Below are 230,686 nucleotides of genomic sequence, written 5' to 3'. Positions count from 1 at the left end.
GTGCAAATCCTAATAGTCAAGATATGTGTGGTATTACTCCATTGCATGCTGCGGCAGCAGGTAAAAATTTTAAAATATTCAAGTTGTTAGTAGATGATAAAAATTGTGATATTCATATTAAGGATATTCGTGGTAGTTCTGCTTTAGTATGAACATTTCAAAATCTTGATAAAAAATTGGGAGTATCTTATGTTAATTATATGCTTGTTGAGAGCAAGCTTAGGAGTAAAGAAGTACAAAAAATTGGTCTCATAAAAATGCATAATGATGCTCAATATAATGCTTTTCAAATTAGAACATATTTTAAATATAGTGCATTATTAAATAATCCAGCAGCAGCTAAAATTTTTAATAGTTTTAATAATGATGATTATTTAAAACATTATCAGGTTGTTAATGAGTATATTAACAAATATCAATTAATATATGAAAAAGTTCACGAATCATCTTGAGAGGCTTCTAAAAAGATTGAAGATGAATTATTTTTTAAGTCTTTAAAAGAATATCAATTAGATTTTGAAAGATTTAATTTAATATTATCAACGAGTAATAATCTTTTATTAGAACTTGAAAAAAAGCAAGAAAATGAAGAAAAATTAATGCAATATCAAGAACAATCGCAAATTTGAAAAGAAAGCAAATTAGAAGCTGAACAAATAAAAATTGAAAAAGAAGCAGTTAGTCAAAATGTTTTATGTTGCGCTAATGATGATATCAAAGAAAAAAACTTTCAATTAGGATTACAAAAGCTTAAAGAATTTAAAGAAAATGAAAATGCATCTAAAAAGTCTGTTAATGAACAACAAGTTTATCATTTAACTCCGGTGGAAGAAAAACGAATTTATCCTCCTAAAGTTCCAAAAATACCTAAAGGTCAACAATCAAAGGCACGACATATTGATTGACCAAAACAAAAAACTCCACAGCAGAAGATAAATTCTAATAAAAGTACTAAGTCTAAAATAGAAATCGTTTCGTATCAACCGAATATTGCTCAAATAGATAAAGAGCGAAAAATTATTGCAAAACAAGAGTGCATTTCAAATCGCAAGCAATTAATGTCAAAACCAAATGCAAGTTCGCTTATTAATTTTTTTCCTGATTTACAAGAAAGTTTTGCCGGTTTAAATAAAGATGAATTTAATACAGAAATTAAATGATGAAATGACAAGGTAAATAACTTACAATTAGATGATTCTGAAGTATTATTAAAATTTGGTCATCAAATTAAAGAAAAAATTACTAATATTAATATTAAAGAAAGAAAATTAAATTTAGAACAATTAACTATTTTGCAATTAGCAAAAGAAAATCAAGATGCAGAATTAGCAGCGATTATTAATGTTAATCGCGGTGAATTATGAGACCACAAATATGGTCGGCCAGCGATTAGTTTAGGAAAAACAATTGATAATGGCAAAGAATTAGTTATAGTTGGTACGACGCGAGAAATAAAAGGGTTGCCTTGCTTTACTTTAAATCTTGTTGAGGATAAAACAACATATTTTTATTTTAAAAATATTGTTACGATTGAAAAAGAAGATAATAAAGGTTGATGAGATAAGCAAAACAAACCAACCTTAACTGAAAATGAGATTGCCACATTATTTGCACAAATCGATGATTATAATGAAAAAAATGCAAATTTTCAGCATCAAGTAAATAATGTTAGTCCAAAAATTGCGAAACAATGAGATGCAACTGGGGCTAAACCGAAAAGTAAATTTGAAATTGATGATGTTCCAAAACTATTTCCACAAAAGGAATTATTATCTAATGAACCACAAGCAAGAACTAGTTTTGATCGGAGTATAATTTTTAATCTTGAAGCAGAGACTGCCAAAGTAGCAGAGCAAATGTTAGCACAACAAGCGAAGGAAAAACAAGCAAGAGAAAGAAGTCAACAAGAAAAAGCAGAGTCAGCAAGAGGAAAAAAGCAAAAAGAACCACTGTTATTTAATTAGAAATTTTTAAAGATATTTTGTTTAAAATTTATTTTAAATTGAAACCATAAAACTTATTAAGGAGAAAAAATGAATTTAAGTAAATTAATAAAAAATAAAATTAAAAATGCTATGATTGAAGAAATTAATTTTCAAGATGAGCAAGGATTTAATATTCCTTTACATTTTGCTGGTACACATTTTAAAATATTTAAACTAAAAATTGCAAATTAATAAATCATCATAATAAAATTTAAAACTAGAATTGGAGCAATACAATAATGAATGGTAAGGATAAAAAACAACAAAATAATAATAAATATGAGCAATTAAAGAGAAAATGGGATGAAGATTTAAGACTTGCAAAAATAGAACAGCAAAAGCAAATTGAAGCGAGAAAATTAATCAGAAAACAAAAAGAAAAATTAGATGCTAGTTTTAAAAAAATACCGCTTGAAGAAGAACAGCAAAATTTAAATTATTGTGAAGCTAGAAATATAGCAGAGGCAAATAAAATATTTGAAGAAGCTGAACAATATTTAAGTGATGCAAGAATAGAAAAAGAAGTTTGTCAAAAATAATTTGTACTTAAACAAATAAAGGACGCATAAAGTTTTGTTAGGTGGGAAAAGATTTGAATAAGTATTAAGACAGTCAGCAATGATTGTCTTTTTATTTTATAAGATGTTAAAAATTTGTTCTTTGAAAATTAAATACAAGTGAATTAATAATGTTGGTATGTATTAAAGCACGATAAATTGTGGGTGGTCGCCATAACCAAAAGAAGTTTACCAGTTAATAGATAACATCCTATTAGCTATAGCAATTTGTTTCGTTTTGCAATAAAAAAATGAATGGGTGGATTTCCTAAAAATATACACGCTATTAAATTAGTTCCAAGGGTAGGGGATGCGGATATTAAAGTGTAGAAATTTCTATATAGGGATATATTAAGTTTAAAATTATTAAAATCTTTATCTAATTAAAAAAACAAAATTTACTAACAAAGCTTGTTAAACACTTAAATCTGCGATATATAAGTGTTTAAAAAACTAAGTTAACTAACTTAGTTAATATAACTTAGTTTATTCATAAGAAAGGTAATTTATTATGAAAAACATTGAAAACATTTTCTTAAATACTAAAAAATATCTTTTAAAAGAAACACAAAACGCAATTCTTATTAAAGCACCAGAAATTCCGTGATTTAATGGACAAATCGGTATTTGGTTTCCAAAGAGATTTGTTTATAAAGGAAAATACGAAAATTCAATTTGCATTGGAATAATAAAAGATAGTAAATATCAAGTAATTTCAATTAATCAAAAAGAAAAAGAAACCAAATTAATTAAGGGACAAGAATTATTAGGTTTTTTCATTGCCGAAAAAGCAAACAACAAAAAAGATATAAATTATAACTATTTTAAAGGAGTTTAAAAATGAATATTGCGATTGGAATAATATTTATTATCATTTGCATAATGCTATTGGCATATTTTGCTTATAAAATTTATGCCAAAATAAAAATGCGAATTAAATATAAAAATGCCATTAAAAATAATACTGGTAATTTCACAAAAGACGAAAAAGGATGGAATAAAATATTCGTTTGGTGATGTCTTATTTTAACAAATATTTTATCTATTAAAATAAAACTAACTAAGGAAAAGACAAATTTATCTTTTTTAACCATCTTGATAATAACATAAAATCACAAAATTACAAAAGGTCGCGTTTAGTTTTCTTAGGTATTGCTTTGAAGAAGTAAAACAATCAGCTAATTATATTATTTAATTACTAAACTAACCCTGCCTTTCTTGTTATTGTCATTTTTATTCTTTTTCATTTTATCATATTATTGAATTTTTACACAACAAAAATTATTAATATTATTAAATTTTCACTAATATATATTAATTTTATATTTTTACTTACTTAAATCTATTATATTTATTTGTTACAGCATTACCTTTATAATTAATTCAACTATCATCATTTTTATTATTATATTTATTTCATAATGAATTTTTATATATTTCTTTTCTGATTTCTATTTCTGAATTAATATTTTCATTAATGTAATGTAATACATTTAAGTTGTTTAAATTTGCCATTCTTAAATGTAATAGATTATTTAAATTCTTATGATTATATATTTTTGCCCCATAGCCTAATTGTTGTTTTACTAAATGCGATACATCACTTTCAATGCTACAACCGATATTTCATTCTAAATTTTGATGATGAATACCTTGCTTATTATTACTGAAATAATTACTCGCCTTTCTTAAATTTGTTTTAATATCTTTATTTAATTCATTTTTAGCAACATTACGAATGTTTTTGATTAATTCTTGATGATTTCCATCCTTATATAATTTAATTCAACTATTTAGTGTTACTTTGCGATTTTCAAAAATAATATTAAATGCGGTTTGTTTTAATTTTTTAATAGCGTGATAACCATCTAAAATATATCTAACATTACCAAAACTGTTCGCAATTTCTCTAATTCAAGAATCACCATCACCACAAACAATTATTCTGTCATAATTAATATTTACATAATTTTTTTGTACTTCTTTAATTAATAAATCACGATAATCCATCGTATTTATTCGTTTACCAACTTTTAACATTAAAAAATGACCTCGTTTGTTTTCTAATTCTCTACGAGCATTTTTGTAATTTTTTTCTTTATGTCCGGTATGAAAAGTAACTAAACGAATTCTTTGGTCTTGTTTAACTTTCTGATCTAATGTTGCTAAAAATGTCTCATCTAGTTGAATATACAAATCCTTATTTTTGACATCAATTCTAGTTTTAGTTTCTTTTTCTGCTAGTTGAAAATATTCAGCAATATCGTATTTATTTAAAATATTTGAAATACTAGCTTTTGAAATATAACAATGATTTAGAGCATCTAAAACATCACGATACCGTTTACCATCTCCCAAAAGACTTAAAACTTTAAATTGGACATCAAAATAAATGCGTTGTTTAGGCAATAAGCCAATTTCTTTATCTAACAAACATACATATTCAAATTTACCTGATTTTTGATTTCAATATTTATATCGGCGTCGTTTAAAAGTAACATCACCAAAAATTGTAATAATTGTTCTTGGTGCAAAATGAACTACTTTATAACCTTGTTTTAACCGATAATGATATTTATATAAGTATTCATCTAATTTTTCATATTCATTAGCCAATTGTTCGCATTTATTGATGTACATATTTTTATGGGTTGTAAATAAACTAAATCAATGGTTGTTTTCTGAGGTTTTTACATTATTATTAATTTTTAACATAATAAATTACCTTTCTTGATAGTAACTTTAACAAATTTTAGTATTCAATAAACCGAAAAAAATGATAAAAATTCTTATTTGATGATTTATAATGAGATTCCAAAGTAAAGAAATTGCAGATTAGGATTTGGAGAAAGGAAAAGGTGTTGTAAATTTTATTAATTAGTAAAAATTCACGAAAGGAATTTAATTAATATGAAAAAATTACTCAGTTTATTAAGCACAATAACAATGGCCGGAAGCGGAATGTCAGGAATTGTCGGAAACGCTCCAACTTCAACAAAAAGTGAAATCAGTTATTTAAAAACAAATAATTTAAAAAATTTAGATAAAAAAGTTTATTTTATTGAAGATAAACCAAACAATTATGATGCTATAGAAATTAGCGAAATAAAAGGGCAAGTTAATGATATTGCAATCCATGACAGAAATATTAAGTCTACAGTTGCTGGTGCTACTTATTTTGCAACAGATGATGGATTATATTTTAAATCAAGACCTTCATCAAACTTAATTAAAATTAATGGAATAAATAACAAGGTTAATCGCATTATAATTTCTCAATCAACAGGAGAAGCTTACGCAATATCTGCAAATAAAAAAATTTATTTGATTGAAGATAAACCAAACAATTATGATGCTATAGAAATTAGCGAAATAAAAGGGCAAGTTAATGATATTGCAATCCATGACAGAAATATTAAGTCTACAGTTGCTGGTGCTACTTATTTTGCAACAGATGATGGATTATATTTTAAATCAAGACCTTCATCAAACTTAATTAAAATTAATGGAATAAATAACAAGGTTAATCGCATTATAATTTCTCAATCAACAGGAGAAGCTTACGCAATATCTGCAAATAAAAAAATTTATTTGATTGAAGATAAACCAAACAATTATGATGCTATAGAAATTAGCGAAATAAAAGGGCAAGTTAATGATATTGCAATCCATGACAGAAATATTAAGTCTACAGTTGCTGGTGCTACTTATTTTGCAACAGATGATGGATTATATTTTAAATCAAGACCTTCCTTCATCAAACTTAATTAAAATTAATGGAATAAATGAAGCAGTTATTTCTATTATAATTGAACAAAAAAGTGGTAATGTATTTGCAATAACTAAAACTAAAATGCTTTTAAATATTATTATTCAAATAAATAATTTACGGTTTAATAACATTATTAATGATGAAATTATTTTAAATGAATTAAATTATTTAAATCCTAATTTAGATATATCACAATTAGAAATTATTAATAAAACAGATACATCAGCTACAATTAAAGCAAAAGACAATGGTAAATATTTTGGTGAAGTTACTGTTAATTATAAAATTAAAAATAAAGATGAAATTAATGCTATTAATTTAAATGAATTAATTAAAAGAGCAGTATTTTTTAAGTTTCGTGATGAAAACCCTAATTTAAAATTTAAAGAAATAAAATATATTGATACTAATAATTTAAATTTTTCAAATACTGAAATAACAAAAAGAGAAAATTCATTTTTATGATCTAATGCTCCTAAAAATGTATGTTCTGATAGAGAAATTATCAATAAAACTCCAAATACAAGATCATTTAATGTACCCACTTGTGAATATAATTCAAAATCAAAATTAGTATTTCAAATTACAACAGGATTAACTAAAACAAAACAAGAAAATAAATTAAATGGTTGAAACATAAATTCTGATGATGAAATGAAATTAACAGATTTTACAAATATAAATAATAAAAATTCTAAAATCATTAATGTATTATCAAATGAATTTGATTTATCAAACACAAATAAACAAGAACAAGAAATGATTTTAAGTATTTTTAAGGTACCCGCTGATAAATTTGAACTTAATCCCAATGAAAAATTAAAAATTACTTATCCAGTAAGAATAATTACATCTAAAGTTATATTAAATTTAAAACAAAAAATTACAGGAAATATTACTGCCAAAATAATTGATGATAACAATAAAGAACAAGTAGTTACATTATCAATTACAGAAGTAATGCAAATTTTACAAAAATATAGTTTATTACCCAATGAAATTACTATAGATAAAAACAATGATAACATAACATTTAACGGTGAAGCATTTTTTTCATCAGAAAGATAAGGGCCGGTAAAAACAAATACAGTTACTACTATAGTATAAGGTTTTATAAAAACGATATTAGCTATTTAGAACAATAACTTTAATTGGAGCAAGTACACCATGTTTAATTTCTTGTGAAAAATAAGAAAAATATTCAAACCAGTAATTTTAATTAATTACTGGTTTCTTATTTTATTAAAATATAAAAAATGAAAAGTTGCTTAGTTGTTTAAGAGTATTGTCATCATAGACAACCACCTTTTAGGGTAGTAATTTTAACAGTTTTTAAATTTAGTTAACTTATTTTTCTGTTTTAATGATAAATGTTTTTCTAGGATTTATTTCTATTCTATATCCGCTTGAGTGATCATAGTAATTTATTGTCATTTCTAATTGGATAAACTTTTGGATTTTGTATGTTTTTCTATTGTTATTTTGGTTAATTATTTTGCCATATTTTCCTGTTAAATCTTCAATATTTTTTCTTATTTCATTGTTTTTTAAAAAAGCAGGAGTTATAAATTCAAGTTTATCATTTGTTGGTTTTGGTCTTTCTTTAAGTACTTTTTCAAGATTTTTTTTATTTATACTTATAGGAACTTTTATTATTATTTTTAATTCATCATGATGTTGTTGAATATTCTCAATTTCAACTTCTTTTAAATTTTCAAGTTTAACTTCTTTTTCATAAATTTGATTTTTAATCATTGGTGGTGTTATTGATTTATTTGTTTTATTATTACAACCAGTTATGAATAATGTTGCTAATTCCAAGAGAGTTAGTATATTTAAAAATTTCATAATTTTAACTTCTTTATTTTTTCTATATATATATATATATATTACACGAAAATTCTTAAAATCATTAGAAAAATGGCAAAACCGATTAAAAATTGGAAGGTATAGTAAAAAGCTGGTACTGTTTTAAAAACTGGAAAAATATCGGTTGAAAAGTTAACTGTTGCTTTTGCAATAATTGCTAATGGTCGTAAAATCGTGATGATTTGTGACGCTGTCAGTATTCAGTTTATCATTTTGATACCAGCATTTTGAATGGCACAACCAATATCATTAAATGTTGGTATTCATCGTCCCGAATATTTGCAATTTGCTGGTGGAATTAAATCGTCTCATTCACTGTTATTTGAACCATCAGGGATAAAGGCTGTTGAATTTAATACATTAAAGTCATAAATTTTAAAATTGTAGTTAGAAATATTACCTTTGTGATAAAGTGGAAAAGTTAAGGTAAAAATATTAATACCATAACGAATATCAATATCGGTATTGAGATAATTAATACTGTTAGCAGTCTTGCTGGTTGGCAAGGTAATTAGTTTATTGTCGTAAGATTTAAGGACATTAAAATTAATTTGATAAATGCTATTGGTATTGTTAATAGCATTGTAATTCTCTTGGTGCATTTTTTTGTCAAAAGTAAAGAAATAACTTCTTAGTAATAATTCTGAGTTTCCTATAATATTTACTAAGTATTTTTTGGGATAAAAGGTAATTAATGAACGATAAAAGAAACCTATTTGAATAAAATAATCCTTCTTATAGTTTTCTATACCCTTAAAATCAATTTCGGTATGAGTTTTTTCGTCCATATCAAAAGTCGCATAAAATAAACTAGCAAAGAAATTGCCAAGAATTTCATAGATTTCATCAAAAACATTTTTGTAATCGCTGTTGTTAATACTAGGAATGTTATTTTTAAAATATAGGTAAATATCATTTTTTAAATCGGGGTCATATCGTAGAAAACTAAATTTAACATTGAGGTAATTTAAGGTTCCGAAAAGGTACTTAATTAGGTAATAATCGTTAGCTCTTGTGGTGTCATATTTTCATATTTCATTTTCACCGTGTAATAATTGTAAATAGTTATTTCCAGCAATTAGGGTTTTATTAAATGCCTTAATTTTGAGGACATTATCGTTGTTATCATCTTGTTTCGGAATGACCATTTTAATCGTATTTGTTCCTTGCAATTGTGTGCTCGTTTCAATTGCGGTGAATTTAACGGTAAATGTTCTGTCAGCGACATTGTCTGTTGTTAAATCAAAAGTAGTGCTATCGTCTAAGTAATTGTTGTCATTATCTTTAATTTCTGTATTATAGTCGATGCCTTCAATTGCATTATTTACGCCAGCAAGATTGTTAATTTTTTCATTAAGTCTTTTTTTAATTTTTTTTATAACTTCAATTTTGGTTGCATTTGTAGGGTCGATTATTTCTGAATTTGGTAAAATAGTTGAAGTCTTATGATAAAAATAGCTCTCGTCTTTAAAGCCGTGATTTTTAATCGTAAATTCTTTGTAATAACCTTTTTCTAAGGTGTCAATGAAATTAAATACTGGTGTTCAATAAAGATAAGAATAATTGAATTTGTCAAAATCACCGCGATGAATCATTAAATAATCAAGATTATCAACAACATCGTTATAGTTATGGTTTCCATCAAATTTTTTGGTTATTTCTGGCAAATCAATGTCGGTTGTATCTTTTTCTGTTTTAATGATAAATGTTTTTCTAGGATTTATTTCTATTCTATATCCGCTTGAGTGATCATAGTAATTTATTGTCATTTCTAATTGGATAAACTTTTGGATTTTGTATGTTTTTCTATTGTTATTTTGGTTAATTATTTTGCCATATTTTCCTGTTAAATCTTCAATATTTTTTCTTATTTCATTGTTTTTTGAAAAAGCAGGAGTTATAAATTCAAGTTTATCATTTGTTGGTTTTGGTCTTTCTTTAAGTACTTCTTCAAGATTTTTTTTATTTATATTTATAGGAACTTTTATTATTATTTTTAATTCATCATGATGCTGTTGAATATTCTCAATTTCAACTTCTTTTAAATTTTCAAGTTTAACTTCTTTTTCGTAAATTTGGTTATTTTGTCTTTTGTTTCTAATTAGTGATTGTGTTGTTATTTCGTCATTATTAATATTTTGGGGAATGGTAAAAATGTTATTGAAACTAATAATTAACACGGTAAATATTTTCATAAACATTTTTATCACTCCTTTTTAAAATATTTTATTTTTCATTGTTCTTTTGGTTTTGATTTTTTTAATAAGTCACTCAATGCTACAGTTTATAACTACTGCTATTGTAATGCATATATCTAAATATCCTAGTATCATAAGTGAAATTAATACTTCAAATTTTTCATATAATAATTTCAAATCATTAGTTTCCAATTTTAAAAATGGAATAAAAAAGATAATAATCATAAAAATGTAAGGTAAAATTCTCCATCAATATTTTTTTAAAGAATTAATTAGTTTGTTTGATTTCATTTTTTAAGGTTCTTTTTGCTTTAATTTTCTGAATAATAAAGCGGATGAATTTTTCAAATTTAATTGCAAAATATATTGCTCCGCCTCATCAAAAAACAAATATTCCTGCTAGCATAATACCACTATTGAACTTGCCAAAGAAATCAACCATCTCTTTATTCATAAACTCATTAAATTCGTTACTTGTTCCAGTTATTCATTTAGTATCAATTGCTGTTAATGCACAAAGTAATAAGCTTATAAAAATGAAAATGATACTTAATACTATTTTTAACCACTGCTTTTTAAAAGAATTTTTAATTCTTAATTTTAATGGCATTTTTTCTTTTGAATTATCTTTTTTAAATAATTTTCCTAAAAGTTTCTTCATTTTAATTTTCCTTTCATATTTTTATCGTCCTTTAATCACAATAAATAAAGCAATAAGTACACAAGTGACACCAAGAATGGTAAAAATTGGGTGTTGCGAAAATGTCCGAGCCATTGGTTTAAATAGTTCTAAAATTGTTAAATTGCTAGTAATAAACTTTTGGAAATTGGCAAGTCCCTCGCTAATATAGTTCGTTAAAGTTTCAAAATGACTACCAGCCAATAATCCAAGAACAGTTATTAAGATAAAAATAATAATTAGTTTAAACATTGTTAGTTCCCTTGTTTTGTTTTTATTGGTTTTATTTGTTTTTTAGCTTTTCCTCAGGCACTTAAACGACCTTTATTTTTAACCGCATATTGGCGTTGTTTTTCCAAATTAACTTGTTGACTACCAAATCCAAGAATAATTGCCATAAGAAATTCTACAGCCAGTGTTAAGAATAGAGGAAATATTAGTTGAATATTCGTTCCCGGCACTTCTAAACTTCAAATTAAGTCAAAAACTTTATAAAGCATTTGAGCGAGAAAGTCGGCCATTTTTGCGAGATTTTCCATTTTTTATTATTCCTTTTCTTTCATTTTTCTTAAAAATTTGCTAAATTTATCCATTTTTAAGTATTCTAAGTCTTCTAAATCAATTGCTGTATCAGTATAGTATTTGTCTTCATAATCAGGATTTACTTTTGAATTTAAGTAATCTCTTAAAAATGCTAGGTAAAAAGAATTGTAAGTGTTTAATATTGGCAGAGGAATTTTTAGTTTAAAAAAATAAATATCAAGTTCAGGAATATCACGGTATTTAATGCGACGACCCTTTTTACTATTTTTAGCATCAATTAAGGTGTTTCGTCAGCGTTCATATTCTTCAATGCTCGTAAAGGTGCCATAGATGACTTTTAAATAGGGGCGAAAAATATTAACAGGTTTTTTGCGAATGCCCACAATCACATTATTAGCAATATCGCGAACTTTAACTCAAATATGTTTATCTCTTTGACCGCTAGCTAACACAATATGACCAAAATGTCGTGCTAGAGCGAAATATTCTTGAATACCGGTTTCTTCGTTTTTAGTATTATTTTTTTCTCAATCAGTTCCTTCTAAAAATAAGTTGGTTTCATCTCACAAAAGTAAGGTTTTGTCTGGCAATACCGGATAATCAAAGTCTAACAATCCCATATGTCCTAAACTTAATTTTTGGGTTTCTAGTAATGGAAATGTTGATGCGATGTGATATTTCTTCTTTTTTAATAATTTTGATGCATATACTAGAAAAGCAGTTTTTCCAGTTCCTAATGAACCAATAACAATATTTAACGGTGAGTTTTTTAAGAAATTAATAACTTTGTTAATTTGTGTTAAATTACTGATTTTAAAAATGAAAATTAAAATACAACCTGCTAAAAATAAATAGCTCACAATGTTTTTAAAATAACCGTTGTAAATATATCAAATTGCTCCTCAATGTCATAAAATTAAAAATGAGGTGCGATTCAATTCAATAAAATGGTTATTTTTTTCTATTATTCATTTGCAAAATTTCATCTTGCACCTCACTTTATTTTTTTGTTAGCGTACCGCTCCAAGTAATTTTTCAAACATTTTAAAGCAAATAAAGAATATTGCCAAAATAAATGGAAAAATGAATATTCAGTAGTCAGCAAAGAAGTTACCGACTTGTGGCATATTAACGGCAATAATTTCTCACATTTTAGTAAACGCTGTTATAATCGCATTTCATAATTTAGTCATCGCGTCACTAGCTGTTATTTTTTCTACTGTTGCTGGTGCATCGGCCAAGAAAGTTCCAATCATATAAATCACCCCCTTTCTTTTTAAAACATTCATCATTTATATTCAAAGTTTTTCTTAAATTTGTTAAAACCACGATTAACCTTAACACGATTGTATTTTTTCCTAATTAATTTTGAATTTCTTTGTGAATGCATCACAATGTAACTTCGCGACATTAATTTTGTTTCTATCTAAATACTGATATGGTTTTTCAAAGTAGCATTAGCATAAATCACACCATAATCGCTGTTAATAATCAAAAAGCAATATTTGCTATTAAAAGTCAAAGTGGTTTTTCGGTTAAATTAATTTCTTCGCTACCAGTAATATGAGCTGGAATCGTTGTAATTTGAATAAATAAATCTCAGAAAGTTTGTTTAATTTGTTCTCAATTAAATTCTTTTAAGTTTATTGTCATTTTTTATCTCCCAAAAATCATTTTTATTGGTAAATACATAATTGAAATTAAGGCGAAAAGAAAAGTAATGATAATAATTAATCCGGCAATAAACGCAACTTGTACAGGCATTTTTTCTATCGGAACAAACAGTTTTAAGAACTCCATAATAATTTCTCAAAACATTATTTTTTATTCTCATTATTTTCTTTTGAATTAGGAGCTTTAACTCATTCTTCAAAGCGAGCAATAAATACTTTTTCGTCTTTTGTAAAATTACCAGTATTACTTTTAATGGCATTTTTATATTTAATTCGCATTTTTATTTTGGCATAAATTTTATAAGCAAAATATGCCAATAACATTATGCAAATGATAATAAATATTATTCCAATCGCAATATTCATTTTTAAACTCCTTTAAAATAGTTATAATTTATATCTTTTTTGTTGTTTTCTTTTTCGGCAATGAAGAAGCCTAATAATTCTTGTCCTTTAATTCACTTGGTTTCTTGCTCTTGTTGATTAACTGAAATTACTTGATATTTACTATCTTTTATTATTCCGATGCAAATAGAATTTTCATATTTTCCTTTATAAACAAATCGCTTTGGAAACCAAATGCCGATTTGTTCATTAAATCACGGAATTTTTGGTGCTTTAATAAACATTGCGTTTTGTGTTTCTTTTAAAAGATATTTTTTAGTATTTAAGAAAATGTTTTCAATGTTTTTCATAATAAATTACCTTTCTTATGAATAAACTAAGTTATATTAACTAAGTTAGTTAACTTAGTTTTTTAAACACTTATATATCGCAGATTTAAGTGTTTAACAAGCTTTGTTAGTAAATTTTGTTTTTTTAATTAGATAAAGATTTTAATAATTTTAAACTTAGTATATCCCTATATAGAAATTTCTACACTTTAATATCCGCATCCTACCCTTGGAACTAATTTAATAGCGTGTATATTTTTAGGAAATCCACCCATTCATTTTTTTATTGCAAAACGAAACAAATTGCTATAGCTAATAGGATGTTATCTATTAACTGGTAAACTTCTTTTGGTTATGGCGACCACCCACAATTTATCGTGCTTTAATACATACCAACATTATTAACTCACTTGTATTTAATTTTCAAAGAACAAATTTTTAACATCTTATAAAATAAAAAGACAATCATTGCTGACTGTCTTAATACTTATTCAAATATTTTCCCACCTAACAAAACTTTATGCGTCCATTACAAAACAAAAATAATAATTTATAAAATTATTTAATAAATATTTATTGAATTGTTTTATATTTTAAATAAACACGCTTGCTTGTTGAGAAACATTTTTATTTATTAAAAATTGGTGATTAGCGTTATTTTTGAAATAATAATTATGTTCTTTTTGTAGGTGATTAGCATCATTTTTAAAATAATAATTATGTTCTCTTTGCAATTTTTTATTTAACTTATTAAGATAAAACTCAATTAAATTAACCCCGTTTTCTTTCGCCATTTTCATTGCAATCATATTTTTGAAAACTTTTTCACTATATGATTTAGAGCCATATCCTTTTAATCATTTGACATTATGTGAAATTTGTGATTCAGTGCAAGACCCTTTATATCAATCTTCTTTATAAACCTTAATCCCATCTTTTCTTTTATTAATATAATTAATAAATTTTTTTATATCTTCTTTTTTATCTTTCAAAAATGGATGTTCTTTAATGTTCTTGATTTTTATTAAATTTTTTAAATATTTTATCGCTTCATCAGGGTCGCCACTTTTCAATAATTTATTCATATCTAAATAAATTTGTTTTCTTATTTTTTCGTTATCAGTTAAATTTTTGGTAAGTTTTCTTCTTCGATAAGGAACTATTGTTTTTAATTCTTTCATTAAGTGAAATTCATCTAAAATATAAATTGCACCAATTTCATTAGCGAATTTTTGAATTCATGTTGCTCCATCACCTGCCAGCGTTAACTTACAATTTTCAATATTAAAATTTTGATTTAAAAAATGTAAAAATTCTTTTTTATATTTTTTAATAAGATAATATTTATTTTTTACTGATTTCATAACAATAAAAATCTTTTTATCTCTTAAAACATTTTTGTTTTTAGTACTTTTTATTTCATCATATCCAGTATGGAAATATGCTACTCTAAACATGTTTTTTTCTATTTTTTTATATTTTGTTAAATTACTAAAAGAATCGTCAACTCCAGCATATAAATATGGTGTTTGAACATTTATTTTTTCTGTCTTTGTTTTTAATTGTTCTTTAAATAATTTATCAAAATTAACCTCTTTATTAATATTTGTGATTGTCATATTGGATATGTTTAATTTTGGATACATATCCTTAATATCTCTTTGTCTTTTAGCACTATCCATTTCTTTTCAAATTGCTATTTTAATAAAAATGCTAATTCTACTTCATTTTTTTCTCCCAATTTTTTTATCAAATAAAAAAACAAATTCATATTTATTAGTATCTTTATTGTAAAAACGAAATAATGTTCTATAAAAAGTAATATCGCCATACTCTGTTTTTTCTGTAAAAGGTCTTTTCCCTCACATAATATAACCATTTTGACCATTGCAATTTTGTTTTCTTAATTCTTGATCAGTGCTTTCTCATTCTTCTAATATTAATCTTTTTCCTACTTCATTAACATCAATATTTACTTTTTCTCTAAAATCAATAGTGTTAAAAACATTCAACATATAATTTTCTCCTATAAATCATCATTTAATGATAGTGAAATCATATACTGCTTAAAATAATTTGTCAGCAATCGTAATCATATTTTTTATTAATAGAAAGAGAAAAATTTATTAATCTTACTATCTTTCTTTTTTTTCACTAGTTATTTGTTAAATAACTTTGTTGCTTATCCTCTTTTAGGCATAGTTTCCCTTAGGTATGGTTTAGTTAATCACTTGCGACTACGCTTCTGCCCCATGTAGTACTAATTAAATTAGTTGATTAACCTTATCAGATTTCCTCCCACTTCGTTTATTTTTTAGTGTTCCAGCTTGACCACTTTGTGAAATCTTACTATTTATAAAATTTTTGATAAGACCGCGTAAAATATTCGGTTGGTATAAAATTTCCAAAAACTAAGAAAAAGATAGAAATAAAATTCTATCTTTTTTAATTAGGTTAAAATTGTCGTTAACCTTGCTTAGTTTAAAAAAATAATAGCAAGACCAACTAAATAAAACTCTCCTACTTGGAATGTCGTTAAACCAAGCAAGCGAGGATAAACAATATAGGGGTGGCCGTACCGCTACGACACAATGTAGGCAATTCTTTTAGGCAATATAAAAGAGTTATCGTGGTTTAGGGATAAATCTTTAATCTGCAATGGTTAAAGGGTGAGTGTTCCACAATAAAAAAATTTTAGAAATCTTACTATTTATAAGGAGGTTTTACGAGTGTCTTTAAAAGAACTCTGTCAAAAAGAGTTTAAAAGTAAAGTAAAAAATAAATCAACACTAATTAACAAATGTCAGTGTTATATCAATGAGTACTTTACAAAATTAACCAAAAATAAAAAAGACGGTTGATATTATAAAAAATATGCTCGGCATTGTTTGGCAAGGTTAGAATTTATTAATAAACAAAAAATAAATGCTAACCTTTGGCTTTTAACTTTGCAATGCCAAAATAATCATTTAATTATTAAAAAATTAGTTTTTGAACAAAATAAATGAAAAATTATTAATATCAAAAATTAGAATAATAGGTATAGATAAATGTAAGAAATTTCACAAAGTGGTCAAGCTGGAACACTAAAAAATAAACGGAGTGGGAGGATATCTGTAAGGTTAATCAACTAATTAAATTAGTACTACATGGGGCAGAAGAGTAGTCGCAAGTGATTAATTAAACCAATTCCTAAGGGAAACTATGCCTAAATGAAGACAAGCAATGAATTTATTTAACAAATAACTAATAATAAACAAAAAGGAAAAAAGATAAGAAGATTAATTAATCTCTCTCCTTCTATCAATAAAAAAAACAAATGAGGAAAGGAAAATATATATGGTTGAAAATAATATCAAAAATACGATTAGCGATTTAATTAACGAAATTAAAACAACAACAGAAAACAATTTAAATAATTTAGAACAAATTATGGAAGCTTTAATTGACAAAGTTAACAATATTGAAAATATTTTAAATCAAATAAGATAAAAAAATAAATTAAACCAACTATTTATTAAAATTAGTTGGTTTTTTATTTCTGATAAATAAAAAAGAAAGGATGATAAAACATGTATTTAGTTATAAAAGATTCAGATAATATAAAAGATCATTATAAAATAACGGATTTAATTTCAAAAAATACCGATCATGAAGAAAAAGAAAACTTTTGATATAAATTTGGTTTAGAACAATATTGAACGGGATATTGTTGATCAAGCGGAATGATAGATTATATAAAAGATATTGATGAATATTTAACCAAAAAGTTTAAAGAATTGCAAGAAAAATCGTGAAATGAAATTATAGAAAATTATGTTGAAGATAAATTTGGTTATACAGTGGTAAATCATTTATCTGATATTAATTGACAAAAAGAGTCAGAAAGAAATATAGAGCCAGTTCGTTAAGAATTGGTTTTTCGGTTTATTTATTTTTAACCTACTTATTAGATATTAATTTTATGAAAAATAAAATTAAAAGCAAAAAAAGCGAGGTGATTATCATAAAAAAAGATTATTCAAAACCAAAAGCAAGATTTAATGGAAAAATAATTATTGATTGTATTAGATGCGAACAAGAGTTCACTATTTCAAATTCAGAATGATTAACGCTTAGAAAATTCTATAAATGCCAAAAATTTAAAAAATAAAGTGAGGTGTTAAATATGATAAAAAAAATTTATTTAAACCAAAATTTAATTTCACAAGAAATAAATAATAAAACGCACATTTTAATAAACAAACAAAAAGATTGCGTTGTTTTAAATAAAAATTGTTTAGGCTTATCAAGTTATAAAAATTATTTTAGTTTAGAAATTGATGAAAATAAAAACTATGTAGTCAATAGTAGTATCAATAATAAAAATGGTAATATTGTGGGAAAAAATTTACTTTTAACTTTTGAAAAATTAAAACAAGAAAACAAAAAGCAGTTTAATTTGCAAAACAAAAATCATGCTGCTAATAATGATTTACTAAATGAATACAATAATCATTATGATAACAAAACAACACAACGAAAATTAACAGCAACAGAACTAAAACAATTACTAGAATATTTAGAAAATATTGATAATCCCAATTTATTGAAATAATGGTTTTTATTTAGGATACAACAAATATGAAAAAAATACTTAGTTTGTTGTCAATATTTTCGTTATCGTGTGGAAGTACAATGCCATTAATTGGTTGTGGCAATATTGCAAATAACAAACCACACTTGCCACCATCAAAACCAAAAAAACCAATAACCAAAGATTTTTTTTACTATGAAAAATTAAAACAAGAAATTACAGCAGAAATAAAAGAATATGATGAAGCAATTAAAGAAATTGAAAATAGTAAAAATGATTATGAAAACGAAGAAGACTATCAAACAGAACTAAAACAAACACAAGCAGAAAAATTTATCAAAATATCTGAACTAAATAATTGTGAATATCAAATTTTACTATGTCAAAAAGAAAATGAGTTTACAGACGAACAAAAACAACAAGCAATTAAGTTATTAGAAAAACAAATAAACAACTTAAATAGTGCTTTAAATTTACTAAGTGAAATTAAAAATAGTGATTTTGATCAGAAAGATTTAGAAAAAATTAAAACAAAGATTAAAAATACAAAAATTATTTTAGATGAAATTAAAAACAATTAAGAAAGGAATTGGTAGTTAATTATGTTAAATTCTAATTTATTAAATAAAATTAATGTTAATGATGAATGATATACACAGGAATATGCGATTAAACCAATTTTAGAATTTTTAAAACCTAATAGCACTATTTTATGCCCTTTTGATAATATTGATAGTGAATTTGTCCGTGTTTTAAAAAGAAATGGACATAAAGTTTGAAATAGTCATATTGATGATGGAATTGATTTCTTTAATTACATTAGAAGTGATGTGGGTAGATATGATTATATTATTTCTAACCCTCCATTTAGTAAAAGAAAACAAGTAATAGAACATTTATTTATTTTAGGAAAACCATTTGCAATGTTAATGCCATTAGTAAGTATTGCATTAAAACCAATTAGAGAAAAAATAGATCAGTGTGAATTATTAGTTTTTAATAAAAGAATAAAGTTTATTGCTTATATATGGTATAGTTTGTAAAAATCCTCCAAGTGAAACAGCATATATATGTCACAATATTTTACCCAAACAAATTATTTATAGAGAATTAAAAGAGTGTTATTAAAATATGCTTAAAATAATTGAATTATTTGCTGGGATTGGAAGTCAAAGAAAAGCATTAGAAAAGATTGGAATTAACCATAAAGTAGTTGCATTTTGTGATAACGATAAATACGCTGAAAAATCATATCGAGCAATATTTAATGATTATGACACACCAAATTTAGGTGATATTTCTAAACTAGAAACTTTACCGTATGCTGATTTAATAACTTGATCATTTCCATGCCAAGACATATCAAATGCCAATAATAATGGGCAAGGATTAAATGGCAAGCGAAGTGGTTTAGCGTACAAAGTTGTTGATTTAATAAGCACAATGCCAACAAAACCAAAATATCTTTTAATGGAAAATGTACCAAATTTATTAAGTAAAAAGTTTTTTGTCGGATTTCAAAATCTCCAAAATCAACTTAGTGAATTAGGATATTATAACCAATATTTTACAATGAATGCCAAGGATTATGGAATTCCCCAAAATCGGAAAAGATTGTTTATGATTTCAACATTAAAGCAAGATTTTAAATTTCAATATCCCCAACCTTGTAATTTAAAATTTTTGGTAAAGGATATTTTAGAAAATAATATAAATGAAAAATATTTTATTAGACAAGAATCAATGAAAAAAGCAATTGAAAACAATAAACTTAAAATCATTCAACAATGTGCTTATACAATTACAACAAAACAAATGCGATGAGGAAATGCTGGAATTATTGCAATTCCAAATGATATAAAATTTAATGTTCGTGGCAAAACGGAAATAGACTTTAATTCTTATAAACAAGAAAATAGAGTATATGATGCTAGTAATGAAAATATATATCTAGATACATTAACTATAAATTCAAAATCAGCAAAAATAGCAATTCCAATTAAAAATTATAGAAATTTTATTGTTTTGCCACGAGCAAAAGACGGTTTACTAGTTAACGGTTCATATAATCGGTTTTGAAAAACAGAAAATAACCATATGGGAACAATCGCAGCAAGTAATGTCAATAAAATCATCGTTGATAACCATAAATTACAACAACAAGATAGTATTAAAATACTATCTTTTTTAATTGATGAAAAAAAATACTTTTTACGAGTATTAACTCCAAGAGAATGTTGATTATTAATGGGATTTAGGAATAAAGACTTTGATAAAGCAAGCAAAGTTGTTTCAGAAACCCAACTTTATAAACAAGCTGGCAATAGTATTGTTGTGGATGTGCTAGAAAGAATTTTTACAGCAATGTTTCAAATAGAAAGGAAAAATTAAAGATGCAAAATAAGAGAAAAGTTTGATGAAAATGACTTTTATATCCGTTAACAATTATTAGTGGAATTTTGTTGCTAGTAATTTCCCCTATTTTGCTTTTAATCTCGCTTGGAATTGATTGTGATTTTATGATTGGTAATTTATTATTGCATTTATTTTGCCTGCCTTTTGAAAGGAAAGATAGCAATGGCTAAGAAAAACAATATTAAAAATTACTTTAATAATAAACAACAATACTATCAAAAAAAGAAAAATATATATTATCAAAAAATTAATAAAAGCAAATTTTTAAAATAACAAAGGAGGATGAAAATATGAAAGCAAACAACACAGCAGATTTTAGTGGAATAATGGACGTTGTTATATTATGAAGTAATGTTGTTTTAGGGGTATTTATGGGTTTAGCAGTTATTTTTGCAATTTGAAAATTAATTATTATTTTAATTTCAATAATGCGAAACGCTGATAACCCCGAAGCAAGAGGAAATGATTTAATTGCTTTAAAATGACCAATTATAGTTATTATTGCAATATTGGTATTTATTGCTGTTATGAATGTTATTTTACAAGTTATTAAAACATATAATCCTAGTATTGGAACATAGTTGATAAAAAAATGAAAGGAAGTGATAAAAAATGATAGTTAATGCATTATATAGGTTAATATGGTCAATTTTTGTACAAGGGCCATTACAATTAATTGGATCATTTAACAACGTATTAAATTATTTAACAGGAGGAGTAGTTGGCGATTTAATGTTTGGATCAAAGCAAGAATTTAGTTTTCAAAATATCCCAATGGCATTCTGATATTTTGTCATTACGGCTATTTGTTTATTTTCTTTAATATTTACAATTACCATGATTAAAATTTTGTTTCAAGATGCCACCGAAACAAAAACAAAATTTATTGTTGCCTTACAAAATGGTAGTAAGGCATTTATTTTTATCTTTTTAATTCCAATCTTTTTCTTTTTGGCTAATTTTGCAATTGCTAACATTGCCAAAATGATTATATCGGGATTTGGAGGTGAAAACGGAAATATTGCAAATTACCTATACAATATTGGAAACACCAATTGAGATGGTAGTGGTGATAATATACCAAGCAATTATTCCTATCCTGACAATATTGGTGATTTTAATATGATTGCCGAAGTTTTTGGGGTATGATTTATGCTGTTTGCAATGTTTATGATTGGAATTGCTTTGGTGCAAAAAATAATTGAATTGTTTTTCTTATTTATTATTTCACCATGAGTAATGGTTATTATGACAATTGATAATGGTAAAGGAGCATTTATTTGAAAAGATATGGTAATTGCAAAATTTCTAGCATCAACCGCCACTTTAACAGGATACTTTATATTTATGACAACAATTCAAACGATTTTAAGTACTAATTTAGCAGGATTAGGTATTGAGGGCATTGGTAAATCATTGTTTATTATTCTGATGATGTGTGGTGGTGGATTGGCAGTGCTGGCATTTTCGGATGTTGTTGCCAACTTAATTGGTGAAGCAGCTGGAATTCGCGAAGGAATGAATTCAATGCGATCAACTGTGGCCGGCGGAATGATGGCACTTGGTGCTGCTAAAATGGCAGGAAAAGCATTCGGATTTGCCAAAAGTAAAAGAGCGAAAAGAGCAATGGCAATGGGTGGTTCTAGCATGGGTGAAAAAACCATGAACGCGATGGGTTCAATGGCAGGCGATGATGGTGATGGCGAAACATCGGGCAATCAATCTCACCAAGAAAAACCACTTGATTATCGCCATTTCTGACACGCCACAGAAGGAATGAGTTCAAGAGCTGGTATTTACTGGTTTAGCAGGATTTGGTCTTGGTGTTCTTGGTGTTGCAACCCTAGCAACAAGTAAACTAGTGGGAGCAGCTCGCGGAGGTGGAGCAAAAAGATTCTGAAAACAATTTGGAACTGGCATTGCCACACCATTTGTAGCAACTTATAAAAAAATCAATCCACAACTAGCAAGCAAAGGAAACCAAGAAAACAAAAGGAATACAATTAAATCTACTAAATTAAGAAAAAAATCTTTAAACAAAAAACTTGGGAAAGTAAGTAAAGTAAAAGATAAATTAAACATTCCAAATAATAGTTTTGTTTTTGTTAATCCACAAAATAAACAACAAGCAAAACACAATAAGCCAGTTAAAAAAGTTTATAAAAAAGATATTAAATTAAATAAGAAATTTGAAAAGCATAATGTTAAATCAGATGCTAGACAGAAAAAATGAGATGAAAAATCAGCGAAAAAACAAGAAAAGAAAAGTCATAAGTAAAAAAACACCTGACAAATTTTCTAATTGCGTTATAATAAAAGTAAAAAGGAGTGATAAATTATGGGATTATGACGATTATTAGGTGGAGAAGTCAACTGAGAACGCGTTGCCAAAATGCAAAACAGAGAACAGTTAAACGAAATTCTTGATGCTATTATTCATGCTTTTGGTGGTGGTTTATCAATTGACAGATCAAATGATGATGACAAAAATAATGTCATGTGAGTGTTAGAAAAGTTTGGACGAAATGTCCCAACAACCACTAAATACCCATGACTAAAACAAGTTGATGGTCTTGGTAATTTACGAGATGCTAAATATAATCAAAAAGATTGAGATCAAGCGTGAGAATGATACGATGCCTACAAAAGCGGAGCAATTCTTTTTCTCGAATATCGCATTCAAATAAGAGAAAAGGAATTGGAAAAAGATGAAGGTAAATTCAGTCTTTATAAACAAGAAATAGAATATTATGAAATTTGAAAAAATAGTGAAAATAAAACAAAATGAAATAAAAGAGATAAACCATCTAGAACAACACATAAATTAATTAAATCTTATGAAAAAGATATTCCAACACAACGAACAGAAATTGCTAAATTAAAAGCAGAATTGGAACCATTAAAAAAACAAGAAGAACAAAAAAATAGATTGTTGGATTTGCAAGAACAAGCCGCACATTATGGGGTTCCAACACGAGAAATTAAAGAAGCAATTAAAGATAAAATATTTGATAAATCAAGTGTTGATGTAATTGTCCAAAAAATTACTAAATTAATTGAGACCGAAAAACATAATAATATAAACAATAATGATTTAACCCTTGAAAATGAAAATTTACGATTAAAAAAAGAAATCTTAGAAATGGAACTAAAACTAAAAGAAAGGAAATAAAGAAAGATAAAATATGCAACATTTATCATATTTTATCTTTTATGATAGTATTAACTTACTAAATAGATAATGTTTAGGTTGTTATGAGTTAAATTAAAAAGAAATGTTTAACTTTGATAAAGCATAATATTTCCACAGGCAATTATATCAAACAATCCTAACAATTTTCTATGTTTGTGGAAATAAAAGACATTTATTATTTTAAATATAATATGATTACATATCGTTTGCAATTTAATGCAATAACAAAAAGAAAGGATAAAATATAAATATGAAAAAATTACTTAGTTTATTAAGCACAATAACAATGGCCGGAAGCGGAATGTCAGGAATTGTCGGAAACGCTCCAACTTCAGCAAAAAGTGAAATCAGTTATTTAAAAACAAATAATTTAAAAAATTTAGATAAAAAAGTTTATTTGATTGAAGATAAACCAAACAATTATGATGCTATAGAAATTAGCGAAATAAAAGGGCAAGTTAATGATATTGCAATCCATGACAGAAATATTAAGTCTACAGTTGCTGGTGCTACTTATTTTGCAACAGATGATGGATTATATTTTAAATCAAGACCTTCATCAAACTTAATTAAAATTAATGGAATAAATAACAAGGTTAATCGCATTATAATTTCTCAATCAACAGGAGAAGCTTACGCAATATCTGCAAATAAAAAAATTTATTTGATTGAAGATAAACCAAACAATTATGATGCTATAGAAATTAGCGAAATAAAAGGGCAAGCTAATGATATTGCAATCCATGACAGAAATATTAAGTCTACAGTTGCTGGTGCTACTTATTTTGCAACAGATGATGGATTATATTTTAAATCAAGACCTTCATCAAACTTAATTAAAATTAATGGAATAAATAACAAGGTTAATCGCATTATAATTTCTCAATCAACAGGAGAAGCTTACGCAATATCTGCAAATAAAAAAATTTATTTGATTGAAGATAAACCAAACAATTATGATGCTATAGAAATTAGCGAAATAAAAGGGCAAGTTAATGATATTGCAATCCATGACAGAAATATTAAGTCTACAGTTGCTGGTGCTACTTATTTTGCAACAGATGATGGATTATATTTTAAATCAAGACCTTCATCAAACTTAATTAAAATTAATGGAATAAATGAAGCAGTTATTTCTATTATAATTGAACAAAAAAGTGGTAATGTATTTGCAATAACTAAAACTAAAATGCTTTTAAATATTATTATTCAAATAAATAATTTACGTTTTAATAACATTATTAATGATGAAATTATTTTAAATGAATTAAATTATTTAAATCCTAATTTAGATATATCACAATTAGAAATTATTAATAAAAGAGATACATCAGCTACAATTAAAGCAAAAGACAATGGTAAATATTTTGGTGAAGTTACTGTTAATTATAAAATTAAAAATAAAGATGAAATTAATGCTATTAATTTAAATGAATTAATTAAAAGAGCAGTATTTTTTAAGTTTCGTGATGAAAACCCTAATTTAAAATTTAAAGAAATAAAATATATTGATACTAATAATTTAAATTTTTCAAATACTGAAATAACAAAAAGAGAAAATTCATTTTTATGATCTAATGCTCCTAAAAATGTATGTTCTGATAGAGAAATTATCAATAAAACTCCAAATACAAGATCATTTAATGTACCCGCTTGTGAATATAATTCAAAATCAAAATTAGTATTTCAAATTACAACAGGATTAACTAAAACAAAACAAGAAAATAAATTAAATGGTTGAAACATAAATTCTGATGATGAAATGAAATTAACAGATTTTACAAATATAAATAATAAAAATTCTGAAATCATTAATGTATTATCAAATGAATTTGATTTATCAAACACAAATAAACAAGAACAAGAAATGATTTTAAGTATTTTTAAGGTACCCGCTGATAAATTTGAACTTAATCCCAATGAAAAATTAAAAATTACTTATCCAGTAAGAATAATTACATCTAAAGTTATATTAAATTTAAAACAAAAAATTACAGGAAATATTACTGCCAAAATAATTGATGATAACAATAAAGAACAAGTAGTTACATTATCAATTACAGAAGTAATGCAAATTTTACAAAAATATAGTTTATTACCCAATGAAATTACTATAGATAAAAACAATGATAACATAACATTTAACGGTGAAGCATTTTTTTTATCAGAAAGAGAAGGGTCGATAAAAACAAATACAGTTACTACTATAGTATAAGGTTTTATAAAAACGATATTAGCTATTTAGAACAATAACTTTAATTAAAACAAGCCCAACAAGTTTAAATTTCTTGTGATAAAATAAGAAAAATATTCAAACCAGTAATTTTAGTTAATTACTGGTTTTTATTTTGTCAAAATTAAAAAATTGTTTAGTTATTAAGAAAAAAGATTTTCCCTAATGACTCATCAGTTTTTAAAATATTTTATTTAGCATTTCAAAATATGGTTAAGAAATGAACGATGCCAATTCAAAATTATTATATACTGTTAATTTTAAAGAGGCATGTTTTAAAAAAAAGAGAACGAATTAATACTTCTTCAGTTATAAAAACAGTTAAAATACCTAAATGTGAATATAATCCAAAATCAAAATTAGGATTTCAAATTATAACAGGCTTAATTAAAACAAAACAAGAAAATAAATTAAATGATTGAAACATAAATTCTGATGATGAAATAAAATTAACAGATTTTACAAATATAAATAATAAAAATTCTGAAATCATTAATGTATTATCAAATGAATTTGATTTATCAAACACAAATAAACAAGAACAAGAAATGATTTTAGTTTTTAATGAACCTGGAGATGAAATAGAACTTGCTCCTAATGAAAAAGCATTAATTAAATATTCAGTAAGAGAAATTAAATATGAAACTACATTAAATTTAAAACAAAAAATTAGCGGAACAATTACGACTAAAATAATTGATGATAATAATGAAGAACAAACAATTACATTATCAATTAAAGAAGCAATGCAAATATTACAAAAATATAGCTTATTGCCAAGCGAAATTATTATCAATGAAGATAATAGTATAACTTTTAATGGAAAAGCAAAAATTTCTTTTACACAAGAAGCAGAACCAAAATTAGTTCTGAATACTTCAATAGTTTAATTGTTTGTGAAAAATAAGCAAACTATTCAAACCAGTAATTTTAATTGCTGGTTTTTATTTTGTTAAAAGAGAAAGGAAATACAAAAATGGATGAAAAAATTACTTAATTTGTTGACGATATTTTCGTTATCGTGTACAAACACAATGACATTGTTTAGTTGTGGTAATATTGTAAATAACAAACCACCTCTGCATTCGCTCAATACAGAAAATGAGTTAAAAGTTAATTTAAAAACCAATATTGATTTAGAAAAAAGATATTTGCCCCACCCTGTTTTAATCCAACAGCGAGGTTATAAAGGAATTTTCTTTAATCAATATAAGACAGATACTATCAAACATCTAACAAATGCTTTTTTAAGCAAAGCAGATAATAATTTATCAATGAAATTTAAAACAAAATTTAGTACTTATAAACAACTACAAGGTTATTGAAAATTAGAACAACAAAATTACTGACAAAATTTACTTAATAATATTTGTCAACAATACCAAGATAATTTAAAACAACTTATTTTATTGTTTTATAATTTTGTTGCAAATATTTGAAATAAAACAAATATCAATGAAATTTTAAGGAAAATAGAAATTAAAAATGTGATTGATGGTGATAATAATGTCTTGGGACAAACAAATAATCACCAAACTATTTTGCTAAACAAAAAGATTTTATCTTGTACATTTGAAAAAACAATAAATAATGAATGACACAAAGGACAATTTACAACCAATAACTTTTTTCATATTTTAATCCACGAATTAGGACATATCTTTTATTTTTATGATTGAGAAATATTTAAAATCAATCATATTTTTTATTTAAAGCAATTTTTAGCACAAAAAATTAATAACTTAAATAAATTTGCAGAACTAGACAAAGAAAAAGTGTTAAAGATACTTGCCAACAGTAATTATGGATTAAGTGATGATGATGAGTTATTGGCAGAGGGATTTGCATATTGGTTATTAACGAAACAAAACATGCAAACAAAAACATGAGAATTTTGAAACGAATACTTGACAAGTTATTTACCACAAATAAGAGATAAAAAAGAAAGGAAGTGTAAATGATGTTAAACAATATAATGGGAATGGTGGGAACCATTGCTGTAATTGGTTTGCTTGGTTGTTTATGAAAGTTTCTAGGTATTAAAGTGCAAAAAATGAAAAAACAAATTGAGTTAACGAAATACAAAAAAACTTGCCAAATAATATTTTATGTTAGTATAGGTTGTTTGGTGTTGTTTGTGTTAGTGATTGGGTTATGATTTGGTTTAATATATCCAACTTTGAAATAAAATGGAAAAAGTATTCAAATTTTTAATATTTATTATTCCAGATTTTATAAATTCAAAAAACGAATTTGCACAATATCTACTACGCGGTCCTTCATTTGCGTGGTTTTTATATTTCAATAAAAATTATTTTTAAATTTTAAAGAAAAAAGTAAATTTAATGAACTGAAAAATTGAACTTATAGCAATATTTGTACTATTTACTATAACTATTTTATGACAAATAATAACTAGATTTATTGTGTTTCAAAAAGAAATCGAGGGTAAAAAATTATTTATTTTATTAATCTTACCACTACTATTTTTAATTTTTGGTATTTTAATTATGAATATTATATTGTGTTTTGTTTCTTAATCAATACTAATAAACAGTAAGGAGGAATATAAAAATGATTTTTAAATTTTAGAGAAAGGAGGTTATATGCTATTAAAAAAACTATATTGGTGTCATTGTTATTAACAGCTACAATCAGTATAAGTGAACCACTTATTTTTAAATCAACCATCAATGATAAATTTTTGATATCAAAGCAAGAACAAATTATCAGTAAAAATGCAAAGCAAAGTTTTAACCCAACAGCCCCAAGTTTTACAAAAAATATTAATTGAAATGATGATATTTATGTTGAAACTGATGGAACTTGAAGTGGTGCTTATACAGAAAAAGTAGAATCACCATATTATTATATTAATATTTTAGATTATGCCAGCAATTGAAATGATTTTAAAAATAAGTATTCCCAGATTCAAATAGATTATGAAGGATATGTTGATCATAGTATGGCAGATATGGTTGATTATAATGCTTATCACTATATAAATTTAAGTCAAATAAGTGCCAATGAAAAAACATCACGAATATTTAATTCTTATGCGGGTTATACACAAAACGAGGGGAAAGGATGAGTGGAGGTAAGATACCAATTAGAAAATAATCAAATTAAAATTGATTTTCTAGTTTATGCTTATGCCGGTAATGGATGAAATTCAATGAATACATGAGCTAAAACTTGATTAAAAGTTAATAGTTTGTTTTTTAATACGAGTTTTAGTTTTAATGAGATGAAAGGTAATTTAACAAGGGAACTAAAATAAAGAACTTAGTTATTATTCTAATATTGATAATAACCCACAAAGCGCTAATAATTGAAACGAAATTAAAAGAGAAATGGATAGCAAAATCAGAAAAGCACTAAATGATAATAATGATACACAGGGGTGAATTGAATTTTTAAACCCAAATTATCAATTAGAAAAAAGGAACAATAATTATTATCTTAAAACAAGTTTTAATATTGAAAATTACCAAAATGGCAGTTCTGAAATATGAGAATTTAAAACACCTTTAAATTATGATAGTGATTATAATATTGTTAATGCCAAAAATAGAATCGAAAACGAATTAAATCAAACAATTATTTATCAAAGTGATACATCAACCAATATTTTAGATGAAAGTAATTGAAATGCAATTAAAACTATCTTAGATAATAAAATATTTAATGTTTTAAGCAAAAAAGGAAGCATAATTGAATGAAAAAAACTTATTAAACCAAATTACGCCTTAATAACAGAAAACAATAATTATTATCTTAAAACAAGTTTTAATATTTTTAATCATTTAACAGAACAATGAGAAAATTGAGTTTTTAAAACAAAACTCAATTTTTCATTAAGTGCGAAATATTGAAAAAGTAAAATTCAGGAACGGATTTTAATAACGCCAGGAAAAATTAGTGATGAAAAGGGCATTGAAATGATTAATGATGTCGAAGAAGTTATCAATAATGGTGAGGGAAAGGAAAATAAATATAATAAAGGAATAATAAAATATCATACAACAACATTTTTTCAATATATTGAACCAAAAGAAAACAACAATGACCCTGATTATGATATCGTTAAAATAAATGTCGTTAATTTAAACGCTGTTAATGGTTTATACACATATACTTTTGATGATAAAGAAAAAGTTAATAAATATGAGATTGAAATTATCCACCGGCCAAACCCCAAAATTGATGGAGATATTGGAGGTAATTTTAAGTTAACCATTTTAATTGAAACAATTACCCCATCATTACAATTAAAATTAATGGGATGAGGGCCTAAGAATATTGACTATGAAAAACTAACAAATGAATTTATCAAAGACCCTAGCAATGAAAATAAATCAATCAAAAACGATAATTATGATAAAGAAATTAATAAAGAAACAGGGACGAAAAAGCAATTAATCTGAATTCGACATCAATCTAACACCCCCTTTCCATTAGATCCAATTGACAAAGATGGAAATTTAATAAAAACTAGTAATATTAATGATTATGATATCGGTTATTTAGCAGAAGCAAGTGCAGTCGGAGCTGGTTTTGAAAACTTTTACAATAATGACAACATTGAAAAAGTTATTCGTTATTTATCAAATGAAAAGTTAAATACTAAATTCGAAAATGGTTATCAATTAGAAAAAAGCAAAACTGGGGATGTTAACACAAGTGCCGGGTGATTTCATTTTATTATTCAACAAAAACGCTTTAATGATTTAAATGGGAATACCCAAACACCATTTTATCAACACAAATTTATTTATGTTGATAAAAATAAAAGTTCAAATTATGGATATTTTTTAAATTCAATTGATAGTCAAGATGCTGGTGATTTTTGAAATACAACACAAGGAAGACATCTAAAAGATTACATGATTAACTATAAAAAGTGAAACACAGACAATGATTTAGCAAAATTAAATTATGAAGCAGTATTATCATATTGGCGAGACTATGTTTCTGATATTCGTAATCATTTAGCAGTTAATGAAAGTATCAATAATTTTAAAGCATTAAATGATTTAAATATTAGTGCTTTAAAAATGAATGTCAAAGACATTAAAACTATTAAAGATAAAATTAATAAATATGTTTGACAAGAAATAAATAAACTTAGTTTATTAGCAACAATAAATAAAGATTATATTATTCAAATATATAAAAATAGCCAATGACAAAAATTAACTGATGATGATTTAAACCAATTAATAACTAATCAACAAGAACAAACAAAAGCAATAACGATAAAAATCAAAGCACTAAATACATCAATGTTCTTAATTGGGGAAACAAACCAATTTAAAGTTATTAACAACTTAAATTATGATGAAAGTAAAGTCATTGATTTAAGTAAAATTAAGTATAAAAATCAAGAATATAATTTTAAAGATAAAACAAAAGATAATATTTTTAATAATTATATTATGGAATATATTAAACAAGGTTTTAAAATTAATAAATTAGATGAAATCTTAAAACAAGATATTGATTATCAAATATCATTGCAAGGAGTAAATGGGGGAAAAATTAATATTAATGATAATGAATTACAGGAATTTATGAAAAAAATTCAAGAAAATAAATATAGTGAACTAAAAATTACTATTTATGCTTTGGATGATAGTTTAAAAGTGATTGGGAATATTTCATATAAATTAATAAACAACCCAATAACAGAAAATGCTCCTAGCAAACCGAATGAAATTCCCCCAACAGAGGGAATTATACCTAACATCCCCAATAAACCAATGAATCCCAATAATCCCAATGGAAATAATGGGAATGGAGATAATAATAATCCAAATAAACCAGAAAAACCAAACAAACCAATGAATCCCAATCATAATGAAAATAATGAAAGTGGTTGAAAAAAGTTTTTTAAAAAACCAGTTAATTTATTTTTTATGACTTTGATTAGTTGTGGGATAGTTGGTGGGTTTATAACTTGAATTATCATTAAAAATCAATTAAATAAAAAAATTGGGGGCAAAATAGATAAAAAAAGTAAAAACAAAAAGAAAATAAAAAAACAATAAATAATATATATTTATTACCCCTTTATTTAATACCCTTATTACGCATTTTAAGGGGCAAATTAGCAATGAAAGTTATTTTATTATAGGAATATATATATATATATATATATATTATAAATATGAAAATAGTTTTTAAACCGGCATTTTAAATGTCGTTTTTAATTTAAAAGAAAGAGGTGCAGAATATGAAAAATGTAATACCAAAAAAACTAAAAGATGCCAAATATCGTTTTTGACGCAATATAACAATAACGGATATTTTAATAATTGCCGTTTGGGTTGGATTAACAATTATGTTTATATTTGGTTTTCAATGAAAACTATGAATAAAATTATTATCATCATCAATAATGATTTTAATTAGTTTACCACTAATTATTACAAATAAAAAAACTAATTTAAAAGGATGACAATGCTTATATTATAAAATAAATTACCTATTTAGTTGTAAGAAATATAGTAATAACAAAACAAGTTTACTGGTGCCATATAATAAAGTTATTGGTAATAACTTTATTACAACTCACGGAATTTTAAAAGGTACTTTAAAAAAGACGCTAATTGGAGCAATTCAAATAAAAGGATTTGACATTACTTTATTAAGCGGTGAAGAGCAAATATTAAGATTACGAGATTTGCAAGATGTTTTTAAATTTGCTAATTTTCCAATAACTTTTTTAAAGTTAGAATTACCATTAAATTTTGATGACAACATTAAATATTTACAAAAACAAATTAATAAAACGCAAATCCGTTATAAAGACAAAGAAATTAGTTTTAATCAATTTGTAAAAATTACAAAACAAATTAAAAATAATATTGCTTTTTTAAAAAAAGAATTAATTAAAATAAACGATGAAATAAAAACCGAAAAATGTTTTTTTATTTTTGTGTACGGAAATAGTCAACAAGATTTAAATGAAAAAATATTATTTTTAGAAGATAAATTATATAAAGGAAAAATTAATTGTAATATTTTATCTAATTACGAAATAACAAAAATCTTAAAATTAATGTGAAATCCATATGAAAAACCATTAAATAAAACAGATTTTAATAAAAATAAAGATAATTTAGTAAGATTATTGCAATTTAACTACCTAAATATTAAAAAAAATTATTTTATAGCAAATGATTTATATTATTCAATTAATACAATTCAGGACTATCCTTTATTTATTAACGATTTATGAGGGGCTTGTTTATTTTCAAATGAGCAAACTATTATTTGAAATATAAATCCTTTAAATTATGATGAAACAAAAAAAGCAATCAACAGTGCCATTCAAACAACCCAAACACGACAAGTAATGACAAAATCATATGTTAATACAAATGAAAATAACTATGAATTAGAAACATACTACCATTTAATTGATGAGGTTAATGGTGGTGGTGAATTATTAAAAAATGTTAATATTTTATTTTTAAATTATGGAACAAATAAAAAAACATTATTACAGGCACAAACACGATTAACAAAAGCATTAAAAGAAATGGATATTAAACTTAATCCATTGTGATATCAACAATTTAGTGGCTTAAAAGGTTTTATACCCTATAACAATAAGGTCATAATAAAAAAATATGGTCGAGAAATGCCAACAAGTACCCTAGCAGCATCATTTCCATTTATTGATAGTGGTTTACATGATAAACAAGGAATGTACTTAGGAACAAATAATATGGGGAATGTTGTGTTGTGAGATCAATTTAAAATTACGAGCAAAAGAACAAACCACAACATGTTTATTCTCGGTACAACAGGAATGGGAAAAACATATTTGTTAAAAAAAATAATAAATCATCATATCATGATGAGTCGTAAAGTGGTTGTTATTGATGCTGAACGAGAATACAAACCATTATGTGTTTATTATGATGGAAATTGAATTGACGCAGGAGATGCTTCGATAGGAAAAATAAACCCCCTACAAATTTTAGATAATAACTTTATTGATGAATTAGAAAATACCAATTCATCACCCCTATCAAATCATTTAAGATTTTTAGAGCAGTGATTCAAAACACTTTATCCTGATTTTAACGGGCGAGAAATTAATTTATTAACAAAATATTTGAAATTATTATATCACCAATTTAACATTACAAATAATAGCGATATTAACAAAATTAATAACAATGATTTTCCAATTATGATTGATTTTTATGACTTATTAGAAAAAGAATATATTAATAATGAAAATCAACTTTTAAAAGAATTTATGGATTTAATAGCAACCGATTTTTTAAATGATGGAAAATATCAAGCACTTTGAAATGGACATACAACGATAAAATTTAAAAATAATTTTGTTGTTTATGATGTTTATAATTTGTTTGACTTAGATGACAAAAAAACAAACGCAGCACAATTAATTTTAATGCTAAATATTATCAAAAAAGAAGTAAAAGAAAATCGTTTCAAAGATGATAATGAAATAGTGATAATTGTTGATGAGGCTCATTTAGCAATCGATAAAGATAACCCAGTTGCTTTAAATTTTATGTACCAAATGACAAAAAGGATTCGCAAATATAATGGTGCTTTGGTTGTGGCAACACAAAACATCGCTGATTTTGTAGAAAATGAAACCGTTTTAAAGAAAACAACAGCAATTATTAATAATAGTCAATATTCGTTTATTATGGGGTTAAAACCTAACGACCTAGAAAAAGTAATTAATTTATATAAAAGTTATGGCGGATTAACATCAGCAGAACAAGATTATATTGCTCGTAGTGTAAAAGGACAAGGGCTATTTTTTGTTTCAGGATTTGAAAGATATCGGATTGAAATCCAAGCAAACAAAAAAGAAAAAGCCGGATTTGGAAAAAAAGATAATTAAAATAATGCAAAAATAACTTAAAAAATGATTAAATTTAGTTATTTTTTTACATAATTTTAATAAAAAATAAAGAAAATGTTTATTTTTGTCTATTTTTTAAAAATAGCAAAGAAAACATTTTTTTATTTTAGAAAGGTGGTGGTGTTAATGATATTTAAGACAAATTTAGGAAAATTAATAAATGGTGATGCATTAGTTTTTATTAAAAGTTTAGAAAATGATAGCGTTGATTTAATATTAACTGATCCACCTTATTTATATAATTTGCCAAAAAGAAAAAACGAGCAAAGAAATGAAAATAGGATATCAAAAAGTATAAATAAATATATTAATGCTATCTATGATAATAATTTACATAATTCATTTGATATAAATACTTATTTAGATGAATTTTATCGAATTTCAAAAAATAAATTTATGTTAATTTGAATGAATAGAAGACAAATTAAAGATTACTTAGATTGAGTTTATAAAAATAATATGAATTTTGATTTTTATTTATGAGAAAAAACAAACCCAATGCCAACTAATAGTTTTATTTTGCAAGATAAAGAATATTGCATGATTATTTATGCTAAAAAGCATCCAATTCCAAATTATCAAAATAACTATGAAAATAAAAAAACAATATTTAAAAACCCAATAGGTTCAGCTTATAAAATAACAGAACATCCAACAGAAAAACCATTAAATATATTTGGCGATTTAATTCAAAAATATAGCAAAGAAAATGATTTAATTTTAGATTGTTTTTTAGGCAGTGGTACAACTGCGTATGCTTGTGAACAGTTAAACCGAAAATGACTAGGTTGTGAAATGAATAATAATTACTTTGCAATGATACAAAAGCGATTAAAGAAAATACAACTTAAATTTAGTTTTTAAAAAATGAATAACTTTCAATTAATTAAAAAAATAAATTATGTGGCAGTTTTAATTGCCATGATGGTTGTATTATCGCAAACTATGCGAATCCAAATTATTCCAAGAACAACAATTCCATTATTTTTAATGCCTATTTTTCTAAGCGGATTTATTTTAAATTGATATTGATGTTTATTAGTCGGATTTATGGGCCATTTTCTATCTGATTTAACATTATGAGGTTTTACTGTGGGATCATTATGTTGAAATATCGGCACAGGCTTATTGGCAATTTCAATTAAACTAATTAATTGAATCAAAATAAATCATATTATTAAAATTATTCTAATTTTATTAGCAAACATAATTATTTATCTTCCGATTGATTTTGTGCTTTTTTGATTAAATTTAGGTGTTTTAAATATAGAACAAATAATTATCGGAATATTAATTACAAATATAATATTCTTGCCAATATTTTATTTATTAACATTAAAAATTATAAAAAGAGTAAAAATAATTTTATAGAGAAAGGAACTATCAAAATGAAAGAAACAGAAAAATATATAAGTTATCAAATTATGACAAGTAATTTAATTTTAACAAAACCTTATTATGATAATAAAGGTAGTAAATGAATTGAGTTAAGGATAAAAGATTTATTGTATCCTTATGCAAGTATTAATATAAATAATAAATATTGTAAATTACAATATAATAAGGAATATTGTTTTATTATAATTTTTAAAAATCAAAACTTTTATATCAAAAATAAAGATGGGAAAATTGAGGGCGAGGTTAATTGAGAAAAACTGCACCCTTTTTTGTTGGCGATGGATAAACAATGTTTAATTAAAAAAGCCGAGAAAAAACAAATACACCAAGAAAATTTAAAATATTTTAATGGTAATAAATTTCCGAAAAAAGACAATTAATTAGACAAAATAAAAATGAAATTTTTGATATTTTTTGGCAAAGCCAAAATGTATGATGAGTAGTAATTTTGGCTTTTTAAATTTAACAAATTTTAAAAGGTAAAAATTTCCAACAAGGAGGAATAAAATATGGAAAAAGAATATAAATTTAAGTCATCACCACCCATTGCAACTTTTAAAAAATATAAAAGTGGTACAGTTGATAAATTAATACGACATAATTTTAGAATTAAGGTACCTGAAAATGTTAACCCTGAATTTACAAAATATAATTTTTACTATGTTAATGGCATAAAAGAAAAAATTAGCAATGATAAAGGTTTTGAGTTAGCAAATAATAAAAGATTTAAATTATTAAAAAATATAGAAGAAGATTGAAATAAGCAACAACAAAAATATAGTGAAGCACAAAAATCAACTTTTAAAGAGTTTTGTAATAAACATAATACTTACATAGAAATTGTTTTGCCAGCAACGAGGCAAGAATGATTTGAAAAAATGGGAATATGTCAATTTACAGATATTCAAGTATGAGATAAAAAAACAGATACGCGGAAAATGGGACAATTAATTCCTGAAAGTATCAATTGGAATAAATTAAATGAATGAGTTAATATTGAAATAAATTTTATGAAACAATGAATGAAAAATAATCTTAAAACAGATATGGGATATTTGTATTCAGCAGTTCATATGGACGAAACAACACCTCATATTCATTTCGGTTTTATTCCAATTAGTGAAATTTTTTCAAAAAAACTTAATGAAAAAAGATACATAATTAGTAATAATCGGATTTTTGGGGGTAAAAAACAACTACAAAAATTCAATAATTATCATGCTAATTATTTAACAAAAGCAGGTTATGAAATCGAACCTGGCGAAATTGGAAGTAAAGGTAGTTATAATGCTATGAATTTTCGGCAAGTTAAGGAATTTGAACGAAATAAATTAGAAAATGAAATTAATAATCTATTTGATCAATACAAGTCTACCAAAGACAATGTTAAAGAATTTAACAAAATTAAAAGCATCAGTGATGATTATGATAGTTTAATTTATGAAATTAAACAATATTTAAAATATGAAAATAATTTTACAGATTATGAAATAAACCAATTAACTAAATATTTAGATTTAGCAGAAAAAATCAAATACTACAAAATTATCACCACCATTCCTGGAGCAAAAGAATCAGATTTTAAAAATATGAGTTTAATTGAACAAGAATTTAATGAAATGGTTTTTAAAATTAATCCTATTATGCAAAAAGGTTATGATTTAGTGAGCAGTTTAGAAAGAGAGTTATAAAAATATGTGAAATAAAATAAAAAAGAAAAAAACAAGTTTATTAATTGGTCTATGTTTTGTTCCAATTATTTTTATTTTTTGTTTAACATTATTTGGAATAGGTTATTCAATTTTTATTAATTGAAAAGAAATTACAATATTTATCAATGAAATTAAGCAATTTAAAATATTATCCTGATGAAATTATGTAATTAAAAATAAATACGGATTATTAATAACAGTTGGATTAAGTTTAGCGTTTTATTGCTGGTTTTTTTATTTTGTTTTATTTAGTAAAGTGAAGAGTAAAGAAACTGCAATTAAAACAACTGATAAAATAGATTTTGGTGATAGTAAATGATTAAGTATAAAAGAAATTGATGATATTAGTGATAGAGTTAATATCAAAGATAATTATAAAAATACAGGCTTTGTTTTTAATTGTAATAAAAACAAAAAAGATTTATTGTTTAATTTAAAAAACAATATTCATAGTGTTATTGTTGGTTCAACAGCAAGCGGAAAAACACAAGGCATAGTATTACCAACAATTTATTTAAATGGAAAATCAACTGCTAAACCAACTATGATCATAACCGATCCCAAGGGAGAATTATATAATTTAACTAGTGGGTTTTTAGCAGAAAATAGTTATAAAATAAAAGTTATTGATTTTCGTAATTTAGAAAAAGGAAATACTTGAAATCCACTAAAACTAATTTATGACGACTTTATTAAAATGATAATGACAAATAACGAAAAAGAAAAAACGAGATGAAAAATAAAATATCAAGATAAAATTAGATCACTTAGTCGTATGTTAATTGACAAAAATATTGAAGATGAATTTTGAAATAATTCAGCAAGTATGATTATTCAAGGAATTATTTTGGCATTATTAGAAGATTATGAAGATAAAATAAGCAAAAATAATTTAATAACAGAAATAGAAGAAATTTTAAAAAAAGAATTATTTTTCAACAAATTTAATATGGCGTCAGTGGCAGCAATCGCTAGTTTTAAAAAAGATCTAGTTAAATGACTTAATAATCGAAAAAATACCAGCATTGCCAAAATAACCGCAAGCCAAGTTTTGGTTGATAGTAAAGAAAATCGGACACTAGATGCTATTTTAATGACTGTTGCAAAAAGTTTAGAAATATTTAACAATGATTTTATTCGTAATTTAACATCCCAAAATGATATTAATTACAATGATTTTATCGAATATCCAACAGTTTTATACATCATATTTAGTGACGAAAATGATAATTACTATAAATTAATAGCAATATTAATTAGTCAAATTTATCAATTTTTAACAAATAAAGCAAGTGAAACAATCGAACAAAAACTAGAAAAACGAGTATATTTTATTTTAGATGAATTTGCTAATTTAACAAAAATAAATAACATTGAAAAATGAGTTAGTATTTCGCGCAGCAGAAACATATTTTTTCAATTTATTTTACAAGATATTAACCAATTAAAATTAAATTATGGTGATACAATAGCAAAAATTATTTTAAATAACTGTGGGATGCATATTTTCTTACATACCAACGATTTAGAAACAATTAAATATTATAGTGAATTATTTGGAACAAAAACAATCGAACAAATTAGTATTAATGAAAATAAAAGCAATATTAGTGTTTCAAAAAATTTAAAAAGTCACCCCCTAATGTTAACTAGTGAATTAGCAAATTTAAAACAAGGTCAAGGAATTGTTAAAATAGCACGCTATAATCCAATGAAAATAACTTTAAAACTATGAAAAGATTTAAAGTTAGTAGAAAAAACAAACACATTTAAATTAAAAGAAATCGAATATATCAATTTCAATCAAGAATATTTTTATGATATTAAAAATAACAAAAAAGAAATAAAAGAAAATTACATTAATGAATTTGCTAATTTAACAACAGAAAAAATTACAATAAATATTAATAATTTAAAAATGCAATTAAGAGAGTATGAAAATACAAATTACAAATCTATTCAAAATAAAACAATGATAAATTTACTTTTACAAAAAATCAAAAACCTTGAAATAGAATTAATCAAAAGACAAGAAACCAATAATTATTCTGAAAAGGAATAATTATTTTTTATAAATAGTAAGATTTCACAAAGTGGTCAAGCTGGAACACTAAAAAATAAACGAAGTGGGAGGATATCTGATAAGGTTAATCAACTAATTAAATTAGTACTACATGGGGCAGAAGAGTAGTCGCAAGTGATTAATTAAACCAATTCCTAAGGGAAACTATGCCTAAATGAAGACAAGCAATGAATTTATTTAACAAATAACTAATAATAAACAAAAAGAAAATAGAATAAGAAGGTTAATTAATTTCTCTCTTTCTCTCAATAAAAATATGACTATGACTGCTGACAAATTATTTGAAGCAGTATAAAATTTTACTATCATGCAATGATGATTTATAGGAGAAAAATATATGTTTTTAAATAGTTTGATAAAAGATATAAACTTTGTTGAAGAAGTAAATATTGATGTTAATTTCATAGAAAAACAAAAATTAAAAGAGAAATATGAAAACCTTGATCAAGAATTAAGAGAACAAAATTGTAATGGTAAAAATGGTTTTATTTTATGAGGAAAAAAAGATAAAACTATGAAAACTCCTTTTGGTAATATTATAATTAAAGTTTCTAGATTCCGTTATTATGATGATGAAAAAAATAAATTTAGAACAACAACTTTATTAAATAAATCAATTGGATTAAAAAATAATCAAACAATTATTTTAAGTGTTAAAATATCAATTTGAAAAGAAATGGATAGTGCTAAAAGACAAAGAGATATTAAGGATATGTTTCCGAAGTTAAAGATATCTAAGATGTCAATTACAAATATTAATAAAGAAGTTGATTTTGCTAAATTATTTAAAGAACAATTAAAAACAAAGACAGAAAAAATCAATGTTCAAACACCATATTTATATGCTGGTGTTGATGATTCTTTTAGGTAATTTAACAAAATATAAAAAAATAGAAAAAAACATGTTTAGAGTAGCGTATTTCCACACTGGATATGATGAAATAAAAAGCACTAAAAATAAAAATGTTTTAAGAGATAAAAAGATTTTTATCGTAATGAAATCAGTAAAAAATAAATATTATCTTATTAAAAAATATAAAAAAGAATTTTTACATTTTTTACATAAAAATTATAATATTGAAAATTGTAAATTAACTCTTGCAGGAGATGGGGCAACATGAATTCAAAAATTCGCTAATGAAATTGGTGCAATTTATATTTTAGATGAATTTCACCTAATGAAAGAATTAAAAACAATAGTTCCTTATCGAAGAAGAAAACTTACTAAAAATTTAACTGATAACGAAAAAATAAGAAAACAAATTTATTGAGATATGAATAAATTATTTAAAAGTGGCGACCCTGATGAAGCGATAAAATATTTAAAAAATTTAATAAAAATTAAGAACATTAAAGAACATCCATTTTTGAAAGATAAAAAAGAAGATATAAAAAAATTTATTAATTATATTAATAAAAGAAAAGATGGAATTAAGGTTTATAAAGAAGATTGATATAAAGGGTCATGCACTGAATCACAAATTTCGCATAATGTAAAATGATTAAAAGGATATGGCTCTAAATCATATAGTGAAAAAGTTTTCAAAAATATGATTGCAATGAAAATGGCGAAAGAAAACGGGGTTAATTTAATTGAGTTTTATCTTAATAAGTTAAATAAAAAACTGCAAAAAGAACATAGTTATTATTTTAAAAATAATGATAATTACCAATTTTTAATAAATAATAATATTTCTCGACAAGCACAAGCATTTATTTAAAATTTAAAAAAATTCAATAAATATTTATTAAATAATTTTTGGGATTATTATTTTTCGTTTGCAATTTTGTAATTTTGTGTTATGATAAAAATGGTTAAAAAAGATAAGTTTGTCTTTTTCTTAGTTAGTTTTATTTTAATAGATAAATATTTATTTAAATAAAACATCACCCACCGAATAATTTATGCCCTCATTTTGATTCATTGCCAAATATTAAAAATTATTAATAAAATCTCATTGTCAAATTTGAATATATTTTTATCACTTTTGCCAAAAAGTTGAATTCTTACAATAAATGAGTTATTTAAAAAATCACAATGGATTATTAGTTCTGATGCCATTAGTATTACTTCTAATGAGCATTTCTAAATTAACAATTTGGAATTTAGTTTAATAAAATTAATATTATTTAAAAACTGTAAACTTAAAAAGTTTACAGTTTTTCTATGTTAGGGAATGATTAATTTAGTTCTTGTAATAGTAGTCAAAACACTATATAATTAACAAGTAATTAGGGCAGATGAAGGTGAGGATTTCCTCACCTTCATCTAATTTAAAAGTCATAATTAAAATGTTGACAATAATAGTGTTAGAAGGAGTAAAATAAGATGATTGATGGAATAGAAATTTTAAAAGCAATTGATCTTTTGGTGGAAGAAAAGAAAATTGATCGCAGTTTAATTATTGAGGCTATTAAAGAAGGAATAATAAAAGCTTATGAAAAATATTTAGACCCACAAGCCTTAATAAAAGTAGACTTTGATGAACAAACTGGTCAAATTAAAGTTTATCGCTTATTAAAGATTGTTAGTAAGATTGAAGATGAGTTTGCTGAAATTTTATTAGATGATGTTAAAAATTTAGAGAAAAATTTAACAATTGATAATATATATTATGAACCTGTTGATACTGATGAATTTTCTCGTTTAGCGGCATTACAAGTAGCACAAATTTTAAAGCAACATTTAAGAGAAGCAGAAAAAGAAGTTGTCTATGAAAAATATATTTCTAAGAAAGATGATATTTTAATTGGCACAATTGATAATATTGAAGAAAACTATTATTTATTAAAAATTGTTGATCGTACTTTTGCAATTTTACCTAAAAAAAATATTATTCCCACAGAGAAATTTTATTTAGGTGATAAAGTAAAGTTTTATGTTGAGGATGTTAATAAAACGAAAAATTTTGGACAAATTTTAGCTTCAAGAACTCATCCAGGATTTTTAAAAAGATTATTAGAAATTGAAGTTCCAGAAATTTATGAAGGAATAATTGAAATTAAAGTCATTGCAAGAATTGCAGGACAAAGATCAAAAGTTGCAGTATTTTGTAATGACCCAACTATTGATCCGATTGGTGCTTGTGTTGGTAATAAAGGAAAAAGAATTCAAAGTATTATGGATGAATTGAATGATGAAAAAATTGATCTTATTAAGTGAGATGCGGAAATAAAAACATTTATTATTAATGCTTTATCGCCAGCTAAAGCGATTTCTATTAGTTTAGATGAACAAACTAATGAAGCTAATATTATCGTTGCTGATGAGCATTATTCATTAGCTATTGGTAAAAAAGGAATAACAGCAAAATTAACAGCAAAATTAACAAAATGAAAAATTAATATTATTTCTTTCAGTGATGCTTTAAATCAAAATATTATTTTTAAATGAAATGGTAATTTATCGGAACAGCAAATGCAAGAGTTACAAAATAAACATCAATTTAAAATCAAGAAAGATAATTTGCTTGTAGAGTTAGAAACAAGTATTGAAGAAATAGATAATATTGTTAATGAAGAAAAACAAATTCCGCAAGATAATGTTGATAATACTAATACTGAATTAGATAGTGATGAATTAGATAAAGATTAAATAAAGGAAAAAAATATTGGTGGCAAAACAAAAATTAGTATATCGGCAATGCATTGTTACAAAAGTTGTTGTTTTACGAAGTGAGTTAATAAGAGTTGTTAAAACAAAACAAGGACAAGTTTTGGTTGATTTAAATTATTGTCTTGCTGGTAAAGGTGCTTATGTTAAGCGAGAAGTTGCTATTATTGAAAAAATGCAAAAAAAACAATTATTAGAAAAGATTTTTAAAACACAAATTGTTGATAATATTTATTTATTATTAGTCAAAGTTGTAAAAGAACAGGAGCATAGTAATTAATTAGGAGTGGTGATTGTATGAAAAAAAGTAATCAAAGAAAAAAACAAACAATAGTTATTAAAAATCAATTAAAAACAGGAAGTGATTCACATCTTGATAATGGGATTTTTATTTTTAGTGAACCATTATCAATTATTGAGTTTTCTAAAAAAACAAATATTCCTGTTGTGAAAATTATTAAATATTTTTTTAATAAAGGACAAATGTTAACGCAAAATCATTTTTTGAATGAAGAATTAATTGGTGAGTTATGTTTAGAATTTGGTTTAGATTTTAAAAAGGAAACTGTTATTACGCATCAAAATTTGTTAGAAAATTTAGATATTATTGATGATACTAATGATTTAAAAGAACGACCACCAGTTGTTACCATTATGGGCCATGTTGATCATGGTAAAACAACTTTGTTAGATAATATTAGAAAATCTAAAATTACTGAGAAAGAATTTGGTGGTATAACGCAACATATTGGTGCTTATCAAATTAAAACAAAGGATGGTAAAATTATTACTTTTTTGGATACGCCAGGACATGAAGCATTTACGCAAATGCGTGCTCGGGGTGCTAAAGTTACTGATATTGTTGTATTAGTTGTTGCTAGTAATGATGGTGTTATGCCACAAACTAAAGAAGCAATTGATCATGCTAAAGCTGCTGATGTGCCAATTATTGTGTTTGTTAATAAGATGGATTTGCCGTCTGCTAATGTGGAATTAATTATGAAAGATTTAGCAACTTTAGATTTAATTTCGGAAGAGTGAAGTGGTGATACAATTTTTGTTAAAGGTAGTGCTTTAACTGGTGCAGGAATTGATGAATTATTAGATGTAATTTTATTATTAGCGGAAATGCAAGGTTTACAAGCTAATCCAAGTCGTTTTGCTAGTGGAACAGTTATTGAGGCGCATTTAGATCGTAATGTTGGTCCCGTTTGTACATTGTTAGTTCAAAATGGAACTTTAAAAATTAAAGATGCTTTGGTAGCAGGAGTTTCTTTTGGTCGGGTTCGTGATATGAAAAATGATCGTAATGTTGCTATTAAGGAAGCAACACCTTCAATGCCAATTGAAATTCATGGTTTAGATTTTGTTCCTAAGGCGGGTGATCCATTTATGGTGTTTGGTGATGATAAGTTAGCTCGTGAAGTAGCGTTATCAAGAAAAACACAAGATGAAATTAATGAGCGAAGAAAAACTAAAACTTTAAATTTAGAAAATTTATCTGATGAAATTGCAGCTGGTAATTTGAAACATATTGATATTATTTTAAAAACTGATACTCAGGGAAGTTTAGAAGCTTTAAAACAGTCATTAAGTAAAATTAAAATTGATGATATTAGTATTAGAATTATTCGTTCTTCAGTTGGACCAATTAGTGAATCAGATATTACCTTAGCTGTTGCTTCAAAAGCTTTAGTTTATGGTTTTAATGTGCGACCTAATTCTGTTGTGCGAAAATTGGCATTAGATGAAGGAATTGAGATTCATCTTCATAATATTATTTATAAAGTAATTGAAGAATTGCAACAAGCAGCAAGAGGTTTATTAGATCCGAAGTTTGAAGAGATTGTTTTAGGACAAGCTGCTGTGCGCCAATTATTTCATTATTCTAAGGTTGGTGTCATTGCGGGATGTATGGTTATTGAAGGTGTTATTAGTCGTCAAAGTAAAGTAAAGGTTTTACGAGATGGTATTGTTATTTATGATGGTGATTTATCATCTTTAAAACATCAAAAAGAAGATATTAAAGAATCACGACAAGGAACTGAATGTGGGTTAACTATTAAAAACTTTAATGATATAAAAGAAAATGATGTTATTGAATCTTATTTATTGAAGGAAATTAAGTAATGGTAAATGTTAAGTTTCAAAGATTACAAACTACAATTCAACGCTTGCTAACAAATATTTTGCAAAAAGAAGTTAAAGATGAGAATGAAGTTTTGCAAAAATTAATAATTACGGAAGTAAAATTAAATAATGATCGCACAATTGCTAAAGTATATTATGATTCTTTGGTTTTCCAAGAACAAAAGCAGATTATTGAATTAGCGATAAAACAAAATTTGTGATTAATCCGAAAAAAATTAGGTCAACAGTTAACGATTTATAAAGTTCCGCAATTAATTTTTGTTTATGATCAATCATTAAGTGAAAGTAGAAAAATTGAAGATATTTTAAATAAAATTAAAAAAGATTCTTCTAACTTTTAAACGGTAATTTTTTAAGAATTATTGTAATTATGCTTTTTTTTGTTATTATTACCTTGTTATTTATTGTGATAATTAAGGTTATGAATGGGGTATTTAATCATTGTGATGAAAAAAATGTTTTCTTGATTAGGAGCAAATTTGCTTTCATTCATTACTATTATTAATCTTGTTGCTTGTCAGAAAAGTGAAATTATTTTATTTGGTGGTTCTAGTTCAGTGATGACTTTAATGCATATCTTATTATATGGTGATCAGTTAAATGCTCCGAAATTTCAAGGTTTTAATCACAAATATAATCGTAAGGTGGCATATAATGGTACGGGTTCATCAGCTGGTGAAAATGGTGTTAAAAATCAAACACTAGTGATGGGGTTTACTTCAAGAGATGTTAAGTCAGAGTATATTGATAATAGTAATTATCGTGTTTTTAATTTTGCAATTGATGGAATGGTAATTATTGCTAAAGCTCCTACTAATTGCAATGTTACAAATATTTCTCAGGATAAAGTAAGTGTTTTACGAGATATATATACTGGTAAAAGTAAAACTTGAACAGATTTATTAGGAAATGGGTGTGCTAATAATGAAACGATTATTGGTGTTAATCGTGAATCAGGAAGTGGAACCAGAGATGTTTGGCGAGGATTTTTAGAAATGGGTAGCAGTGATTTTTCTAGTGGTTTAAGAATTGCTAATTCAACATCAGTAATGATTAATCAAGTAAGAGATACTAATAATGCCATTGGTTATGTTTCATTTTCAAATGTTGATTCGGTTCTTGCTAATAATTTAGTCCCTTTTACGATTAATGGTGTTAAAGCTAGTATTGAATCATTAACTAATAAATCATATATTTTGTATCGTTTATTTGCATGTTTATTTTGATATGAAAGTAAACAAAGAGAGTTGATTGGTCAGTTTATTTACTTTATGAATGATGATCATAGTGGTAAATTAGCATTTGAAAAAACAGGTTTAATATTTGATTTTGAATGAAAAAGTGAAGAACCTGAATGGTTGATTAAGCAAACTAATTAAGTGATGGAGAAATTATGGTTCAGTTTCATAATAAGATTTTTAAACATAAATATTATCTTGATTTATTTAATAAAATTCTGATTTTTTGTGCGGCTTTGGCGGCTATTATTATATCATTTTTTATTATTGTATTTATTAGTTATCAATCAATACCAGTATTTAGGAAATATGGCTTTTGAAATTTTATTTTTAGTAAAGCTTGATTAGCGGATACTTTACAATTTGGCGCAATGAGTTTTGTTATTTCTACTTTGTTAGTAGTTTTTTTAGAAATGTTAATTGCGATTCCGTTAGCAATTTTTACTTCAGTTTTAATTAGTGAATTTTTAGGAAAGAAAATTAAGCGCATTGTGATTTTTCTAGTTGAATTATTAGCTGGTGTACCACCGGTTATTTTTGGAATTTTTGGTTTAGAAGTTATTGGCAGTTTTTATAAACAAATTGGCGCATCATCACCAGCTAATATGTTAACAGCAGCGACAATTTTAGCATTAATGGCTTTACCTACCATTATTGCTTTAATTTGTAATGCTTTAAATAGTGTCCCTAGTTCTTATCGGTTTGCTTCGTTAGCGATGGGGGTATCACGGACTAGTTCTGCTTTTAAAGTTGTAAAAAAAGCGGTCCGAACCAAGATAATTGGCGCTATTACCTTTGGGATATGTCGGGTTATTGGTGAAGTTACAGCGATGATTATGGTTTCAGGATTAGTATATCAAATACCGACATTTCAAAATGGATTTTTAGGATTTATTTTTTCAGGAATAACATCTTTAGCTACGGTAATTGGTATTGAGTTAGCTGAAAGTGCTTCAACAATTCATACATCAGCTTTATTTGCTTTAGGATTAGTTTTAATCATTTTTGTATCAATTTTAAATATTGTTATTTTAGCTACATATAAAGTAGCCAACAATCAAATTCAAGGCGTTAGTTATACAAAAAAGCTTAAAATTTATTTTATTACAAAAGTTTTGCGAAGAAATATGGCGGTATTAGAAGATCATCAAATTTCTAACCAACGGTTATTAAGTTACTATGATGAAAGTAAAATTTTGAAATTTCATCGTCAGTTTAACAAATTAAAAGATGTTATTTGGATATTATTAATGTTTTTATCAACAATAATAACATTATCAATGGTTATTTGAATTATTGGTGATGTTATTATTAAAGGGATTCAATCAACAGTTTTTTTAACACCGTATCGTGAAGTTTTACAAGGTTCATATGATTTAACGCCATTATTTGTTTCAACATTATTATTAATTGTTTGTTCGTTAGTAGTTTCTATTCCGTTAGGAATTTTAGGAGGAATATATTTAAATGAGTATGCTAATAAAACTAGTAAGATTGCTAATTTAATTCGTTTTTCAGTTGATGCTTTAGTTGCAACGCCTTCAGTAGTTTTTGGAATGTTTGGTTATATTGTGTTTGTTAATATTTTAGGAATTGGTCATAACTTTATTAGTGCTGGATTGATGTTTGGGGTCTTAACATTACCAATTATTATTAAAACTACTGAAGATGCTTTAAATGGTGTTGCTCAAGAATATCGTGATTCTTCTTTAGCATTAGGAGTTACAAAAATTGTCCCAATTTTTAAAATTATTTTACCGAATTGTAAAAAGGGAATTGTTACGGGGATTGTCTTTGCTATTAGTAAAGTTATTAGTGAAAGTATGCCTGCGTTATTAACTTTGTCATCATCACCTTTTATGCCACAAAATTTATTAGATCCAGGTACTACTTTAACTGTTAAAATTTATCAATTAATAAATGAACCTGATATCGTGGCAGGTCCTGCTCATTTAATTAAAATTAGTGCTTATCAATTGGCAAAAATCATTGCTTATGAAATTGCTGCGATTACAATTTTATTGATTATTGCCTTAAATTTATTAGTTAAATATATTACAAGGGAAAAGAAGAATTTTGGATATTCATATAATAATTTAAAAGGAGTAATGTTATGGCTAAAAAGAAAAAGAACATCAATTGAATACAAAAAATAAAGACATCCTTTCCTAATAAATCTAAAAAGCAAAAACATTCTCGCGATAAGGTTAAAGTTAAAATTGTTGATAAGAAATATAGTATTGCTATTTCTGATTTTAATTTTTATTATAATTTTGGTAAGAAACAAGCACTATTTAATATTAATTTGAATATTTAAAAGAAATAAGATTATGGCTCTTATTGGTCCTTCGGGTTGTGGTAAATCAACATTATTGCGGTCAATTAATCGGATGAATGATTTAATTGAAGGAACTAAAATTACGGGAGAAATTATTTATCAACAAAAAAATATTTATGATAATAAACAAGATATTATTGCTTTAAGAACTACGATTGGTATGGTTTTTCAAAAACCTAATCCTTTTCCAAAATCAATTTATGATAATATTGCTTATGGACCAAGAAGTTTAGGAATTAGAAATCGAAAAAAATTGGATGAAATAATTGAAGATTCATTAAAAAAAGCGGCATTATGAGATGAAGTTAAAAATGATTTAAAAAGTCCAGCTTTAAGTTTAAGCGGTGGTCAACAACAACGATTATGTATTGCTCGAGCAATTGCTATTAAACCAGAAGTGCTATTAATGGATGAACCAACTTCAGCATTAGATCCGATTGCTACTGGTAAAATTGAGGAGTTAATATTGCAATTAAAAAAAGATTTTACAATTATTATTGTGACTCATTCAATGCAACAAGCAGCAAGAATTTCTGATCAAACAGCATTTTTTTTAATGGGTAAAATTGTTGAAGTGGCAAGAACAAGAAAATTATTTTTATCACCACAACAAAAGGAAACTGAAGATTATATTGCAGGACGGTTTGGGTAATGATTTAAAAATGATATAATTAATATTGGAGTAGGTGATATAATGCAATGTTATTTTGCTCATTTTCAAGATGAATTCGGCAATTTAATTTTTAATGATATTGATACTCATCATTTAGTTAATGTTTTAAGATTTCAAATTAATGACTTGTTAATTGCTGTATATAATGGCAAAAAATATCAAACGAAGATAATTGAAAAGAAACCACAATTAAAAGTTGAAATTCAAAAAAATTTATTGGAAAATACCGAATTAGAAATAGTTGTAACATTATTAATGCCATTGCTTAAACAAGATCGTAATGATTGAATTGTTCAAAAAGCAACTGAATTAGGTGTGACACAAATTATTGGTATTGCTTTAGAACGAAGTGTTACTAAGATTAAACGAAATGATGATAAGAAAAAAAAGATGATGCGTTGACAAAAGATTGCTAAAGAAGCAGCACAACAGTCGAATCGTAATCAAATTCCAAAAATTGTTGATATTATTACTGATTTTACTGCTATTATTCCTTATAAGAGCGCATTAAATTTAATTGCTAATGAATTAGCATTAGCAACCCGTTCATTGTCGGCACTAATGTTACCATTATCCAAGTCAACAAGTATTACTTTTATTTGTGGACCTGAGGGTGGTTTTAGTGATAAAGAATTAGAATTTTTTAATTTTGAAGGTTTTCATGCAATTAATTTAGGAAAAAGAGTTTTAAGATCAGAAACAGCTGTTTTAGCATTTCTTGCTAATATCGGTTATGAACATGAAAAGTTAAAGGAGCAATAAGAATGTCTTTAAGTTCAAAGCGAATGGGTGCAATTTTAAATTTATTATTTGCAATTAATTGATTGTTTTTAACAATGGTATTTATTAGCGTTCAAAAATCAAATTTACCTTTAAGTGGTGGCTTTGAAATTGCTAGTTATTTAATTCCATTAATAACTTTATGTTTAATAATGGTTTATGTTTGATTAACTTATGTATCAATTAAGAATTTTGATATTAAATATCAATTTAAAGCATATAAATACTTAATATTAATCGTATTGATGGCAGTGATGTCAATTTTAGCTAATTTATTAATTTTAATTGCTAAAAATCACCAAAATGCTATTTTAGCATTTGGTTTATCAATTGGAATTTCTGGAATATTTGGTTTAGTAACAATTATCTTTGATATTAAGTTTTTTATTCAAAGGTTAAAATGAGAGGCATTATCAAAAAGTGAAATTTCTACCCTAAATGATGAATTAATAATTAAAAATAAATAATTAGTAGTATAATTAATTTTTAGTAACATATTTGTGTTATTAAAAATTAATTAGTAAGGAGATCTGCTTGTTTTATGAAACTGAATGAATTTATTGATTATACTTTATTAAGTTCACATGCTACGAGTCATGACATTCAAAAAATTTGTGTGGATGCTGAAAAGCACAAATTTGCTAGTGTATGTGTTAATCCTATTTATGTTAGTCATGCTAAAAATTTGTTAAAAAAGACAAAGGTTAATGTGTGTACTGTTGTTGGTTTTCCATTGGGTTCGGTGCCTACAAATATTAAAGTGTTGGAAACAGAACAAGCTGTTCGTGATGGTGCCGATGAGATTGATATGGTTATTAATGTCGGAGCTTTAAAAGAAGGGGCATATACGGTAGTATTAAATGATATTAAGCATGTTCGCGCTGTATGTCCAAAACAAATTTTAAAAGTTATTATTGAAACTGCATTATTAACGAAAGAAGAAAAAATTCAAGTTTGTAAATTAGCTTTGCAAGCACAAGCAGATTTTATTAAAACTTCAACAGGATTTGCTAAAAGTGGTGCTAAAGTTAAAGATATTAAATTAATTCGTAGTATTGTTAAGGATGAAATGTGTATTAAAGCGTCAGGGAAAATTAAAACTAAAGCACAGGCAATAAAACTTATTAAAGGTGGAGCAGACCGGCTGGGGATTAGTAAAGCAGCGTTATTGATGGTTTAGTTGCTAATTAATTTTAGTTATAAAAATGGTTTTAATTTTTTGTGAATTTTGTTTCATTATTTGCAATTTTATATCATATTTATTAAATCATTTGCATTTTATAGCAAAAAAAATTATAATTATAGGGTCTAGCTATAAAATATTCATATGTAAAAAAATATAGGAAAATGGAGTTGAAAATTAAATGGCCACAGTTGTTGTAAAAAAGGATGGAGAAGATATTGATCAAGCTTTACGCAGATTTAAAAAAGCTGCTTCTCCAATTAAAAGAGAATTAGAAAAGCGTAAACACTTCCTTTCTCCCAGAGAAAAACGTTTATTTAAACAAGCACAAAATCGTAAATTTTCTCGTTAATAATTAACGAGATTTTTTTATGTTTTACAAGGAAAAAAATATTAGATAAGTAAAAGTAGTAATGGGGATTAAATGTTGTATCCATTAATATGACAAGAGCAAAAAAATGATTGTGCTGTTGCTTGTTTAGCAATGTTAATTAAGTATTATCACAAGCAACGAATTTCATTAGAAACTTTAAAACAAGAAGCATCATTTCAATGAGAATATTGAAGTATTAAAACATTGAAAGCGGTAGCCTATTCACAGGGAGTATTATTAACGCCATATCATTGTAATTTTGAGCAACTTCAAAAGTTATCATTAAAAACGCCTTGAATTTTATATGTTAATAATGACAATGGTGAAGCTCATTTTATTGTTGTTTATAAAAAACATCGAAAAAAATTTTTAATTGCTGATCCTAGCAAGGAAAAATTACAATGAGTAACAAATGAATATTTACAAAATATTTATTTGGATACTTTAATTATTAGTGCTAAAACAATAATCCTTGCTAGTAAACAAAAAAATCTTGTTACTTGTTCATTATTTTATTTATTACAACCATATTTAATGATAATTTTGGGACTATTGGTTATTAATTTATTATTAACGGTAATTAATTTTTTAGCAAATATGTTAGTAAAAGTATTTGTTGATAGTCATCATCTTTTTATTTTAAATAATATTTGATTAAAGATTTTATTAGGTTTTATAATTATTATTTTAATGAAAATGATTGTTAGTTTTTGTCAACAAAAAATAATTTTAATGTTAACTCATAATTTTATTACTAGTATGACACATCGATATTATTTTGCTATTAGTGAAAGTAATTTTATAATAATGGAACAATATCAAGATAGTGATTGATTGCAAAGAGTTGAGGATTTAACTATTGTTTGTAGTTTATTAACAACAAAGTTATTACAAGGTATTCATATTTTTGTTATGGCAATTATTAGTGCTATATTGTTATTTTTTATTCATTGATGATTTTTACTAGCGATTGGATTGCAGTCATTAATTTTGTTATGTATTAATTTGTTATTTCATAATTTTTGTTATCATCAACAAATTAGACAAAAACAAGAAACGATTTTTCATTATCAACAATATTTACAACTAATTCAATCAGCAACGCAAAGAATAGGCTGTGATATTAATGATGTTGTTTTATTTAAAATTCAACAAAGTTATGACCAATTACAAAAAACTAGTATTAGTTTATCTAATGCTGAAGTTAAAGTTAACCACTATGAACAGTTGATTATTAGTCTTTGTAATTTATTAATATTGTATTTAGCAAGTAAGTTACTTGCTAGTAATATGATATCTTTAGGACAAATAATATTTGCTAGTTCATTAACAGGCTATGTAACAAACTTTTTTCAAGAAATTGGTCAGCTAATTATTACGAGAAAAAAACTGAAACAAGCGATTAATCGTGTAAAACCGCTGTTATTTTTTAAAAAGGAAATTAAGCATAATTCTTTGTGCGAAGCAACTATTTCAACAATCTCATTGCAAAATGTGTCGTTTAAATATTGTGATCAAATTATTTTTCAAAAAATTAATTATCAATTTAAAAAAACTAATTTTATTAGTGGCGTTTCTGGTAGTGGGAAATCTACTTTATTAAAACTTATTGGTGGAATGTATGATAACTATCAAGGAATTATTTTGTTAAATAATCAAGATATGCGATTTCTTGCTCATAATGAAATTATTTGTTATTTGCAACAACATCCCTATGTTTATGATGGAACAGTTTTAGATAATATTGTTAATTTTAATTATCAACTACTGAATTTAACAAAATTGGAAAAATTAAATGTTAGTGCTCTTTTACAAGCAATAAATTTGAATATTAACACTAAATGTGATAATAATGCTAGCAATTTAAGTTCTGGTCAACGACAAGTTGTTGCTTTTTTATCATTATTCTTTCATCATCAGTGGAAAATAATTTTAATTGATGAATCATTAAGTAATGTTAACCAGCAATTAAAAATTAAATTAATTAAACTGTTATTAACATATTTTGATGACGCTTTAATTATCTTTGTTAGTCATGACAATAATTTGAAGACTTATTTTTCGCAAGAGGTGATAGTATCATCATCCGGAGTAATTACTAGTGAAACCAATAATTCATAAGTCAATTCACAATAATGGTGTTTTAATTTATTTTTTAGTCGTTGGATTGTTGATTTTAACTAGTATTTTGGGATTATCAAAAATAACAAAACCACAAACAACTAGTGGTTATTTAACTGTAATTAAAAAACAAGATAGTTGTTATTATGTCTTTAATAGCATTCATTCTTTATCTAATAAATATCTTGACCGGATAATTATTAATTATCAAGAAGAAGTTATTTTGTCTGCTAATGATTATCAAATTGAAAATACTAGGGTTGTTTTTAACATTATTATTAGTTGTTTTTCATATTTTTACTATCAACCAGCGACAATTATTTATAGTGAACAAAGTTTATTAAGTTATTTTTATGAGATATTTTCGGTATCAGGAAGTTAATAATTTTCTTTTTCAAGAAATTAATTACTTGAATTTAAGGATAAATGCATTAATTATTTAAATAAGATTAGTTATTAGTCTTATTTTTTTATTTAAATAAAAATAATATCTTAAAAAGAAAAAATAATTATGTAATTTTAGAGTCTAGATAATACTAGATTCTTTTTATCCTTACATAAAAAAGTAGTAATTAATTTAATCATTTAAATTTAAATGAAGAGAGGACACGAGAATTTATGGATCAAAATCAGCAAGAGAAAAATAAATTAGAAAAGCAATTTTTAGAAATGTATAAAGTTCAACAACAAAGAATCCAAATTGAAGATATTAGAAGAATTGAACAATATAAGAAAAAACAAATTCATATCATGAAATTAAATAAGTTTAATGATTCAATTTTTAATAAAGAAACTTTAATAGGAAAGTTAGAAGTAACTAAAGAAAATCTGAATAATCCAATGCTTTTAAATAATTTGTTTGTTGGAGAAAACTATTCTTGTTTGGATGAATTTTTATGTGTAGCAAAAGAATGACAAGATATGCAACTTCATTTTAATGCAGCAACAGCTCACATAGAAATAGAAAATAAAATGGTGGAACAAGAAAATCAACGCCGAGAAATAGAAAAGAAATTTAAAAAAATTAATGAATTAAATATCAAAAAATTAAAATGTGGTAATTTAAATGATGCGGAATTAAAGATTTTTAATTCGTATCAACAAGATCTTGATTCTTTAGGTATTGTTAATTATTGCGATGATATGTTTCAGTGAGAACAAAGTTCCAAAAATAAGTATTTGCTAGCAGCTAAAGAAAAACTGTTAGTAATTAATGAAGAAGAATTAAAGCGAAGAAAAATGAGTAACGAAATGTGAATACATCAACAAAAAGAGATTTTATATACAATGAAATCAAAAAGAGAGTTTGAAAATGACTTAATAGTTTATAAACAAAAATTAGAGAAAGAAAATAAGATTATAGCAGAAGAAGATAATAAATATCAAGATGTTATACCGGTAGCATTAGTTAAAGAACGAGCTATAAAAAATACACTTAGAAAATTAGAAAGACAAGAATATAACAAGCAAGCTAACTTAATTCAAGAAGAAATAAAAAGAAATGATGTTTGAACAAAATTATGAAATTTAGAATGTAATTGAAGAAGAATAATTAATAAAACTAATGATGGCAATATGAAGTTGATTTTCGAACAAGAAATATCTAATTTAGATATTCTTTCTCAACATCTTATTAGTACAGAAGCTGTTCCTCTAAAATCTAATACTAAGAAGCGAGCTAAAATAGTGAGTGCAACCGATAAAGTATTGTCAGTTCCTTCTACTAGTGCAATAAGCAATGAAAATGTTATTGATTTAACTTTTCTTGAACAAGTTGAAGAAAAAAATCAGATTCCTTTTGATGAAATAACATTTATGAACTGTGATTCTAATATTTTATCTAATGAAACAGTTGATAGGCAACTATCCCAGTTGCCAATTTTTTCCTCCGATAATAGTACTCAACAAGAACAACTAGGTTGTCCTTTAATTGATTTAATGGACTTTACTATCAATATTAATAGTTCTAATTATTCTGAAATAGAACTTAATAAGAAAATAACTAATGATAAAAAGACGCAAGAAAATACACAAAGTGAAGCAGAAAAAGAAATATTAGAAAATATTCTTAAACTTGAAGAAGAGACTGCCAAAGTAGCAGAGCAAATGTTAGCACAACAAGCGAAGGAAAGACAAGCAAGAGAAAGAAGAAAACAAGAAAAAAGACAACAAGAAAAAGAAAAAAGACAGCAATGATTAACTGAATAATTACTTAAATTTAACGATTGGTTAAAATTATTTCTTATTGTTAAGATTAGCAGATTAATTAAGTTAATTACTTAAAAATTAAAATTAAAAAAGGAAATGAAAATTTATGAATAAATTTCAACAAGAAATTGCTAATATTGAAAAAGAAGTTTTAAATGTATATGAGATTCAAAAAGAACGAATCGAAAAAGAAGAAATTAGAAGAAATAAAGAATATAAACAAAGATATACTGATTTGATAAAGCAAAGTCAATATAGTTTTTCAATGTTTGGGGCTGGAAGTTTTATGGAAAGAATCGGAGTGACAGAAGAAAAAATGTATAGACCTATGGCTTTATATAGTATTTTTTCAGGAGAAAACTTTAAATATTTAACTTGTTTTATATCTAAGTTAAAAGAATGACAAGATAGGCAACTTGATTATGATAAAATATCGCTAAAAATAGAAATAGAAGATAAGATAATTGAACAAGAAAATAAGCGCCGAGAAATAGAAGCGCAAATAAAAAAAATTAATGACTTGGAAATAAAACAATTGCAAGGTCAAAACTTAACAAGTAAACAAAGGAAAGAATTAAATAATTCTAACGAATTCATTAAATCTTTTAATGTAGTTAATTATGATGATATTAATAAGTGAGAACAAAATTGCAAAAATAAATGATTACTAGAAATTAAAAAAAATATTGATATAAATAGAAAAAAGCAATTAGAACAAAGAAAAATTGCTGATGAGATGTGAGAATGTCAACTAAAAGAAATAAGTGGAGAATTTGATAACAAGTTAAGATGTTGTAATAATTCCTTGCAAGATACTAATAAAATAACATTAGAAGGACTTGCTGAACGACTTATCAACAGCAGTTTTTTAGATTTAGAGGATCAACAACATCAAGAAAAAGTTGATTTAAATAACCAAGCAAATCAAAATACTGTGTGAACAGAATTACGAGATTTAGAATCGCGCTGATGAAAGAAAAGTGATATGATTTATGCTGATAGTCTAAAATTGATTTCTCAAGAAATGGTTGGTGATATTGAACTTATTGATTTAACATCCTCTCCAATAGTAGATGAATTTGATGTTTTTTCTCAACCTTCTACTAGTACTAGAACACAAATAAATAATATTGAACTTATTGATTTAACATCCTCTGCAATGGATAATACAATTTTTAAACTTGAAGCAGAGATTGCCAAAGTAGCAGAACAAATGTTATCCCAACAAGAGCGGGAAAGACAAGCAAGAGAAAAAAGCCAACGAGAGCGGGAAGAACAACATCAAATTTGGAAAGAAAGCAAATTAGTAGCAGAGCAAATGCTAGCACAACAAGCAAGAGAAAAAAGAAAAAGAAAATTACAGGAAGCACAAAATCAAAAAACAACTGGTAATGAGCAATATGCAAGAGTAGCTCCTGTTAGTTCTATTTTAAATAATAAATATTCTTGTAATAAACTAGGTTGTTCTTTACCTGATTTTTTATGTTGTAGTCTCACAACTGGTGCTTCTACTAGTACAAAAGTAGGAGATCCAATACAAACTGCACCACAAGCAGGAACTAGTTTTGATCGCAATACAATTTTTAATCTTGAAGCAGAAACTGCCAAAGTAGCAAAGCAAATGTTAGCACAACAAGCGAAGGAAAGACAAGCAAGAGAAAAAAGACAACAAGAAAAAGCAGAACAACAAGAAAAAGCAGAGCAAGCAAGTGAACAAAGACAGCAATGATTAACTGAATAATTACTTAAATTAATGATGGATTAAAAGGATTTCTTGTTGCTAATAAAAAGGATGATAATTTGATTATATTGTGTTAATATTTAACTAAGTAATTCTAGTAATAGTTTTACTTAATGCTTACGCATATTGAAAGAGTTGAGAAAATATGTGTATTAAGTTTTTGGAGGAAACAATTTAATTGTTTCCTTTTTAGTTGTATTGGTAAATTTTTCAAGGTCTTTTAAGTATGATATAATATCTTTGGAGATTTTTTATTATAATGAATTCAGGAATTTTACTAATTGATAAACCTACTGGGATGACATCGCATCAAGTAGTATCTTATCTTAAAAAAAAGTTTAAATATTATAAAGTTGGTCACGCCGGAACTTTAGACCCTCTAGCTACTGGTGTACTAATAATTTTGGTCAATCAAGCGACAAAGATTTCTTCATTATTATTGAACGCAACGAAAGAGTATTTAGTAACAATGCAATTTAATGTTTTAACTAATAGTGGTGATATTACTGGTAATGTTATTGCTAATGATAATAAGTTAATTACGAAAGAGCAATTTCTTAATTGTTTAAAGTTTTTTCCGTTATCATACAATCAAATACCTCCTAAATATTCGGCGATTAAGTTTCAAGGGAAAAAACTTTATGAATATGCTCGCAAGGACCAAGAAGTATTATTAGCAAAACGACTTGTGAAGTTAGATTATTTAGAGTTAGTAAGTTTTGATTTTCCTTATGTTTCCTTAAAAGTTAAATGTTCAAAAGGAACATATATTCGTAGTTTAGTAGTAGACATTGCTAAAACTTTAAATACGATAGCAACAGTAAAAAAATTGCAAAGAATAGCTAGTGGTGCATATAAGATTAGTAATTGTTGTGAACTTGATAAAATTCAAGAACGAAATATGATTTCATTATCAAATGTATTACAAGACTATATGCCACTTATTAATGTTAAGGAAACAAAAGATATTAAAAATGGTAAGGTTATTCAATTAAAAGATGTTGAAAATGATACTGTATTGTTAACTGATAATAATCAAATCCCATTAGCAATATATGTTAAGGGACTAGATAATAAATATTATTGTAAAAAAGGATTATGAAATGATGAAAATAATTAATACTATTGATGAAAAACAGCAATTTTCAAATAAACAAGTAGCGAGTTTAGGATTTTTTGATGGGCTTCATATTGGACATCAGTTATTAACTCAAACAGTATTAAAGGAAGCTAAAGAAAATAATTATCAATCACTATTTTTTACTTTTTCAATCGCACCAAAGAAAATAATTTTACAACAACAATATGATGACTTGCTTGATATGGAAGATAAGCAAAAATTAGTTTCATTAATGGGATTTGATAATTTTGTTATTTTTCCATTTAATGATAATACAAGAAAATGATTAATTGAACAGTTTATTTTTTATCTTAAACAATTGAATATTGATATTATCGTTGTTGGTGATGATTTTCGTTTTGCAAATTTTGGTCTGGGAAATATTAGTCATTTGCAGAAAAATTTTTCTAAAGTAATTGTTGTTAATAAAGTTTTAATTAATAATGATATTCGGGTATCAACAACGTATATTCGTCAGTTACTACAAAAAAAACAAATTGTTAGTGCTAATAAGTTATTATTGCAACCTTATAATATTAAAGGTATTGTTGTTAAAGGTAATAAATTAGGTAATAAAATTCAATTTCCAACAGCAAATATTCATTTAAATGATAATTTTTCAATATTAAATGAGGGTGTTTATATTACTAATGTTAGTTTAGATAATAAAAACTATCAAGCAATTTCTTGTATTATTAGAATTGATAATGTTTTAAAATGTGAATCATATATTCTTAATTTCAATAATAATATTTATGGTGTAAAAATTAAAATTTCCTTTTTAAAGTATTTACGAGATAATGTTGCTGTTAAAAGTTTAGAACATTTAAAACAGTTAATTAGTGAAGATTACAGCAAAACACTTGAATATTTTCGTAAAATAGGTTAATATTTATACGAATACGACTATTACAAGTTTTTAAAATACCTTCTGTTTTATTAATTGGTTTTAGTTAAGTTTATAATTATTGGAGGATTTATTAAATGGCAATTACAGCTGAGGATAAAAAACAAATTATTGCTAAATTTGGTAGAAAAGAGAAAGATACGGGTTCAGCAGAAGTACAAATAGCACTTTTAACAGCGGATATTACTAATTTAACTGCACATTTAAAAACACATCGTAAAGATGTTGTTACTGAACGAAGTTTAGTAAGAAAAGTATCACAAAGACGAAATATGTTAGATTACTTAAAAGAACATGATATTAATCGTTATCGTAAAGTAATTGAACAATTAAAACTAAGAAAATAATAAATTGAAATTATTAAGAAAGAGAATTAGATGCTGATTCTTTTTCTTTTTATAAGATATTAAGGGTTGATATGATGAAAAAAACAAAATATTCAAAATGGCAATTATATTGACAATTGTTTTATGTTTTTTTGAAAATATCTTTTTTTGGTTTTGGTGGCGGTAATGCCGTAATGCCTTTAATTAAAAATGAAGTTGTAGTTAAAAAGCGATGAATAACTGAGGATGAATTTAATCATTTATTAATTTTAGCAAATACTATTCCTGGACCAAGCATTTTTCAAGTATCAGCTTCTGTTGGTTATAAAATAGCTGGTATTACTGGAGCACTATTAGCATCGTTTGTTGCATACTTGCCTAATATGATTGCTTTTATTTTTCTTGCAACTTTACTATTTAAATATATTGATATTAAATATTTATATTATATTAATTTAGCAATCTTACCAGTTATTTTAGCATTGCTAGCGAAAATGATTTTTAAAATGTTAAGAAATAGTATGAAGGAATTATCTTTAACTATAAGTATTCCGATTATTTTCTTATGTGTGGGATATCTTGCTTTAACATGACAACTGAATTTGTGGTATTTAAACTTTCCGGCAGTTGTTATTATTATTTCTTGTTTGGTTACTATTCTTTATAATTATCTGCGGTTAAGACAAAAGCATAAACCGAAAAAGAAACGAGGCAAAAAATAATGTTAATTTTGCTATTTTTTATTGGCGTTTTAATAATTGGTTTAGTAACTTTTGGGGGTGGGCAAGCTTTTTTTGCTTTATTTAAGTATTATTTTTTAGATATTTTAAATCGTGTTAGTGATACATTACTTATTAGTTCTCCTGAATTGGAAACGATTTTTGGTTTAACAAATGCAACACCTGGACCTTTTGCAACAAAAATTACAGGATTTTTAGCAACAATAATAACTAAACCTAATCATAATATTGGTGTTACTATTATTGTAGTTTTAGTAGCATATATCTTGATGACTGTTCCAGCAGCATTTATTATGATTTGAGCTAATAATAAATCTTGAAAAAATATAAAAAATAAACTATTTCATAATATTTATAAAATAATGAAACCAGTAACGATTGCAATTTTAATTTGAGTAGTTATTGGTCTAATTAGTAATATTTTTTTAGATAGTAATTTTTCATGGATTTATGAAAAAAGTACTAAAACTATTCAAGTAATGCTTTATTTAGTAATCAGTTTTATTATTAGTTTTGTTTGCTTGTATCGTTTTAAAGTAAATTTATTTTTATTAATATCTTTTTTTGGTGGTTTTGGTTTCTTATATTTTTATTTTATTGTCCAAAATTAGTTAATAAATAATCATAATTTAACTTTTAATATTGCAAAAGAGTATTGCCAGTTTAGTGTTGACATTAATTATTGCAGTTTTTATGTGTTAATAATTTGTTAGTAATTTGTTAGTAATTTGTTATATAATTTAACATATTGGGTATAAAAGGAGGAACAAGGATGCGTGAAGGTATTACATTACGTTGTGAAATTTGTAAAGAAGAAAATTATATTGATAAGAAAAATAAAAAGTTGCATCCCGAACGAGTAGAATTCAATAAATATTGTTCGCGTTGTAACGCAAAAACAATGCATAAAGAAAAGAAATAATCCTTTTCTTTTTTTTATATTTAATTTATTAATACGAAAGGATAAATATTATGCAAAATAAAATTGTTAAAAAACTATTAAAAGAACAAAAAGTTGATGCTTTATTAATTACATCTGATTATAATCGTTTGTGATATACAACATTTTCTTCAACAGCAGGATATTTATTAGTTACTAAAGAAAAGTCGTTTTTAATTTTAGATGGACGATATATTGAAGATGGAAAAATGCAGGCAAAAAATATTGATGACATTATTTTAATGGAAAATATTTATGAACAATTAAATCAATTAATTAAGAAACATAACATTATAACATTAGGTTTTGAAAGCGAATATACTTCATATGCTTTATTTACAACTTGAAGTGAAAAATTAACGGTTTCATTAAAAGCTGTATTAGTAAATAAAATCCGTATGATTAAAACTAAGGATGAAATTAAAAAATTAAAACAGGCTGCTAAGATCGGTGATAAAACATTTAAAGCAATTATTAAAAAAGTAAAACCTAATATGACTGAAAAGCGATTAGAAAGAATTATTATTGATAATTTCCTTAAATTTGGTGGTGAAAAACCGAGTTTTGTTTGCATTGTAGCATCAGGCGTTCGTTCGTCGTTACCCCACGGTAGGGCTACTAATAAAGTAATAAATAATAATGAAATTATCACTTGTGATTTTGGTGTTATTTATCAAGGATTGTGTTCTGATATGACAAGAACTTTTGTTATTGGTAATAAACTAGATAAAAAATTGGAAGATATTTATAAGATTGTTTTAGAAGCTCAAGATTTAGGAATTAAGGCGATTGCTCCTGGAATATCATCAGGTACAATTGACAAAATATGTCGTGAATATATTACTAAAAAAGGTTATGGTAAATATTTCACTCATAGTACTGGTCATGGTTTAGGCATTGAAGTTCATGAATATCCATATATAACCAATAATTCAGATATTATTTTAGAAGTAGGAATGGTAATTACTGTTGAACCAGGAATTTATATTCCTCAATTAGGTGGTGTTAGAATTGAAGATGATATTTTAGTAACTAAGAAAGGTTATGAAATATTAACTAAGTCTTCAAGAGATTTAATATTTGTAAAATAATTTATGTTAAAAAATGATAAAATAAACTTAATAGGAGGTAGGTAATATTGAATAATAGAAGAAAAATAGTTTTAGTTGGTTGTGGAGCAGTAGGCTCATCATTCTTGTATTCTTGCATTAATACTGGTTTAGCATCAGAATATGTTTTAATTGATGCTTTTCAAGATGTTGCCCACGGTAATAGATTAGACTTTGAAGATACTTTAGCATGACAAGAAAGACCCTTTCATAAAGTAACAAACGGTTCATATCTTGATTGTAAAGATGCTGATATTATTGTCGTTACCGCTGGCCGTCCGCAAAAACCTGATGAAACAAGACTAGATTTAGTAGTTGATAATGCTAAAATAATTAGTAATATTATGAAAGAAATTAAAAATTCTGGATTTGGCGGTATTGTAATTATTGCTTCTAATCCTGTTGATGTATTAACATTTGTTGCTCAAAAAGTTAGTGGTTTTGCTACAAATCGTATTTTTGGATCAGGAACAATTCTTGATTCTTCGCGATTAATGTTTGCTTTAGGAGAACATTTTAAAATTTCACCAACATCGGTGACCGCATATATTGTTGGTGAACACGGTGATTCATCCGTTGCATTATATTCCAAAGCAATTGTTGGTGCTGAAAATTTAATGACTTTAAAGAAAAACCAGTTGATTAATGATGAAACATTAAAATCAATTCATAAATTAGTTATTCAAAAAGCTTATGAAATAATTAAACTAAAAAAAGCTACTCATTATGGAATTGGTGTTTGTTTAGCAAGAATTGTTAAAGCAGTTTTAAATGATGAACAAGTGATTTTACCTGTTGGTGCTTATTTAAACGGTGAATATCACCAAAAAGATATTTATACAGGTATTCCCGCAGTCATAGGAAGTAATGGCATTGAAAGAGTAGTACAATTGGATATTAGTGAACAAGAACAAGAACAATTTAATAGTTCTTGTGATGCTTTAAGAAAAGTCATTACTGTGGCTATTGAAGCTATTAATTAGTAAGGAAGACATAATTTTAAGGAGTTATAGTAATGCCTAAAAATTTAGAAAATGTTGTAGAAATCTTTGATGGTAATGTTGATTTAGTTACATCAGCATTAAGCGAAGGAAAAACAATTATTATGGCTGTTAATAAAGGACCATTAGCAAATAAATCAATTGAAACTGGTTATTCAGAATTTTTTGATGCGCAAGTAGAATTTAAAGAAGATAAAGAAAATGCTGGTACTTGTGCTTGTGGTGAACCAGCTAATTGTTTAATTTATATGTGAAGAGAAAATAAATAGAATTTTAAAAAACATAAGACTGCAAAAATTGCAAATTGAGATTTAGTTTAATTGAAATAAGTATTTAATAAAAACTGTAAAACTTTCAAGTTTTACAGTTTTTTCTATTTATTAATTTTATTTCAAAAATAACAAATTTAAAAGAAGTTAAGAAAAATCATTTTTATTAAAAGTTTGAGAAATATTTTATAATTAAATTCCAAATTAAAAAGATTAACAGACTGAAATTTGGCGAGAGAAGTGTTGATAGTTTAATTTGCTTTTGATTAATTTAAATATCTTTGCATACATATAACGTCAATTATATTAATAAAAAATAGAAATGAGGGTAAAAAATTGAAAAAATTATTTAGTTTATTGGGCATAACCATTTTAAGCGTAACTGTTTTAAATATTGTTGTTTCTTGCAATAATGACAATAAATCAAAAGAAATTGAAAAAGGAATTTATAGTATTACTTCAATTGAATCACCAGCAAAGATTATTGCTAAAAACCCTTTAAAAGTTGATTTAACTGAAGTAAAAAATGCATTAAAACCACAAGTTTTTAAAGAACTTACAAAAATTGATAATGCTTTAACTGAAAATGATTTTGATATCGGAGTTTGAATTTTTGTAAATGATAAGATCATTACACAACCTTATGATTTAACAACTTCAAAATTTGCAAAAATTAGAATTATTGGATACAGAAAAATAAATGGTATATTAACTAATTTAATACCAGTTAATTTACCAATTGCAACAACTAGTTAATTAGTTTATAAAAATATATTGTGATTTCCTAATGAACGATAGGTAGGACGCATAAAGTTTTGTTAGTTAGGTAAAGATTTGAATAAGTATTAAGGCAGTCAGCAATGATTGTCTTTTTATTTTATAAGGTGTTAAAAATTTGTTCTTTGAAAATTAAATAAAAGTGAATTAATAATGTTGGTATGTATTAAAGCACGATAAATTGTGGGTGGTCGCCATAATCAAAAGAAGTTTACCAGTTAATAGATAACACCCTATTAGCTATAGCAATTTGTTTCATTTTGCAATAAAAAAATGAATGGGTGGATTTCCTAAAAATATACACGCTATTAAATTAGTTCCAAGGGTAGGATGCGGACATTAAAGTGTAGAAATTTCTATATATAGGGGGCATACTAAGTTTAAAATTGTTAAAATCTTTATCTAATTAAAAAAACAAAATTTACTAACAAAGCTTGTTAAACACTTAAATCTGCGATATATAAGTGTTTAAAAAACTAAGTTAACTAACTTAGTTAATATAACTTAGTTTATAACAAATAAGAAAGGTAATTTACTATGAAAAACATTGAAAACATTTTCTTAAATACTAAAAAATATCTCTTAAAAGAAACGCAAAACGCAATGCTTATTAAAGCACCAAAAATTCCGTGATTTAATGAACAAATCGGCATTTGGTTTCCAAAGCGATTTGTTTATAAAGGAAAATATGAAAATTCCATCTGCATCGGAATAATAAAAGATAGTAAATATATCAAGTAATCTTAATTAATCAAAAAGAAACCAAGTTAATTAAAGGACAAGAATTATTAGGTTTTTTCATTGCCGAAAAAGAAAACAACAAAAAAGATATAAATTATAACTATTTTAAAGGAGCTTAAAAATGAATATTGCGATTGGAATAATATTTATTATCATTTGCATAATGCTATTGGCATATTTTGCTTATAAAATTTATGCCAAAATAAAAATTAGAATTAAATATAAAAATGCCATTAAAAATAATACTGGTAATTTTACAAAAGACGAAAAAGTATTTATTGCTCGCTTTGAAGAATAAGTTAAAGCTCCTAATTCAAAAGAAAATAACGAGAATAAAAAATAATGTTTTGAGAAATTATTATGGAATTCTTAAAACTGTTTGTTCCAATAGAAAAAATGCCTGCACAAGTTGCGTTTATTGCCGGATTAATTATTATCATTACTTTTCTTTTCGCATTAATTTCAATTATGTATTTACCAATAAAAATGATTTTTGGGAAATAAAAAATGACAATAAATTTAAAGGAATTTAATTGAGAACAAATTAAACAAACTTTCTGAGATTTATTTATTCAAATTACAACTATTCCGGCCCATATTAGTGGTGGCAAAGAAATTGATTTAACCCAAGAAACACTTTGACTTTTAATAACAAACATTGCCTTTTGATTCTTAACAGCGATTATAGTTTGATTTATTCTAATGCTACTTTGGAAAACCATATCAGTATTTAGCTAGCGGGAATATTTGTTTTTTGATGAGGCGGAGCAATATATTTTGCAATTAAATTTGAAAAATTAATCCGCTTTATTATTCAGAAAATTGAAGCAAAAAGAATCTTAAAAAATGAAGCTAAACAAATTCATTAATTTTTTAAAAAGATATTGATGAATAATACTTAATTACATTATATTCATATCTTTAAGTATAGTTTTATTATTACATACAGATATTGAAAATTTGCAACAATTTATTAAAAATTTTGGAGCAATTGGCAAGTTAATGATTATAGGTTATTCATTAGTATGAGTAACCATAACAGAAATAGTAAACTGCTTAATTTGTTTTATATTAAAAAAGATTAAAACTAAAAGAATAATGAAAAATAAAATATTTTAAAAGGAGTGATAAAAATGTTTATTAAAATATTTACCGTGTTAATTATTAGTTTGAATAACATTTTTACCATTCCCCAAAATATTAATAATTACGAAGCACCAACAAACTCATTAATTAGAAATAAAAGAAAAAGCAAAGAAGCTTATGTGTTAAATTTATCAAATGTTAAAATTCAAATTACATATAACTATAACGATAAATATGAAATAGATTTTTATAACACCAAAGAAGAAGAAATTATTAATATTCCAAAGTGATTAAAATATGATGGAACTAGTAGTTGTGAAGAAAATTGAAGACCTAATTGTGGTTTAAAAAGTTTATATTTTGAGAAAAATGATATAGTATGAAACGAGCTTAAAAGATTAAAAATTAAAATAAAAAATGACAAAATGTTTGATAAAACAGAATTTATTGCCTCAAATATTCATGTTAAAATTGCTAATGAAACAATTACTACTCCAATAAAAATACTATCTTTTAAAGCAGAATTAAAAAAATAATTAAACTGTAAAATGGGGATTGTACAATTAACTGCATCTCTAAGTAATTAACTTAAATTCATTTTGTTTTCAAATTTTATCATTAAATGTGAAATCGCACTATCCCAATTTTGAATTGGCATCTTTCATTTCTTAACCATATTTTGAAATACTAAATAAAATATTTTAAAAACTGATGAGTGATTAGGGAAAATCTTTTTATTCTTAATAACTAAGCAACTTTTATTTTTTTCTATTTTAACAAAATAAGAAACCAGTAATTTTAATTTAATTACTGGTTTGAATATTTTTTTATTTTTTACAAGAAATTAAACTTGTTATGCTTATCTCAATTAAAGTGATTACTTCTAAATTTAATTTATATAAATACTGTTATTTGGGCTGTTGACATCTCAATAACCAATGGTATTTGTTTTAATAATGATTTTTTGAGAACTTGTCATATTTTCAAATGTTTCATGAAAATCAGGAAAATGCTGTCAAATAACATTAGCCACTGTATTTACATCTTCTTTTGTTATTGAACCCCCGGCTCCAGAATGATCTGATTTTGGTATTTTATTAACTATTAATTTTAATTCTTTTATAAACTCTTGTTTTTTTTCATTTTCAAAAAGAACGTTAATGTTATTAACAGTATTAAAATTAAATTCAATTTTTAATTCATCAGGTGCTAAAAATTTATATCATTTTTCAAAAGTCTCATTTGCTATTGAATAACTTCCTTTTTTATATACCTTACCGGCAAAAATACCATCCAAACTACTAGTAAAGGTTCCTGCATAAATATCACCATTTGGAGTTACCATTAAACTGTCAACTCTACCAGTTGTACCAGTAACTTCTTTAAAAACATTTTCATTAGCATCCTTTTTATACACCTTACCGGTATTAATAGTTCCTTCTGTAATAAAGGATCCTGCATAAATATCACCATTTGGAGTTACAACTAAATTGATAATTTCACCACTTGTACCAGTAACTTCTTTAAAAACATTTTCATTAGTATCCTTTTTATACACTTTACCATTAACACCAACACTATTTCTGCTCTTTCTGCCAGTAAAAGTTCCTGCATAAATATCACCATTTGGAGTTACCATTAAATTTTTAATTCCACCATTTGTACCAGTAACTTCTTTAAAAACATTTTCATTAGCATCCTTTTTATACACCTTACCGATAGTAGTTCCTTCTGTACCCGCACTAATAATAGTTCCTGCATAAATATCACCATTTGGAGTTACCATTAAACTGTCAATTGCACCAGTTGTACCAGTAACTTCTTTAAAAACATTTTCATTAGTATCCTTTTTATACACCTTACCGGTAAAAATGCCATCCAAACTACTAATAGCAGTTCCTGCATAAATATCACCATTTGGAGTTACTATTAACCTTGAAATTAGACCATTTGTACCAGTGACCTCTGTAAATGTAGTGAAACTTGGGTTGCTTCAAGCAACAACTGAACTTGGCACAACTACAACACTACTTAAACTACTTGCACTTGTACCTACTAATTTTTGTTGTGTTGGATAAGAACTATTGGCAATAATTCCTGCTATTCCACCACCCGCTATTGTTATTGCACTTGATAAACTAAGTATTTTTTTCATATTAATTAAATCCCTTTCACGAATTTTTAGTAATTAATAAAATTTACTGAATAATTAACATCCTTTCTCCAAATCTTAGTCTAAAGTCTTCTTACTTTGGAATTTAATTATAAATCATCAAATAAGAATTTCTACTTTTTTAGGTCATTAAATATGAAAAAATTTAATAAATTTACAATTTACTTATAAAAATTTTAAATTAATTTCTAAATTAAATCTTGATGCTCCCTATCTTTTTATCATAAATGAATAAAATTACTCTACCAAGAAAGGTTATTTTTTTATGTTAGAAATTAATAATAATGTAAAAACCATAGAAAACAAGCATTGATTAAGTCTATTTACAACCCATAAAAATATGTACACTAATAAATGTGAACAATTAGCTAATGAATATGAAAAATTAGATGAAGACTTATATAAATATCATTATCGGTTAAAACAAGGTTATAAAGTAGTTCATTTTGCAACAAGAACAATTATTACAATTTTTGGTGAAGTTATTTTTAAACGACGCCGATATAAATATTGAAATCAAAAATCAGGTAAATTCGAATATGTATGTTTATTAGATAAAGAAATTGGTTTATTGCCCAAACAACGCATTTATTTTGATGTCCAATTTAAAGTTTTAAATCTTTTAGGTGATGGTAAACGCTATCGTGATGTTTTGGATGCTCTAAATCATTGTTATATTTCAAAAGCTAGTATTTCGAGCATTTTAAATAAATATGATATTGCCGAATATTTTCAACTTGCAGAAAAAGAAACTAAAACTAGAATTGATGTCAAAAATAAGGATTTATATATTCAACTAGATGAAACATTTTTGGCGACATTAGATCAAAAAGTTAAACAAGACCAGAGAATTCGTTTAGTTACTTTTCATACCGGACATAAAGAAAAAAAAATACAAAAATGCTCGTAGAGAATTAGAAAATAAACGAGGTCATTTTCTAATGTTAAAAGTTGGTAAACGAATAAATACGATGGATTATCGTGATTTATTAATTAAGGAATTACAAAAACATTATGTAAATATTAATTATGACAAAATAATTGTTTGTGGCGATGGTGCTACTTGAATTAGAGAAATTGCCAATAGCTTTGGTAATGTTAGATATATTTTAGATGGTTATCACGCTATTAAAAAATTAAAACAAACGGCATTTAATATTATTTTTGAAAATCGCAAAGTAACACTAAATAATTGAATTAAATTATATACGAATGGAAAATCATCAAGAATTAGTAAATAACATTCGTAATATTGCTAAAAATGAATTAAATAAAGATATTAAAACAAATTTAAGAAAGGCGAGTAATTATTTCAGTAATAATAAGCAAGGTATTCATAATCAAAATTTAGAATGAAATATTGGTTGTAGCATTGAAAGTAATGTGTCACATTTGGTAAAACAACAATTAGGATATGGGGCGAAAATATATAATCATAAGAATTTAAATAACTTATTACATTTAAGAATGGCAAATTTAAACAAATTAAATGTATTACATTACATTAATGAAAATATTAATTCAGAAATAGAAATCAGAAAAGAAATATATAAAAATTCATTATGAAATAAATATAATAATAAAAATGATGATAGTTGAATTAACTATAAAGGTAATGCTGTAACAAATAAATATAGTAGATTTAAGTAAGTAAAAATATTAGTTAAAATTTAATAAAATTAATAATTTTTCATTGTGTAAAAATTCAATAATATGATAAAATAGCAATGAATAAAAATGACAACAACAAGAAAGGCAGGGTTAGTTTAGTAATTAAATAATATAATTAGCTGATTGTTTTACTTCTTCAAAGCAATACCTAAGAAAACTAAACGCGACCCGGTAGGTAGAGTAAATTCTCTGCGGTTTTATTTTGTGGTATAATTACTTCTGATTTGAAAAAAAATAATAGTTTTTATTAAAACTATTTAGAGGTGGTAGTAATGAGATTTCAAGATATTGGTTTAAGTAATGAAGTGTTAGCAACAATTGATTCATTAAAATTTGTTGCTCCAACAAATATTCAAAAGAAGATGTTGCCTTTAATGGTTAAGGGACAAAATGTTATTGTTAGTGCCAATACAGGAACTGGGAAAACTGTTGGTTATTTATTAGCAGTTTTAAGTAAAATTAATCCAACAATTAACAAGACGCAAGCGATTATAATCGTACCAACAAGAGAGTTAGCGGTACAAATATATAATGTTAGTCAAAAATTTATTAAAAATAATCCTAATTTGAAAATTGCTAATTTAATTGGTGGTCAAGATTTAGAGCAACAAAAGCAAAAGTTTAATACTAATTATCCGCATTTAGTTATTGGAACACCAACAAGATTAAAGCGAATGATTGATGAACAAGCGTTAGCTTTAACTACTAGTAAGATGGTTGTTTTGGATGAAGTAGATATGGTTTTTGATTTAGATTTTGTTAATGAAGTAGATTTTTTATTATCGAAACTTGCTTCAAATACACAATTTATGGTATTTTCAGCAACTATTAATAATGAATTACAAAATTTTTTAAAGAAATATTTAAAAAATACGACAATTTTTGATTTAAGTGATTATAAAATTCAAACAAATATTGAACATTTTTTAGTTAAAACCCGATATCGTAATCGGATTGAAATTTTGAAAAATCTTTTAACAACAGTTGATCCATTTTTATGTTTAATTTTTGTTAATAAAAAAGAAGATATGGACCAAGTTCTTGATTTGTTACAAGAACAAAATATTAAAGTCGGACAAATTCATAGTAGTTTAAAATCGCGTGAACGCATTAAAATGCTAAAACGAATTAATAATCTTGAATTTAAATTTGTTGTTTGCTCTGATATTGCTTCAAGAGGTATTGATTTACCAGGAGTTTCACATGTTATTTCATTAAATTTACCGTATGATTTAACATATTATTTTCATCGTGCAGGAAGAACAGGTAGAGGAAAATATCATGGATATTCTTATTTATTTTATGATTCGTCAGATGAAGAGGGAATTGCATATTTAACTAAAAAGGGAATTAATTTTACATTATGAAATGAAAAAGTTAAGAAACCAGCAAAGAAGGTTATTAAAAATATTCCCCAAGCGTCAGTAAATGATTTACAAAAAGTTATCTCCAAGTATCATTCTCAACCAATTAAACCAGGTTATAAAAAACAAAGAAAAGAAGAAGTTAAAAAAGTTATTCAAAAATATCGTAAGAAAAGTTTTAAGAAGTAAGGTTATTCGCCTTACTTCTTATTTTATGTAAGATAAGAAAATAATTTATAGTATAATTTGCATATAACTTAAAATATAAAGGTGATTATGTTGATGAAAAATAAATTAATATTAGGTTGTCATGTATCAATGAAAAATCCTGATTATCTAGTAGGAGCATTAAATGAGGCTATTAGTTATGGAGCTAATGCTATGATGTTTTATACAGGAGCCCCTCAAAATACAAGAAGAAAACCCTTAGACCAGTTAAAAATTAATGAATTTAAACGAGGATTAGAAAACCATAATTTAGATATTAATAATGTTATTATTCATGCACCCTATATTATTAATTTAGCTAATAGTATTAATCCTAATACTTATCTGCTAGCTAAGGAGTTTTTAAAAACAGAAATCAATCGTTCTTTAGCAATTGGTGCTAAATATATCGTATTGCATCCTGGAAGTAGTGTTGGTGCTGATGCTAGTATTGGTTTACAATATATTATTGATGGGTTAAATGAAGTGTTGGAACCTAATCAAAATATTAAAATTGCTTTAGAAACAATGTCAGGTAAAGGTAGTGAATTAGGAATTAATTTTTTGCAATTACAAACAATTATTCGGGGTGTTAAATATTCACATTTAGTTGGTGTTTGTTGGGATACTTGTCATTTGAATGATGCGGGTTATGATTTAGTTAATAATTTAGAACAAGTTATTGAAGAATTTGATAAGATAATTGGTTTGGATAAATTATTTGTTATTCATCTTAATGATTCTAAAAATATTAAAGGTTCCCATAAAGACCGCCACGAGAATATTGGTTATGGTAATTTAGGGTTTGATAGTTTGTGTAGTATTCTTTATCATCCTAAATTTGCTAATATAATTAAAATTTTAGAAACTCCTTGAAATAATTCTGAACCACCATATAAGGAAGAAATTATAATGCTTAAAAATAAACAATTTAATAATTTTTTAAATCGTTAAAATGATCGCGATGATATGTTATGGGTGTGGTTCAGAATTACAATCTAATAATAATTTACAAGCTGGTTACATTGCAAAACTTCAAAATAATTCTCATTTTTATTGTTGGCGATGTTTTCGGATTAAACATTATAATGAATTAGTAAATGTTAATAATGTTAATTATAATTATGATGATTTATTTATGAAGATTAAAAATAATGATGGGGTAGTTTTTTATGTTATTAATATAATGGACTTTTTTGGCAGTTTAATTTGGCAGTATCATTATCAATTAAAGAATTTAAGATTTTATCTAATAATTAATAAAATTGATACCATAATGCAATATATTGCTTTTAATAAACTTAAAGATTGGGTTAGAAAACAAATAACATTAATTGGACTAGAACCAATTGATATTATTCTTATTAGTAGTACAAAAAATTATTTTATTGATGAATTTGTTGAATTTTTAAAAAAACAGCAAACTGATATTTATTGAATTGGAAAAACTAATGTTGGTAAAAGTTCATTAATTAATAAGATATTATCATTACAACAACAGTTTCCTCGTAAATTACCATTAATAAGTTATTTTCCTAATACAACAATGAATCTAATTGCTATTGCTTATCGTGACTACTTATATTTTTATGATACTCCAGGATTTGCTAATAGCAATGAATTAAATTATTATTTAAATAGTAATGCTTATCGTAATTTAAATTTTGAATCAAAAATTAAAAGTAAAACTTATCAATTGGAATATGGACAAACAATAACTATTGTGGGATTATTTCAATTTTCATTTATTGAAGGGTTAGCAACATCATTTCATTTTTATGGTTCTAATAAATTAGTTTTACATCGTAGTAAGATTGAAAATTGTTCGCGAATTTGAAAGCAACAAATTTTACTTTTAAAACCAAATACTAAAATGGTTGAACATCAAATTAAAATTTCTAAAGATGATGAAGAAAAAATTGGCATTCAAATTTATGGTTATGGATGAATTTCATTTAAAGCTCGAAAGCAAAAATTGAGGTTGCTATTACCAGAAAATTGTGATTATCAAATTATTAAACCAATAGTATAATCAGAAAGGAATAAGATGAAAATTATTATTTTTGGTGGGAGTTTTGATCCTATTCATAACCAACATAAAGAAATTATGCTTCAAGCTTATGAACAATTAAAAGCTGATATGCTTTTAATTGTTCCTGCATATTGTTCACCTTTAAAAAAACGACAATTAACTAATTCTCTTCATCGGATTAAAATGATTAATCTTGTCATTAGTAAATATCCTTGAATGAAGTTAGAAACTTGTGAGGTAGATCGTCAAGGCATTTCCTATACGATTGATACGGTAATATCTTTACAAGAAAAATATGGTTTTAATCATCAATATTATATTATTGTTGGTTCTGATCAAGCTAATAATTTGCATCGCTGACATAATATTGCGATTTTAAAAACTAAAGTTATTTTTGTTATTGCTCAAAGAGCAGAATATCTTTTAAATGAAAAGATATTACAATCATATAATAAAGTTATTTTACAACCACTTTTTGCTAATATTAGTTCAACTAAAATTCGCCAAGGAATGATAACAACAATTGATTCTAAAGTTTTAGCATATATTAATGATAATTTACTTTATATTGCTGATCGTTTGTTATTACATATGGATAAAACTCGTTATCTTCATTGTTTAAATGTAGGAACAATGGCAAAACAATTAGCGAATCATTATCAAGTTAATTGTTTAAAAGCCGAAATAGCAGGCGTTTATCACGATATAACTAAACAATGAGAAGATGCTCAACATCAGCAATATTTACAACAGTATTTACCACAATTTTTAAGTGAACCCGTACCAACTTGACATTCAAAAACAGGAGCATTATATTTAGAACATCATTTAGGTTTTAATGATAAAGAAATTTTATTAGCAATTAGTAATCATACTACTGCTGCTGTTACAATGAGTAATTTAGATAAAATTATTTTTATTGCTGATAAAATTTCTTTTGAAAGAAATTATCCTCATATTGATAATTTACGAAAATTAGCATTTACTAATCTTGATGAAGCTTTTAAAAAAATTTTTTATTATCATTATTTAGAAGTAGTTAATAAAAATGGTATTGACAATATTGGTCAAGAAATTGAAAAAGTTTATAAAAAATTTTTTTAAATTATGATAGCTAATTATATAATTAATTGTAAGGAGAATAAAAATGAAAAAAATTAGTCGTAGTTTTTCAGTTAAAGGTTTTCATACATTGATTTTTGCTATTGTTGGTACAATTGTTTTAATTTGAGATTTTATTGATTATTTATTTTTCCATTCTTATTTAGCAAAATATGATTTATTATATACTGATAAAGGAACAATTTTTATTTCTTTTTTTACGCAACAAACTAATATTATTGTTATTATTTATTTTTATTTTGTGGCATATTTTCATTTTACTTATCAAAAACTAGACATCCATTCCTTTTTGATTCGTTTATTTGTTACGGTATATATTGCTGTTACTTCAATAGTTTTTACGGCTGGTTTATTACCAGGAATTGTTAATAAAACTACATATGACCTTAAAGGTTGAATTTTTACAATATTTTTACATTTTATTATTCCGATAGGAATGCTTATTTATTTTTTTTGAATGTCAGGTAAATTTCATTATGATTTACGAAGATTTAATCGTCAATCTTTATATAAAGTTTATATTTATCCATTTTTTTATTTTTTGTTTATAATGGTCCGCGGTGAACTTCGCCATCAAAATTCATTTATTGATAGTCTTTATGAGAAATTTCCCTTAGAAAGTTTTGATTTAGAATATCCTTATTGATTTTTAAACTATCATCATTATACTTATGGTATTGCAACAATTACAGTAACATTTTTATTTATATTTATATTAATTACTGGGTTAACTTATTTATTCATTTCATTAAATAATGTTATTTTTGAAAAACGACAATATCGTCATTCTAAAATGGTGCGCAGATAATGATAATTGGAATTATAGCGGCAATGAGCCAAGAGTTAACAATTTTAAATAAGGAATTAAGTAAAATTGCTAAAAAAACAGATATTAGTGAGAATTTAGTTGTATGAAATTATCTTGACCACCAAATTATTATTACTGAAAGTGGTATTGGAAAAGTTAATAGTGCTATTAATACTTATCATTTGTTACAAAATTATAATTTAGATTTATTAATTAATATTGGTAGTGTTGGTGCTATTAGTGAAGAAATAAAAATTAGTTCATTATTTTTGGTTCAACAAGTCTTTTATTATGATGTTGATTTAACAGCATTTGATTATAAATATGGACAATTACCAAAATTGCCACAAGCATATAATTGTATTTATGAACCTTGAAAAAAATTTAGTAAAAATAATAATATTATGATAACTAATCTTGCTACAGGTGATAGTTTTATTAATAGTGTATCCCAAGCACAAATAATTCAAGAAAATGTTGGTAAGAAAGTAACAATTGTTGATATGGAATGTGCAGCTATTTGTCAAGTAGCATATTTACAACAATGTCCCATCTTAGTTTTAAAAGCAGTTTCGGATAATGTTTATCATCAATTAAAAAATATTAATCAGTTTAATAAGAGTTTAGACAATATTAGTCGGAAGTTGGCAAAAATAACATTGAAATTAGTTGCTGAAATTATTAGTAAAGGGAGAATTGAAGATAATGGTTAAACATTATATTTTGGGTTTATTAACTTGAAGAACAATATATAAAGTTATTGCTATTAGTTTATGTATTGTTGTTTTGGTAATTGGTTATTTGATAGCTTTATTTGATTATCAAGGAACAGCTTTTGATGAAACCCCTGCTAATGGTCGGAGTGGTAATTATTTAAGTTTTTTTGTGGTGCAAGTAAATATTTTAATTTTAGCATATTTTGTTAATGCGTTAGTCTTTTATCGTAATGAAGGATTAACAAGGTGGACTAAATCAACGGCTAAAATTGCTTTTTCTGTTTATGCATCATTTACTTTATTAGTTTATTGAATAATTATTTTTCCATGAGTATTAATATCCACACCGTATACTATTAAAGGTTGACATTGGATTATTATTGCGTTTCAAAATGGTATTATTCCTTTACTGTTAATTATTTACATTGTGATTATTAGTTATGAAGATATAATCTATTCAAGAAATTTTTTTCGTTGAAAGCTATGAATTATTATTTTATATCCCTTAATTTATTTAATGTTTATTTTAGTGCGGGGCGCATTACGCTTATTAGATCATAATAAACACCCAGATTTATTTACTACTAATGGTAAGATTGATTGGATTAAAATTTATAATTATCCATTTCTTTCATATAATCAAGAAGTTTCTTTTATTAATTTTGATGGTATATTTACTTTTATTTTCTTTATGATTATTTTTACTATTTTATTATTATTTTTAGTATGATTTTATGTGTATATTTTTAATTATCGTTATGATATGAAACATAAAAGAAAAAGGAGATAAAAATGAAAAATTATCGTAAAATTATTAATTATTTATATTTAGGAGATTATCAATCAAAACCAGCATTTTGTGAATTTATCGTCAGTGCTGCGAGTGATTTTTTTGCTCAAAAAATCCCTAATCTTGATGACCAATCAGAACAAGTTTATTTAAGCGATGATAAAAAAGAATTATATTTAAATTTGTTAGATTATCCAGAAATTGGTACCTTAGACAAAAAAGTTTTAAAAGCAGGTTTAAATTTTATTGATGAACATCTTAAAGAGGAAGAAAATGTTTTCGTTCATTGTGTTTGAGGAGTTAATCGTAGTGCTTCATTAGTCTTTATTTATTTAGTTATTAATAACCATTTATCACAAGATAACTTTCATAGTGCTTGAAAACAATTTAAAAAAAATTATTCTCGTGCTAATCCGAACCCAGCTTATTGACATTATTTGAATCATGAGTTTCCTTATAATGATTTAAAAAATAAGTAAAATCTTTTTTAGTAATTAAGGAGAACATAATGGAAAAAATTAAAGGCTATTTAAAAACAATTGTTTTTGAAACTAATGGTTTTATAATTTGTAAGTTTTTGTTACATGATAGTATTAATCGTTATATTTTTGTTAAAGGTTATTTATTTAATTTGCAACCCGAACAGTTATATGAACTACAAGGGCAATTTGTTAGTCATCCAAAGTATGGTAAACAATTTCAAGTTGAAGAATATAAAACAGTAATTATTGAAGACAATGAATATTTAGTGAAGTATTTGTCGTCACCATTATTTCCGACAATTGGTAAAACTACAGCTCAAAAGATTATTGATTATTTACAAGATGATGTTTTAAATAAGATTTATTGTGATGATAAGATTTTATTTAATATTGGTATTAAAAAAAATCAAGCGCAAATTATTTATGAACAAATTAAAAAGCAAAAAAATGATCATCAATTAACACAATGATTTTCACGAGCTCAGTTATCTTTTGATTTATTGCATAAGTTACAAGCACAATATGGAGAAAAACTTTTACAATTAATAAAAGTTAATCCTTATGTGTTAAGTGATCAATGTGAATTTTGAACTTTTCATAAAGCTGACCAACTCGCTAGAGTGTTAGAAATTAATCTTGATAATGTTTCGCGTTTAGTATATGCATTAAGATATATTATTCGTCAAGAGTCCTTTAAGACAGGACATAGTTATTTTCCAGTTAATATAATTTTAAAACAACTTATGAAGTATAGTATTTTAGATGAAAAATTAATTAATCAAGTAGTAATGCAAGCTGTTAATGAAAATAAAATTATCGTTGATAATAATAATTTTTATGATATAGAAATTTATTATAGTGAAATTTTTATTGCTAAATATTTAAATCAATTACAAAAATTAGATAACAATATTAATGATGCTGTTATTATTGAAGATATTCATATTATTGAACAAGAAAATAATATTAGTTATAATAACGAACAACAATTAGCATTATTAAAATTTAGTCAAAAAAATTTAACCATTATTAATGGTGGACCAGGGACAGGAAAAACAACTTTAATTAAAGGAATTATTGCTTTATATCAAAAACATTATCCTCATAATACAGTTGCGATTTGTGCGCCCACAGGAAGAGCCGCTAAACGATTAAAAGAGCAAACTAATGTTGAAGCAATGACAATTCATAAATTATTAAAATGAAATTTGAATCACAATAAATTTAATCATAATGAAACTGAGCCATTAAATTTTGATTTAATTGTTGTTGATGAGATGAGTATGGTTGATACAATTTTATTTAATAATTTATTAGTTGCTAGTCCTAATTTACATAAATTAGTTTTAGTTGGTGATAACAATCAATTAACTTCTGTTGGTAGTGGCAATGTTTTAGGAGATTTATTACAAGTATCACATTTAAATATTATTAGTTTACAGAAAGTCTATCGTCAACTTGAAAAATCAGAAATTATTAATTTAGCATATCAAATGCAACAAAATAATTTTAGTTATGAATTTACTAATAGTAATGAAGTTCAATTTATTGAATATTATCAAATCCAGCAACTTTTAGAAAATTTGGCAAAGATATTTTTACAATTAGTTAATGAAAGCAATATCTTTGAAGTTCAGGTTCTTGCTTCAATGTATAATGGTCGCTGTGGCATTAATGCAATTAATGAAATATTGCAAGAAGCCTATAATCCTTTTTGTAAAGATAAAATGCAAATTAAAATTGCAACAACTATTTTTCGTGTTGGTGATAAAGTAATGCAAACTAAAAATGATAGTGAAAAAGATATTTATAATGGTGATATTGGGATTATTGATAGCATTATTACTAATGAACAAAATAAACAAGTTATTATTGTTCGTTATGAGCAAAGAATTATTGAATATCACCATCAGGAGTTGAATAATCTTATTTTAGCTTATACTATTTCTGTTCATAAATCACAAGGTAGTGAATACCCGTTTGTAATAATGATTATTGACAGTAGTGCAACATATATGTTAAAAAGAAATCTTATTTATACGGCTATTACTCGCTGTCAAAAGAAATTATATCTTTTAGGTCAAAAAAATATTTTTATTAAAGCTGTTAATTCATTAGAAAAACCACGAATTACAACATTAGTTAAAAGATTAATGGAAAATAAAATAATCCATAGTGGTAAAATATCATCATAAATGACATCATCTAATAAATGAAAAGTGAGGGATATTATGAAAAAGAATGTATCGCTAATAGTTATCTTTTTTTGATTAATACAAGTTCTTAATATTATTAGTGCTTGTTCTTTAAGTGTTAAAGATTTAAGCACTTTAAATAGTTTACAATCAATTATTTATCAATCAAATAATCAATATAATAAACTACAACAAGAGATTATTAAAGAAGAGCAATTTATTAAGCGCCCCCTTTCTACTAAGGCAAAATTTAAATATTTTGCTGATAGTGAAGCAACTAATGATATTAGTAGTAATTTACAAGTGAAAGGGGATATATGAGTAACTATTTCTGTTGGGAATGATGAAAAGTATTGAACTGGTACTAGTAAACCATTACTAATGAGTCTTATTGGTCCGTTTACTGAAATTGCTAATTTTGGAAATCCATTGCAAACAATTCCAACTTTTAGTTATAGTAATGGTAGTTTTTATGTATTTTTATATAACAGAATTCTAAAAGGTGATCGGACTGGTAACTTTCAAGAGTTAGGAACGATTCCTATTTCTGATGCTTTTTGAAGTGCATTAGTATATAATGACAATATTTATATGGGAACAATAACCAAAAAACTTTTTAAAGGTAATAAAAATGGTAACTTTCAAAAATTAACCAATTGAACTGGTGGGATGATTTGAAGTCTTGCTGTTCATAATAATAATTTTTATTTAGGTACTGATACGGGGAAAGTTTTTTTAGTTAAAGATTCTAATACTTTTGAAGAAATATTTAGTGTGCCTGATAGTGGTACTAAAATTATCAGAATAGGTTCTTTTAATAATAGTTTATATGTTGGTGTTAATTATGGAACAAGTAGCAGTAAACTCTTTAAAGAAAGTACAGTCGGTAATTTTACTGAATTAAGTAATTTTGATAAAAATATTAATGATATGATTTTTGTTAATAACAATATCTATATTGCTCTACAAAATGGTGAAATTTTTAAAAGCGATAGTAAAGGTAATTTTAATCTTTTTGTTAACTTGGTCGCAGGAATTAGAAATTTAGTATTTTATAATAATAATTTTTATGCTAGTAATTTTGCTGGTGTTATATTTAAAATTAATCTTAATGGTAGTTTTTATGAATTTGATAATTTTAATAGCAATTTAATTATAATATTAGAAGTAGTGGATGATTATCTGTATGCATTGACAACAGCATCGCCATTTTTCTTTACAGCGAAAGAAAATAATAAATTAAGTTTAGCAGAAAATGTTCTTAATAAGTTTTGAAAAACAAAATTAATTTAAAATTTGTAATATTAATTTTCGTGTCATTTTTAATATTTGGTATAATTAAAATAACAAATATTAAAAGAAGGTGAATTATATAGGCAATGGTTGATAATAAACCTAATTTATTTTGTATGAAAAAATTTTATATTTAAAAGGAGCATAGTTTTGGTTCAAAAAAGTAATTTATTAAAATCTTTATTTTTATCCTTTTTACTAATGTTAACTCCGATAAAATACCAAATTAATCTGCAACAAAATAATAAATATCATCAATTGTATGTTTTAGGAGATAGTCTGTCAGATAATGGTTCATTAGTAGGATTAGCAAATCAAATGTTAGAAAAAGTTCCCAGTTTTTTAAAAAACTATGCAGGAATTAAAGAAATTGCCTTTAAATCACCATATTATAATAATTCTTTTAGTAATGGACCCGTAGCTGTTGAAGTTTTAGCTAATAAATTAGGTTTATCTTTAATACCAACATGATTTAATGAATTTAAAATGCTTTTTTTAGGATGAACTTTTGAAAAATTAGGTAATAATTATGCAACATCAGGCGCACAAGTAATTGGAACAGATAACTATAGTAAGTTTAGAAGTTTTTTACAAACAAAAATTTCTTTAACTTATCAAACAACAGCATTATTGCAACAACATCAACTTCAAAGCAAAGATTTAATTGTTATTATTATGGGTGGTAATGATGTTTTATGAAATACAAATATTACTGATAAAATGCTGGATGAAATTGTTTTAACGCAAGAAAATAATATTAATCGTTTAATTAATTCTAATGCTCAAAGAATAGTTATTGGTAATTTACCCGATGTATCTACGATTCCAATGGCAAAAGAAAAAGTAATGCTTTCTAATAAAAAAATCAAAATATATAATGAAAAATTAAAATTAATGATTGAAAAAGTTAATTGTAAATATTATCAAACTGTTAAACTATATGATATTTATGCCTTGATGAAAAAAGTTACTAGTAACTTTTTAAAACAAGGGAAAGAAATCTATAAGAGTTGTTCAAACTTAGATGTTGATCATCTTTTTGAAAAAGTTAAATTAGCAAAGGGGAACTTTGAAGTTGAATTTAATAATTATTGTAATATTAACAATATTGATGAATTTCTTTTTTTTGATCAAGTTCATCCCACAAAAAATGCTCATTATCAATTAGGATTAGAACTATTTAATTTAGTTAATTGGTGATAGCATAAATTACTGTCATATCTTAATTGCTCTATATTTTATATAGGGCAGTTTTATTTTTATTTTATATTTATAAATATTTTAAATAAATTTGATATAATCACTTTAATAATAAGCTCCTAAAAAATAAATATAAAATCTTCTCATAAAGGTTGTGATTCTCAAAAAAAGATTAATTAAGTTAAGATTTTAACTTATTAACGACTATATTGATAACTTATCATTTTTTTGGGTCTTATTATTTTATATGTAAAGGAGTGAATTATAATGTTAAATAATTCTAAAAGTTTATTAAGTTTATTTTTACTGACTTCATTAATAACAACTCCGATTAATTTACAAAACCATAATACTGAAAATCAAACAAAAAATCAAACAAAATATAATCAAATTTATGCTTTAGGCGACAGTTTATCGGATAATGGTGCATTAGTAGATTTAGTTAATACAATGTTAGGTAAAATCCCTAGTTTTTTAACAGGAATTGAAAGAGTAGAATTTCAACCGCCATTTTATGGCAATTCTTTTAGTAATGGGCCCGTAGCTGTTGAAGTCTTAGCTAATAAGTTAAATTTATCTTTATCACCAGCTTTTCTTGCGGAATTTAAAATTAGTTTTTTAGGGTGAAAATTCCAACAATTAGGCAACAATTATTCTACTGGTGCCGCCCAAGTAATTGCTGGTACTAGTAATAATAAGTTTGGTAATTTATTACAAAGTAAAATTTCTTTAACAAAGCAAACAACAGCATTATTAACACAGCACAAAATTAAAAGCGATGATTTAGTTGTTATTATTTTGGGGGCTAATGTTTTGTATGAGTGGATAAAATTGATGATGTGTTAATTGATAATGTGGTTCAAAGACAAGAAGAAAATTTGCGTCGTTTAATTGCTTCTAATGCTCAAAGAATAGTTATTGGTAATTTACCAGACATTGCTGATACTCCTATAATTAAAGATCGGCCATTAATTACTACTGAAGTTATTAAAAAATATAATCAAAAATTAGCAATAATGGTTAATAAAGTGAATAAAGATTTTGCTAACTATGTTAAATTATATGATTTATTTACAACATTTAAAAAGATAGCAAATAATTTTTTATTAGCGGGTAAAGAAACTAAAAAGGGTTGTTCAAAATTAGAATTAGATGGATTTTTAGAACGAGTAAAGAAAAATAAAGGTGACATTATTGTTGAATTTAATGATTATTGTAATCTTCATAACATTGATAATTTTCTTTTCTTTGATCAAGTTCATCCCACAAAAAATGCTCATTATCAATTAGGAATGGAATTATTTAATATTGTTAAAAAATGATAAAGATTTGTTTGCCATATCTTTAGTTTATTAATATTTCTGAAAGGAGACTAATAGTGTCTAAAATTAAAAATTTTTCTTTAGCATTAACTATCAATCTTTGCTTAGGAATAAATGTTATTCCTATGAATTTAAATAATACTAAAGAAATTTTATCATCACTAAATTGCAATTTTACTAGTAATAATCCTAATGCTTTAGTTTCTACTATTAAAAAAGATTTATTTAGTAAACAAGATAGAATACAAGTTGAAACTGATTTTGATATTAATGTTTCTAATAATGAAATTAAGTTTATTAATCAATGTATTCAAGAATTTTTTAAAAAGTCTAATACTAATAATAAGAAACTAATAAAAAAATTTTCTAATGCTACTAATACTAATGTAATATACCACAGACTTATGACAAACACAAGAGATTTTTTAAAAAAGGGACAAAAAATTATAAAATAATGCGAGAAATTTTCAAAAATAGTTTACAATTAAATTCCAAGGTAAAAAGACTGTAGATTAAAATTTGGAGAAAGGAAAAGGTGTTATTAATTTTATTAATTAGTAAAAATTCACGAAAGGGATTTGATTAATATGAAAAAATTACTAGGAATTTTAGGAACAATAACAATAGCAGGGAGCGGAATGGCGGGACTTGTTGGAAACGCTCCAGCTCCAGCAAAAAATGAAATTAATTATCAAAAGGCTGATAATTTAGAAAATTTAAATAGAAATAAAAGAGAAAATTACAATAAACCAATAATAATTGATAGTTATCAATTAAAAGATTCGGGAGTTTGATTTGAAACATATTGATATTGATTTGGTTATTGCAGACTACATTTTAGTCATAATGAAATTGAAAGCCTTATTGAAGGCGGGCATTCAATAACTGAACTAGCTCAACAAATTGCAGAAGCATTCCCTCCACTAGCACCAGTAGCGGTTATAATTGCTGGATGAGTAACATTAAATTTATGAGGATTAAATTCTTATGATTATGGAAATGGTGCGTGGGTAGCATTTCATCTATTACAGCCTGAAATACCCCTTGGATTTGGAAGTAATTAAGAAAGGCAGTCTCGGAATTATTTTTAAGAAATTAAATTATCACCGAATGGCAGTGCATTTATTTTAAGAAACTAATAGTAAAAATTTTTGCAATTTTTGAAAAGGTGTTTTACTGTTTAAAGATGAATGACGGCGTTCAAAATTATAAAAGTAATAATATTTGTTTAAATAATGTTGAAGCTCATTTTGATTTAATTTTTTATCCTTAGAATAAAATAATTTGGTATAATGTTGATGGAATCGTTCAATCTTTCCGTTGCTCTGAGGAGAACGGATTGGTGTGGTTTCGTGAACAATTCCGTTCCTCGAAAGAAAGGTTGTAAAAGGCCTTTCTTTTACTTTGTATGATTTTTTATTACTTCAGTTAGTAGTAGTAAACTCTGGAGCGTTATCAGTACGAAGGCGTTTAATTGTTATACCAAGTTCGCTAAAATCTTTTATTGCTCTTTGCATGGCATTAATTGCGTTATTGGTTCCTAAACTATCATAAACATAACCAAATACTATCCGTGTCATTTCGTCAATGAAATCATAAATGTAATATTTTTTATCAACCGGAAAATTTGATGTGGTAATAATTTTAGCATCCATTTGTAAAAGACCAATCTCAGAAACTTCATAACGCTTAAAATGGCGTTTTGTTTGTTTGATTTGCTGTTTTAATTCTTTTCAACGAGGGTCAGATTTAATTCAACGATAAAAAGTTTTGATATTTTTAGGAACTTCTGAATTTTTAATATCGTGAGAACCGATTTTTAAATTATTAAATAAAGACCACATTCCACCTGCTTGAAGATTTTTATAATCAAAATATAAATCACATACCTTTTCACGAGAATTTAAACTATATTGATAATTAAGATTTTGTGGTTTTATAGTTTTAAACAATAACAAATCTAAATTATCAGAATAATAAGCAGTCATAATTTTTTCCGCCCAACGATAAAAGGTTTTCGTTGCATTCTTAAAATATTTTTTAATAAGTTTTGTTAAAGTAGTTTCTTCCATATAAAAATAAGTGCATAAATTTAAATAGGCAGTAATGCGTTTTTTAGTTTTATAGTAATAAGGATTACGGCAATTAGCACTTAGTCAACTTTGTACTTTTGCTTTTAAATCTGCTAAATCAGCTTGGGAAATAATATATTTCATTTTTTAAACTCCTTAAATTAAGAAAACCGTATTACAAAAAATACGATTTTCAAGAATGGTTATTAAATTACTAAAGTTAATAAGGCATTTCGGCAGAAAATGAATTTAAATAAAATATACCTTCTGATTCATAAATAGAAATTTTAAATTTAACTAAGCTATCAACAACATAAGCATTACTTGAATATGTACCATTATTACGATAAAAATTATTAACTTCATCATAAACATTGGATTTTTCTTTAACCAATAAAATAAGGCTAGGATTTGGAAAATAACCACCCCCAACATTTCTTGAAATATCATACGGAATATTTAAACCCTGATTCTTAACTTGTAAGAGATTAGAATTAAAATTATTTTGAAAATAAGGATTATAAATAAAAGCACTCTGTTTAATGCTAGCAAACTCTAAATCATATTTTTTTAAATCATTGCTATTTTTACTACATCCCGAGATAAACATTATACATACTAAATTTAAAGCTGATAAAAATTTTCACATAAATAAAAATCCTCCTTTCAAAGGAATTATATTTTATATAAAAATATTGGAAACATTTAAGAAAACTTTTTTAATATCATTAGCAAAATTGCTAAGGGCACTACAAATTCAAATAACATCTGAAATGCCGGAATAACTTCAAATACTGGGAAAGCAGTTTTCGTAAAATTAATTGTTGTTTTGGCAATATCAGCAAGAGGACGAATTAAAAGATTAATTCCAGAAAGACCAAGTAATCAATTTAACACGCTAACAGAAGCATGTTGAATGCCACACGATATGGCACTAAATAAACCCCAATAAGAACAGCTGGGCGTTGGAATTAAGTCATCCATATTTCCGCTTATTCCGCCACCAATAAAAGCTGTTGAATTCAAAATGTTAAAATCGTATAAAGAATAATGATATTCAGTGCTTTCGTTTTTCTTTTTATATAGTGGAAAAGTTAGTGTAAAAATATTAATTCCATACATGACATCGACTTTAGCATTATAAAAATGCAGTTTATTACTAGTGGAGTTTCATAATTGATTATCATATGCTTTTAACACATTAAAATCTATTTGATAAGAACTTTTACCAGTATTAAAACCATTGGCAATTTGTTTATCTTTAACAAAGAAATAGGAACGAAAAATCATATTCTTACTATTTTCCATTGTTGAACCAAAGTTAATTAAATACTGTTTGGGATAAAAAGTAATTAAGGAACGATAGAAAAAACCCATTTGTAAAACATTTTTAGGAATTTGTTGCATTCCTTTGTAATCTAATTCTACATAAGTAGAAGCATCCATATCAAAACTCGCATAAAAGAATTGTACAAAAAACTCACCTAAAACTTTATAAATTTTATTAAATAAACCATTAATAAAATCAATAGTTAAATCTTTTTGATAATAAAGCATAAAATCTTTAAAATCAAATTTTAATTTGTCATCATAGCGTAAAAAATGGAAAGTATTACCATAATAATTAATTTGTCCGAAAAAGGTGTTGATAAAATCTCTTCCAAAACTTGTTACTGACCCAAATTTTAAAATTGATTTACCATTTTCTAAAAACTCGTTATTACCCACAATGCTACCATGTTCAGTTTTTATAGTAATAACATCACCAAAACTGGAAAAGGAAAGTTCCCTAAAAATAACTTTTTCCATCATATCAGGTTTAGGATATGAGTTTTTGCGACTTAAATTAAATTTACTATTTTGTTTAAAACCATTTAATTTAATTGAAATTTCACTCATATATTTAAAATTATCGTCAAAGAAATTAAAAATTGGGACTCAATATAAATAACTATAATTAAATTTATCAAAATCTCGGCGTTGTATCATTAAATAATCAAGTTTATCTTGAAACTGATTATACTGATATTCACCATCATTTTTAGTTATTACTGTTGGTAATAATTGCTCGTTCTCTTTTTCGGGTAAAGGGGGCATTTCGGCAGAAAATGAATTTAAATAAAATATACCTTCTGATTCATAAATAGAAATTTTAAATTTAACTAAGCTATCAACAACATAAGCATTACTTGAATATGTACCATTATTACGATAAAAATTATTAACTTCATCATAAACATTGGATTTTTCTTTAACCAATAAAATAAGGCTAGGATTTGGAAAATAACCACCCCCAACATTTCTTGAAATATCATACGGAATATTTAAACCCTGATTCTTAACTTGTAAGAGATTAGAATTAAAATTATTTTGAAAATAAGGATTATAAATAAAAGCACTCTGTTTAATGCTAGCAAACTCTAATTCACAACTATTACCACATTGACTGGGATTTGTAGCTCGTTTTTCTCGTTTCATAAAGGATTGTTCCATATTAGGTTTTGGTGGTTGTTTTGTATCAAAGAACACCCCTAATGGCACCAAACCAATAAACATTATAATAAATCAAGAAATAATCTTATGCATCTCATCACGACTTAAAACTCTCTTTTATTGCTTTAAAAGCATGAGAAAATTTATATTCATAATATAATGGACATTCAGAAATATTAATAACTTCTTTTTGATGTTTTCTAACTACTTTATTAAAATAAAAACGCTTAATAATTAACTTAACAACTGTCATTAACAAATAAACCATTAATAATCAAAAATACACCTTAAAAAATACATTTTGAAAATCAAACAATATAAAATCTTTAAAAAACTCATCTGTGTTAGTTCTAATTCTTGTTAAAAATACTCAAATTATAACCATAACAGTATGAAATATAATAAAAAAATGCACAAAACCTAAAATGCTTTTAAATCATTTAATACTTAATATTTTCTTTAACTTTTTCATTTTTTAACTCCTTTCAAAGTATTTTTTTATTCAGTAGGTCCTCTTAAAATTAAATATATTGTTGATAAAATACAAATCGTTCCTAAAATTTGGAAAATCGGATGTTGGGAAAATAACCTTATCATTGGTTTAAACAAATCTAAAATTTTAATATTTTTTGATAAAACTTTATTAAAATATTCTAAACCCTCACGCACATAGGCTCATAAACCTAAAAAATCACCTAAAGCAAAAATAGAAAAAACAGAAACAAGAATAAATAATATTATTAATTTAAACACATTTATTTACTCCTTTGATTTCACGATTTAAAATTTTTATTTTGTCTAACTGTGGTAATTTGGCCGCTTTTTTTGTGGTGAAAATTACCAACTTGTTTGTTGACTCCTCAATTAGCAACTGATTTTTGATATTTTTTACGAAAACCAACTTTTGGTCGTTCAATATGAATACCTAAAATACCACCAATTACAAGATTTATCACAAGCATAATTAGCGGAAAAATAATAATGCGAATATCTGTTCCGGGAATGGTTAAAGTTCAAATTAAATCAAAAACTTTATAAAACATATCGCCAATCAAACTAGCCATTTTTTCTAAGTTTTCCATTTTTTAAACTCCTTTACTTGTTTTTCTTCTTCAAATTATTTTTTAACTTAGTAAGTATCTTACTGAATTTTTCCATTTTTAAATATTCTAATGCTTCAATATCCATTACATTATCATTTCAAAATTTATGCTGATAATTATCATTCAAAGCACGATTACTTAATTCACGCAAGAATGATAAATATTTATTATCATAAAGGTTTAAAATTGATATCGGAATTTTCAACTTAAAGAAATAAATGTCTAATTCCGGAATGCTACGATACTTAATTTTGCGACCTTTTTTATCATTTTTAGCATTAATTAAAGTTAATCGTCATTGCTCGTATTCGCTTACCGATTTAAAAGTGCCATAAATAACTTGTAAATAAGGACGAAAGATACTAACCGGTTTTTTTCTAATGCCAACAATTATTGAATTCGCAATATCACGAACTTTAACCCATATCCATATATGTTCAGCTCGTTGTCCACTTGCTAATACGATATGGGTAAATTGGCGAGCCGAAGCGAAATATTCTTGTAAACCTTGGGTTACTCTATCATTTTCTTTATAATCAGTTCCTTCTAAAAATAAGTTAGTTTCATCTCATAACAGTAAATGTTTTTCATCTAAAATTGGATAATTATAATCTAAAAGTGACATATGCCCTAATGAAAGCATTTGTTTATCTGTAATCGGAAAAGTAGAAATCGTTTTTCAACCACTTAACAAATAAGAAGCTAAAACCATTAGAGCAGTTTTTCCTGTCCCTAAAGCACCAATAACCAAATTTAAAGGTGAATTTAATAGAAAATTAACAAAATTACGGCGAGCAAAGAAATGAGAAATTTTAGTATATAAAATATACAAAGCAATTAATAAATAAATAATATCAAATAACATTCGTCAACTTTGAGGATTATAATAATACAAAATTACACCATAAAATCATGCAATAATAAATAAAGTGCGATTTAAAGCCACAAAATCATATAATCTTAAATTTATTTTCTTAAACAATAGCATAACTTAAATCACACTTTCTTTATTTTTATTACTATCTACCGGGCATTAATTTTTCAAACATTTTAAAAGCAATTAAAAATAAACCAATAATTACTCCAAGCAAGAAAACTCAATATGTAGCAAAAAAATCAACAACATTTGGCATATTACCACCAATAATATCGGTTCAAATGTGACCAAACGCTCCAATTAACGCTTTTCATAATTTAGTAACCGCTTGTTCACCAGTAATAGCTACTGTCGGTGCATCTACTAAAAAAGTTCCAAACATACAATCACCTCCCCTCTAAACAAAATATTTATTCTATATTTATTAACAGAAATAAGATTTAACTTTATAAAATAAAATAACCATAAATAAGACAATAATTACTAATACCAGTCAAAACGCAATATTTGCTATTAAAAGTCAAAGTAATTCCTTAGTCAAATCAATTTCTTTATCTCCAGTAATATGAACCGGAATAATTGTAATTTGGATAAACAAATCTCAAAAAGTCTGTTTAATTTGTTCTCAATTTAAATCTTTTCAAACAGCTAAAAACATAATAATTACCGCTTAAAAGGTCAAAAGAGTAGAAAAATAATTGCTGAGAAGAGCATTATAATTATTAAAATTGAAAACAAAAATACAACTTGGGGTGGTAAATCGGCAGTTGGATAAATTAATTCAATTAACTCAACAATTATTTTTTTAAACATTTAACAACCAACTTCCTTAATTAATAACATAGCATCAATAAAAACCCACACATCATGAAAAATATCTATCTCTACATGACCAACACCATAATCACGCGCTCATACACGATTAGGTTTAGTATTGTTATCACCATTAATATATACAGATAACTGCGATACTCTATCTATCTTTTGTTCTTCTTCAGAAGAAGCAATACCATACCATACTTTCACTTTTTTCTCCCTACCTTTTAATTTATCTTTCCTATTTTTAACATTTTTTTAATTTTTTTAATTTTTCTAACCCTTTTTGTACTTTTAATTCGATTAATTTTATTTATTTTTGTGTTATAGTTAAATTTAGTCATATCTATATACTTTTAAAAATATTCTAAATATTTTTTATTTGTTAATTTCTTCTCCATCTTTTTCTAATAAATTTTTCTTAAATTTCGCAATAAATATTCGTTGTGAATAAGTAAAATCTTTTGGCAACTGCTTTGCTTCACTACCATATTTCTTTTTATCTTTAAAAAAACGATAAATATTAACTGCAATATAATATGCTAGTAATAATGTTAAAATCGTAAAAAACACTAGTCCAAATATACTCATCTTTCTTTTCTCCTTAATTTTTTAATCTTTTAATATGCAATATCAACACACAAAGTCAATTATCACCGACTAAATCAGTTCTAACAGATTCAACCGCAGATTTAGACACTCAAATTTTTTGTTCTAATCCAGTTTTTTTATTAATAGAATATATAAACTCTTGACAATAATCTTTGCCAGACTCATCCACATTAACTCACATTTTCATTTCTAAAACTCCTCAAAAAAATTGCAATAACTTAGTTAAATAAACTCAACTAACATAGATAATTAACGGGCGGAGCATACGCTTTCCGCGCCGTTTAAACACCATAAAAACTAACTAAAATATTTTTTTATTTACCCCTATTCTTAAAACACCGTAAAACATTTTTAAAATGAATTTTTAAAATAATCAAAACTTACAACCTTTTTATCATATGCTTTTTCAGCAACAAAAAAACCTAACAACTCATGACCTAAAATCAAACTAGACTCTTGACCTTTATCATTAATAAAAACTAACCGATATTCACCATCTCTAATTATTCCTATACAAATAGAATTCTCATATTTTCCTTTATAAACAAATCGTTTCGAAAACCAAATACCAGTAGATTCATACAATCACGGAATTGCTGGTGCTTTAATAAGTACTGCATTTTGTGTTTCTTTTAAAAGATATTTTTCAGTATTTAAAAAAATATTTTCAATATTTCTCATATACATACCATCCTTACAATATTTAGTTATATTAAACTAAGTTATATTTAGCTTAGTTATCTAACTAAGTTAAATATTTATTTTTTTAAACATTTATGTTTAACAAAATTTGTTAGTAAACTTCGTTTACTAATTAACTTAGTTTATTATTATCAAGGCACAAAAAAATACAAGGCATAACTAAAAATAATAAATATTAATTTAACCTTATATTTCTTGTAATAAATAAATGAGCTCATATTTATTTATTAATTAACAGCAAGTTTGTAAAAACCAAAATCTTGTCATATGTATATGGTTTCTACAGCTACTAATACTAAAGCTATTGATAATTTAGATATTTATGATAAAAATTATTTTTCTGTTCCTGATTTACGAGCACAATTGGATGCTGTTGTTTTGAAACAAGATAGTAATTTTAATAATAAAATTAAAGCTTTTTTTAATTGATCAAATTTTAAATATAATTTTTCAGAACAATTATCTCGTAAAGATTTAAATGAAGATTCACATTTTTTAATGATTTATAATTATTTCAGTCGGATATTTGGTAAAAAAAATACTCAAAAATGATTATTTGCAATTGATGAATTGGAACAATATAATGATGCTGGTATTAGTTATGATCACTTTTTTGGGATGGTAGTAAATAGTTATAAAAACGGTTGACAATTTTTAAGTTTATCACCAAATATTAATAATCAAAAGTATATTAATCAAAAGCATCAAGAAGGTTATTTAGGTTTTAATACTCCTACTGTAGGTTTAATTCATTTATATGGTCAAGTTTTAGCAGAAAGTTTGAAATTTGAACCAGCAAATATAAATCGTGGTTATTTGCCTGATAATAAAAACCAAATGCATCCTAGTGGTTTTGCCCTTGGTAAATTTAGCCCTGGATGATTTAGATATAATACTTTAAAAAAAATTAATTTCGAAGAAAGAAGTTATCAGCCTTGACATTCTTCATTTAATATGAAAGCAACAATGGATAAGTTTATTATTGAAAAGTTAGAAAATAATAATCCTTGATTTAATAATTCATTATCAAAAAGTCATTGTCTTGCTGTTATTAAATTAGTTAAAACATTTCTTGGTAATATAAAATATTCCTTATCATATGAAGGAAATTTAATTGGTAATTGAATGGAACAATGATTATTAACTCCACTGTATAATGACGAACTAAGTGTCCAATGAGAATTGTTACAGGAATTTTTTACTGATTATTTACCTAAAACTTATAAAGAAACAATAAAAAATTGAAAGGGAGTAGGAAATGTTAAAGAAATCAAAGGCCATAAGTCTAACAATAATAGCATTAATTAGTTCTTTTGAATTTACTAAACCACAACTTTATAATGATAGCAAAGCATTTGATAGTTTTAATTGTAATTTCCGTCATAAAAATGACATTACTAATGTTTATGATGAAGAACACCAAAAGTTGTTAGAACCTTTAACGGATACTACTTTTAAAGAGTATTATCAAGCTAATAAAGCAAAAATTAATCAATGTCAAGAAATATTAAATCATCGCCCAACAATTTTTGAAAATGTGGCTCGTAATAGGTTTGATTTTGCTAAACGCCATGCTTTTAATGATTTTGCATCATTACGAAATGCTATTGATAATACGATTTTAAGAGATAATCAGAAAGTATTATTTGATTGAGATACAATATTAAATAAACTGGAAAAAGAAAATTATCTTGGAACTGATTATAAAACGCAAATTGTTAATCTTTTTAGTTATTTAAGTAATTATTATAATAAGGAAAATATTTTACGATGAGTGCTTAGTGCAAGCATTTCTGAAGAAGCAAGTGAAGAAATTTTTAGAGGAATTACTGTGTATGAATTTTATAAAAATCTTCAGTATGTTGCTTTTTCAGAAAAAGCTTTTGACCAAAAAGAACTTACTAATAATTATAAAAAAGATGGTTATACAAGTAATGATTCATTAGTGTATGTTTTTATTCATGAATATGGTCATGTTTTTGATATTGCTTTAACTTTTCAACCATTTAATTTAAATAGTGGTGTATTGCCAGATGAAAAAGTTTGAAATGGTAAAATACCGTATTTAGAATATTGATATGAAAATTACAATAGTAATATTAATAATGACACTTTCATTAATAAAATGGCTGATCGAACTGCAATTAAACCATCAGATGAACTAATAAGATTTTTAGGTATTAAATTAGGTTATGATAGTAGCGATTTTGATAGTTATTCAGTAGATAATGATAGAAAAGAAACTAAATCTTGAATTGCTAGTAATATGTTAGGATATATAATGTCTAGTAGCAATTATGCTAGACAAGGTTTTAAAACTGGTTATAAAGATAAAGAAGGAAATGAGCATCAAGGGACTATTAGGTTTGGTGCTAGACAAGAGTTATTTGCTGAACTTTTTACTAAGTGAATGTTAGAACCAATTTATTCTGAGCGATTATCAGTTAGTTGAAATTTATTAAATGAATTTTTTACTGATTACTTACCTAACTTATGAAAAAAAGTAATTGAATAAATTAATAATATAATTTTTAATATAAGATTAGTCTATCATTTAATAATGATAGACTTTTAAAGATAAGGAGAAAATTAATGAAATTGAAAATGTTACAATCTAATGTTTATGCTTTGCGATTAGAAGTAGAAGAAGAAATTGTCAGCACTTTAGAAAAAATTATGCTTGAAAAGCAATGAGGCTTTTGTCAAATCCAAGGTATTGGTGCTGTGAAAAATTGTACACTCGGATACTATGTCTTAGAAAGGCAAGATTATGACTGAGTTACTATTAGTGAAATGTTAGAGTTAACCAGTGCTATGGGAAGTATTGCTTGAGATGCTATGAATCCAAATATTCCATTAGTACATTGTCATATTACGGTTGGCAATTCGGAACATAAACCTTTTGCTGGTCATTTAAAATCAGCTGATATTGCTTTAACTGGTGAATTTTTTATTACCGTAGTTAGTAAAGAAAAAGTTTTTCGAAAAATAATTCCTCCACATAATATTAAATTGTGAGATTTAAACTAATAATTTTGTGATATAATTATTGTATTAATTACAACTTTTAATAAAAAAATAACGCGATTTTAATCTAAATTTGGATTATTTTTTTATTTGATGTTTTTAATACAATAAGTTATATTAGGAAGGTAATAAAGTAATATATGAGTCATAACATAAAAGCAACTGAAAGCAATGATGAATTAAAACTAATTAAAAAGGAACAAATAAAGGTAAAACATTATATAAAACATTTAGAAGATTATAAAGTGAAAATTAATAATAAGTTAATTGATTATCAACAGTTATTAGAAATGACCCAACAACATACTGTACGCGGTAGGGAGCACTATGACTTGAAAATTGATGTAATTGATGAACTAGTTAAATTATCAGAAAAAAAATTAAAAGAGAAAATCAAAGAAAATTAATTGAAAATAAAATAAAAAAATTACAAAAGTATCAATTAGAGCTACTTGCTCACAAACAAAAAATTGAAGAGAATTGTCATAAACAACAAAGACAAAAACTTGAAAGCGAAACATTTAGGATATTATTAATTATTCAAAATGAAGAAAATAAATTATATCAGTCATTTCCAAAATTAGAAAACTTCATATTAGAAAAAGAAAGAAAACTTCATTATTATGAACAATTAAGAATAATTCGTGAAGCAAGACTACTCCAAGAAATTCAAAATGGATGGATTGATAAGAGTATGAATACAATTAATAAGTTAAAAGAATTAAAAATCAGAAAAAATCAGAAAATGGCACAAAAAAATGAAATTATTGCTGAAATTAAAAATCGCCAAGAACATTTAATGAAACTAGAAAATTATAAAAATGAACTATATAATAACTTAACTTCTGTTGAGAAAACAAGAATAAAGGAAGAATTGTTAAATTCAATGCCATCAGCACCAATATTACCAGATAATATGATTAATGAATTAAATGATATAACAATACAATAAATTTTCACATTAAAATAATATTATTTAAAATTCTAAAAATATGATAATATTAGTATATAAAGATATAGTAAAGGCATTAAACAAATGAATACAAACTTATTAAAATTAAACAATATTGTTTTTAATCTTGATGTTAATAGTCAAGATGATATTTTTAATGAAATTGCTCGTTTAGCTGTTAAAAGTAATATTATTAACAGTCAAGATGATACTATTTTAATTAAAGCACTAAAAGCAAGAGAAGCTTTAACATCAACGGGAATGGGTGCTGGTTTAGCTATTCCGCATGCCCAAGATGATGTCATTAAAAAACCAACAGTAATGTTTTTGCGTTTTAAACAAAAAATGGATTGAAAAGCAATTGATGATCAACCTGTGCAAATGGCAATTGTTTTACTTGTTCCTAAAATTCAAGCTAGTGATTTACACTTAAATATTTTAAGTTCCATTGCTCAAAGATTATTAGATGAAAAAGTTAAAGAAATTTTAACAAGTAGCCTTAGTAAAGAAGAAATTATTAATGCTTTGTTTTGCGAAGAAGCTAACGAACTAAAGATAGTATCAAAACCAACAAATATTTTAGCCATTACTGCTTGTCCAGTTGGTGTTGCTCATACTTATATTGCTGCTGACAAGTTAAAACAAGCAGCAAAGAAGTTAGATTATGGCATTAATGTGGAAACTCATGGAGCAGCGGGAGTTAAAAATTCATTTACTAATGAAGATATTGCTAATGCTGATGCAGTTTTAATTGCATCTGATATTGGCATTGATTTAAGTCGTTTTGCTAATAAAAAAATTTTACAAGTTAAAGTAAGTCAAGCAATTAAAAATCCTGAACAATTATTAATTGATGCTTTAAATAGTAATAAAGTATTGTCTGCAATTAATTTTAGTACTAAAAATAAACAAAATAATAGTTCTATTTTAAAACACTTTATGACCGGTGTTAGTTATATGGTACCTTTTGTTATTTTGGGAGGGATTTTAGTTGCACTATCTATTAGCTTAGCAAAAATTATTACAGGAAACAATAATGCTACACCTGATGATATTGAATTTTTAAAATATTTAAATATTATTGGGGCTAGTGCCATGTATTTAATGATTCCTATTTTAGGCGGTTTTATTGCTTATTCAATTGCGGGTAGGGCTGCTTTAGTGCCAGCAATGGTAGCATCATTAATAGGAAACGAGGGAAATAATTTTTTTAAGTTTTTTAAAGTAAATATTATTGACTCGGTTACAAATAAACCAATTGATATGGTACCAATGGGTTTTGTTGGTGCATTAATCGCTGGATTAGTAGCAGGATATTTAGTAAAATGAATTAATTCGTGAAAAGTACCACAATCACTATCAGCAGCCATTCCAATTTTTGTTATTCCCATTTTGGTTGGAGGATTGTTATCTTTAACATTTATTTTTGTTATTGGTGCCCCAATTTCTTATGTTATGACTTGAGTGCAATATGGTTTATCCTGAGTTTATGGTAATCAAAATATTGGCTTAGGAATTGCCTTTGCAATGGGGTTATTAATTGGAGCAATGGCAGGATTTGACATTGGTGGTCCAATTAATAAAGTTGCTTTCTTTACTGCTAGTACATTAGTTACAATGAAAATTTATCAACCAATGGGAACAATAGCAGCCGCTATTCCCGTAGCACCGCTTGGAATGGGTTTAAGTACAATAATTTTTCGTAAATATTTTGATGCTGAAAGTCGACAAGCAGGAATTGCCTCATTAATTATGGGAACAATTGGTATATCTGAAGGTGCAATTCCCTTTGCAATTAGGGATCCTAAAAGAGCTATTATTGCTAATGTTATTGGCTCATCAATTGCTGGTGGATTAGCGGGAATTTTTTCAATTCAAAATTATGCCCAACATGGAGGGCCAATTATGGCATTCCTTGGCGCCGTTCCATATGGACCGCAAACAGCAATTTTCTTAATTATCATTGCTGTTGGAACCTTAATAACTTGCTTTTCATATGGACTATTACTAATGATAAAAAATAATGAATTAAATTTAAAAAAATATAATTTTATGAAATATACTACTTGATTTAAAAGAGGGAAATAATTAATGTCACAAATTTTAAAATTAAAACCGCAATTTCTTAAAAAAATATGAGGCTCTCATCGCCTTCAAAATTGAGGATATGATATTAATAATGAAACAAATATGGGAGAAGCTTGAGTAATTAGTGCTTTAGATTCAAATCCTACTGCTATTATAAACGGTTCATTTCAAGGACTAACATTAAAAGATTTTTATGAAAGAAATAAAAATTTATTTAATTTAACTTATAATGAATTTCCATTATTAAGTAAGATTATTACTAGTGATGATTATTTAAGTGTTCAAGTTCATCCCAATGATGAATATGCTAAAGCTCATCATCAAAGTCTAGGAAAAGCAGAGTGTTGATATATTCTTGATTGTCCCAAAGATGCTAAAATTATTTATGGTCATAGCGCTAATGATAATCAACAATTAACAACAATGATTAATGAAAAGCAATGAAAGCATTTTTTAAAAGAAGTTGCCATCGTTCCCGGAGATTTTTTATATGTTCCGCCTGGTAAAGTTCATGCGATAACTCCCGAAGTTACAATTTTTGAATTACAACAATCTTCTGACATTACTTATCGTCTTTATGATTTTGATCGTAAAGATGATGAAGGAAATTTACGAGCATTACATTTAAAAGATAGTTTAGCAACAATTACTGTTCCTGATACTAACTTAGATGTTATTCATCGTGAAAATGGATTATTAGTTAATAATGAATATTTTTCATTACATTTAATTAATAATTCATTGCCAACAACTTACGATTTTAATGAAACTAAGTGATTACAATTAACAGTTGTTAGTGGGGCGGGAACAATAAATGATGAACCTTTTAAAATGGGTGAATCAGCAATCATTTTAGATGATAAAATAATGCAATTAACAATTACGGGAACAATAAAATTACTAGTTAGTTATTGTAAATAAAATTTTAAAAAATAATCAATCACTTGATTATTTTTTTATTATTCTTTGATATCATAATAATTAAGGAGAGTGCTTAATTGTGAAATTTTCAATATTATTTAGTATTATAGGAACTTTATTAGGAAGTAATAGTGTTGTAGCTACAATAATAAATAGTAAAAATGATTATTTATTATTTTCTAATAACGATACTAATATTAATTCTTGATATAAAAATGTTAAAACATTAATAAACGAACAATTAGAAGTTGTTCAAGACCCTAATTTAACAAATGAATACCGGTTAAATGAATTTATTCGTTTGCAAAATGAAATTGATGTTTTAATTACAAAAATTAAAAACTTACAAATTCAAATTTTTCAAGATTTATCAATTAATAAGGTAAATAAACTAAAATACTTAAATGATTGAAAAACTAAATTAAAAACAATAATGACACAGGTGAAACATAATCGGTTAATAATATCTAATTTATTAATTTTAGGAAACTATGAACGCGAGCAAATGTTAATCATCATTAGTAATATGATAATGAATCTTGATAAATATATTATGACTTTAAATGATGAAGAAGAAATAAATGAAGAAGAAGATTTTAATCACCTTATTATTAAAGTAAAAAAATTTTTTGAAATTGAATATGATTGAAATTTTACGGCTAATCATATCCAAGCAAATGTTATTAATAAAATAAATCAAGAACTTAAAAATTATTTAGGTAATGATAGTAAAGTTGTGCAAGTTAAATTATGAAATTATTTTGATGAAAATAAAAATTTAAACTCAGGAACTCAAAAGATTTATTTAATGGTTTATATTAATAATATATTAATTAATGATCAAATAAATAATTCCATTACAATAAAATTAAAAAATATTGGTTTATCAGATTTTGAAATAATGACAAAAGTAAAATCGTTATTTAGTCAATCATTTTCTTTTGAACAACATTTTTTAACAACTAGTCATATCAGAAGCAATGCTTATCAACTAGCATTAAAATTAGTTAAGAATATTCATTCGAAAATTCAATTATTTCATAGTTCGCAAAATATTAATGAAAAACTTAAAAAGAATGATAATCATTTTAATATAACAATTAAAGTTGGTATTTTACAAACACAACTCCAATTTAAAATTACTGAAGTTAAAATCATGCATATTTGATTAGATAAATTATTAAATACGCATCATAATTTCTTTTTATTGAATATTTTAGGGCAACAATGTTTAGAGAAAGTTTTACGAACCGAAAAAAAACAAATGATATCTAATTTTTTCCTAACCCATATGCAATGAAATCCTCAAATTAAACTTAGTGAAACTGGCAAATCATTTTATCTTGAATTTAATAATGAACAGTTTTGAGTTTGAAGACTTAGTTATGAAACTTTAACTATTCTTGTTATTAAACTGAAATAGAATTTATAATAATAAAAATTAGTTAGGCAAATGGAATATATTAATGAAATTACTGTTTAGTTAGAGGTTAAAGATATGACAACAAAAATCTTATTATTTATTATTTTTTTTAATTTTTCTAGTAATACTATCGTAAATATGAGTGATTTAATTCGCTTTGATCGGAATATTGATAATGTGACAATATCAAAGTTATTAGATAATAACTTATATTCTTTTGATATGTTACGAGTCTTAGATGTAGCAACAGTATCTGAAACTGATAAAAAATTTTTAGAAACATTAGAGCAAAAGAAATATCAAAAAGCTAACGAAAATAAAGTTTTAGAATTTAATCGGATCTATAATCATATCCAATATCCTAATTTTAATAGTTTGAATGAACAATTTCAAGTAAACCGAGTTCACAAGGATAATATTATTCAAGGAGTAGATTTTATAAATGAAAGAAAATTAAAAGATGCTTTAGTTAAAATCTTTAATTTTTTGTTTAATTTTATTCCCACACAAAGTTTAATGAATATGTTTTTAGGAATTTATATTAATTCCAGTAAGAATATTTTACCTTTAGATCAAAATGATTTTTCCCAAATTAGAGCTACATTTGTTCCTTCTAAGTCTTTAGATTATCCTTTTAGTTGTATTTTTATTAATTCTGATATTTATGATACTAGTGCTAAGGAAGATTATCTTACTGGTTTTAGTGCTGTTAATAATGATGAATATGGTAGTATTGTTCATGAATGAGGCCATGCTCTTGCTCATTTTCTTTATATTATTAATGATCGCATTTTGCAAGCTAATTTTAATCGCGCAATAAATATTAGTTCATGTGATGAAGCAAGAAATACACTTATTAGTGATATTTCACCAAAAATTTATCAAAAACAACGAATATGAGAATATAACTTTGCTGAAATTTTATATAATAAAATTATTCCATCAAATGGAATAATTACTTCAATAACAGCATTGCAAAGAAAATTAGCTTTATTTACAGCATTACCTAGTCATTATGGTTGAGGTTTTGGAAAAACTGCTAATTCATCACCATACTTTTTTGAAAATGAGTATTTTGCTGAAGCTTTTACATATTGATTTTTAACACCAGATATCCAAAAAAATTATTATTGAGAATTAATTAATGATACATTTATGGAAATATTAGAAGATATTCGAGTATATGAGGTTTAGATTATGAATATTTTTAAAACAATAGGAATAATTTTAATTTTTTTTAATAGTAACGGTTTTAGTAATAATATTAAGCAAAGTAATGAACATAATATTACTGATGAACAATCAGTAAATACAATGATGGCATTATTTAATGGTATTATTGGTAATGAAAATTATTTCATTTTTAATAATGAATGAGTTAAGGTTAAAGATAATTGAAATCAAATTTTACAATTAATTAAGAATAAATGAAAACTTTATTATCAAGTTGCTTATAATATAATTGCTAATGACTTAGATTTTAATAAATATAAAAAAATAAGTAGTGAAAAGATTACAATTAAAGGTTTTTATCACAATATTTTAGAAAATAAACTTGTTATTAGTTATAAGTATGATAATAATAAATTGCATCAATTTACATTTCGATTATTAAAAGAAGATGAAACATTTTATAAAGATAGTTGAGAATATGAATTTACACAAAATTCTGATATTCTTTTAAAAGAACAAAAAGTTACAAGCGAAAGTTTAAAATTTTGAAAGTTAATAGAACTATTTTGAAAGTCAGTTATCTATTGAAGAATTGAAAAAGTTTTACAAATAATTGATAGTAAAATTGAATTTGAAAATGAAGTATTTTTCTTTAAATTAAATTTATTTCGACTTTTTAGTTATAAATACAAACAAGGTGATAACTTTGTTGAATTTAAATATACTTATTATTTAATGCCTAATAGTATTTATATTTATAGTTTAATGGTTAATATTGAGCAATAAAATTTATTTAATTTCTTTTAATTTCATAGAACAGTAATTCTTCATTAATAAAAATAGCTAATTTTATTTTATTATTTTTAATTAAAGAATCAATTTTAACTTTAATATTTTTATCAACCTTTGCTTGTAATTGTTTTTCAATTATTTCTTCATAATGATAATGATTATTATTATTAAAATTAAAAGTATTATTCTCAAAAAATTTATCAATTTCTTTAATTTTATGTTCAATTCTTAATTTAACATTTTTAATATTTAATGTTCTTAGTAATACTGTTTTAATTCCTAAAATCATTACCTTAAATTTATCATTAGGATAATTTAATTTTCGCTCAGCATCATTACTATTAGGTAAAAAATTTACTTCTAATCGTGGATCAATAATTTCTTTTATTTTGCGATTTATTTTTTTAAGAACACTTTTACCATAGTTAACACTTGCTATTTGTAAATCATGCCATTGAGCAAAAAAATTATTTATTTTATTTATAATATTATTTCCAAACATAATATCTTTAAAATGAACATTAAAATTAAAACTATTAATTCCAAAATTAAGTGTAAATTCTATATTATCATTAAATGGCTTTAAATAAGAATTTTCATTTTGTAATTGTAATTGAATATTACTATGAATTTTGATGCGAAAAAATTGTTGCATTTTACTTAAAATTTCTTCTTGTGAGTTATCAGTGTTAATAATTACATTTTTAACAAAATTATTAATTTCTTCATCAATTTTTTTAAATTCAATAATATTTTTTAATTTTATAATTCCAGTTCAACTTTTTTGCTTATAAGGTTGAATAAATAATCTAATAAAATCTTTATCTTTATTTAAATTTCTAATAGTATTTCTTTGTTCTAATATAGCATTAACAGTAATATAAGCATTAATATCTGTTAGTTTTCCTTTAATAATTTCTTCAACATCTTTAGTAGTATTATTGGTAGTTAAATTTAAATCAATTTCTTCTCGTTGTAATGTATTACCAATAGTACCAATAATATCAGGATAGTTTTTAATATTTTTTAAAAAAATGTTTTTTTCTTTCATAATATTACCAAATGTAATTTCTGTAATGATTGTAGTTTCATCTAATATTTTCTCTTCTCTTGTTATCGTTTTTAATCGTGCTTTTAAATTAATATTTACTTTTTGAAGCTTATCATTTAATTTATCAATGATTTCATTTGTTAGTATTTCTAAAACATCAGCACCCGTATGGAATTGAATTAAATTTCAATTATGAGTTTCATTAAAGAAGTTATTAATTTCATTTTGAACATTTTGTGAACCACCAATAATATTTTTTAATATTATAATATAATCTTTTATTACATTAATAAATTTTACTTTAATACTTATTTTTATATATTCATTTTCTGTAGTTCTCACTATTCTAGTATTACGAGTACTTTTTATAACACTAATATTAGCATCAATTGCTTTTAATTTAGTTTCAATAATTCCTTCAAGTTTTATATAAGAAGTTTCTGAGTTAATTTTTAAATTATGGACTTTTTTAAAGAAAATATCTAGTTGATTTCATACTGATTGTTCTGATGAATAATTAACTAAGTTTTTATTTAAAAGGGGATTAATATTTTTATTTTGTAAAGTAACTCATTGATTTAAATTAAATATTAATAAGCAAAAAGTAATTAATTTTTTTTTCATAAATATTTTCCTTTCAAATGAATTTTAAAAAAGATTAAATGAAATCATTAGTGGCTCATTAAATAAAATATGCTCTAAATAAACAGTTATTTTTTCGTTATTAATTATTTCATAATTGCTGATTCAAAATGAATCAGTTGAAAAATAATGTTTTTCATTTTGAATCATAACACCAGAATTTCCTATTAATAAATAAGGTATTAATAAGGACATTAAATTAGAATTATTTTTACAATTTTGAACTTCATTAAGTTTAAATTTAACACCTTGAAATATATCCTTTACTTTTTCTTTAAATGCAGTAATTAATTCTGAACTAGGATTAGTAAAACGAACATTTTCTAAAGGAATATTAAATTCAAAATTACTAAAGGTATATTTAATCTTACCAATCCGATATTTGTCAAAACGACCTCATCGTAAATAATCCATATTATGATTAATATTAGAAGGATAAATATTCGTAATAAATCTAAAAATTTCTTCTTGATAATTATCTCAGGATGCTAATATCTTTGAAAAATTTAAAGGTTGAGAATCTTGTTTCATTCTTGAAATAGTTTTTCATTGATTAGCAGTATTTTCTAAAAAATTAAATGGTGCCTGTGGTTCTTTAATAGTGGTTTCAATAAAGTTAGTGGTTTCATTTCTTGAAGGTAAGAGAGACGTTAATTCATCACTAATATCATATTCTAGTTCGGTTAGTTCGGTATTGAAGGTATTTTCTCGTGAGATATTAAACATATCTAGAGTGTTAGTTTGTGCCGTGGAAATTAAACTAGTGCCTGCTTGTAAAAGTGATAAACTCCCGCCAATGCCCAAGCCATTACCAATTGTTCCTAATGCTAAGAGTGATAAAAGTGTTGCAATGCTAATAGTGACATTAAAGACAGTTTTAAATCATTCAATAACTTTAATAATAAATTGTTTTCTTTTATTATTAGTAATAGAAGTAGGTAGTTCGGGATGCTGTTTTTGAGGTTTAAAAATATAAATTTGTAAAGGAATTAAATCAGCATTATTAAAATAGTTAAAATAAGCTGTTCAAAAATTAGGATTATGCGGATTTTGTTCTATTTTAATAAATTTTAATCTTAATTTTGATATATTAATTAATTCTCTTTGAACATTTATCGTTTTACCAATATATGAATATAATGTATCTCTTAACATTTCAATATTTTGGAGTTCTGTTTCATCTTGAAGATGAAGAATTTTCGCCAATGAATTATTTTTCATAACATTAATAATTTCTGCTTTAGTTATATCTTTAAAATATTGGAAATAAACTTGAATTGAAGAGGAATTATTAAAATATAAAAATACTCCAAGTTGATTTTCCTTTTCTTCAGTTAATAAGAAACCAGCACGATAGTATTGTGTATCAGTTTCGTTGTTATTAAAGCGAGGAATAATATCATTCATTTCTTGCGAAATAGCGTTATGAATGGAAGCAACATCGTTAGGATTTAAGTTATAGTCTTTATTTATTATTGGTTCCATTGCGATTCATTCATTAGTATTAGCTTTTAAAATCCGATTGATATTTTTATTATTATATGAAATCACTAGTGGTAAAGAAATATTAATAAAATAGATTATTATTAACATTAATAAACTGATGCTTTTTTTATGCATTAATAGCACTCCTCAATTTTATTTAAAGATTATTCATTAATTTCAATATCAATTAAAATTGGAATTACAAATACAAAATGATTATCTTCATTTTTAAATATTGGTTTTAATTGTGAATAATTTTTAATTTCCGTTTCAATAATAATCGCATTATAGTTATTTTTTGCTATTTGGTTATTTTTATTACTAATTTCTGTTTGTAGTAAATGTTTGATTTTATTAGCGTATCTGGTAGTAATATCATCTTCAAGTTTTAAATGAGTAGGGGTAGCTAATTTGAATTGAAATTGATTTGCAGAAATTATTTTTTTATTTTCATAAATTACTTTTTTATTAAAAGTTTCAAGAATTTCTTGTCAAATGGCTTTTATATATCAGTAGTTTTTAAAGTTTGCTAAAATATTATGAAGTTCAATTTCAGGTCGTAAGTAATAATTTTCATAATATAATTCTCTAAAAGCTGATGCTTTTATAAAATAGGTTTTGTTAGTTGGATTCATTTCATTTAAGGCAATAAAATTATCTTGAAAAATATTATTTCATTTAACTTCTAAATTATTATTGCTAGTTGTTATTAAGGGAATAGATGCCTTGATATCTTGTTGACTATGATTTTCTTTTATTTTAATAATAAACTCTGTTATGGAATTATCAATTTGATATTCATTTTTTAATCAATAATTAATAATTGTTGTATTATTAATTATTTTATGAGGAAAAATGGGATTAAGACTATTTTTAGTAACTTGTTCATTTAAAGTTCTATTAATAATTTCTTTTAATTTTAAAATTTCATTATTTGAATTAGAAAAATTTATTTCTGCAAGGTCAAAACTAATATTATTTTCTAAAGTTTCTTTGATATTTTTTAAAAGTTCTTGGTTTACTTCCGACACATTGCCATTAAAAGAAATTTTAGTATGAATTATTTCTTCGTTTAAATATTTTATTGCTATATTAAATGTCTTTTTTGAATTATGAATAGTAAACGGTTCTTTTAAAATAATATTAATATATTTATCTAAATTTAAGTCAATTTTAAATCCATTGTGATTAATAATTTCTGGATTAGCTATTTCAATCATTTCATCTTTAATTAATGTTATTATTGTATTATCTCATTGTTTAGGAGTATTGATATTAATATTAATATTTTTTAATTTTGAAATAATAAAATTTTTATTTGTTTTATGATCTCAATAATATTTTGTTTTAAAATGAAAATATTTTTTAATTTCTTTAAACCTTATCATTAAAGAAAGTTTGTTATTAACAACATCATTAATTTTAAAGGAAATAATATTAATATCATTTGCTTGGATATTAATAATAGAATTGTTAATAGTTATTTTTGGTTTTGTAGTAAATTTTTTAATTGCTTGATTAATACTTTGTAATCAATATTGTTCAGAAATTTTTGGATTAATAAAAATTAAATTACCGTCATTTTCTAAAGTAATTTTATGAATTAAAGCATCAATAATATTATCATTGGAAATTTGTTCTTCTAATTTAATTTCAATATCATTATGCAAACTACCATATCATAATTCAACTTCTAAATAATTTTTAAATTCATTATATTGACTTAGTTTAAATTTAAAATCTAAATATTTTTGTTTAATAAAGTATATTTTCTCACCAGAAGAATCGCTAACTTTTACAAAGGGTTTTTTATTAATAATATTAATAATTTGTTTTTTTAGATTATCTTCAATAGTTTTTTGATAGGCATAGTTAGAATCATTATAGTTATAAATTTGAATTTTTTCATTGCGATTGAAAAGATTGATTAAATATTGAAAAACAATTTTTTCTTCAATTTTAAAGTCAATATGTTCACTTTTATTTATTAATTTATTGAAGTTATTTGAATTTATTGAAATAATAATAGGTATGAAGAAAAACTGCAAAAATTTTGGCATCCTAAATTAACCTTTCTCTGTTTTTTAGTAAATTTAATAGAAAAATCTAAAGTAATCTTATGTAGTTATATTATCAAATATTAATTATTAAAACAAATAATTTTTTACATAACGACCATTTAGGTATTCTTAATAAATTTAATTTCTTATGATATAATTTTAATTGTAAATTTATTTTTTAAAATATTTTAAGGAACGATTTGTAAAATGGAAAGGACAGATACTAAAAACATTGAAATAAAAACGAATAATGGTAACAGTAAAGGTAATTCTTCCAAATTTACTATTAGTTTTGACCACAAATGAACAAGATGATTATTTATAATTTTAATTTGTTTAGTAGTTCTTTTATTATTAAAACTTACGGGTGCTGATCAAATTATTCTTAATGTTATTTTAGCCTTTATTCCCTTAGGATTAGCATTAGCTGTGATTTGAGGTCTCAATCCGTTAATTTATCGTTTGATTAAATTAAAGTTTAATAAAACTGTGGCAAAATATTTAACTTTTTTTATTTCTCTAATTATTGGTATTTTTATTATTGTTTTTTTGCTTTGATTATTTATTGACCAATTTGTAAGTTTTATTAGTCAGTTCTTAGGTGATAGTTCAGTTATTAAAGAAAGATTAGATAATTGAAAAGGTACAGGAGTTGATCAAAATAAATCACTTTTATCACATATCTTTGGTTTTGCTTATGATACAGAAACTGAACAATGACGATTACAAACTAATGTTGATTGAACACCAATAAAAGATAATTGACAAGACATATTAGGTCAAATTAAAACTAAAGCACTTATTAATAATAAAGGTGCTTGGGAAATTTTATTAACAAAATTACGCAATGACTATGGTATTTATTTGGATTCAACTAATAAATTTGTTGTTGATTATTTGCGCTACTTAAAACAACCATCATTAGATACTGTTAGTGAATATTTTAAAAATTTATATACTGAAATCAAAGCATGGTTAATAGCAAATAACATTACTATAGATGACAATGATTTAAATTTAGTAAATGAAGTTGTAATTAATAATGCAAAAATTGGTGTTGCTTTTGATGGTAACAAATTAGGGAAAATGTATCAGTTACTATTTAGTTTTGGCGCCACAGCACAATGATTTTTTTCAGCAACTTTTTTAGTTGATATTATTAATACAATTTATGGTTATACAACAGCCTCCAATTTAACTAATATTTTTCTTAATCGCTATTTTTGAACGATAGCTAGTATTTTTTATGGTTTATTTATTACGATTATGATTACAATGTTTTTGTTAGGTGGCGATAAATCATTTACTAATTTTTTAAAAACGCAATTAATTCCTGGGAAAAATATCAAACGCAAAGAAATTATTGCTAATGCTTTGCAAAAATCTTTATTTGGTTATGGTCGCGGAATATTAATTGATATGAGTTATATGTTTACTTTTACAACTATTATGATAGTTATTGCTGGTTATGTGGCGGGTGGTTCCACATATAAAAGTTCTTTTGCGGTATTAGGTTTATTTATGACTTTTGCTAATATTGTCCCTTATGTGGGACCATTTATTGGAATGGTTCCCATTGCTTTAGCGGGAGTATTAGATGCTTTAGTAGCACCATCAGGAACAAATGAATTAGTTAGTTGGGTACCAATGATTGTTGCTGTAGTTGGTGCATTTATTGTTCAATTAATTGAAAATGCTTTTGTTTATCCAAAAGTTTTTGGACGAGTAACCAAATTACATCCGGTGACAATATTAATGGGAATTTCTATTTTTGGGGCAATTATTGGTATTTGAGGAATGATTATTGCGGTACCAACAATAGCAACAATTAAAGCAGTTGCTAACGATATTTATAATAAGAAATTGCTTTTATAAATTTTAAATTAAAGGGGTATAAATTAATGAAATACTTAACAACTAGTGAGATTAGACAGAAATTTCTTGATTTCTTTATTAAAAATGGTCATTATGCTTTACCTAGTGCATCATTAATTCCTGTTAATGACAATTCATTATTATGAATTAATTCTGGCGTTGCAGCTTTAAAACCGTATTTTGATGGTAGAAAAGCTCCACCTCATCAACGATTAGTAAACTCACAAAAGGCCTTGCGAACTAATGATATTGAAAATGTTGGTTACACAGCAAGACATCATACTTTATTTGAAATGCTAGGTAATTTTTCAATTGGTGATTATTTTAAAAAAGAGGCTATTGTTTTTGCTTGAGAATTTTTAACTAGTAAACAATGATTAGGTATTGATGCTAATAAACTGATTGTTACTGTTTTTCTAGATGATACTGATACCATTAAAATTTGAAAAGAAGTTATTGGTTTAGATTCAAATCGGATTATTTTAGGGAGTCGTGATACCAACTTTTGAGATATGGGTCAGGGTCCTTGTGGTCCAAATACGGAAATTTTTTATGATCGGGGAACTGCTTGAGATAAAGAAAACTATGGTTTGAAGTTATTGCAAGATGATATTGAAAATGATCGTTATTTAGAAATTTGAAATATTGTTTTTTCAGACAGTAATAATGATGGGCAAGGTAATTATCATGATTTACCTCGTAAAAATATTGATACAGGAGCAGGTTTAGAACGATTAGCTTGTATAATCCAAGAAGTACCTACTAATTTTGAAACTGATTTATTTTTACCGATAATTGAAGACATTACTAAATTAGTTAAAGTTTCTTATGTTCCAAATAATATTTTTGAAAAACCTAATGAACAAACAAAAATTAATGTTGCGTTTAAAGTTATTAGTGACCATATTAGAGCGATTTCTTTTGCTATTGGTGATGGTGTTTTTCCTAGTAATAAAGATCGCGGTTATGTTATTCGCCGTTTAATTCGTCGAGCAATGGTTTATGGTCATAAATTGAATATTAATGAACCGTTTTTATATAAATTAGTTATTATTGTTGTTAACTTGATGAAAGATTATTATTCTCATTTAGAAGCAAAACAAGAGATTATTACTAGTACTGTTAAAAAGGAAGAAGAAAAGTTTTTTAATAATCTAAAACAAGGTCTTAATCATTTTAATGAAATGCTAATTGAAGAAAAAACAATTACGGCTGAAAATGCTTTTAAACTATATGATACTTATGGTTTTCCGATTGATTTAACTATTGAGTTAGCAAGTGAAAAAAAAATTACTATTGATTTAGTAAGATATAATGAATTATTAGAAGAACAAAGAAAAGATGCTCGTAATGCACGAAGTAATCAACAAATTGAAGCGATGGATATGCAAAATAAATTATTATTAGATTTAAAAATCTCTAGCATTTTTATTGGTTACGAAGTAGAAGAAAATCCGCAAGCTAAAGTCGTAGTTTTATTTTATGGTGAAGAAATGTTAACATCAGTTAAAGATGATATTGTTGATGTGATACTTGATGCCACACCATTTTATGCTGAAAAAGGTGGTCAAGCTAACGATACAGGAATAATTAGTAATGCCACAATGCTTGGCGAAGTTATTGATGTCAAATTAGCACCCAATAAGCAACATATTCATCGGATCCAAGTTAACGGTACTTTAAAAACTAATGATATTGTTTGTGCTGTTATTAATCATCATCATCGTAATTATGGAATGAAAAATCACTCGGGAACTCATTTATTGCATTCAGCGATTAGAGAAATTTTAGGTGCTGATGCCATGCAAATTGGTTCATTTAATAACTATCAATATTTACGACTAGATATTGCTTACAATAAAGAAATTACAACCCAAAATTTACAAGCTATTAATGATTTAGTTACTAAATGAATTGCGCAAAATGATAGTTGTGAAATTTATATTACTAGTTATGATGAAGCAATTAAAATGAATGCTATGGCTTTTTTTAACGAGAAATATGACAAAGAAGTTCGTGTTGTTAAGTTTGGTAATTATTCTATTGAATTATGTGGGGGAACGCATGTTAAATATACAGGTGATATTGAACAATTATTAATTACTAGTATTGAATCCAAAGGAACTGGTATTTATCGTTTTCAAGCTTTAACATCAAAACAAACAATTAATAATTATTATGATGAACAAATTAAAGATTTAAAAACAAAAAGTGCTGAAAAATTCGCAAAATATAATAAAAATTTATTAACAGATAGTTATCTTGAACAACTATTTAATACCATTACTAGTATGAATAATATTAGTAATGATATATGAAAACAATTGCGTACATTATATTATGAACTTCAAATTGCTTTTAAAAAATGAGAAAAAAAAGCTGAACAAAAACTAATTAAAGAACAAATTAATCAATATCAAAATCTGGAAATTATTTCATTGCCAACATATAATATTTTAATTTATCAATTTAATGATCTTGCAATTGCTACTTTAAAGTTATTAGCGGATAAATATCGGTTATTAGATAATAAATTAGTAATTATTTTTACTAATAAAAATATTAATACAAAAAATTCGTTATTAGTAGTTGTTAGTGAATCTTTAATTAAAGAAGGATTAAGTGCCGTTACAATTGTTAAATCTTTAACAAAACAATGTCAAGGTTCTGGTGGCGGAAATATGCAATTAGCTTTAGGTGGATTTAATAATGAAATAAAAATGCAAGAATTATTACAACAATTAAAACAAGAAGATGCGTTATGAAATATTTAGGCTTAGATGTGGGTAGCAAAACAATTGGTTTAGCTATTGGTCAAGGAATTATTAGTTTATCAAAAACAACAATTAATTTTCCTGAATATAATTTTTCTCAAGCTATTAATTTAGTATTACAATTTATTAAACAAGAAAATCCTGATATAATTATTGTTGGTCATCCCTTAAATATGAATGGAACTAAAAGTACAACAACAATAATGGTTGAAGATTTTGTTTTGCAACTAAAAACAAAAACTAATTGCGAAATTATTTTATGAGATGAAAGATTAACATCACGATCGGCTAATCAAATAATGTTAACTGCTAATGTTTCACGGAAAAAACGAAAAATGAATAAAGATAAATTAGCAGCTCAATTAATTTTACAAAACTATTTTGATTATTTACAGCATCTTGCAAAAGCAAAAAAAGACAAATAATATATGTTATAATACATATTAAATAAAGGAGACAAAGTAATGGAAGATAATAATAACAATAATGAAATTTTGCTAACTAAAGAAGGTAAAGAAGAATTAAATCAAGAATTAAATGAGTTAATCAATATTATTCGTCCACAAGTAATTAAAGAATTAGTTGAAGCACGAAACCAAGGTGACTTATCAGAAAATGCTGAGTATGAATCAGCAAGAAATCGCCAAGCTGAAGTTGAAGGTCGAATTAAAGAAATTGAAGATACTTTAGCTCGTGCTAAAGTTATTGCTACTGATCGTCAAGGAACTAAAACCATTAGAATTGGTTCAATAGTAACTATTCTTAATTTAGAAACTAATGATAAATCAACATTTAAAGTTGTTGGTACTGTGGAGGCTGATCCTTTTGAAAATAAAATTTCTAATGAGACTCCCTTAGTTAAAGCCATTTTTGATCACAGTGTTAATGATATTGTTGAAATTAAAGGTAAAGAAACAAAATATAAAGTTAAAATTTTAGAAATTGGAAAATAAAATATTAAATATTAAAAATTTAAAGTAGTGGATTTTTGGAGTGATATCGTGAAGTTAACTGTTCTGACAAATAAAAGTGGTACCTTGCAAATTAGTCAATTAGTTATTAAAAAATTATTAATTTCATATTTAAAATCATTTCCAGCATTAGATATTCAGAGAAAAAATATTAAAATTAATTTTTTTAGTGAACAATGAGTGGTATCAATAGTTTTAAAAGTAAATAAAGAGACAAATTTAGAAACTCTTTGCGAACATTTACAAAACCACATTATTAATAATATTAATGAATCAATATTGATTAAACCCAATAATATTCACTTTATTGTCAGTGTTGCCAAATAAAGGGTTAAGTAGATGTTTGTTCTTTTAAAAAACTCTTTTCGTTCTATTAAGAAACGATTTTTACAATATATTGGTTTACTAATTTTGCTGGTGCTAGCAATTAGCATTTTTAGTGCCATGTTTGCTAACAATCAACAAATTACATCAAAATATGATTTAATCTATAAAAATCCTTTGCGACCAACACATCGTATTTCTAATCCCTCAGAATTAAAGTTAATTAATGATAGTAGCAATACAACTATTGATTTGACAGAACATACTAGCATTCCTTTTGAAAATAATAATGCTAAATTAATGCTAATGTTAGCAAAACTTGAAAATGAAGGTTTTAATTGTCAAATTGAAAATCAAAATAAACAAGAACCTTTTATTGATCCAATGCTTTGTTCAATCCATTTAATTGTCATTACTCAAAATAAAGATAGTGATAAAGTTCCACTTCGTGAAACTAGCATTCGTAATTGGCGAATTTTAATGGCAACAAACTCTAAAAATATTAAAAGTTCATTATTTTTTAAAGGACGCATCCAAAATAATAATGGTCAGGAATTTGATATTGTTCCTAGTTTTGATTTAGAAAATATTGGATTAATTAATAATAATCCTGTTAGTATTGTTAAAGGACGAATTCCGATAAGAAATGATGAAATTGTTATTAGTGAGACTTATAGTTATGTCCATAATATTAAAATTAATGATTCATTTATAATTAAAAATAATAAATTTATTGTTGTCGGTATCGGAAATAGTTATACAACAAAGTTTATTCAAAAAAATAGTTTAATTCAAACAGTAATTCCCGAACAGTTAAGTCCTAAAGATAATGGCGTAATTTATACTACCCTTGATCTTTTATTTGATGATCATTTTCGTAATGATACTAAAAGTAGTTTTGAAAATTCTAATATTTATTTAACAATTAGTGGTGATGAAGTTCAAGCTCAAAAAGATATTTACAAGCAATTAAAAGAAAAAACTTTAATTGAAGATGTTAATAAAAATTTTATTAAAGTTATAAGTGATGAATTAATAAGTAATTTAATTATTCAAAGTATTGTTTTTATTGCTTTAACTTTTATTTCAATGTCAGCATTAGTTTTAATTGTATCTTTTTTTATTCGTAAAGAAATTAATGACCAACGCACTCAAATTGGAATTTTAAAATCATTTGGTTATAAAGGTTGACAAATTTCGTTTAATTTTATTGGTTCAATTTTTATTATTACATCTTTAGCGGCTATTTTAGGATTTGGAATTTCATTGTTATTTCAAAAGCAATTTTCAGGAGCAATGTTAATTTATAATTTTGGCATTGTAACGATTTATTTTGATATTAAAATTTTATTAATATTTTTTATCTTTTTACCATTGTTATTTACTTTTGTTTGTTGAGGATTAACAACCTTTCTTTTACGAATACCCGTACTACAATTAATTTATGCTTCCAATAGTAGTAAAGGTTATTTAGCAGCACATTTTTTTAAAGCATTAGTAGTTAAATTTCCGTTTTCATTTCGTCTTTCAGTAGCATTTTTTACTAAATCATTTGGAAAATGATTAGTAAGTGGTAGTATTTTGTTATTAGCTTCGTTTATTTTATTTTTACAATATTTAACTGTGGATACAATGAATCATAAAATTGATAGTTTTCATTCCGAATGAAAAGTTGCTGGCAGTAACAGCTATAATGAACAATATCGTAATATTACTGATTATGACCAATTTAATGCTAACAATACAAAACAATCGGCAACAACTACTTATTTTTACAATCAACAATATGAATATATTGCTTTACAAGATATAATTGTTCCTCAGACATCTAATGTTTATAACCACAATTCAAATAGAGAATTTGCATATTATCTCGTTGATTGACAAGATGAAGAAATAAAACCTGATACTAAAAAAGCAACTATTTATCGTGTTTTTAATACTATTGACAATGAGAAGTTAAAAGAAATTTTCGGTGACATTGAGAAAATTGTAAATGAAAATCCTAATATTAGTCTTATTCAAATATTTCAAAAGTTAAATGTTGATAAACAAAACCAACTTATGAAATGATTTAATCGTCTTAAAGCGTTACAAATAAAAATTCCTGAACGATATAAATTTAATGTTAGTAGTGACACAATAGCTATTATTTTAAAAAATCGGAAATTAATTATTGAACTTAGTAAAAAAATACCATCTGAATTTAATTTTAAAGACATTATGAGTTTTTTAAACATTATTGATGATTTTAAAAATACCAATATTAATATTAATATTGAAAATATTGATTTAGCCCTTAATTATGTAGAATATGATAATACACAAGATTATTTGATGAATCGTTATTATTTCAATGTTCCCACATTAAACGCGATTCAAAAGATTAATTCAGGATTTAATGCCTTTGTTTATGGTGTAAATCAAAAATCTTTTCAAGACATATTAAATATTAAACATAGTGATCAATACATTGATCAACTTTACTTTAATAATCCTAATGATTATGATGCTAAGCGTCGCATATTACCAGTTCTTGTTTCTCGTAGTTATGCTGAATATTATCAGCATCAATATCAAGTCGGTGATATTATTAATAATTTTAATATGTTTTGAATTAAAGATATGAATATTAAAATTGTTGGTATTATTGATAATGCTACCGATGGATGAACTATTGTCACTAATGAAAAACTAATTGCGAAATATTTTGTTTATCGTGAAGCTATTAAGAATGGTGACAATTATGACATTATTGATGTTAATAAAGAAGGTAATGATTTTCAAAATAATAATTTTTATAACTTTATAATGGGGAAAAATGAAGTATTACAACCCTTACGGTCAATGGGACTTTATTATGAAAGAGATAGTATTCCGATTGTCACAATTGATAGTATTAGTACTAACAACAATAAAAACAATTTAGTAAGACCACCATTAATAAAAGAAGAACCTAACATTCCAACATTAGGAATTAAGAATACTGCTAATTTTAATAGCATTCTTATTATTCGTTTAGCAAAAGACGGTATTACTAATCTTTTAAATATCATTAGTAGTGTTTTAGATACAATTCGTTATGTAACCTTAGTAGTAGTAATTATTGTTTTAATTTTATTAGTTTCAATGATTATTGATGATAATATTTTTATTATTGCGACAATGAAAATTCTCGGTTATCATATTAAGCAAATTGTTAGTTTAATTATTGGTTGGTATTTAATTGCTGTTATTCTTTTCTTTGCTGGTGGTGTGGGGCTTTCATTTTTAACTTGATATATTGTAGGTGGTTATATATTTAAACTCTCAGGAATTATGTATCTAACTCATATTTCATTAATTTCTTTATTATTAACAGTTGGCATTGTATTATTTATTCTTCTCATAACATACTTTATTTCAATTTTTATTATTCAAAGAAAAGATGTTCTCATCTTACAAAAAACATCATAGAAAAAACTAGTTTAAACAAAAAAAGATTAGCAATTTTTATAAAAAGAAAAAATAACCTTGCTATTTTAATTTTAATATTTCATAATACTTTTATGAGAATTGAAAATCATCAGTTTTTTAAAATTTTTAAAAAGCTATAGCAGTTCAGGAATGTACTCTGCAATAAAAAAGGAAGTAAAATGACTTAAATTTTAATTAAAATTTAAGTCATTTTTTATCTCTAAATATCTAACAAACAAAAAGAAAGGAAGAGATTATTTAGCAATGCAGAAAGAGAATAAGATATTATTACCAGTTATAAATAAGATTTATAAGGAAGATTATAAAAACTATCGTGAATGTGCTAAAAAAACACTTCTTTTGCGAAAAGAAAATCATCCTTTAATATTAAAATATAATAAGGAATTAACTTATTTCTTTGACTTACCAGAAAATGATTTTTTAGAAAAAAATAATTCATCAGAGTTATTAAATAATAATGAATTGCAAACAATTAATAGTGAGCCTGTTCTTGATGGTATTGAAACTGGTTATCATGCTAAACAATATTTTATTCGTAATTATAATTGTTTTGATTTTGATGATTATGACAGGCATCTAGGAGCAAAAATGACTATTGAAAAAATTCAAGATTCGTCAATTGATATTTTATTTGAAGCACGATTTGAATATAATGACTGTGTTACTAAACCTGATATTTTAAAACGAAATGGTACCGGCTGAGACTTAATTGAAGTTAAGGCAACAACTAAGGTCCATCGCGAACATTTTTATGATGTGCTTTATCAATATTATATTTTAACTAATTGCAATATTGAGATTAAAAATATTTATTTAATGCATTTAAATAGCAATTATATCCATCAATTTGCGTTAGACTATGATTCTTTATTTACTTTAACAAATGATTATGATTTAACAACTACTGGTGCAAAACAAGAAAATATTATGAATGGTATACAAAAAGATTTAAGAAAGCGCGATTTTAACGAAGATATTAAACAAATTAAAAATATTTTTCAAATGCCAGAAGACAAAATATTAGCGTGGTTAAAAACTAGTCAATGTCATAAATAATGGCAATTATGATTACTGTAACCATATTTATTCTAAATTGCCTAAAAAACATACAATATTTAATCTTTATCAGTTAACAAAAAGTAAAAAAGCTAAATTATATTATGAAGATAATTTATTAGATTTAACCAACCCGTTGCTTTTAAATAAAAAATTTAGTTACAATCAATCTCGACAAATTAAAGTAATTCAAGGAAAAGAATCTATCCTTGATTTAAAAGCAAAATCATATTTACAAAAAACATATCAACAATATCAATATCCCATTTATATGTATGATTTTGAAACTGTTAAAAGTGCCATTCCTAAATATTATAATAGTAAACCATATGAACAAATTCCGTTTCAATATTCGGTTCATATTTTATTGGATAATAAGTTTAATGAAGAGAAACATAATATTAAACATTATAGTTATTTAGCTGATGGCGCAAATGATCACCGCTTAATTTTAGTAGAAAAATTAATTAATGATTTAATGTGCTATGGCTTAGGTACTTATGTTGCATATAATAAAAGTTTTGAGAAGCAAGTTTTAAAAAAATTAGCATTATTATATCCCATTCATAAAGAAATCTTAATGCAAATTTATGAACGAACAGTTGATTTAATGGATTTTTTTAAAAACTTTGCAATTTATAAAGCAGAATTTAATGGTAGTCTTTCAATTAAGAAAACATTACCGGCTTTTAATTTGGAATTTTCTTATGATGATTTAGAAGTGCAAAAGGGAACCGATGCATCAACTTTATTTCGTAAGCGATTATATAATGAATTGCAAATTAAAGATACAGATTTTTTTAGAAAGTTAAATAAGACTTGAAAAACTATTAGTTTAAAGGAATGACAAAATAATTATACTACCAATATGTTATTGTATTGTGAACGCGATACTTATGGAATGGTAGTTTTATTTGTTGAAATTTCAAAATTATTACAAGAAAAAAGGTGGATATCATAATGGGTAAAATGTTGAGGATAATGGATGAATTAATTAGACTTATTAGAAAAGGAAATCACTTTTCTAATAATCATAATTATATTTATTTAGATTTTGCTTATGAGGTATTAATTTTTAAAAAAGAACCATTAACAATCAAAGAAATATGAAAATATGGCAAAAAATTAAAACTTATGAATAGTATGATGAGAATGAAAAAATTATCAAAGCGCCCCCTTTCAACATTAGCAATGATATTAGTAAATGATATTCAAACTAATAAAAATTCCATTTTTATTATGAATGCTAATTATAAGAAATTTAATTTAAAACAAGAAATTATTGATAATGCAATTAATGAACAAAGATATCCTTAAATTCATTATTAGAAATTTATATAAAAATTTATTAATTAAAGAAAGGAATTTCAAATATGTTTTTAGATTTTGCTAAAGAAGTATTAAAAGTTAAAAAGCAATCATTAACAGTAGAAGAAATTTGAAATTTTGGCAATGAATTAAAATTTACTAATCTTATTAATGAAATGAAAAAAATGTCAAAAACGCCAATTTCAAAACTGTCTATTATTTTAATTAATGATATTCAAAATAATCCCCATTCAAATTTTATTTCTGATGTTAACTATCAAAAGTTTAGTTTACAACAACACTTTATGGATAATGTATCAAAAAATGTAATTAAAAATGAACAATATCTTGCTGAACAAGTTAATAATATTGAGAAAGAAAATATTACCAAAATATTAAATGAAAAGGAGAGCAAAAATATGGACAATAGTAATAATAATATTTTTTTATGTTTAGCAAATCGCGTCATAAAAATGAAAGGAAAACCCTTAACAGCTGAAGAAATTTGAAATTTTGGTAATGAATTAAAAGTAACTAATGCTATTAATAATACACATTTGAAAGATATGAGTCCAATTTTAAGAATAGCAATAGCATTAAATACCGATATTGTCAATAATCCCCATTCAAATTTTATGTAGAAACCACAGATGTTTTGCACATTTGGTTTTTATAAATTATTTGGGGGTATATTCTTTTGGCAGTAATATTTTGTATTGAATGCGACAACGAAAGCTATGTCATCGGTAATAAAAATACAGTTGGAATCTGTAATTCTTGTGATGAAAACGGTTTTTAATTTTGAAAGGAACGATAAATTATAAATAAAAAAATTCATTTCTGAATTTAAACACTAAACAAGTAAATTTAATATAATTTATTTATTTTTTAAAAAGTTTGTAAATTAGGGAAGTTAAAATGGTGAAAAATATTGGTAAAATAATTATTAAAATTGTTAGTCAATCAGTACTTTGAAGATAATAATTAACTGCTTTATTAATTAATTGTCATATCTTATCAAAAACAATTAAAACAGAATTTCAAAGTTTATCCATTACTGTCATTTTTGTCTCCTTTCTTAAACTTGTTTAGTGTTTAAATTCAGAAATGGATAAATTAATTTTATCAAAAATAGTTTAAAAAAATTTTAATAAAAATAAAAGGAGTTTAAAAAATGTTTAAAGTTAAATTAGTTAGTATAAAAAGAAAAATATTTAAAAACAAAGATGGTTCTACTATGTCAGGATATTCTGCCGAATTTTTGCGTTATGAAAATGACTTATTTGAGCCTACCGGCGAACAAAAAGCCTTATGAATTGATGATAACAATCTAGAACAACAAGAAATTTATAAACTGTTAAAAGAAAATGTTAAATCATTTTTTAGTTGCGAATTAACTTTTGATAAAAACCCCAAAATAGTTAACTTGCAAAAAATTGAATTATCAAAAAATCAAAAAAACTTGTCCAGTTAATTGATAAACATCTTGGTCTGCGAAGCGGTGCGGAAAGCGTATGCTCCGCCCGCTAGCGGGTAGTCGGCGAAGCCGACTATTACTTGATTAAATAACACAACTGAACGAAAACCTAAAATAGGAGCAAAAAATATGAATTTACAAGCTCAAAATCCGACTGATTTTTATATGAAAACCATTTTATTACGGTCAATACATTCGTAATGTTATTATGCCTTTAGAACGCATTAAAGCAAATACTCGTAATGTTAGTGGCTTAAAGAATAAAGGCGAACGAGAAACCAAAATGTTAAATAGTAATGTGCGTGCTAAATGTAGTGCTGTTAGAAAGGCATATCATAATTTTTCAGTTAAAGAACTTACATTTTTAACTTTGACTTATAAGTTAAATGAAACAGATGTTAAAAAATGTAAAAAAGAATTAAAAAAATTTTTTAGAAATATAAAATATTATTTTAAAAAAAAGAATAAAGAAATTAAATATTTTTATACATATGAATATCAACAAAGAGGGGCTATACATTTTCATATTTTACTTGATAAAAAAATACCAAATAAATTAGTTCTTAAACACTGACCTTATGGGTTGAATAAAAATTTGGTTGTTAAACAAGATACTAATGAAGCAGTTGTTAAATACTGTTCTAAATATATTACTAAAAATGTCTTGAATGAAAAATCATTAAATCAGTATGACTTAAATATCAAGGCTTATCAATTCTCTTACAACTGTCAAAATCCTATTACTAGAAAACAAGTATTTACCGATACTTTGAATAATATTGTTAATCGCACCATAAATTCTGAATTTGTAAAGTACTTAAAATCAGCAGTTAACAAGTTTAAAACTAAAATGTGTGGGGTAATTTATGAATTTAAAAATATTGATTATGTAGGTTTTGAGAGTAAAAATTATGCTTCGTTAGAAAGTTTAAGATTTAGAAATCAACTAAGAAAAATGAATTAAAAAATAAGAATTAAAAGTAGCGAATGACAAATTAGAAATAATTAGAGAAAGGAATTAATAGTTAATTATGTTAAATTCTAATTTATTAAATAAAATTAATGTTAATGATGAATGATATACACAGGAATATGCGATTAAACCAATTTTAGAATTTTTAAAACCTAATAGTACTATTTTATGTCCTTTTGATAAAATTGATAGTGAATTTGTATGTGTTTTAGAAAAAAATGGACATAAAGTTTGGAATAGTCATATTGACGACGGAATTGACTTCTTTAATTACATTAAAAGTGATGTGGATAGATATGATTATATTATTTCTAACCCTCCATTTAGTAAAAGAAAGCAAGTAATAGAACATTTATTTAATTTAGGTAAACCGTTTGCGATGTTAATACCATTAGTAAGTATTGCTTTAAAACCAATTAGAGAAAAAATAGATCAGTGTGAGTTATTAGTTTTTGATAAAAGAATAAAATTTATTGCTTATAATGGTATAGTTTACAAAAATCCACCAAGTGAAACTGCTTATATTTGTCATAATGTTTTGCCTAAGCAAATTGTTTGTAGAAAATTAAAGGAGTTAAAAAATGAAAATATGAGTTAATTTAAAAGATAAAAATTATCATCGAGAATTTATATATTCTATTAATAAAAAAACCGGATTACAACAAAGATTTTGAGCGTGTAAAAATGTCATTCATTTAATTAGAACTGATTTAAATGGTAAAAAGTGAGTTTGTGTTCGAGCTTGAATAAAGAAAAATAGTTATGATTGAGATATTCGTGCTTATAATTTGTGTACTAAAAAATTAGAAAATTAAGGAGAAAAGAAAAATGAGTATTTTTGGATTAGTGTTTTTTTACGATTTTAACATTATTACTAGCATACTATATTGCGGTTAATATTTATCGGTTTTTTAAAGATAAAAAGAAATATGGTAGTGAAGCAAAACAGCTACCAAAAGATTTTACTTATGCACAACGAATATTTATTGCAAAGTTTAAACGAAATTTGTTAGAACAAGATGAAAAAGAAATTAAAAAGTAGGTTTAGAAAATGTTTAAAAAAATAATTATTGAGCTAATTGAATTAATTTATCCAACCGCTGATTTACCGCCCCAAGTTGTATTTTTGTTTTCAATTTTAATAATTGTAATGCTGTTTTCAGCCATTATTTTTCTACTCTTTTGACCTTTTAAGCGGTAATTATTATGTTTTTAGTTGCTTGAAAAGATTTAGATTGAGAAATGACAAAATTGTATTTTTGAGATTTATTTATTCAAATTAAAGTTATTCCGGCGTGAGTTTCTGGTAAAGAAATTGATTTAACCAAAGAACTACTTTGACTTTTAATAGCAAACATTGCCTTTTGAATGGTATTAGTATTCATTGTCTTATTTATGGTTATTTTATTTTATAAGGTTAAATCATATTTTGTTTAGAAAGGAGGTGATTGTATGATTAGAACTTTCTTAACAGAAGCACCAGCAGTAGCTATTACTGGTGAACAAGCGGTTACTAACTTATGAAAAGCATTAATTAAAGCGTTCGGTAATATTTGAACTGATATTATTGGTGGTAATATGCCAAATGTCGTTAATTTCTTTGCTACATATTGAGTTTTCTTGCTTGGCGTGATTATTGGTTTATTTTTAATTGCTTTCAAAATGTTTGAAAAATTAATGCCCGGCAGATAGTAATAAAAATAAAGAAAGTGTGATTTAGAGATGTTGTTGTTTAAAAAAATAAATTTAAGATTATATGATTTTGTTGCTTTAAATCGCACTTTATTTATTATTGCGTGATTTTATGGTGCGATTTTGTATTATTATAATCCCCAAAGTTGGCGAATGTTATTTGATATTATTTATTTATTAATTGCTTTGTATATTTTATATACTAAAATTTCTCATTTTTTTGCTCGTCGTAGTTTTATTAATTTCTTATTAAATTCGCCTTTAAATTTAGTTATTGGTGCCTTAGGGACTGGAAAAACTGCTTTAATGGTTTTAGCTTCTTATTTATTAAGTGGTTGAAAAACGATTTCTACTTTTCCGATTACTGATAAACAAATGCTTTCATTAGGGCATATGTCTTTATTAGATTATAATTATCCGATATTAGAAGAAAAGCATTTGCTGTTATGAGATGAAACTAATTTATTTCTTGAAGGTACTGACTAAAGTAAGATATTTTCGCTGGCCGTGCTTAAAAACATGCTAAATGGAAGAACATATAAACTAAACAATAATTTTTCAATTTAATATTTTTAAAAATGTGCGAATTTAATAAGTTTGTAATTTTTGTTTTGCAAATTTGATTAATAAATGTATAATGAATTTACAATTGAATGAAAAAAGGTCTTTTTCATTATCTACCTTTAAGTTATGCACCCTTACTATTTCACGATTTAAAATTTTTATTTTGTCTAACTGTGGTAATTTGGCCGCTTTTTTTGTGGTGAAAATTACCAACTTGTTTGTTGACTCCTCAATTAGCAACTGATTTTTGATATTTTTTACGAAAACCAACTTTTGGTCGTTCAATATGAATACCTAAAATACCACCAATTACAAGATTTATCACAAGCATAATTAGCGGAAAAATAATAATGCGAATATCTGTTCCGGGAATGGTTAAAGTTCAAATTAAATCAAAAACTTTATAAAACATATCGCCAATCAAACTAGCCATTTTTTCTAAGTTTTCCATTTTTTAAACTCCTTTACTTGTTTTTCTTCTTCAAATTATTTTTTAACTTAGTAAGTATCTTACTGAATTTTTCCATTTTTAAATATTCTAATGCTTCAATATCCATTACATTATCATTTCAAAATTTATGCTGATAATTATCATTCAAAGCACGATTACTTAATTCACGCAAGAATGATAAATATTTATTATCATAAAGGTTTAAAATTGATATCGGAATTTTCAACTTAAAGAAATAAATGTCTAATTCCGGAATGCTACGATACTTAATTTTGCGACCTTTTTTATCATTTTTAGCATTAATTAAAGTTAATCGTCATTGCTCGTATTCGCTTACCGATTTAAAAGTGCCATAAATAACTTGTAAATAAGGACGAAAGATACTAACCGGTTTTTTTCTAATGCCAACAATTATTGAATTCGCAATATCACGAACTTTAACCCATATATGTTCAGCTCGTTGTCCACTTGCTAATACGATATGGGTAAATTGGCGAGCCGAAGCGAAATATTCTTGTAAACCTTGGGTTACTCTATCATTTTCTTTATAATCAGTTCCTTCTAAAAATAAGTTAGTTTCATCTCATAACAGTAAATGTTTTTCATCTAAAATTGGATAATTATAATCTAAAAGTGACATATGCCCTAATGAAAGCATTTGTTTATCTGTAATCGGAAAAGTAGAAATCGTTTTTCAACCACTTAACAAATAAGAAGCTAAAACCATTAGAGCAGTTTTTCCTGTCCCTAAAGCACCAATAACCAAATTTAAAGGTGAATTTAATAGAAAATTAACAAAATTACGGCGAGCAAAGAAATGAGAAATTTTAGTATATAAAATATACAAAGCAATTAATAAATAAATAATATCAAATAACATTCGTCAACTTTGAGGATTATAATAATACAAAATTACACCATAAAATCATGCAATAATAAATAAAGTGCGATTTAAAGCCACAAAATCATATAATCTTAAATTTATTTTCTTAAACAATAGCATAACTTAAATCACACTTTCTTTATTTTTATTACTATCTACCGGGCATTAATTTTTCAAACATTTTAAAAGCAATTAAAAATAAACCAATAATTACTCCAAGCAAGAAAACTCAATATGTAGCAAAAAAATCAACAACATTTGGCATATTACCACCAATAATATCGGTTCAAATGTGACCAAACGCTCCAATTAACGCTTTTCATAATTTAGTAACCGCTTGTTCACCAGTAATAGCTACTGTCGGTGCATCTACTAAAAAAGTTCCAAACATACAATCACCTCCCCTCTAAACAAAATATTTATTCTATATTTATTAACAGAAATAAGATTTAACTTTATAAAATAAAATAACCATAAATAAGACAATAATTACTAATACCAGTCAAAACGCAATATTTGCTATTAAAAGTCAAAGTAATTCCTTAGTCAAATCAATTTCTTTATCTCCAGTAATATGAACCGGAATAATTGTAATTTGGATAAACAAATCTCAAAAAGTCTGTTTAATTTGTTCTCAATTTAAATCTTTTCAAACAGCTAAAAACATAATAATTACCGCTTAAAAGGTCAAAAGAGTAGAAAAATAATTGCTGAGAAGAGCATTATAATTATTAAAATTGAAAACAAAAATACAACTTGGGGTGGTAAATCGGCAGTTGGATAAATTAATTCAATTAACTCAACAATTATTTTTTTAAACATTTAACAACCAACTTCCTTAATTAATAACATAGCATCAATAAAAACCCACACATCATGAAAAATATCTATCTCTACATGACCAACACCATAATCACGCGCTCATACACGATTAGGTTTAGTATTGTTATCACCATTAATATATACAGATAACTGCGATACTCTATCTATCTTTTGTTCTTCTTCAGAAGAAGCAATACCATACCATACTTTCACTTTTTTCTCCCTACCTTTTAATTTATCTTTCCTATTTTTAACATTTTTTTAATTTTTTTAATTTTTCTAACCCTTTTTGTACTTTTAATTCGATTAATTTTATTTATTTTTGTGTTATAGTTAAATTTAGTCATATCTATATACTTTTAAAAATATTCTAAATATTTTTTATTTGTTAATTTCTTCTCCATCTTTTTCTAATAAATTTTTCTTAAATTTCGCAATAAATATTCGTTGTGAATAAGTAAAATCTTTTGGCAACTGCTTTGCTTCACTACCATATTTCTTTTTATCTTTAAAAAAACGATAAATATTAACTGCAATATAATATGCTAGTAATAATGTTAAAATCGTAAAAAACACTAGTCCAAATATACTCATCTTTCTTTTCTCCTTAATTTTTTAATCTTTTAATATGCAATATCAACACACAAAGTCAATTATCACCGACTAAATCAGTTCTAACAGATTCAACCGCAGATTTAGACACTCAAATTTTTTGTTCTAATCCAGTTTTTTTATTAATAGAATATATAAACTCTTGACAATAATCTTTGCCAGACTCATCCACATTAACTCACATTTTCATTTCTAAAACTCCTCAAAAAAATTGCAATAACTTAGTTAAATAAACTCAACTAACATAGATAATTAACGGGCGGAGCATACGCTTTCCGCGCCGTTTAAACACCATAAAAACTAACTAAAATATTTTTTTATTTACCCCTATTCTTAAAACACCGTAAAACATTTTTAAAATGAATTTTTAAAATAATCAAAACTTACAACCTTTTTATCATATGCTTTTTCAGCAACAAAAAAACCTAACAACTCATGACCTAAAATCAAACTAGACTCTTGACCTTTATCATTAATAAAAACTAACCGATATTCACCATCTCTAATTATTCCTATACAAATAGAATTCTCATATTTTCCTTTATAAACAAATCGTTTCGAAAACCAAATACCAGTAGATTCATACAATCACGGAATTGCTGGTGCTTTAATAAGTACTGCATTTTGTGTTTCTTTTAAAAGATATTTTTCAGTATTTAAAAAAATATTTTCAATATTTCTCATATACATACCATCCTTACAATATTTAGTTATATTAAACTAAGTTATATTTAGCTTAGTTATCTAACTAAGTTAAATATTTATTTTTTTAAACATTTATGTTTAACAAAATTTGTTAGTAAACTTCGTTTACTAATTAACTTAGTTTATTATTATCAAGGCACAAAAAAATACAAGGCATAACTAAAAATAATAAATATTAATTTAACCTTATATTTCTTGTAATAAATAAATGAGCTCATATTTATTTATTAATTAACAGCAAGTTTGTAAAAACCAAAATCTTGTCATATGTATATGGTTTCTACATACTTAAATAAACTTGTATTGACATTTAAGAAAGTAATTTATATAATACTTAAAGACAATTAAATCACAGCTTTTAAACATAATTAAGTTGCAAATAGATTGCTTAATTTTTTACTTTAAGTAGCCTTTGCTGCAATGGCGAATAGTAATCTATCTTAATTAGAGTTTAATTTAAACTCACTGATTTTATAATGTCAAATATATTAATAAGGGAGTTTTTATTATGTCAAAATATAAAAGAGGTATTTTTAGAATTTCAAGAAGAGTTGGATTTTCAATTTTAGAAACTGGAAAAGAATTTGCTAAAGGAAAAAAACGCACAACTGCTCCAGGACAACACGGAGCAAGAAGAAGAAAATTATCTAACTATGGTTTACAACAACAAGAAAAACAAAAAGTAAGACATATGTATGGTTTAAATGAAAAACAATTTCGAAATACATTTTTAAAAGCCAAAAAAATGAGTGGTGTTACGGGAACCAACTTTTTAATTTTATTAGAATCTCGTTTAGATAACATTGTTTATCGTTTAGGTTTAGCAAGAACAAGAAGGGCAGCTCGCCAATTAGTTAATCATAGTCATATATTAGTAAATGGTAAGAAAGTTAATATCCCTTCTTATCGTGTATCACCTAATGATAAGATTACAATTAAAGAAAATTATAAGAACAATCCAAAACTGTTAGAAGCAATTGAATTAAATGCTGGAACATTGGAATTTGTTAGTTTTGATCGCAAAAATATTGTTGGAACTTACCTTCGTTATTCTGAAAGAAATGAATTAAATTCGGAAATTAATGAATCTTTAATTGTTGAATGATATAACCGTATTATTTAATAATAAATTAAGTATAATTAAAGATAAGTAAAAAGACTTAGAGTGATAATCCTCTAAGTCTTTTTACTATTTAAAGCTATAAAAGAGCTTCTCTTTCTCTATCCTTTCTTTCTCTATCTTCTAACATCTACTTGATTAAATCATCATTCTTTTTTTCGTTTTTGGTTTGTTCTGACATTTTTTCATCTATAAAAGTATATTGTGATAAATTTGGTAAAGGACAACTCGGTTCTGACTGGATATTTATTTCAGTATTAGTATTCATTGTAACTCCTGATGTTCCTGCCTCGTCTAAATCTCTTTGTGAAATTTCATTAACTTTAAATCTCTTAGAATTTCTATTATTTGTTGCCACTTCTATTTTTTGCTTGTGACATTTTTTATGATTAAATAAAACTTTTTGTTGTTGCTGACTATTTTTTTCCACTGAACAGATATTAGCATCATTTTTCTTAATATTCTTACTAACTTGTTCTCACATCAAATTTCTTATTTCAAAATTATTAAAATATTCTCCAAGTTCAAATGGTGTGGCCCCATTTAATCCTCTAATATTAATATCAGCGTTTGCTTCTAAGAGAATAGTAGTTGTTATGACATCACTATTATAAACTGCTCAGTGTAACGACGTAAGACCACAATAATCTTGAACATTAATATTAGCACCATTTTCTAGTAGTATCTTCACCATTTTAAAATCTTTCCCCATAGCTGCTAAGTGTAATGGCGTATCAAGATTATTATTTCTAATATTGACATCAGCCCGATTTCTTAATAAAAAAGTTGCTGTTGTAATCGCACCAGTAATTATTGTAATATGCAATGGCGCTCCAATATTATTAATAACATTGACACTAGCTCCTTCACTAATTAATAATTGCATTGCTGAAATATTATTTACAAATGTCGCTTCATGAATTGGCATACTACCCACCATATTAGTAGTATTTACATTAACACCTTGTTGAATTAACATTTGCATAAATGTTAATCCGGCAAAATTGCGACTTGCGATATGCAACGGGGTATTATTATCATTAAATAGAATATCTGGATTAGCACCCCTTTCAATAAATAATTGTGCTAATTCAAAGTCATTTTCATTTAACGCTAAATGTAGAGGCGTATCACCACTAGAAGTACAACAATTAACATCAGCACCATACTCAATAAATAACTTAATCATTTTTAAATCATCATCAAGTAAAGCTAAATAAATTGGTGATTGATTTTCAGAATCTAGTATTGTCACATCAGCACCATTGGTTACTAATAAATGGACCGCATCATAATTAGCACAACGCACAGCAATATTAAGGGCTGTCTCTTCACTATCATTTTGGGCATTAATATCAGCAGCATATGCTAATAAGCACCGAGCTAATGGCAAAACATTAGTGCTCCGCATTGCAAGATGAAGCGGGGTTTCACTATTTTCATTTTGTAAATTAGGATTTGCACCATTTTCTAGTAAAAGTTGTACTAATAAAAGATTATCGTGATGGACAGCAAGATGAAGTGGCAGATCCTCTTCAGATTCTTCATCAGGTAAATTTGGGTCAGCACCAGCTCCTACTAATAAACTAGCTAATACTAAATTATTATTATCAACAGCATTATAAAGAGCTGTCAGATTGCCATTATCTTGAACATCAACATTGGCACCATTGGCAAGTAATAATTCACTTAATCTAATATTATTAGTACGCGTAGCTAGATGAAGCGATGTTTCATTATTGGGTGTCTGAAAATTAACATTACTACTATCACATTGTAACAATAACTGTGTTAGCGGGACATTACCTTCTAAAATAGCGAGATGCAGGGGAATATATCCGCCGTCAACATCATTATTAGCATTTTCTCATAATCTTGATATTATAAAATTACTTTGCTCTTGAATCGATAATTCTATTGGCATTCTAGCAATTCCTAAAATATTACTAAGATTTTCACTAACAAAAATAATTTGTGAATTTCTTGTTTGCGGACCAACATTTTCTCAATTATTAAAACAATTTTGTTGAAAAATTCGCAATTGATCTTGTAAAAATGCTAAATTAGTCGCATCAGCATATCTTTCTTGCATATGTTGTAAAGTTAACGGATTACTCAGTTGCTCTTCAACTTGTTGTAATTGCATATTTCTATTAGTATTTAGTTCCAATATTTGACATAAAAATTGCGGAATTCTTACTATCAACCCATTTATTTGCATTAAAAATATCTCATTATTCATCCTTAAAACTTCCTATTCATTTAGCTAATTTTTAATTATTATTCACTTATTTCGTTATATTGTTTTTTTGATGATTCTGCTTTTTCTTTTCGTTTTTGTTGTTTTTGATTGCTATCTATCCTTGAAATGCAAAGTTTTTCTTGCGAACTTCAATGACCAAAATCAATGAAATCACTTTTAGAATCTCGCTTATTTTTCTTATCATTAGCACCTATTGGCACTTCTTGATAAACAGGTTGCATTAACTTTAAATTATCTTCCTGTTTAGAAAATAATTCTTCTTTAACTTTATTTTGATGCGATATTAATGGCATTATGTATAAACGACTCCTTGTTCCATTTTCAGAAAATAACTTGCATTTTTTTCGTAAACAATCAAAAAAAGAAATTTCTTCGTCAGTTACTATTCTATTAACATATTTAGAAATAATATTTTTTCTTCTAAAAGAATTATTTAATTTTGAACTGCGTTGAAATAAACTATATTTATCCAAGATATCACAAATTTTTTCATATTTTTTATCATCAATGAACTTTTGAAATTTACTATAAGCAACTTTTAATAACTTGTTACCATTTCAAGTTTTTCTTTAAATTCTAAAATATTATTATTTTCAACTAAACTAACTAAACTATCAATATTTTCTTTAGAAATGTTAGCATTACGATTTTTACTCATACAATAGAGATAAACTAAAAGTTCAGGAAGCATATTATTATCCCCATTTTTAGTTTGTAAACATATCATCTTAAAAAACTTCGCTTTTAATACAATATCATCTTTAATATATTCATTGATATACTGTTTAATTTGATTAATAATAAAAGTATTAATATCTTTTGGCATAATGCTCCTCCATTTTTAAGCAATTTTCTTTAAACAAATTATTAAAAAAATAAAGAAGCTTAATAGTAAGCTTCTTTATTTTTTATTGCATAATACATTCCTAACTGCTAAATCCTATTTAAAATTATATACAAATTATGCAATAAAATATTTAAAAAAACAAGATAAATTTTTATGAAAATAACTTATTGTTTTAAACATTAATGGCTATTAACTTCAACAATATAATAATGTTGTTTACCTTTACGAATAAAAATTATTTTATCATATAGCAATTTATCTTTAGATAATAAATAGTTTTCATCATTAATAAGTTGCTCATTAACATAAATAGCATTACTCTTTAATAGTTCCCGAACTTGAGTTTTAGAACTACATACTTCAAGTAATAAAAGTAAATCAATAAGTTTATGTTCTTGACTAACAGTTATTCACGGAACAGCATTTTTCATTTGTTGAATTTCACTCATTTGTAACTGCATAACTTTTTGCGAAAATAATGCTTCACTAATATTAATCGCCACCATAACTTCTTGTTGGGAATGAACAAAAGCAACAATTTCTTTTGCTAATACCTTTTGGGCATATCTTTTAGCCTTATTAACATTATGTTTTGCCATTATTTGCAAAATATCATCTAATGATAACAAAGTTAATCATTTTAAAAGTTTTTCAACATCAGCATCATTTTGATTAACAAAAAACTGATACAAAATATATGGGGATGTTAAATTAGCGTCTAACCAAATTGTTCCTTGCTCAGTTTTACCAAACTTAACACCATTACTTTGCGTTAATAATTCAATCGTTAACCCACTTGCTAAATGATTATCTTGTTCTTTTTTACGAATCAATTCAATTCCAGCAGTAATATTCCCTCATTGATCACTACCACCAATTTGAACTAAACATTGATAATTCTTATATAAATATCAAAAATCATATGCTTGTAAAAGCATATAAGAAAATTCAGTATAAGAAATTCCTGTTGCGAGTCTTGTTTTAATTGATTCCTTATCAAGCATATAATTAATCGTAAACTCTTTCCCCAAATCTCTTAAATAATCAATTAAATTTAATTTTGATATTCAATCATCATTATTTAAAACTTTAATATTATGATCTAATAATTTATCTAATTGTAAAGCAAGCGCATCACTATTTAATTTTACTGTTTTAGCATCTAATAATTTTCTTTCTTCAACTTTAAAACTCGGATCACCAATCATTGCCGTCGCCCCACCAATAACAGCAAGCGGTTTAAAACCCGCTAATGAAAAGCGATATAATAAAACAATTTGTAATAAATGCCCCACATGCAATGATGTTGCTGTTGGATCAATACCACAATAAACACTAGCATTACTATTCTTAGCCTGTTTTATTTTTTCACTATTAGTAACTTGTTTTAAAAGTCCTCGAGCTTGCAATTCTTCTAAAAATTCCATTTCTTACCATTCTTTCTCTTATTTTTGTTTTTCATCAATTAAATTAACAATGCTCCGATTTTTTTCAGTAACTTGCTGTTGATCATAAAATTTACTAGCGCGTTGATGAATATCATTAAAACGATTAACATAACTTTGCGCCCGAATATAACTAGTATCATCATAATGTGCATCACTAGTTGCTAAATTAACACTGTTATCACTTTTTCGATTAATAAAATCAATTGGAATTGGATTAACATTTCTTGTCATATTTCTTCCTTCAACATATATTGAAAAATCTTGATATTTTTGAATTTTACGATTAATAATTTCTTGCTGAACATGCTCATTAACATATTCTTCAATTGAACTATAAGTCTTTGTTGTTCTAACTAATGATTGTGGTCTAATACTATAAGTATTATTTACTAATGAAAAATCTTTTGGTTTATCACTAGCAATACTTTCTTTCTTAGCATTAGAACCTGTAATTGGTGAAATAATCTCTGTTGGTTCATAACCATATACTTGCTTTTGTTGCATTCAATTTCTTTGTTTACGACGATTTTCAGCAATTTTTGACTCTGCAATTTTTTGCTGATGACTATTTTCTTCATAAAGTTTTGATAATGGACCATTTAATCCATATTTAATTTTAAAATCATTAGTATTCATTATGACCCTCCTTTTAAAAGAAGCATGCGTTCTTTTAAATTATAACATAATCAAAATTAGATTTTTTGTACTAACTTATCATTTTCAATATTTTCACGACCAACTTTAGCAAAATTTTTATTATTTAATTGCACTAAATCACCAGTAAAATGAATATCAAACTTACCAATAGTCGCTCCCACACCATAAAAATCTACGGGGGTATTATCACTAACAAATCAACTAATCTTCGCTTTATCAAATCCAGAACTAACAATAATTTTTACATTATTAAAACCTTTATCATCCATTGCTTTTCTTAAAGCCTTAATTAAAATTGGATTTATACCCATAATATTTTCATTATAATATTTCTCTTGATTTTCTTTAACAGTAAAATATTTATCAACTAAACTAATGCTAGTATCAACCCGAACAGCACTAAGACGATTTTGAAAATGACGACATACTTTTAAACTAGTATTAATAACATCATTATCAAAATCAACTAATGCTACTAACTTATCATTAGGAAATAATTCACTATAAGCTTCTAAAGATTTAATAATATCACCATTAAAACCATGAATTAAAGCGTGGGGCATTGTCCCAACCAATATTTCTTGATTATTTCATCATTCAGTTTGTGCTCTCGTAACTTGTGATTTAATACCAGCAATATATGCAGCATAACCATCACCTTGTTGATTAAGATAGTCATCATTACGATCAAACATAAAGATGATTGGTTTATCATTACTAACTTTTAAAATCTCATTACAATTAGTAGCAACACTACTTCTTCTTGCTAAAATGCCATCAATAATTCCTTCTAAGTAACCAAATAAATGATAAGGACCGGTTATTTTTAAAACCGGAATATTAGCTTTAATAATATCACCATCATTTAAAGCATAAACAGATATTTTTTCTAATGGCCTTACAAATTCTTTCAATAATGCCACAACTTCATCAATACCACAAAGCATAACATTATCTTGTCTTTGAAAAAATTGCATCGTAACAATATTATTAGGAAAATACTTTTTAAGAATTTTTTGGGTTTTTAAAAAATAAATCGCACTATAATAGCCTTCTTTAATACGAACATCAAATTTAAATTTTGTCATTTAAATAGCCTCAAATCTCTTATATAATTATTAGTTTTAATATATCAATTTTACTACTTAATAAATATTGTAATATAGTTTTTTAATAAAATTTCTTTTTTGATTACAAATTTTGCTATTCTTATCATCAAATTATCCTTTACTATTTCTTTTCTTGAATAATATTATATCAAAGTTTATAATTGATTAATAAACAAAATAGAGATTTTTGTGAGGTGTAAAATTAATGAAGCAATACATTATCTTAGTGGACTCAGCAACTGGTTATGATGAAGAACAAGCAAAAGAACATAATATGGCATTTGTCCCTTTAATGATAAATGTTAACAATAAAACTATTGCTGACAATAATAAAGAAATTACTATTGATAAATTTTATAAAATTTTAGAAACTGAACCAATTAAAACCAGTCAAACGCCACCAGGAATTTTAAAAGAAAAATGAGATGAACTACTACAAGAATATGAACAAATTCTTTTCTTTCCGATTTCTTCCCATTTATCGGGACAATATCAAAGTGCAGTATTACTAGCTCAAGATAATGCTTATAAAGACAAAGTCTATATAATTGATAGCGAAGCAGTTGGCGACATTAATAAAGAAATGATTAACCGCGCAGAACTATTTTTACAAGAACGACCTATTAATGAATTACAAGGTTTTATTGATGAACAGAAAACAAAATATTGTGCCTTCATTCTTCCATATCAATTAGATACATTGGTTCGTGGGGGCAGAATTAGCAGTGCTGCTGCTACCCTAGCTAATTTATTGAAAATTAAACCAATCCTAGAATTTAATGGTTTTATTGATAAATTTGATAAAACCAGAACATTTAAAAAAGCAATTAAAGAGGTTTTAAAAGAAATCAAAAAGCGCTATGACAGTGCTGGCGAATTAACAATTATGCATTCATTATGTGATATGGAATTAAAAGAAGAAGTAATTAAAATCATTACTAAAGAAAAATTTACAATTAAGCATATGAGTTTAATATCTAATGTTATTGCTGCTCACACCGGATACAATACATTTGTACTTGTATATTGAATAAAGTAAAGGAGAAAAAAATGTCCAACACAAATAAGAAAATTGCTATTATTGTTGACTCATCTAGCAACCTTGACCCTACAACCCTAAAAGAAAAGAATATTAATATCATTCCTTTATTAATAAGTTTTGAAGATAGAACTGAAATTGAAGATACCACTAGTGATATTAAAAAATCTAATTTTTATGCTCGTGTTAAAAATGGTGAATATACTAAAACTAGTCAATCATCACCAGGGAAACTAATGAGCTTATGGCGAAAACTATTAGCTGAAGGAAATGATGAAATTATCTTTATTCCGATTGCTAAAGGATTATCTGGTCAATACCAAAATGCCTATATGCTATCACAAGAAAATGAATTTAAAAACCGCGTTCATATTATTGATACTAACGGCGCTGCTACATTTAATAGTACATTAGCAATTAAAGCTAGTGAAATTGTAGCTAATGGTGGCAACATTAATGATATTAATAAAATGGTAACCCAAGTTAAAAAAAATAGTTTAATTTACATTATCCCTGAAGATATCTCGCGACTTTCTAAAGGTGGTCGTGCTAAATCTGTTGTTGCTTCCCTAATAAGTTTAATCCGCGTTAAAGTCATTATTAAATTCGGCGAAATATCAGAAAAAAGTGGAATTGCCAGAACCTTAAACAACGCTATTGAAAGCGTAATCACAAAAATTAAAGAATTTATTAATAATGAAAATTATATCTTAGAAATTCTCACATCACAATGTGATAAAAAAGTCACCACAATTATTAACAAAATTATAACCAACCACCCCGAACTTAAAATCAAAAAAGCATTCCTCCCTAACTGTTTTGTCAGTCACGCCGGTGTTAATTCCGTAGGAATTATTGTTGTTAAACAATAAATAAAATTAACAAAGAAAAAGGTAGCAACGCTACCTTTTTTATTTACAGCACTAACAATAACAATAATGCCAAGTTACCTTCTTTTAATGCTTTTAAAATAAAAACTATTTTCTATTTTTAAAAATTAGTTGCCAACAACACTTCTGATGATTGAAGCATTTTTCTTAACTCATCAGCAATAAATTGAGCATCATTGCCAACAACCAGTTGTAAATCCTTATCTGAAATCATTTTCGGATTAAGCCTATTAACAATTTTTCTTACTTTAAATCTGACTTTATTTAATTGTTCAATTTTTCCAGCATCAACATTTTTAACAACAATTCTTACCCTTGTAACACAATTACCAACACTAATAATATTATCTTTACCTAAAATATCCAAAATTTCTCTCGCTAATAACTGATAAGAAGACAGTGGTAAACTATTATCCAAATTATTTATTTCACTAACATTTTCCTCGCGACCTAATGTCTGATAATTAAACTTCTTAATCAAATAACTAAAAGAAAAGTAATAAGCCCCCCCGCTTATAATACCAATTGGTAGTATTCAAGCCGGATTTGCCAGCACTTGGGCAAAACCTGACTCCCAAGTTACTTTAGCAATTTTCATTGATTGATAAAAACTTAAAATATAATCAATAACACCAGCAGAAAACCCAAAGCCAATCCGAATTCCTAAACCAACAGTAATTGCAGAAATAATGCCTGATAAGACAATATGAACAAAAAATAGTACGGGGGCTGCATAAATAAAACTAAATTCTAACGGTTCAGTAACCCCAGTTAAAAATGAAACGGACGCCGCTCCAAGTAATAATGCCATAACTTTTTTTCTTCGGTCAGGATGAGCACATTTAATGATTGCCAAGGCAGCAGCAGGTAATCCAAACATCATAATAGGAAAAAACCCACTTTGAAATAATCCAGCGCCAACAACTAAATCATTACTAAGAAATGCAGGAATATCGCCATTAATAACTGTTCCGTTCTGTGAAGTAGTATAAGGGTGTTGTCAAAAAAAATAAATATTAAAAACACGCATTAAACCACTAGCATTTAATGCTCTATTAAACATTGTATAAACGCTAGCAACCCCTCATTGAATATGACGCGTTGAATTGTCAACTTTTTCAGGAATAATAGTTTGTCCAAAACTTAAAAGTCCTAACTGAAGTCAAGGTCAAATTATTGCCACTAAAATAGCAACTGGTAAAGAAACCAAAATAACAACTAATGGCACAAATCTTCTTCCCGAAAAAAATGACAAAGCAGTTGGCAACTTAATGGATTGAAAACGATTATAACAAGTAGCTGCTAATATACCAGCAATAATGCCACTCAAAACTCCCATATCAATAGAATAAATAACTTTATTGCCTTTAAGTTGATATAAAAGTTTTGATTTATTTTCTAAGTTAACATCTAATAAAATTGTTGAATAAACAATTTTTGGTAATATGGTCATTAGACCAATTAATATTGTATAAGCAAAAAAACCAATAAGAGCTGCTTCACCACGATTATCTTTAGCAAAACCAAAAGCCACGCCAATAGCAAAAAGAACAGAAAGATTAGCAAAAGCACCACCACCAATAACCTGCAATACTGAACCAATATATCAAATAACACCGTTCTCAGTAATTCCAAAATCTTTAGTCATCATTAATCCGCCCACACGATTCAATATTGCCGCGATAGGTAAAATAGCAATCGGAAACATTAATGATTTAGCAAGTTTTTGTAATCCTGAACTTGTTTTATTACGAAAATGCTTTAAAGTATTTTTTAGTTGAAAATTATTAGATGTTAGCTTAAGTTTTTTAAAATTACTAAAAATATGTTTAAATTCCATTTAATTCAATCCTACCTTTATTTTAATTTATAAATTAAAACTAATTATTTTTGCATACAAGAAATCTAATAATTGCATTAATAATTGCAATCTAATTGAAAAAACACTTCATAATTGTTCTTCTTCCGATTTAATTAAAAAATAAGATTTAAAACTTTTAACTAATTTTGTTTCTTTGCAAAAAATACCAATTGAATAAGCTTTATCTTTTACTTCTTCAATTATTTCACCAATTAATTTATTTGTACCACTTAATGATAGGCAAATAATAACATCATCGGCAGTAACTAATGGCAAGTACGAATAAATAACATTAATATCATTCTCACAAATAACATTTTTATTTACTCATCTTAATCTTTGTGTGAAAGAAATAGCGGGATAATATGAAATTCCAAAACCAAAAATAAAGATTGTTTTAGCATCAATAATTTTTTTAACAATTAAATCAGTATCTTTATTAATAAAATCTAAATATAATCGATTATTATCCTCATCTCTTATTTTCATATATTCATTAAAAAAATAGGTAATATTATTTTTCAATTGCACATTAGTATTAACTTGTCGTCCTGAATTTTTAATTCTTTGATTAATAAGTTTTAATTGATACTTCAATTCAGTTCAACCACTTAGATTTAATTTTTGACAAAAGCGAATTATTGAACTAGAAGAAGTAAAACAAGCATCAGCAACACTTGTTGATGTTCAATCATCAATTTGTTCTAAGTTATTTAAAATAAATGTAGCGATGCTGGCATTAATAACATTGTCTTCATTAAACTTTATATGCTTTAATTTCTTAATAAAATCAAAATCTTCCAAAATGGCCTCCTTATTTCATTTATATTATCTTCCTGATAATTTTAAATTATATCGCAAAAACATTTCATCAGGTAAATTTAGGTAAACTTTCCAAAAAATGCAATATATTTCATTAAAAAATATAAAAATAACCATTTGTAATGATAACAATAATGGTTATTTTTATATTGATATCATTCTTAATAACTAATTTTATTGGCAGGGGTAGCAGGACTTGAACCCACAACACGCGGTTTTGAAGACCGCTGTTCTACCAATTGAACTATACCCCTACAATAAATATATTCTATCAAAGTTATTAAAAATGACAAAGTAAATTATAAAGAAATTTTAAAGATTATTCATTACCTTCTTGATTTTTTTCCTGACAAGATATACAAATTCCATGTGCTTCTAATTTATAATGCATCGGTTTAAAATCAGCATTTTGTAATTTTTCTTCTAATTTTTTCAAATTATCTTGAAAATCTTGATCACTTAAATGCATATCTTCACTAAGATGAATAACCTTATGACAAGTTTCACAAACTAAATGAACTAAGACAGGATTTGATAATTCAAAAACAATATCTCGGCCATTAAAAACATTAAGATAAATCAATTCTTCTTGCAAAAACAAATCTAAAGTATTATAAACTGACATGACATTAATATTCTTATGTTCATCATTTTGTTTTTTCAGTTCTCTAATAATGCCATTAATATTTAGATGTTGTTTCTTTAATAATAATTTTAATATTGCTAATCTAATATTAGTTAAACGATGTCCTTTATTTTTTAATACTTGCGTTAATTTCTCATAATCTCATTTCACAATTTTAACGCCCTTTTTAACTATTACTATTTACTACTTCTTCAATAATAATTATTAAATCCTGAACAGTATTAATATCACTTAACTTATTATCAGGAATCCGAAATTTATATTCTTCTTCTGCTAAAATAATTAAATCCATCAATTCTAAAGAGTCCAAACCTAAATTACGGAAATTAGTTTCTAATGATATTTTTACTTTGATACCCTTTTTTTCTTTCAATAATTTAGCAATTTCAACTAATCAATTCATTAAATTCTTCCTCCTTTTTAATATGCCCGCGCAAAGTAAAAATGACCTTTTGCTCTTTGATTACATTTAAAACATTTAGAATTTTCTTCAACCTGCTTTTCTAAATCTTGACAACGACTAACAGTACTAGTTAACTGTTTAATTTCTGCTTCACACTCAATACGATTACAAAATCAAGCACCAAAAAACCCTGTTTTTGTTTTCAATTGTTGTTCATATTCATCAAAACTATTAACAACAAATACTTGCGCTTCTAACCGCTTTAACGACCTTGCATATAAATCATTTTGCATTTGTTCCATATTAGTTTTTAAATATGATTCCACATCATTAATCTTAACCATCAATTTTGTTTTTGTGTCTCTGCGCACAATTAATACTTCATCAGTTTCTAATTCCCGAATCCCAATTTCAATGCGAAAACAAACTCCTTGAATTTCACTATTACTTAACTTATAACCCAATGACTTTAAAGAATTATCAATAACAACACGATATTTAGTTTTTAATTGTTGATAAATCCTATTAACTTGTTTTCTTACTTGCTCATCATCTTGAATGGGAATTATTCCTACTTGAATTGGTGCTACCATTGGTGGTAATACTAATCCCCTATTATCACTATGAGACATAATTAAAGCCCCAATAACTCTTGTTGACATCCCTCACGAATTTTGATAACCATATTCTTCTTTATTGTTAGCATTAGTAAACTTAATATCAAAATTTTTAGAAAAATTTTGGGCAAAATAATGACTAGTTGCTGATTGTAATGCTTGCCCATCTAACATTAATGCTTCTAAACTATATGTATCAGCAGCACCAGCAAACTTTTCGTGAAGACTTTTTTTACCATTAAGAACAGCAATAGCTAAAACTTCTTTAAAAAATTTAACATATAAATTCATCATTTCTACCGTTCAATCTTGGGCTTCTTCCATATTATTATGAACACTATGACCTTCTTGCCACAAAAATTCTGTTGTTCTTAAAAAAGGTCTTGTTGTTTTTTCTCAACGAATAACATTCGCTCATTGATTATATTTTAATGGTAAGTCCTTATAACTAGAAATATTTTTTGAAAAATATGTCCCAAACAAAACTTCAGAAGTTGGTCTAATAACTAACGGTTCATCTAAATTTTTATCACCAACTTTGGTAACAATAGCACATTCAGGGGCAAAACCTTGAATATGTTCTTTCTCTTGATTTAATAAACTCTCAGGAATTAATAAAGGCATATAAACATCTTGAATTTCAACTTCTAAAAATCTGATTTCTAAATTTTTCACAATATTTTTTCAAATTGCATAACCATGCGGTTTTAAAATTGGTGCTCCTTTAACTACTCCATAATCAATTAGATTACCATTTACAATCAAATCAGTATATCATTGACTAAAATTTTCCTCCAACGATGTAATTTTATTAAGATTTTTATTCATTAACTTTTAACTCCTTTCCTTTAATTTCTTCAATAATACCTTTATCACCATAAAATATTTTAATATCAATTTGTTGATGAGAAACATATTGTTGTAATCTTTTGTATATTTCTATATCTTTAATTAAAATTGCTCTAATAGCATTAACACTAATTGGTTCATTAATGATAACTCGTTGCAAATTATTATTAAACTCTCAATCTTTTTTAGTATTTTCATATAATTTCACTAAATCAATATAAAAAATTGCCACCGTAGTTAAATCAATCTTATTTTCTAAGCATCAACTTCAAAACTGATGACGACTACTAGTAGATAATTCTAATTCAAGATGATCATCTTTTTCTAAATATGTTCAAACAATATACTTTTCATTTTCTTTAAGTTTCTTAGATTTTACCGGTTTAATTCCTTGCTCCAAAATATAAAAAATATTAGCAATGGAACTATAAAAATAAAAATGATCAACCTTTTGTAATAATAATTGCTTAATAATTCTTTTAGTAGCATTTCGGGTTCATCCAAAATGAATATCAACTTTATTAACTGTTTGAACACTTTTTGAAAATAAATGTTTAAAAAAACCTCGTCTTTCTTTAACTTCCGGTTTTTTTTCTAAACTTACAGGAGAATCTTGTTTTTCTAACTGCTTAGCAATTTTTTTATTAATTTTTTTCGTTTTGTGCATTATTATTTTCCTTTCCTAAAATAAGGGATCAAAAATTTTAACAATTGGCAAAATCATTATCCGATAAAATCAATTTTTTTTCTTTAACGGCGATGTCGTTAAAAGAATACTTCTTTCAATATCTCATAAATAATTCTTTTCTAGTTGCTTATTAGCATCACCATAAAGAATAACAATAGTTTGATGATCGTGATAAAGACTACGAAAATCTAAATTAGTTGATCCAATAATGACTAAATTATCATCAATTAATGCTGTTTTTGAATGATTAAAAATCTTACTCATTTCATAAATTTTTATCCCCGAATTAAATAATTCATCATAATATGAACGACTAATATCAAGAATAAAAAATTTATCAGTTTTTCCTGGCATTAATAATCGCACATCAACACCTGACTTAGCAGCATTTTTTAATGCCGTCACAATATCATCAGTTGGGATAAAATACGGCGTCGATAACCAAATACGACTTTTAGCACTAGAAATAACTTTAACATAAATATCCTTTTGAATCGTTTCATAAGTATTGGGACCATCATCAATAACCTGAACAATATTACTAGTTTTACCATCATATGGTTCATTTTTTAATAATTTCTTATCAAACACTAACGACTCGCCAGTTGTAAAATATCAATCCTGTAAAAATATTAACTCTAAACTACGAACAGCACTACCTTGCAAACGAACTTGACTATCGCGTCAAAAGCCATATTTAGAACTTAAATGACAATAAGCATCACCAACATTAATGCCTCCCGTATAACCAATTTTGCCATCAATAATAACATCTTTACGATGATTACGATAATTATTACGACCACTAATAAAAGGTAAATTTATCGGTGAAAATCTTTTTAAATGAACACCAGCTCGCTTCAATTTCTGAATTGTATCATGATAAACCGTAAAAAAACTTCCAGCATGATCATAAATTAAGCGAATATTAACACCTTGATAAGTTTTTTTAATTAATAACTGTGTCAAATATTTTAAAACTTCACCATCATCTAAAATAAAATAATTAATATGAATATAATTTTCAGCACTTTCTAAGTCTTTAAATAACAACGAAAACTTTTCAATTCCATTAGTTATTAAATCAACTTTCGTATGATTATATAGTGGTCTTTGTGATATATTAGTAGTCAAATGTAAAATACTTCGTTCTTCTTTAATTTGATTTTTTAAAAAGTTATTCGTGTAATTAAAATCCTCTTTAGCATAAAAATCTTGATATTTTTTTAAATAAAACTTTTGTGCTTTAGTATAACGATAAGTTCGACCAAAAATAATAAAGATTATAATACCAACAATTGGTAATGCATACACAGCAATAATTCAAGAAATTTTTGTTCGTGCTGGTCGATTGGAAACAAAAATAATTAATGCTGTTAAAGTTCCAAATGAAATTGTTACGACACCAATAATTCATAATCAATCAATATATTTAGCAATAATAAAAATACAAGTCACCAATAAAAGTACTAAAAGAACAAAAGTAATTGCTAAACGCATTTTTTTATTTAACATTAATTTAATTCCACCTTATAAATAAAATATTGTTTTTTAAATATGTATTAATTTTATCTTAATATCACAAAAAAACAACTTTACATATTGTAAAGTTGTTAACAACAAATATCAAATTATTTAAAATTAATGGCGGAGCAGACGAGATTCGAACTCGCGCGCCAATTGCTTGACCTAACTCCTTAGCAGGGAGCCCTCTTAACCACTTGAGTACTGCTCCATAGTGATTAACACACATAAGTAATTATATCTAAAATTTAAAAAAATAACATCCAAAATTTTTATTTTTATTCATAATGCTTTTTAAGTTGTAATTCCTTTAAATATAATGGTTCTAAATCATCAACATTAGTTACTTTTTTACATAAATGTTTAATTTGTAAAAAATTTTCTACTACATCAACCCGATGATAATCTTCAATTAACTTAAAATTTTTTCATTCTTTTTTCAATAAAAATAAATTATTTCTTGTAACCACTTGTTCCAAAACCATCGGATGAAAATTATCATAAACCGCAACAAAAAATTGATCAGTTTTAGCATTAATAACACTAATCGCCTGCTTGTTACCAACTTGCAATAATAAACTATTCGTAACAAAAACTTGCAAGGTCTCATTAACAGCTTTCATTGTTTTCGCAATTGTAATCCCCACCCGAATTCCAGTATAACTTCCCGGACCAACAGTTAAATATAAACTATCAATATCAAATCAACTTAATTTATGATTAGTTAACATTTCATCTATTAAAACTGTTGCCTTCTCAGTGTGTTTTTGATGATTTCAAATTTGTAAACTATCTAATAAACCACGATCATCTTGTAAAATAATTACTAAATATCCATTTGTTGTATCTAAAAATAATGTTTTCATTATTCTTCACCTTCATTTAATGTTCATAAAATATTTAAACCAGTAAAAATTAAATCATTAATAAATTGATAATCTTGCAAAATATTTTTAACAAAAAAATAATTACCACCTAATATTATTACTACTGAATCTTTTAATTGTTTTTGATAAGTTTCCACAATACCTTTAATTGCCATCGCATGACCATAAATAATACCAACGCTTAAACAATCTTTAGTATTCTTAGCAATCATTTCTGGTGGCAAAAATCAAGGATCTTTTTTCAATAAAGCTGCTTTTTCAATTAAAGCTTCACCACTTGTTAGTAATCCTGGCAATATTGCACCACCAATAAACGAATTATCTTTAATACACGAAATTGTTGTTGCTGTCCCCATATCAATAATAATTATATTACGATTTGGATAAACACTAACAGCTCCTACCGCTGCTGCTATTAAATCAGCACCCAAAGTAATAACATCATCTAAAACAAATTTTAAATTTGTTTTTAACACACTATCAACAAGTAAATAATTCCAACAATATTTTTCAACTAATAATTCAATTACCGAATTAAATTGCGGTTTAACACTACTAACAATACATCGTTGAATTTTTAATAAAAATGGTTCAAGAACTTCTTCCATACAAGATAATAATTTATCAACATTAATATTACTAGATAATTGCTCATAAAATACTTTTTGATTTTCTTGATAAACACCTAAATGAATTAAACTATTACCAATATCAACTAATAACTTCATAAATATCCTCCTTTGCTAACCTATTTTATTAATAACCTTAACAATTGGTAAAATAATTAAAGTTGTAATCATAAGTTCTGGTAAATAATTTGTTGCTAATGCTAATCAACTAATATATTGCAACACATTAAGATCAGGAAAAAACGCATCTCCTAAAAAATAAATCATTGCTAAAGTTGTAAAAGAATTAGTACTAATAACAAAAAATGATCAAATGATAATTGTTAATCAATAACGAAATTTAGAACGCAATACTAGAAATTGTAATATAATCCCTGAAACAATACCAACTAATAATCTTGGTACAATACTAAATAATGGATTTTGAAAAACTACTGCCAAAGGTCCACCCATCACAAATGATGCTAAAAAAGAACTTAATCCTAATAATAATCCTGAGATAACACCAACAATAAATGGGTTCCACTTTAAAATTTTAATTCAAATAATACTAATAATCATTACCACACAAGGAACTAAAGTAATACTAATAACACTAATTTGAATATAACCTAGAAATGGCGTAAAAGTAAATAATAGTAGTAAGGCTACACTAAGAGCTAAATAACTAATTGCCTTAACATTTAACATTTAAATCATTGTCCTGTAAAAATTTAATTACTTGCGTTGCAAGAAGACCCTTACCACTCAAATTAATTACTCTGGTAGTATCATCAATTATCTTCCATTGTAAGATTAACGCATTATTAAAATCAATAATTTGTAAAACGTTTTCATATCATTCAATAATATTTAAATTATTATTAAATGCCTCTTCATACATTTCTAAATCTTCATCATTATTTAAACGATAAGCATCCATATGAATTAATTTAAATGATTGTTTTGGAATTACATACTCATTCATAATAACAAATGTTGGCGAATTAACTACCGCTGAAATTTGCAAGGCATTTGCTAAATATCTTGTAAATGTTGTTTTCCCAGCCGCCAATGCTCCTTGCAACAAAATAAAACCCGGCTGCTTAGCATATTTAGCAATAATAGCTCCCAATGCTTCTGTTTGTGCCTCATTATGAGTTATAAACTGCAAATTCACCACTTATTTTGGTTCTCCTCTACTAATCACTTCATCTAAATCACTAATAATATTTTTAACATCATTAAAATCATTAATTCGTGCTCCCGCAGCAAAATTATGACCACCACCATTATATTTGCTAGCAACAGTATTAACAAAAAATTTATTTGATCGTAGTTCAACACGAATATTATGATTTTCATCCTCACAAAAAAATACTCAAATTGGTTTATTTTTAACATTAGCTAATAGATTGACCTTACTAGCAACAGTATTATGATTAATGCCTAATTTCTTTAATGTTTTGTTATCAAATACTAAATATAAAACTCCCTTCTTTGAAGTTTGATAATTTTCATAAACAAAACTCATAAATTTTAAATCTTCTTCACTAATTTGATACATTTCACGATATAATTGATCTAAATCAAACCCTTTTATTAATAAAAAACTAGCAAGACTAAATGTTCTGGCATTAGTTCGTGAATAAAGAAAACGACCACTATCTGTTACCATTCCATGATAAATAATTCTTGCTGCTAACGGCGTAACTTTTAAATTACATTCCTTAACTCATAAAGCAATCATTTCACTAGCTGAACCAAATTGTTCATCAACTCAAATAATATCACCATAAGGTTCAACATTGGGATGATGGTCAATCTTAATAATAGTTTTTGCTAATTTATATCGGTCATCATCAACTCGTGCTAAATTACCACAATCACCAATAATAACTAAACTATCTTTAAAATCATCATCACGCACTGTATCCATAGTCCCAATAAAGTTTAAATAATCACTATTCGTTCCCGCTGCTAGGACAATCTTATCACGTCAATTAGTTTTAATTATTTCTTTTAAACCTAACTGCACACCATAAGCATCACCATCAGGAATAATATGACGAAGCAATATAATTCGGTTATGTTCCTTAATTAACTGCAAAATCTTATCTTTCATATTTTTACCTTCCTAAAATTCCTTATTAAGGTAATTTTATAACAAATTCTCTTAATTTTAAAATAATAAATAATTTTACTAAATTTATTATTTTTAATAAATAATTTTAACATATTTTAATAAAATTAATTTAAGAATGATTTTATTAAAAAAATTGACATAATTTAATAAAATCATTGACTACTTAATTTTTATATTTCATAATGTAATTATTAAAAAATTTAAAAATAAATCCATAATTTATTTATAGTGAGGTGTAAAAATGTATAAACCATTACAAATAGCAATAATGTTCTTATTTTCTTTTTCAACACCGTTATTACTTGCAAGTTGTAGTGGCAACAACATTAGTAATAAAATTGACCAAGAAACTGATGATCCAAATAAAAATGATTTAATTAGTAAAATTAAAGATAGCATTAATAACAAATTTCAAGATTTTAATGACAAAAATAATAATGTTTTTATCGCTGAAAAATTACATATCAGTGACACAAATGTTCAAAAAATAATGAATCAATTAGTAAACGAAAAAAAACTAACGCCAACATTATTTTACCCACAAGCAACGATTTAAGTAAACAATTATTAAATAAAATTGATCAAGATTATATTCAACCATTAAATAAAAATATTAAAGAAAATATGGTTCATTTTAAGAACATTCAAACACCATTAACAATTGATAAAGAAATCACTATTTTTAATGTTAGTGATGTTTCTGCTAATAAAATGTTTAATATTATCAGTCAATTACGAAATCAATCAAAAATATCACAATCAGAATCAGAAAATGATTTTTATATTTACAAATTAAATTTAGATTTAAACTTAAAAATCAAAATGCAAAAAACTAATATTAGCCACACATCTAAATTAGATATTTACTTAACAAAAAATTTGGAAAGATATGAAGACCAACAAAGTCAATTAACTATCGCTTTAAAAAATCATCTTAACCAAAGTAAATTTGATTTAAATAATTTAAAATTAACCTTTGAAAATATTAATAGTAAAAAAGATTTACAAAAAAAAATAATGGAACAAATCAATAAAAATAATGAAAATGAACTAAAAATTAGAACTAGTGAATTAAAAAATGAAAAGTTACCAATATTAGATATTAAAGATAATGCTACTTTTAAAAAACTATTAAGCATTAATTCCGCATCTGATTTAAAAGATGAACTATATAAATTATTACTTCAACAAGAAGATTTTGAAATCTTAAATCCAAATCTAACCGCTAAACAAATTAAAAGTCCAAAACCTGATACAACAATTATTTTAGGAAAATTTGACTTTGTTATTTCCAAAGCCTCATATGCCGGTTTTCCCCTTAATGAAATTAACTTAGAAAAAATGAAATTAACTTCAATCAACACAACTTTTAATAACAAATTTGGCGAGATGACAACAATATTAATAGCATACTTTAAATATTGAAAAGTTATTAAAGAACAAAAAGCATTTGAAATTCCTACAGAAATATGAGACAAATTCGCTGATAATAATAAGATTCAATCTAACAATGAAGTCAAAACAATTTTTGATGAAGCAATGACAAATTACCTTAATAAATTAAAAGATAATGAAGATACTAATGACAATTTAGAAGGACGCATAAAGTTTTGTTAGGTAGGAAAAGGTTTAAATAATTTTGAAAGAAAAGCAACTAAAAATTGATTACCTTTTTATTTAAAAAATAAGTAATAAAACAAAATATTTAATATTAACAAACATAATCTTAATAAAAGGTTATAAAACCTAAGTAAAATGCTTACAAAAACAATATTAAAATAATTTTTTACAACAAAAATCGTACATAGGATATATATACTTAATTTGAATATTGAAATAATTTATAGTAAATGATTATTTTTTCTTTTTTAAAAAATACCTAAGAAAACTAAATGCGACCATTTAGAATTACTTAATACAATAAAACTAGATATCACAGGCGATGAAACATCATCTGATAATACTACTTATCAGTCCATTTTAAAAAATGCTTCAACTAACTTGCAAATTAGTTATTTTAAATTTATTATTAGTGATGAAGAACCATTAATTTATCAAATTAAAAACTACGATGCTAAAATGAAACCACGCGACAAACAATTAGAACAAAAAATTAAAGAGTTTTTAAAAAAAGACTACGACTGAAATTTTGATATTGACACCACATTAGAACAAGTAGAACTAACCTTAAAAAGAAAATTGCAAGAAACCCTAAGCAACGAATATAATCGGATTAATACTTTAGAATTAATTGATAAAGAGAAAACTACTCTTAAAGAATATATAAAAACTAAAGATAACCACACAAATTTTCTTTTAAAAATTAAAGTTGGTAATTTGCAAGAAAATACAACCCTAACCCTTAAATTAATAAACATTAAACAATCAGACCAAGTTGTCTTCACAGAAATTAAAAATTTTTTAAAACAAGAATTTGATTTAGATGTTAAATTTAACAATAGTATTGTTGAAACTTTAGAAAAGTTAAATCAAAAAATTCAAGATAAATTTAAAAATGAAAAAATTAAAATTACTCTTACTAAAAAGACAAATCTTAAATGAAATGATTTCATTAATGATCGAAATTATTTTGGAGTAAGTTCTACTGACAAAAAAGGTTATTTTATGGTAAATATTCAAGTTGGTAATATTCAAGAAGCTAACTTTAAAATTACAATAATAAATATTAAATAAATAAGAAAATGGTTTACTTTAATTTAAAGTAAACCATTTTTATTTCTATCAATTTTTACTAAATAAAATATAATTGCAAATCATCATTCATATAATACAAATTATTATTACTATCAATAAACAGTGAATCCATTGCTATGTTTAAATCTTTAAAAATTAATTTTCCTATTGCATCTTTTTTACCAAAATATAATTTATTACTACTTCCATAATATCAATCATTATTATTATCAAACATAATCAAAAATACATCTTGATTATCCAATACTTTTTTAACTTCTTTTCCTTCTTTAAGATAATAAACGCCTGATTGCCTTCCCATATATAAATTATCATTTTTATCAAGAGCAACAGAAAGAATAATATCAATATTATTTAGCAACTGCAATAACATTCAATAAATCATTATCCCAACTTAGGTAATATTTCGAAAATAAACTTTTATGACCAATGACTTATTGCCAACTGTAAAATAAATATTTTGTCAATTATTAGCATTTTTTAAATTTTTATCCCCAATTTCTTTATCTTTGCTACCTATATCCAAATCTTTAATTCGATAAAACTCATTACCAAAAGCATTTTTTAACCTTTCTTTTACTTTCTCAAGAACATCTTTTCATTTTTTATGAGAACTCATTCCTCTTAAATTAAAATAAGTATTTTCATTATCATTATAATATTGTAAAAATTTTACTACTTTATTAAAAAGATAGTCATCAGACATTTTTATATTTTTAAAAAAAATCTTTACATTATAAACTAATTTATTACCAACATTAAAGGAAATATATTTTGCACTGTAAAACGAATCATCACCTATTTTCATATTTTTGTCATTAATATCAAGATTTTTAATTCGATTAAAATCAATATCAAAATCTAATTGCAAACTATCTTTTAATTTATTAAGAGCATCTTTTCATGTCATATCCACAGTTATTCCATCTAAATGAAATGCTTTTCTTTGAAATTGTTCTAAATATCTTTTCACATTATAAGCTAAATGGTCATCAACCATTTTAATATTTTTAAAATAAACTCTTGTTCCCTCAAAATCCTCATCACCAATGTAAAAAGCAACCCGTTGTCAAAGTTTATCTTTACTTATTCATGCATCACCTTCTATTTGAGGAACAAAATTACCAATACCAATTTTATCTGTAAGCAAAGCACCACCACCTTTCATAGCTAATTTTACTTCTTTATGAAAACCGATTTCTAAAAATAACTTGTTTTCAAATTTATCAAAAAGATCATTTCATGTCTTAGCGGAACTCATTCCATCTAAATCAAAAGGATTATTCTCATTAAATTGTTCTAAATATGCTCGCACTTTATTAACTAATTTCTCAATTGACAACTAAATATTTATTAAATCAAGATTGACAATGAGATTTTCCAATAAATTAATACCCATTATTTCAATCGCCAAGGAAATTTTACCATTAACAATATTATTTTCACCAAGCGTTGGTTTCAGTAACGACTTATCTTTTATTTCCATTACAATCGTATTAAAATACTTCGCACCAATATTTTCCTTTAATTTTTTACTTAAAGTTGCTTCAACTTCTGCTATTTTTGTATTAGAATTAAAATTTCAGTCATAAGCTTTCTCAAAAAATTTCTTAATTAAACTTGTTATACCATTTTCTCAATTCAAAATATTATTTGGTTCAATTATTTCATCATCTATTGTTAATATTTTAGATGATATTGCTTCATAAATTGAAATAAATTCTGCAATCTTATGATAAATTTTTTCAGCATCCATTGGTCATATTTTACTAGTAAGAACATCACTTTGAATTGATTGCAATAAATCAATGCGATCTCTAACTAATCGCCATTGATCAATAACAAGTTTTTTTCTTGATTATTTTTTCTTAATAATTTTATAATTTCTAATTCTTTTTTTTCAATATCATTTTTAAGCAAAGTCAATTTTTCTAGTAACTGGGTTGCACTTAAATCTTTAAGTAAAGCAACTTTTGATATCGTATTTAATCGGTTTTGAATTAAACCATTTAATGAAGAAATTTGGATTTCAATACTAATGCTATTCATCCTCAAAGGATGATAATTAATATTAGTTATTTTAGAACTAACTGAAAAAGCAATTATTAGAGCACAAAAACACTCAAAGATTTTTATCATTTTAAATAAACCTTTCACTTTAATAAATATTAATTTAATAACATTATGATATTATTTGTCATTAATTGTTTTATTTAAAAAATCTTGTTGATTTGTTTGTTTTTTATCAATAATTTTATCAATGTCAATAAGTAAGTTTTTTACTTTTTCAAATTTTTCTGTTTCATTTTTAGTTTCTAAAATTTTCTCTTTTACAACTCCTAATGCCTCAATTTGACCATTTAAAATATCAAGTTGTTCAATCATTAACGCTTGGGTATCTGCTGTTACTATTTGACTATCTATTAAAACCCTAATAGTATCCTCACAGTCAGCAAGTTGCAAAGAAATTTTTTGATTCATAGCATCAATATCCGCATCTACTTCTTGAAGTTTTATGACAATAATTTTATCTTGAATAGAAATTAGCGAATTAGAATAGTTATTATATACTGTAATTTGATTTTTAATAATTTTAATTCTAATGGCATTTTGCACATCACTTAAATTATTATTAGAATCAACATATTTATTTTGCAATTGTTTAATTCACACATTACGAGATTCAATGTCTTGACTAAGTCGCGAATAAATTCTTCAATAATCAACATGCGTAAAATTAATAGCAAAATCACTAAGTTCAAGTTGTAACAATTCTAATGCTTCATTAGCAGTATTTAATTTATCAATTTGTTCTTTAATAAATTCAATATCTTCCTTTGCAATCCCATTCAAATGTTTTTTAATTTTATCTTCAAGAATTTTAATTGTTTTAGCAACAAGATTATATTTAACAATTCGTTCAGCAACAATATTTTTTTCATTTTTCATAATCTTTAATTGGGTTTGAATATTCTTTTCAATCATTCCTGAATACAATTGAATTTGCCTTTTATCACGTTCACTATCATTTGCATAATTTTTATTTACTAACTTATTAGTAATATTACTAATATTTAACGCCGGTGTTATTGAAATTGATATTGCTGCTAATAAAGCTACTAATCCTTGTTTTGAATTGTTCATTTTTTACCATCCTTATATATTTTTATTAATTACTAACTTAATAAAATACTAGATTAATATAAAATAATAAATAGTTTAAGCCTATAACCCCCTTAATTAATAACCTTAATTTTATTAATAGCATACAGAAATTTACTAGAATGATATTTTACTATATTTCAATTTAAAAAAATGTAACTAAATATATTTAGTTACATTTTTAAAATATTTTAATAAAAAATATCTAAAACCTTATTGTTCAATAATAAATTCATGAATCCCATCATCTTTGGTTTGCCTTTTAAGAATATTTAAAAATTCTTTCTCAGTTAATGGTCTTTCAGGATATGATGCATTTAATAAATCTTGATAAAAAATATTTAATGACTTTAATACCGTTTGACGAAATATTGCACCTCATTGTGTTAATGGTGGCGAGGCGGTTGTTATTTTCTTGGCATTCATCAATTCTCATACTTGTGCAATAACCTGTAAATAAGATTCTGATGGAGCATCATGTAATTTTTGACCATAAGAAGAACCAGTTTCATAGGAAGCTTTATTAATTGGCAAATATCCTGAATCAAAAGCATAAACTTCATTAGCTTCTTGTGATGTTACATATTTAATAAATGCTTCGGAAATTTTATCTTTAATCGGATCATTCATTTTAAACATCGCAATTCCTGGACCTTGTTGAATAGCATACTTACCACCTGTAGAAAATGGTAACGGTAACGCTCAAATATCCTCAGGTTTAAGGCGTTTTTTCTGTAACAAAAACTGAACTCCTGATGTTGAACCAATACCGACTAAAGCTTTAGATTGATTAAACAAGGTACTAGCAAATGTCCCTTGTGGTGATGTTGCTGTTGGTACTTTAACATGCAATCCTGTATTGCGCTTAATATCATTAGACGTACGATTAGCTAAATCTTTTAACTTTTGAAGACCGCTTAAATGTTTCTGCAATATTTCAAAAGACTTTCCTTTTAAGTTTAAAACAAATTCACCACTACTATTTTCACGATAAAGAAATTCATTAGATTTTGTTTCAGAATTTAATGCCTCATTATTAGCATATTGCGCATATAATCCATTAGGCAAATCATCCATCGCTACTGCATACACTTCATTAAGATTCTTTAAATTAGCTAAATTTTTTAATAAATGACTAGTTACTTGCACTAAACTAAGATAACTACTTCAAGTAATAATTCCCGCTTTCATTGTTTCCAAAGAATTTCACTCTTTTAAAACATTAAGTTGGTCTTGAAATTTACTTCAATCAATACTTTTATTAACTTTTCATTGTCTATTCATTCCTTGATAATTACTTAAATTATCGCCCAGTGGTAATAACAAATTTGCTTGCGGAGTTAAACCCTCAATTTTAGCAAATACTTCTAACAATAATTTCTTATTAATAAACATTAAATCTAATGACTTTCCAATCGGAACTGTATATTGTTTACCCTTATACATTGTTTCTTGTCAATAAGAATCAATAATGCTTGGTTTATCAATACAAGGACTAAGATCGGGAATCTTAACATCAACTAACTGTTCTTGTAAAGTTTTAGAGTATTTAACAACCTCATCAGCATAACTAGTAAACAAATTAGGTAACTTTCTCACACCATAATAACCAGCATTAACTTCCTTCTCAACACCATTATTTTGCACAAATTTTAAAATTATTTTGCGATGATCAAATTCCGAGTTATTAGCATTGACAGCATTAAAATTATTAATAACCTTTTCTAAAGCATTTCATTGAAATTGACCTTTTTTAAAATAAGTTGTCATAATGACATTTCGTTCCGGATGACTACAAGCCAAAGTTGTTAAAATTGCACCTAATCAAATTGTTGCTGTTAGCATTACCTTAATTTTTTTCATTAATTGTTATTCCTTCCTATTAATTCCTAGCCCTTAGTTCCACTACTATCTTTTGTAATACTATTAATAATACGTTTCTTAGTAAGTAAATATAAAACAATCATTGGCAAAATAGAAATAACAGCAGATGCCATTTTTAAATGTTGTGGATCTCTTAGCGTACTTGGATTATTAGGTCCTGGTTCTGTTACTTGAATTAATTCTCATAATAACATTGGTAAAGTTACTCATTTTGAATCAGCATCTAAAACTGTTACGGGTCATAATACTGCATTCCAACTAGCAATAAAAGATATTAATCCCGCTGTTCATAATACTGGTTGAACTAATGGCAACGCTACTTTTCAAAAAAATTTAAAAGTTGATAACCCATCAACCTTACTAGCACTAACAATTGATTTCGGAATCCCTTCAAATGCTTGGCGTAACATAAAAATTGTAAAAGCCGAAGCAATAAATGGAATTACTAATGCTTCTAAGGTATTATCTCATACAATCCGTAACATTAGCAAATACTGCCCAATCATAATCGCTTCCCCAGGAATCATTAATGTTGATAACAACAAAATAAATATTGCTTCGCGAAACTTTGTCCGATAATGCGCTAAAGCAAATCCCGCTAAAGCACAAATAAATAATTTCAATATTGTGGAAAGAAATGCTACTAAAAACGAATTAAATAAATACTTGCCAACATTAATTTGTGAATTTTCTAAAAGATATGTATACCACTTAAAAGTTCAAATTTCAGGTCATAATCCTTGTGGTTTTGTTGGATCTAAATCAGCATCAGTTTTAAATGAAGTAATAATCATTCAGTAAAATGGAAAAACAACAATAATAGCCATAACTAATAAAAATAAGAAGCGAATTGCAATGCTAATTCATTTTTCTCAACCTTTATTTCCCGCCATTTGTTGTGTAAAATTGATTTTACGCACAATAGTTTGACGACTGACTCAAGTTTTAAATCATAAACCAATTTTATTGCAACGCATCTTTAACAATTTATTAATTTTCTTGCCCAAATTATTCATCAATAAAATCTCCTAACTATATTTTCTTGATAATTGTTTACTAATAATTCGCGTTACAATTGTAATTAATAAAATAATTATCATTAAGATTATTGAAGCTGCCGCAGCTTCATTGTAACTAGCATTCATTCGGCGTTGAAAAATTCAAAAAACAACTGTTTGAATCTGATAAGTAGATGCTTGAATATAATTAGCATATAATCCTAAAGGAAATATTTTAAACGAATCAATTAATCCAATAGTAAATAAGTAAATTAACATCGGAATAACTAAAGGTACTGTCACTTTAAATAACTGCTTACTTTTACGCATCTCATCAATAGCAGCAGCTTGATAATATTGATTATTTATTTTTAATAACGCTGTTGTTAACATAATGATATTAAAAGGTAATGATTTTCATATTCCATAAATAATTAAAACTCAAATCGCATAATTAGCATCATTTAATCAAGGTCGTTTTTCCAAACCAAAAAGCGCAAATAAAGTATTCATCACTCCTTCAGGACTAAAAATAAAAGCAAAAGTCATAGCAACAGCCATCGCACTAGTAACATATGGCAAAAAGAAAATACCTTGCAAAAAATTAAAAATTCGTTTTGACATAATGCTAGTTAATGACTTAGCAACTATTAATGAAATAATTAATGATAAAGGTACAACTGCTGTTGAATAAATTAAAGAATTTTTTAAAGCAATTTGAAATTCACGATTTTTTCATACTAATTCAAAATGCTTTCATGAAAATTTAAAAGCAATTTCCGGACCACCATTAACAGCTGTTCTAGCAACAATAAAAATTGCATAAAACATAAATATTCCTAATAATGCTAATGCTGGTGTTAATCAAATTAATGAAATAAGAGTACTATCGCGTTTTTGAGCACTATTAGGTTTTTTGTAATATCGCTTTAAATAATTAAAAAAATTTTGGGAATATTTTGTTTGTAAAGATTTTTCAATCGGTTTTTTACTAGCCATTAAATAACCTCCACTGTTAATTCAGTTTCTGGATCAAATAAAAAAATCGTCTTTTTAACAAAATTAATTTTTACCTTTTCACCGTGTTCATAAAACTTATCTTCATCCATATCATAAACTGCTTTAACATATTCATTATTTTTAATCTTAATAGTGACAAAAGCACTCCGACCTAATTCTTCAAACAAAGAAATTTCACCAATTAAAGGTTCTTTATTAACAAACTTAGTATTTAAGGCATCACTATTTAATTTTAAATCTTCAGGGCGAATCCCAATAGTAATATAACCAGATTTAGCTTTTATGGCTTTACCAATCTTAATTTCATCAATTCAAATATTATGTTGCTTATCAATTACGCCATTAAAAAAGTTCATTGCCGGATTACCAATAAATTGTGCAACAAATTTATTAACTGGTTGATTATAAACTTCATGTGGTGTTCCAACTTGTTGTAATACCCCTTGCTTCATAATATAAATATAATCAGATATTGACATTGCTTCTTCTTGATCATGAGTTACAAAAATTGCTGTCATTTGTGATTTTTGTTGAAAACGCCGAATTCACTCTCTTGTTGTTACTCGTAACTTGGCATCTAAATTAGATAACGGTTCATCTAACAATAAAATATCTGGAGCTTTAACAATGGCTCTTGCAATTGCTACTCTTTGCTGTTGACCACCAGATAAATTACCTGGTCGTTTCTTTAATTGATTAGTAATTTCTACTTGCTGAGCAACAAGATTAACACTCTTATTAACTTCTTTTCTAAATGAAGTTAATTGTTGTTTTAATGCTTGTAGTTCAGTATTTAACTGCTCAGCAGTTTTCATTGTTATTAATGCGGGTGACAACTGATAATATTCATTAGCAATTGCTGTTAACTTTATTAACATCTCATCATAAGCTGCTAATAAATTATTACCAATTTTCTTTTGATACTTATCAAGTCCCTTTTGTTCTTCTTTATCTCATAATTGCCGATGTTTCTTAAAAAAACTCACATACTTACTATGACTCAAACTATATTGTAAAGCATGATCTTTTTTTTGTTGTTGTTTAAAATTTTTAACTAATTCATTATATGCTTTTTGATGATCTTTCATTACTATTTTTAAAGCATTTAACTTGCTTTTAGCAGGATTTAAATAATTATATTTCATTTGCAGTAAAAACTTATTAATTGCAAAATCAATTTCCCGAGTTTTAAAATTCTTATTTGTTGCTTTAAAACTACTTAAATTATTATTAATAGTTATTTTTAACTGTGAAATATTACGATAAATTAAATTTAAAAAATCACAATATTTAATATGAACCGCTAATCTTGACTGATCATATCACTGACTATGAATCCGATTACGAAATGTTTCTAAATGCTTTTCATTATAAATTATTGCTGCTTCACGCTTATGAAATTTAAAAATACCTGCTAAATAATCAGCAATCATTTCATTAACTAACTTATCATAAGTTTCTAAATACTCCGAAAGTAATTTTGCAATCTGATCTTTAAATCCTTGTTTTTCAACATTTAAACCACTATCTTGCAAATCTTTAATTAATAACCGAATATTAGTATTACTGTTTCTAACAGTGCGTTTAAATTTTTTATCTTGATATAAAGGCAAAGCAATATTTTTAAAAACATTTAAATGCGGATATAAAGCATAATTTTGGAATATTAAACCAATATTACGATTTTGTGGTGACCGTTTGGTTACATCTTTGCCATTAAAAATAATTTGTCCCTGACTAACTTGTAATAATCCCGCAATCGCATAAAGCGTTGTTGATTTTCCACAACCAGACGGTCCTAACAAAGTAACTAATTGTCCTGTTTTCACATGCATATTAAAATTATTGACCGCTAATGTTTCACCATAATCAATACTAATATTTTTTAAAATAACACCCATTTAAAACTCCCTGAAATATTAATTTCCATAAGCAATTATATTAGAAAACACCAATTTTTAAAAGGATTTATAAAATTATTTTTAAAAAGAAAAATACACTTACATTTGTAAATGTATTTCAAAATTAATATGGTTAAGATTTAAATATTACTAACGACTAAAATCTAACTTGTTACTTTTTTAATAAAATTATATTTAACGGTTTTGGATGCTGTTCCTTTTCCTTCTAATGCCTTAATAGTAATATCGACAGTGGCAGTAGTACCTGTTACATCAATTTCACCAGGATCAACAAAATCAATCTGCGAAATCGCTTCATCAACTCTTAATCCTAACTTAGTCACTATATCATATACAATTAGACCAGTCAAGTCATGCGAAACTCACCATTTCTCATCGACATCTTTTATTTCCACAGTATCTGGTAACGCATTAATACGAGCATCAATACTTTTTAAACTACAAGATACGGTCGGTATTACTGTCATCAATGTCATGGGGGTTAATGTTAAGGTTGCTAAAAATGATATAAAACTTTTTTTCATATTTAATTCTCCTTTGCATGTATTGTTATATAAGTTATATTACTGGGAAATCACTAATTTTACAAGATATTAGTTAAAAAGAATTGCTTATCTGCTTTCATTGTAAAAATATATTTAACTTCTTTTTTTGCTTTCCCTTTATTTGGCATTGCTCGCACAGTAATCGTTAACTCCACAACATTATGGGATGTATCAAACGGAGAACTTTCATCAAAGTTTAAATTAGCTTTGGCTTCATTTAAATCCATTCCAAGTTTTTCTATCAAATCCATAACAGCATATAATTGCAAACCAAAAGAATTTCACTTGGCCGGAGGAATATCTTTTATTTCCACAATATCAGATAAACTACTAATCCGACTATCTAAACTTCCTGACTGTTTCATCTCAGTATTGCTACAACTTACTAATGGCATCACAATAATTAGTGGTGTTAATGTCAAACTTGCTAAAAACTGTATAAGTCACTTCATAAATAATTAATCCCTCTTTCCAAGTTTTGTTATATAAACATTTTACTAACAAATATTAGTTTTTCAAGGAATTTAATTAATAAATAATTTTTATAAAAAAAATACACTTACAACTGTAAGTGTATTTTCTTAACACTTTTTCTAAATTACGATATTACTATCCTGTTTGAGTAACTTTAATTGTAAATTCTTTTGAAAATGTTCCATCAGCAGCATCTTTTGCTTTTACACTAAATTTAACTTCAGCACTTTTAGTTGGTCCGGGAGCTGCTGGAAGTGCTCCAACTAATGCTGCCTCAACCGCTTTAGCGTTCTCATCCGCAGCTTTAACTTTCGTATCAACTTTTTTCTGAATCTCTGCAAGAATAGTGGTATCTTTTCATCCTGCTGCGTCAGCAACTGCAAAAGCATCAGCATCAGCAGCATCATCAAACTTAATCGCATCAATTGCTTTATCAGTAACTGTAGTTGCTGCGGCTTTTTTTGTGCCACAACCAATAATTGGTAATGCTACGATAGCAGGAAGTCCTGCTAAAGCTGTTATTAATCTTAATCCTGATAATTTCATATTTAATTCTCCCTTTTCATTTATTTTACTATATATGTTATTTTACTTTGAAATTTTATTTTTACAATAACTTCTTTGGTTATTTTATACAAAATAAACATTTAATTTCCAAATACTAATTTATTAAATTAACCCATCACCTCCACTAAGAGTTAAATCTATGGGTTAATTATAGCAATAAATTTTTAAAATAAAAGATATTTTATCTAATTTAATAATGGCATTAGATATCCTCATCTAATGTTAAATCAACCGGAAATTCTACTTTCGTAAATTTTTCTTTACCCCGTGGAATTCAACGGTCCTTCATTCTTCGTAATTGTTCTTCTAACTTATGACGCACCTCATCAATGGCAACATATAAATCAATATGCTGACCTTCAGCTTGTAAATGATTACTCTTTCCTTTTAAATCAAGAACAACACGAACTCGACTTAAATTTTCTTTATAAGTTCTTACTTCAACATGAATGGTATCATCAAGATTAATAATTTTATATTTACTAATTTTTTCTAAACTATTAATAATGCGTTCACGAATCGCCTCAGTTACTTCAATATTTTTACCACGAATAACGAATTGCATTTATAAACCTCCTTATTTATATTATATTATTTTTTTATTAAAAAATATCTAAATCTTATTTTTTATTGCATTTAGTAAAAAAATAATATAAGTATAAACCAAAACTAACAAAATAAAGAATATAACCTAAAAACGGTAGAAAATAAACTACTTGTAAATTAATAGCGTGGAAAATATAAACATAATTTCAACCACTAATTTCACGATTTTTTTGAACAATAAATAAAATTAACAAAATAAAACCAATTAAAACGATAATTGTTAAAAAAGATATTGTAGAAATAATGCGCTTTTTTTGGAAACCCCTTTCATCATATAAAAAATCCCAGCTAAACTATAAACAATAATATTAATTATTAGCACAATTAAAGCTAAAAACTCTGGTGATGTCATTAATCTTTGAAAAAAAAGACTATTACCAGAAGTAAAAAATACCATTGCTAATAACGATGTTAAATTATTTCTTAAAACAAATTCTCGTTTATCATTATGAATAATAGTTTCCTTTTCCGTTAAAATAACAATTGGTAATGAAAAAATTATTAAAATAATCGCAATTGCCATCGTAATAAATTTCCAATCAACTATTTTTAAAAATCTTAGAAAACCTTGCTTCATTGGTCAACTCCTTGGTTAGCATTTTGAATATTAATTAAACCTTTGAATATTAAAGGTACCATAAACCATCGTCACGGGAATAACAACAATAAACGCTTTATTATCAATTCTTGTTACATTATATTTAACTTTTTTATATTCTATTAAAGAAATTGTCGCAAAAATTGTTCCCGAAACTTTACCACTCTTAATATCACTAGAACTAATTAAAGTAGTATCATGAGGATATTCATGAGTTTTAAAATATTCACAAACATCTAATGGTAATTTTGTAAAAATCATTACATTAATTAATTTAAATTTTGGATAAATAAAATTAGTAACAACAGTACTAATCGTTGCAAAAATAATTGATACATATAAAGTAAAATTTTTAAAAAAAGCATAAATTAAATTATCTTCATTTTTTTGCACAAAATATTTAATTAAAATTGCTAAAACAATAATTGCATAATTCATATATTTTTGAAATTTACCAACACCTTGTTTTTTTCACACTGCTAAATAAGCAGCTAAAAAATCTGAACCACCAGAACTACCACCAGCAATAAAAGCAATTGCGATAGCAAAACCTCAAATAATTGAACCAATAAAAGCATAAATAAAAGCCGCTAAAGTCATCACTGCTTTTCCCGTATCAGTATCCTTAGGTAAAATTAATTCTTCCATAATTTTTAATTGATCTAAAATCGGAATTGCTCGTAAAATAAAGTTTCATGCTGTTTGCATTAACATAAAAAATAAAGTATAAACAGTAAAATATCGGCCAACTTTAAAATATCCAAAAATTACAAAAGGAATATTTAACATTAAAACAACAATGTAAAACCACATCGCTTGTTCTTTAGGTGATGAAAAAATTGAATAAACAATAATTTGCGATATCCCACTAAAACCACCATTGTAAAAACCTACGGGATTAATAAAATAATTAAAAGTTAAAGTTAATAGTAATGCTGCTAATGTTAGCAATAACAAACTTCTCATAATGCGAGTAAATTTAGTATTATGAATTTTTTGAAAAAATAATTTCACTTGCTTGGAAAAACTAGGCTTTTTAAACTTTACTCTTTTTTTCATTACAACAAGTCTCCCAAATACATTACATCTAGTAATAAAACAATTTTAACAATAAATAAATTGTTGTAAATGATTTTAACAAAAAAAACTTAATTTTATTTATTATTCAAACAATAAAATTAAGTTTAAGTCATTAATGAAATTAAAATGGTGGACCCGAACGGGATTGAACCGCCGACCCCCTGCGTGCAAGGCAGGTGCTCTCCCAGCTGAGCTACGGGCCCATCAATGGTGGGACTAAGTGGACTTGAACCACCGACCTCACGCTTATCAAGCGTGCGCTCTAACCAACTGAGCTATAGTCCCAATTAAAGCATATATTTGAGATATATGCTAAAATATAAATTATCTTTTTGAAAATTGGTTTCCTGCTCGGGGACCTTTTAATCCATACTTATCTCTTTCTTTAATTCGTGAATCACGAGTTATTAAACCTTTTTGTCTTAACTTCATCCGATAATCTGGTGAAAATTTTAATAATGCTCTTGCAATACCTAATCTCGTAGCTCCAGCTTGACCGCTAAAACCACCACCATTAACTTTAACATTAATATCAAAACTTTCTTTCATATCCGTTTCTAACAATGGCTGTTCTAACTCTTGGATTAATGTTGCATAAGGAAAAAAAATAAGTGCCGGTTTATTATTAATAGTAATATTCCCTTTTCCTGAAGTTAATACTACTTGCGCTACTGATGTTTTTCTTCTACCCGTACCACGATAAATAATTTCTTTTTTTATTTTCATTAATTCGATTAACTCCCTTCTTCTTGTAATACTAATAGTTTTGGCATTTGAGCACTATGGGGGTGCTTTTCACTATCATAAACAAATAAATTTTTAGCTTGTTTTCTTCCCAAACTAGTATGGGGTAACATTCCTTTAATAGTTCTTTCAACCATCTCAATTGGATACTTATCTTGCATTACCTTAGCTGTTCGCACTCTCATACCACCAACAAAACCAGAGTGATTATAATATTTTTTATTATTCAGCTTATTACCACTTAATATTACTTTATGAGCATTAATAATAATAATATTATCACCACAATCAACATGGCTGGTAAATGTTGGTTTATGTTTACCTCTTAAAATACTTGCTACTTTTGTTGCTAAGCGTCCTAAAATTAAACCGCTGGCATCAATAATGTATCATGTTTTTTTCACATCTTGTGAATTAATCATTGTCGTTTGTCGCATTTATATCTCTCCCTTTGCATTTGCTCTTGTACCGAAGCTATAATGCATAAAAGCAATAAAATTATATAACAAATGTTTCGCTAATGCAATGAAAATAATAATTTGGTCGCGTTTAGTTTTCTTAGGTATTGCTTTGAAGAAGTAAAACAATCAGCTAATTATATTATTTAATTACTAAACTAATCCTGCCTTTCTTGTTATTGTCATTTTTATTCATTAGCATTTTATCATATTATTGAATTTTTACACAATAAAAATTGTTAATTATTATTAAATTTTAACTAAATATATTAATTTTATATTTTTACTTACTTAAATCTATTATATTTATTTGTTACAGCATTACCTTTATAATTAATTCAACTATCATCATTTTTATTATTATATTTATTTCATAATGAATTTTTATATATTTCTTTTCTGATTTCTATTTCTGAATTAATATTTTCATTAATATAATGTAATACATTTAATTTGTTTAAATTTGCCATTCTTAAATGTAATAGGTTATTTAAATTCTTATGATTATATATTTTTGCTCCATATCCTAATTGTTGTTTCACTAAATGTGATACATCACTTTCAATGCTACAGCCGATATTTCATTCTAAATTTTGGTTATGAATACCTTGCTTATTATTACTGAAATAATTACTCGCCTTTCTTAAATTTGTTTTAATATCTTTATTTAATTCATTTTTAGCAACATTCCGAATACTTTTTACTAATTCTTGATGATTTCCATTTTTATATAATTCAATTCAACTATTTAGTGTTACTTTACGATTTTCAAAAACAATATTAAATGCAGTTTGTTTTAATTTTTTAATAGCGTGATAACCATCTAAAATATATCTAACATTACCGAAACTATTGGCAATTTCTCTAATTCAAGTATCACCATCACCACAAACAATTATTTTGTCATAATTAATATTAACATAATGTTTTTGCAATTCTTTAATTAATAAATCACGATAATCCATCGTATTTATTCGTTTACCAACTTTTAACATTAGAAAATTACCTCGTTTATTTTCTAATGCTCTACGAGCATTTTTGTATTTTTTTTCTTTATGTCCGGTATGAAAAGTAACTAAACGAATTCTTTGGTCTTGTTGTTTAACTTTATGATCTAATGTCGCTAAAAATGTCTCATCTAGCTGAATATATAAATCCTTATTTTTGACATCAATTCTAGTTTTAGTTTCTTTTTCTGCTAGTTGAAAATATTCGGCAATATCGTATTTATTTAAAATATTTGAAATACTACCTTTTGAAATATAACAATGATTTAGAGCATCTAAAACATCGCGATACCGTTTACCATCACCTAGAAGACTTAAAACTTTAAATTGGACATCAAAATAAATGCGTTGTTTGGGCAATAAACCAATTTCTTTATCTAATAAACATACATATTCAAATTTACCTGATTTTTGATTTCAATATTTATATCGGCGTCGTTTAAAAATAACTTCACCAAAAATTGTAATAATTGTTCTTGTTGCAAAATGAACTACTTTATAACCTTGTTTTAAGCGATAATGATATTTATATAAGTACTCATCTAATTTTTCATATGCGTTGGCTAATTGTTCACATTTATTGGTGTACATATTTTTATGAGTTGCAAATAAACTGAATCAATGCTTGTTTTCTAAGGTTTTTACATTATTATTAATTTCTAACATAAAAAAATCACCTTTCTTGGTGTAGAGTAATTTTAACAAAGTTTAATTTAATTGCTTCAATCTACAATTTCCAGTTATTATCATAGTATTGTAAGAAGTCTATTTATAGTAAAAGTAGAATTTTTTTGTTTGACGGTATATAATGAAACTGCAAAGTGAATAGATTCCAGACTAAGATTTGGAAAAAGCATGTTGATGATAATTTAATAAAAATTAAATAAAAGGAAGTTGACTAATATGAAAAAACTTTTAGAATTACTGGGGATAATTTTGCTAACCAGTAATGCTGCCGGACCGTTAGTCGCCAACAAGCCTAATAACAATAAAGCTAAAATTAAAAACAGTCCAGAAACATTAAATCGTCCAAAAAGACAAACACAACCATCAAATGAACAACAATCCCAATCTTCAACAAGCAAAACAGATAATCAAGTTGAATTTATTGAAAAAGAAATTACTTTAAATGAAGATTATGCCAAAGAAATTCAAAACATGTTAAAAAACTTTGTGAAAAATAACCAAATTGATCCGTTAAGAATGATAAATAACGAAGGAATTATTAGAACACCTTTATTTGAAACAGATGAGAAAGAAAAAGTACGAAACGAGAATATTAAACTTCTTAAAAAATTAGATGCAGCTTTAGGATTAAGTGAATTTAAAGAAAATAAAACAAGAATTTTAATTCTAAATATAAAAAACAAAAATAATAATATAAAACTAGTAATTAATTTAAATACTTTTTATTTACTAGGATTTATTAATAATCAAAACAAATATTTTTATTTTCAAGAAGAAATTATAAATGAATTAGAAAATAAAATAAAAAAATGAAAAGAACTATTATCATTGCCTGCAGCAAAAGAATTAAATGAATTAAAAGAACAAGTTGAAACGTTAAAAAAAGATAAAAAGAAAAATCAAGATAAAATTAAAAAAATTCAGAATACATTAAATGAAAAATTTAAGCAATTTAAAGTAAAAGAAAATATTGTCTTCAATGCCAAAGACTGATCGTCATTAAAAAATCAATTTAATGATAAAATTGGCCAAAAAACGAAGGAATTAAATAAAATTAGATATTATCGAGGAAATTCTGAAGTAAACAACAAAATTGCCGAAGAATATAGTTGTGAAAAAATTGATTTAGGTTATAAAGAAGATTATACACCTAGAACTAATCAAAGGCCAGAACAAACCTTAAACGCTATAAATCCAAATTCAGAAGGTATTCCTATTTCGCAAAAGACTTTAAATGACGCCATTGCAAATTTAGCAAAAGTTAATAATGATAACAAACAAAGCCAGGATATTAAAGATGATTTAGTGCGCATGATTTTTGTAACCAGTGAAGCCATGCGTTTCGGATCCCATCTTAAATATTTCAATCACTACAAAGATAAAGACAAAAAAGAACAAGTTGTATTTAAAAATATTCCAGAAAATATTCAAAATATTATTAATTTACCAGATCCAAATATTTATACTGGCACAGTTACAATAACATTTAAAATTGCCGAAAATTCGTTTGCGGGATTAAAACCTGGTTTTTTAAACCAACCTTCTAAATCTGGCGGTAATACTGGCAAATCAAAGAATACTACTTTACAAAAAGATGAAAAAAAATTATCAGATGTTGTAATAACACGTGAGTTAGGAAAAATACCAGATAATAGTTCACAAACAATTTTAAAACATGTTAAGGGACTAAATTCTAACTTAGATATTAGTGAAATCAAAGTTGAAAATATTACTGAAACCACTGCCCAAATTACTTCAAAGTATGAGCTTAATTGAAAAAATTATGCACCGCAATTAAGGGGCGGGTTAACACTAGCGAGTGAGTTTTTAGAAGAACAGAGGAAAGCAATTTTTAAAAAATTAGATTGTGAAATATCTTATTTTGAAGTAATGAATAAGTTTCTTAATGATGAAAAACTTATAGAAAAATATAATTTTAAATTTGTTTATACTGAAGTTGAAATAAAAAAATTAGAAGAAATATGAAAAAAGTATGGACAACAAGCCAATGAATTACAGGAAAACAATAAATTTGAAAAAATTGGATTAGATAAATTATTATTAAAAGAATTAGAAAAATACAATAAATATATTAATGATAAAAAAATTGAAAAAGTTTTAGCAGAACTTAATCAAAAAAAAGAATTTAAAATTAAAATACAAGAAAAAGAGGAAAAACTAAAACAAAAATATTTAACAAAAGAAAAAATTATTCAAAAAATTAAAGAAGATATTTCCAATGAAATAAAAATCATTCTTGATAAAAAAAGAATCGATAACATGATAGAAAATGAAATTTTTGAAATTTTAATAAGTAAAGATAAATTGAATAAAATTGAAAATGTTTTAGAAGAATTTATTAATAAATTAGAATTAGATAAAGAAAAAAAAGATTATATAATAAAAAAATTTATTTTAAATGCTAAAGCAGCAATTCTTAAATGCGACATTGTATCTACACTAAAAAACCAAATAAATTTTAGAAATTTTTTTAAATCTTTTATTGTTAATCAAAGTTTTGATTTTTTTCCAAAAGAAGATTTTAATAAAATTATTGATAAGAATTTTTTAATATCAGTAGTATCATCAGGTAATATAGATATATTAAAATTAATTTTATCAAAAGATGTCAATGTAAATATTGCAAATGAAAGCGGATTATCACCTTTAAATGGTGCAATAATGGATGATAATTTAGAAATTGTTAAATTATTACTTGCTCATGGCGCTGATGCAAATGCACAAACTAGTGAAGATAATGGTAAACTAACTCCTTTATATATTGCAGCCCAAAGAGATTGTAGTTTAGAAATAGTTGAAGAATTAATTAATAATGGTGCTGATGTAAATGTAACGGACAAAAATGGTGATATTCCTTTACACAATGCGATAAGCAACGACCACGAAGCAATTACAAAGCTATTAATTGAAAAGTCTGCTAATGTAAATAAAATAAATTTATTTGGTAAAACGCCACTATTAAATGCAACTTTTCAATCTAATAATATTGATATTGTTAAACATTTATTAAATCATCCTCAGATTAATATAAATATTTCAGATTCTGCTGTTTTAGAATTATTTTCTTGAAATAATCCTGAGATAACAGAAATTTTAAAACAAAAACTTAATTCTAAAGGAATTAAAAAAACAGAAGAACAAATTAAAGAAAAAGTACAAAAATATGAAAAAATTAAAAAACAAAATCAAAATAAATTTGAAGATTTGTCATCATCACCCTTAAATGAAATAATGAATCAATTTATTTCAAATCCTGATTTACTTAAAAATATGATTCAAATATTTTCAAAAATTAAATTGTCAGGTGTTATTATCCAACCTGATTTAGGAAATATTGAAATTAGTAGCGGACAAACACAACCAACGGAAGAACAAATTAAAGAAAAAGTAAAACAATTAAATCCACAGGTAGATATTAATAAAATTAAAGTACAAGGAAACAGCATTACTAATATTGCGGCAATTATTGAAGCAAATAATGAAAATCATTATTCCGGCAAAGTTACAGTAACATTTACACTTGCTAAAAAAGCAAGTAAACCAAGTAAGACACAAAAAACAATTACAGAAGATAAATCAAATTATGGCGGATTTAAACCTGGTTTTTTAAACCCATCCACTAAATCTAATAGCAGTAGTAAGAGAGTGAGTGTTGGCGACCAGGCCGGAACTAGTGGCACCCAAAACCAAAATACTAGAGGAACAAATCACAATAATCAGTATGATGTGCCGGCGGATAATAGTTGTTTATTTTGATCGGTAGCAACAGCTTATTTATTACCAGTGAGAAATAATTATGAAGAATTTAGAACAAGATTTATTCAATTATTTGGTGAAGAAAATTTAAAAAATATATTACATATTCAAAAATTACTACAACAATATGATTTAGAAAATAATAGAGATTTAAATCAATTATGATATCAAGATGCCGCCGCCCACAGACTGGTAATAATTGTCTTTCGCAATCGCGTTGTCGATTATATCAGAGACAATTTAGATAGACAAACAAATTTATTATTAGAAAATCAAAATCAAACATTTCGAGATTTTATTAATATTACTGAAACTAATGAGGTTGATATCGATAATTACTTAATAAGAATGCGACAAGCCCCAACATGGGGTGGGACACCAGAAATAGTAGCGATGAGTAATCTTATCAATAATAATATTAGAGTAGATAACGATAGCCCATATCAACCCGTGCATCAAAATGCAAATAATAACATACAAATATTTCATATAAATGGAAACCATTATAATTTTGCTTTAATACCAGAAGAAAATCGAACAAATCACCCTATTGCTATTAATGACAATCAGGGAAATATTCTGGTAGTTGATACAACAAAAAGACCAGATAATTTACCACCAACAACCCCAAAACCAGATACAAACGCAATTAAATTACCGGTTGATGATCACGCTCAACACCATACTATTTTATCTAACAATAATGAGGATGATGATGCTAATCAAGGTAATGTTATCAACGCACCAGAACTAACAACAACCCCATTACAAAAAGATGAATATCATTTTGTAGATAAAAAAACAGAAGAAAAAAGTTTAAAAAATGATGAAAATTTAGAAATTAACTTAATTATTAAAAACAATAATAAAATCAAGCAAAATGTACCTGTAGTAAATAAACCAATAAACAAAAATATTATCAACGCACAAATAACAGCTACCAAGGCAATAAATAAATACAACGCTCTTTCAAAAGAAGAAAAATTAAAAAAATTAAATGAAATTAATCGTTATTATCAAACATTATCTGAAAATGATAAAAAAGCTTTTAAAGAAAAATTAACAAATACGGGATTAGCAGCTTTAAGCGGGGGTGCATTAACAGCTTATGGAACAAAAATGACTGTTAGTGGTACCGCTGCCACTAGTGTCACAAATGCAGAAGCAATGGAAATGACTCCGTTTTTATCAACAAGCACAACAGAAAGCTTAGCCGCTGCAGAAACAATTACTGTTGCCGAAACAGCGGCGGTTGAAGGCGGAGTTATAGCTGGAGAAACTGGTACTGCTGCCGCTCTGGCTCCGGAAACTCTAGGGCTATCCTTAGTAATTGGAGGATTAGCAATTGCAGGAACATGAATGTATTTTGCTTTTCATCATCATTCAACATCTGATATTGCGTTGCCGGCTTCAATTCATCATAATGTTTATGATAACATTGAAAAATGATATAAATTTCTAGCCCATGATAAATTAAAAATTAAAATTAACAAAAACACATGAAATGAAATCAAACAAAATAAAAATTCACAAGCAAACATTACTAAAATTATTAAAAATAAATTTGTTATAAGTGATCATTCTGGCTGAGGCGGAAGTATCACAAATGAAGATTTCAATACTCTCGTAAAAGTAATATTGCTTCATTTTGAACAAATAAATGGTTATTTTGAAATATTAGATAATAAAAATGATGGTTTTGTCATTATAACCAACACTGAAGGCGATTGACTGGGAATAGAATAAAATTTAACATTATTAATTAAAAGAGCAAGATATTTCTTATATGTGTTATGTAGAATAATCTGAGTCCAAATTTTAATATTATTTAAATTAAGGGGAATGTACAATTAACTGTGTCTCTAAGTAATTAACTTAAATTCACTCTGTCCTCAAATTTTATCATTAAATGTGAAATCGCACTACCCCAATTTTGAATTGGCATCGTTCATTTCTTAACCATATTTTAAAAACTGATGAGTCATTAGGGAAAATCTTTTTATTCTTAATGACTTTTCTTAATTGACTATTAACAGATTCAATCGCATTAGTTGTGTAAATAATCTTTCTAAATTTCTGGGGATATTCAAGAAAAATTATTTAAGTTATTTTTTCTATTTTAATATCTATTAATTTTATTATACTTTTTCATCTTGTAAGTTTTAAATTTATTTTATTTCCTTTAAATTTTATTTTATCTGTTATGTTTATGCCTAATTTTTGAATTGATTTTCAGCCGTTGTCATTTTTATAAAAGTAAGCGTTGTTTAAAGACCCATATTGATTTTTTATTCATTTAGGTGCATTTAAGAGTTCATTTTTATCTTCTTCCGAAAAATCTAAGTAGTAAAGATTTTCTATATTTTCAATTGGCACACCTGCATATTTGTTTATTGTTATTTTTGCACTAGGCAAGTTTAACAGATGAGTTTTATTCTCATTAGGTAATATTGTTTTATTTTCTTTTTTAGAACATCCAACTATTGGTAATATTGTTAGTCCCAAAAGAGCTATTTTATTTAAAAATTTCATAAATTTAACTCCTTTATTTTATTTTTTCAATATATATATATATATATATTATACAAAAATTCTTAATATCATTAGAAAAATGGCAAAACCAATTAAAAATTGAAAGGTATAGTAAAAAGCTGGTACTGTTTTAAACACTGGAAAAATCGCGGTTGAAAAGTTAACTGTCGCTTTTGCAATAATTGCTAATGGTCGTAAAATGGTAATGATTTGTGACGCTGTCAGCATTCAGTTTATCATTTTGATACCAGCATTTTGAATGGCACAACCAATATCATTAAAGGTTGGTATTCATCGTCCAGAATATTTGCAATTTGCTGGTGGAATTAAATCGTCTCATTCACCGTTATTTGAACCGTCAGGAATAAAGGCTGTGGAATTTAAGACATTAAAGTCATAAATTTTAAAATTGTAGTTAGAGGTATTACCTTTGTGATAAAGTGGAAAAGTTAAGGTAAAAATATTAATACCGTAACGAATATCAATATCGGTATTGAGATAATTAATACTGTTAGTGGCCTTGCTGGTTGGCAAGGTAATCAGTTTATTGTCATAGGATTTAAGGACATTAAAATCAATTTGATAAATGCTATTGTTGTTTTTAATGGCATTATAATTTTCTTGGTGTGTTTTTTTATCAAAAGTAAAAAAATAACTTCTTAGTAATAATTCTGAATTTCCTATAACATTTATTAAGTATTTTTTTGGATAAAAAGTAATTAACGAGCGATAAAAAAATCCAATTTGAATAAAGTAGTTCTTGTTATAATTATCTACGCCTTTAAAATCAATTTCAGTGTAAGTTTTCTCATCCATCATATCAAAAGTAGCATAAAATAAACTGGCAAAGAAGTTACCAAGAATTTCATAGATTTCATCAAAAATATTTTTATAATCGTTATTGTTAATACCAAGAATGTTGTTTTTAAAATAAAGGTAAATATCATTTTTTAAATCCGGGTCATAGCGTAAAAACTAAATCTAACATTGAGGTAATTTAAGGTGCCAAAAAGATACTTAATTAGGTAATAATCGTTAGAGTTCGCAGTGTCATATTTTCAGATTTCCTTTTCACCGTGTAGCAATTGTAAATACTTATTTCCGGCAATTAGAGTTTTGTTAAATGCCTTAATTTTCAAAACATTCTCATTTACTACATTTTTATCACTAGAAGTTTTATGATAAAAATAGCTCTCGTCTTTAAAGCCGTGATTTTTAATCGTAAATTCTTTGTAATAACCTTTTTCTAAGGTGTCAATGAAATTAAAAACTGGTGTTCAATAGAGATACGAGTAATTAAATTTATCAAAATCACCACGGTGAATCATTAAGTAATCAAGATTATCAATAATATCGTTATAGTTATGGTTGCCATCAAATTTGGTGGTTGTTTCTGGCAAATCAATGTCAGTACTTGGTTTAGTTTCTGTTTTTGCTTCAATAGCTACTAACTTCATTATACTTTTTCATCTTGTAAGTTTTAAATTTATTTTATTTCCCTTAAATTTTATTTTATCTGTTATGTTTATGCCTAATTTTTGAATTGATTTTCAGCCGTTGTCATTTTTATAAAAGTAAGCGTTGTTTAAAGACCCATATTGATTTTTTATTCATTTAGGTGCATTTAAGAGTTCATTTTTATCTTCTTCCGAAAAATCTAAGTAGTAAAGATTTTCTATATTTTCAATTGGCACACCTGCATATTTGTTTATTGTTATTTTTGCACTAGATAATTTTAATTCGTATGATTCATTATTTTGTCTTTTGTTTCTAATTAGTGATTGTGTTGTTGTTTTATCATTATTAATGTTTGAGGGAATAGTAAAAATGTTATTGAAACTAATAGTTAGCACGGTAAATATTTTCATAAACATTTTTATCACTCCTTTTTAAAATATTTTATTTTTCATTGTTCTTTCAGTTTTGATTTTTTTAATAAGTCACTCAATACCACAATTTATAATTACAGCTAATGTGATGCATATATATAAATATCCTAATATCATAAGTGAAATTAATGCTTCAAATTTTTCATATAATAATTTCAAATCATTAATTTCCAATTTTAAAAATGTAAGGTAAAATTCTTCATCAATATTTTTTTAAAGAATTAATGAGCTTGTTTGATTTCATTTTTCAAGGCTCTTTTTGCTCTAATTTTCTGAATAATAAAGCGGATTAATTTTTCAAATTTAATTGCAAAATATATTGCTCCGCCTCATCAAAAAACAAATATTCCTGCTAGCATAATACTAGTATTGAACTTACCAAAAAAATCAACCATCTGTTTATTCATAAAATCATTAAATTCGTTACTTGTTCCGGTTATTCATTTAGTATCGATTGCTGTTAATGCACAAATTAATAAGCTTATAAAGATGAAAATGATACTTAATACGATTTTTAACCACTGCTTTTTAAAAGAATTTTTAATTTTTAATCTTAATGGTGTTTTTTCTTTTGAATTATCTTTTTTAAATAATTTTCCTAAAAGTTTTTTCATTTTAATTGTCCTTTCATATTTTTTATCGTCCTTTAATCACAATAAATAAAGCAATCAGCACACAAGTTACACCAAGAATGGTAAAAATTGGGTGTTGCGAAAATGTTCGTGCCATTGGTTTAAACAAATCTAAAATTGTTAAATTGCTAGTAATAAACTTTTGGAAATTGGCAAGCCCTTCGCTAATATAGTTCGTTAAAGTTTCAAAATGACTACCAGCTAATAATCCAAGAACAGTTATTAAGATAAAAATAATAATTAGTTTAAACATTGCTAGTTACCTTGTTTTGTTTTTATTGGTTTTATTTGTTTTTTAGCTTTTCCTCACGCACTTAATCGACCCTTATTTTTAACGGCATATTGGCGTTGTTTTTCTAAATTAACTTGTTGACTACCAAATCCAAGAATAATTGCCATAAGAAATTCTACAGCCAGCGTTAAGAATAGAGGAAATATTAGTTGAATATTCGTTCCTGGTACTTCCAAACTTCAAATTAAATCAAAAACTTTATAAAGCATTTGGGCGAGAAAGTCGGACATTTTTGCGAGATTTTCCATTTTTTATTGTTCCTTTTCTTTCATTTTTCTTAAAAATTTACTAAATTTATCCATTTTTAAGTATTCTAAGTCTTCTAAATCAATTGCCGTATCAGTATAGTATTTATCTTCATAATCAGGATTTACTTTTGAATTTAAGTAATCTCTTAAAAATGCTAGGTAAAAAGAATTGTAAGTGTTAAGTATGGGTAGAGGAATTTTTAGTTTAAAAAAATAAATATCAAGTTCAGGAATATCACGATATTTAATGCGACGACCCTTTTTGCTATTTTTAGCATCAATTAAGGTGTTTCGTCAGCGTTCATATTCTTCAATGCTTGTAAAGGTGCCATAGATGACTTTTAAGTAGGGACGAAAAATATTAACGGGTTTTTTACGAATTCCCACAATCACATTATTGGCAATATCACGAACTTTAACTCAAATATGTTTATCTCTTTGACCGCTAGCCAGCACAATATGACCGAAATGGCGTGCCAGAGCGAAATATTCTTGAATACCGGTTTCTTCGTTTTTGGTATTATTTTTTTCTCAATCAGTTCCTTCTAAAAATAAGTTAGTTTCATCTCATAAAAGTAAGGTTTTGTCTGGCAATACCGGATAATCAAAATCTAATAATCCCATATGTCCTAAACTTAATTTTTGGGTTTCTAGTAATGGAAAGGTTGAGGCGATATGATATTTCTTCTTTTTTAGTAATTTTGATGCGTATACTAGAAAGGCGGTTTTTCCAGTTCCTAATGAACCAATAACGATGTTTAATGGTGAGTTTTTTAAGAAGTTAATAACTTTGTTAATTTGTGTTAAATTACCGATTTTAAAAAGAAAAATCAAAATACAACCCACTAAAAATAAATAGCTCACAATGTTTTTAAAATAACCGTTGTAAATATATCAAATTGCTCCTCAATGTCATAAAATTAAAAATGAGGTGCGATTCAATTCAATAAAATGGTTATTTTTTTCTATTATTCATTTGCAAAATTTCATCTTGCACCTCACTTTATTTTTTTGTTAGCGTACCGCTCCAAGTAATTTTTCAAACATTTTAAAGCAAATAAAGAATATTGCCAAAATAAATGGAAAAATGAATATTCAGTAGTCAGCAAAGAAGTTACCGACTTGTGGCATATTAACAGCAATAATATCTCACATTTTAGTAAACGCTGTCATAATTGCATTTCATAATTTAGTCATCGCGTCACTAGCTGTTATTTTTTCTACTGTTGCTGGTGCATCGGCCAAGAAAGTTCCAATCATATAATCACCCCCTTTCTTTTTAAAACATTCATCATTTATATTCAAAGTTTTTCTTAAATTTGTTAAAACCACGATTAACCTTAACACGATTGTATTTTTTCCTAATTAATTTTGAATTTCTTTGGGAATGCATCACAATGTAACTTCTTGAAATTACTTTTGTCTCTATCTAAATACTGATATCGTTTTTCAAAGTAGCATTAGAATAAATCACACCATAATCGCTGTTAAGAATCAAAAAGCAATGTTTGCTATTAAAAGTCAAAGCGGTGCTTCGGTTAATTTAATTTCTTTACCACCAGTAATGTGAGCCGGAATAGTTGTAATTTGAATAAATAAATCTCAGAAAGTTTGTTTAATTTGTTCTCAATTAAATTCTTTTAAGTTTATTGTCATTTTTTATCTCCCAAAAATCATTTTTATTGGTAAATACATAATTGAAATTAATGCGAAAAGAAAAGTAATGATAATAATTAATCCGGCAATAAACGCAACCTGCGCAGGCATTTTTTCTATCGGAACAAACAGTTTTAAAAATTCCATAATAATTTCTCAAAACATTATTTTTTATTCTCATTATTTTCTTTTGAATTAGGAGCTTTAACTCATTCTTCAAAGCGAGCAATAAATACTTTTTCGTCTTTTGTGAAATTACCAGTATTATTTTTAATGACATTTTTATATTTAATTCGCATTTTTATTTTGGCATAAATTTTATAAGCAAAATATGCCAATAGCATTATGCAAATGATAATAAATATTATTCCAATCGCAATATTCATTTTTAAACTCCTTTAAAATAGTTATAATTTATATCTTTTTTGTTGTTTTCTTTTTCAGCAATGAAAAAACCTAATAATTCTTGTCCCTTAATTAATTTGGTTTCTTTTTCTTTTTGATTAATTGAGATTACTTGATATTTACTATCTTTAATTATTCCAATGCAAATTGAATTTTCATATTTTCCTTTATAAACAAATCGCTTTGGAAACCAAATACCGATTTGTTCATTAAATGACGGAATTTTTGGTGCTTTAATAAGCATTGCGTTTTGTGTTTCTTTTAAAAGATATTTTTTAGTATTTAAGAAAATGTTTTCAATGTTTTTCATAATAAATTACCTTTCTTATGAATAAACTAAGTTATATTAACTAAGTTTTAGTTAACTTAGTTTTTTAAACACTTATATATCGCAGATTTAAGTGTTTAACAAGCTTTGTTAGTAAATTTTGTTTTTTTAATTAGATAAAGATTTTAATAATTTTAAACTTAGTATACCCCTATATAGAAATTTCTACACTTTAATGTCCGCATCCTACCCTTGGAACTAATTTAATAGCGTGTATATTTTTAGGAAATCCACCCATTCATTTTTTTATTGCAAAACGAAACAAATTGCTATAGCTAATAGGATGTTATCTATTAACTGGTAAACTTCTTTTGGTTATGGCGACCACCCACAATTTATCGTGCTTTAATACATACCAACATTATTAACTCACTTGTATTTAATTTTCAAAGAACAAATTTTTAACACCCTATAAAATAAAAAGACAATCATTGCTGACTGTCTTAATACTTATTCAAATATTTTCCTACCTAACAAAACTTTATGCGTCCAATAATTTTTAGTAAAAAATACTTCCTAATTTAGGAAGTATTTTTTACTAAATTTTTTAAAATCACTATTGATTTTCTTTTTCACTGTTTTCATTTTCCATATCTTGATTATTGTGGTCATCGTGTCCAACATTTGGATGATGCTCCTGTTGTTCATTAGAATTTGGCATCTCATTATTTTCTTCTGGCATTGCACCATTACCATTACCATCAATCATATCATTTAAAATAATCATTTCTTCACCTCCTATTAAAGTTAATTATAAACTTTAAGAAAATTAATTAAAGATAAATTAAAATAAAAATTTAATACTTAATATTCATTAAGTACAACCCTTCACCAGATACTTGATATTTAGTTTTCAAAGCTAAAGGATTTAATAATTTTTCTTGCAACTGTGTTAACGATATTTTTCCTTCATAAACAAGCTAAAATACTACCAACAATCATTCTTACTTGATGCCGAATAAAGCTTGGGGCTTTAATAATAATTATCACTAAATCTTGATGTTTTTTAATTTTAATACTTTTAATATTTCGCACCCGATTAATAGTTTCATTATCTTTTAATAAAGAAAAATTAGCAAAATCATAAGTTCCAACAAAAATTTTAGCAATCTTTTGTAACTTTCTTTTTCGTAACGGTTTGTTATATTGATAAATATATCTTTGTTGAAAGACATTGTAAGACCCACAATTAATCTGATAATGATATGTTTTCAAAACACATTTTTTTCGCACATGAAAATCATTAGCAACAAGGCAACAATTAGTAATATAAATATCATTAGGCAATTTATTATTTAAAATTCATTGTAATTGTTTTGGTTCTAAGACAATATTAAATGATAATTTAACTTTTTGGTCATAACTATGAACTTTTTTATCAGTACGACTTGCTACTTGAATTTTAAACTCACAATTAAAAGCACTAGTAATAACTGCCATTAATGAACCTTCAACAGTAATTTTATTATTTTGACGGGCCCATCCCCAATATTTGCTACCATCATAACTAATGGATAATAAATAAGAAACCATTATTTTAATATTCTATTAAGCGTCAAACAAACTGATCAACATAACGCATCGGTTTTCAAACATCACAATGATTTAATCAATCACTACCAATATTAGTCGATAACACCACCACTGATGCTAAAAAACAAAGAATTAAAATTAAAATGAATACATCTAAAAATCCAATCCGATATTGACGAAATCGCGTTCTTTTTTGATGGGGGTCATAACCCCGAGCATCCATTGCATAAGCCATATCCTCAGCTTTTTGAAATGATGATACTAGTAAAGGAATAATTAAAGAAACGATGGACTTAATTTTATCTTTAAATTTACCATTTTTAGAATCCATCCCTCTTGATGCTTGTGCTTTTTTAATTCGCATTGCTTCTTCAAATAAAGTTGGTAACATTCTTAATGCCATTGAAATGATAATTGAAATAATATGAACAGGAATTTTAATTAACTTCAAAGGTCACATTAAATCTTCCAAAGCTAATGTTAAATCCAATGGTTTTGTTGTTGATGTCAAAATCGTTGTTACTAAAACCATCAAATAAATTCTTAAAGAAATATATAATGCCGTTAAAATCGCTTTTCAAGACACAATAAGAATCTTAAACTTAGCTGGTTGATATATGAGACCCACTGTCTCTCAACGTGGTTGTTTATCCGCATCAAATTCTGGTTTAATAAGAAAGAAATTTAATATTAATAATACTAAAGTTACAAAAATAACAAACTTAAATAAAGAAAATAATAATCGCAATGGTAATTTAGAAATAAAGAAAATACTAATAATTACTGTTCCTGTTAAAATATAACCGGTAAAACCAGTATTAATAAAAACCGCTGCAATTAAAGCAATTATTGATAGCATTTTAATTCTAGGGTCAAGGCGATGAACAAGAGAATTATATGGTAAATACCGTCCAAATGATATATTCATAAATTAACTCCTTCTACTTACTATTAATTCTTTGTGCTAATTGAGTTACTAAATCTTCAACAGTCCGAGCATTGATATTACTAGTATCAAAACCATTATCTTTTAACTTTTGTAAAAAATGAAAAATTTTTGGTGGTTCAATATTAATTTCTTTAATTAATTGAGCATTAGCAAAAAGACTAACCGGATCACTTTGATGATACAATTGACCATTTTTTAAAACAACAACTTCATCGGCATATTGCAAAACATGATCCATATTATGAGTAACAAGAATAATGCGTTTTTTATCTTGTTTATTAAACTTAAAAAATAACTTCATTAACTCTTCTTCCCCATCAGGATCTAAGCCAGCTGTTGGTTCATCTAAAATTAAAGTATGACCTTCAATCGCCAAAATTCCAGCAATTGCTACTCTTCTTTTTTGACCACCAGATAAATCAAAAGGCGAACGCGTTAAATATTCTTGACCTAATCCCACAAGTTCTAAATACTTAGCAGCTTTAAGTCGGGCTTCATCCTTTTTAATCCCAAAGTTTAAAGGACCAAACATAATATCCTTTTCAATTGTTTCTTCAAATAATTGATATTCCGGAAATTGAAAAACTAATCCTACTGATTTTCGTAATAATTTTTGCTTTTTAATTTTTCTTTGCTTTGCTTTAATCAGAAAATCACCAACAATAATTTGCCCAGCTGTTGGAATTAATAATCCATTCATATGTTGAATTAAAGTTGACTTTCCACTACCAGTTGAACCAACAACCGCCGTAATAATAGAATCCTTTATTCACAGATTAACATCTTTTAAGGCTTGAAATTGAAATGGACTTTTAGGAGCATAAATATAACTAACATTATTAAATTTAATTAAATTCGATGGATTATCAATAATTATTTTTTTTGACATATTTGTTGTACCAATTCCTCTTCATATAATGTTTCATCAATGTTAACACCATACTTTTTTAATCCATAAGATACTTTTAAAATAAAAGGAATATCTAAATGAATACTTCTTAAAAAATCAACTTCTTTTAAAATTTCTTCTGGTTTACCAAAACGAACAACTTTTCCTTTATTCATTACTAATACCTTATCAGCATTAATAATTTCATCCATATCATGGGTAATTGAAATAATTGTTTTCTCACGCGATTCTTTTAATTGCACCATAATTTCTTTTACTTCTCTTTTTCCCTTAGGGTCTAACATACTAGTAGCTTCATCAAAAATAATTAATTCTGGAGTTAATGCTAAAGCCGAAGCAATCGCTACGCGTTGTTTTTGACCACCTGATAATAATAATGGTTCGTGATCTAAATAACTTTCCATTCCTACCATTTGTGAATATTTCGTAATAATATCCGGCATCAATTTTGGGTCAACACATTTATTTTCTAAACCAAAAGCAATATCATCACGAACTGTTGAACCAATAAATTGATTATCCGGATTTTGAAAAACAATTCCTAATTTACGCGAAATTAATTGACTATTTTCTTTAGTTACTAAATTACCAAATACTTCAATGCTACCTTTTTGCGCTTTTAAAACGCCAATAATAATTTTTGATAAAGTTGATTTCCCACTACCATTATGACCAATAATAGTTATATACTCACCGTGATTGATACTAAAACTAACACCATCTACCGCATTAGGATAACTCATACGATATTTAAATTCAATATCTTGTACTTTTAAAGCAACATTATTTTTTCTTGTTAATGTTTCCAATTTTTCGTGGGCTTTTTTTTTCTTTCTCATTAATATACTCCCAAATATCTAAATAATTAATATTTAACTATTTAATTTTAACACACTAATAAAAGAATGTTAAATAGGAAACATTAAGCACACATTAATCGCTACTAAATAAAAGATAATTTATTGATATTTATAATTGATTTTCAGCTTCGTTTTTTTGCTTTCTATTTTTCAATATTCGTTTTTCACTTTGTTGATTTTTTTTTGCTTTTTTTATTAACTTCTTTTCATTTTTCTTATTTTCTTGTTTACGCTTTTTACTTATTATTTTTAATTCACTTCTTAATTGTTTTAATTGTTCACAGCATTTTTGCTTTGCCTCTTGATTTTGAATTCTTTCTCTTTTTTTAATTATCTTTAACGCTTGTTTTGTTTTTCGGCGTTCTTTAATAAATTGTTTTTTTTCTTCACCTTGAAGACTTCGTCTTTTCTTAATTAACTTTATTTCTCTTTTTAAATTTATTTGTGCTTGTTTACAGTCTTGTTTTTCTTTCTTAATTTCTCTTGTTCTTTTCTTTTTATTAATTCTTAGTTCTTGCTTTAATTTTTTGCTTTCTGCTTGATATTTTTGTTTTTCTTGTTTTTTTTCAGCTTTAATATTGCGTTTAACTAATTTTAATTTTTTTCTTAACACAAATCATTCTTGAATTGTTAATCTTGCTTTCTTATTTTCACTACTCTTTTTCTTTTCAATTAACTTTAATTCTTTTCTGATTTTTTTCTGTTCATTTTTGGATTTTATTCGTTCTTGTTTTTTTTCAGTTTTTCTTTTATGCTTAATTAGTTTTAATGCTTTTCTTAACCTGCTTTGTTTTTCAATACTTTGCTTTTCATTATCTTCATTTTCATTATTATCAAAATTTGTTTCTAACATCCTTATTCTTCCTAACTCCTAACATTTTTATTAACTTATTTATTGCTTTTTTATTATTCATCCATATGTTTCATTACCTTTCAATTGATTTAAAGAAATTAATTAAAATAGTTTTGATTATCAATATAATAAGAAAAATAGTTTTTTCTTCTTGAAGAAAAAACTATTTTCAAAATTAAACTTTTTTATTGCAGAGTACATTCCTGAACTGCTCGATTTTACTTAATTAATTTCTCTAAAATTATTATGCAATAAAATAACAAAAGAATAAACTATAAAATATTATGTACCTTCATGGATTTTAACAATAACATATGCTACGGTTTTTAGTGTTTCATAAATTGTCGTAATAATTAAATATAAAATTCGAACTAAGTAAATTCATTTAATTAGTTTAGCTTCATTAGTAGTTAACAATGATTGCGCAAACTTATATACGGGTTGCATTGCCCAAATATAAAAATATATCGGAATACTAATTGCTAAAATAAAACAAATACTAGCAATGATACCAATAACAATTATTGCTTGATGTGGATTAGCATTACCAAATAATGCTTGACTATTAAGAATTAATAAAACTAAATTAATAATAAAAAATGATGTTACCACTAATGCTAAATTAACAACTAACGATCACCCAAAACTAAGAAATAATTTTCTTCCTTGCGAAGTAGAATATGCTACTTCCCCAGCTTTAGTTAAAGTATATAAACTACTACGATGATAAGTTCAAGGTAACATTTTAACTATTAAATGATGTGGTTGTTGCTTTTTGTAATGAAAAGGCGTTAATTGAAAAAACTGACTTTTAATTTCATAACTAGTAGTTTTTTGAACTTTTTTCCCAACAAAACCAAACTTCTTTAAATAAGCATCAACAAATTCTTTTCCTGTTAAATTAGCACTGTTAGTATTTCTAATAATTGATGAATATATTCAAGTAGCCAATCAAGTTATTAATAAAATTCCAACTAAAATTCCAAAAACTATTAATGCTATTAATAGTCCTATGGGAATATTACTAGCGATATTTATTTCTAAAAATAATGTTTTTAATTGCATATTATTCTCCTTTAATAAAATTATGACAATATTTTATCATATATTGCAATAACAAAAAATAACCTCAGTATTTATTGAGGTTATTAATCGGATTTATTATTTAAACTAATTCAATATAAACCATTGGGGCATTATCGCCTTTACGGTCATCAGTTTTTAAAAGTCTCGTATAGCCCCCAGATCTTTCATTATATCGCTTAGCAATATCAGTAAATAATTTTTGTAAAACTGTTTCTGTTTCATTAACATCAATATTTCGTAAAATACTTGATGCTTGTCTTCTAGCATGCAAATCTTGTCTTTTTGCTAAGGTAATTAATTTATCAATTGTTTTTCTTAATTCTTTAGCTCGTTTTTCAGTTACAAGCAATCTTTCATGAACAACTAATTCTGTTGCTAAATTACGCATTAATCCTTGTCTTCAGCTAGTATTTTTACCGCGTTTTTGAATAAATGACATATTCTCTCTGTTCCTCCTTTTATTCTCGTTTAAAAGTTAGCCCTAATGCTAATAATTTCTCTTTAATTTCATTAAAGGATTTTCTTCCTAAATTTTTCGTTGCTAAAATATCATTTTCTGTTTTATCAGTTAAATCACCAATAGTAACAATTTCTGCTCGTTTTAAACAATTATATGAACGCACCGTTAAGTCTAATTCTTCAATCGGTTTTTCTAATTCATCTGTTTCTTGTTTTTCAGAAATAGAAATAATTTCTAATGATTGTGCTTGCTCACTTAAACTAACAAAATGTTCTAAATGAGCAATTAAAATCTTCGCAGCAATCGCAATTGCTTCTACAGGAGTAACCGAACCATCGGTTGTTAATTCTAAAACTAATTGCTCTAAATCAGCACTTTTTCCCACTTTAGTTGGTTCAACACTATATTTAACATTAACAATTGGTGAATAATTAGAATCCATAGGAATAATTCCAATATTAGTAATTAAGCGTTTATTATCATCAAATGATTTATAACCACGAGAATTTTGAGCATACATTGTCATTTCTAATTTACCACCTTTAGCAACAGTAGCAATTAAATAATCACCATTTAATATTTCAACTCCTAACGGACAAACAATCATTGAAGCTAATACTTCACCAGCTCCAGCATCTACTTTTAGTGAGACACTTTCTTCTTCTTTAAAAACAGTATTATCAATTTTTAAAATAATACCTTTTAAATTTAAAATAATTTGAGCAACATTTTCAACAACCTCTTTAATTGTTGAAAACTCATGACTAGCCCCTTTAATATCAACACCATAAATTGAAGCTCCCGGTGTTGCTGCTAATAAAGTTCTTCGTAAAGCGTTACCAATAGTATTACCAAATCCTCTTTCTAATGGTTCTACTATAAAGCAACCGAAATTTTTACTAGTACTTTCAGTTTGTAATTTAAAATTTGGTCTAACAAATTGTTTCATTTATTAACCTCTTGGCCTTTTAGGGGGACGACATCCATTATGAGGAATTGGTGTTACATCTTTAATACTTGTAATTTCCAAACCAGCTGCTTGTAAGCTTCTAACAGCAGCATCTCTTCCAGGACCGGGTCCTTTACACTGAACTTCAATCGTTCTCATTCCATGTTCCATTGATGCCTTAGCAACTTGTTCTGCTACCATTTGTGCAGCATAAGGGGTTGATTTCTTTGTTCCTTTAAAACCAATTGCACCAGCCGCACATCAAGCAATAACATTGCCTAATTCATCAGTCATTGTTACAATTGTATTGTTAAATGTTGAATGAACATGGGAGATTCCTTTTAAAATATTCTTTTTTTGTCTTTTCTTTGCAACTTTTTCTATTTTTGCCATCGTGTTACCTCCACTTCTTACTATTTTTTCTTATTAGCAACTGTTTGCCTGCGATCTCTTTTTGTTCTGGCATTTTGTTTAGTAGATTGACCATGAACTGGTAAACCTTTACGATGACGAATACCACGATAACAACCAATTTCCATTAATCGTTTAATATTTAATTGGGTTTCGCGTCGTAACTCACCTTCTACTTTATAATCTTTAGATATTTCTGCTCTAATATTTGTTAGTTGCTCTTCTGTTAATTGTTTAACACGAATATTTTCATCAATACTACATTGTTTTAAAATCTTTTGAGCATTTGATAAACCAATCCCATAAACATATGTTAAAGCAACAACAACTCTTTTATCATTAGGGATTTCTACTCCTGCAATTCTTGCCATATTTAACCTCCTATTTTTAACCTTGTCTTTGTTTGTGCTTTGGAGTTTTACAAATTACTCGCACACATTTTTTTCTATTAATTATTTGACATTTATCACAAATTTTTTTAACTGATGATCTTACTTTCATTTAATTTTTCTCCTTTTACTATTTTTTTACTTATGACGATAAGTAATCCGCCCACGTTTTAAATCATATGGAGAGAGTTCAATAATTACTTTATCACCTGGTAAAATCCTAATGAAATTCATGCGAATTTTACCAGAAACGTGAGCTAAAATAACCACATTGTTTTCTAATCTTACCTTAAACTCAGTATTAGGTAAACATTCAATAACAATCCCTTCCACTTCAATAATATTTTTATTTTCTTTTTCTTTGGTGGCCATTTAATTCCCTTCTTCCATTGAGTGTGGATTAGCAGTTAAAACTTCATATCCTTTTGCGGTTACTAGAATTGTATGTTCAAAATGAGCTGAATATGTACCATCAAGGGACACAACTGTTCAATTATCACTTAAAACTCTAGTTTCGTCAGTACCAATTTGTACCATTGGTTCAATACAAATTGTCATTCCTGCCACTAGTTTTAAGCCATAGTCATATTTACCATAATTAGGGACATATGGTTCTTCATGTAATTGTTTACCAATCCCATGTCCCGTATAATTTTTTGGTAAATGATACCCTTGTTGCTCAACAAATTGTTGAATTGTTGCGCCAATAGTACCAATTCTAACACCCGGAGCAATAATTGCTATTGCCTTATTTAAGGCTTCTTCCGTTACAGTAATTAACTTTTGATATTCCGCTTTAATTTGACCAACACCAACAGTAATCGCCGCATCCGCAAAGTATCCATCAACAACAGCACCAGCATCAATTGATACTAAATCACCTGTCTTAATAATTTGATTATTAGCAATTCCATGAATTAATTCATTGTTAATAGAAACACAAATATGATTAGGAAAACCATAATAACCTTTAAACGCTGTTTTAGCATTATTTTCTTTTAACACTCTTGTTGCTATTATATCAAGGTCGCGTTTTTTTATTCCGGGAATAATTGCCTTTTTAACTTCAGCTAACATTTTAGCAACTACTTTTCCCGCAGCACGCATTGCTTTAATTTCCAACTCATTTTTAACAGTAACCATTTATTTTACACACTATCTAAAATACTTTTAATACCATTAAATACTAATTTACTTGACTGATTAGCATCAACAACATGTAATAAGTTTTCTTCTTGATAATACTCTACTAACGGTAAAGTCTCATTCAAATAAGTTTGAATTCTAATTTTAGCTTTTTCTTTCGTATCATCATCGCGCTGAATTAATGATGCACCATCATCATCACATTGCATCGCAATTTTAGGTTTATTAACTAATTTGTTATATGTTCGATTACAAGTCGGACAAACTAAGCGATTAGTAATCCGATCAATTAAATGTTCTAAGTCAGCTTCTAAATAAATAACAAAATCAATTTGTTGTTCTTTTTTTTCTAAAATCTCTTGCAACGCATGCGCTTGTTTAAGCGTTCTTGGAAAACCATCAAGAATAAAGTCTTCGCTTAAATTATCAATGGTTTCTCGTACAAGATTAATGACTTGTTCATCGGGTACTAATTTTCCTGCATCTAAATATTCTTTAGTTTTTAATCCCAATGGTGAATTATTTTTTATCGCTTGACGAATAATATCTCCTGTTGATAAATGTATCAAACGATATGCCTCACATAACTTTTGTGACTGAGTTCCTTTACCACTTCCGGGTGCTCCTAAAAAGATTAAATTCATTTTAAATACCACTCTCTTTTATCATATATTTTTACTTTGATTTTCATCCCTTTTAAATTGAATATAAGATTGTTGCGTCAAATGTCCTTGAACTTGACGAATAACTTCAATTGCAACACCAACCATAATAATAACTCCTGTTCCACCAATTGCTAACATTGGCGGTAAATTTGTTAATTTAGAAATTAATGTTGGCAATATGGCAACAAAAGCTAAAAAGATACTACCAACAACACTTAAACGATTTAAAGTTGATTTAATATATTTCTCAGTTTCTTTTCCTGGTTGAATTCCAGGAATAAATGTGCCATTCTTTTGAAAATTCTCTGCCATTTGTTCAGGATTAATTTGTACTTGAGAATATAAGAAAGTAAAGAGAATAATTAAAATCGCAAAAATGCTCATTCCTGACCATGAATCTAATGCCAAATAAGTCTCAGTAAAATTAGTAAACCCTGTTCCTTCGGGATTATTAGCTTTAACAATTTGGGCAATTGTTAAAGGTGCTGTTATAATTGCTGAAGCAAAAATCACGGGAATAACACCAGCCGAATTAATTTTTAACGGCAAATACGGTGCTTTTTCACTTTTTAACGCTAATCCACTTCCCGTCTGTTGAATCGGAATTCTTCTTTCTGATTCAGCAAAGAATACAACCATTAAAATTACTAAAAGAAAGCCAACCATATAAAGTAAAAACTTTAAAAATCCACTAAAAACAACTATTGCTTCACTTTGACCACCAACTCAAAATTGAAAAGTTTTAGCAATATTAAATGGTAAACTAGAAGCAATTCCTGCAAAAATAACTAAAGAAACACCATTACCAATTCCACGAATTGTAATTTGATCAGCTAGTCAAAGAATTAAGAATGTCCCTCCCAAAAGCAATGTTGGTACCAAAATATAATAAAACACTGCCGATGTAGCAATATTTCCAGCATCTGCTTCTTGCCATTTAAGACTAATAATTTTTTGTTGTGCTAAGGTCATAATTGTCGCAAAACCTTGCATAATGCCAAATGGCAATGTTAATCATTTAGTTAATGTATCTAATTTTCGTTTCCCTTTTTCTCCTGATTTGGCTCAACGAGATAATCCTGGAACTAAATCAGTAGATAATAATTGGACAATAATAGAAGCAGTAATGTATGGTGATAACCCTAAAGCGAAAAGTGAAAATCGGTCAATAGAGCCTCCACCTAACATTGCAATCAAATTAAAAAATTCTCTTGAATCCTTATTAGATTCATTAAGGTTTTTATTTATATTAACCCCTGGAACAGTAATTAATGCTCCCAAACGAATAATAAATAAAACCAATAATGTAAAAGCTAATTTTAATAAAATATCTTTATTATTACGATAAAATCTTTTAATGGTTGTTATCACTATTAAATCACCTCGGTTTTACCATTAGCCTTCTCAATAGCATCTTTAGCAACTTTTGAAAACTTATGAGCTTTAATAACTAATGCTTTACTAATTTTACCATTAGCAAGAATTTTTACTAATGATTTTTCACTATTAATTAATTTTTTGCTTTTTAAAACTTGGGGAGTAATTTCAGTTACATCTAATTGTTCTAAAGCACTTAAGTTAACAATTTCATATCGTTTCTTTGTAAAATTGGTAAAACCGATTTTAGGAATTCTACGAAATAAAGGCGTTTGTCCACCTTCAAATCCAGGGCGAACACCACCACCACTTCTAGCATTTTGACCTTTATGTCCTTTACCAGAAGTTTTTCCATGCCCTGAAGATGTTCCTCTTCCAAGGCGTTTTTTATCTTTACGAGATTTTTCAGTATATTTAAGTTCATGTAATTTCATAATTATTGTTCCCTTGCTAGTGATTTTTCACTAACTTTTTCTTTAATTTCTCGTAAACTATAAACTTGTTCTTTAGTTCGCATTTGTTTTAAACCATCCATTGCTGCTCTAATCATAATAAGTGAGGTATTAGAACCTAATGACTTAACATAAATATCTTGAACACCAGATACTTCAATTAAAGTCCGAACTGGACCACCAGCAATAATTCCCGTACCTTTTCTAGCAGGTTTAATTAATACTCGGCCCCCACCATAATGACCAATAACCTCATGAGGAACAGTAACCCCCACCATTGGAATCATAAAAGTATTTTTCTTAGCAGCTTTTGCTGCTTTTTTAATAGCATCGGGTACTTCATTAGCTTTACCAGTAGCAAAACCAACTTTTCCCTTATGGTTACCAACAATAACTACTACTGAGAAACGAAAATGTCGCCCCCCTTTAGTTACTTTAGTTACCCTTCTTACTTTAACGACCTTTTCTTCAAACTCTTCAACCGGTTTTTGAAAATTAGCGTTTGGTTTTTTAGTTCATCGTTTTTTATTTCGTTCACCATCACTACCTCGATTAGCAAAATTAGGCTTAGTTGGTGATGTCGTTAAATTTTGTTGATCTTTTTTTTCTTGCATTAACATACTTCTCCTCTACTAAAATTTCAATCCATGTTCTCTTGCAGCCTCCGCAAACGCAGCAATTTTCCCGTGATACAAGTACCCCCCACGATCAAAGACCACAGTGGTAATATTGTTTTCTAAAGCTTTCTTGGCTAACATTTCTCCCAGAAGAGTAGCACTAGCTTTATTTAAATTACCCTTACCTGTACCTGTCATTTGCAAAGTTGAGTAAGAAACTAGTGTCCGGTGCTGACTATCATCAATAATTTGTGCATAAAGATTCTTATTAGAACGAAATACATTAAGTCGGGGTCTTAATTCAGAACCAGTTATTTTTTTACGAATGCGAAAATGTCTAATTTTTCTTGCTTCATAGCGATTTGATTTCATTTTTAACTCCTTTGAAAGTAATCTAGACTATTGTCTATTTACCTGCTGATTTCCCTTCCTTACGAATAATGTATTCATTATCATATTGAATTCCTTTAGCTTTATACGGCTCTATTCGTCGAAAAGCACGAATATCGGCTGCTACTTGTCCAACTAATTCTTTACTAATTCCTGAAATAATAAGTTCTGTTGGTTTAGGACAAACAACTGTTATTCCCTCAGGGATAGTATATTGAATCGGATGTGAAAACCCTAAACTTAAATTTAGTTTATCACCCTGAATATTAGCACGATATCCCACCCCATTAATTAATAATCTTTTACTAAAACCAGTAGTAACACCTGTTAACATTCCTTCTAACAATGAATTAGTAGTTCCATGTAATTGCTTAGTATGTTTTTGTTCATTCGGTCTAATAGTTTTAATCGTTTGGTTTTCAACAATAATAGTAATTTTTTGTGGTAATTGTTTATTGAGTGTTCCTTTAGGTCCTTTAATAGTTACGATATTATTTTTTGCAATATTTATTTCAACGCCATCTTTTACAGATAGAATACGATTACCAATTCTTGACATAATTTATCACCCTATCAAACAAAGGCAAGAACTTCGCCACCTAAACGATTTTCTCTTGCTTTTGCATCAGTCATAACTCCAAGTGATGTCGAAATAATTGCAATTCCTAAACCATTTAAAACCTTTGGAATCTCACTATTTTTAACATATACTCTAAGACCTGGCTTAGATATTCTCTTTAAACCTCAAATTACCCTTTGGCTTGCTTTATATTTTAATAAAATATCAATTTTGCTATGAGTTCCATCTTTGGGTTTCTCATTAATTTTAAAATCGGTAATATACCCTTCTTCTTTCAGAATTTGGGCAATTTGCAATTTTATATTAGAAGTCGGAATGCTTACCTTTTTAAATTGTCGCTGGTTAGCATTGCGAATTCTTGTTAGCATATCGCTAATTGGATCTGTCATCATATTTTACTAACTACCTCCTATCATGAAGCTTTCTTAAGCCCAGGGATTTGCCCTTTATTGCCAAATTCACGAATACATATACGACATAATTGAAACTTTCTTAATACTGACTTTGGTCGGCCACAATTTTGACAACGAGTGTATGCGCGAACTGCAAACTTAGGATTTTTTAATTGTTTTACTTTTAGTGATTTTTTTGCCATCAGTTTCTTTCCTCTCCTATTTCTTAAATGGTGCACCCATTTTTTTTAGTAAAGAAAATGATTCATTTTGATTATTACTAGACATTACAATAGTAATACTCATTCCTCTTGTTTTTACAACTTTGTCGTAATCAATTTCAGGAAAAATCAATTGTTCTTTAATTCCTAATGTGTAGTTACCGTGTTTATCAAAACCAGCTTTATTTAAACCACGAAAATCACGAACCCGAGGTAAATTAATATTAAATAATTTATAAAGAAAGTCATACATTTTAGTACCCCGTAAAGTTACTTTACACCCAATTGGCGTTCCTTCTCGTAACTTAAAACCAGCAATTGATTTTTTTGCTCTAGTTATTACTGGTTTTTGTCCGGTAATTAAGTACAATTCTTGCATTACTATTTCAATATTTTTACTGTTACTAACAGCATCACCAATACCAACATTAACAACTACTTTGATAATTTTAGAAACTTGCATTGTAGAAGTAAAATTATATTCTTGCATCATTTCCTGAATAATTTTATCTTGATATTGTTTTTGAAAATAATTCATCAAATTTTAACTCCTTCAATTAAATTCTTGTCTTGGTTTTACGAGCAATCCGATATTTTTTACCATCTTTAATCTCATAACCAATTTTAGTTGTTTTAGTTTTATCTTTACTATCTAGTAAAGCAACATTGGAAAGATGAATGCTTGCAGGAATTTCTTTAATTCCCCCTTCATCATTTTGGGTTGGTTTTTGGTTTTTTTTAATTGTAATGCCTTCAATTTCCACACGAAGTTTTTTCTTTAAAATATTAGTAACTGGTCCTTTAAAACCACGGTGTTTACCAGCAATAACTAATACTTGGTCACCTTTTTTAATTTTTATTTTTATCATCTTATATCACCTCAGTTGCTAAAGAAGCAATTTTATTAAATCCTGCTTCTTTTACTTCTCTAGCAATCGGACCAAAAATTCTTGTTCCTCTTGGCATTTTATCATCTCTAATAAGAACAGCTGCATTTTCCGAAAACTTAATATATGTACCATCACTTCTGCGAACAGCTTTTTTAGTACGAACAATAACAGCTTTAACAACTTGTCCCTTTTTAACAGTTCCCCCCGGTGTTGCTTGTTTAACTGAACAAACAATAACATCACCAACACTTGTAAATTTACGAACCGAACCACCTAAGTTCCGAATTACTAAAATTACTTTTGCTCCTGTATTATCAGCGACCCTTAATTGAGACTCAGTTTGAATCATAATCTATACTTCCTTTTCTATAAAATAATTGCTTTTTCAACAATTTTTACTAAACGAAAGCGTTTAGTTGCTGATAATGGTCTTGTTTCCATAATTAAAACACGATCACCCTCTTGGGAAGAATTGTCTTGATCATGAGCTTTAAACTTTTTTGAATATTTAACGCGTTTTTTATATATCGGATCACTTTTATATGTTTCTACTAAAACAGTAATTGTCTTCTCCATTTTACTAGAAACAACAATACCCGTATAAACCTTACGGTTATTTCTTTCCATCATTATCGCCTCGCTTTTCATCAGTTTTTGTATTAGGGGTTATTGTTGCTGATTTAGATTTAGTAACTTTTGCTGTTTTAACACTAGATTCTTTACTATCTTTACTTGTTATCGGCTTAGAAGCTTTCTTTTCTTTCATAACTGGTTCTACACCATCTTTAACTTTTTTAATTGCTTTTGCCACTAATTTTTGATTTTCCAGTTCAACATCATCTTGCTTTTCAACAACTAATTTCTTTTCTTTAAGTTTAAGTTTTGCTTTCTCTTCAACAACTTTAGTTTTTTGATCAATTTCTTTTTGTAATGTTTCAGAAATAACAACTTTTTGTTGATTCAATGGTTTAACAACTTCACCAGCATCTTTTCTCATTTGTAAATGCGTTAATATTCTAGCAACTTCTCTTCGTAATTCTTTAATCCGATGAGGCTTTTCTAATTGTCCAGTTGCTGATTGAAATCTTAAGGCAAACAATTCTGCTTTTAATTCTTCAGCACGATGTTGTAAATCATTAATGCTTTTATCTTTAAATATCTTCTTTGCCATTATTCTTCACCTCGTTTAACGATTTTACATCTGATTGGCAATTTATGCATTGCCAGTCTTAACGCTTCTCTTGCTACTTCTTCAGTAACACCAGCAACTTCAAACATAATTCGTCCTTTTTTAACAACAGCAACAAACTCTTCAGGAGACCCTTTTCCAGAACCCATTCGAACTTCAAGTGGCTTTTTAGTTTTCGCCATCTGCGGAAAAATGTTAATTCAAACTTTTCCGCCTCGTTTCATATATCTTGTCGCTGCAATTCTTGCTGCTTCAATTTGTTTTGAAGTAATTCAAAGACCTTGTAATTCAGGTTTTTTTTGTACTTGATCAGTATTGACAACAATACTTCTTTTAGGCATAACCAATTTGCCAACTGCTTGTAATCCATATTCACCAAACGAAACCTTAGTTCCTCTTGTTGCTTTGCCTTCATAAGAAACACGATGCGGACGGCGATATTTAGTTCGTTTTGGCATTAACATAATTACTTCGCCTCCTTAACAGAATTTTTCTTTTCTGGTAAAATTTCACCCTTATAAATTCAAACCTTAATTCCAATCAAACCATAAGTTGTTAACGCTGATACTTTAGCATAATCAATATCACTTCGCAAAGTTGCCAAGGGAACACTTCCTTCAGCATAACCCTCACTACGAGCCATATCAACACCGCCAAGTCTTCCCGACACTAAAGTTTTAATTCCCTTCGCCCCAGCTTTCATTGCTTTACGGATTGCTAATTTTTGTATCGTTCTAAACGATGCCCGATTAACAATTTGTTGCGCCATATTTTCAGCAACAAGTTGGGCATTCAAATCAGGAACTTTGATATCAACAACATTAATCTTAATGTCTAATTTACTTTTAGTTGTCAAACCAATTGCGCGCCGAATAGCTTTAATAATATTTTCAATATTTGAACCTTCTTGTCCTAAGACAACACCCGGACGCGAAGAATGAATGAACAGCGTAATATTTTCTTTCGTGCGTTCAATTTCAATTTTAGCAATTGCTGCATTTTTCCATTTTTTCAAAATTATTTTACGAATTTTAATATCAGAATGTAATCAATTAGCAAAATTTTTATCTTTAGCATATCATCTTGAGTCTCAGTCTTTATTAATACCAAGTCGTAATCCATGTGGACTTGCCTTTTGCCCCATTATTGATTACCTCCCTTTTCGTCTGTTACGACAATTGTAATGTGACTAGTTCTTTTTAATATTTTATACGCTTGTCCATGATCTGATGGTCGGAACCGTTTTAAAGTTGCACCCTCATTCACTAAAACCTCTTTAATTAATAACGCATCCCCATCCATCGCATAATTATTTACCGCATTAGCAATAGCCGATTTTAGAAGTTTAAGTACTGACTCACTAGCTTTTTTATTAGTATTCATTAAAATCGCTAAAGCATCAGTAACTGGTTTTCTTCTTATTAATTCAGCAATTAATTGCACCTTTCTGGGGGCAATTCTAATTGTTCTTAAAATAGCTTTTGCTTCCATATTTTAAACTCCTTACTATTTCTTCTTCTTATCATTTCCGTGCCCACCAAACGATCTTGTTGGTGCAAATTCACCAAATTTATGACCAACCATATCTTCAGTTACAAAAACCGGAACATGCTTTCTACCATCATGAACAGCAACTGTATGATTAATGAAGGCAGGAGAAATAGTAGAGCGACGCGATCAAGTTTTCATTACTTCTCTTTTATTATTACTATTCAACAACTCAACTTTTTTCAATAAATGTGACGCAATATATGGTCCTTTTTTTAATGATCTTCCCATCCTTAACGATTTCCTTTCATAAGCATTACCCTATTTTTTCTTTCTTCTAATAATTAATTTTGTTGAAGCCTTACGAGGATTACGAGTTTTCATCCCTAATGTCTTCTTACCTCAAGGTGTTACAGGAGCTACTCTTCCAATCGGCGCTTTTCCTTCACCACCACCATGTGGATGATCATTAGGATTCATAACTGAACCTCTAACCGTCGGACGAATTCCTCTTCAACGATTTCTTCCAGCTTTTCCTCAATTAACTAAGTTCCGATCTTCATTACCAACTTCACCAATTGTTGCTCGACAAGATGCTAAAATCTTGCGAACCTCACCAGAATTTAAACGAATCGTAACATAACGACCACTTTCATCTTTTCCTAATAATTGAGCACTAGTTCCCGCACTTCTAGCTAATTGACCACCTTTTAAAGGTCGCAATTCAATATTATGAACTACTGTCCCCTCAGGCATTTTTCCCATTGGCATACTATTACCAACTTTAATATCCACCAGCGGACCACTAACAATTTCCATTCCCACTTCAAGAGTTTTAGGTGCTAAAATATATCTTTTTTCACCATCAAGATAATTAATTAATGAAATAAACGCATTACGATTAGGATCATACTCAATACTTGCTACTTTACCAATAATATTGTCTTTATCACGTTTAAAGTCAATAATACGATATTTTCTTTTATGACCGCCACCTTTATGACGCGTAGTAATAATTCCCCGATTATTCCGACCAGATTTCCTATTTAATGTAGTTAATAACGATTTCTCTGGTTTATCAGTTGTTAAAACTGAATAATCAAGAGTTGTCATATTACGACGACCATTAGTAACTGGTTTATATTTCTTTATTGCCATAACTCTTACTCCTTAATATTATTCGTTATTAAATAACTCTAATTTTTCACCTGGTTTTAAAGTAAAAATCGCTCTTTTACTAGCATTAGTTAATCCTTCAAACCGTCCCATTTTTTTAGTTTTCGGTTTCTTTTTAATAATATTTACCTTAAGAACTTTTACTTCAAAAATAGTTTCAAATGCTTTTTTAATTTGTGTCTTATTAGCCTTATAATTAACTTCAAAAGTATATTTACCATCAACATTAATTTTTAAATATGACTTTTCTGTTAAGACTGGCTTTTTAATTACTTCGGTAATATGCATTATGCCAATACCCCCTCAATGTTTACTAACGCCTCTAAAGTTATTAATAACTTATTAGCGTGCAATAAATCATAAATATTTAAACTACTAGCAGCAATGACATTAAATTTTGCAATATTACTTGCTGATTTAACAATCATTTCATCAGCTACTTTAGTAATTAATAATGTTTTATTATCCACTAACTTTAAATTTTGACAAATTTGTAAAACTGCCTTTGTTGAATATTTTTCTAAACTAATAGTATCAACAATAATAAGTTCATTATTTTGTGCTTTTAAAGATAACGCCGATTTTAATGCTAACTTTCTTACTTTCCGATTAACATGCAATTTATAATTTTTCTCAACTGTCGGACCAAATACAATTCCCCCACCTTTTCATTGTGGCGAACGAATTGAACCTTGTCTGGCTCGGCCTGTTCCCTTTTGCTTTCATGGTTTTTTACCACCACCACTAACTTCACCACGAGTTTTAGTTTGATGTGTTCCCTGTCTTCAAGACGCTTGTTGAGCAATTGTTGCATCAAACATTGCTTGTTGATGAGGCGTAATATTTCAAACTTTCTCATTTAAACTAACATCTTTAACAACATTACCATTAATATCTAATACTTGTAACTTCATCATTTTTTCTCCTTAATAATTATGCTGCTGGGGCAACGCTACTAACATCTACTGTAGTAGTTTCAACAGGTGGTTGATTGTTAACTAAATTTGGTGGTGTTTTTGTTTTTAAGCCCTTAATCGCTTCAGTAATAACAACAAACTGTTTTTTAGGTCCTGGAATTGAACCTTTAACTAATAGCGCATTCTTAGCAACATCAATATGAATTACTTGCAAATTTTGCATTGTAACTTGTTGATGTCCCATTCTTCCTGGCATCTTTTTTCCTTTAAAAATTCGGTTCGGAGCAATCGCACCCATTGAACCAATTTCACGATGAAATCCAGAACCATGAGCCATCGGCCCTCTTGAATAATTATGACGTTTAATAACTCCTGCAAAGCCTTTACCCTTGCTAATGGCTCGCACATCCACTAATTCACCCGGAGTGAAAATATCACAATTAATAATATCTCCCATATTAAACCCTGACATTTCACGAATCTCTTTACTAAACCTTTTCGGAGTTGTCTTAGCTCTTTTAAAATGTCCTGTCAATGGTTTATTAACTAAATTAGCTCTTTTATCTTCTACCGCTAATTGCAACGAAGTATAACCATTTTTTTCTGCTGTTTTAACATCAGTAACAACATTAGGTTGCACTTCAATAACTGTTACGGGAATTATCTTTCCTTCAACAGTAAAGACCTGACTCATAGCAATTTTTCTGCCTAAAATTCCTTTCATAAGAATTTTACCGTCCTTTCCAACTTATCATTATTGTGTATATCATTGCCTTTTAAAATATATTTCTAAAAGGTTGACTAGGTAATTGCATTTAATTTAATCTCAATATCCACACCACTCGGTAGTTGTAATCTTGATAAACTATTTACAGTTTTTGGCGTTGGATTAATAATATCAACGATTCTATTATGAGTTCGAATTTCAAACTGTTCACGAGCATCTTTATGTTTATGAACAGATCGTAAAACAGTATAAATTTCTCTTTTGGTTGGCAAAGGAATCGGTCCCTTAACTTTTGCTCCCGTCAATTGCGCTGCTTGAACAATTTTAAAAATTGACTGGTCAACAGTTTTGCTATCATAACCACATAAACGAATTCTAATTTTTTGAGCCATAACACGGTCTCCTTCCTGAATTAAAAATTACTTTTGCTACAACGCTTCTTGGCGTATCAATAATGGTACATATAATATACACAGTTAAATATTATACACTATTCCTTAGCAATTACAAATATATTTAACACGCTGGTCGCATTTAGTTTTCTTAGGTATTTTTTAAAAAAGAAAAAATAATCATTTACTATAAATTATTTCAATATTCAAATTAAGTATATATATCCTATGTACGATTTTTGTTGTAAAAAATTATTTTAATATTGTTTTTGTAAGCATTTTACTTAGGTTTTATAACCTTTTATTAAGATTATGTTTGTTAATATTAAATATTTTGTTTTATTACTTATTTTTTAAATAAAAAGGTAATCAATTTTTAGTTGCTTTTCTTTCAAAATTATTTAAACCTTTTCCTACCTAACAAAACTTTATGCGTCCACTATTAGAAAATAAACCAATTTATTCAGTTATAATTATCCAGCAATTAAATAATCTCCTCACCACTAAATTAGTTTATTTCCATATTAATATTAACAGTAAGTTATTGATTTAAAAAAATAATAGTTGTTCGTAATCAAACAACTATTATTTTAATTAACATTATTTAATACTTTCTTCTATTTACTAACAATTAGAACAGTTATTATTTCTTTCACATTCGCGTTCTTTACAAACTACTTCACAAGGATGATAGCGGTCTTCACAACAATCTTTTTTAATGATTTTACACTTATTTATTACTTCTTTATTCTTTTTAATATAAAAACAATCGCATTCTATTTGTTTAGAAGTTATAAGACATTCATTTCTACATTCTTCTTTTTTATTAAATTTACAATTGCATATTAATTGGTTATATCTTGAATTACAAGTTACCACCTTATCTTTACAAAAATTAGGTTGCTCAATAATTAAATTTTCATCTCGTAAATGATTAAAATTTTGATTATGTCTTCTATTTACTCTTGAATCACAGCATACTTTTTTAATTAAATCATTATTAACTTCCAAATTTTTATTTAAATGACATAAAGATTCTTTTACTTGAAAATAATCATTTCTTTTCATCATCATTTCTTGTAAAACTTTTTTCAAACAAGCATCTTGCTTTTCAACTAAACAACTATGTCTTTCCAATTTTCTATTTAAATCGTGTCCCATTTTATCAATTAACTCCCTCAAACATTCACTATCATCGCCTATTTTATCAATTAAGCAATTATTTGTTTCAATTTTATTACTTAAACTACCTAAAATCCCTTTTAAGTTACAATTATTATAATTATCTTTAGCCATTATTTCTTCTAATAACTTAATAATGCAACGCTTACTATCAAAATTATCTTCCCGAGATTTACAAATTAATTCATTATTAATTTGAATTTCATTACCTAAATCACATAATTTATCTTTTAAATTTTCATAAAGATTACTTATTGTTTTATCTTTTCTTTTTAATAATTCAATTCTTTTCTTTTGCATCATAATTTTACTTTCGTTGCTCCGAATAGTATCTGTAAGAATAGCTATTTCGCTTTCATTTTTTTTAGGTTCACATTTTAATTCGCGAATTTTTTTAAATAATTGACAATTTTCTTGTTCTAATAAAATGATATCATTTTCTAATTCTTCAATTTCTGCTATCACTTCAGGGTTATCTTTACCAATTAATTCTTTTTGCAATTTATTTAAAATTTCTTGATTAATTAAAATTTCTTTTTCTAAATTTTTACAGTCAATATCATCATTACCTTCTTCTAACTCTTTGATTTTAGCTTCTAATTCAACGATTTTATCTTTAAATTCTTGACAATCAGCACCATTACCAGTTTCTAATTCTTTAATTCTCGCTTGCAATCCAAGGATTTCTTTACTTTTATCTTCTAATTGTGTTTTCAAAGCTTTTACCTCTTCCTCTAACTTTGTACAATCACCGCCCACATTACCTTCTAACTCTTTAATTCTTGCCTTCAATACAATAATCTCATCCTCAAATTTTTTACAATCAGTACCAATATTACCATCTTCTAACTCTTTAATTCTTGCTTGCAACTTCACAATTTCATCTTTAAATTCTTGACAATCAGTTCCCACATTGCCTTCTAATTCCTTAATTTTTGCTTGCAACGCAATAATTTCCTGATTTTTTTCTTCTAATTGCACCTTTAATTGTTCTAAAGTCGGTTCTTTACCTTCTAAGGCAGCAATTTTGTCATTTAAATCATTTATTTCTTGTTGTTTAGTAGCAACTTGTACTCGCAATGCAGCAATAGTAGCATCATTCTTACCACCATCATTATCAGCCTCTAAACGAGCAATTTCGTTATTTAACACTGTCATTTCTTGTTGTTTTACAACCAAGTCGGCTTTTAACTGTTCTAAAGTTGGATTTGCAGGTTCTTCATTCATAGTAAGTACATCTGATGTAAAAATTTGTTGTAAATTATTTTGTAATCGTGTTAAAGCTTCTAATTGTTCTTTTATAAGAGCTTCTTGTCCCTTTTTATTATTATCTTTTGCCATTTACTTAATGTCTCCTAAAATTTTATTAAAACTAATCTTAAATATAAAAAATTGGGAAATAAATACACAAATTATTATATCAATCACCTCCTAGCTAGGATTTATCAATTATCCAATGACTATTAAATTAACAATATTACAAAAAATTATTTAATTATTTTAAATCTAAGTTAATTAAATTACTAATAAATTTTTTCTCTATTTTTTAATAAATAAGATAGTATTTAGTAATACCTTTGATTAATTACATTGTATCAAATAATTATCAAGAAACACTATAATTTTTTAAATTTAAAATAAAAAAAGTAGTTAGTATTTAAAATACTAACTACTTACTTACAAAACTAATTAACTTTCTAACAATAACTAAATTCAAATTAATAAGAAATAGAAAAAAATTTTATTTTAATGCTATCAAATAAAAATATATTATAATTAACAAAACAACTGTTTTTAAGGAGAATACCCCAAATGGATTATTTAATAATTATATGAATTTTTTTCATTAGCATCGGCATTAATTTAATATTTTTTATCATTGCCTTTATTCTTAAATCTGATATTTTTACAGATTTAACTTACACATTAACTTTTATTATTTTATCAATTACTATTGTAACTTGAAAAAAACAATGAAGTTTAACACAAATTCTACTGTTCACTGCTATTAACATATGAGCCCTTCGCTTAGGAAGTTATCTTTTTATAAGAATTATTAAAACGAAAGTAGATCATCGTTTTGATAAAATGCGTAATTCCTTTATTAAGTTTGGTAGTTTTTGATTACTTCAAGGTATTAGTGTTGCCATTATTTCTTTACCAACAATATTTGCCTTATCAATTAACAAAAATTATTTTTCTCAAAACCATTATTATAATTTTATCCCTTTTATATTATTTCTTTGTTTTTTCTTTTTTGAAATTATTAGCGATTATCAAAAAAATAAATTCTATCAATTAGACAATCATTCCCCATTCTTACAAACAGGATTATGAAAAATTTCTCGTCATCCTAACTACTTTGGCGAAATTATGATTTGATGAAGCATTTGTATAATATTTCTATTAGATTTGATATTAACTAATTATATTACCGATAATTACACTATTTTTTGAAATTTATTATGATTACTATCACCACTTTATATTACTTTACTAATAATTTTTGTTTCCGGAATTCCTATTTTAGAAAAAAATAGTTATTTTAAACTAAAAAATAACTTGCAATATCAAGAATACTTAGCAAAAACATCAATTCTTATACCGTGAATTGGTAAAAAAGGGTTACCGAAAAAATTACGGAACAGTAATTAATGTAATAGTATTATTGCCTAAATGCACTTTTAAAATATTCGCCATTTCCAAAAATTCAATATTATTAATTTGATATTTTAATGCTACTTTTTTAATTAAATTAATAGTTTTATCATCACATCACGATAATAAAACATACAATTTTTTAATTTTCCGATCAGAATGATTATTTTGTAAAATCATCACAACATTTTTTAATGCCCTACTTAATGTTCTGGTAACACCAACCTTAGTAATTTTATCTTTACATTGTAAAATAGGTTTAACTTTTAATAAATTAGCAATATTAGCAATTGATTTTGGAATTCTGCCACCAATTGCTAAAAATTGTAAATTTCCTGGAATAATGTAAGCATCACTTGTTTGTTGAATAGGATTAATGATATCTTCTTGAATTTTATTTAAATCACCATCATTATTAAGATATTCTCTAGTGGCTAAAACCATTGTTTTTAAAATAAATGAAGTATTTTTAGTATCTAACAAAATTATTCGACCACAATATTTTTCTTCCTTACATAACATTAAAGCGGTATGATACTGCCCAGAAATTTCTTTTGCTAGCGGAAGAAAAACTATTATCTCATATTGTAAAAGTAAATCATCTCACAGTGCTTCCAAATCACCAAGTAAAGCTTGACTAGTTTTTACAGTTGCTCTTTTAGTAACAACAAAATTAAAAAGTTCAGTATCATTAATTTCATCATTATCTTTAAAACTCTTATTACTATTAATAGAAATCATTAATGGAATAACAACAACATTATATTTTTTTTGCTCTAAAATACTAAATCCTGCTGATGAATCAGTCATAATAACTACCTTTTTCATTACCGATTAACCTTCTCATCTAAAAATTTTAAAAAAGAAACTAATTATAAAAATTAATTTCTTAATAAGATTATTTTAATTAACTTTCTCACAATAACTAAATTCAGCTTCCACAGGAACATATCTTCCCCCAAAAACTTCAATATTAATTGTTGCTACGCCTTTACTATAATCCATACCAATAACTTCACCTTCTTTATTCTCAAAAGCTCCTGATAATATTTTAACTAGGTCTCCTTCTTTAAAATCAGCAACAAATACTTGTTGAACTTTTTTACTACTAATATTACTTTTTTCTTCACTGCGTCTTAACATATCTCTAGCTTCAGTACGCGATAATGGAAACGGTTTGGATCAATTTCCACTAGACCCAATAAACCCAGTAACACCAGGAGTATTTCTAACAATAAATCAAGCATCATCATTCATAATCATATTAACAAACAAATAACCCGGATATGGATTTTTGCCAATCATTGATTTTGTTTTTTTTGACATTTCTTGCTGTTTCACAATCCGCACATCAAAAATAAAGTCTTTCATATTTAAAGTTTCAACTCGTTGTAATAAATCTTCTTTAACTTTTTCTTCATGACCACTATAGCAATTAATTGTATATCACTTACCTAATAAATCACTAGAATCCTTTTCTTGTTTAATATCTTCTTTTATCATCTTTTTCTACTCCTTATTAAATGACTAAAATTTTACTAACTTCTAAAATTAATTGTAATAATGTTTGAACAATTGCAAAGAAAATTGCAAAGAAAGTAATAAATCCAACAGTTAATCAAAATTTTTTATTTAACTGCAAACTTTTTGCTCAACGAACACGACGCATTTCTCTAGTCATTAATAATGGTAAATCCAGTAAAGATTTTTTAAATCTCTGACCACGATTTCCATTTATTTTTGAATCTAAAATACTTTTTTTAATAATCGCCTCTTTAGTTTGTGAACTAACTTTTCTTTGTCCTAAAATCGGTTTAGTTTTTTTAACTTTTAATGCCTTATGTTCCGATTTTACCTTTTTTACTTTGTGCTTTTCTTTAGCCATCAATATTTATTTCCTCTCTAAATATTATCTTGTTTCCTTATGAATTGTATGTTGATTACAGTGCTTACAAAACTTTTTTAAAGATAATCTAACAGTTTGATTAGAACTATTAGTAAAAGTATTATAGTTTCTTGACAGACATTGATCGCAAACTAAAATAATTTTTTGTTGCATTATCTTTCTCCCTTTTATCCATATACATTATATAATAACAAAAATATGCTGTCAAATAACAATTATATTAGGGTGGTGTAAAGTTGTTATAGGTATATCCTTAAACAGACAACGCTTATATCACACCTTCTCATGCTAACAATGCTAATTTAATTTCTACCCCATAAAGATAATTAATCCGCTTACTATTTTTATTAATAACCCGATGACACGGAATACTAATTGCTAACGGATTTCTTTTTAATGCCGACCCCACTGCTCGGACTGCTAATGGATGATTAATCATTTTAGCAATGTCACTATAAGTTCTTGTCTCACCATAAGGGATTTGCTTTGTTGCTTCTAATACCTTTTGACTAAACTTAGTTGTATTTAACATATAATCAAACGAAAATTCTTTTCTTTGTTTAATAAAATATTCAGCAATTTCTTGTAAACATTGTTTTATTTCTTTTGATAATGATGAAAACAAAGGACAAGCTAAAATAAAACTAATATTAATAATTTTATTATTTTGACTAGTAACCATTACTAATCCCACCGGACTTTGATAATATCCTTGTTTCATATTTTTAACCTTGCCTTACATACAATCACGATTTTTTTGTAATTTAACTTTTGCTCGTTGATAAGCATTATCAACACTTTTATAACTAATATTTAATTTATGGGATATTTCTTCATTAGAATAATCTTGTGACTTTAATAAAATAACTTCATTTTCTAATTTAGTTAAAAATGACAAACCATAATTAATCCATTTAGGTTCAGCTACTAAATATGATTTTTGAACCGTTGTTCTCTCATATTGCGTATCATAGCTAATGGCATAATTCATTACGGAATGCTTCTTATTAATGTATTTTCTAATATATTGTAATAAATCTCATTTTAATCTTTGTTGCATATAATTAGAAAAACTTTTATTTGCTGTCTCCCGATAAGTTTTCATACTGTTATAAAATGAAAAATATTGTAAAGAACTAAAATCACTTAACTCTAGAGGAATTGCTGAAAATTTTCGAAAAGTTATAAAAGTAATTTTTTCAATTAAATTAAAATATTTTTTTCATAAAAATATAAACGCTGGTTGTTGATAGGCAATTTGGTATTGATATATTAATTCATTATCTTCCATTTAAACTCCTTAATTATTTTGATTATTCCGAACTTGATATAATAGCAAAGCACTAGCAACAGCAACATTTAAAGAATTAATATGACCTTGCATTGGTACTTTAACAATATAATCAGAATTATTTAAAAGTTTCTGACTAACACCTTTACCCTCATTACCAACAATTAAAGCAATCGGTTTTTTATAGTCAACATTATAATAATTAATTTCGGTATTTAAAGCACTAGCAACAATCCAAAAACCATTTTCTTTTAATGTCCTTAAAGTATTACTAAGATTAGTTACTTTCACAACCGGCACATAGTTAATCGCACCAACAGAAGTTTTTGCAACCGTAGCATTTAATTCTACTTGTCTTTGCTTCAAAATAATAACCGCATCAACATTAACTGCATCACAACTTCGCAAAATTGCTCCAAAATTTCTTGGATCTTCAATTTGATCTAAAATTAAAATTAAAGGGTATTTCTTAGTTTTTATTTTTTGTAAAACTCCTTCTAAAGAAGAATACCCATATTCCTTAATTAAACAGACAATTCCTTGATGTTTTGAATGTTTAACTAATAATAATAATTGTTCTTTATTACTAATAACATAAGAAATATTCGCCTGCTTTAATTGTTCAATAATAACTTTTTCTTGTGGTAAAATAAAAACTTTTTCAATTCGTTGACGGTCATCAGCTAACAATTGTTTTAAAGGATTTTTACCATAAATATAATTTGCCATTTTTGTTACTCCTTAATAAAGAAAATTATTTTTGAACATATTTTATAAAATATTTTTCGCTTGTAATTGTTCTCTAATTTTATCTGCTAAATTATATTTTTTTTGTTTACGCGCATTTTGTCAAGATAATAATAATTGTTTCACATCATCATCAAACGAAACTAATGAAAATTGTAAACCTAAAAGAAATAAACATTGTTGCAGGGTATTAAACAATGGTAAAATTGCTCCTGATTTTCCTTTTGAAATATTATTAATTTCCTTAATAATTTGTTCAATTATTACTCAAGCATTACCAAAGTTAAGGTCATCTTGTAAATAATTTACCACTTGCATCACAAGTTGTTCATTTTTTTCATTAGTATTAACCTCGCCATTAAAAAATGCGATTACTAAACTTTCTTTTAATATTTGATGAATTTTTGCAACTTTTTCTTTTCCTTGCATAATAAAATTTTTAGTAATATTTAATGGTTTAGAATAATGGGTTAGCGTTAATAAATATCGTAAAACATTAGCATCATAATGGTGCAAAAATTCTTTAACAACAATAGTATTTTTAAGAGATTTTGACATTTTGACATCATCATAAAATAGATGGCCATTATGAAGTCATATTTTAACAGGTTCTTGCTTATTTAATGCCAACAATTGAATTCTTTCATTTTCATGATGAGGAAATATTAAATCAATACCGCCACCGTGAATATTAATCGGCTGTTTAAAATATTTATTAATAAATAACGCACATTCAGTATGTCACCCCGGTCTGCCTTCACTTCAAGGCGAAGTTCATTTTTGTCCCTGATCGGTTTTTTTCCATAAAACAAAATCATTAACATAATTTTTATTACTATCAATTGCAACTCTAATTCCTACTTGCAAATCCTTTAAATTTTTCTTTGATAATTGTCCATAAGATTGAAAATATTTTTCTATTGCTAAATAAACATTATCATTCTTAACATAAGCAGCTTCAATTTTAACTAACCGTTCAATAAATTTAATAATATCAGCAATATTATCACTTACTTTGACAAATAAATTTGGTTCATAAACATTTAACTGTTTTAAAACCTCAAAATAACTTTTAGTATACTTTTCTGTTAATTCCTTTTCCGTTATTTTTTCTAAATGAGCTTGATGAATAATTTTATCATCAATATCAGTAATATTTTGCACATAAAAAACTTTCTGTTTAGTAACCATAAATAATCGCTGCAAAATATCAAAAATAACAATTGGTCGCATATTCCCAATATGAATATCACCATAAACTGTCGGCCCACAAACATACATTGTAACTATCAAGTCATTGATTTTAATTTTTTGTTGTTGTTTACTATCTCATATTTGCATTAAATTCACCTATATAATCTAAAAAATATTATAACATACTTAAAATATTATGGTAAGATTACCATATGAAAAAACATGTTTGAAGTATAATAACGATAGCTTTTATCGGTTTGACAGCACAAATTATGGGATTTTTATGACTATATTGACAAAAAACTAATTTTCAAAAAATAAGTAACATATATTTTTTAATTGCTATTAGCCTTTTAACAATAAAAATAATTTTCTATTTAATATTTAAAGTAAACAAATCTCGTTTACATCACAAAACACAAACGGTTAATTTAGTATTAACTGACCAAGAAATTGCTAAAGATTATCTTGGTTATCACCATAATGAAGACAAATACGAAAAATATTTACAACAAGTAAAAAAACTATTAAATCTAACTTTCTTTATTACGATACTAAATTTAGCATTTGCAATTAGTATTAGTATTATCTTTAGTACCATTTAAAAAGTGAGGTTGAATAACCTCACTTTTTGGTGCTAACTTATTTATTAATTCACGACTGTTCTAAAACCTTAAAGTATAGTTTATTATCATTATTACGAGAATAAAATCATCATCCCGCATAAGCAATAATATCACCATTACTATTTAAAATATGTCATTCATTATTTTTAATTTCAGCATCGTGTTTTCTTTGTTCACTAACAACAAGAGGTTTTTCTTTTTGCGAATGACTATTAAAAAACGCTACCGCATAATCACCAACCCCAACAACAGCATTAGCATAATCAGCGATTAATGCATAATCAGTCATTCATAATTTACGGAACTTTTTTAAAGCAATATTTTTATTATCACTACTCGTAATTTTACTTAACAATGTTCGTGATGGCCCATCATCAATATTCTGCTCATTAATTTGTTCATTATTAATATATTCATTACTCATTAGTGAATGCCGATCTTGTTCATTACACGATTCATCAGTGACAATGCAATTATAATTTTTATCTAAATCATCTTGAGTTGTAATCTTAACTAATCGTGAAGTACCATCACGATTAGTTAGTTTTAAATAATCATAATCAGCATTAGCATCCATATATCCTCAAATAATACTTCGTTCACTATATGATGACAAATGTCCCATGACAACATCTTCATCCATTCTTAAAACTTTTTGCAAAGCATTTACTAAACCAGTATCAACTTTAATATGATTACTTATTTGTTTATCTTCATCTAAGACATAAGGATTAGCACCCATCGCATTTAAAAGCACCAATTCTTTAAAAATTAGATTATGGTTATTAAAACTAGTTTGTTGTTTTCCGTGAAAAGATTGCGTAAATAAACTGTTATTAAGTGTTAACGGTAATCAATCACGAGTTAGAAACATTCGCATTTGATTAAAATAATCCAAATGAGAAAGTTTGCCTTGTAAACCAATAGTAACTTTTTTTGATGTTTCAAAATTATCATCCTCAAATTCAGAATATTTAATTGCTAACGACGCCCACAGTGGTTTTTTGACTTTTTCTTCATTATAAGTTGCAATTAACTCATCATAATTAATTTTTAAAAAATCAAAATCCGCAACTTTAAAATTTTCATCATTCGTTCACAAAATTGGAATAATAAACTTTAAAAAGTATTGTTGAATTCAACTTGTTAAATAACCATTAAAACTAATTGTTGAATCAATTAAACGATTAATTCTCCCATTAGCAACACGCATTGCCTCATTAACATCATTCCTTGTTAATTGTCCAATTGCTTTTTTCTGATTACTTTGTGGTAAAAAAATTTCAATCGTTTTAAATTGCGTAAACAAATCAGAATTTTTTAATTGAAATAGCGTTAACTCCTTCTCAACATTACTATAAGTATCAATGCCATCAAAAATTCAATTATTATTTTCATTTTTAATCGCAAATGAACTGGTAGTACTTAATTTTTTAATATCATTTGCTAACACAAATAAATCTAAATACGATAATTTTGTTTTATCTTCATTTTTATCAAGCGTTGTTTCTCCTACCAATGCTAATTGTTCTTTGTATATTTCATCCAAATAATTATAAGCAACTTCACGATTGTAAACCTTAGGAATCGTAATTTCTTTTTTATTAATGTTACCAAAACGATTAGTTAAATAATTTCAAGTAACAGTTTTATTAATTCTTTCGCGAAATCTCCGACTTTCAACTCAACCACCATAATGATAACTAGTAGATTCATCATTAGCATATCAAGCCATTTTGTAAGTAGTATAAGTAGTAAACAAATAATGTTTTAATGAATCAAGTTTATTTCTTAAAGGATTATTGCCTTTTCCCGCAAAAAAGTCAGCAATTTCATTTTCTACACCACTTAAAATAGTTTGTAATAAAACTTTAACACTCATTAAGTTTTTACCTCATAAACGACCCATTGACATACCTCGTAAACTATAATCTGGTACCCAAGGGGGCGGGCTATCACCAACAATTGAAATTTTTTCAAAAGTTAAAATTTCTATTCCTCAGGGAACATTATTATAGAATCAATTTACCAAATCTGGTAATAGTCCTCAGCGACTTCGATAAACATTAGCTAAATGCGTATTTTGTTTTAAATCACTAACTTTAATGGGAACATTTAATGAGGACCTAGCATCATTAGTAAACTTATTAGCATCATATTCTAATAATTTACGAACAAAACTATCAGTCGCCGCAATAACAACAGGACCACGACGGCAACTAACCGTCCCTTTTTCGGTAATATTTTCTTCACATTTAATAGTTTCAGCATTAAATCGTGTTTGTAAGTTAAGTGTTGTTTGACCCTCATAGTTAATAGTTGTACTGCGACTTAAAGTAATAATAAAGGGAATAATTAGCGAAAAGAAAAATATTAGCGACAATAATGCTAAAATAACACGATTGCGATAAGCACCATTTCATCATTCAAGAAACCTATATTTTCAAATTGTAACATTTCACTTCATAGTATTTATCCTTTTCTCTTACTTACTTCATTTCTTAAATTCTTTAACTGTTGCTAGTACTTGATGAGTATTAGTAATATTATGTCACATTGGTATTATTTTCTCATTATAGTTATGCATTAACGGATTATAACTAGTTGTACTAATCACTTCACCTACCCTATTGATTGAAGGAATTGCTGAAATTAATGACTTAGTATATGGATGTACGGGATGATAAAATATTTCATCAGCAAGACCAATTTCTAAAATTTTACCATTTTTAATAACAGCAATCCGATCACAAATATAATGCACCATTCTTAAATCATGGGCAATTAATAAAATTGAAAGTTGATATTTTTCTCGTAAATCTTTTAAAATATTAATTACTTGTGATTGAATGGAAACATCCAAAGCTGATATCGGTTCATCAGCAACTAATAATGCTGGTTTCATTACTAATGTTCGCGCAATACCAATTCTTTGTTTTTGACCTCCAGAAAACTCACCAGAAAATCTACTACCATGTTCTGGCAGTAAACCAACTGATTGTAAGGTGTCATAAGCTAATTGATGAGTTTTAGCTTTAACAGCACCACGACTATATTCATTCGCTAACTGAAAATCTAAAAAAAGTTTTTTACTTTTATACAAGTTAACACCATATAACTTGGCTTCATAAGTTGTAACTAATTCCTTTAATTGACTAACAAATGTTTTTTTATTAGCAACTATCTCCTGATATTTTTCATTATGATATTTTTCATTAATTTTTTCATAATTATTATCACGAGAATTAATTTTATTTCGCTCCTGTAATAATATTTTTTTAATATCTTGATTTTTAAAAACATATCCTTTTTTTAAAACTCTTAACTTACTTTTATATTTCTTAATAATTTGCTGAGTTTTTTCTTTATTAATTGTTTTAGTTGGTAATTTCAAAAGATGCTGTAATTTAGTTGTCACGGTATTAATATCAGCACCAAATTTTATTTTTAAAAGTTTGAAATCATTACGCATATTTTTTAAAGCCCTTTTCCGAGCTAGTTTTCGCTGTCAAGCTTGGGTTTTTAAAACATCAATTTGCTTTTTATCAAATTCAATTTTAGCATTAAAATTAACATTAATATCTTTAACCCGATTATAATAGTTTTTAAAAATAATTTCTTGTTCTGCTTCGCTAACAAAATTTTTGCGATCAGTTTGTTTTTGCTTATTTAATTTACTCATTAATGATTGTAAATCTTGCGAAATTTTTATTAATTTAATGCGCTCTTGTTTTCTAATTTGTTTTAATTCTTGTTTTGCCTCATAAACATCATTTCTTGTATCATACAATAACTGATACTTATATCGTGTTCCTTCTTTTTGTAAAAGATTAATTTTATTTTTTTCTTCGCGATTTTGTAAATCAATTTCTAATTTAGTAACTTTTCAATCACTTTTTCAAATATTTCTTAATTTCTTAACTTCTTTAAGATTATTTTTCTTTTCCGCAATCCGAATATCTTTAGTATAAAGACTATCAATCTCTTGTTTTCTTACTTGTAATTGTTGTAAATTACTATTAATAGTTTCTTGATGAAAATTAATTAAATTAGTAATTCGCATTAAATTATTATCATTTTCATAAGTTAAGCGCTCTTGAATATCATTCAAATGAATTAAAGCTTCATTTAATTTTTCTTTATAAATTGTTTCAACTTGATAAATTTCTTTTTCAATAAGTTCCTTTTTATCTTTTAAAGGAGTAATTTTCTTATTAAAAATCTTATCTCATTTCCGATTTCATTTTTTTATTCCTGATAAATTTTGTAAATCATTTTTATAAGATAACTGTTCTTTCTTTAACACATCATTTCTAGTAGCAATTAATAAGCGATGCTTAGTTTTAGCACCTTTTAAAGAATAACGATAAGATGAAACAATATCTTGTGATTCATAACTAATACTTTTAATCATATTCTCTTTAGTACGATACCACTGCTGATAAATATTTATTAATTGGGCAACTAATAAATCATATTGCTTAATAATTTCCTCATCACAAGAAGTTAATTTCCGATATCACATCAAAGCAATTTTGCGTTCTTTTTTAAACCATTTTGCTTCCGCAGAATATGAATTATAGTTATTAAATCCTTCCAAAACAATATCCAACACCCGCTTAGAAGGATTTAAACTCGTTGCTGGATCTTGAAAAATCATTTGCACATTTTTCGATAACCACTCATTAGTTGTTTTTTTAATATCGGCAGGATTATGTGGTAATCGTTTATCTTTTATTTTAATATGTCCTAAAGCATGCTTATTTAAACCTAATATAGTTCGTCCAATTGTTGTCTTCCCACTACCAGATTCACCAACTAAACCAAAAATTTCACCTTTATTAATGTCAAAACTTACCTTATTAACAGCAATAAAAGGTTTACCTTGTTGACTATAAATCACAGCTAACTTATCAACTTTTAAAATTGTATCCGTAGAATTTGACATTATTTTACTCCTTTAGTTTATTATCTAATGTTGTTTTTTAAACTGGTGATGGCGTTTTTTAATTATATCGGGAACATTAATTTTTATTGCCCGCGAATCATACAATCAAGATGCGACAAAATGCGTATTACTAATTTTAAAAAATGGTGGATGAGCAACAAAATCAATATCCAAAGCATACTCATTTCTAGTAACAAAAGCATCACCGATAATATTATTAAAATTAGAGGGAACACTTCCCGGAATTGAATATAACTTTTGCCCTAAATTAACATCTGGCATTGACTGAATTAAACCTCGAGTATATGGATGTTTACTGTTATATAATACTTCTTTACTTTTTCCATACTCAATAATCTTTCCAGCATACATTATAGCAATCCGGTCAGCAATTGAACCAACAACCCCTAAATCATGGGAAATAAAAATAATTGAAACATTAAAAACATCTTTAATTTCACGAATTAATTCCAAAATTTCTGCTTGAATTGTTGGATCTAACGCTGTTGTTGGTTCATCAAAAATAATAATCTTTGGTTGACATAACAGAGCTGCGGCAATACACACTCGTTGTCGCATTCCCCCCGATAATTGATGAGGATATAACTTCATTACTTGATTAGCATTAGTAATACCCACTCTTAACATTAAATTAATTGCATCTTGTTTAGCATCTTTTTTACTTGCGGAACGAAAATTTATTAATGCCCCCTCAATTAACTGTAAACCAATTTTCATTGTCGGATTTAAAGCAGTCATTGGATTTTGAAATACTTGTGAAATAACTCTGCCTCGTAATTCTGATTCTTCTCAATCTGACTCATCAAATTTAGTAACATCAATCCCATCAACAATTACCCTGCCCTCTTCAATAACAGCAGCATTTGATAATAATCCAATTAATGTTGAAGTAATAACTGACTTACCACTACCAGATTCACCAATAATTGCTAAAACTTCTTTTTCATAAAGTTCAAATCCCGTATTGCGAATAACTGTATTATGAGTTTTTTTAGCTTTATTGTAAAAAGTTACCTTTAAATCTTCAATTTTAACCATAATTTTCTCTTTTTTACTCATTATTGTGACTTCCTTATAATATCTTGAATGCCATTACCAATTAATTGAATTGCAATCGTAATAACCATTAAAGTTATTACAGGAACAATAATTTGTCGCGGATATACTAATGCCGTTAATCGTGCTTTATTAATCATATTACCTAAAGTAATCGCATCCGGCACTGATAAACCAATAAAACCTAATGAAGCTTCACTAATAATTGCAATCGGAATTGTTGCGACTAAACCAGTAATAATAATTGGCAAGGCCACCGGAATAAAATTAATTAATTGTTGATATCACGGCGTTCCTAAAATTTTTGAAGCAACAAAATAATCTAACTGCTTATTTTTTAATACTTGTGCTCTTACTTGCAAACTCATATTAATTCATCCCGTTAATGTTAACCCTAATGCCATCGTTCAAAAAGTTGGTTGCAACGCTGTTGCCACAATTATTAAAATTAAAATGCTGGGAATATTTGTTAAAATTTTAATAATAAACTGCAAAATTTTATCAACTTTACGATAATAACCCATTAATAGACCTAAAGTAACCCCAACAATTAAATCAACAATAACAACAACAAATGCCAAACCTAAAGAATATCTGGTAGCATGCCATAACATCGCTCAAACATCTCTTCCTTGTCCATCAGTACCAAAAATATATCCGTTTTTAAAAAACCCATAATGTTGTTGTTCAGGTTTTAAAAGATTAGCATCAGTTCATATTAGTGGAAAAATTAAAGAAAGTAAAATTAACAAACCAAAAATAATTATTCCTGCTAAAGCAAAACGATTAGCAATTATTGCTAAATAAAACTCTCGCGAACGATTAATCGGTTTTGTTGCCAATTTTTCTGTTGTCAGAAAATTTTGACGAACTAATTTAAAGTTTTTAAAATCTTCAGAATTTGTTTTTTTCATTAATAATAACCCCTATCCAATTCTTGTCCGTGGATCTAATATCGTATATAAGATATCACGAATAAAGAAACCAATAACCGTAATAAAACTTAAAACTAAAACCACACCCATAACAACATCATAATCCTTAGCTTGAATCGCTCTAATTAGAATTTGTCCACTTCCCGGAATCGCAAACACTGTTTCAATAATAATTGAACCAATCATTGATGCTAAAACTGCTAACGGTAAAAAAGTGGCAATGGGAAAAAATGCTGGTTTTAAAACATGTCTTCAAGTTATTCGCCGATTTTTACAACCTTTAATTTTTGCAAATTGAACATACTGCGAACTAAACTCTTGTTGAATTGATGTTCGTAAATAACGCACATACCCAGCAACACTAGGAAGCGCAATTGCTAATGAAGGTAATATTAAAGTTATCGGATTTAAGGGGTCATAAATAAAATATATGGAATATGAACTTTAAAAGCAAATAATAATAGCAAAATCGCAAAAACAAATGAAGGGATTGCAAAACCGGCAGCAATAAACACTGTTGCTAAACTATCAATTAATGTCCCTGGTCTTCTACCAACAAAAATCCCTAAAGGAATACCAATACATAAAGCAATAACTAAACCAAGAAAACCAACGCGAAAGGAAACCAATAACTTTTGAAATAAAAATTGTTCTACTAATTGCTGGGGATACAAAAATGTTGAAATTCCTAATTGCCCTTTAGTAACTAAATTAGCAAAATATTTCCCATATCTTACTCAAATACTAAGATCTAAACCTAACTGGTCACGAATTATTTTTTGAGCATCTTTAGATAAACTAGGATCAACAGCTGCTTCATTACCACGAATCGCATTCATTAAAAAGAAAACAATTGTTAACACGATTCAAGCAATAACAATAAATTCAACAATCAAAAACACATATTTCTTTATAGACTGTTGCAAATTATAACTTAATAACATTTTATTTTCTCCTTACTAATTTCTAGATACTTAAATCATCTTTATTAAATGCCTCACATCCTTTTAAAGGAAAGATTGAATTATTTGGTTTATTTTGACAATTATATCCTCATTGCACCTCAGGCATATTTGTCCCTGCTGCTTGTGAATAACCCAAAATTCTTTCTCCCGCCCATCCAGCACTAGAATTACTTAGCATAATAACTGGTGATTCTAATTTAATTATCGCTTCTAAAATCGCATAAATGCGAAAAGCAATATGAGGGGCAAAAGTTGCTAAACCACTAATAGCATAATCTTTATCTTGGGGCATTTTAAAACCAGTTTCTTTATCAAATAAACTCGCTAAGCCATCACCAAACTTATTTTGTAAAATAGCATTTAATTGCTGAAAATTATCAATACTATTTTCCCTATTTTTCACTAAACCATTAACAGCAAAGTTATTACCATTAGTATCATACGGTGTAAATAAAGCATTTAACCACAAAAATTCAGATGGGGTAACTTCAAAGTCTTTAAAAAATGAATTAGAATTTCTAAGTTCTGTTACAGAATTAAATTTTTTAATAAAATTTTCATAAAAATTTCATGTTCCGGTTGGATTTTGTACATATCGTAAATCACCCTGATCTCAATAAACCTTAGCAAGAATTTCTAAATAATCAAAAGCATTAATTTTTTTACCTTTCACACTACTGTATAATAAATCATATTCACCAACGCCTAATTTGCTTAAAAAGATTGACCGCGCCTGCCCTTCCAATTTAATGTTAATTTCTGGAAAATTGCGTTCAATTTTTTGTTTTAAAAGCAACATCGCATCACTAGCAGTTGTTGATGCTGATAAATCATATAATAATGTTAATGTCTCTTTACCACTACTCATTAACCGATATTTATTATAAAATTTTTGGGCAATTGCTTTATTATGTAAACGATCAGTACGATCAATATTTGCTTGCACTTTATCATAAAACACTCGTTGATCAAAACGATAATACGCTAACGGTACTCGATCTTGTTTTGCATTATCACCGACAACATCCACTTCATACTTTGGTTGTCCATTATCAGTTACTAAAGTTTCTCTAAAAGCCATATCATTACCATCATTACGACTTAATAAAGTTGTTAAAGTATCAGCCGGAATACCCCCATTATCATTTTGACTAAGCAAAAACTCATGGCGATCAATTCCATATTGAATCGCATTTCGTAAATACCGTCCTTTTTCATTATCAAATTTATTACTTGTATTATTAAAAGCTAAATATTCTGAATCTCTTGTGGACATTCCTTGAAATAAAAACCGGCGTAAGACGGGATTATTTAAAAATCGTGGTAATAATTCTTTGGGAATATCTGATTTTCCAACAACACCCGATTCAAATAAAATTGATGATGTTACGGTATCTTGGACTACTTTATACTTTCAAGCATTAGCCGAAATTCTTTCACGATCTCAATAATCTTCATTTTTCAGAAAAACCGTATCATTATCAAAATCAGTACGATAAATTTTAAAAGCACCATTACCTAAAACCGTATCTTTAGAAGTACCTCAAAGGTTACCATATTTTGCAATAACATCTTTTCTTGAAGGAAGTAACGCCGGAGAAAACAACTTTTTAATAAAATCTGCCGTTAACTTTGCAACTGCTGTCGGATTAAAACCAGTTGCAAAATTAATATATAATAAGTCATTACCAATTGCTTTAATCCCCAAATTATCTTCACTAACTTTTTTGTCTAAATATGCTTTAGCATTATTAATTCCCACTTTACTAGTATCAGTTAAATCATCAACATTAGCAGAACCATTACTAGCATCCAAAACATAACGAACACTATTAACAAAATCAGATGCCAAAACATTTTTGCCATCATGTCACAATGCTGGTCGCTCCTGAAAAAACTCTTGACCATTTTCGCGATAAGGTAAATCGTTATTAGCAAATGGTGCATATCTTAGTTTGATAATAAATTCTTTAAATTTTCGTGATTCATTATTATTTACTTTATCACCATAATTAACAACAAAAATATCTTTCGCAACGCCATACCAAAATTCAGTTGTACTAGAAATTACTCTTGTACTTTCATTAGCAATAGCATTTAATTGCTGATTTAATTGACTAGGATTTGTTAAAACCTTATCTAAATCTAAATTTTCATTATTAATATCCATTTCCTTAATAACAACACCCTGATTGCCATTTACTTTTGTCATTTCTAACACTTCATTACTTGATTTTTGATCAGCCGGAGCATTATGAAATAATCCTTCAATAAAAGCAAATAAATATTGCGAATTATAACTATGTTTATCATATTTTAAATAATTCAATGATTTAATGGCATCCGCTTGAGCAATAACAAAATTAAGCGACATTGAATTACAAGCGACTAAAAATAATACTGAATTTATTATTGTTATTTTAGATAAAATTATTTTAAGTAGGTTTCTTTTCATATTTTTTCTTATAACCTCAAACTTTTTATAAAAAAGTGTGCCAATTATTTGTTTAGAAAGCACACTTTATAAAATGAATAACCAATGATGTCATTCTTTTTATATTAACAATAATATTACTAGATTTTCCTATCTATGTCAAGAATTAAATGCGGGACTAATAAGGTTGATATCGTCGTATTTTTAAAACAATAACCTAAATCATTAAAATTATTATCTGATGATTTGTTTAATCTACTTACTTTTTACTAATATGTTTTGTCTTCTTATAAATTACATTATTAATAACAATCAAAATAACATTTATCCCTACTAAAAATGATATTCCCAATCCTACTAACAAAATATTATTTCAAACTACTGGTAAAGGAAATATCGGATGATAAAAATCAACAAACTCATAAGGAAATAAAAAAATCCTAATACCATCATCATATAATAACTTAGCCCTTAAATTAATAAATATGAGATAACCAATCGGATATCCTAGCATTCAAAATATTTGGCGAGTAAAATATTTTTTATATAAAATCTGAGTTTTCCCTAACGATAATAATAAGTAAATTAATGTTAATAACGGCGTTATGGCATGCATTGTAATGCCAATAACCCGATCAGCATTGGAAGCAAATTCATACGATATCCCTGTTCCCACACCATAAAATACTAACAACCAAAATAAAACCATTGTTACTGTAATATATATTGTAATACTAGTTTGGGTTGTCAAATTAGTAAACTTATTAGTTGCCGTTTTATTATGATAAAGTAAGGCATAAAAGAAATATAAACAAGCTAATATATTAGTTTGCACCGACCAAAAACTAACTAAAACATTAAAATTATATAACCGTGGCATATCAAGCTGTGAATTTTTCGGGTTAATATATCAATATTCAATAAATACCCCATAAATGACACCAGCTAAAAAGAAACTAAATAAAATTAAAAATGTCATTAACTTATAAACAAATTTTCAATCTTTTAACAAAACTAAAGCATTAGCAACACTAGTAAAAAACAATATTTTACTTTTACTAAAAAATCGTTTAAAAAAACTCTTCATTATATCCCTACTCTACATTTTCTTGATGAGAATTAAGTTCTTTTTGCAAAAAATATTTATCATAATAAATTTTTAAAATTGTTTTAAAAATTATAAAATATATTGCAATTCGTAACGGCATTAATAATAATTCTTTAACTAATCGTGGTAATAAAGAAACTAAATAATCAATATCATAAAATACTAAAAAATGTAATGGCGATAAAATTCACGAATTAATTAATGTTAAAAATAATTGTAAAATAATAATAATAATAAAAATTAATGCATTATTAAATTTCTCAGTAACACTATTTTGTTTTTGATTATTTCAAGTTATTCACAAAATTAAAATTAAAACTAATTCCACAGCCATAAATAAAGTAGAAACAAAAATCCCAGAAATTACCATATAAAGTAAATCTCATTTAACACTAAAAACTTTATTATTTTTCAATGAAAAAGAGTAAACAAAATCAGAGAAAAATATTAAATAAAAACTTAAAATTAATAAAGCAACTAAAATAAATTGCATCACAGTAAAAAATAATAAATACTTCTTAAAATCAAATTGACAATTACGAAGTTTACTATAAACAATTCCCGCAATTCCTGCAAGAACCCCAACAATTGGTTCTTGAATTGCCATAATTGGACTATAAAAGCTAGGTTTTAAGATAAACAATGTTGTATCGGAAATAAAACCAAAAATAAAACCAAAAAATGGTCCATGTAAAAAACTAAAAAGCACATTAGGGATAAAACCAAAACCAATTACCATTGTTCCTTTACCACCAACACCCAATTTTAAACTAAAACCTAAAAATTTAACAATAACTATTGTTAATGCTAACATTACAGCTGCTAAGGCAATACTACGAGTATTGAAATTTTTATTAAAATCCAATTTTAAATATTTTAAAATTGAATAAAAATTTTTACGAAAATAATACTTTGTAATTTGTAACCAAACATTTAGCCTTTTCATCTAAATAACACTCCTTATAAATGCTAACGATCTTCATTAATTAATGGTCTAATAGTTTTTCAAGTAACATAAATAATTACCGTATTAAAAAATATTTTAATTGGTGCCATCGCCAATCGCGGAATCATTGCTAAACCATAATCCTCAGTACGATTAGTTAACAGACTGACATCCCCCCAAGATGCAATTAACACCGTAACAATATATTCATTTATAACTGCTAACAAAATAATCGGAACTAAATCATTAAAACCTTTTGTATCCTTTTTTATAAAACGAAAATACATTCAAGTTGCCCAAACAACAACTAAAATTAAAACTGTCCCAATACTAATAATTAGCATCATAATTCATTTCTTAATCGGAACATTTTTTGTAAAAGGAACTTCATCAACAGCAAAATCAGCAAATTGCGGAGCATAATAAGTCATTACTAAAGCAGCGGTTCCAAAACCAATAATAAAAATATTAGTTATTAAAATTAAAATTCATGACTTTTGATGAAACATTCGCCGCAAATCACCAGCAATACCAGAAATAAAACCAAAACCAATAACCGTCACAATATACGCAGGATGAATATATGACGGAACAAACATCATTACTAAAATATCAGTAATCAAAGCACACAAAATACCAATTACGGGACCAAAAATATAACCCGTAATCTTAATCATCAAACCTTCAATAGCTATTCTAATCGGCGGTAAAACCGCTGCTGGCATATACAATGCAATAACAACAGTTGTTACTACCGATACCGTTGATAACATCGCAATATAAGCAATATTTTTCGTTGTCAAACGAAGTCCACGATATCGTTCTTTTTTTATAAACATTGAAAGCCCTGTCATTAAAATATAAGACAATGCTGCTAAAACTAATGCTCCCGCAACAATATACGCTGTTCTAATATCAAATAACGACAAACCATTTTTATTACTATTAAAGAAAATCATTAATCTAGTTTCCTTTCTAAAGAAAAACTATAACTGCCAATCAATCGGCTTCTTATTATGCTTTATCAAGTATTCATTAATCTTACTAAAATACTTTTGATTAAAAAACCCATAATGTGCTCCCAACGGTGAGGGATGTGCTCCCATAAGAATAAGATGCTTTTGGTCATTAATTAAATTAATCTTTGCTTGTGCTTTTTTACCTCATAAAACAAAAATAACATTATTATGATAATTGTCAATATATTTTATGAGATTATCAGTAAATTGTTGCCAATTAAAATTAGCATGTGAAAATGGTTGATCTTTTTGTACCGTTAAAACAGTATTTAAAAGAAAAACACCACTTCGGACTCATTTAGTTAAATCACCATTTTGTACAATAATTCCTAAATCATTTTCCAATTCTACAAAAATATTTTTTAAACTTGGTGGCAATTTAACACCGTGATTAACACTAAAAGCCAAACCATTAGCTTGGTTTGGTTGATGATATGGGTCTTGTCCTAAAATAACTACTTTAATATCATTAAAACTAACAATTTTTAATAACCTTAAAATATCTTGTGGCTGTGGATAACACTGATTATTTTTATATGCTAATGATACTTTGCTAACTAATTCAATAAAATAAGGTTGAGTAGTTTGACTAATAAGAAAATCTTTCCAACTAGGATGAATATTTTGAAACATATTTTTAATTAACCAATAAATAATTCTTTAATTTTATCACTAATACCACCAACATTTATTCCGACTAAAACTCCTAAAATACCAAAACCAACAATGACCACTGCCAAAATAATAAGCACAACCCATACTCAAGTTTTAATCTTTTTATTATGTATAAAGTTTTCTTCTTCATTACCTTGTTGTAAAGCATCCATATTACTAATAGTAAAACCACTTTTCAATTTTTGTTCAACATCAGCTTTTTCTAAATCAATAGTACCTGATGAATTAATCTTTGACTGCTTAGCATTATTAAACACAAAACTACTTGGTTTACTATTTACCCCCAACTTGTTTTCGGTTCCATTACTCTGTAATTGCTTTTTTTTAACGACATCATCCAAATGTTGACGAAACTTATCAAGTTTAAGTTTTCGCTCATCAACTTTTTGTTCTGATTGTTGTAAACTATGACCATTCAATTGTGATCGATATTCTTGTTCATTAAATAACTGCTCATTTAACATACTATTAGTCATATTAATTGTTGGTTCAAATTTTTCTCTAACAACTAGATTAGGATTAGGTCCCTGCTGTGGCTGTAGGTGGGGGTCATTAACAACAAAATTGCTATTATTTGGATACATATTACCATTTACCATTGATGTTCCATATGGATATGGATGTTGTCTGCCGATTGGTGGTTGATGATACGGATTTTGTAATATTGGTGCATTTTGATTTGGACAATAATTATTTATTATTGGTAAAGCAGGATAATGTTGTTTATGTGATATTGTTATTTGTTGTGGCATATGATATTGTCTTTTAATAAATGCAATAGCTTCGGGCATTAGCATAAAAATTGCTACTTCTTGATCATATAGATTATAAACTACATAGCCTCGTTGTTCCACTAAAATATACATTACAACGCTGTCCTTTCCGTAAAAAATTAATATAAATATACTTTGAATATTATATCACAAATTTAAAAAAAGCAAAAGCACACCATTCTTAAATATAAGAATGGTGTAAAAATTAATTATAACAAATATTTAAATATATAATTAAGAAAATTTAATATTAATTTTAAAAATAACTAATAAAAAAATATTAACAAAACTTCATCAAGTTTTATTAATATAATTTTTTATTATTTTATTCAATATTTTTAAAATACACTTCAACTGTTCCCTTTTCAATACCAATATTAAATCTAATCCACGCAGCACTTTCACCATCTTCTAATGACCCATCATCAATTTCTGCCGATGAATCATCAATTGTGAAATTAATTCCACGAATTTCATTACCAAATTCGTTATCTAATGTTTCTTTTACTTTAACAAGCACTTTACTTCAAGAATCAGTTGATTTAATACCTTTTAAATCAAATCGATTTTTTTCATTAAATTTCTTTAAAAATTCTTTAACTTCGTTAATTAAATCCATATTAGTTTTCTTAATATCTTTAAAATAAATTCGGATATTTTGTAAACCTTTGGTTCCAATTTTAAAACTAACATTATTATTATTTTTACCATCTTTTAAACCATTACTTACAACATCATAAAGTTTATCAATTGTTAATTCAATTCTCTTAGCATCAACACCAAATTTTTCAGTTAAGTTATTTTTTAATCTTTTCAATACATCAGTTCATTTACTAGTTGATTCCACACCTTGTAAAGCAAAAGGATTTTCCATATTAAATTGTTCTAAATATTTTTTAACCTCATTAAACAAATCATCATCAGATTTTTCAATATTTTTAAAATACACGCGTATTCAATCAGACTCTTTATTACCAATTTTAAAATTAATATTTAATCCGATCTGACCATCTTGAAATTTATCAAAACCTTAATCTTTTAAAAATTTATTTTCGTCTCAAACACGAAGATTTTCAATATGTTTAAAAATCTTGGGAAATTTCACTTTTAAAGCTTCTTCTACTTTATTAAGAGCATCAACTCTTTTATGTAAAGTATTTAATCCCCTTAAATCAAAACGATTATTGTCATTAAATTGTTCTAAATATGTAGAAACAATTTTTACTTTTAAAGCATCATTTTTAGCAATTAATTCCTGTTTATTTAACAATCTTGCCATTTCCGTTCTAATATGATGCAGTTTATCTTCCAAAGTTGCATTATCTTTAAGCAATTTAGCAATATCTGCTAATTCACCACTACCAAAACTATTTACTAACTTAGTTAATTCGTTAACATATTCAATTAATTGCGCGATTTCGCTTTCTTGTTGAACAATTTTTTCTCGCAATTTTTGTTCTAATTGCTTAATTCTTTCTTTAGTCACATTATTTTTTTAACTAACTCCTGAAAATCATTTACTAAAATCGCAATTTTTCTTTTTAACGCACTGACTTCTTCATTTAATAACTGATTATTCATAATTTCTTCCTTAATGAAATCTTTTGTCATTGTTTGCGAAGAACAAGCAACTAAATTAGTACCAATTCCTAACGAAAAAAAAGTCACAACTAACATATTTAATCATTGCTTAAACATTAGCATCACCTTTTATAGTAATTAAATCGTTAAGTTTCTCTTTTAAATGATCAAGGACATCTTTTTGGACATCAATATCTTTTTTAAGATTAACAATTTCATTTTCCTCATCAGAAATTATCGCTTTATCTTTATGATTAATGTCATCAACAAGTTCTTGTAAAGTTTTTAAATCCTTTAGGTCGCGTTTAGTTTTCTTAGGTATTTTTAAAAAAAGAAAAAATAATCATTTACTATAAATTATTTCAATATTCAAATTAAGTATACATTTCTTATGTATGCTTTTTGTTGTAAAAAATTATTTTAATATTGTTTTTATAAGCATTTTACTTAGTTTCTATAATCTTTTATTGAGATTATGTTTGTTAATATTAAATATTTTGTTTTATTACTTATTTTTCAAATAAAAAGGTAATCAATTTTTAGTTACTTTTCTTTCAAAATTATTTAAACCTTTTCCTACCTAACAAAACTTTATGCGTCCAATCCTTTAAAACTTCTTTATATCCTAAATTAATTGCTTTTTCTTTTAAATCATTAATTGCTACTTCTAACTGTTCTGTTTTAATTTTAATTTCTGCTTCAAGATTAGCAATTAGTTGCTTAATTTTTTGATCTTGAACTTCAATTTTTATTTCTTGTTCCGTAATTCAAGAACCCGAACAAGCAACTAATGTTCCAATACCAATTCCTGCTCCAGCACCAATACCTAAAATAAATGTTATTACTAATTTAATTATTTTATTCATCGCTTTAATACCTCATTTTTACTCAATATAAACTAAAATTACCTAAAAATAATAGTAACTCATTTATTGCTAGTTTATACCTTTTCCTAGTTAATTATAACATATTTATCACAAAGAAGCAAACCTACCACCAACTAAGAAAATTTCCATAACTCTTCTCTTAAAAAGAATTATGGAAATAATAATTAAATATTAAATTAAGTTACTTTTACAAAATTATTAATTTTAATGTCTGCTAAATCACTCTGATAGTCTCAAAAAAATATCAACTTATCAGTTGTTTCTTCCTTCGGATTAAGTTTCATAATATTATATTTTCAATTAACAGTACCACTAAACTTATACTTCTGAGCAATACCTTGAAAGAAAACATCAAAAGCAATTTCTTTAGGTGCTGTCTTATCATCGGTTACTTCTGCCTTAATACCATCAATTACTTTAATCTCTGCCCCATTAAAATTTAATTTATCATTAACAAACGAATTATTAATATCAAACTGATATGAATAGGTATCCCCTGACCTTGTATAAAAATCAGCATAAAATTGCGTTGCTAATTCACTATTTAATTGTTTTACTTTCTCTTTATTAGTTTCTACTCACGCTGTTTTACCAGTTTTTTTATAAGTATAAAATAAACTATTTATTGTCTTCGTAACTGCCTCAGCACGAAAAATCTTATCAAATATTGTTGATTCACTGGCACCATTAGTAATATTAATCGTAATCGGATGGGTCTTCATACTACAAGCAACAATAGTAAATACCGTTACAAAACTAGTCATTAAATGACTAATTACTGAAAACATTCTTCTCATATTGTGTTCCTTCTTTCTTTTCATTTTTATTCACAGTCTTATTATAATCAATAAAATTACCATACTTTTGTAAAAAAAGTAATTCTACTATGCCAGTGGGACCATTACGATGCTTAGAAATAATTAATTGTGCTTTATGTGATTCTTCATTCAAACTATCTTCTTTCTTTTCATAATAATCTTCACGATAAAGAAACATAATTAAGTCAGCATCCTGTTCAATTGCACCTGATTCACGCAAATCAGACATTAATGGTCGTTTATCTTCTCTTGATTCCACTTTTCGCGATAATTGTGACAAACAAACAATTGGAACTTCTAACTCTCTTGCTAATGCCTTTAAACTTCGAGAAATATTAGAAATTTCTTGTTGTCGATTCTCACCATCACCAGCTAATAATTGCAAATAATCAATAACAACCAATTTTAAGTCATAATTACGACTTAATTTTCTTAATTTAGAAATTAACTCAATCACTCGTAATCCCGGCGAATCATCAATAAAAATATTACTTTGCTTTAATTTACTACCAACACTAGTTAAATCTTGTCAATTACGACTTGTTAAATTTTTTCCCGTTTTAATTTGCATTGAACCAATTTTTGTTTCTGAACCTAAAATTCTTAAAATTAGTTGTTCAGTTGGCATTTCTAAAGAAAAAATGACCACAGCACTATCTTTATAAACTCGTGCACAATTAACAGCAAAATTTAATGCTAAAGCTGTTTTCCCCATTGATGGTCGCGCTGCCAAAATAATAAAATCACCATTTTGAAAGCCATTAGTAATCTTATTTAATTGCATAAAACCACTATCTGAACCTGTTAATTGATTATCACTATTTTGCAACTTTTCAATCTTAGATAATGTCGCATCAACAACATCCTTAGTACTTTTAAACTCATTTTTTTTACGATTATTAGCAATTTCCAAAATCTGTCGTTCAGCAATTCCTAAAAGTTCTCACACACTAATTTCAGTATTAATTTTCTTAGTAATATCTTGGGTTACTACTTGCAAATTTCTTAACATTGTCCGTTCAACAATAATTTTTAAATAATCATCTAAATTAGCATCACTAATATAACTTTGCGTAATCAAAGTCAAATATTCCACCCCGCCAGCCTGATTAAGACTTTGTTGTTTAACTAGCATATCAGTTAAAATTGGTAAATCAATTGGTAATTGATGATTATATAACGAAATAATGGCTTTAAAAATTAATTTATGACGGGAATTAATAAAATCATTCTCATTAAGCAGAGCAACAACCTCATCACTAGCATTTTTAGAATTAATAACTGCCGCTAAAACACTAACCTCAGCATCTTCTAATAAAAAATTATTAGTAATAGTCATTACTTTTTACCCACAACTTGAATTTTCAAAATTGCAAAAATATCATTAAATAATTTAATATTAATATCATTAATACCAATAGTATTAATATTTTGATAATTAACTAACTGTTTTTTATCTACTTGAATATTATACTCTTGACTTAATTTTTCAATAATTTGTTTACTAGTAATTGTTCCAAATACCTTATTTTTATTAATTTTCAAATCAAAATTTAAAATTAGCTTTTCAATTTCTAATTTTAATGCTTCATTTTCAAGCTTTTTTTCATTAACTTCATTATCAAATTTTTGTTGTTGTTTTCCTAACTGCACTAAAGCTTGACTTGAAGCCACAATTGCTATTTTTTGTGGTAATAAATAGTT

At 26.0% G+C, this 230,686-nt stretch carries 274 protein-coding genes, 4 tRNA genes and 3 pseudogenes (2 of these 281 only partly in view); 120 read left to right on the top strand and 161 right to left on the bottom strand.

Translation table 4 applies throughout. The annotated features are described in order from the left end of the window. The 5 genes from AAHM88_RS01625 to AAHM88_RS01605 form a co-directional block, all read left to right on the top strand. Positions 1–1,964, top strand: partial view of an ankyrin repeat domain-containing protein gene (locus AAHM88_RS01625; RefSeq protein WP_342263034.1) — the 3' portion only. The gene continues 787 nt to the left of window position 1, outside the view; only the last 1,964 of its 2,751 coding nucleotides appear in the window; the start codon falls outside the window, past its left edge; the stop codon is at positions 1,962–1,964. A 69-nt stretch (positions 1,965–2,033) separates the two neighbouring features. After that, entirely contained in the window at positions 2,034–2,177 is a 144-nt protein-coding gene (locus AAHM88_RS01620; RefSeq protein WP_342263033.1) for a hypothetical protein, read from the top strand. A gap of 47 nt (positions 2,178–2,224) precedes the next feature. Then, positions 2,225–2,524 (top strand): hypothetical protein, encoded by a 300-nt coding sequence (locus AAHM88_RS01615; RefSeq protein ID WP_342263032.1) that lies wholly within the window; start codon positions 2,225–2,227, stop codon positions 2,522–2,524. A 529-nt stretch (positions 2,525–3,053) separates the two neighbouring features. Beyond that, positions 3,054–3,380 (top strand): hypothetical protein, encoded by a 327-nt coding sequence (locus AAHM88_RS01610; protein WP_342263031.1) that lies wholly within the window; start codon positions 3,054–3,056, stop codon positions 3,378–3,380. Between the two features lie 2 nt (positions 3,381–3,382). Then, the gene (locus AAHM88_RS01605) at positions 3,383–3,652 is read left to right on the top strand and encodes a hypothetical protein (protein ID WP_342263030.1); all 270 of its coding nucleotides are present in this window, start codon (positions 3,383–3,385) and stop codon (positions 3,650–3,652) included. 222 nt (positions 3,653–3,874) lie between these two features. On the opposite strand, the gene AAHM88_RS01600 is transcribed toward AAHM88_RS01605, so the two are convergent. After that, entirely contained in the window at positions 3,875–5,257 is a 1,383-nt protein-coding gene (locus AAHM88_RS01600; protein ID WP_342262528.1) for an Mbov_0401 family ICE element transposase-like protein, read from the bottom strand. Positions 5,258–5,452: 195 nt separating this feature from the next. Here AAHM88_RS01600 and AAHM88_RS01595 point away from each other — a divergent pair, with 195 nt between their 5' ends. Then, positions 5,453–6,313, top strand: coding sequence for a hypothetical protein (locus tag AAHM88_RS01595; protein ID WP_342263029.1), 861 nt, complete (start codon positions 5,453–5,455; stop codon positions 6,311–6,313). Further along, complete coding sequence (locus AAHM88_RS01590; protein ID WP_342263028.1) at positions 6,264–7,382, top strand: hypothetical protein; 1,119 nt, start codon at positions 6,264–6,266, stop codon at positions 7,380–7,382. Before AAHM88_RS01595 ends, AAHM88_RS01590 begins: the two co-directional genes overlap by 50 nt. Before the next feature lie 279 nt (positions 7,383–7,661). Here the strand turns inward: AAHM88_RS01590 and AAHM88_RS01585 are convergent, their stop codons facing one another. From AAHM88_RS01585 to AAHM88_RS01520, 14 genes are all read right to left on the bottom strand, one after another. Next, positions 7,662–8,162, bottom strand: coding sequence for a hypothetical protein (locus AAHM88_RS01585; protein ID WP_342262530.1), 501 nt, complete (start codon positions 8,160–8,162; stop codon positions 7,662–7,664). Between the two features lie 41 nt (positions 8,163–8,203). Next, the gene (locus tag AAHM88_RS01580) at positions 8,204–10,384 is read right to left on the bottom strand and encodes a hypothetical protein (RefSeq protein ID WP_342262531.1); all 2,181 of its coding nucleotides are present in this window, start codon (positions 10,382–10,384) and stop codon (positions 8,204–8,206) included. Positions 10,385–10,399: 15 nt separating this feature from the next. Further along, on the bottom strand, positions 10,400–10,606 hold the full coding sequence (locus AAHM88_RS01575) for a hypothetical protein (protein ID WP_342262532.1): 207 nt from the start codon (positions 10,604–10,606) through the stop codon (positions 10,400–10,402). A gap of 43 nt (positions 10,607–10,649) precedes the next feature. Beyond that, positions 10,650–11,042 carry a hypothetical protein gene (locus AAHM88_RS01570; protein WP_342262533.1) on the bottom strand — a complete coding sequence of 131 codons (393 nt, stop codon included), beginning with the start codon at positions 11,040–11,042 and terminating at the stop codon, positions 10,650–10,652. Between the two features lie 21 nt (positions 11,043–11,063). Continuing rightward, entirely contained in the window at positions 11,064–11,312 is a 249-nt protein-coding gene (locus AAHM88_RS01565) for a hypothetical protein (protein WP_215826579.1), read from the bottom strand. A gap of 2 nt (positions 11,313–11,314) precedes the next feature. After that, positions 11,315–11,599, bottom strand: coding sequence for a hypothetical protein (locus AAHM88_RS01560; RefSeq protein ID WP_338968736.1), 285 nt, complete (start codon positions 11,597–11,599; stop codon positions 11,315–11,317). A 6-nt stretch (positions 11,600–11,605) separates the two neighbouring features. After that, positions 11,606–12,589 carry a hypothetical protein gene (locus tag AAHM88_RS01555; RefSeq protein ID WP_338967126.1) on the bottom strand — a complete coding sequence of 328 codons (984 nt, stop codon included), beginning with the start codon at positions 12,587–12,589 and terminating at the stop codon, positions 11,606–11,608. Positions 12,590–12,613: 24 nt separating this feature from the next. After that, positions 12,614–12,859, bottom strand: a complete 246-nt coding sequence (locus AAHM88_RS01550) for a hypothetical protein (RefSeq protein WP_338967504.1) — start codon at positions 12,857–12,859, stop codon at positions 12,614–12,616. Between the two features lie 20 nt (positions 12,860–12,879). After that, positions 12,880–13,014: a hypothetical protein gene (locus tag AAHM88_RS01545; RefSeq protein ID WP_338968593.1), complete on the bottom strand. Its 135-nt coding sequence runs from the start codon at positions 13,012–13,014 to the stop codon at positions 12,880–12,882. A gap of 11 nt (positions 13,015–13,025) precedes the next feature. Beyond that, on the bottom strand, positions 13,026–13,256 hold the full coding sequence (locus tag AAHM88_RS01540; protein WP_342262618.1) for a hypothetical protein: 231 nt from the start codon (positions 13,254–13,256) through the stop codon (positions 13,026–13,028). Between the two features lie 3 nt (positions 13,257–13,259). Then, positions 13,260–13,421, bottom strand: coding sequence for a hypothetical protein (locus AAHM88_RS01535; RefSeq protein ID WP_342262619.1), 162 nt, complete (start codon positions 13,419–13,421; stop codon positions 13,260–13,262). Then, positions 13,421–13,642, bottom strand: a complete 222-nt coding sequence (locus AAHM88_RS01530; RefSeq protein ID WP_342262620.1) for a hypothetical protein — start codon at positions 13,640–13,642, stop codon at positions 13,421–13,423. The genes AAHM88_RS01535 and AAHM88_RS01530 overlap by 1 nt, the downstream gene beginning before the upstream one ends. A gap of 2 nt (positions 13,643–13,644) precedes the next feature. Continuing rightward, the gene (locus tag AAHM88_RS01525) at positions 13,645–13,971 is read right to left on the bottom strand and encodes a hypothetical protein (protein ID WP_342262621.1); all 327 of its coding nucleotides are present in this window, start codon (positions 13,969–13,971) and stop codon (positions 13,645–13,647) included. Between the two features lie 572 nt (positions 13,972–14,543). Then, positions 14,544–15,965, bottom strand: coding sequence for an Mbov_0401 family ICE element transposase-like protein (locus AAHM88_RS01520; RefSeq protein WP_342263027.1), 1,422 nt, complete (start codon positions 15,963–15,965; stop codon positions 14,544–14,546). Between the two features lie 714 nt (positions 15,966–16,679). Between AAHM88_RS01520 and AAHM88_RS01515 the strand changes: the two genes are divergently transcribed. The 58 genes and pseudogenes from AAHM88_RS01515 to AAHM88_RS01230 all read left to right on the top strand — a co-directional run bounded on the left by AAHM88_RS01515 (position 16,680) and on the right by AAHM88_RS01230 (position 68,451). Then, positions 16,680–16,982 (top strand): replication/maintenance protein RepL, encoded by a 303-nt coding sequence (locus AAHM88_RS01515; protein ID WP_342262483.1) that lies wholly within the window; start codon positions 16,680–16,682, stop codon positions 16,980–16,982. A gap of 307 nt (positions 16,983–17,289) precedes the next feature. Beyond that, a complete protein-coding gene (locus AAHM88_RS01510) occupies positions 17,290–17,442 on the top strand; it encodes a hypothetical protein (RefSeq protein ID WP_342262484.1) in 153 nt (50 codons plus the stop codon). Positions 17,443–17,522: 80 nt separating this feature from the next. Next, positions 17,523–17,861, top strand: a complete 339-nt coding sequence (locus AAHM88_RS01505) for a hypothetical protein (protein WP_342263026.1) — start codon at positions 17,523–17,525, stop codon at positions 17,859–17,861. Positions 17,862–17,914: 53 nt separating this feature from the next. After that, positions 17,915–18,103: a hypothetical protein gene (locus AAHM88_RS01500; RefSeq protein ID WP_342263025.1), complete on the top strand. Its 189-nt coding sequence runs from the start codon at positions 17,915–17,917 to the stop codon at positions 18,101–18,103. A 15-nt stretch (positions 18,104–18,118) separates the two neighbouring features. Beyond that, positions 18,119–18,547, top strand: coding sequence for a hypothetical protein (locus AAHM88_RS01495; protein ID WP_342263024.1), 429 nt, complete (start codon positions 18,119–18,121; stop codon positions 18,545–18,547). 26 nt (positions 18,548–18,573) lie between these two features. Then, on the top strand, positions 18,574–19,107 hold the full coding sequence (locus AAHM88_RS01490) for a hypothetical protein (RefSeq protein WP_342262827.1): 534 nt from the start codon (positions 18,574–18,576) through the stop codon (positions 19,105–19,107). Between the two features lie 21 nt (positions 19,108–19,128). After that, the gene (locus AAHM88_RS01485; RefSeq protein WP_342263023.1) at positions 19,129–19,569 is read left to right on the top strand and encodes a hypothetical protein; all 441 of its coding nucleotides are present in this window, start codon (positions 19,129–19,131) and stop codon (positions 19,567–19,569) included. Between the two features lie 88 nt (positions 19,570–19,657). Continuing rightward, entirely contained in the window at positions 19,658–20,917 is a 1,260-nt protein-coding gene (gene dcm, locus AAHM88_RS01480) for a DNA (cytosine-5-)-methyltransferase (protein WP_342263022.1), read from the top strand. A gap of 168 nt (positions 20,918–21,085) precedes the next feature. Next, positions 21,086–21,214, top strand: a complete 129-nt coding sequence (locus AAHM88_RS01475) for a hypothetical protein (protein WP_342262493.1) — start codon at positions 21,086–21,088, stop codon at positions 21,212–21,214. A gap of 17 nt (positions 21,215–21,231) precedes the next feature. After that, positions 21,232–21,522: an Mbov_0395 family pilin-like conjugal transfer protein gene (locus tag AAHM88_RS01470; RefSeq protein ID WP_342262494.1), complete on the top strand. Its 291-nt coding sequence runs from the start codon at positions 21,232–21,234 to the stop codon at positions 21,520–21,522. 31 nt (positions 21,523–21,553) lie between these two features. Then, on the top strand, positions 21,554–22,798 hold the full coding sequence (locus AAHM88_RS01465) for an Mbov_0396 family ICE element transmembrane protein (protein ID WP_342263021.1): 1,245 nt from the start codon (positions 21,554–21,556) through the stop codon (positions 22,796–22,798). Further along, positions 22,683–23,219 (top strand): hypothetical protein, encoded by a 537-nt coding sequence (locus AAHM88_RS01460; RefSeq protein ID WP_342263020.1) that lies wholly within the window; start codon positions 22,683–22,685, stop codon positions 23,217–23,219. The genes AAHM88_RS01465 and AAHM88_RS01460 overlap by 116 nt, the downstream gene beginning before the upstream one ends. Positions 23,220–23,279: 60 nt before the next feature. Next, positions 23,280–24,113: a hypothetical protein gene (locus AAHM88_RS01455; protein ID WP_342263019.1), complete on the top strand. Its 834-nt coding sequence runs from the start codon at positions 23,280–23,282 to the stop codon at positions 24,111–24,113. Positions 24,114–24,384: 271 nt separating this feature from the next. Beyond that, positions 24,385–26,349: a hypothetical protein gene (locus AAHM88_RS01450; RefSeq protein ID WP_342263018.1), complete on the top strand. Its 1,965-nt coding sequence runs from the start codon at positions 24,385–24,387 to the stop codon at positions 26,347–26,349. A gap of 245 nt (positions 26,350–26,594) precedes the next feature. Beyond that, positions 26,595–27,257: an ETX/MTX2 family pore-forming toxin gene (locus tag AAHM88_RS01445; protein ID WP_346350243.1), complete on the top strand. Its 663-nt coding sequence runs from the start codon at positions 26,595–26,597 to the stop codon at positions 27,255–27,257. A gap of 90 nt (positions 27,258–27,347) precedes the next feature. Further along, the gene (locus AAHM88_RS01440) at positions 27,348–28,334 is read left to right on the top strand and encodes a hypothetical protein (RefSeq protein ID WP_342262499.1); all 987 of its coding nucleotides are present in this window, start codon (positions 27,348–27,350) and stop codon (positions 28,332–28,334) included. Further along, positions 28,325–28,555 carry a hypothetical protein gene (locus tag AAHM88_RS01435; RefSeq protein ID WP_342262500.1) on the top strand — a complete coding sequence of 77 codons (231 nt, stop codon included), beginning with the start codon at positions 28,325–28,327 and terminating at the stop codon, positions 28,553–28,555. The genes AAHM88_RS01440 and AAHM88_RS01435 overlap by 10 nt, the downstream gene beginning before the upstream one ends. A 441-nt stretch (positions 28,556–28,996) precedes the next feature. Further along, positions 28,997–29,647, top strand: coding sequence for a hypothetical protein (locus AAHM88_RS01430; protein WP_342263016.1), 651 nt, complete (start codon positions 28,997–28,999; stop codon positions 29,645–29,647). A 73-nt stretch (positions 29,648–29,720) separates the two neighbouring features. Further along, positions 29,721–32,417, top strand: coding sequence for an Mbov_0399 family ICE element protein (locus tag AAHM88_RS01425; RefSeq protein ID WP_342263015.1), 2,697 nt, complete (start codon positions 29,721–29,723; stop codon positions 32,415–32,417). A 185-nt stretch (positions 32,418–32,602) separates the two neighbouring features. Next, the gene (locus AAHM88_RS01420) at positions 32,603–35,266 is read left to right on the top strand and encodes an Mbov_0397 family ICE element conjugal transfer ATPase (RefSeq protein WP_342262817.1); all 2,664 of its coding nucleotides are present in this window, start codon (positions 32,603–32,605) and stop codon (positions 35,264–35,266) included. Between the two features lie 147 nt (positions 35,267–35,413). Beyond that, the gene (locus AAHM88_RS01415) at positions 35,414–36,151 is read left to right on the top strand and encodes a DNA-methyltransferase (protein WP_342263014.1); all 738 of its coding nucleotides are present in this window, start codon (positions 35,414–35,416) and stop codon (positions 36,149–36,151) included. Positions 36,152–36,154: 3 nt separating this feature from the next. Further along, the gene (locus tag AAHM88_RS01410; protein WP_342263013.1) at positions 36,155–36,658 is read left to right on the top strand and encodes an ECF transporter S component; all 504 of its coding nucleotides are present in this window, start codon (positions 36,155–36,157) and stop codon (positions 36,656–36,658) included. 17 nt (positions 36,659–36,675) lie between these two features. Next, positions 36,676–37,065 carry a hypothetical protein gene (locus tag AAHM88_RS01405; protein WP_342263012.1) on the top strand — a complete coding sequence of 130 codons (390 nt, stop codon included), beginning with the start codon at positions 36,676–36,678 and terminating at the stop codon, positions 37,063–37,065. 129 nt (positions 37,066–37,194) lie between these two features. Then, positions 37,195–38,376 (top strand): plasmid recombination protein, encoded by a 1,182-nt coding sequence (locus tag AAHM88_RS01400; RefSeq protein WP_342262813.1) that lies wholly within the window; start codon positions 37,195–37,197, stop codon positions 38,374–38,376. A gap of 4 nt (positions 38,377–38,380) precedes the next feature. Beyond that, entirely contained in the window at positions 38,381–40,459 is a 2,079-nt protein-coding gene (locus AAHM88_RS01395; protein WP_342262812.1) for a VirD4-like conjugal transfer protein, CD1115 family, read from the top strand. A gap of 358 nt (positions 40,460–40,817) precedes the next feature. Next, a complete protein-coding gene (locus tag AAHM88_RS01390) occupies positions 40,818–41,351 on the top strand; it encodes a hypothetical protein (protein ID WP_342263011.1) in 534 nt (177 codons plus the stop codon). Beyond that, the gene (locus AAHM88_RS01385) at positions 41,335–42,201 is read left to right on the top strand and encodes an Mbov_0401 family ICE element transposase-like protein (protein WP_342263010.1); all 867 of its coding nucleotides are present in this window, start codon (positions 41,335–41,337) and stop codon (positions 42,199–42,201) included. Before AAHM88_RS01390 ends, AAHM88_RS01385 begins: the two co-directional genes overlap by 17 nt. A 608-nt stretch (positions 42,202–42,809) precedes the next feature. Further along, positions 42,810–44,075 (top strand): transcription termination factor NusA, encoded by a 1,266-nt coding sequence (gene nusA / locus AAHM88_RS01380; RefSeq protein ID WP_342263009.1) that lies wholly within the window; start codon positions 42,810–42,812, stop codon positions 44,073–44,075. Between the two features lie 19 nt (positions 44,076–44,094). Further along, positions 44,095–44,373, top strand: coding sequence for a YlxR family protein (locus AAHM88_RS01375; protein WP_342263008.1), 279 nt, complete (start codon positions 44,095–44,097; stop codon positions 44,371–44,373). A gap of 17 nt (positions 44,374–44,390) precedes the next feature. Next, positions 44,391–46,223 carry a translation initiation factor IF-2 gene (infB, locus tag AAHM88_RS01370; protein ID WP_342263007.1) on the top strand — a complete coding sequence of 611 codons (1,833 nt, stop codon included), beginning with the start codon at positions 44,391–44,393 and terminating at the stop codon, positions 46,221–46,223. Further along, positions 46,223–46,585 (top strand): 30S ribosome-binding factor RbfA, encoded by a 363-nt coding sequence (gene rbfA / locus AAHM88_RS01365; protein WP_342263006.1) that lies wholly within the window; start codon positions 46,223–46,225, stop codon positions 46,583–46,585. The genes infB and rbfA overlap by 1 nt, the downstream gene beginning before the upstream one ends. 105 nt (positions 46,586–46,690) lie before the next feature. Continuing rightward, positions 46,691–47,623, top strand: coding sequence for a PstS family phosphate ABC transporter substrate-binding protein (locus tag AAHM88_RS01360; protein WP_342263319.1), 933 nt, complete (start codon positions 46,691–46,693; stop codon positions 47,621–47,623). A gap of 14 nt (positions 47,624–47,637) precedes the next feature. Continuing rightward, complete coding sequence (gene pstA, locus AAHM88_RS01355) at positions 47,638–49,638, top strand: phosphate ABC transporter permease PstA (protein WP_342263005.1); 2,001 nt, start codon at positions 47,638–47,640, stop codon at positions 49,636–49,638. Then, positions 49,596–50,472, top strand: a pseudogene (pstB, locus tag AAHM88_RS01350) (phosphate ABC transporter ATP-binding protein PstB). The gene pstA and the pseudogene pstB overlap by 43 nt, the downstream one beginning before the upstream one ends. A gap of 42 nt (positions 50,473–50,514) precedes the next feature. Next, entirely contained in the window at positions 50,515–51,255 is a 741-nt protein-coding gene (locus AAHM88_RS01345; protein ID WP_342263004.1) for a 16S rRNA (uracil(1498)-N(3))-methyltransferase, read from the top strand. A 2-nt stretch (positions 51,256–51,257) separates the two neighbouring features. Further along, positions 51,258–51,740 (top strand): hypothetical protein, encoded by a 483-nt coding sequence (locus tag AAHM88_RS01340; RefSeq protein WP_338967550.1) that lies wholly within the window; start codon positions 51,258–51,260, stop codon positions 51,738–51,740. Positions 51,741–51,814: 74 nt separating this feature from the next. Continuing rightward, complete coding sequence (gene deoC / locus AAHM88_RS01335; protein WP_342263003.1) at positions 51,815–52,453, top strand: deoxyribose-phosphate aldolase; 639 nt, start codon at positions 51,815–51,817, stop codon at positions 52,451–52,453. 184 nt (positions 52,454–52,637) lie between these two features. Then, a complete protein-coding gene (gene rpsU, locus AAHM88_RS01330) occupies positions 52,638–52,808 on the top strand; it encodes a 30S ribosomal protein S21 (protein WP_338967572.1) in 171 nt (56 codons plus the stop codon). Positions 52,809–52,880: 72 nt separating this feature from the next. Continuing rightward, positions 52,881–54,950, top strand: coding sequence for a cysteine peptidase family C39 domain-containing protein (locus tag AAHM88_RS01325; RefSeq protein ID WP_342263002.1), 2,070 nt, complete (start codon positions 52,881–52,883; stop codon positions 54,948–54,950). Next, a complete protein-coding gene (locus AAHM88_RS01320; protein WP_342263001.1) occupies positions 54,931–55,332 on the top strand; it encodes a hypothetical protein in 402 nt (133 codons plus the stop codon). The genes AAHM88_RS01325 and AAHM88_RS01320 overlap by 20 nt, the downstream gene beginning before the upstream one ends. Positions 55,333–55,568: 236 nt before the next feature. Continuing rightward, the gene (locus AAHM88_RS01315) at positions 55,569–57,158 is read left to right on the top strand and encodes a hypothetical protein (RefSeq protein ID WP_342263000.1); all 1,590 of its coding nucleotides are present in this window, start codon (positions 55,569–55,571) and stop codon (positions 57,156–57,158) included. A 106-nt stretch (positions 57,159–57,264) separates the two neighbouring features. After that, positions 57,265–58,899, top strand: coding sequence for a hypothetical protein (locus tag AAHM88_RS01310; RefSeq protein WP_342262999.1), 1,635 nt, complete (start codon positions 57,265–57,267; stop codon positions 58,897–58,899). Positions 58,900–59,158: 259 nt separating this feature from the next. After that, on the top strand, positions 59,159–60,019 hold the full coding sequence (truB, locus tag AAHM88_RS01305) for a tRNA pseudouridine(55) synthase TruB (RefSeq protein WP_342262998.1): 861 nt from the start codon (positions 59,159–59,161) through the stop codon (positions 60,017–60,019). Then, the gene (gene ribF / locus AAHM88_RS01300; RefSeq protein ID WP_342262997.1) at positions 60,003–60,908 is read left to right on the top strand and encodes a riboflavin biosynthesis protein RibF; all 906 of its coding nucleotides are present in this window, start codon (positions 60,003–60,005) and stop codon (positions 60,906–60,908) included. Before truB ends, ribF begins: the two co-directional genes overlap by 17 nt. A 95-nt stretch (positions 60,909–61,003) precedes the next feature. Further along, a complete protein-coding gene (gene rpsO / locus AAHM88_RS01295) occupies positions 61,004–61,273 on the top strand; it encodes a 30S ribosomal protein S15 (RefSeq protein WP_215826852.1) in 270 nt (89 codons plus the stop codon). A gap of 74 nt (positions 61,274–61,347) precedes the next feature. After that, positions 61,348–61,974 carry a chromate transporter gene (locus tag AAHM88_RS01290; protein WP_342262996.1) on the top strand — a complete coding sequence of 209 codons (627 nt, stop codon included), beginning with the start codon at positions 61,348–61,350 and terminating at the stop codon, positions 61,972–61,974. Further along, positions 61,974–62,603: a chromate transporter gene (locus tag AAHM88_RS01285; protein WP_342262995.1), complete on the top strand. Its 630-nt coding sequence runs from the start codon at positions 61,974–61,976 to the stop codon at positions 62,601–62,603. The genes AAHM88_RS01290 and AAHM88_RS01285 overlap by 1 nt, the downstream gene beginning before the upstream one ends. A gap of 161 nt (positions 62,604–62,764) precedes the next feature. After that, positions 62,765–62,914, top strand: a complete 150-nt coding sequence (gene rpmG, locus AAHM88_RS01280) for a 50S ribosomal protein L33 (protein ID WP_215826806.1) — start codon at positions 62,765–62,767, stop codon at positions 62,912–62,914. Positions 62,915–62,964: 50 nt separating this feature from the next. Beyond that, entirely contained in the window at positions 62,965–64,023 is a 1,059-nt protein-coding gene (locus AAHM88_RS01275) for a Xaa-Pro peptidase family protein (protein ID WP_342262994.1), read from the top strand. Positions 64,024–64,067: 44 nt separating this feature from the next. Further along, on the top strand, positions 64,068–65,024 hold the full coding sequence (locus AAHM88_RS01270; protein ID WP_346350466.1) for an L-lactate dehydrogenase: 957 nt from the start codon (positions 64,068–64,070) through the stop codon (positions 65,022–65,024). A 32-nt stretch (positions 65,025–65,056) separates the two neighbouring features. Continuing rightward, positions 65,057–65,311: a hypothetical protein gene (locus tag AAHM88_RS01265; protein WP_342262992.1), complete on the top strand. Its 255-nt coding sequence runs from the start codon at positions 65,057–65,059 to the stop codon at positions 65,309–65,311. A gap of 336 nt (positions 65,312–65,647) precedes the next feature. Beyond that, positions 65,648–66,067 (top strand): Vmc-like lipoprotein signal peptide domain-containing protein, encoded by a 420-nt coding sequence (locus tag AAHM88_RS01260; protein ID WP_342262991.1) that lies wholly within the window; start codon positions 65,648–65,650, stop codon positions 66,065–66,067. A gap of 558 nt (positions 66,068–66,625) precedes the next feature. Next, the gene (locus AAHM88_RS01255) at positions 66,626–66,829 is read left to right on the top strand and encodes a hypothetical protein (RefSeq protein ID WP_342262990.1); all 204 of its coding nucleotides are present in this window, start codon (positions 66,626–66,628) and stop codon (positions 66,827–66,829) included. Between the two features lie 121 nt (positions 66,830–66,950). Then, the gene (locus AAHM88_RS01250) at positions 66,951–67,127 is read left to right on the top strand and encodes a hypothetical protein (RefSeq protein ID WP_342224234.1); all 177 of its coding nucleotides are present in this window, start codon (positions 66,951–66,953) and stop codon (positions 67,125–67,127) included. A 44-nt stretch (positions 67,128–67,171) separates the two neighbouring features. Beyond that, on the top strand, positions 67,172–67,333 hold the full coding sequence (locus tag AAHM88_RS01245; protein ID WP_338981383.1) for a hypothetical protein: 162 nt from the start codon (positions 67,172–67,174) through the stop codon (positions 67,331–67,333). A gap of 3 nt (positions 67,334–67,336) precedes the next feature. Further along, positions 67,337–67,567 carry a hypothetical protein gene (locus tag AAHM88_RS01240; RefSeq protein ID WP_342262989.1) on the top strand — a complete coding sequence of 77 codons (231 nt, stop codon included), beginning with the start codon at positions 67,337–67,339 and terminating at the stop codon, positions 67,565–67,567. A gap of 108 nt (positions 67,568–67,675) precedes the next feature. Then, complete coding sequence (locus tag AAHM88_RS01235; protein WP_342262988.1) at positions 67,676–67,948, top strand: hypothetical protein; 273 nt, start codon at positions 67,676–67,678, stop codon at positions 67,946–67,948. A gap of 14 nt (positions 67,949–67,962) precedes the next feature. Continuing rightward, positions 67,963–68,451: a hypothetical protein gene (locus AAHM88_RS01230; RefSeq protein ID WP_342262987.1), complete on the top strand. Its 489-nt coding sequence runs from the start codon at positions 67,963–67,965 to the stop codon at positions 68,449–68,451. Between the two features lie 47 nt (positions 68,452–68,498). Here the strand turns inward: AAHM88_RS01230 and AAHM88_RS07450 are convergent. Beyond that, positions 68,499–68,663, bottom strand: a pseudogene (locus AAHM88_RS07450) (IS256 family transposase); the annotation flags it as partial. A 141-nt stretch (positions 68,664–68,804) separates the two neighbouring features. Continuing rightward, a complete protein-coding gene (locus AAHM88_RS01225) occupies positions 68,805–70,070 on the bottom strand; it encodes a hypothetical protein (RefSeq protein WP_342262986.1) in 1,266 nt (421 codons plus the stop codon). A 283-nt stretch (positions 70,071–70,353) separates the two neighbouring features. On the opposite strand from AAHM88_RS01225, the gene AAHM88_RS01220 reads away from it, so the two are divergent. The 18 genes from AAHM88_RS01220 to AAHM88_RS01135 all read left to right on the top strand — a co-directional run bounded on the left by AAHM88_RS01220 (position 70,354) and on the right by AAHM88_RS01135 (position 86,354). Continuing rightward, the gene (locus AAHM88_RS01220; protein ID WP_342262985.1) at positions 70,354–70,998 is read left to right on the top strand and encodes a UPF0236 family transposase-like protein; all 645 of its coding nucleotides are present in this window, start codon (positions 70,354–70,356) and stop codon (positions 70,996–70,998) included. Positions 70,999–71,029: 31 nt separating this feature from the next. Further along, positions 71,030–71,329 carry a UPF0236 family transposase-like protein gene (locus AAHM88_RS01215; RefSeq protein ID WP_342262984.1) on the top strand — a complete coding sequence of 100 codons (300 nt, stop codon included), beginning with the start codon at positions 71,030–71,032 and terminating at the stop codon, positions 71,327–71,329. Then, positions 71,301–71,738 (top strand): hypothetical protein, encoded by a 438-nt coding sequence (locus AAHM88_RS01210; protein WP_342262983.1) that lies wholly within the window; start codon positions 71,301–71,303, stop codon positions 71,736–71,738. The genes AAHM88_RS01215 and AAHM88_RS01210 overlap by 29 nt, the downstream gene beginning before the upstream one ends. Positions 71,739–72,031: 293 nt before the next feature. After that, positions 72,032–73,312, top strand: coding sequence for a DEAD/DEAH box helicase (locus AAHM88_RS01205; RefSeq protein ID WP_342262982.1), 1,281 nt, complete (start codon positions 72,032–72,034; stop codon positions 73,310–73,312). 93 nt (positions 73,313–73,405) lie between these two features. Then, positions 73,406–74,284 carry a deoxyribonuclease IV gene (locus tag AAHM88_RS01200; RefSeq protein WP_342262981.1) on the top strand — a complete coding sequence of 293 codons (879 nt, stop codon included), beginning with the start codon at positions 73,406–73,408 and terminating at the stop codon, positions 74,282–74,284. Position 74,285: 1 nt separating this feature from the next. Then, positions 74,286–75,362: a ribosome biogenesis GTPase YqeH gene (yqeH, locus tag AAHM88_RS01195; protein WP_342262980.1), complete on the top strand. Its 1,077-nt coding sequence runs from the start codon at positions 74,286–74,288 to the stop codon at positions 75,360–75,362. A 15-nt stretch (positions 75,363–75,377) separates the two neighbouring features. Further along, complete coding sequence (locus tag AAHM88_RS01190; RefSeq protein ID WP_342262979.1) at positions 75,378–76,466, top strand: nicotinate-nucleotide adenylyltransferase; 1,089 nt, start codon at positions 75,378–75,380, stop codon at positions 76,464–76,466. Between the two features lie 43 nt (positions 76,467–76,509). Then, positions 76,510–77,292 (top strand): hypothetical protein, encoded by a 783-nt coding sequence (locus AAHM88_RS01185; RefSeq protein WP_342262978.1) that lies wholly within the window; start codon positions 76,510–76,512, stop codon positions 77,290–77,292. Next, complete coding sequence (gene mtnN, locus AAHM88_RS01180) at positions 77,292–78,005, top strand: 5'-methylthioadenosine/S-adenosylhomocysteine nucleosidase (protein ID WP_342262977.1); 714 nt, start codon at positions 77,292–77,294, stop codon at positions 78,003–78,005. Before AAHM88_RS01185 ends, mtnN begins: the two co-directional genes overlap by 1 nt. After that, positions 77,998–78,798, top strand: a complete 801-nt coding sequence (locus tag AAHM88_RS01175) for a hypothetical protein (RefSeq protein WP_342262976.1) — start codon at positions 77,998–78,000, stop codon at positions 78,796–78,798. Before mtnN ends, AAHM88_RS01175 begins: the two co-directional genes overlap by 8 nt. Before the next feature lie 2 nt (positions 78,799–78,800). After that, on the top strand, positions 78,801–79,277 hold the full coding sequence (locus tag AAHM88_RS01170; protein WP_338982552.1) for a dual specificity protein phosphatase: 477 nt from the start codon (positions 78,801–78,803) through the stop codon (positions 79,275–79,277). A gap of 29 nt (positions 79,278–79,306) precedes the next feature. Beyond that, positions 79,307–81,475, top strand: coding sequence for an SF1B family DNA helicase RecD2 (gene recD2, locus AAHM88_RS01165; protein ID WP_342262975.1), 2,169 nt, complete (start codon positions 79,307–79,309; stop codon positions 81,473–81,475). Positions 81,476–81,511: 36 nt separating this feature from the next. After that, positions 81,512–82,768, top strand: a complete 1,257-nt coding sequence (locus AAHM88_RS01160; RefSeq protein ID WP_342262974.1) for a hypothetical protein — start codon at positions 81,512–81,514, stop codon at positions 82,766–82,768. 150 nt (positions 82,769–82,918) lie between these two features. Then, the gene (locus AAHM88_RS01155) at positions 82,919–83,971 is read left to right on the top strand and encodes an SGNH/GDSL hydrolase family protein (RefSeq protein ID WP_342262973.1); all 1,053 of its coding nucleotides are present in this window, start codon (positions 82,919–82,921) and stop codon (positions 83,969–83,971) included. 264 nt (positions 83,972–84,235) lie between these two features. Continuing rightward, positions 84,236–84,814 (top strand): SGNH/GDSL hydrolase family protein, encoded by a 579-nt coding sequence (locus AAHM88_RS01150; protein WP_342262972.1) that lies wholly within the window; start codon positions 84,236–84,238, stop codon positions 84,812–84,814. Then, positions 84,790–85,293 (top strand): hypothetical protein, encoded by a 504-nt coding sequence (locus AAHM88_RS01145; protein WP_342262971.1) that lies wholly within the window; start codon positions 84,790–84,792, stop codon positions 85,291–85,293. Before AAHM88_RS01150 ends, AAHM88_RS01145 begins: the two co-directional genes overlap by 25 nt. Before the next feature lie 53 nt (positions 85,294–85,346). After that, positions 85,347–85,745: a hypothetical protein gene (locus AAHM88_RS01140; RefSeq protein ID WP_342262970.1), complete on the top strand. Its 399-nt coding sequence runs from the start codon at positions 85,347–85,349 to the stop codon at positions 85,743–85,745. Between the two features lie 132 nt (positions 85,746–85,877). Next, complete coding sequence (locus AAHM88_RS01135; RefSeq protein ID WP_342223655.1) at positions 85,878–86,354, top strand: hypothetical protein; 477 nt, start codon at positions 85,878–85,880, stop codon at positions 86,352–86,354. 63 nt (positions 86,355–86,417) lie between these two features. Here AAHM88_RS01135 and AAHM88_RS01130 read toward each other — a convergent pair whose 3' ends face one another. The 13 genes from AAHM88_RS01130 to AAHM88_RS01070 all read right to left on the bottom strand — a co-directional run bounded on the left by AAHM88_RS01130 (position 86,418) and on the right by AAHM88_RS01070 (position 93,944). Continuing rightward, on the bottom strand, positions 86,418–87,506 hold the full coding sequence (locus AAHM88_RS01130; protein ID WP_342262969.1) for a DDE-type integrase/transposase/recombinase: 1,089 nt from the start codon (positions 87,504–87,506) through the stop codon (positions 86,418–86,420). Between the two features lie 76 nt (positions 87,507–87,582). Continuing rightward, complete coding sequence (locus AAHM88_RS01125; RefSeq protein ID WP_342262968.1) at positions 87,583–88,011, bottom strand: hypothetical protein; 429 nt, start codon at positions 88,009–88,011, stop codon at positions 87,583–87,585. A 56-nt stretch (positions 88,012–88,067) separates the two neighbouring features. After that, complete coding sequence (locus AAHM88_RS01120; RefSeq protein WP_342262967.1) at positions 88,068–89,948, bottom strand: hypothetical protein; 1,881 nt, start codon at positions 89,946–89,948, stop codon at positions 88,068–88,070. After that, complete coding sequence (locus AAHM88_RS01115) at positions 89,941–90,327, bottom strand: hypothetical protein (RefSeq protein WP_342262436.1); 387 nt, start codon at positions 90,325–90,327, stop codon at positions 89,941–89,943. The genes AAHM88_RS01120 and AAHM88_RS01115 overlap by 8 nt, the downstream gene beginning before the upstream one ends. Positions 90,328–90,353: 26 nt before the next feature. Further along, positions 90,354–90,608, bottom strand: a complete 255-nt coding sequence (locus AAHM88_RS01110) for a hypothetical protein (protein WP_215825736.1) — start codon at positions 90,606–90,608, stop codon at positions 90,354–90,356. Positions 90,609–90,610: 2 nt separating this feature from the next. Next, complete coding sequence (locus AAHM88_RS01105; protein ID WP_342262966.1) at positions 90,611–90,937, bottom strand: hypothetical protein; 327 nt, start codon at positions 90,935–90,937, stop codon at positions 90,611–90,613. 13 nt (positions 90,938–90,950) lie between these two features. Further along, positions 90,951–91,946 carry a hypothetical protein gene (locus tag AAHM88_RS01100; protein WP_342262965.1) on the bottom strand — a complete coding sequence of 332 codons (996 nt, stop codon included), beginning with the start codon at positions 91,944–91,946 and terminating at the stop codon, positions 90,951–90,953. Between the two features lie 31 nt (positions 91,947–91,977). Next, positions 91,978–92,217 (bottom strand): hypothetical protein, encoded by a 240-nt coding sequence (locus AAHM88_RS01095; protein ID WP_342262439.1) that lies wholly within the window; start codon positions 92,215–92,217, stop codon positions 91,978–91,980. Positions 92,218–92,259: 42 nt separating this feature from the next. Beyond that, positions 92,260–92,493 carry a hypothetical protein gene (locus tag AAHM88_RS01090; RefSeq protein WP_342262440.1) on the bottom strand — a complete coding sequence of 78 codons (234 nt, stop codon included), beginning with the start codon at positions 92,491–92,493 and terminating at the stop codon, positions 92,260–92,262. Between the two features lie 155 nt (positions 92,494–92,648). Beyond that, positions 92,649–92,861 (bottom strand): hypothetical protein, encoded by a 213-nt coding sequence (locus AAHM88_RS01085; protein ID WP_342262441.1) that lies wholly within the window; start codon positions 92,859–92,861, stop codon positions 92,649–92,651. Positions 92,862–93,029: 168 nt separating this feature from the next. Beyond that, the gene (locus AAHM88_RS01080) at positions 93,030–93,242 is read right to left on the bottom strand and encodes a hypothetical protein (protein ID WP_342262442.1); all 213 of its coding nucleotides are present in this window, start codon (positions 93,240–93,242) and stop codon (positions 93,030–93,032) included. 13 nt (positions 93,243–93,255) lie between these two features. Further along, a complete protein-coding gene (locus AAHM88_RS01075) occupies positions 93,256–93,555 on the bottom strand; it encodes a hypothetical protein (RefSeq protein ID WP_342262443.1) in 300 nt (99 codons plus the stop codon). A gap of 59 nt (positions 93,556–93,614) precedes the next feature. Further along, a complete protein-coding gene (locus tag AAHM88_RS01070) occupies positions 93,615–93,944 on the bottom strand; it encodes a hypothetical protein (protein ID WP_342262305.1) in 330 nt (109 codons plus the stop codon). Between the two features lie 288 nt (positions 93,945–94,232). Here AAHM88_RS01070 and AAHM88_RS01065 point away from each other — a divergent pair, with 288 nt between their 5' ends. The 10 genes from AAHM88_RS01065 to AAHM88_RS01020 all read left to right on the top strand — a co-directional run bounded on the left by AAHM88_RS01065 (position 94,233) and on the right by AAHM88_RS01020 (position 104,335). Continuing rightward, a complete protein-coding gene (locus AAHM88_RS01065) occupies positions 94,233–95,273 on the top strand; it encodes a hypothetical protein (RefSeq protein WP_342262964.1) in 1,041 nt (346 codons plus the stop codon). Beyond that, positions 95,224–96,480: a hypothetical protein gene (locus AAHM88_RS01060; protein ID WP_342262963.1), complete on the top strand. Its 1,257-nt coding sequence runs from the start codon at positions 95,224–95,226 to the stop codon at positions 96,478–96,480. The genes AAHM88_RS01065 and AAHM88_RS01060 overlap by 50 nt, the downstream gene beginning before the upstream one ends. Positions 96,481–96,557: 77 nt before the next feature. Next, positions 96,558–96,995 carry a PPC domain-containing DNA-binding protein gene (locus AAHM88_RS01055; RefSeq protein ID WP_342262962.1) on the top strand — a complete coding sequence of 146 codons (438 nt, stop codon included), beginning with the start codon at positions 96,558–96,560 and terminating at the stop codon, positions 96,993–96,995. Positions 96,996–97,132: 137 nt separating this feature from the next. Beyond that, complete coding sequence (locus AAHM88_RS01050) at positions 97,133–97,399, top strand: hypothetical protein (protein WP_342262961.1); 267 nt, start codon at positions 97,133–97,135, stop codon at positions 97,397–97,399. 287 nt (positions 97,400–97,686) lie between these two features. Continuing rightward, complete coding sequence (locus tag AAHM88_RS01045; protein ID WP_342262960.1) at positions 97,687–97,944, top strand: hypothetical protein; 258 nt, start codon at positions 97,687–97,689, stop codon at positions 97,942–97,944. Positions 97,945–98,028: 84 nt separating this feature from the next. Further along, a complete protein-coding gene (locus AAHM88_RS01040) occupies positions 98,029–100,032 on the top strand; it encodes a fructose-specific PTS transporter subunit EIIC (protein WP_342262959.1) in 2,004 nt (667 codons plus the stop codon). Between the two features lie 3 nt (positions 100,033–100,035). Continuing rightward, complete coding sequence (locus tag AAHM88_RS01035; RefSeq protein WP_342262958.1) at positions 100,036–100,953, top strand: type I phosphomannose isomerase catalytic subunit; 918 nt, start codon at positions 100,036–100,038, stop codon at positions 100,951–100,953. A gap of 79 nt (positions 100,954–101,032) precedes the next feature. Next, positions 101,033–102,376, top strand: coding sequence for a hypothetical protein (locus AAHM88_RS01030; protein WP_342262957.1), 1,344 nt, complete (start codon positions 101,033–101,035; stop codon positions 102,374–102,376). A gap of 75 nt (positions 102,377–102,451) precedes the next feature. After that, positions 102,452–103,570 carry a hypothetical protein gene (locus AAHM88_RS01025; RefSeq protein WP_342262956.1) on the top strand — a complete coding sequence of 373 codons (1,119 nt, stop codon included), beginning with the start codon at positions 102,452–102,454 and terminating at the stop codon, positions 103,568–103,570. 3 nt (positions 103,571–103,573) lie between these two features. Continuing rightward, the gene (locus AAHM88_RS01020; RefSeq protein WP_342262955.1) at positions 103,574–104,335 is read left to right on the top strand and encodes a hypothetical protein; all 762 of its coding nucleotides are present in this window, start codon (positions 103,574–103,576) and stop codon (positions 104,333–104,335) included. Positions 104,336–104,342: 7 nt separating this feature from the next. On the opposite strand, the gene AAHM88_RS01015 is transcribed toward AAHM88_RS01020, so the two are convergent. Genes AAHM88_RS01015 through AAHM88_RS01005 form a run of 3 tightly spaced genes read right to left on the bottom strand, consistent with a single transcriptional unit; the run spans position 104,343 to position 109,579 of the window. Further along, a complete protein-coding gene (locus AAHM88_RS01015; RefSeq protein WP_342262954.1) occupies positions 104,343–106,016 on the bottom strand; it encodes a hypothetical protein in 1,674 nt (557 codons plus the stop codon). 24 nt (positions 106,017–106,040) lie between these two features. Next, entirely contained in the window at positions 106,041–107,654 is a 1,614-nt protein-coding gene (locus tag AAHM88_RS01010; protein WP_342262953.1) for a hypothetical protein, read from the bottom strand. Between the two features lie 29 nt (positions 107,655–107,683). After that, a complete protein-coding gene (locus tag AAHM88_RS01005; RefSeq protein ID WP_342262952.1) occupies positions 107,684–109,579 on the bottom strand; it encodes a hypothetical protein in 1,896 nt (631 codons plus the stop codon). A 207-nt stretch (positions 109,580–109,786) separates the two neighbouring features. On the opposite strand from AAHM88_RS01005, the gene AAHM88_RS01000 reads away from it, so the two are divergent. The 10 genes from AAHM88_RS01000 to AAHM88_RS00955 all read left to right on the top strand — a co-directional run bounded on the left by AAHM88_RS01000 (position 109,787) and on the right by AAHM88_RS00955 (position 122,005). Then, positions 109,787–111,454 carry an AI-2E family transporter gene (locus tag AAHM88_RS01000; RefSeq protein WP_342262951.1) on the top strand — a complete coding sequence of 556 codons (1,668 nt, stop codon included), beginning with the start codon at positions 109,787–109,789 and terminating at the stop codon, positions 111,452–111,454. A gap of 26 nt (positions 111,455–111,480) precedes the next feature. Next, positions 111,481–114,228: an alanine--tRNA ligase gene (alaS, locus tag AAHM88_RS00995; RefSeq protein WP_342262950.1), complete on the top strand. Its 2,748-nt coding sequence runs from the start codon at positions 111,481–111,483 to the stop codon at positions 114,226–114,228. Further along, positions 114,216–114,653, top strand: coding sequence for a Holliday junction resolvase RuvX (gene ruvX / locus AAHM88_RS00990; RefSeq protein ID WP_338967206.1), 438 nt, complete (start codon positions 114,216–114,218; stop codon positions 114,651–114,653). The genes alaS and ruvX overlap by 13 nt, the downstream gene beginning before the upstream one ends. Positions 114,654–114,692: 39 nt before the next feature. Further along, positions 114,693–115,181 (top strand): transcription elongation factor GreA, encoded by a 489-nt coding sequence (greA, locus tag AAHM88_RS00985; protein ID WP_342262949.1) that lies wholly within the window; start codon positions 114,693–114,695, stop codon positions 115,179–115,181. A 48-nt stretch (positions 115,182–115,229) separates the two neighbouring features. Next, positions 115,230–115,526, top strand: a complete 297-nt coding sequence (locus tag AAHM88_RS00980) for a hypothetical protein (protein WP_342190113.1) — start codon at positions 115,230–115,232, stop codon at positions 115,524–115,526. 12 nt (positions 115,527–115,538) lie between these two features. Beyond that, positions 115,539–118,979, top strand: a complete 3,441-nt coding sequence (locus AAHM88_RS00975; RefSeq protein ID WP_342262948.1) for an ABC transporter permease — start codon at positions 115,539–115,541, stop codon at positions 118,977–118,979. A gap of 264 nt (positions 118,980–119,243) precedes the next feature. Beyond that, a complete protein-coding gene (locus AAHM88_RS00970; RefSeq protein WP_342262947.1) occupies positions 119,244–120,056 on the top strand; it encodes a Dna2/Cas4 domain-containing protein in 813 nt (270 codons plus the stop codon). A gap of 37 nt (positions 120,057–120,093) precedes the next feature. Next, entirely contained in the window at positions 120,094–121,017 is a 924-nt protein-coding gene (locus tag AAHM88_RS00965; RefSeq protein ID WP_342262946.1) for a DUF2779 domain-containing protein, read from the top strand. Further along, positions 121,017–121,373: a hypothetical protein gene (locus AAHM88_RS00960; protein WP_342262945.1), complete on the top strand. Its 357-nt coding sequence runs from the start codon at positions 121,017–121,019 to the stop codon at positions 121,371–121,373. Before AAHM88_RS00965 ends, AAHM88_RS00960 begins: the two co-directional genes overlap by 1 nt. 56 nt (positions 121,374–121,429) lie before the next feature. Continuing rightward, positions 121,430–122,005, top strand: coding sequence for a hypothetical protein (locus tag AAHM88_RS00955; RefSeq protein ID WP_342262944.1), 576 nt, complete (start codon positions 121,430–121,432; stop codon positions 122,003–122,005). A 240-nt stretch (positions 122,006–122,245) separates the two neighbouring features. Here AAHM88_RS00955 and AAHM88_RS00950 read toward each other — a convergent pair whose 3' ends face one another. Next, positions 122,246–122,428 (bottom strand): hypothetical protein, encoded by a 183-nt coding sequence (locus AAHM88_RS00950; protein WP_342262943.1) that lies wholly within the window; start codon positions 122,426–122,428, stop codon positions 122,246–122,248. 110 nt (positions 122,429–122,538) lie between these two features. Between AAHM88_RS00950 and AAHM88_RS00945 the strand changes: the two genes are divergently transcribed. The 7 genes from AAHM88_RS00945 to AAHM88_RS00915 all read left to right on the top strand — a co-directional run bounded on the left by AAHM88_RS00945 (position 122,539) and on the right by AAHM88_RS00915 (position 125,992). Then, positions 122,539–122,838, top strand: a complete 300-nt coding sequence (locus tag AAHM88_RS00945; protein WP_342262942.1) for a hypothetical protein — start codon at positions 122,539–122,541, stop codon at positions 122,836–122,838. Positions 122,839–123,049: 211 nt separating this feature from the next. Then, on the top strand, positions 123,050–123,805 hold the full coding sequence (locus AAHM88_RS00940) for a rolling circle replication-associated protein (RefSeq protein WP_342262941.1): 756 nt from the start codon (positions 123,050–123,052) through the stop codon (positions 123,803–123,805). Between the two features lie 67 nt (positions 123,806–123,872). Continuing rightward, entirely contained in the window at positions 123,873–124,412 is a 540-nt protein-coding gene (locus tag AAHM88_RS00935) for a hypothetical protein (RefSeq protein ID WP_342262940.1), read from the top strand. Then, positions 124,396–124,629, top strand: coding sequence for a hypothetical protein (locus AAHM88_RS00930; protein ID WP_342262939.1), 234 nt, complete (start codon positions 124,396–124,398; stop codon positions 124,627–124,629). Before AAHM88_RS00935 ends, AAHM88_RS00930 begins: the two co-directional genes overlap by 17 nt. 391 nt (positions 124,630–125,020) lie before the next feature. Continuing rightward, a complete protein-coding gene (locus AAHM88_RS00925) occupies positions 125,021–125,251 on the top strand; it encodes a hypothetical protein (RefSeq protein ID WP_338981367.1) in 231 nt (76 codons plus the stop codon). A gap of 15 nt (positions 125,252–125,266) precedes the next feature. Continuing rightward, positions 125,267–125,506 carry a hypothetical protein gene (locus AAHM88_RS00920; RefSeq protein ID WP_342262938.1) on the top strand — a complete coding sequence of 80 codons (240 nt, stop codon included), beginning with the start codon at positions 125,267–125,269 and terminating at the stop codon, positions 125,504–125,506. A gap of 30 nt (positions 125,507–125,536) precedes the next feature. Further along, on the top strand, positions 125,537–125,992 hold the full coding sequence (locus AAHM88_RS00915) for a hypothetical protein (protein ID WP_342262937.1): 456 nt from the start codon (positions 125,537–125,539) through the stop codon (positions 125,990–125,992). 202 nt (positions 125,993–126,194) lie between these two features. Here AAHM88_RS00915 and AAHM88_RS00910 read toward each other — a convergent pair whose 3' ends face one another. The 8 genes from AAHM88_RS00910 to AAHM88_RS00875 all read right to left on the bottom strand — a co-directional run bounded on the left by AAHM88_RS00910 (position 126,195) and on the right by AAHM88_RS00875 (position 129,522). Next, positions 126,195–126,521, bottom strand: coding sequence for a hypothetical protein (locus AAHM88_RS00910; protein WP_342262936.1), 327 nt, complete (start codon positions 126,519–126,521; stop codon positions 126,195–126,197). 13 nt (positions 126,522–126,534) lie between these two features. Then, positions 126,535–127,524, bottom strand: coding sequence for a hypothetical protein (locus tag AAHM88_RS00905; protein WP_342262438.1), 990 nt, complete (start codon positions 127,522–127,524; stop codon positions 126,535–126,537). A gap of 31 nt (positions 127,525–127,555) precedes the next feature. Then, positions 127,556–127,795 (bottom strand): hypothetical protein, encoded by a 240-nt coding sequence (locus AAHM88_RS00900; protein ID WP_342262439.1) that lies wholly within the window; start codon positions 127,793–127,795, stop codon positions 127,556–127,558. Between the two features lie 42 nt (positions 127,796–127,837). Continuing rightward, positions 127,838–128,071: a hypothetical protein gene (locus tag AAHM88_RS00895; RefSeq protein ID WP_342262440.1), complete on the bottom strand. Its 234-nt coding sequence runs from the start codon at positions 128,069–128,071 to the stop codon at positions 127,838–127,840. A gap of 155 nt (positions 128,072–128,226) precedes the next feature. Beyond that, positions 128,227–128,439, bottom strand: a complete 213-nt coding sequence (locus AAHM88_RS00890; protein ID WP_342262441.1) for a hypothetical protein — start codon at positions 128,437–128,439, stop codon at positions 128,227–128,229. A gap of 168 nt (positions 128,440–128,607) precedes the next feature. Beyond that, a complete protein-coding gene (locus AAHM88_RS00885; protein WP_342262442.1) occupies positions 128,608–128,820 on the bottom strand; it encodes a hypothetical protein in 213 nt (70 codons plus the stop codon). 13 nt (positions 128,821–128,833) lie between these two features. Beyond that, a complete protein-coding gene (locus AAHM88_RS00880) occupies positions 128,834–129,133 on the bottom strand; it encodes a hypothetical protein (protein ID WP_342262443.1) in 300 nt (99 codons plus the stop codon). A gap of 59 nt (positions 129,134–129,192) precedes the next feature. Then, positions 129,193–129,522 (bottom strand): hypothetical protein, encoded by a 330-nt coding sequence (locus AAHM88_RS00875; RefSeq protein WP_342262305.1) that lies wholly within the window; start codon positions 129,520–129,522, stop codon positions 129,193–129,195. Between the two features lie 529 nt (positions 129,523–130,051). Here AAHM88_RS00875 and rpsD point away from each other — a divergent pair. Beyond that, complete coding sequence (rpsD, locus tag AAHM88_RS00870; RefSeq protein ID WP_342262935.1) at positions 130,052–130,666, top strand: 30S ribosomal protein S4; 615 nt, start codon at positions 130,052–130,054, stop codon at positions 130,664–130,666. A gap of 127 nt (positions 130,667–130,793) precedes the next feature. On the opposite strand, the gene AAHM88_RS00865 is transcribed toward rpsD, so the two are convergent. Further along, complete coding sequence (locus AAHM88_RS00865; protein ID WP_342262934.1) at positions 130,794–132,905, bottom strand: ankyrin repeat domain-containing protein; 2,112 nt, start codon at positions 132,903–132,905, stop codon at positions 130,794–130,796. A gap of 38 nt (positions 132,906–132,943) precedes the next feature. After that, positions 132,944–133,219 (bottom strand): hypothetical protein, encoded by a 276-nt coding sequence (locus AAHM88_RS00860; RefSeq protein ID WP_342262933.1) that lies wholly within the window; start codon positions 133,217–133,219, stop codon positions 132,944–132,946. Between the two features lies 1 nt (position 133,220). On the opposite strand from AAHM88_RS00860, the gene AAHM88_RS00855 reads away from it, so the two are divergent. Next, entirely contained in the window at positions 133,221–133,457 is a 237-nt protein-coding gene (locus AAHM88_RS00855; RefSeq protein ID WP_342262932.1) for a hypothetical protein, read from the top strand. A gap of 7 nt (positions 133,458–133,464) precedes the next feature. On the opposite strand, the gene AAHM88_RS00850 is transcribed toward AAHM88_RS00855, so the two are convergent. The 4 genes from AAHM88_RS00850 to AAHM88_RS00835 all read right to left on the bottom strand — a co-directional run bounded on the left by AAHM88_RS00850 (position 133,465) and on the right by AAHM88_RS00835 (position 136,966). Beyond that, the gene (locus AAHM88_RS00850) at positions 133,465–133,752 is read right to left on the bottom strand and encodes a hypothetical protein (protein ID WP_342262931.1); all 288 of its coding nucleotides are present in this window, start codon (positions 133,750–133,752) and stop codon (positions 133,465–133,467) included. 200 nt (positions 133,753–133,952) lie between these two features. After that, positions 133,953–135,200, bottom strand: a complete 1,248-nt coding sequence (gene tyrS, locus AAHM88_RS00845) for a tyrosine--tRNA ligase (protein ID WP_342262930.1) — start codon at positions 135,198–135,200, stop codon at positions 133,953–133,955. An 18-nt stretch (positions 135,201–135,218) separates the two neighbouring features. Then, complete coding sequence (locus tag AAHM88_RS00840; RefSeq protein ID WP_342262929.1) at positions 135,219–135,857, bottom strand: hypothetical protein; 639 nt, start codon at positions 135,855–135,857, stop codon at positions 135,219–135,221. Positions 135,858–135,913: 56 nt separating this feature from the next. Beyond that, positions 135,914–136,966, bottom strand: a complete 1,053-nt coding sequence (locus AAHM88_RS00835; RefSeq protein ID WP_342262928.1) for a nicotinate phosphoribosyltransferase — start codon at positions 136,964–136,966, stop codon at positions 135,914–135,916. Between the two features lie 226 nt (positions 136,967–137,192). Here AAHM88_RS00835 and AAHM88_RS00830 point away from each other — a divergent pair, with 226 nt between their 5' ends. Next, on the top strand, positions 137,193–138,026 hold the full coding sequence (locus tag AAHM88_RS00830) for a DegV family protein (protein ID WP_342262927.1): 834 nt from the start codon (positions 137,193–137,195) through the stop codon (positions 138,024–138,026). Between the two features lie 11 nt (positions 138,027–138,037). Further along, positions 138,038–138,898, top strand: a complete 861-nt coding sequence (locus AAHM88_RS00825; protein WP_342262926.1) for a DegV family protein — start codon at positions 138,038–138,040, stop codon at positions 138,896–138,898. A 118-nt stretch (positions 138,899–139,016) separates the two neighbouring features. Here the strand turns inward: AAHM88_RS00825 and AAHM88_RS00820 are convergent, their stop codons facing one another. The 14 genes from AAHM88_RS00820 to AAHM88_RS00755 form a co-directional block, all read right to left on the bottom strand. Next, entirely contained in the window at positions 139,017–140,756 is a 1,740-nt protein-coding gene (locus tag AAHM88_RS00820) for a PTS transporter subunit EIIC (protein WP_342262925.1), read from the bottom strand. Positions 140,757–140,783: 27 nt separating this feature from the next. After that, the gene (locus AAHM88_RS00815; protein WP_342262924.1) at positions 140,784–141,581 is read right to left on the bottom strand and encodes a MurR/RpiR family transcriptional regulator; all 798 of its coding nucleotides are present in this window, start codon (positions 141,579–141,581) and stop codon (positions 140,784–140,786) included. A gap of 196 nt (positions 141,582–141,777) precedes the next feature. Then, positions 141,778–141,853, bottom strand: a tRNA-Trp gene (locus tag AAHM88_RS00810). A 65-nt stretch (positions 141,854–141,918) separates the two neighbouring features. Continuing rightward, entirely contained in the window at positions 141,919–142,395 is a 477-nt protein-coding gene (locus AAHM88_RS00805; RefSeq protein ID WP_342262923.1) for a Fur family transcriptional regulator, read from the bottom strand. A 16-nt stretch (positions 142,396–142,411) separates the two neighbouring features. After that, on the bottom strand, positions 142,412–142,648 hold the full coding sequence (locus AAHM88_RS00800) for an acyl carrier protein (protein ID WP_342262922.1): 237 nt from the start codon (positions 142,646–142,648) through the stop codon (positions 142,412–142,414). Between the two features lie 17 nt (positions 142,649–142,665). Further along, a complete protein-coding gene (proS, locus tag AAHM88_RS00795) occupies positions 142,666–144,093 on the bottom strand; it encodes a proline--tRNA ligase (protein WP_342262921.1) in 1,428 nt (475 codons plus the stop codon). Then, on the bottom strand, positions 144,086–144,781 hold the full coding sequence (locus AAHM88_RS00790) for an acetyltransferase (protein WP_342262920.1): 696 nt from the start codon (positions 144,779–144,781) through the stop codon (positions 144,086–144,088). The genes proS and AAHM88_RS00790 overlap by 8 nt, the downstream gene beginning before the upstream one ends. 15 nt (positions 144,782–144,796) lie before the next feature. Beyond that, positions 144,797–146,317 carry a cardiolipin synthase gene (cls, locus tag AAHM88_RS00785; protein WP_342189604.1) on the bottom strand — a complete coding sequence of 507 codons (1,521 nt, stop codon included), beginning with the start codon at positions 146,315–146,317 and terminating at the stop codon, positions 144,797–144,799. Positions 146,318–146,447: 130 nt separating this feature from the next. Next, positions 146,448–146,537: transfer RNA gene (locus tag AAHM88_RS00780), tRNA-Ser, on the bottom strand. Between the two features lie 67 nt (positions 146,538–146,604). Next, complete coding sequence (tsaB, locus tag AAHM88_RS00775) at positions 146,605–147,192, bottom strand: tRNA (adenosine(37)-N6)-threonylcarbamoyltransferase complex dimerization subunit type 1 TsaB (RefSeq protein WP_342262919.1); 588 nt, start codon at positions 147,190–147,192, stop codon at positions 146,605–146,607. After that, complete coding sequence (locus AAHM88_RS00770) at positions 147,192–147,941, bottom strand: type III pantothenate kinase (protein WP_342262918.1); 750 nt, start codon at positions 147,939–147,941, stop codon at positions 147,192–147,194. The genes tsaB and AAHM88_RS00770 overlap by 1 nt, the downstream gene beginning before the upstream one ends. Before the next feature lie 15 nt (positions 147,942–147,956). Next, a complete protein-coding gene (locus AAHM88_RS00765; protein WP_338967776.1) occupies positions 147,957–148,532 on the bottom strand; it encodes a hypothetical protein in 576 nt (191 codons plus the stop codon). Further along, positions 148,519–149,004, bottom strand: a complete 486-nt coding sequence (gene tsaE / locus AAHM88_RS00760) for a tRNA (adenosine(37)-N6)-threonylcarbamoyltransferase complex ATPase subunit type 1 TsaE (protein WP_342262917.1) — start codon at positions 149,002–149,004, stop codon at positions 148,519–148,521. The genes AAHM88_RS00765 and tsaE overlap by 14 nt, the downstream gene beginning before the upstream one ends. Further along, positions 149,005–149,946 carry a bifunctional oligoribonuclease/PAP phosphatase NrnA gene (locus tag AAHM88_RS00755; RefSeq protein ID WP_342262916.1) on the bottom strand — a complete coding sequence of 314 codons (942 nt, stop codon included), beginning with the start codon at positions 149,944–149,946 and terminating at the stop codon, positions 149,005–149,007. A gap of 262 nt (positions 149,947–150,208) precedes the next feature. On the opposite strand from AAHM88_RS00755, the gene AAHM88_RS00750 reads away from it, so the two are divergent. The 3 genes from AAHM88_RS00750 (at position 150,209) to AAHM88_RS00740 (ending at position 152,661) form a co-directional block, all read left to right on the top strand. Continuing rightward, positions 150,209–150,523, top strand: a complete 315-nt coding sequence (locus AAHM88_RS00750) for a hypothetical protein (RefSeq protein ID WP_342262915.1) — start codon at positions 150,209–150,211, stop codon at positions 150,521–150,523. 68 nt (positions 150,524–150,591) lie between these two features. Continuing rightward, complete coding sequence (locus AAHM88_RS00745) at positions 150,592–151,584, top strand: hypothetical protein (RefSeq protein ID WP_342262914.1); 993 nt, start codon at positions 150,592–150,594, stop codon at positions 151,582–151,584. A gap of 384 nt (positions 151,585–151,968) precedes the next feature. Then, on the top strand, positions 151,969–152,661 hold the full coding sequence (locus AAHM88_RS00740; protein WP_342262913.1) for a hypothetical protein: 693 nt from the start codon (positions 151,969–151,971) through the stop codon (positions 152,659–152,661). A gap of 58 nt (positions 152,662–152,719) precedes the next feature. Here AAHM88_RS00740 and AAHM88_RS00735 read toward each other — a convergent pair whose 3' ends face one another. The 20 genes from AAHM88_RS00735 to AAHM88_RS00640 all read right to left on the bottom strand — a co-directional run bounded on the left by AAHM88_RS00735 (position 152,720) and on the right by AAHM88_RS00640 (position 168,413). After that, positions 152,720–153,067 (bottom strand): hypothetical protein, encoded by a 348-nt coding sequence (locus AAHM88_RS00735; protein WP_342262912.1) that lies wholly within the window; start codon positions 153,065–153,067, stop codon positions 152,720–152,722. 9 nt (positions 153,068–153,076) lie between these two features. Continuing rightward, positions 153,077–154,024 carry a hypothetical protein gene (locus AAHM88_RS00730; protein ID WP_342262911.1) on the bottom strand — a complete coding sequence of 316 codons (948 nt, stop codon included), beginning with the start codon at positions 154,022–154,024 and terminating at the stop codon, positions 153,077–153,079. Then, positions 154,025–154,483 (bottom strand): hypothetical protein, encoded by a 459-nt coding sequence (locus AAHM88_RS00725; protein WP_342262910.1) that lies wholly within the window; start codon positions 154,481–154,483, stop codon positions 154,025–154,027. It abuts the gene before it with no gap. A gap of 20 nt (positions 154,484–154,503) precedes the next feature. Further along, on the bottom strand, positions 154,504–154,821 hold the full coding sequence (locus AAHM88_RS00720) for a hypothetical protein (RefSeq protein ID WP_342262909.1): 318 nt from the start codon (positions 154,819–154,821) through the stop codon (positions 154,504–154,506). A 51-nt stretch (positions 154,822–154,872) separates the two neighbouring features. Next, positions 154,873–155,826 (bottom strand): hypothetical protein, encoded by a 954-nt coding sequence (locus AAHM88_RS00715; RefSeq protein ID WP_342262908.1) that lies wholly within the window; start codon positions 155,824–155,826, stop codon positions 154,873–154,875. A gap of 231 nt (positions 155,827–156,057) precedes the next feature. Next, positions 156,058–157,707, bottom strand: coding sequence for an extracellular solute-binding protein (locus AAHM88_RS00710; protein ID WP_342262907.1), 1,650 nt, complete (start codon positions 157,705–157,707; stop codon positions 156,058–156,060). Between the two features lie 26 nt (positions 157,708–157,733). After that, positions 157,734–158,744 carry a carbohydrate ABC transporter permease gene (locus AAHM88_RS00705; RefSeq protein WP_342262906.1) on the bottom strand — a complete coding sequence of 337 codons (1,011 nt, stop codon included), beginning with the start codon at positions 158,742–158,744 and terminating at the stop codon, positions 157,734–157,736. Between the two features lie 12 nt (positions 158,745–158,756). Beyond that, entirely contained in the window at positions 158,757–159,725 is a 969-nt protein-coding gene (locus AAHM88_RS00700; protein WP_342262905.1) for a sugar ABC transporter permease, read from the bottom strand. Continuing rightward, positions 159,725–161,647: an ATP-binding cassette domain-containing protein gene (locus AAHM88_RS00695; protein WP_342262904.1), complete on the bottom strand. Its 1,923-nt coding sequence runs from the start codon at positions 161,645–161,647 to the stop codon at positions 159,725–159,727. The genes AAHM88_RS00700 and AAHM88_RS00695 overlap by 1 nt, the downstream gene beginning before the upstream one ends. Positions 161,648–161,811: 164 nt before the next feature. After that, entirely contained in the window at positions 161,812–162,192 is a 381-nt protein-coding gene (locus tag AAHM88_RS00690) for a hypothetical protein (RefSeq protein ID WP_342262903.1), read from the bottom strand. A 59-nt stretch (positions 162,193–162,251) separates the two neighbouring features. Continuing rightward, the gene (locus AAHM88_RS00685) at positions 162,252–162,665 is read right to left on the bottom strand and encodes a hypothetical protein (RefSeq protein ID WP_342262902.1); all 414 of its coding nucleotides are present in this window, start codon (positions 162,663–162,665) and stop codon (positions 162,252–162,254) included. A 157-nt stretch (positions 162,666–162,822) separates the two neighbouring features. Further along, the gene (locus AAHM88_RS00680) at positions 162,823–163,233 is read right to left on the bottom strand and encodes a hypothetical protein (RefSeq protein ID WP_342262901.1); all 411 of its coding nucleotides are present in this window, start codon (positions 163,231–163,233) and stop codon (positions 162,823–162,825) included. 223 nt (positions 163,234–163,456) lie between these two features. Beyond that, positions 163,457–163,819, bottom strand: a complete 363-nt coding sequence (gene hpf / locus AAHM88_RS00675) for a ribosome hibernation-promoting factor, HPF/YfiA family (protein ID WP_342262900.1) — start codon at positions 163,817–163,819, stop codon at positions 163,457–163,459. Between the two features lie 261 nt (positions 163,820–164,080). After that, complete coding sequence (locus tag AAHM88_RS00670; RefSeq protein WP_342262899.1) at positions 164,081–164,437, bottom strand: hypothetical protein; 357 nt, start codon at positions 164,435–164,437, stop codon at positions 164,081–164,083. A gap of 30 nt (positions 164,438–164,467) precedes the next feature. Beyond that, a complete protein-coding gene (locus AAHM88_RS00665; protein ID WP_342262898.1) occupies positions 164,468–165,517 on the bottom strand; it encodes a YitT family protein in 1,050 nt (349 codons plus the stop codon). A gap of 148 nt (positions 165,518–165,665) precedes the next feature. Further along, positions 165,666–165,741, bottom strand: a tRNA-Ala gene (locus AAHM88_RS00660). Between the two features lie 5 nt (positions 165,742–165,746). Continuing rightward, a tRNA-Ile gene (locus AAHM88_RS00655) sits at positions 165,747–165,823 on the bottom strand. 39 nt (positions 165,824–165,862) lie between these two features. Next, positions 165,863–166,264, bottom strand: coding sequence for a 30S ribosomal protein S9 (gene rpsI / locus AAHM88_RS00650; RefSeq protein ID WP_342262897.1), 402 nt, complete (start codon positions 166,262–166,264; stop codon positions 165,863–165,865). An 8-nt stretch (positions 166,265–166,272) separates the two neighbouring features. Next, the gene (gene rplM, locus AAHM88_RS00645) at positions 166,273–166,719 is read right to left on the bottom strand and encodes a 50S ribosomal protein L13 (protein WP_338982140.1); all 447 of its coding nucleotides are present in this window, start codon (positions 166,717–166,719) and stop codon (positions 166,273–166,275) included. A gap of 308 nt (positions 166,720–167,027) precedes the next feature. Next, complete coding sequence (locus tag AAHM88_RS00640) at positions 167,028–168,413, bottom strand: Mbov_0401 family ICE element transposase-like protein (RefSeq protein WP_342262896.1); 1,386 nt, start codon at positions 168,411–168,413, stop codon at positions 167,028–167,030. A 237-nt stretch (positions 168,414–168,650) separates the two neighbouring features. Between AAHM88_RS00640 and AAHM88_RS00635 the strand changes: the two genes are divergently transcribed. Further along, positions 168,651–173,957: an ankyrin repeat domain-containing protein gene (locus AAHM88_RS00635; protein WP_342262895.1), complete on the top strand. Its 5,307-nt coding sequence runs from the start codon at positions 168,651–168,653 to the stop codon at positions 173,955–173,957. A gap of 210 nt (positions 173,958–174,167) precedes the next feature. Here AAHM88_RS00635 and AAHM88_RS07445 read toward each other — a convergent pair. The 51 genes and pseudogenes from AAHM88_RS07445 to AAHM88_RS00380 all read right to left on the bottom strand — a co-directional run. Then, positions 174,168–174,305, bottom strand: a pseudogene (locus AAHM88_RS07445) (transposase); the annotation flags it as partial. A 6-nt stretch (positions 174,306–174,311) separates the two neighbouring features. Then, a complete protein-coding gene (locus AAHM88_RS00625) occupies positions 174,312–174,743 on the bottom strand; it encodes a hypothetical protein (RefSeq protein WP_342262894.1) in 432 nt (143 codons plus the stop codon). Between the two features lie 48 nt (positions 174,744–174,791). Continuing rightward, on the bottom strand, positions 174,792–175,562 hold the full coding sequence (locus AAHM88_RS00620; protein ID WP_342262893.1) for a hypothetical protein: 771 nt from the start codon (positions 175,560–175,562) through the stop codon (positions 174,792–174,794). Between the two features lie 131 nt (positions 175,563–175,693). Further along, positions 175,694–176,617, bottom strand: a complete 924-nt coding sequence (locus AAHM88_RS00615; protein WP_342262892.1) for a hypothetical protein — start codon at positions 176,615–176,617, stop codon at positions 175,694–175,696. 15 nt (positions 176,618–176,632) lie between these two features. Beyond that, positions 176,633–176,791 carry a hypothetical protein gene (locus AAHM88_RS00610; RefSeq protein WP_342262891.1) on the bottom strand — a complete coding sequence of 53 codons (159 nt, stop codon included), beginning with the start codon at positions 176,789–176,791 and terminating at the stop codon, positions 176,633–176,635. Between the two features lie 62 nt (positions 176,792–176,853). Next, positions 176,854–177,246 carry a hypothetical protein gene (locus AAHM88_RS00605; RefSeq protein WP_342262890.1) on the bottom strand — a complete coding sequence of 131 codons (393 nt, stop codon included), beginning with the start codon at positions 177,244–177,246 and terminating at the stop codon, positions 176,854–176,856. Positions 177,247–177,268: 22 nt separating this feature from the next. After that, positions 177,269–177,517 (bottom strand): hypothetical protein, encoded by a 249-nt coding sequence (locus tag AAHM88_RS00600; RefSeq protein ID WP_338967900.1) that lies wholly within the window; start codon positions 177,515–177,517, stop codon positions 177,269–177,271. Between the two features lie 2 nt (positions 177,518–177,519). After that, on the bottom strand, positions 177,520–177,804 hold the full coding sequence (locus tag AAHM88_RS00595; RefSeq protein ID WP_342262889.1) for a hypothetical protein: 285 nt from the start codon (positions 177,802–177,804) through the stop codon (positions 177,520–177,522). A 3-nt stretch (positions 177,805–177,807) separates the two neighbouring features. After that, positions 177,808–178,794 carry a hypothetical protein gene (locus AAHM88_RS00590; protein WP_342262888.1) on the bottom strand — a complete coding sequence of 329 codons (987 nt, stop codon included), beginning with the start codon at positions 178,792–178,794 and terminating at the stop codon, positions 177,808–177,810. Between the two features lie 24 nt (positions 178,795–178,818). Further along, entirely contained in the window at positions 178,819–179,064 is a 246-nt protein-coding gene (locus AAHM88_RS00585) for a hypothetical protein (protein WP_342262887.1), read from the bottom strand. Positions 179,065–179,229: 165 nt separating this feature from the next. Further along, positions 179,230–179,460 (bottom strand): hypothetical protein, encoded by a 231-nt coding sequence (locus AAHM88_RS00580; RefSeq protein ID WP_215825668.1) that lies wholly within the window; start codon positions 179,458–179,460, stop codon positions 179,230–179,232. 3 nt (positions 179,461–179,463) lie between these two features. Then, the gene (locus AAHM88_RS00575) at positions 179,464–179,625 is read right to left on the bottom strand and encodes a hypothetical protein (RefSeq protein WP_338982040.1); all 162 of its coding nucleotides are present in this window, start codon (positions 179,623–179,625) and stop codon (positions 179,464–179,466) included. Continuing rightward, positions 179,625–179,846, bottom strand: a complete 222-nt coding sequence (locus AAHM88_RS00570; protein ID WP_338967895.1) for a hypothetical protein — start codon at positions 179,844–179,846, stop codon at positions 179,625–179,627. Before AAHM88_RS00570 ends, AAHM88_RS00575 begins: the two co-directional genes overlap by 1 nt. A 2-nt stretch (positions 179,847–179,848) precedes the next feature. Beyond that, positions 179,849–180,175, bottom strand: a complete 327-nt coding sequence (locus tag AAHM88_RS00565) for a hypothetical protein (RefSeq protein ID WP_342262886.1) — start codon at positions 180,173–180,175, stop codon at positions 179,849–179,851. Positions 180,176–180,749: 574 nt separating this feature from the next. After that, the gene (locus AAHM88_RS00560; RefSeq protein ID WP_342262885.1) at positions 180,750–180,920 is read right to left on the bottom strand and encodes a hypothetical protein; all 171 of its coding nucleotides are present in this window, start codon (positions 180,918–180,920) and stop codon (positions 180,750–180,752) included. A gap of 119 nt (positions 180,921–181,039) precedes the next feature. Beyond that, on the bottom strand, positions 181,040–181,726 hold the full coding sequence (gene truA, locus AAHM88_RS00555; RefSeq protein WP_342262884.1) for a tRNA pseudouridine(38-40) synthase TruA: 687 nt from the start codon (positions 181,724–181,726) through the stop codon (positions 181,040–181,042). Between the two features lie 4 nt (positions 181,727–181,730). Further along, the gene (locus AAHM88_RS00550) at positions 181,731–182,654 is read right to left on the bottom strand and encodes an energy-coupling factor transporter transmembrane protein EcfT (RefSeq protein WP_342262883.1); all 924 of its coding nucleotides are present in this window, start codon (positions 182,652–182,654) and stop codon (positions 181,731–181,733) included. A gap of 13 nt (positions 182,655–182,667) precedes the next feature. Further along, the gene (locus AAHM88_RS00545) at positions 182,668–183,564 is read right to left on the bottom strand and encodes an energy-coupling factor transporter ATPase (RefSeq protein ID WP_342262882.1); all 897 of its coding nucleotides are present in this window, start codon (positions 183,562–183,564) and stop codon (positions 182,668–182,670) included. Then, on the bottom strand, positions 183,549–184,424 hold the full coding sequence (locus tag AAHM88_RS00540; protein ID WP_342262881.1) for an energy-coupling factor transporter ATPase: 876 nt from the start codon (positions 184,422–184,424) through the stop codon (positions 183,549–183,551). The genes AAHM88_RS00545 and AAHM88_RS00540 overlap by 16 nt, the downstream gene beginning before the upstream one ends. Positions 184,425–184,554: 130 nt before the next feature. Continuing rightward, positions 184,555–185,298 (bottom strand): hypothetical protein, encoded by a 744-nt coding sequence (locus AAHM88_RS00535; RefSeq protein WP_342262880.1) that lies wholly within the window; start codon positions 185,296–185,298, stop codon positions 184,555–184,557. A 282-nt stretch (positions 185,299–185,580) separates the two neighbouring features. After that, positions 185,581–186,363: a hypothetical protein gene (locus tag AAHM88_RS00530; RefSeq protein ID WP_342262879.1), complete on the bottom strand. Its 783-nt coding sequence runs from the start codon at positions 186,361–186,363 to the stop codon at positions 185,581–185,583. 100 nt (positions 186,364–186,463) lie between these two features. Beyond that, complete coding sequence (gene rplQ, locus AAHM88_RS00525; RefSeq protein WP_338968237.1) at positions 186,464–186,823, bottom strand: 50S ribosomal protein L17; 360 nt, start codon at positions 186,821–186,823, stop codon at positions 186,464–186,466. 19 nt (positions 186,824–186,842) lie between these two features. Beyond that, positions 186,843–187,793, bottom strand: a complete 951-nt coding sequence (locus AAHM88_RS00520; RefSeq protein WP_342262878.1) for a DNA-directed RNA polymerase subunit alpha — start codon at positions 187,791–187,793, stop codon at positions 186,843–186,845. Positions 187,794–187,796: 3 nt separating this feature from the next. Next, a complete protein-coding gene (gene rpsK, locus AAHM88_RS00515; RefSeq protein WP_215825767.1) occupies positions 187,797–188,186 on the bottom strand; it encodes a 30S ribosomal protein S11 in 390 nt (129 codons plus the stop codon). Between the two features lie 20 nt (positions 188,187–188,206). After that, on the bottom strand, positions 188,207–188,575 hold the full coding sequence (gene rpsM / locus AAHM88_RS00510; protein ID WP_342262877.1) for a 30S ribosomal protein S13: 369 nt from the start codon (positions 188,573–188,575) through the stop codon (positions 188,207–188,209). Positions 188,576–188,591: 16 nt separating this feature from the next. Beyond that, the gene (gene rpmJ / locus AAHM88_RS00505; RefSeq protein ID WP_215825765.1) at positions 188,592–188,705 is read right to left on the bottom strand and encodes a 50S ribosomal protein L36; all 114 of its coding nucleotides are present in this window, start codon (positions 188,703–188,705) and stop codon (positions 188,592–188,594) included. Positions 188,706–188,731: 26 nt separating this feature from the next. Next, positions 188,732–188,965 (bottom strand): translation initiation factor IF-1, encoded by a 234-nt coding sequence (gene infA / locus AAHM88_RS00500; protein ID WP_342262876.1) that lies wholly within the window; start codon positions 188,963–188,965, stop codon positions 188,732–188,734. Beyond that, positions 188,966–189,736, bottom strand: coding sequence for a type I methionyl aminopeptidase (gene map, locus AAHM88_RS00495; RefSeq protein WP_342262875.1), 771 nt, complete (start codon positions 189,734–189,736; stop codon positions 188,966–188,968). Between the two features lie 5 nt (positions 189,737–189,741). Then, positions 189,742–190,383, bottom strand: a complete 642-nt coding sequence (locus AAHM88_RS00490) for an adenylate kinase (protein ID WP_342262874.1) — start codon at positions 190,381–190,383, stop codon at positions 189,742–189,744. Between the two features lie 18 nt (positions 190,384–190,401). Continuing rightward, positions 190,402–191,775: a preprotein translocase subunit SecY gene (gene secY, locus AAHM88_RS00485; protein WP_342262873.1), complete on the bottom strand. Its 1,374-nt coding sequence runs from the start codon at positions 191,773–191,775 to the stop codon at positions 190,402–190,404. A gap of 2 nt (positions 191,776–191,777) precedes the next feature. After that, positions 191,778–192,215 (bottom strand): 50S ribosomal protein L15, encoded by a 438-nt coding sequence (rplO, locus tag AAHM88_RS00480; RefSeq protein WP_342262872.1) that lies wholly within the window; start codon positions 192,213–192,215, stop codon positions 191,778–191,780. A gap of 2 nt (positions 192,216–192,217) precedes the next feature. Next, positions 192,218–192,847, bottom strand: coding sequence for a 30S ribosomal protein S5 (gene rpsE / locus AAHM88_RS00475; protein ID WP_342262871.1), 630 nt, complete (start codon positions 192,845–192,847; stop codon positions 192,218–192,220). A gap of 18 nt (positions 192,848–192,865) precedes the next feature. Continuing rightward, a complete protein-coding gene (gene rplR / locus AAHM88_RS00470) occupies positions 192,866–193,222 on the bottom strand; it encodes a 50S ribosomal protein L18 (RefSeq protein WP_342262870.1) in 357 nt (118 codons plus the stop codon). 34 nt (positions 193,223–193,256) lie between these two features. Beyond that, the gene (gene rplF / locus AAHM88_RS00465; RefSeq protein ID WP_342262869.1) at positions 193,257–193,799 is read right to left on the bottom strand and encodes a 50S ribosomal protein L6; all 543 of its coding nucleotides are present in this window, start codon (positions 193,797–193,799) and stop codon (positions 193,257–193,259) included. An 11-nt stretch (positions 193,800–193,810) separates the two neighbouring features. Continuing rightward, positions 193,811–194,212: a 30S ribosomal protein S8 gene (gene rpsH / locus AAHM88_RS00460; RefSeq protein WP_342262868.1), complete on the bottom strand. Its 402-nt coding sequence runs from the start codon at positions 194,210–194,212 to the stop codon at positions 193,811–193,813. A gap of 17 nt (positions 194,213–194,229) precedes the next feature. Beyond that, positions 194,230–194,415: a type Z 30S ribosomal protein S14 gene (locus AAHM88_RS00455; protein WP_342262867.1), complete on the bottom strand. Its 186-nt coding sequence runs from the start codon at positions 194,413–194,415 to the stop codon at positions 194,230–194,232. 16 nt (positions 194,416–194,431) lie between these two features. Continuing rightward, the gene (gene rplE, locus AAHM88_RS00450; RefSeq protein WP_346350445.1) at positions 194,432–194,971 is read right to left on the bottom strand and encodes a 50S ribosomal protein L5; all 540 of its coding nucleotides are present in this window, start codon (positions 194,969–194,971) and stop codon (positions 194,432–194,434) included. Between the two features lie 19 nt (positions 194,972–194,990). Beyond that, on the bottom strand, positions 194,991–195,302 hold the full coding sequence (gene rplX / locus AAHM88_RS00445; RefSeq protein WP_338968264.1) for a 50S ribosomal protein L24: 312 nt from the start codon (positions 195,300–195,302) through the stop codon (positions 194,991–194,993). A gap of 1 nt (position 195,303) precedes the next feature. After that, positions 195,304–195,672, bottom strand: coding sequence for a 50S ribosomal protein L14 (gene rplN / locus AAHM88_RS00440; RefSeq protein WP_338968266.1), 369 nt, complete (start codon positions 195,670–195,672; stop codon positions 195,304–195,306). Between the two features lie 17 nt (positions 195,673–195,689). Beyond that, entirely contained in the window at positions 195,690–195,953 is a 264-nt protein-coding gene (gene rpsQ, locus AAHM88_RS00435; RefSeq protein ID WP_215825753.1) for a 30S ribosomal protein S17, read from the bottom strand. Beyond that, positions 195,937–196,494, bottom strand: coding sequence for a 50S ribosomal protein L29 (rpmC, locus tag AAHM88_RS00430; RefSeq protein WP_342262865.1), 558 nt, complete (start codon positions 196,492–196,494; stop codon positions 195,937–195,939). The genes rpsQ and rpmC overlap by 17 nt, the downstream gene beginning before the upstream one ends. Next, positions 196,494–196,976, bottom strand: a complete 483-nt coding sequence (gene rplP, locus AAHM88_RS00425) for a 50S ribosomal protein L16 (protein WP_338968271.1) — start codon at positions 196,974–196,976, stop codon at positions 196,494–196,496. The genes rpmC and rplP overlap by 1 nt, the downstream gene beginning before the upstream one ends. A gap of 2 nt (positions 196,977–196,978) precedes the next feature. Further along, a complete protein-coding gene (gene rpsC / locus AAHM88_RS00420; RefSeq protein WP_342262864.1) occupies positions 196,979–197,656 on the bottom strand; it encodes a 30S ribosomal protein S3 in 678 nt (225 codons plus the stop codon). Beyond that, positions 197,656–198,003 carry a 50S ribosomal protein L22 gene (rplV, locus tag AAHM88_RS00415; RefSeq protein ID WP_342262863.1) on the bottom strand — a complete coding sequence of 116 codons (348 nt, stop codon included), beginning with the start codon at positions 198,001–198,003 and terminating at the stop codon, positions 197,656–197,658. Before rplV ends, rpsC begins: the two co-directional genes overlap by 1 nt. A 15-nt stretch (positions 198,004–198,018) precedes the next feature. Next, positions 198,019–198,291: a 30S ribosomal protein S19 gene (gene rpsS / locus AAHM88_RS00410; RefSeq protein ID WP_215825748.1), complete on the bottom strand. Its 273-nt coding sequence runs from the start codon at positions 198,289–198,291 to the stop codon at positions 198,019–198,021. A 30-nt stretch (positions 198,292–198,321) separates the two neighbouring features. After that, complete coding sequence (gene rplB / locus AAHM88_RS00405; RefSeq protein ID WP_342262862.1) at positions 198,322–199,158, bottom strand: 50S ribosomal protein L2; 837 nt, start codon at positions 199,156–199,158, stop codon at positions 198,322–198,324. An 18-nt stretch (positions 199,159–199,176) separates the two neighbouring features. After that, a complete protein-coding gene (rplW, locus tag AAHM88_RS00400; protein ID WP_342262861.1) occupies positions 199,177–199,464 on the bottom strand; it encodes a 50S ribosomal protein L23 in 288 nt (95 codons plus the stop codon). After that, positions 199,464–200,090 (bottom strand): 50S ribosomal protein L4, encoded by a 627-nt coding sequence (gene rplD, locus AAHM88_RS00395; protein WP_338968281.1) that lies wholly within the window; start codon positions 200,088–200,090, stop codon positions 199,464–199,466. Before rplD ends, rplW begins: the two co-directional genes overlap by 1 nt. 19 nt (positions 200,091–200,109) lie before the next feature. Continuing rightward, positions 200,110–200,817, bottom strand: a complete 708-nt coding sequence (gene rplC / locus AAHM88_RS00390) for a 50S ribosomal protein L3 (RefSeq protein ID WP_342262859.1) — start codon at positions 200,815–200,817, stop codon at positions 200,110–200,112. A gap of 77 nt (positions 200,818–200,894) precedes the next feature. After that, a complete protein-coding gene (rpsJ, locus tag AAHM88_RS00385) occupies positions 200,895–201,212 on the bottom strand; it encodes a 30S ribosomal protein S10 (RefSeq protein WP_215825743.1) in 318 nt (105 codons plus the stop codon). 624 nt (positions 201,213–201,836) lie between these two features. Continuing rightward, on the bottom strand, positions 201,837–203,735 hold the full coding sequence (locus tag AAHM88_RS00380) for a hypothetical protein (protein WP_342262858.1): 1,899 nt from the start codon (positions 203,733–203,735) through the stop codon (positions 201,837–201,839). 471 nt (positions 203,736–204,206) lie between these two features. Between AAHM88_RS00380 and AAHM88_RS00375 the strand changes: the two genes are divergently transcribed. Beyond that, positions 204,207–205,049 carry a DUF1295 domain-containing protein gene (locus AAHM88_RS00375; protein ID WP_342262857.1) on the top strand — a complete coding sequence of 281 codons (843 nt, stop codon included), beginning with the start codon at positions 204,207–204,209 and terminating at the stop codon, positions 205,047–205,049. On the opposite strand, the gene AAHM88_RS00370 is transcribed toward AAHM88_RS00375, so the two are convergent. The 8 genes from AAHM88_RS00370 to cysS form a co-directional block, all read right to left on the bottom strand. Then, positions 205,032–205,880, bottom strand: a complete 849-nt coding sequence (locus AAHM88_RS00370; RefSeq protein WP_342262856.1) for a DegV family protein — start codon at positions 205,878–205,880, stop codon at positions 205,032–205,034. The genes AAHM88_RS00375 and AAHM88_RS00370 overlap by 18 nt on opposite strands. Before the next feature lie 75 nt (positions 205,881–205,955). Beyond that, positions 205,956–206,555 (bottom strand): transcription termination/antitermination protein NusG, encoded by a 600-nt coding sequence (nusG, locus tag AAHM88_RS00365; RefSeq protein WP_342189869.1) that lies wholly within the window; start codon positions 206,553–206,555, stop codon positions 205,956–205,958. A 16-nt stretch (positions 206,556–206,571) separates the two neighbouring features. Further along, entirely contained in the window at positions 206,572–206,937 is a 366-nt protein-coding gene (locus AAHM88_RS00360; protein WP_342262855.1) for a hypothetical protein, read from the bottom strand. A gap of 24 nt (positions 206,938–206,961) precedes the next feature. Beyond that, positions 206,962–207,111: a 50S ribosomal protein L33 gene (gene rpmG / locus AAHM88_RS00355; RefSeq protein ID WP_215826970.1), complete on the bottom strand. Its 150-nt coding sequence runs from the start codon at positions 207,109–207,111 to the stop codon at positions 206,962–206,964. A 115-nt stretch (positions 207,112–207,226) separates the two neighbouring features. Continuing rightward, entirely contained in the window at positions 207,227–207,679 is a 453-nt protein-coding gene (locus tag AAHM88_RS00350; RefSeq protein WP_342262854.1) for a methylated-DNA--[protein]-cysteine S-methyltransferase, read from the bottom strand. 15 nt (positions 207,680–207,694) lie between these two features. Further along, positions 207,695–208,249, bottom strand: coding sequence for a sigma factor-like helix-turn-helix DNA-binding protein (locus tag AAHM88_RS00345; protein WP_342262853.1), 555 nt, complete (start codon positions 208,247–208,249; stop codon positions 207,695–207,697). Between the two features lie 9 nt (positions 208,250–208,258). After that, on the bottom strand, positions 208,259–208,978 hold the full coding sequence (rlmB, locus tag AAHM88_RS00340; protein WP_342262852.1) for a 23S rRNA (guanosine(2251)-2'-O)-methyltransferase RlmB: 720 nt from the start codon (positions 208,976–208,978) through the stop codon (positions 208,259–208,261). Between the two features lie 42 nt (positions 208,979–209,020). Beyond that, positions 209,021–210,337: a cysteine--tRNA ligase gene (cysS, locus tag AAHM88_RS00335; RefSeq protein WP_342262851.1), complete on the bottom strand. Its 1,317-nt coding sequence runs from the start codon at positions 210,335–210,337 to the stop codon at positions 209,021–209,023. A gap of 65 nt (positions 210,338–210,402) precedes the next feature. Here cysS and AAHM88_RS00330 point away from each other — a divergent pair, with 65 nt between their 5' ends. Then, a complete protein-coding gene (locus AAHM88_RS00330; RefSeq protein WP_342262850.1) occupies positions 210,403–210,795 on the top strand; it encodes a hypothetical protein in 393 nt (130 codons plus the stop codon). Between the two features lie 37 nt (positions 210,796–210,832). Here the strand turns inward: AAHM88_RS00330 and AAHM88_RS00325 are convergent, their stop codons facing one another. From AAHM88_RS00325 to rplI, 20 genes are all read right to left on the bottom strand, one after another. Continuing rightward, positions 210,833–213,283 carry a hypothetical protein gene (locus tag AAHM88_RS00325; RefSeq protein WP_342262849.1) on the bottom strand — a complete coding sequence of 817 codons (2,451 nt, stop codon included), beginning with the start codon at positions 213,281–213,283 and terminating at the stop codon, positions 210,833–210,835. A gap of 18 nt (positions 213,284–213,301) precedes the next feature. After that, positions 213,302–215,764 carry an ATP-binding cassette domain-containing protein gene (locus AAHM88_RS00320; protein WP_342262848.1) on the bottom strand — a complete coding sequence of 821 codons (2,463 nt, stop codon included), beginning with the start codon at positions 215,762–215,764 and terminating at the stop codon, positions 213,302–213,304. Positions 215,765–215,788: 24 nt separating this feature from the next. Then, positions 215,789–216,844, bottom strand: a complete 1,056-nt coding sequence (locus AAHM88_RS00315) for an ABC transporter ATP-binding protein (protein WP_342262847.1) — start codon at positions 216,842–216,844, stop codon at positions 215,789–215,791. Beyond that, the gene (locus AAHM88_RS00310; RefSeq protein ID WP_342262846.1) at positions 216,844–217,755 is read right to left on the bottom strand and encodes an ABC transporter permease; all 912 of its coding nucleotides are present in this window, start codon (positions 217,753–217,755) and stop codon (positions 216,844–216,846) included. The genes AAHM88_RS00315 and AAHM88_RS00310 overlap by 1 nt, the downstream gene beginning before the upstream one ends. Positions 217,756–217,767: 12 nt before the next feature. Beyond that, positions 217,768–218,124 (bottom strand): ABC transporter permease, encoded by a 357-nt coding sequence (locus tag AAHM88_RS00305; protein ID WP_342262845.1) that lies wholly within the window; start codon positions 218,122–218,124, stop codon positions 217,768–217,770. A gap of 59 nt (positions 218,125–218,183) precedes the next feature. Beyond that, on the bottom strand, positions 218,184–218,720 hold the full coding sequence (locus AAHM88_RS00300; RefSeq protein ID WP_342262844.1) for a hypothetical protein: 537 nt from the start codon (positions 218,718–218,720) through the stop codon (positions 218,184–218,186). 22 nt (positions 218,721–218,742) lie between these two features. Continuing rightward, a complete protein-coding gene (locus tag AAHM88_RS00295; RefSeq protein WP_342262843.1) occupies positions 218,743–221,196 on the bottom strand; it encodes an ABC transporter substrate-binding protein in 2,454 nt (817 codons plus the stop codon). Between the two features lie 238 nt (positions 221,197–221,434). Next, complete coding sequence (locus AAHM88_RS00290; RefSeq protein ID WP_342262842.1) at positions 221,435–222,262, bottom strand: Pr6Pr family membrane protein; 828 nt, start codon at positions 222,260–222,262, stop codon at positions 221,435–221,437. A 7-nt stretch (positions 222,263–222,269) separates the two neighbouring features. Beyond that, a complete protein-coding gene (locus tag AAHM88_RS00285) occupies positions 222,270–223,229 on the bottom strand; it encodes a hypothetical protein (protein ID WP_342262841.1) in 960 nt (319 codons plus the stop codon). 23 nt (positions 223,230–223,252) lie between these two features. After that, the gene (locus AAHM88_RS00280; RefSeq protein WP_342262840.1) at positions 223,253–224,188 is read right to left on the bottom strand and encodes a hypothetical protein; all 936 of its coding nucleotides are present in this window, start codon (positions 224,186–224,188) and stop codon (positions 223,253–223,255) included. 27 nt (positions 224,189–224,215) lie between these two features. After that, on the bottom strand, positions 224,216–224,881 hold the full coding sequence (locus tag AAHM88_RS00275; protein WP_342262839.1) for a uracil-DNA glycosylase: 666 nt from the start codon (positions 224,879–224,881) through the stop codon (positions 224,216–224,218). Positions 224,882–224,889: 8 nt separating this feature from the next. Beyond that, positions 224,890–225,789: a hypothetical protein gene (locus AAHM88_RS00270; protein ID WP_342262838.1), complete on the bottom strand. Its 900-nt coding sequence runs from the start codon at positions 225,787–225,789 to the stop codon at positions 224,890–224,892. A 232-nt stretch (positions 225,790–226,021) separates the two neighbouring features. Further along, complete coding sequence (locus AAHM88_RS00265; RefSeq protein ID WP_342262837.1) at positions 226,022–226,645, bottom strand: hypothetical protein; 624 nt, start codon at positions 226,643–226,645, stop codon at positions 226,022–226,024. A gap of 81 nt (positions 226,646–226,726) precedes the next feature. Next, complete coding sequence (locus AAHM88_RS00260; RefSeq protein WP_342262836.1) at positions 226,727–227,182, bottom strand: hypothetical protein; 456 nt, start codon at positions 227,180–227,182, stop codon at positions 226,727–226,729. Next, complete coding sequence (locus AAHM88_RS00255; RefSeq protein WP_342262835.1) at positions 227,155–227,394, bottom strand: hypothetical protein; 240 nt, start codon at positions 227,392–227,394, stop codon at positions 227,155–227,157. Before AAHM88_RS00255 ends, AAHM88_RS00260 begins: the two co-directional genes overlap by 28 nt. Then, a complete protein-coding gene (locus AAHM88_RS00250) occupies positions 227,387–227,650 on the bottom strand; it encodes a hypothetical protein (protein ID WP_342262834.1) in 264 nt (87 codons plus the stop codon). The genes AAHM88_RS00255 and AAHM88_RS00250 overlap by 8 nt, the downstream gene beginning before the upstream one ends. Positions 227,651–227,837: 187 nt before the next feature. Then, positions 227,838–228,143: a hypothetical protein gene (locus tag AAHM88_RS00245; protein ID WP_342262833.1), complete on the bottom strand. Its 306-nt coding sequence runs from the start codon at positions 228,141–228,143 to the stop codon at positions 227,838–227,840. A gap of 197 nt (positions 228,144–228,340) precedes the next feature. Further along, complete coding sequence (locus AAHM88_RS00240) at positions 228,341–228,952, bottom strand: hypothetical protein (protein WP_342262832.1); 612 nt, start codon at positions 228,950–228,952, stop codon at positions 228,341–228,343. Then, complete coding sequence (gene dnaB / locus AAHM88_RS00235; RefSeq protein WP_342189801.1) at positions 228,936–230,321, bottom strand: replicative DNA helicase; 1,386 nt, start codon at positions 230,319–230,321, stop codon at positions 228,936–228,938. The genes AAHM88_RS00240 and dnaB overlap by 17 nt, the downstream gene beginning before the upstream one ends. Continuing rightward, positions 230,321–230,686, bottom strand: the 3' portion of a protein-coding gene (gene rplI / locus AAHM88_RS00230) for a 50S ribosomal protein L9 (protein WP_338981980.1). Its footprint extends 81 nt past the window's final position; only the last 366 of its 447 coding nucleotides appear in the window; its start codon lies off the right edge, out of view; the stop codon is at positions 230,321–230,323. The genes dnaB and rplI overlap by 1 nt, the downstream gene beginning before the upstream one ends.

Origin of the sequence: Spiroplasma endosymbiont of Dromius quadrimaculatus (genome assembly GCF_964031155.1) — a bacterium.
Lineage (GTDB): Bacteria > Bacillota_I > Bacilli_A > Mycoplasmatales > Nriv7 > Nriv7.
This window is presented reverse-complemented; position numbering and strand designations above follow the sequence as displayed.